General features: G+C 68.0%; 169 protein-coding genes and 1 rRNA gene (1 of these 170 running past the window's edge). 93 read left to right on the top strand and 77 right to left on the bottom strand.

The window, feature by feature from the left end:
* Window positions 1-143 precede the first annotated feature (143 nt).
* The 4 genes from rrf to ACIBH2_RS13480 all read left to right on the top strand — a co-directional run bounded on the left by rrf (window position 144) and on the right by ACIBH2_RS13480 (window position 2,195).
* A 5S ribosomal RNA gene (gene rrf / locus ACIBH2_RS13495) occupies window positions 144-260 on the top strand.
* A gap of 117 nt (window positions 261-377) precedes the next feature.
* The gene (locus tag ACIBH2_RS13490) at window positions 378-1,184 is read left to right on the top strand and encodes a hypothetical protein (RefSeq protein WP_397116721.1); all 807 of its coding nucleotides are present in this window, start codon (window positions 378-380) and stop codon (window positions 1,182-1,184) included.
* 9 nt (window positions 1,185-1,193) lie between these two features.
* Window positions 1,194-1,883, top strand: coding sequence for an endonuclease NucS (nucS, locus tag ACIBH2_RS13485; protein WP_397116719.1), 690 nt, complete (start codon window positions 1,194-1,196; stop codon window positions 1,881-1,883).
* Between the two features lie 9 nt (window positions 1,884-1,892).
* The gene (locus ACIBH2_RS13480; RefSeq protein WP_397116717.1) at window positions 1,893-2,195 is read left to right on the top strand and encodes an ATP/GTP-binding protein; all 303 of its coding nucleotides are present in this window, start codon (window positions 1,893-1,895) and stop codon (window positions 2,193-2,195) included.
* 33 nt (window positions 2,196-2,228) lie between these two features.
* On the opposite strand, the gene ACIBH2_RS13475 is transcribed toward ACIBH2_RS13480, so the two are convergent.
* The 3 genes from ACIBH2_RS13475 to mce all read right to left on the bottom strand — a co-directional run bounded on the left by ACIBH2_RS13475 (window position 2,229) and on the right by mce (window position 4,180).
* Complete coding sequence (locus tag ACIBH2_RS13475) at window positions 2,229-2,468, bottom strand: hypothetical protein (protein WP_397116715.1); 240 nt, start codon at window positions 2,466-2,468, stop codon at window positions 2,229-2,231.
* Between the two features lie 171 nt (window positions 2,469-2,639).
* On the bottom strand, window positions 2,640-3,623 hold the full coding sequence (locus tag ACIBH2_RS13470) for a hypothetical protein (protein ID WP_397116713.1): 984 nt from the start codon (window positions 3,621-3,623) through the stop codon (window positions 2,640-2,642).
* A gap of 86 nt (window positions 3,624-3,709) precedes the next feature.
* Complete coding sequence (gene mce, locus ACIBH2_RS13465) at window positions 3,710-4,180, bottom strand: methylmalonyl-CoA epimerase (RefSeq protein WP_397116711.1); 471 nt, start codon at window positions 4,178-4,180, stop codon at window positions 3,710-3,712.
* Between the two features lie 115 nt (window positions 4,181-4,295).
* Between mce and ACIBH2_RS13460 the strand changes: the two genes are divergently transcribed.
* The 3 genes from ACIBH2_RS13460 (at window position 4,296) to ACIBH2_RS13450 (ending at window position 6,866) form a co-directional block, all read left to right on the top strand.
* On the top strand, window positions 4,296-5,474 hold the full coding sequence (locus tag ACIBH2_RS13460; RefSeq protein WP_397116709.1) for an acetyl-CoA C-acetyltransferase: 1,179 nt from the start codon (window positions 4,296-4,298) through the stop codon (window positions 5,472-5,474).
* Between the two features lie 131 nt (window positions 5,475-5,605).
* Window positions 5,606-5,959, top strand: a complete 354-nt coding sequence (locus ACIBH2_RS13455) for a DUF3817 domain-containing protein (RefSeq protein WP_397116707.1) — start codon at window positions 5,606-5,608, stop codon at window positions 5,957-5,959.
* A 58-nt stretch (window positions 5,960-6,017) separates the two neighbouring features.
* Window positions 6,018-6,866 carry a tetratricopeptide repeat protein gene (locus tag ACIBH2_RS13450; RefSeq protein ID WP_397117019.1) on the top strand — a complete coding sequence of 283 codons (849 nt, stop codon included), beginning with the start codon at window positions 6,018-6,020 and terminating at the stop codon, window positions 6,864-6,866.
* 106 nt (window positions 6,867-6,972) lie between these two features.
* Here the strand turns inward: ACIBH2_RS13450 and ACIBH2_RS13445 are convergent, their stop codons facing one another.
* From ACIBH2_RS13445 to glgB, 3 genes are all read right to left on the bottom strand, one after another.
* Window positions 6,973-7,188: a hypothetical protein gene (locus ACIBH2_RS13445; protein WP_397116705.1), complete on the bottom strand. Its 216-nt coding sequence runs from the start codon at window positions 7,186-7,188 to the stop codon at window positions 6,973-6,975.
* Window positions 7,189-7,322: 134 nt separating this feature from the next.
* On the bottom strand, window positions 7,323-8,687 hold the full coding sequence (locus ACIBH2_RS13440; RefSeq protein ID WP_397116703.1) for a TrpB-like pyridoxal phosphate-dependent enzyme: 1,365 nt from the start codon (window positions 8,685-8,687) through the stop codon (window positions 7,323-7,325).
* A gap of 85 nt (window positions 8,688-8,772) precedes the next feature.
* Window positions 8,773-10,926 (bottom strand): 1,4-alpha-glucan branching protein GlgB, encoded by a 2,154-nt coding sequence (glgB, locus tag ACIBH2_RS13435; RefSeq protein ID WP_397116701.1) that lies wholly within the window; start codon window positions 10,924-10,926, stop codon window positions 8,773-8,775.
* A gap of 173 nt (window positions 10,927-11,099) precedes the next feature.
* Between glgB and ACIBH2_RS13430 the strand changes: the two genes are divergently transcribed.
* Window positions 11,100-11,966 carry a class II glutamine amidotransferase gene (locus ACIBH2_RS13430; protein WP_397116699.1) on the top strand — a complete coding sequence of 289 codons (867 nt, stop codon included), beginning with the start codon at window positions 11,100-11,102 and terminating at the stop codon, window positions 11,964-11,966.
* A 16-nt stretch (window positions 11,967-11,982) separates the two neighbouring features.
* Here the strand turns inward: ACIBH2_RS13430 and ACIBH2_RS13425 are convergent, their stop codons facing one another.
* From ACIBH2_RS13425 to ACIBH2_RS13390, 8 genes are all read right to left on the bottom strand, one after another.
* Window positions 11,983-13,986: an alpha-1,4-glucan--maltose-1-phosphate maltosyltransferase gene (locus tag ACIBH2_RS13425; protein WP_397116697.1), complete on the bottom strand. Its 2,004-nt coding sequence runs from the start codon at window positions 13,984-13,986 to the stop codon at window positions 11,983-11,985.
* A 90-nt stretch (window positions 13,987-14,076) separates the two neighbouring features.
* A complete protein-coding gene (locus ACIBH2_RS13420; RefSeq protein WP_397116695.1) occupies window positions 14,077-15,486 on the bottom strand; it encodes a hypothetical protein in 1,410 nt (469 codons plus the stop codon).
* A gap of 15 nt (window positions 15,487-15,501) precedes the next feature.
* Window positions 15,502-16,329: an ABC transporter permease gene (locus ACIBH2_RS13415; protein ID WP_397116693.1), complete on the bottom strand. Its 828-nt coding sequence runs from the start codon at window positions 16,327-16,329 to the stop codon at window positions 15,502-15,504.
* Window positions 16,326-17,282 carry an ATP-binding cassette domain-containing protein gene (locus ACIBH2_RS13410; protein WP_397116691.1) on the bottom strand — a complete coding sequence of 319 codons (957 nt, stop codon included), beginning with the start codon at window positions 17,280-17,282 and terminating at the stop codon, window positions 16,326-16,328. Before ACIBH2_RS13410 ends, ACIBH2_RS13415 begins: the two co-directional genes overlap by 4 nt.
* Window positions 17,279-18,562, bottom strand: a complete 1,284-nt coding sequence (locus tag ACIBH2_RS13405; protein WP_397116689.1) for a glycosyltransferase — start codon at window positions 18,560-18,562, stop codon at window positions 17,279-17,281. The genes ACIBH2_RS13410 and ACIBH2_RS13405 overlap by 4 nt, the downstream gene beginning before the upstream one ends.
* Window positions 18,559-19,971, bottom strand: coding sequence for a condensation domain-containing protein (locus ACIBH2_RS13400; protein ID WP_397116687.1), 1,413 nt, complete (start codon window positions 19,969-19,971; stop codon window positions 18,559-18,561). The genes ACIBH2_RS13405 and ACIBH2_RS13400 overlap by 4 nt, the downstream gene beginning before the upstream one ends.
* The gene (locus ACIBH2_RS13395) at window positions 19,971-21,380 is read right to left on the bottom strand and encodes a condensation domain-containing protein (RefSeq protein WP_397116685.1); all 1,410 of its coding nucleotides are present in this window, start codon (window positions 21,378-21,380) and stop codon (window positions 19,971-19,973) included. Before ACIBH2_RS13395 ends, ACIBH2_RS13400 begins: the two co-directional genes overlap by 1 nt.
* A 354-nt stretch (window positions 21,381-21,734) precedes the next feature.
* Window positions 21,735-22,385, bottom strand: coding sequence for a PaaI family thioesterase (locus ACIBH2_RS13390; protein WP_397116683.1), 651 nt, complete (start codon window positions 22,383-22,385; stop codon window positions 21,735-21,737).
* A 115-nt stretch (window positions 22,386-22,500) separates the two neighbouring features.
* Between ACIBH2_RS13390 and glgP the strand changes: the two genes are divergently transcribed.
* Window positions 22,501-25,065, top strand: coding sequence for an alpha-glucan family phosphorylase (gene glgP / locus ACIBH2_RS13385; protein WP_397116681.1), 2,565 nt, complete (start codon window positions 22,501-22,503; stop codon window positions 25,063-25,065).
* On the opposite strand, the gene ACIBH2_RS13380 is transcribed toward glgP, so the two are convergent.
* The gene (locus ACIBH2_RS13380; protein WP_397117017.1) at window positions 25,062-27,116 is read right to left on the bottom strand and encodes an AMP-binding protein; all 2,055 of its coding nucleotides are present in this window, start codon (window positions 27,114-27,116) and stop codon (window positions 25,062-25,064) included. The genes glgP and ACIBH2_RS13380 overlap by 4 nt on opposite strands.
* Window positions 27,117-27,384: 268 nt before the next feature.
* Between ACIBH2_RS13380 and ACIBH2_RS13375 the strand changes: the two genes are divergently transcribed.
* Together ACIBH2_RS13375 and ACIBH2_RS13370 are read left to right on the top strand one after the other, a co-directional pair.
* A complete protein-coding gene (locus ACIBH2_RS13375; RefSeq protein WP_397116678.1) occupies window positions 27,385-28,749 on the top strand; it encodes an NCS2 family permease in 1,365 nt (454 codons plus the stop codon).
* Between the two features lie 174 nt (window positions 28,750-28,923).
* A complete protein-coding gene (locus ACIBH2_RS13370; RefSeq protein ID WP_397116676.1) occupies window positions 28,924-29,472 on the top strand; it encodes a DoxX family protein in 549 nt (182 codons plus the stop codon).
* A 172-nt stretch (window positions 29,473-29,644) separates the two neighbouring features.
* Here ACIBH2_RS13370 and ACIBH2_RS13365 read toward each other — a convergent pair whose 3' ends face one another.
* Window positions 29,645-31,702, bottom strand: a complete 2,058-nt coding sequence (locus ACIBH2_RS13365; RefSeq protein ID WP_397116674.1) for an ATP-dependent DNA helicase — start codon at window positions 31,700-31,702, stop codon at window positions 29,645-29,647.
* Between the two features lie 96 nt (window positions 31,703-31,798).
* Here ACIBH2_RS13365 and ACIBH2_RS13360 point away from each other — a divergent pair, with 96 nt between their 5' ends.
* On the top strand, window positions 31,799-32,659 hold the full coding sequence (locus tag ACIBH2_RS13360) for a metallophosphoesterase (protein WP_397116671.1): 861 nt from the start codon (window positions 31,799-31,801) through the stop codon (window positions 32,657-32,659).
* 9 nt (window positions 32,660-32,668) lie between these two features.
* Here ACIBH2_RS13360 and ACIBH2_RS13355 read toward each other — a convergent pair whose 3' ends face one another.
* Complete coding sequence (locus tag ACIBH2_RS13355) at window positions 32,669-33,232, bottom strand: isochorismatase family protein (protein WP_397116669.1); 564 nt, start codon at window positions 33,230-33,232, stop codon at window positions 32,669-32,671.
* An 89-nt stretch (window positions 33,233-33,321) separates the two neighbouring features.
* Window positions 33,322-34,635: a nicotinate phosphoribosyltransferase gene (locus tag ACIBH2_RS13350; RefSeq protein ID WP_397116667.1), complete on the bottom strand. Its 1,314-nt coding sequence runs from the start codon at window positions 34,633-34,635 to the stop codon at window positions 33,322-33,324.
* A 133-nt stretch (window positions 34,636-34,768) separates the two neighbouring features.
* On the opposite strand from ACIBH2_RS13350, the gene clpS reads away from it, so the two are divergent.
* The 10 genes from clpS (at window position 34,769) to rdgB (ending at window position 41,587) form a co-directional block, all read left to right on the top strand.
* Window positions 34,769-35,122: an ATP-dependent Clp protease adapter ClpS gene (clpS, locus tag ACIBH2_RS13345; protein ID WP_397116664.1), complete on the top strand. Its 354-nt coding sequence runs from the start codon at window positions 34,769-34,771 to the stop codon at window positions 35,120-35,122.
* Window positions 35,123-35,144: 22 nt separating this feature from the next.
* A complete protein-coding gene (locus tag ACIBH2_RS13340) occupies window positions 35,145-35,714 on the top strand; it encodes a DUF2017 domain-containing protein (RefSeq protein WP_397116662.1) in 570 nt (189 codons plus the stop codon).
* A gap of 60 nt (window positions 35,715-35,774) precedes the next feature.
* Window positions 35,775-36,836, top strand: a complete 1,062-nt coding sequence (locus ACIBH2_RS13335; protein ID WP_397116659.1) for a P1 family peptidase — start codon at window positions 35,775-35,777, stop codon at window positions 36,834-36,836.
* A 62-nt stretch (window positions 36,837-36,898) separates the two neighbouring features.
* Entirely contained in the window at window positions 36,899-37,318 is a 420-nt protein-coding gene (locus ACIBH2_RS13330; RefSeq protein WP_397116657.1) for a Mov34/MPN/PAD-1 family protein, read from the top strand.
* A 9-nt stretch (window positions 37,319-37,327) separates the two neighbouring features.
* On the top strand, window positions 37,328-37,603 hold the full coding sequence (locus ACIBH2_RS13325; protein ID WP_397116655.1) for a MoaD/ThiS family protein: 276 nt from the start codon (window positions 37,328-37,330) through the stop codon (window positions 37,601-37,603).
* Between the two features lie 4 nt (window positions 37,604-37,607).
* Entirely contained in the window at window positions 37,608-38,570 is a 963-nt protein-coding gene (locus tag ACIBH2_RS13320) for a PLP-dependent cysteine synthase family protein (RefSeq protein WP_397116653.1), read from the top strand.
* A 76-nt stretch (window positions 38,571-38,646) separates the two neighbouring features.
* Window positions 38,647-39,354, top strand: a complete 708-nt coding sequence (locus tag ACIBH2_RS13315; protein WP_397116651.1) for a rhomboid family intramembrane serine protease — start codon at window positions 38,647-38,649, stop codon at window positions 39,352-39,354.
* Between the two features lie 68 nt (window positions 39,355-39,422).
* Window positions 39,423-40,187 (top strand): cyclic nucleotide-degrading phosphodiesterase, encoded by a 765-nt coding sequence (locus tag ACIBH2_RS13310; protein WP_397116649.1) that lies wholly within the window; start codon window positions 39,423-39,425, stop codon window positions 40,185-40,187.
* 21 nt (window positions 40,188-40,208) lie between these two features.
* The gene (rph, locus tag ACIBH2_RS13305; RefSeq protein WP_397116647.1) at window positions 40,209-40,979 is read left to right on the top strand and encodes a ribonuclease PH; all 771 of its coding nucleotides are present in this window, start codon (window positions 40,209-40,211) and stop codon (window positions 40,977-40,979) included.
* Entirely contained in the window at window positions 40,976-41,587 is a 612-nt protein-coding gene (gene rdgB / locus ACIBH2_RS13300; protein ID WP_397116645.1) for an RdgB/HAM1 family non-canonical purine NTP pyrophosphatase, read from the top strand. Before rph ends, rdgB begins: the two co-directional genes overlap by 4 nt.
* Window positions 41,588-41,643: 56 nt before the next feature.
* Here rdgB and ACIBH2_RS13295 read toward each other — a convergent pair whose 3' ends face one another.
* The 6 genes from ACIBH2_RS13295 to ACIBH2_RS13270 all read right to left on the bottom strand — a co-directional run bounded on the left by ACIBH2_RS13295 (window position 41,644) and on the right by ACIBH2_RS13270 (window position 46,580).
* Window positions 41,644-42,033 carry a DUF3817 domain-containing protein gene (locus tag ACIBH2_RS13295; RefSeq protein ID WP_397116643.1) on the bottom strand — a complete coding sequence of 130 codons (390 nt, stop codon included), beginning with the start codon at window positions 42,031-42,033 and terminating at the stop codon, window positions 41,644-41,646.
* Entirely contained in the window at window positions 42,030-42,458 is a 429-nt protein-coding gene (locus ACIBH2_RS13290) for a transcriptional regulator (protein ID WP_397116641.1), read from the bottom strand. The genes ACIBH2_RS13295 and ACIBH2_RS13290 overlap by 4 nt, the downstream gene beginning before the upstream one ends.
* Before the next feature lie 71 nt (window positions 42,459-42,529).
* Entirely contained in the window at window positions 42,530-43,405 is an 876-nt protein-coding gene (locus tag ACIBH2_RS13285) for an oxidoreductase (RefSeq protein ID WP_397116639.1), read from the bottom strand.
* Window positions 43,406-43,725: 320 nt separating this feature from the next.
* Window positions 43,726-45,117 carry a lipase family protein gene (locus tag ACIBH2_RS13280; protein ID WP_397117015.1) on the bottom strand — a complete coding sequence of 464 codons (1,392 nt, stop codon included), beginning with the start codon at window positions 45,115-45,117 and terminating at the stop codon, window positions 43,726-43,728.
* Window positions 45,118-45,312: 195 nt separating this feature from the next.
* A complete protein-coding gene (locus ACIBH2_RS13275; RefSeq protein WP_397116637.1) occupies window positions 45,313-46,266 on the bottom strand; it encodes a sigma-70 family RNA polymerase sigma factor in 954 nt (317 codons plus the stop codon).
* An 89-nt stretch (window positions 46,267-46,355) separates the two neighbouring features.
* A complete protein-coding gene (locus ACIBH2_RS13270) occupies window positions 46,356-46,580 on the bottom strand; it encodes a hypothetical protein (protein ID WP_397116635.1) in 225 nt (74 codons plus the stop codon).
* A gap of 73 nt (window positions 46,581-46,653) precedes the next feature.
* On the opposite strand from ACIBH2_RS13270, the gene ACIBH2_RS13265 reads away from it, so the two are divergent.
* Together ACIBH2_RS13265 and ACIBH2_RS13260 are read left to right on the top strand one after the other, a co-directional pair.
* Entirely contained in the window at window positions 46,654-47,316 is a 663-nt protein-coding gene (locus ACIBH2_RS13265; RefSeq protein ID WP_397116633.1) for a TetR family transcriptional regulator, read from the top strand.
* A 55-nt stretch (window positions 47,317-47,371) separates the two neighbouring features.
* Complete coding sequence (locus ACIBH2_RS13260; protein ID WP_397116631.1) at window positions 47,372-49,399, top strand: MFS transporter; 2,028 nt, start codon at window positions 47,372-47,374, stop codon at window positions 49,397-49,399.
* Window positions 49,400-49,451: 52 nt separating this feature from the next.
* Here the strand turns inward: ACIBH2_RS13260 and ACIBH2_RS13255 are convergent, their stop codons facing one another.
* Complete coding sequence (locus ACIBH2_RS13255) at window positions 49,452-50,669, bottom strand: FAD-dependent monooxygenase (RefSeq protein WP_397116629.1); 1,218 nt, start codon at window positions 50,667-50,669, stop codon at window positions 49,452-49,454.
* A gap of 193 nt (window positions 50,670-50,862) precedes the next feature.
* Complete coding sequence (locus ACIBH2_RS13250) at window positions 50,863-51,531, bottom strand: PadR family transcriptional regulator (protein ID WP_397116627.1); 669 nt, start codon at window positions 51,529-51,531, stop codon at window positions 50,863-50,865.
* Window positions 51,532-51,646: 115 nt separating this feature from the next.
* On the opposite strand from ACIBH2_RS13250, the gene ACIBH2_RS13245 reads away from it, so the two are divergent.
* Both ACIBH2_RS13245 and ACIBH2_RS13240 read left to right on the top strand, forming a co-directional pair.
* The gene (locus ACIBH2_RS13245; RefSeq protein ID WP_397116625.1) at window positions 51,647-52,405 is read left to right on the top strand and encodes an enoyl-CoA hydratase-related protein; all 759 of its coding nucleotides are present in this window, start codon (window positions 51,647-51,649) and stop codon (window positions 52,403-52,405) included.
* A 106-nt stretch (window positions 52,406-52,511) separates the two neighbouring features.
* Complete coding sequence (locus ACIBH2_RS13240) at window positions 52,512-53,120, top strand: NAD-dependent epimerase/dehydratase family protein (protein WP_397116623.1); 609 nt, start codon at window positions 52,512-52,514, stop codon at window positions 53,118-53,120.
* On the opposite strand, the gene ACIBH2_RS13235 is transcribed toward ACIBH2_RS13240, so the two are convergent.
* A complete protein-coding gene (locus ACIBH2_RS13235) occupies window positions 53,121-54,011 on the bottom strand; it encodes a LysR family transcriptional regulator (protein WP_397116621.1) in 891 nt (296 codons plus the stop codon). It abuts the gene before it with no gap.
* A 118-nt stretch (window positions 54,012-54,129) separates the two neighbouring features.
* Between ACIBH2_RS13235 and ACIBH2_RS13230 the strand changes: the two genes are divergently transcribed.
* From ACIBH2_RS13230 to ACIBH2_RS13220, 3 genes are all read left to right on the top strand, one after another.
* Window positions 54,130-54,630, top strand: coding sequence for a nuclear transport factor 2 family protein (locus tag ACIBH2_RS13230; RefSeq protein ID WP_397116619.1), 501 nt, complete (start codon window positions 54,130-54,132; stop codon window positions 54,628-54,630).
* 158 nt (window positions 54,631-54,788) lie between these two features.
* Window positions 54,789-55,286, top strand: coding sequence for a hypothetical protein (locus ACIBH2_RS13225; RefSeq protein ID WP_397116617.1), 498 nt, complete (start codon window positions 54,789-54,791; stop codon window positions 55,284-55,286).
* A 36-nt stretch (window positions 55,287-55,322) separates the two neighbouring features.
* Window positions 55,323-55,685 carry a hypothetical protein gene (locus ACIBH2_RS13220; RefSeq protein WP_397116615.1) on the top strand — a complete coding sequence of 121 codons (363 nt, stop codon included), beginning with the start codon at window positions 55,323-55,325 and terminating at the stop codon, window positions 55,683-55,685.
* Here the strand turns inward: ACIBH2_RS13220 and ACIBH2_RS13215 are convergent.
* Window positions 55,682-56,404 carry a VIT family protein gene (locus tag ACIBH2_RS13215; protein WP_397116613.1) on the bottom strand — a complete coding sequence of 241 codons (723 nt, stop codon included), beginning with the start codon at window positions 56,402-56,404 and terminating at the stop codon, window positions 55,682-55,684. The two genes, ACIBH2_RS13220 and ACIBH2_RS13215, sit on opposite strands and share 4 nt — an antisense overlap.
* A gap of 108 nt (window positions 56,405-56,512) precedes the next feature.
* Between ACIBH2_RS13215 and ACIBH2_RS13210 the strand changes: the two genes are divergently transcribed.
* The 10 genes from ACIBH2_RS13210 (at window position 56,513) to ACIBH2_RS13165 (ending at window position 66,460) form a co-directional block, all read left to right on the top strand.
* Window positions 56,513-57,619 (top strand): calcium:proton antiporter, encoded by a 1,107-nt coding sequence (locus ACIBH2_RS13210; protein WP_397116611.1) that lies wholly within the window; start codon window positions 56,513-56,515, stop codon window positions 57,617-57,619.
* 280 nt (window positions 57,620-57,899) lie between these two features.
* Complete coding sequence (locus ACIBH2_RS13205; RefSeq protein ID WP_397116609.1) at window positions 57,900-58,772, top strand: ABC transporter permease; 873 nt, start codon at window positions 57,900-57,902, stop codon at window positions 58,770-58,772.
* 3 nt (window positions 58,773-58,775) lie between these two features.
* Window positions 58,776-59,642 (top strand): ABC transporter permease, encoded by an 867-nt coding sequence (locus ACIBH2_RS13200; RefSeq protein WP_397116607.1) that lies wholly within the window; start codon window positions 58,776-58,778, stop codon window positions 59,640-59,642.
* A 3-nt stretch (window positions 59,643-59,645) separates the two neighbouring features.
* Complete coding sequence (locus tag ACIBH2_RS13195; protein ID WP_397116605.1) at window positions 59,646-60,680, top strand: MlaD family protein; 1,035 nt, start codon at window positions 59,646-59,648, stop codon at window positions 60,678-60,680.
* A complete protein-coding gene (locus ACIBH2_RS13190) occupies window positions 60,677-61,672 on the top strand; it encodes an MlaD family protein (protein ID WP_397116603.1) in 996 nt (331 codons plus the stop codon). Before ACIBH2_RS13195 ends, ACIBH2_RS13190 begins: the two co-directional genes overlap by 4 nt.
* The gene (locus ACIBH2_RS13185) at window positions 61,669-62,688 is read left to right on the top strand and encodes an MlaD family protein (RefSeq protein ID WP_397116601.1); all 1,020 of its coding nucleotides are present in this window, start codon (window positions 61,669-61,671) and stop codon (window positions 62,686-62,688) included. Before ACIBH2_RS13190 ends, ACIBH2_RS13185 begins: the two co-directional genes overlap by 4 nt.
* Complete coding sequence (locus ACIBH2_RS13180) at window positions 62,688-63,776, top strand: MlaD family protein (protein WP_397116599.1); 1,089 nt, start codon at window positions 62,688-62,690, stop codon at window positions 63,774-63,776. Before ACIBH2_RS13185 ends, ACIBH2_RS13180 begins: the two co-directional genes overlap by 1 nt.
* Window positions 63,773-64,834, top strand: a complete 1,062-nt coding sequence (locus tag ACIBH2_RS13175; protein ID WP_397116597.1) for an MlaD family protein — start codon at window positions 63,773-63,775, stop codon at window positions 64,832-64,834. The genes ACIBH2_RS13180 and ACIBH2_RS13175 overlap by 4 nt, the downstream gene beginning before the upstream one ends.
* Window positions 64,831-65,787, top strand: coding sequence for an MlaD family protein (locus ACIBH2_RS13170; protein WP_397116595.1), 957 nt, complete (start codon window positions 64,831-64,833; stop codon window positions 65,785-65,787). The genes ACIBH2_RS13175 and ACIBH2_RS13170 overlap by 4 nt, the downstream gene beginning before the upstream one ends.
* A gap of 37 nt (window positions 65,788-65,824) precedes the next feature.
* Entirely contained in the window at window positions 65,825-66,460 is a 636-nt protein-coding gene (locus tag ACIBH2_RS13165; protein WP_397116593.1) for a hypothetical protein, read from the top strand.
* Here ACIBH2_RS13165 and ACIBH2_RS13160 read toward each other — a convergent pair.
* Window positions 66,457-67,239 carry an acyl-[acyl-carrier-protein] thioesterase gene (locus tag ACIBH2_RS13160; RefSeq protein WP_397116591.1) on the bottom strand — a complete coding sequence of 261 codons (783 nt, stop codon included), beginning with the start codon at window positions 67,237-67,239 and terminating at the stop codon, window positions 66,457-66,459. The two genes, ACIBH2_RS13165 and ACIBH2_RS13160, sit on opposite strands and share 4 nt — an antisense overlap.
* An 86-nt stretch (window positions 67,240-67,325) precedes the next feature.
* Between ACIBH2_RS13160 and ACIBH2_RS13155 the strand changes: the two genes are divergently transcribed.
* A complete protein-coding gene (locus tag ACIBH2_RS13155) occupies window positions 67,326-68,129 on the top strand; it encodes a nuclear transport factor 2 family protein (RefSeq protein ID WP_397116589.1) in 804 nt (267 codons plus the stop codon).
* 4 nt (window positions 68,130-68,133) lie between these two features.
* Here the strand turns inward: ACIBH2_RS13155 and ACIBH2_RS13150 are convergent, their stop codons facing one another.
* Both ACIBH2_RS13150 and ACIBH2_RS13145 read right to left on the bottom strand, forming a co-directional pair.
* On the bottom strand, window positions 68,134-68,325 hold the full coding sequence (locus tag ACIBH2_RS13150; protein WP_397116587.1) for a hypothetical protein: 192 nt from the start codon (window positions 68,323-68,325) through the stop codon (window positions 68,134-68,136).
* A gap of 91 nt (window positions 68,326-68,416) precedes the next feature.
* A complete protein-coding gene (locus tag ACIBH2_RS13145; RefSeq protein WP_397116585.1) occupies window positions 68,417-69,439 on the bottom strand; it encodes an AraC family transcriptional regulator in 1,023 nt (340 codons plus the stop codon).
* A 70-nt stretch (window positions 69,440-69,509) separates the two neighbouring features.
* On the opposite strand from ACIBH2_RS13145, the gene ACIBH2_RS13140 reads away from it, so the two are divergent.
* The 3 genes from ACIBH2_RS13140 to ACIBH2_RS13130 all read left to right on the top strand — a co-directional run bounded on the left by ACIBH2_RS13140 (window position 69,510) and on the right by ACIBH2_RS13130 (window position 72,158).
* Window positions 69,510-71,030 (top strand): flavin-containing monooxygenase, encoded by a 1,521-nt coding sequence (locus ACIBH2_RS13140; protein WP_397116583.1) that lies wholly within the window; start codon window positions 69,510-69,512, stop codon window positions 71,028-71,030.
* Window positions 71,031-71,183: 153 nt separating this feature from the next.
* Window positions 71,184-71,675: an Rv3235 family protein gene (locus ACIBH2_RS13135; RefSeq protein WP_397116581.1), complete on the top strand. Its 492-nt coding sequence runs from the start codon at window positions 71,184-71,186 to the stop codon at window positions 71,673-71,675.
* 147 nt (window positions 71,676-71,822) lie between these two features.
* The gene (locus ACIBH2_RS13130) at window positions 71,823-72,158 is read left to right on the top strand and encodes an Lsr2 family protein (protein WP_397116579.1); all 336 of its coding nucleotides are present in this window, start codon (window positions 71,823-71,825) and stop codon (window positions 72,156-72,158) included.
* A gap of 79 nt (window positions 72,159-72,237) precedes the next feature.
* Here the strand turns inward: ACIBH2_RS13130 and ACIBH2_RS13125 are convergent, their stop codons facing one another.
* The gene (locus ACIBH2_RS13125) at window positions 72,238-75,555 is read right to left on the bottom strand and encodes a BTAD domain-containing putative transcriptional regulator (RefSeq protein ID WP_397116577.1); all 3,318 of its coding nucleotides are present in this window, start codon (window positions 75,553-75,555) and stop codon (window positions 72,238-72,240) included.
* Window positions 75,556-75,991: 436 nt separating this feature from the next.
* Between ACIBH2_RS13125 and ACIBH2_RS13120 the strand changes: the two genes are divergently transcribed.
* Window positions 75,992-76,300, top strand: coding sequence for a hypothetical protein (locus tag ACIBH2_RS13120; protein ID WP_397116575.1), 309 nt, complete (start codon window positions 75,992-75,994; stop codon window positions 76,298-76,300).
* A 116-nt stretch (window positions 76,301-76,416) separates the two neighbouring features.
* Window positions 76,417-78,954: an ATP-dependent Clp protease ATP-binding subunit gene (locus ACIBH2_RS13115; protein ID WP_397116573.1), complete on the top strand. Its 2,538-nt coding sequence runs from the start codon at window positions 76,417-76,419 to the stop codon at window positions 78,952-78,954.
* Between the two features lie 87 nt (window positions 78,955-79,041).
* Here the strand turns inward: ACIBH2_RS13115 and ACIBH2_RS13110 are convergent, their stop codons facing one another.
* The 4 genes from ACIBH2_RS13110 to glpK (ACIBH2_RS13095) form a co-directional block, all read right to left on the bottom strand.
* Entirely contained in the window at window positions 79,042-79,233 is a 192-nt protein-coding gene (locus ACIBH2_RS13110; protein WP_397116571.1) for a hypothetical protein, read from the bottom strand.
* 42 nt (window positions 79,234-79,275) lie between these two features.
* Window positions 79,276-80,094: an MIP/aquaporin family protein gene (locus ACIBH2_RS13105; protein ID WP_397116569.1), complete on the bottom strand. Its 819-nt coding sequence runs from the start codon at window positions 80,092-80,094 to the stop codon at window positions 79,276-79,278.
* A 201-nt stretch (window positions 80,095-80,295) separates the two neighbouring features.
* The gene (gene glpD / locus ACIBH2_RS13100; RefSeq protein ID WP_397116567.1) at window positions 80,296-81,975 is read right to left on the bottom strand and encodes a glycerol-3-phosphate dehydrogenase; all 1,680 of its coding nucleotides are present in this window, start codon (window positions 81,973-81,975) and stop codon (window positions 80,296-80,298) included.
* Between the two features lie 50 nt (window positions 81,976-82,025).
* Complete coding sequence (glpK, locus tag ACIBH2_RS13095) at window positions 82,026-83,546, bottom strand: glycerol kinase GlpK (protein ID WP_397116565.1); 1,521 nt, start codon at window positions 83,544-83,546, stop codon at window positions 82,026-82,028.
* A gap of 199 nt (window positions 83,547-83,745) precedes the next feature.
* On the opposite strand from glpK (ACIBH2_RS13095), the gene ACIBH2_RS13090 reads away from it, so the two are divergent.
* The 3 genes from ACIBH2_RS13090 to ACIBH2_RS13080 are packed head-to-tail and all read left to right on the top strand — an operon-like array spanning window position 83,746 to window position 86,915.
* Window positions 83,746-84,510, top strand: a complete 765-nt coding sequence (locus ACIBH2_RS13090) for an IclR family transcriptional regulator (RefSeq protein WP_397116563.1) — start codon at window positions 83,746-83,748, stop codon at window positions 84,508-84,510.
* Between the two features lie 22 nt (window positions 84,511-84,532).
* Window positions 84,533-86,056 carry a glycerol kinase GlpK gene (gene glpK / locus ACIBH2_RS13085; RefSeq protein WP_397116561.1) on the top strand — a complete coding sequence of 508 codons (1,524 nt, stop codon included), beginning with the start codon at window positions 84,533-84,535 and terminating at the stop codon, window positions 86,054-86,056.
* Window positions 86,057-86,105: 49 nt separating this feature from the next.
* The gene (locus tag ACIBH2_RS13080) at window positions 86,106-86,915 is read left to right on the top strand and encodes a DUF72 domain-containing protein (RefSeq protein ID WP_397116559.1); all 810 of its coding nucleotides are present in this window, start codon (window positions 86,106-86,108) and stop codon (window positions 86,913-86,915) included.
* Between the two features lie 31 nt (window positions 86,916-86,946).
* Here the strand turns inward: ACIBH2_RS13080 and ACIBH2_RS13075 are convergent, their stop codons facing one another.
* A complete protein-coding gene (locus tag ACIBH2_RS13075) occupies window positions 86,947-88,296 on the bottom strand; it encodes an ABC1 kinase family protein (RefSeq protein ID WP_397117013.1) in 1,350 nt (449 codons plus the stop codon).
* 182 nt (window positions 88,297-88,478) lie between these two features.
* Between ACIBH2_RS13075 and ACIBH2_RS13070 the strand changes: the two genes are divergently transcribed.
* Together ACIBH2_RS13070 and fadD32 are read left to right on the top strand one after the other, a co-directional pair.
* Window positions 88,479-89,726, top strand: a complete 1,248-nt coding sequence (locus ACIBH2_RS13070) for a KasA/KasB family beta-ketoacyl-ACP synthase (RefSeq protein WP_397116557.1) — start codon at window positions 88,479-88,481, stop codon at window positions 89,724-89,726.
* A 100-nt stretch (window positions 89,727-89,826) separates the two neighbouring features.
* A complete protein-coding gene (gene fadD32, locus ACIBH2_RS13065) occupies window positions 89,827-91,698 on the top strand; it encodes a long-chain-fatty-acid--AMP ligase FadD32 (RefSeq protein WP_397116555.1) in 1,872 nt (623 codons plus the stop codon).
* Window positions 91,699-91,839: 141 nt separating this feature from the next.
* Here the strand turns inward: fadD32 and ACIBH2_RS13060 are convergent, their stop codons facing one another.
* A complete protein-coding gene (locus tag ACIBH2_RS13060; protein WP_397116553.1) occupies window positions 91,840-92,526 on the bottom strand; it encodes a class I SAM-dependent methyltransferase in 687 nt (228 codons plus the stop codon).
* 74 nt (window positions 92,527-92,600) lie between these two features.
* On the opposite strand from ACIBH2_RS13060, the gene ACIBH2_RS13055 reads away from it, so the two are divergent.
* Window positions 92,601-93,509: an AraC family transcriptional regulator gene (locus ACIBH2_RS13055; protein ID WP_397116551.1), complete on the top strand. Its 909-nt coding sequence runs from the start codon at window positions 92,601-92,603 to the stop codon at window positions 93,507-93,509.
* Window positions 93,510-93,534: 25 nt separating this feature from the next.
* Window positions 93,535-94,488, top strand: a complete 954-nt coding sequence (locus tag ACIBH2_RS13050) for a DNA polymerase domain-containing protein (protein WP_397116549.1) — start codon at window positions 93,535-93,537, stop codon at window positions 94,486-94,488.
* Between the two features lie 4 nt (window positions 94,489-94,492).
* Here ACIBH2_RS13050 and ACIBH2_RS13045 read toward each other — a convergent pair whose 3' ends face one another.
* Window positions 94,493-95,383 (bottom strand): STAS domain-containing protein, encoded by an 891-nt coding sequence (locus tag ACIBH2_RS13045; protein ID WP_397116547.1) that lies wholly within the window; start codon window positions 95,381-95,383, stop codon window positions 94,493-94,495.
* A gap of 123 nt (window positions 95,384-95,506) precedes the next feature.
* The gene (locus ACIBH2_RS13040; RefSeq protein WP_397116545.1) at window positions 95,507-97,663 is read right to left on the bottom strand and encodes a putative bifunctional diguanylate cyclase/phosphodiesterase; all 2,157 of its coding nucleotides are present in this window, start codon (window positions 97,661-97,663) and stop codon (window positions 95,507-95,509) included.
* 138 nt (window positions 97,664-97,801) lie between these two features.
* On the opposite strand from ACIBH2_RS13040, the gene ACIBH2_RS13035 reads away from it, so the two are divergent.
* Window positions 97,802-98,608, top strand: a complete 807-nt coding sequence (locus ACIBH2_RS13035) for an SAM-dependent methyltransferase (RefSeq protein ID WP_397116543.1) — start codon at window positions 97,802-97,804, stop codon at window positions 98,606-98,608.
* Here ACIBH2_RS13035 and ACIBH2_RS13030 read toward each other — a convergent pair.
* Complete coding sequence (locus ACIBH2_RS13030) at window positions 98,581-100,032, bottom strand: serine hydrolase domain-containing protein (RefSeq protein ID WP_397116541.1); 1,452 nt, start codon at window positions 100,030-100,032, stop codon at window positions 98,581-98,583. The two genes, ACIBH2_RS13035 and ACIBH2_RS13030, sit on opposite strands and share 28 nt — an antisense overlap.
* Before the next feature lie 15 nt (window positions 100,033-100,047).
* Window positions 100,048-101,040, bottom strand: coding sequence for an LLM class F420-dependent oxidoreductase (locus ACIBH2_RS13025; protein ID WP_397116539.1), 993 nt, complete (start codon window positions 101,038-101,040; stop codon window positions 100,048-100,050).
* Between the two features lie 136 nt (window positions 101,041-101,176).
* Here ACIBH2_RS13025 and ACIBH2_RS13020 point away from each other — a divergent pair, with 136 nt between their 5' ends.
* A complete protein-coding gene (locus tag ACIBH2_RS13020) occupies window positions 101,177-102,532 on the top strand; it encodes a M20/M25/M40 family metallo-hydrolase (RefSeq protein WP_397116537.1) in 1,356 nt (451 codons plus the stop codon).
* Window positions 102,529-104,031: a YfcC family protein gene (locus tag ACIBH2_RS13015; protein ID WP_397116535.1), complete on the top strand. Its 1,503-nt coding sequence runs from the start codon at window positions 102,529-102,531 to the stop codon at window positions 104,029-104,031. The genes ACIBH2_RS13020 and ACIBH2_RS13015 overlap by 4 nt, the downstream gene beginning before the upstream one ends.
* A gap of 14 nt (window positions 104,032-104,045) precedes the next feature.
* Here the strand turns inward: ACIBH2_RS13015 and ACIBH2_RS13010 are convergent, their stop codons facing one another.
* The 4 genes from ACIBH2_RS13010 to ACIBH2_RS12995 form a co-directional block, all read right to left on the bottom strand.
* Window positions 104,046-104,546 (bottom strand): DUF3558 domain-containing protein, encoded by a 501-nt coding sequence (locus tag ACIBH2_RS13010; protein WP_397116533.1) that lies wholly within the window; start codon window positions 104,544-104,546, stop codon window positions 104,046-104,048.
* The gene (locus tag ACIBH2_RS13005) at window positions 104,543-105,016 is read right to left on the bottom strand and encodes a DUF3558 domain-containing protein (protein ID WP_397116531.1); all 474 of its coding nucleotides are present in this window, start codon (window positions 105,014-105,016) and stop codon (window positions 104,543-104,545) included. The genes ACIBH2_RS13010 and ACIBH2_RS13005 overlap by 4 nt, the downstream gene beginning before the upstream one ends.
* A gap of 92 nt (window positions 105,017-105,108) precedes the next feature.
* Window positions 105,109-105,705, bottom strand: coding sequence for a QsdR family transcriptional regulator (locus ACIBH2_RS13000; protein ID WP_397116529.1), 597 nt, complete (start codon window positions 105,703-105,705; stop codon window positions 105,109-105,111).
* Window positions 105,706-105,948: 243 nt separating this feature from the next.
* The gene (locus tag ACIBH2_RS12995; RefSeq protein WP_397116527.1) at window positions 105,949-107,448 is read right to left on the bottom strand and encodes a DUF222 domain-containing protein; all 1,500 of its coding nucleotides are present in this window, start codon (window positions 107,446-107,448) and stop codon (window positions 105,949-105,951) included.
* A 177-nt stretch (window positions 107,449-107,625) separates the two neighbouring features.
* Here ACIBH2_RS12995 and ACIBH2_RS12990 point away from each other — a divergent pair, with 177 nt between their 5' ends.
* A complete protein-coding gene (locus ACIBH2_RS12990; RefSeq protein ID WP_397116525.1) occupies window positions 107,626-108,102 on the top strand; it encodes a YiiD C-terminal domain-containing protein in 477 nt (158 codons plus the stop codon).
* A gap of 65 nt (window positions 108,103-108,167) precedes the next feature.
* On the top strand, window positions 108,168-108,665 hold the full coding sequence (locus ACIBH2_RS12985; RefSeq protein WP_397116523.1) for a hypothetical protein: 498 nt from the start codon (window positions 108,168-108,170) through the stop codon (window positions 108,663-108,665).
* Here the strand turns inward: ACIBH2_RS12985 and ACIBH2_RS12980 are convergent, their stop codons facing one another.
* Entirely contained in the window at window positions 108,666-109,688 is a 1,023-nt protein-coding gene (locus tag ACIBH2_RS12980) for an LLM class flavin-dependent oxidoreductase (protein ID WP_397116521.1), read from the bottom strand.
* A gap of 85 nt (window positions 109,689-109,773) precedes the next feature.
* Between ACIBH2_RS12980 and ACIBH2_RS12975 the strand changes: the two genes are divergently transcribed.
* The gene (locus ACIBH2_RS12975) at window positions 109,774-110,280 is read left to right on the top strand and encodes an SRPBCC family protein (RefSeq protein WP_397116519.1); all 507 of its coding nucleotides are present in this window, start codon (window positions 109,774-109,776) and stop codon (window positions 110,278-110,280) included.
* A gap of 38 nt (window positions 110,281-110,318) precedes the next feature.
* On the opposite strand, the gene ACIBH2_RS12970 is transcribed toward ACIBH2_RS12975, so the two are convergent.
* The 3 genes from ACIBH2_RS12970 to ACIBH2_RS12960 are packed head-to-tail and all read right to left on the bottom strand — an operon-like array spanning window position 110,319 to window position 113,651.
* Window positions 110,319-112,085 (bottom strand): oleate hydratase, encoded by a 1,767-nt coding sequence (locus tag ACIBH2_RS12970; RefSeq protein WP_397116517.1) that lies wholly within the window; start codon window positions 112,083-112,085, stop codon window positions 110,319-110,321.
* Window positions 112,086-112,135: 50 nt separating this feature from the next.
* Window positions 112,136-112,993, bottom strand: a complete 858-nt coding sequence (locus ACIBH2_RS12965) for a 3-hydroxyacyl-CoA dehydrogenase (protein ID WP_397116515.1) — start codon at window positions 112,991-112,993, stop codon at window positions 112,136-112,138.
* Between the two features lie 55 nt (window positions 112,994-113,048).
* Window positions 113,049-113,651 (bottom strand): TetR/AcrR family transcriptional regulator, encoded by a 603-nt coding sequence (locus ACIBH2_RS12960; protein ID WP_397116513.1) that lies wholly within the window; start codon window positions 113,649-113,651, stop codon window positions 113,049-113,051.
* A gap of 156 nt (window positions 113,652-113,807) precedes the next feature.
* Between ACIBH2_RS12960 and ACIBH2_RS12955 the strand changes: the two genes are divergently transcribed.
* A complete protein-coding gene (locus ACIBH2_RS12955) occupies window positions 113,808-114,692 on the top strand; it encodes an ADP-ribosylglycohydrolase family protein (RefSeq protein WP_397116511.1) in 885 nt (294 codons plus the stop codon).
* A 5-nt stretch (window positions 114,693-114,697) separates the two neighbouring features.
* Here the strand turns inward: ACIBH2_RS12955 and ACIBH2_RS12950 are convergent, their stop codons facing one another.
* From ACIBH2_RS12950 to ACIBH2_RS12940, 3 genes are all read right to left on the bottom strand, one after another.
* Window positions 114,698-115,333 carry a TetR/AcrR family transcriptional regulator gene (locus ACIBH2_RS12950; protein WP_397116509.1) on the bottom strand — a complete coding sequence of 212 codons (636 nt, stop codon included), beginning with the start codon at window positions 115,331-115,333 and terminating at the stop codon, window positions 114,698-114,700.
* 66 nt (window positions 115,334-115,399) lie between these two features.
* The gene (locus tag ACIBH2_RS12945; protein ID WP_397116507.1) at window positions 115,400-116,116 is read right to left on the bottom strand and encodes an alpha/beta fold hydrolase; all 717 of its coding nucleotides are present in this window, start codon (window positions 116,114-116,116) and stop codon (window positions 115,400-115,402) included.
* 85 nt (window positions 116,117-116,201) lie between these two features.
* Complete coding sequence (locus ACIBH2_RS12940; RefSeq protein WP_397116505.1) at window positions 116,202-117,194, bottom strand: polysaccharide deacetylase family protein; 993 nt, start codon at window positions 117,192-117,194, stop codon at window positions 116,202-116,204.
* Between the two features lie 109 nt (window positions 117,195-117,303).
* Here ACIBH2_RS12940 and ACIBH2_RS12935 point away from each other — a divergent pair, with 109 nt between their 5' ends.
* Together ACIBH2_RS12935 and ACIBH2_RS12930 are read left to right on the top strand one after the other, a co-directional pair.
* Window positions 117,304-118,638: a putative glycoside hydrolase gene (locus ACIBH2_RS12935; protein ID WP_397116503.1), complete on the top strand. Its 1,335-nt coding sequence runs from the start codon at window positions 117,304-117,306 to the stop codon at window positions 118,636-118,638.
* A gap of 141 nt (window positions 118,639-118,779) precedes the next feature.
* Window positions 118,780-119,064 (top strand): hypothetical protein, encoded by a 285-nt coding sequence (locus ACIBH2_RS12930; protein ID WP_397116501.1) that lies wholly within the window; start codon window positions 118,780-118,782, stop codon window positions 119,062-119,064.
* Here the strand turns inward: ACIBH2_RS12930 and ACIBH2_RS12925 are convergent.
* Window positions 119,061-120,407 (bottom strand): DUF5933 domain-containing protein, encoded by a 1,347-nt coding sequence (locus ACIBH2_RS12925; RefSeq protein ID WP_397116499.1) that lies wholly within the window; start codon window positions 120,405-120,407, stop codon window positions 119,061-119,063. The genes ACIBH2_RS12930 and ACIBH2_RS12925 overlap by 4 nt on opposite strands.
* A gap of 91 nt (window positions 120,408-120,498) precedes the next feature.
* Window positions 120,499-122,064 (bottom strand): adenylate/guanylate cyclase domain-containing protein, encoded by a 1,566-nt coding sequence (locus ACIBH2_RS12920; RefSeq protein ID WP_397116497.1) that lies wholly within the window; start codon window positions 122,062-122,064, stop codon window positions 120,499-120,501.
* A 98-nt stretch (window positions 122,065-122,162) separates the two neighbouring features.
* Between ACIBH2_RS12920 and ACIBH2_RS12915 the strand changes: the two genes are divergently transcribed.
* Window positions 122,163-123,179: an LLM class flavin-dependent oxidoreductase gene (locus tag ACIBH2_RS12915; RefSeq protein WP_397116495.1), complete on the top strand. Its 1,017-nt coding sequence runs from the start codon at window positions 122,163-122,165 to the stop codon at window positions 123,177-123,179.
* On the opposite strand, the gene ACIBH2_RS12910 is transcribed toward ACIBH2_RS12915, so the two are convergent.
* Window positions 123,167-123,937 carry an SDR family NAD(P)-dependent oxidoreductase gene (locus ACIBH2_RS12910; protein WP_397116493.1) on the bottom strand — a complete coding sequence of 257 codons (771 nt, stop codon included), beginning with the start codon at window positions 123,935-123,937 and terminating at the stop codon, window positions 123,167-123,169. The genes ACIBH2_RS12915 and ACIBH2_RS12910 overlap by 13 nt on opposite strands.
* 107 nt (window positions 123,938-124,044) lie before the next feature.
* Here ACIBH2_RS12910 and hrpB point away from each other — a divergent pair, with 107 nt between their 5' ends.
* On the top strand, window positions 124,045-126,546 hold the full coding sequence (hrpB, locus tag ACIBH2_RS12905; RefSeq protein WP_397116490.1) for an ATP-dependent helicase HrpB: 2,502 nt from the start codon (window positions 124,045-124,047) through the stop codon (window positions 126,544-126,546).
* A 427-nt stretch (window positions 126,547-126,973) separates the two neighbouring features.
* On the top strand, window positions 126,974-128,179 hold the full coding sequence (locus ACIBH2_RS12900; RefSeq protein ID WP_397116488.1) for an esterase/lipase family protein: 1,206 nt from the start codon (window positions 126,974-126,976) through the stop codon (window positions 128,177-128,179).
* Window positions 128,180-128,388: 209 nt separating this feature from the next.
* Here the strand turns inward: ACIBH2_RS12900 and ACIBH2_RS12895 are convergent, their stop codons facing one another.
* Window positions 128,389-129,867: an FAD-dependent monooxygenase gene (locus ACIBH2_RS12895; protein WP_397116486.1), complete on the bottom strand. Its 1,479-nt coding sequence runs from the start codon at window positions 129,865-129,867 to the stop codon at window positions 128,389-128,391.
* Window positions 129,868-129,959: 92 nt separating this feature from the next.
* Between ACIBH2_RS12895 and ACIBH2_RS12890 the strand changes: the two genes are divergently transcribed.
* The 7 genes from ACIBH2_RS12890 to ACIBH2_RS12860 all read left to right on the top strand — a co-directional run bounded on the left by ACIBH2_RS12890 (window position 129,960) and on the right by ACIBH2_RS12860 (window position 137,046).
* On the top strand, window positions 129,960-130,604 hold the full coding sequence (locus ACIBH2_RS12890) for a TetR/AcrR family transcriptional regulator C-terminal domain-containing protein (RefSeq protein WP_397116484.1): 645 nt from the start codon (window positions 129,960-129,962) through the stop codon (window positions 130,602-130,604).
* 97 nt (window positions 130,605-130,701) lie between these two features.
* On the top strand, window positions 130,702-131,658 hold the full coding sequence (locus tag ACIBH2_RS12885; protein ID WP_397116482.1) for an alpha/beta hydrolase: 957 nt from the start codon (window positions 130,702-130,704) through the stop codon (window positions 131,656-131,658).
* 2 nt (window positions 131,659-131,660) lie between these two features.
* Window positions 131,661-132,560: an SDR family NAD(P)-dependent oxidoreductase gene (locus ACIBH2_RS12880; protein ID WP_397116480.1), complete on the top strand. Its 900-nt coding sequence runs from the start codon at window positions 131,661-131,663 to the stop codon at window positions 132,558-132,560.
* Window position 132,561: 1 nt separating this feature from the next.
* Window positions 132,562-133,482: a ferritin-like domain-containing protein gene (locus ACIBH2_RS12875; protein WP_397116478.1), complete on the top strand. Its 921-nt coding sequence runs from the start codon at window positions 132,562-132,564 to the stop codon at window positions 133,480-133,482.
* Window positions 133,479-135,002, top strand: a complete 1,524-nt coding sequence (locus ACIBH2_RS12870) for a flavin-containing monooxygenase (protein ID WP_397116476.1) — start codon at window positions 133,479-133,481, stop codon at window positions 135,000-135,002. The genes ACIBH2_RS12875 and ACIBH2_RS12870 overlap by 4 nt, the downstream gene beginning before the upstream one ends.
* Window positions 135,002-135,895: a MerR family transcriptional regulator gene (locus ACIBH2_RS12865; protein ID WP_397116474.1), complete on the top strand. Its 894-nt coding sequence runs from the start codon at window positions 135,002-135,004 to the stop codon at window positions 135,893-135,895. The genes ACIBH2_RS12870 and ACIBH2_RS12865 overlap by 1 nt, the downstream gene beginning before the upstream one ends.
* A 116-nt stretch (window positions 135,896-136,011) precedes the next feature.
* The gene (locus ACIBH2_RS12860) at window positions 136,012-137,046 is read left to right on the top strand and encodes a Gfo/Idh/MocA family oxidoreductase (protein WP_397116470.1); all 1,035 of its coding nucleotides are present in this window, start codon (window positions 136,012-136,014) and stop codon (window positions 137,044-137,046) included.
* A gap of 12 nt (window positions 137,047-137,058) precedes the next feature.
* Here the strand turns inward: ACIBH2_RS12860 and rplL are convergent, their stop codons facing one another.
* The 4 genes from rplL to ACIBH2_RS12840 all read right to left on the bottom strand — a co-directional run bounded on the left by rplL (window position 137,059) and on the right by ACIBH2_RS12840 (window position 138,930).
* Complete coding sequence (gene rplL / locus ACIBH2_RS12855; RefSeq protein WP_397116468.1) at window positions 137,059-137,445, bottom strand: 50S ribosomal protein L7/L12; 387 nt, start codon at window positions 137,443-137,445, stop codon at window positions 137,059-137,061.
* Window positions 137,446-137,483: 38 nt separating this feature from the next.
* Complete coding sequence (locus ACIBH2_RS12850; RefSeq protein WP_397116466.1) at window positions 137,484-137,651, bottom strand: hypothetical protein; 168 nt, start codon at window positions 137,649-137,651, stop codon at window positions 137,484-137,486.
* A 136-nt stretch (window positions 137,652-137,787) separates the two neighbouring features.
* Window positions 137,788-138,330 (bottom strand): hypothetical protein, encoded by a 543-nt coding sequence (locus tag ACIBH2_RS12845; RefSeq protein WP_397116464.1) that lies wholly within the window; start codon window positions 138,328-138,330, stop codon window positions 137,788-137,790.
* A 99-nt stretch (window positions 138,331-138,429) separates the two neighbouring features.
* Window positions 138,430-138,930, bottom strand: a complete 501-nt coding sequence (locus ACIBH2_RS12840) for a nitroreductase family protein (protein ID WP_397116462.1) — start codon at window positions 138,928-138,930, stop codon at window positions 138,430-138,432.
* A gap of 76 nt (window positions 138,931-139,006) precedes the next feature.
* On the opposite strand from ACIBH2_RS12840, the gene ACIBH2_RS12835 reads away from it, so the two are divergent.
* On the top strand, window positions 139,007-139,429 hold the full coding sequence (locus ACIBH2_RS12835; protein ID WP_397116460.1) for a DUF6325 family protein: 423 nt from the start codon (window positions 139,007-139,009) through the stop codon (window positions 139,427-139,429).
* A gap of 16 nt (window positions 139,430-139,445) precedes the next feature.
* Window positions 139,446-139,763, top strand: coding sequence for an SHOCT domain-containing protein (locus ACIBH2_RS12830; protein WP_397116458.1), 318 nt, complete (start codon window positions 139,446-139,448; stop codon window positions 139,761-139,763).
* Window positions 139,764-139,770: 7 nt separating this feature from the next.
* On the opposite strand, the gene ACIBH2_RS12825 is transcribed toward ACIBH2_RS12830, so the two are convergent.
* The gene (locus tag ACIBH2_RS12825) at window positions 139,771-140,274 is read right to left on the bottom strand and encodes a flavin reductase family protein (protein WP_397116456.1); all 504 of its coding nucleotides are present in this window, start codon (window positions 140,272-140,274) and stop codon (window positions 139,771-139,773) included.
* A gap of 30 nt (window positions 140,275-140,304) precedes the next feature.
* Window positions 140,305-140,904: a phosphoribosylanthranilate isomerase gene (locus ACIBH2_RS12820; protein WP_397116454.1), complete on the bottom strand. Its 600-nt coding sequence runs from the start codon at window positions 140,902-140,904 to the stop codon at window positions 140,305-140,307.
* A gap of 136 nt (window positions 140,905-141,040) precedes the next feature.
* Here ACIBH2_RS12820 and ACIBH2_RS12815 point away from each other — a divergent pair, with 136 nt between their 5' ends.
* From ACIBH2_RS12815 to ACIBH2_RS12805, 3 genes are all read left to right on the top strand, one after another.
* Window positions 141,041-141,343, top strand: coding sequence for a hypothetical protein (locus ACIBH2_RS12815; protein WP_397116452.1), 303 nt, complete (start codon window positions 141,041-141,043; stop codon window positions 141,341-141,343).
* Window positions 141,344-141,499: 156 nt separating this feature from the next.
* The gene (locus tag ACIBH2_RS12810; RefSeq protein ID WP_397116450.1) at window positions 141,500-142,957 is read left to right on the top strand and encodes a lipase maturation factor family protein; all 1,458 of its coding nucleotides are present in this window, start codon (window positions 141,500-141,502) and stop codon (window positions 142,955-142,957) included.
* Between the two features lie 37 nt (window positions 142,958-142,994).
* Complete coding sequence (locus tag ACIBH2_RS12805) at window positions 142,995-144,683, top strand: GMC oxidoreductase (protein WP_397116448.1); 1,689 nt, start codon at window positions 142,995-142,997, stop codon at window positions 144,681-144,683.
* A gap of 2 nt (window positions 144,684-144,685) precedes the next feature.
* Here ACIBH2_RS12805 and ACIBH2_RS12800 read toward each other — a convergent pair whose 3' ends face one another.
* The gene (locus ACIBH2_RS12800) at window positions 144,686-145,039 is read right to left on the bottom strand and encodes a DUF6766 family protein (protein ID WP_397116446.1); all 354 of its coding nucleotides are present in this window, start codon (window positions 145,037-145,039) and stop codon (window positions 144,686-144,688) included.
* Window positions 145,040-145,143: 104 nt separating this feature from the next.
* Here ACIBH2_RS12800 and ACIBH2_RS12795 point away from each other — a divergent pair, with 104 nt between their 5' ends.
* The 3 genes from ACIBH2_RS12795 (at window position 145,144) to ACIBH2_RS12785 (ending at window position 148,398) form a co-directional block, all read left to right on the top strand.
* On the top strand, window positions 145,144-145,968 hold the full coding sequence (locus ACIBH2_RS12795; protein ID WP_397116444.1) for an enoyl-CoA hydratase-related protein: 825 nt from the start codon (window positions 145,144-145,146) through the stop codon (window positions 145,966-145,968).
* Window positions 145,969-146,012: 44 nt separating this feature from the next.
* Complete coding sequence (locus tag ACIBH2_RS12790; RefSeq protein ID WP_397116442.1) at window positions 146,013-146,756, top strand: MBL fold metallo-hydrolase; 744 nt, start codon at window positions 146,013-146,015, stop codon at window positions 146,754-146,756.
* 235 nt (window positions 146,757-146,991) lie between these two features.
* Entirely contained in the window at window positions 146,992-148,398 is a 1,407-nt protein-coding gene (locus ACIBH2_RS12785) for an oxygenase MpaB family protein (protein ID WP_397116440.1), read from the top strand.
* A 237-nt stretch (window positions 148,399-148,635) separates the two neighbouring features.
* Here the strand turns inward: ACIBH2_RS12785 and ACIBH2_RS12780 are convergent, their stop codons facing one another.
* Genes ACIBH2_RS12780 through ACIBH2_RS12755 form a run of 6 tightly spaced genes read right to left on the bottom strand, consistent with a single transcriptional unit; the run spans window position 148,636 to window position 153,681 of the window.
* On the bottom strand, window positions 148,636-149,019 hold the full coding sequence (locus tag ACIBH2_RS12780) for an acyl-CoA thioesterase (protein ID WP_397116438.1): 384 nt from the start codon (window positions 149,017-149,019) through the stop codon (window positions 148,636-148,638).
* Window positions 149,019-149,402: an acyl-CoA thioesterase gene (locus ACIBH2_RS12775; protein ID WP_397116436.1), complete on the bottom strand. Its 384-nt coding sequence runs from the start codon at window positions 149,400-149,402 to the stop codon at window positions 149,019-149,021. Before ACIBH2_RS12775 ends, ACIBH2_RS12780 begins: the two co-directional genes overlap by 1 nt.
* 7 nt (window positions 149,403-149,409) lie before the next feature.
* A complete protein-coding gene (locus ACIBH2_RS12770) occupies window positions 149,410-150,360 on the bottom strand; it encodes a phosphatase PAP2 family protein (RefSeq protein WP_397116434.1) in 951 nt (316 codons plus the stop codon).
* Window positions 150,361-150,392: 32 nt separating this feature from the next.
* Window positions 150,393-151,097, bottom strand: a complete 705-nt coding sequence (locus ACIBH2_RS12765; RefSeq protein ID WP_397116432.1) for a TIGR02206 family membrane protein — start codon at window positions 151,095-151,097, stop codon at window positions 150,393-150,395.
* Between the two features lie 32 nt (window positions 151,098-151,129).
* Window positions 151,130-152,188 (bottom strand): tartrate dehydrogenase, encoded by a 1,059-nt coding sequence (locus ACIBH2_RS12760; protein ID WP_397116430.1) that lies wholly within the window; start codon window positions 152,186-152,188, stop codon window positions 151,130-151,132.
* Entirely contained in the window at window positions 152,185-153,681 is a 1,497-nt protein-coding gene (locus ACIBH2_RS12755) for an NAD-dependent succinate-semialdehyde dehydrogenase (protein WP_397116428.1), read from the bottom strand. Before ACIBH2_RS12755 ends, ACIBH2_RS12760 begins: the two co-directional genes overlap by 4 nt.
* Window positions 153,682-153,880: 199 nt before the next feature.
* Between ACIBH2_RS12755 and ACIBH2_RS12750 the strand changes: the two genes are divergently transcribed.
* Window positions 153,881-155,122 carry an aspartate aminotransferase family protein gene (locus ACIBH2_RS12750; protein WP_397116426.1) on the top strand — a complete coding sequence of 414 codons (1,242 nt, stop codon included), beginning with the start codon at window positions 153,881-153,883 and terminating at the stop codon, window positions 155,120-155,122.
* Window positions 155,123-155,133: 11 nt separating this feature from the next.
* Window positions 155,134-155,631 carry a DUF3830 family protein gene (locus tag ACIBH2_RS12745; RefSeq protein WP_397116424.1) on the top strand — a complete coding sequence of 166 codons (498 nt, stop codon included), beginning with the start codon at window positions 155,134-155,136 and terminating at the stop codon, window positions 155,629-155,631.
* Window positions 155,632-155,697: 66 nt separating this feature from the next.
* On the opposite strand, the gene ACIBH2_RS12740 is transcribed toward ACIBH2_RS12745, so the two are convergent.
* Both ACIBH2_RS12740 and ACIBH2_RS12735 read right to left on the bottom strand, forming a co-directional pair.
* Complete coding sequence (locus ACIBH2_RS12740; RefSeq protein ID WP_397117011.1) at window positions 155,698-157,083, bottom strand: amidase; 1,386 nt, start codon at window positions 157,081-157,083, stop codon at window positions 155,698-155,700.
* A gap of 25 nt (window positions 157,084-157,108) precedes the next feature.
* Window positions 157,109-158,095 (bottom strand): D-2-hydroxyacid dehydrogenase, encoded by a 987-nt coding sequence (locus ACIBH2_RS12735; RefSeq protein WP_397116422.1) that lies wholly within the window; start codon window positions 158,093-158,095, stop codon window positions 157,109-157,111.
* 35 nt (window positions 158,096-158,130) lie between these two features.
* On the opposite strand from ACIBH2_RS12735, the gene ACIBH2_RS12730 reads away from it, so the two are divergent.
* Genes ACIBH2_RS12730 through ACIBH2_RS12720 form a run of 3 tightly spaced genes read left to right on the top strand, consistent with a single transcriptional unit; the run spans window position 158,131 to window position 160,293 of the window.
* A complete protein-coding gene (locus ACIBH2_RS12730) occupies window positions 158,131-158,901 on the top strand; it encodes an Asp/Glu/hydantoin racemase (protein ID WP_397116420.1) in 771 nt (256 codons plus the stop codon).
* An 8-nt stretch (window positions 158,902-158,909) separates the two neighbouring features.
* Window positions 158,910-159,647, top strand: a complete 738-nt coding sequence (locus tag ACIBH2_RS12725) for a maleate cis-trans isomerase (RefSeq protein ID WP_397116418.1) — start codon at window positions 158,910-158,912, stop codon at window positions 159,645-159,647.
* A complete protein-coding gene (locus tag ACIBH2_RS12720; protein WP_397116416.1) occupies window positions 159,634-160,293 on the top strand; it encodes a GntR family transcriptional regulator in 660 nt (219 codons plus the stop codon). The genes ACIBH2_RS12725 and ACIBH2_RS12720 overlap by 14 nt, the downstream gene beginning before the upstream one ends.
* A gap of 72 nt (window positions 160,294-160,365) precedes the next feature.
* Here ACIBH2_RS12720 and ACIBH2_RS12715 read toward each other — a convergent pair whose 3' ends face one another.
* From ACIBH2_RS12715 to ACIBH2_RS12705, 3 genes are all read right to left on the bottom strand, one after another.
* The gene (locus tag ACIBH2_RS12715) at window positions 160,366-161,418 is read right to left on the bottom strand and encodes a mechanosensitive ion channel family protein (protein ID WP_397116414.1); all 1,053 of its coding nucleotides are present in this window, start codon (window positions 161,416-161,418) and stop codon (window positions 160,366-160,368) included.
* A gap of 137 nt (window positions 161,419-161,555) precedes the next feature.
* Window positions 161,556-162,119, bottom strand: coding sequence for a hypothetical protein (locus ACIBH2_RS12710; protein WP_397116412.1), 564 nt, complete (start codon window positions 162,117-162,119; stop codon window positions 161,556-161,558).
* Window positions 162,120-162,471: 352 nt separating this feature from the next.
* Window positions 162,472-162,990: a TrmH family RNA methyltransferase gene (locus tag ACIBH2_RS12705; protein WP_397116410.1), complete on the bottom strand. Its 519-nt coding sequence runs from the start codon at window positions 162,988-162,990 to the stop codon at window positions 162,472-162,474.
* A 163-nt stretch (window positions 162,991-163,153) separates the two neighbouring features.
* Here ACIBH2_RS12705 and ACIBH2_RS12700 point away from each other — a divergent pair, with 163 nt between their 5' ends.
* Window positions 163,154-163,894 (top strand): alpha/beta fold hydrolase, encoded by a 741-nt coding sequence (locus ACIBH2_RS12700; RefSeq protein WP_397116408.1) that lies wholly within the window; start codon window positions 163,154-163,156, stop codon window positions 163,892-163,894.
* A 7-nt stretch (window positions 163,895-163,901) separates the two neighbouring features.
* On the opposite strand, the gene ACIBH2_RS12695 is transcribed toward ACIBH2_RS12700, so the two are convergent.
* Both ACIBH2_RS12695 and ACIBH2_RS12690 read right to left on the bottom strand, forming a co-directional pair.
* The gene (locus ACIBH2_RS12695) at window positions 163,902-164,207 is read right to left on the bottom strand and encodes a hypothetical protein (protein ID WP_397116406.1); all 306 of its coding nucleotides are present in this window, start codon (window positions 164,205-164,207) and stop codon (window positions 163,902-163,904) included.
* Complete coding sequence (locus ACIBH2_RS12690; protein WP_397116404.1) at window positions 164,194-164,541, bottom strand: hypothetical protein; 348 nt, start codon at window positions 164,539-164,541, stop codon at window positions 164,194-164,196. Before ACIBH2_RS12690 ends, ACIBH2_RS12695 begins: the two co-directional genes overlap by 14 nt.
* 51 nt (window positions 164,542-164,592) lie before the next feature.
* Between ACIBH2_RS12690 and ACIBH2_RS12685 the strand changes: the two genes are divergently transcribed.
* The 8 genes from ACIBH2_RS12685 to ACIBH2_RS12650 form a co-directional block, all read left to right on the top strand.
* A complete protein-coding gene (locus ACIBH2_RS12685; protein WP_397116402.1) occupies window positions 164,593-165,513 on the top strand; it encodes a helix-turn-helix domain-containing protein in 921 nt (306 codons plus the stop codon).
* Entirely contained in the window at window positions 165,500-165,709 is a 210-nt protein-coding gene (locus ACIBH2_RS12680; protein ID WP_397116400.1) for a DUF397 domain-containing protein, read from the top strand. The genes ACIBH2_RS12685 and ACIBH2_RS12680 overlap by 14 nt, the downstream gene beginning before the upstream one ends.
* 247 nt (window positions 165,710-165,956) lie before the next feature.
* Window positions 165,957-166,391: a hypothetical protein gene (locus ACIBH2_RS12675; protein WP_397116398.1), complete on the top strand. Its 435-nt coding sequence runs from the start codon at window positions 165,957-165,959 to the stop codon at window positions 166,389-166,391.
* Window positions 166,391-167,764: a hypothetical protein gene (locus ACIBH2_RS12670; protein ID WP_397116397.1), complete on the top strand. Its 1,374-nt coding sequence runs from the start codon at window positions 166,391-166,393 to the stop codon at window positions 167,762-167,764. The genes ACIBH2_RS12675 and ACIBH2_RS12670 overlap by 1 nt, the downstream gene beginning before the upstream one ends.
* Window positions 167,761-169,068 carry a VWA domain-containing protein gene (locus tag ACIBH2_RS12665; RefSeq protein ID WP_397116396.1) on the top strand — a complete coding sequence of 436 codons (1,308 nt, stop codon included), beginning with the start codon at window positions 167,761-167,763 and terminating at the stop codon, window positions 169,066-169,068. The genes ACIBH2_RS12670 and ACIBH2_RS12665 overlap by 4 nt, the downstream gene beginning before the upstream one ends.
* A gap of 10 nt (window positions 169,069-169,078) precedes the next feature.
* The gene (locus tag ACIBH2_RS12660) at window positions 169,079-170,203 is read left to right on the top strand and encodes an AAA family ATPase (RefSeq protein ID WP_397116395.1); all 1,125 of its coding nucleotides are present in this window, start codon (window positions 169,079-169,081) and stop codon (window positions 170,201-170,203) included.
* The gene (locus ACIBH2_RS12655; protein WP_397116394.1) at window positions 170,200-172,998 is read left to right on the top strand and encodes a DUF5682 family protein; all 2,799 of its coding nucleotides are present in this window, start codon (window positions 170,200-170,202) and stop codon (window positions 172,996-172,998) included. The genes ACIBH2_RS12660 and ACIBH2_RS12655 overlap by 4 nt, the downstream gene beginning before the upstream one ends.
* A gap of 603 nt (window positions 172,999-173,601) precedes the next feature.
* Window positions 173,602-177,744 carry the 5' end (the start) of an SDR family NAD(P)-dependent oxidoreductase gene (locus ACIBH2_RS12650; RefSeq protein ID WP_397116392.1) on the top strand. 9,837 nt of this gene lie beyond the right edge of the window, so 4,143 of the gene's 13,980 nt are visible here — the first part of the coding sequence; the start codon lies at window positions 173,602-173,604; its stop codon lies off the right edge, out of view.

Below are 177,744 nucleotides of genomic sequence, written 5' to 3'. Positions count from 1 at the left end.
GCCCTGTAAGGGGTGTAGGTGACTGGTACTAATAGGCCGAGGACTTACCAACAAAGAAGCTACGCGTCCACTGTGCGGTATCTGAAACAACACACGCATGCTCGAACCCGGAAGGTGTTCGCGGCGTGACAGTTTCATAGAGTTACGGCGGCTATAGCGGTGGGGAAACGCCCGGTCCCATTCCGAACCCGGAAGCTAAGGCCACCTGCGCCGATGGTACTGCACTCGACAGGGTGTGGGAGAGTAGGACACCGCCGGAACATCATTCGAGAAAGCCCCCCAGCACCGCTGGGGGGCTTTACTCGTTTCCACAGGTAGTCGGCTACTCGAGTAGTCGCACGGTGTTGCGGCACAGGCGATTCCGCCAGGCTGAGCCCATGAAGCAATATTGGGGGTTGTTCTGGGCCGCCACCGCGCTCGCGATGGTCGTTGCCGCACTACTCATCTGGGGCGATGTCGATCCTGAGGTCATGATCGGCGCGGTGCTCGGGTTCGTGGCCTTTTTCTGGCTGCTCGTCGTGGTGACGGTGCCGTGGAATCTGTACTTCGCCGCTCGACAGGCCGAGCATCGGCTGGAAGCCGCAGGGGCGCGCGACATTTCGGTGCCTGCGGCCCGCGCGGCGGAGGTGCACGGACTCGCCCGGCGGCTGCTGCGGATGGCCGTTGGGGCGCATGTCTTCTCGGCCGCGGTGGCCGCGGGGGTGGCGTTGGCGACCGGCTACACCATCGGCTACTACGTGGCCGGGTTCTTTCTCATCAGCATCGTATTGCGCCCTGCCGGTGCGTATTTCGTCTACTTGAGGTCGAGGATCGCGACCATCTCCCGCGATATCGCGTACCCGCCCGACGATGTCGTGGAATTGCGGGAACGGGTGTCGGCACTCGCCGACGGAGTGGACGCCCTGCGTGAGAACGTGGCCGCCTGGCAGCAGTCGGACTCGCGCCAGATCGACGACCTTCGCGACGATGTGCGGCGGCAGGACGAGCGGGCGCGAGACGAACAGCGCACGGTGCGCGAGACCGTCGCACGCGACCACGCCGAGTTGCTGGCGCGGGCCAATACCGTCGATCAGCGCATCACGGGCATGGTCGTGCATTTCGACGACGCGCTGGACGGCGTCACCGACCAGCAGGAAATCATCGCGGGCCTACGCGCTTTCGCCCGGCTCATGCACGGTCACTAGAGTGGACCGGTGCGCCTCGTGATTGCTCGCTGCCAAGTGGACTACGTCGGCCGTCTCACCGCTCACCTTCCCATGGCTCGTCGCCTGCTGTTGATGAAGGCGGACGGCTCGGTGCTGGTGCATTCCGACGGCGGCTCCTACAAGCCGCTCAACTGGATGAGCCCGCCGTGCTGGATGGAGGAGCGGCTGCCCGAGGCCGAGGGCGGCTCGGAGACCGCGAAGCTGTGGGTCGTGACCAACAAGGCGGGCGAGGAGCTGCGCATCACCGTCGAGGACATCGAGCACGACTCCTCGCACGAGCTGGGCGTGGATCCGGGCCTGGTGAAGGACGGCGTCGAGGCGCACCTGCAGGAGCTGCTGGCCGAGCACATCGAAACCCTCGGGGCCGGTTACACACTCATTCGGCGCGAGTACATGACCGCCATCGGGCCGGTGGACATCCTCTGCCGTGACGCCGACGGCGCGACGGTGGCGGTGGAGATCAAGCGCCGCGGTGAGATCGACGGCGTCGAGCAGCTCACGCGGTATCTGGAGCTGCTCAACCGCGATCCGCTGCTGGCCCCCGTTACCGGGGTCTTCGCCGCCCAGCAGATCAAGCCGCAGGCCAAAACTCTCGCCACCGATCGTGGAATCCGCTGTCTGACGCTGGATTACAACGCCCTGCGTGGCACCGAGAGCGACGAATTCCGGCTGTTCTAATCTCGGTACATGCCCCGCCGGAAGCCGCGACCCAGCCAGTCGGCGCAGTCCGCCAAGGACCCGCGCCCGCTGGGTGATGTCTTCGGCCGCCACGAGGAGGGTCCGGACGGCGAGATGTACGTCGTCCGCACCGTCCCCGGCACGCGCGCGGTGAAACGCTACCGCTGCCCCGGCTGCGACCAGGAGGTCATGCCCGGCGTCGCCCACATCGTCGCCTGGCCCGCCTACGGCGGCGAAGACGACCGCCGCCACTGGCACACCGGCTGCTGGAAGGGCCGCCACACCCGCCGCATCACCCGCCGTTGGTCCTGAGCGGACACTCGGCTCGGATTCGATTGTCCCGGTTCAGGGCTTGATGACCGGGAACGGCTTCGTCGGCGGGTACTGCGTCTGCTGTGGGGGCGGGGAGATGAGGGTGAGATCGGCGTAGGGGATGGGGCCGATGGTGGGGCCGCCGCCGATCGGGACGAGGTCGTGGCCTTTGACCGTTTCGACGCCATTGGGGTAATCGATCGCTACTCCGGCGATTTCGTACCGCCTGCCCTGGTATTGGACGATGCTGTGCGGTTCGTAATAGTCAGGCATGGGACTTGTCTCCTTGCGCCACAACGAGGTTAAGCCCGCGCGCGGCGCTCGGTCAACGATCTCTGCCCGGGCACAACGATCTCTGCCCGGGCATAAGGAAGGCCGCTCCCTGGTGTGGGGAGCGGCCCTCGAGTGGATGGGTGTCGCCCGGTCAGCGTCTACCGCGGTGAACTAGCCGGAGATATCGGCGTTCTCGCGCTCCTCGTCGACGGCTTGATCTTCCTCGGACTTGTTGTCCTGGATCGCCTTACGGCCGGACTGCTTGCTCTGCAGCGAGCGGGGCTCTGGGGTGCCGTCGAGCAGTTCGCTCTCTCGGTTGACCGCGGCCAGCATGGCCGGGACCGAGTCGAGCTGGCCACGAATTCCCAAGAGCTGGGCGAGAACTCGACCGCGCAGCACGCGCATCTCCTCGGCCAGTTCCTTGGCGTGCGCGATCTTGCGATCGGCGCTCTGGGTGGCATTGCTGACGAGTCGGTTGGCCTCGTCGGTCGCGTCCTTGATCCGCTGGGCGGCCTCGGCGCGGCTGGTGGCCTCCAGCTCCTCCATGGCGCGGGTGAGCTTGGTGCGACGCTCGGCCATGGTGACCTCGAAGTCCTGCTGCGCGGCCTTGCGCTTGGCCTCGGACTCCTTGGTGAGGCGGTCGGCCTCGGCATTGGCGGCGTCGATGATCTTGGTGGCCTCGTTGCGCGCGTTCGCGAGGGTCTGCTCGAACTCGACCTCGAGGGCCTCGCGCTTCTCCTTGGTCTCGCCGAGGAGCGACTCGTACTTACCGCGCATCTCGGACGCCTGCTGCTCGGCGATCGAGATCATCTCGGCGGCCTCGGCCTGGGCCTGGGCGCGCACCTCGGAGGCCTCGTCGGAGGCCAGGCGCAGCATGCGGGAGATGCGGTCCGACATACCCTCCGCGGTGGTCGGCGGCACGGAGAGCCGGTCGACCTCCTTGCGGAGCTCGTCGATTTCGTCGCGGGCGTCTTCGAGCTGCGCGGCCAGGTTGCGGGCCTGGGCGGCTGCGGCATCGCGATCGGTGGCGGTTACCCTTAGCTCGGCATCGAATCGGTCGAAGTAGTTGCGCACCTCATCACGGTCATACCCCTTCCGCACTACGGTAAAGGGCAGAGCGACGAAGCGATTACGATCGGGCTCAGTGGACGACATGCCCCACAAACTACAGCCTGCCGACCACTGATGGTGACCCGACCGCGAATGTTGTTACAGCCTCTTTCCCGCCGCGAACATCGGTACTAGTGAGTAGTTTTCGCGGCTGGTTCGACGAGTTCCACCAGCACACCGCCAGCATCCTTCGGGTGGATGAAATTGATGCGCGAACCTGCGGTTCCGCCGCGCGGAGCCTCGTACAGCAAACGCAAGCCCCGTGTACGCAGATACGCGGCGACAGCATCGATATCGGTGACCCGATAGGCAAGCTGTTGCAGGCCAGGGCCATTCCGGTCGATGAACTTGGCGATCGTGGACGCGTCATTCAGCGGCGCCAGCAACTGCAGGGCACTCGAACCTTCGGGCGCTCCCGCAAACGACAGCATGGCCTCGTGCACGCCCTGGGGCTCGTTGATCTCGCGGTGCGTCTCCACCATGCCGAGGTTGTCGGCGTACCAGGCGACGGCGGCATCGAGATCGGGTACCGCGATACCCACATGATCGACGGCGGTGACGTACTCCGCGGGGATGAATTCGGGCTTCTCGGTATTGCTCACGCACCCGACGGTAGCGCGCACCTGGGGAAGGGTGTCGGGAGGCAGCGGGTTACCTTTGAGTAGGGCTCCGAACTGTGGCGGGAGCCCGAACATCCGACATAAGCGAGGGCTCATCGTGACCACCACCGTCATCGTCTCCGGCGCACGCACCCCGGTTGGGCGGCTGCTGGGATCGCTGAAGGACTTCAGCGGCTCCGATCTGGGCGGGATCGCCATCAAGGCGGCGCTCGAGAAGGGCGGCGTCACGCCCGAGCAGGTCGACTACGTGATCATGGGTCAGGTGCTGACCGCGGGCGCGGGCCAGATTCCGGCGCGGCAGGCGGCGGTGGCCGCGGGTATCGCCATGGATGTCCCGGCGCTGACCGTCAACAAGGTCTGTTTGTCCGGTATCAACGCTATCGCGCTGGCGGATCAGCTGATTCGCGCGGGCGAGTACGAGATCGTCGTCGCCGGTGGCATGGAGTCCATGTCCCAGGCCCCGCATCTGCTCGAGAAGAGCCGTGAGGGCTTCAAGTACGGCGATGTCACCCTGCGCGACCACATGGCCTACGACGGCCTGCACGACATCTTCACCGACCAGCCCATGGGCGCGCTCACCGAGCAGCGCAATGACACCGAGCCGGTGAGCCGCGAGGATCAGGACGCCTTCGCCGCCGCCTCGCACCAGAAGGCCGCCGCCGCGTGGAAGAACGGCGTCTTCACCGACGAGGTCGTGCCGGTCACCATTCCGCAGCGCAAGGGCGATCCGATCGTCTTCTCGGCGGATGAGGGCATTCGCGCCGACACCACCGCCGAGTCGCTGGCCAAGCTGCGCCCCGCCTTCCGCAAGGATGGCACCATCACCGCCGCCTCGGCCTCGCAGATCTCCGACGGCGCCGCCGCCGTGGTGGTCATGAGCAAGACCAAGGCGCAGGAGCTGGGCCTGAGCTGGATCGCCGAGATCGGCGCGGCCGGTGTGGTGGCCGGTCCGGACTCCACCCTGCAGGACCAGCCCGCCAACGCCATCGCCAAGGCCTGTGCGCGCGAAGGCATTTCGCCCGCCGACCTGGATCTGGTGGAGATCAACGAGGCCTTCGCCGCCGTCGGCGTCGCCTCCACCCGCAAGCTCGGCATCGACCCGGAGAAGGTCAATGTCAACGGCGGCGCGATCTCCATCGGCCACCCGCTCGGCATGTCCGGCGCCCGCATCGTCCTGCACCTGGCCCTCGAGCTGAAGCGCCGCGGCGGCGGCGTCGGCGCGGCCGCGCTCTGCGGCGGTGGCGGCCAGGGCGACGCCCTGATCGTCCGCGTGTAGTTCACCCGCACACGAAAGACCCTGTGCCCGGCTCGAATACGAGCCGGGCACACGTCGCGTAAGGGGCATTCCCGCGCACTGTGACCACCTCCACTACGTAGTGTCGTAGATCTCAGTGCACAATGGTGCGCATGGGTGACATCTTCGACCTCAGCACGGTCGCCAAGCGGGTTCGGTTTCTGGGCATTCTGGAGGCGGTGACCTGGGTCTTCTTGTTGACCGGGTCGGTGCTCAAGCGACTGCCCGAACCGATCACCTGGCCGGTCATGGTCTTCGGCATGACGCACGGCGTCGTTTTCGTGCTCTTCGCCATCACATGCCTCATCGCCTCGCGCGAGCTGGAGTGGCCCGGTAAGACCACGCTGCTCGCCTTGGCCTCCGCCATCGTTCCGTTCGCCACCATCGCCTTCGAGCGCTGGGCGATTCGCACCGGGCAGCTCGGTGAACTGAGCCAGGCTGGCGGCCCCGCCGTCGCGCGTTCGTGACAGACTGGAGAGCGTGACTCGACCTGCACGACGACCCTCAGCCGCCGTCGCCGCCGCTATGTCCGGTGCGGTGGACCTGTCCAGTTTGAAGCAGCCTCCGGCCGGTGCGGACGTGCCGAACGGGCACGCCGTCACCGAGGCCGACTTCGAGACGAAGGTGCTGCGCCGTTCCACTCAGGTGCCCGTGGTGGTGGCGCTGTACTCGCAGCGCAGCCCCGGCAGTATCGAACTGGTGAAGCTGCTCGAGCGCCTCGCCGGTTCGACCACCGACTGGGAGCTGGCCACCATCGAGGCCGAAGCGAATATGCGGATCGCCCAGGCCTTCGGGGTGCAGGGCATTCCGACCGTGGTCGCGGTGGCCGCCGGGCAGCCGCTCGCCGATTTCACCGGCAATCAGCCGGAGGAGCAGGTGACGCAGTGGCTGGCCGCCGTCGTGGACGCGGTGCGGGGCAAGCTGCCCGGTGTCGGCGAGGGCGGTGAGGAGCCGCAGCAGCCGGAGGATCCGCGCTTCGTGGCGGCCGAAGAGGCTTTGGACCGTGGCGATTTCGCCACGGCGGAGGCGGCCTACCAGGCCATCCTGAATTCCGAGCCGGGTAATGCGGAGGCCAAGGCCGCGCTGCGCCAGGTGCAGTTCGTGGCTCGGGTGCAGGAGCTGGATCCCAGTGTGGTGGCCAAGGCCGACGCCGATCCGTCCGATCTCGACGCCGCGCTGGCCGCCGCCGACCTGGAGATGTTCAACCAGCAGCCGGAGGCGGCGTTCGACCGGCTCATCGCACTGGTGAAGCGCACCGCGGGCGACGACCGCACGCGCGCCCGCACCCATCTGCTGGAGCTGTTCGAGCTCTTCGATCCGGCCGAGCCGATGGTGGTGGCGGCCCGCCGCAAGCTGGCCGCGGCGCTGTACTGAGCGGCACCGTACCGAAACGAGGCGGTGCCCCCACGCCGAGGGCCGTGGGGGCACCGTTTTCACTGTCCGACCGGTGTCGAGTGTCCGATCACCGCGTCGGCTCCGACTACGTGGTCGGCTTGGCCGCGCTACCGGAGACCAGGGCCTCGAGCACCTTGGTGAGGGCCGAGGAGGAGCCGGTGCCGGTCGGGTCGGGCTCGCCCGGGGCGACCACCGGCTCGGCGGCGGTCACCGGGATGTCGGCGACGGCTACGCCCGCCGCGCCGCTGAGGATTCCGGCCGCGGCCGCACCGATGAACAGGGCTGTGCCCAGCTTCTTCATGTAGATCAATTCCTATCCAGTGATACTTCACTTCGGGGATGCGACGCCGCTAACCAAATCCACTACATCCCAAACAATCTCGGCAGCCCCCAATAATCGGGCCGGTGATCTTCGGGGGGCGGGCCGAACCGATCTCAGCCGATGGTCGGCAGTCCGGTCAGGGCTTCGTCGATACGGGCTTGGGGCAGTTCGAAATCGGTCATCTCCCCGGAGAGGTAACGCTCGTAGGCGGTCATGTCGAAGTGACCGTGGCCGCACAGCGCGGTGAGGAGGACCTTCTCCTCGCCGGTCTCGGTGCAGCGGCGGGCCTCGTCGATGACGGCGGCGATGGCGTGGGCCGGTTCGGGTGCGGGCAGGATGCCCTCGGCGCGGGCGAAGGTCACCGCGGAGGCGAAGCATTCGAGCTGGTTCTTGGTGACGGCCTCGAAGAGGCCGAGTTCGTACATGTGCGACAGCAGCGGCGACATGCCGTGGTAGCGCAGGCCACCCGCGTGCACCGGGTCGGGAATGAAATCGTGGCCGAGGGTGTGCATCTTCATCAGCGGCGTGAATCCGGCGGTGTCGCCGAAATCGTAGGTGTACTTTCCCCGGGTGAAGGACGGGCAGGCGGCGGGCTCCACGGCGCGAATCACCGGATCGCTACGCCCGGAGAGCTTTTCGCGCAGGAACGGGAAGACCAGTCCCGCGAAATTGGAGCCGCCGCCGGTGCAGCCGATGATCACGTCGGGCGCGCGTTCCCCGGCCGCCGCGAACTGTTGCAGCGCCTCCTCGCCGATGACCGTCTGGTGCAGCAACACATGGTTGAGCACACTGCCCAGCGCGTAGCGGGTCTGCGCGTCGGCGGCCGCCACCTCCACGGCCTCGCTGATGGCGATACCCAGGCTTCCGGGTGAATCCGGATGGTCGGCAAGGACTTTCGCGCCCGCGGCGGTCACCGGGGAGGGGCTGGCGTGCACGGTCGCGCCCCAGGTGCGCATGAGGGTGCGGCGATGCGGTTTCTGGTCGTAGCTGGCGCGCACCATCCACACCTCGCAGTCGATGGCGAACTGCGCGCAGGCGAAGGCGAGCGCACTGCCCCATTGGCCCGCCCCGGTCTCGGTGGTGAGGCGCCGGGTGCCGTCGGCGGCGTTGTAGAAAGCCTGTGGCACAGCGGTATTCGGCTTGTGTGAGCCCGCGGGGGAGCCGCCTTCGTACTTGTAATAGATCCGCGCCGGGGTGCGTAGCGCCCGCTCCAGCCGCCGGGCCCGGAACAGCGGGGTGGGCCGCCAGAGCCGGTAGACCTCCCGTACTTCGTCCGGAATGTCCAGGTAGCGTTCGGTGCTCACCTCTTGGCGAATGAGTTCCATGGGGAACAGCGGGGCCAGATCGTCCGGCCCGATGGGATTCAGCGTCGCCGGGTGCAAGGGCGGCGGCGGGGGCTCGGGCAGATCGGGAACGATGTTGTACCACCGCCCGGGCAGTTCCGATTCGTCCAGGGTGATTTTGCTGCGGTCGCTCATGGTGCACTCCCCAGAGGTGTCCCCTGTGCGCACCATACGCCGCGCTCACGTCCCGAGAAGGCGGTTCAGGCGGATAGCGGTGGATTTACTCCGGAGACAGCCACACGGCGCTGTTGGGGGCCAGTGCGACCGTCGCGGAGGCGGGCCAGCCCTGCCACGGCTGCTCCAGCGCCTCGACCGCGCCCAGGTTTCCGATTCCGCTGCCGCCGTAGGCGATCGCATCGGTATTGACGACCTCGCGCCACCGCCCGGCCCGGGGCAATCCGACCTGGTACTTGGCGTGTTCGGCACCTGAGAAGTTGTACAGGCACACCAGCATGGCCCCGTCGACGCCGTAGCGCAGGAACGACAGCACATTGTTGTCGCGGTCGTCGGCGTCGATCCAGGAGTAGCCGCCGGGTGAGGTGTCCTGGCTCCACAGCGCGGGCTCGGCGCGGTAGAGCCGATTGAGGTCGCGGACCAGACGCTGAATCCCTTGGTGCAGTGGGTTGTCCAGCTCGTGCCAGTCCAGTCCGCGATCGTGGTCCCATTCGCGGAACTGCCCGAATTCCTGCCCCATGAACAGCAATTGCTTACCGGGATGCGACCACATGTACGCCAACAGCGCGCGCACCCCGCTCGCCTTGGCGAAGTCGTCGCCGGGCATGCGCGTCCACAGCGTGCCCTTGCCGTGCACCACTTCGTCGTGGCTGATGGGCAGGACGTAGTTCTCGCTCCAGGCGTAGGTGAGCGAGAAGGTGATCTCGTTGTGGTGCCAGGTACGGTGCACGGGATCGTGGCCGAGATAGCCGAGGGTGTCGTGCATCCACCCCATATTCCATTTCATGGTGAAGCCGAGCCCGCCGACCTCCGTGGAGCGGGTGACCCCGGGCCAGGTGGTGGATTCCTCGGCGATGGTGAGCACGCCGGGATGGCGGCCGTGCACGGTGGCGTTCATTTCCTGCAGGAAGGCAACGGCTTCGAGATTCTCGCGCCCGCCGTACACATTGGGCTCCCAGCCGCCGTCGGGGCGGGAGTAGTCCAGGTAGAGCATGGAGGCGACCGCGTCCACGCGCAACCCGTCGATGTGGAACTCCTCGATCCAGTACAGGGCGTTGGCGACCAGGAAATTGCGCACTTCGTGGCGGCCGAAGTCGAAAACGTAGGTGCCCCAGTCGAGTTGCTCACCGCGGCGGGGGTCGGCGTGCTCGTAGAGGGCGGTGCCGTCCAAGCGCGCCAGCGCCCATTCGTCGCGCGGAAAGTGCGCGGGCACCCAGTCGAGAATGACGCCGATGCCCTTGCGGTGCAGGTGATCCACGAACCAGCGGAAGTCGTCGGGTGAGCCGAAGCGGGCGGTGGGCGCGTAGTAGGAGGTGACCTGGTAGCCCCAGGACCCGCCGAAGGGGTGTTCCGCGACGGGTAGCAGCTCCACATGGGTGAAGCCTTGTTCCGCGACATAGTCGGCGAGCTGTTCGGCGGCCTCCCGGTAGGTCAGGCCCGGCCGCCACGAGCCGAGGTGCACCTCGTAGACGCTGATGGGTGCGCGCGGAGCGTCCAATCGCGTACGGGCAGTGAGCCATTCGCCATCGCCCCAGGTGAAGGCGCTCTCGGTGATCACCGATGCGGTGGCCGGGGGCCGCTCGGTGGCGTAGGCCATCGGATCGGCGTGGTCCACGGTGCGGCCGTCCGCGCCGTGCACGCGGTATTTGTACTTGTCGCCCGGCCCGAGCCCGGGGACGAACAGCTCCCAGATGCCGGATCCGCCGAGCCGCCGCATGGGCGCGGTATTGCCGGTCCAGCCGTCGAAATCGCCGATCACGGCGACCCCGCGCGCATTGGGGGCCCACACCGCGAAGGAGACGCCGACGACCTCGCCGTCGAGGGTGTCGTAGCGGCGCGGATGCGCCCCCAGCACCTCCCAGAGCCGCTCGTGTCGCCCCTCGCCGATGAGATGCAGATCGAGTTCGCCCAGGGTGGGCAGGAACCGGTAGCCGTCGGCGTCGACGACGGTGCGCCCGCCGGGGTAGGAGGTGACGAGGCGGTAGTCCCACAGCTCCGCGAACGGGACGACGCCCTCGAACAGCCCGTGCTCCACGTGGTCGAGCGGATGGTCGACGCCGCCGACGCGCGCCGCCACCGAATCCGCGTGCGGGCGCAGCGCGCGCACCACCGTGCCGTCCGGATGCGGGTGCGCGCCCAGCACGGTGTGCGGGTCGGGGTGGGTACCCGCCGCCAACAGCATCAGGTCACGGCGGTTCATCCGCGGATGTCTCGGGCACGGGTGGCGCACACACTGCCAACTTACTGCGCGAAACCCTCGGCCGGGGCGGGCGGCGGTCGCTGACGCGCCCGCGGGCACCCCGCGCCGGTGCCGCCGCGACTACCATCGCAGGGGAATCGAAACCCTCGCGACCTGCTCGGGTGAGGAGCGCTATGTGCCGGTTGTTCGGTCTGTCGGCCGCGCCGCGGCGGGTGCACGCCACGTTCTGGTTGCTCGACGCGCCCGACAGCCTGTCCCGGCAGAGCAGGCGCGACCCCGATGGCGTCGGGTTGGGGACCTTCTCCGCCGACGGGGTGGCGCTGGTGGAGAAACAGCCGATCGCCGCGTACGAGGATCCGCGCTTCGCCCGGGAGGCGCGCGAGCGGGAGTCGCGGACCTTCGTCGCCCATGTGCGCTACGCCTCGACCGGTGGCCTGGAACCACGCAACACCCATCCGTTCGAGCAGCGCGACCGGCTCTTCGCGCACAATGGCGTACTGCACGGGCTCGCGGAGCTGGACGCCGAACTCGGCCCGTATCGCCAACTGGTGCAGGGGGATACGGATTCGGAACGGTACTTCGCGCTGATCACGGCGCGCACCGACGCGCACGGCGGCGATGTGAGCGCGGGCATAACCGATGCCGTGCGCTGGATCGCCGACCGGCTGCCCGTCTTCGCGTTGAACATGGTGCTCGTCACCGCGACCGAGCTGTGGGCGCTGCGCTATCCCGAGACCCACGAGCTGTATGTGTTGGAGCGTCCGGCGGGTGGGGCGGACGGTGGGCGGCATCTGGTGCACGCGGGGCAGGCCGGGGTGCGGGTGCACAGCGCGCCGCTGGCCGAGCATCCCGCCGTCGTGATCGCCAGTGAGCGCATGGACGAGGATCCGGGGTGGCGACTGCTCGCACCGGGCGAGCTGCTGCATGTCGACGACCGGTTGGGCGTGCACTCGACCATGGTGCGCGAGGCCGCGCCCCGGCATCCGCTGACCCTGGCCGATCTGGACGCGACCGCGGCCGCCTCGCAGACCGGCTACTGAGCGGAGTCGGCGGGGCTCAGTGGAACGAGCGCCGGAAGGCCAATTCCTGCCGCGCGTGCTGCGGCACCGGCGGCAGCACCAGAATGTGCGCGACCGCGTGCGCCGGGTCCAACCGCACGTAATTGCTTTGGCCCCAGTGGTATTCCTCGCCGCTGACCTCGTCGTACACCACCGGCCGGTCGTGCCTTTCGCGGCCGATGGCGGGCAGGTCCAGTGACACCATGCCCTGTTCGGCCCCGAAGGGGTTGAGGTTCACCACGATCAGTACCGCGTCGCCGGTGGTGGGATCGAATTTGGAGTAGGCGAGCAGCGCGTCGTTGTCGGTGTGGTGGAAGTGGATGCAGCGCAACTGCTGCAGCGCCGGGTGCGCGCGGCGGATCTCGTTGAGCCGAGTCACCCACGGCTCCAAGGATTCTCCGCGCGCGGCGGCCTCGGTGAAGCGGCGCGGGCGCAGTTCGTACTTCTCCGAATCCAGGTACTCCTCGCTGCCCGCGTGTACGGCCTGGTGTTCGTAGAGCTCGAAGCCGGAGTACATGCCCCACGTCGGCGCGAGGGTGGCGGCGAGCACCGCGCGAATGGCGAACATGCCCGGGCCGCCGTGCTGGAGGCTCTCGTGCAGGATGTCCGGGGTGTTCACGAACAGGTTCGGGCGGGCCTCATCGGCCTTGGCGGCCAACTCTTTTCCGAATTCGATGAAATCCCATTTGGTGGTGCGCCAGGTGAAGTACGTGTAGGACTGGCTGAATCCGCGTCGGGCCAGACCGTAGAGGCGGGCCGGGCGGGTGAACGCCTCGGACAGGAATACGACATCCGGGTCGCGGTGGTGCACCTGCGCGATGAGCCATTCCCAGAAGTCCGCCGGTTTGGTGTGCGGATTGTCGACGCGGAAGATCTTGACGCCCAGCTCGATCCAGTGCCGCACCACCCGCAGCACCTCGGCGTAGAGCCCGTCGGGGTCGTTGTCGAAATTGACCGGGTAGATGTCCTGGTACTTCTTCGGCGGGTTCTCGGCGTAGGCGATGGTGCCGTCCGGCAGGGTGGTGAACCACTCCGGATGCGCCGCCACCCACGGATGGTCGGGCGCGCACTGCAAGGCCAGGTCGAGAGCCACCTCGAGACCCAGTTCCCTTGCGGTGGCGACGAAGTCGGCGAAGTCCGCCTCGGTGCCAAGGCGCGGGTGCACGGCGTCGTGGCCGCCCTCGTCGGAGCCGATGGCCCACGGCGAGCCGACATCGCCGGGCTCGGCGGTGAGGGAATTGTTGGGCCCCTTGCGATTCACCTTGCCGATCGGGTGGATCGGCGGCAGGTACACCACATCGAAGCCCATGGCGGCAATGCGCTGGAGTTCCTTGGCGGCGGTGGCGAAGGTGCCGTGCACCGGCTTGCCCTCGGCGTCCCAGCCGCCGGTGGAGCGCGGAAAGAATTCGTACCAGGCCCCGACCAGCGCGCGCTGGCGCTCCACGCGCACCGCGTGCTGCGGCCCCCGGGTCACCAGTTCGCGCAGCGGGGTGGCCCGCAGAATGTCGCTCACCTCGACGCTGAAGGCCGGGGCGACGCGCGCGGGCAGCTGTGCGTCACCGCGCAGGGCCGCGGCGGCATCGCGCAGTATCTGCCACTGCTTCTTGGGCACCGCCTGCGCGGCGCGTTCCAGCAGGCGGGCACCGATCTCCAGATCGTTGGCCAGATCGGTCGCGCTCTGCCCGACGGCGAGTTTGGCCTCCACCGCCGAGCGCCAGGTGGCGACGGGATCGCTCCAGCCCTCGATGCGGTAGGTCCAGGTGCCGGGCTCGGTGGGGGTGAACACGGCATTGAAGACATCCGGCTCGTACTCCGGTGACATGCGGATGCGGCGCGGTCGCGAGGAGCCGGGAGCCCGGACGGACAGGGTGGCCGCGACCGCCTCGTGCCCCTCCCGCCACACCACGGCGCGGACCGGGAAAACCTCTCCGACCACGGCTTTCGCCGGTCGGCCGCCGGGGATGGCGGGGGCGGTGTCATCGATGGCGATGCGGCCGGTCACGTCATCGAACTTACCGGGTGGGGCGCCCGGCCGCGCACCGCCACCCCCGCCGCCGCTCGCGGTCGGACCCGTCGGTTCGGGGTGTGGCGGTCACCAGAACCCGGGTCGCAGGTCCCACGCGGCGAGTTCCTCGGCCACATAACCCCGCAGGGTCTCGCGGTCGGGGAAGTAGTCCGGATCCGCGCCGGTGATCGCCAGGGTCACCGTCTCGCCATCACTGGAGTACGCCGTGGTCAACCCCGCCTCGGTGCGCCGGAAGAACGCCGGATCACCGGGCCGCACCACCGGGCGCATGACCACCGCGCGGGCCCGGCGACCGGCGATCTCGGCGACCAGCTGAGCCGTGTCACCGAGATTGGTGCACAGGCAGATCGGCGCTTTCGAGGTGCGCACGAAGCGCCGGGTGAGCGCATCGGGCAGGAGCATCTGGATCGGTTGCAGATGTTGGAGCGGAGGGGTGGTGGCGGGATCGTCGTGGGCGGTCACCGCGCGCTTGGTATTCGCCCGCAAGAGCGCGAGATCCGTGCGCTCGCCTTTCCGGTACGGCACGCCGACGGCGACACCGGTGGTGGCATTGCCGCGCGGATCGTCGAGCCCGCGCATGGATCGCGGAATCTCCACGCGCACTTCACCATCCGTGACGCGCCCGCTGCGGCCGAGAATGCCGACCGCGACGGCGACCATGAGGCCGTTGGCGGTGCCGGAGTTGTCCGCGGCGATCCGGTTCCAGTCGGCGGCCGGGACGGAGACCAGCAGCTCGGCGGGGCGGAAGCGGACGGGTGCGGCCGGTCGGGCGGGACCGCTGGACTCGCCGCTGTCGGCCAGGGCGCGCATGTGCGAGGGATCCAGGGTGGGCGTGGTGAGGTCGGGTCGCGGCTGCCGACTCGGTTCGCGCACATCTCGGGCCGCGATCGCGTGGCGGATACCTCGCAGCACCGCCCGCACCTGAGCCGCCGCGTCGGTGAGGTGGGCGCGCAGTGGATTCTCGGCCGCGCCATCGCCGACGAGCCGTCCCGCGCTCGCGGCTCGGTCCGGTGGCGCGTCGGCGTGCAGCCGTCGCAGGGCATCGGCCACCCCGAACAGGCCGCCGCCGCCGTCGACCGCCACATGCGAGGCGACCAGCGACAGCACCGTACCGCCCTCCTCGATGGGTGCGGCCGACAGTTTCCACACCTCACCGGTACTCGGATCGAATTCGGTATCGCTCTGTGCCGCAAGCCAATCCGGCACCTCGTCAGGCGTGACGGGGATGGTCTGCCAGTCGAGTGGCACGGCCCGGCGCGCCGGGGCCCACCAGGGCCGTGCCAGCGGAACCCGCGTGGTCACCACTCGGCGGGCGAGGAAGCCCTCCGCGAGATGCGCGTGCAGCCGCTCCACCGTCACGCGGTCGAGCGGTTCGTCGAACAGCCACGACAGCTGCACCACCAGTAGCGGGCCGTAGAGCCGGTGCACCTTCCAGAAGAGGTCGTCGTCGGCGGTGAGGCGGTTCAGTTCGGTCATGGGGCGCTCCCGGATTCAGCGTGGCCGCAGCACACGGACGGTGACGAGGGCCGAGACCGCCATGACCACCAGGGCGGCGCAGACCGACCAGCCCGCGTCGCCGCCGAAGCGGCCGGTATTGGCGAGCGTGCGCACCGCCGACACCAGATGCGAGACCGGATTGACGTCGGCGACGGCGCGCAGCCAGCCGGGCATGGCGGAAGTGGGCACCAGGGCATTCGAGGCGCAGGTGAGCAGCATCAGGATCAGGCCGGAAATACCCTGCACCGCGGCGGGTCTGGTCACCGAGACGCCGACCACCGCGAAAACCCAACTGAGCGCGGCGGTCACGAAGATCACCAGCACCGCGGCGGCCACCAGGCCGAGCGGATACTCGGGTCGGTAGCCCATGACGCGGCCGACCAGCAGCACCACGGTCGCGGCGATCGTGTAACGCACCAATCCGGCGGTCAGCGCCCCGGCAATCGGGGCGAGCCGCGCCACCGGCATGGCCGCGAAGCGGTCGTACACACCGGATCTCACGTCCTCGCACAATTGCACGCCGGTGGTCACCGACATGGTCAGCATGATCTGCACCAGCACGCCGGGAATGAGAATCGGCAGGTAGCCGGTCACGCTGCCCGCCACGGCCGTACCGAAGACGCTGCCGAACAGCACCGGCGCGGCGATGGGCAGCGCGACGGCGTCGAAGAGCAATTGCGGACTGCGGCGAAAGACCAGCAGGCCACGCAGCGCCATGATCATGGACTGTCGGGCGGCGGCACCCGGGCCGACGCGAATCACGCGGGGGCGACGGTCGATTCGCGTCACCCGGGCCACGGGTGTCTCGATGGTGGCGGTCATGCGACCCCTTTCGCCGGTGGCCGGTTGGTGAGTGCGAAGAAGACCTCGTTCAGGTCGGGGCGGTCCATTCCGAAGGCGCGCACCGCGATTCCGGTGCGCCGGTACTCGAGCAGGACCGCCATGGCCGTCTCCGCATCGGGCACCGCCACGGCCAGTGCGGCGCCCTCGGGGCTGATCCGCGCGGTGGTCCCCGTGCGGCGTTCGGCCGTGGCGACGGCGGCGGCGAAGCGCGCCGGGTCGGCCACCTCCACCCGAAGCACCTGTCCGCCAAGGGAATCCTTGAGTTCGGTGGCGGTACCGGCGGCCACGATGGCGCCGCGATCCACCACGGCGATCCGGTCGGCCAGCGCATCGGCCTCCTCCAGATACTGGGTGGTCAACAGGATGGTGGCGCCGCCCGCCACCAGCTCCCGCACCGCCGTCCACATGCCCTGCCGGGTGCGGGGGTCCAGGCCGGTGGTGGGCTCGTCCAGGAATATCAAGGGCGGCAAGGTGATCAGCGTCGCCGCCAGATCGAGGCGGCGGCGCATACCGCCGGAGAAGGTCCCGGCCGGACGGCGCGCGGCGGCGGTCAGCTCGAACTGCTCGAGCAGCTCCGCCGCGCGCACGGCGGCCGCGCGTCGCGTGAGCCCCAGCAGGCGGCCGAAGACGCGCAGATTCTCCTCGGCGGACAGGCTTTCGTCCACCGCGGCGTACTGCCCGGTCAAGCCGATCATGGACCGCACCGCCGTGGCCTCGCGCACCACATCGTGGCCGAAGATCTCGGCTCGCCCTCGGTCGGGGCGCAACAGCGTCGCCAGCAGCCGCACCGTGGTGGTCTTGCCCGCGCCATTGGGTCCCAACAGCGCGAACACCGTCCCGGCGGGCACCCGCAGGTCGATATCGTTCAGGGCGCTCACGGAGCCGAAGCTCTTGCCCAGGTGCTCTGCCTCGATGGCGAAGGCCGCGCTCATGGTCGGCTCCCTTCGGTCGGCGCGAATACGACTGTCCGAGAACGGGTTCGCAACACGTGTCCGGCCGCCAACGCCTCGATGGCATCGGCGGCGCACTGCGCGCCGTCGTCGCGGAAGCCGTCGGAGAAGGCCAGTGCGCGTGCGCGCACGGCATCGCTCGTGGCCCGCGTGAGCAAACGCTCCAGCCGGGGCAGGCTCAACCGGGCAAAGCGCGCCGTCGTTCCCAGGCCCAGCGAACTCAACTGCCGACCCCAATAGTGTTGGTCGGCAAGGAACGAGCACACCACCGACGGCACGCCCGCTCGCACCGCCGCGGCGGTCGTACCGGCCCCGCCGTGATGCACCGCCGCCACACAGTGCGGCAGTACTTCGGCATGGTTGACGGCGGGCACGATCGCCACATCCTCGGCGAGTGTGGGTGTGGCCCGCGACCACCCGGAGACGAACAGCAGTCGCCGCCCGATACTCCGGCTGGCCGCCCGCAGCAGGGTGACCAGCGCACCGGTATCGCCCACCGGCATGGAGCCGAATCCGGCGTACACCGGCGCGCTCCCGGCGTGAATCCATTGGGCGAGAGCCATATCCGAGACCGCCATCAGATCTTCGGGCCGTGGGACCACGAACCCGGTGAACGGGCTGCGCGGCCCCCACTCCTGTGCGAGGCCGGGAAATATCCGCTCGTCGTAGGCCTGGATGGCGATGCGCTGGGCCCGCTGCTCGGATTCCGGTGCGACCCGCGCCAATTCGGCGAGCGGCGGGGCCATCGCCCACGCCCGGGCCCGCACCACCGCCGAGACGGCGCGCCGGTTCAGCGCACCGGGCAGCAAGGCCCCGAACCGATTCGGCACGACCGGCACCGAGCGATTGGGCTGGATGGGGAAGAAGTGCACCGCCGCGAACGGCACCCCGAGATGCGCGGCCACCGCGTCGCCGAGCTCCTCATTGGCCATGCCGCCGACCACGACATCGTGTCCGGCGGCCAATTCCAGCAGATCCTCGGCGGCCTCGGCGAAACCCTGCTGATTGAGCCGCCGCAGCGCCGACACCCACGCCGCCGGATGCCCGCCGCGCCCGGTGCGCGCGGCCAGCTGCCTGCGCAGCAGCTCACCGGTGTCGAGTCCGAAACCGACTGCCGGAACGCCACATTCGGCGGCGAATCCGACCAGATTGGGGGAGACGGCGAGCGTCACCCGATGGCCGCGATCGAGCAGTTCGCGGGCCACCAGAATGCCGGGCTGCGCGTCACCGCGACTGCCCGCGAAAGCCAGCAGCATCCTCATGCCGCCCTACCTCTCCGCACCGGCCGCGGCCGGTACTCGCCGGTGGTGGCGATGACGCCGAGGGTGTGCCGCAGCGCCGCCGCGTATTCGGCGAGCCGCGCGCGCACCTCCGGGATATCCGGTGCGCCGAAACTGATCGAATAGTTCGCGCCTCGGGCCAGCCAGAGGGAGACCGTCGAGGTGAAACCCTCGCCGGAGAAGATGCGGATATCCGACTCGGCCGATTCCCCGAGCCGTTCCGCGTCGAGCAGCGTGACGAATCCCGGTTCGCGCGTGACGATCTCGCTGCCCTGCCCGGAGGCCAGCAGCCGTGCGAGCGCGGCATGGGCGGGTAGCGCGGACAGCGCCCGGCTCTGCTCGAGCCCCGCCCGCGCGGCCGCGACCGTCCCGTCGAAATCCGGTTCGGCCTCGATCGGGAAGGTGACCGGAACGAAATTGCACAGCCATCCCTGCGCCGTGGCATACACGCCCGGCCGCGTGGCCACCACATTCACGGCCGTATACCGCCGCTGCCCGGTGTAGGCGTGATCGGTGAGCGCGAGGGCCGCGAACAGCGCCGCCGACGGCTTGGTCCCCGACCGGGCCAATACCCCCTCGAACCGTCGCGCCAGCTGCGGCTCCAGCAGGACTTCGGTGTGGAAGAAGCGCGGATACCGCTGTCCGGCAACGATTTCCGGATGCTCAGGGCCCGGAGCCGGGAGCCGGAAGCCAGTATCGGCCAAGACCCGATGCCAGTGCGGCGCGAGCTCGTCCGCCCGGTCGTCGGCCCGCGCGTACTCCTCGACGGCATACACCGCATTGCGTCCCGGATTGCTTGCGGGCCAGGCGCATTCGGCCGCGTCGCGGTGGGCGCGATAGCGGTCGCCGAGTTCTCGCGCGGCCAAAGCCTGCGAAACACCGTCGCTGACAGCGTGGTCGGCGACGAACACCACATCGAACCCGTCGTCGCCGGGCAGCGCCGCGAAGCCGACGGCGGGCCAGGCGAACGGGCTCAGCTCGCGTGCGAAGTGCTCGATCAGCGCCGCCGACCAAGCGGTATCGGCGGGACCCGGTAGCGGCGTGGTCTCGAATGCCAGGTCCTCCGGATCGACGATATGGCGCGTGAACCGCCCGTCCTCGGCCTCGAACCAGGTGCGCAGCCCGTCGTGCGACCGCACGAAGTCGGTCACCGCCGCCGCCAGGGCCGCGAGATCGAGCTCGCCGGGCACATGGGCCGCGACGCCCAACTGCACGGATCCGGCACTGTCGGGATCGCTGGCCGCCGCGCGCAGATGATCCACCTGGAGAAACGCGGGCGGCACCGCCGAGCACTCGGCCCGCGCGGCGGCCGCGCGGGCGGCGTCGGTGGGGCGCACCAGAATCGGTCGGGTGCTGGCGGTCAGGAGTTCCGTGGGGCTGCCGAGTCGCATTACGCCGCCCCTTCCGCTCGCAGCGGTGCACCGGAGTGCTCGGCCCCGAACTCGCGCAGAATGCCCGCGACCTCGTCGATATACCGATGCATTGCCGTATCGGAGTAGGCGGCGGGGAATCGGGCCGAGATATTCCAGCCCTGGGCGGGCCGCCCGATCCAGAAATACACTTCGTCGGCGGAGTGTGAATCCGCCCGCAGCGCCCGCCAGCGCAACCGCTCCAGCGTACGAATATTCGGCAGTCGGCGCGTATCCACGAAGGACGCGCCGAATCGCGGACGGTCCGTCACCTCGAGGAGATCGAAAACCCGCGAGGCCGGAGCGAACGCGGCCGGTTTGGCGCGGCGCAGGGCGGCGCGAGTGATATCCAGTGCCGCGGTGAATTCGGTCTCCTCGGTCAATTCGATATCGACCGGGAGGATATTGACGAACCACCCCATGGATTCGGCCCATTGCGGCGGTCGCGTGGCCACCGGCATGACCGTGCGGTAATTCGTCGTATGGAAAAGGTTCCGCGCTGCCAGCGCCAGCGCGGCGAACACCCCGGCGGTGGCGCGCTGCCCCACCGCGTCGAGCGCCGCCTCCACCGCATCCGCCTCGGCGGCATCCAACAGCCACCGTGACACGCTGTGCTGCGGCGCGGGATCCTCGGTGTCCGCCACCGCCGTCACCGCTCCGGGCTGAAAGCGCGGGAGCGCGCCGTCCGATTTGGCCAGGAATTCCCGCCACACCGCGACCGCCTCGCATTCGGCAGTCAGTGCCGCGGCGGCCGAGCGCTCCACCGCCGCGAATTCGGCCGAGCCCGTGCAGGTCTGCGACGGCGGCACGATGGCCTCGGCCAGCGCCGCGTAGTAGAGCCGCCGCAGTTCACTGATCACCAACAGCTGCCCGTAGGCGTCCATGACGGAGTGGTCGGCGGCGACCAGCACCGTGAAATCGCGGGAGTCCGCGTGCTCGACGGTGGCGATCAGGCAGTGCGGCCAGATCAACGGTGAGAGCCGCAGTTCCAGCGCGTCGCGCAGGAAGTCGTTGAGTTCGGCCGAATCGCCGACCGTCTCGACGGTTTCGAAGCGCACGTCGATTCCGGTCTCCGGGCAGGTGCGGCGCAGCCATTCGGCGGATTCGTCGAGCCGGTGGACGGTGGTGCGTAAACCTTCGTGCCGGGCGTGCCACCACCGTGCCATGGTGTGCACGGCCTCGTGGTCGAAGGGCGCGTCCATTTCGAAGATGGTGCCGATCCAGCGGCCGCGGCCCGGTCGCGGATCGGCATTGTCGACACTCGCGCAGTATTCGGCGTGCGCGGTGGAGAGCGGTCGTGTGTCGGGCGCCCATTCCCCCGTATTGGTGGCGCTCCACAATGTGAGTTTTCCGGGACGGATTTCGAAGTCCGAAAGGAGCGTGTATTCCATCGAGTTTCCTGATGTCGACGCGCGTCTGTCACGGCGCGCGGAGCTGGATTCGCATGCGTCGGCACAATGCCGGAGTTCTGCCCGAACACCCATGGTCGGCGGAGAACGATGAAATTCGAAGAGATATCGATTCGATGTCGAACCGGTGGCTAGAACATACGACGGTGCGTCAAGGGCGGCCAGAGTGTCCGTGCTCACAGAAAGAGCGAATAGCCCGGCAATAGCCCGGGAAGTGACCTGCGGCGCAGGGGAATCCGGTATTAACCCGGCAAATCGGACATGGCATGTGAATGGCGGATGAACGCGCGCTGGGAATTGTTCACCTGATCGAGAAAGTAATGCGCGGCGTGAATCTTAGGCTTGACCAGGCTTGAGCACGATGAACAAGCCATGGGCCTCGGCACAGAGCCGCTCGCCGTCCTTCAGCGTGGCGCGCACATAGACCTTGCGGCCCTCCTGCCGCTCCACCCACGCGTGCACCTGGAGTTCGGTGTTCAGCGGCGTGATCGACCGGTAGTCGACGGTGAGCGAGGCGGTGCGGGTGACCTGCTTGGCGTACACGGCCGCCGTCATCCCGAGCAGATCATCGAAGCCGAGCGCGATGTGCCCGCCGTGCGCCGCGCCATTGCCGCCGAGGTGGAAGGTGCGGAAGGTGATTCGCGCGTGCACGCCCTCGGGGCTCGCGCGGTCCACCCAGAACGGCGGCAGGGTGATATTGCCGCGCGAGGGCAGATCGTGGCGCCGCCACGTCGGGGCCGACCACTCGTCGACCACGGCCTCGTCGAGCTTGCCGTTGAGCTCCTTCAGCAGGGCGATGGCGTCGAGGGCCACATCATCGGTCGGAGCCGAGAGCCGCACCCGGTCCATGAGGCCGCGCACCTGCTCGATGAGCTCGCCGTAGTGCGGTCCGCCGATGGAGGTGTCGCGCGACAGCTCCTGCATCGGCCGGAATCCGCCTTCGTGGTGCTCGGCGGTGGGAACCGACTCGACCTGCTGCTCAGTCATGAGAACACGTTATCGGTTGCCCGTCGGATGCTCCCGCGCCACCCCCATCGACCGAGGTGAGCGGTACCGGGCAGTAGGCACATATCCGCAGCGGTTACCCGGTAGGGTCTATTGAGTGAAGGCATTGCGTCGTTTCACCGTTCGCGCCCATCTCCCCGAGCGGCTCTCCGCGCTCACCGAACTGGCGACCAATCTGCGCTGGTCCTGGCACGAGCCGACACAGGATCTCTTCGCCGAACTCGATCCCGAACTGTGGGTGGACCTCGGCCGCGATCCGGTCCGCATGTTGGGTGAGGTGCCCGCGACCCGCCTGGACGAACTGGCCGCCGACGAGGGCTACCGGCGGCGGGTCGACGCGGCCGCCGCCGACCTCGACGACTACCTCACCCGACCGCGCTGGTTCCAGCGGCACAATGGCGGGCCGCGCGGCATCGCGTACTTCTCCATGGAGTTCGGCGTCACCGAGGTGCTGCCGAACTACTCCGGCGGCCTGGGCATTCTGGCCGGTGACCATCTGAAGGCCGCCTCGGATCTGGGGCTGCCGCTCATCGGCGTCGGCCTGCTCTACCGGTCCGGCTACTTCCGCCAGTCGCTCACCGCCGACGGCTGGCAGTCCGAACACTATCCGGCGCTGGATCCGCAGGGCCTGCCGCTGCGACCGCTCACCGAGGGCGGCGCGCCGGTCCTGCTGCACGTGCCGATGCCGGAGAACCGGGTGCTGCGGGCGCGCGTGTGGATCGCCCAGGTGGGTCGAATTCCCTTGCTGCTCTTGGATTCCGATATCGCTGACAACGATCCGGAGCTGCGCGCGGTCACCGACCGGCTCTACGGCGGCGACCAGGACCACCGCATCAAACAGGAGATCCTCCAGGGTGTCGGCGGGGTGCGCGCGGTGCGTGCCTACACCCGCGCCAACGATCTGCCCGATCCGGATGTGTTCCATATGAACGAGGGCCACGCGGGCTTCCTCGGTATCGAGCGCATTCGCGAATTCATGGCCGCGGGACTGGATTTCGACGCCGCGCTGACCGCCGTGCGGGCGGGCACCGTGTTCACCACCCACACCCCGGTCCCCGCCGGTATCGACCGCTTCGCCGCCGGACTGGTGCGCCGCTACTTCGGCGGCGCGCACGGGGAACGCGAATCCATTCTGCTGCCGGGCGTTTCGGTGGACCGCATTCTGTCGCTGGGTCGCGAGGCCGATCCGTCCGTCTTCAACATGGCCCACCTCGGGCTGCGACTCGCCCAGCGCGCCAATGGCGTGTCGAAGCTGCACGGTGAGGTCAGCCGCGAGATGTTCGCACCCCTGTGGTCGGGTTTCGATCCGGCCGAGGTGCCCATCGGCTCGGTCACCAATGGCGTACACGCCCCCACCTGGGCGGCCCGGGAATGGATCGACAAGGCGCGCGAACTCATCGGCGACGAACTCGTCGAGGAGGCGCGCGGCTGGGAGGAGATCGGCACCGTCGATCTCGGCGAACTGTGGTCGACGCGCAACGCGCTGCGCCGCGTACTCGTCGGCGAGGTGCGCCGCCGGGTGCGCAAGTCCTGGCTGGAGCGCGGCGCGGCCCCGGCCGAACTCGGTTGGGTGGACGAGGTTTTCGATCCCAACGTGCTCACCGTCGGCTTCGCGCGGCGGGTGCCGACCTACAAGCGGCTCACCCTCATGCTGCGCGATCCGCAGCGGCTCAAGGCGCTGCTGCTCGATCCCGAGCGCCCCGTGCAGCTGGTGGTGGCCGGTAAATCCCATCCCGCCGACGACGGCGGCAAGGCGCTCATTCAGCAGATCGTGCGCTTCGCCGACGATCCGGAGGTGCGCCACCGCATCGTCTTCCTGCCCGACTACGACATGTCCATGGCCCGGTACCTGTACTGGGGATGCGATGTGTGGCTGAACAATCCGCTGCGCCCCCTCGAGGCGTGCGGCACCTCGGGCATGAAATCCGCGCTCAACGGCGGGCTGAATCTCTCCATCCGCGACGGCTGGTGGGACGAGATGTACGACGGCGAGAACGGCTGGGCCATTCCCACCGCCGATGGCGTGCGCGATGAGCACCGCCGCGACGATCTGGAGGCCTCGGCCCTCTACGAACTGCTGGAACGCGCGGTGCTGCCGCGCTTCTACGACCGCGACCACGACGATATGCCGGTGCGGTGGATGGAGATGGTGCGGCATACGCTCCAGACCCTCGGCCCGAAGGTGTTGGCCTCGCGCATGGTGCGCGATTACGCGGTCGAGTACTATCGGCCCGCCGCCGAGTCCTACGGTGCCATCGCCCGCGACGATTTCGCCGGAGCCCGAGCGCTCGCCGAATACCGCCGCCGCATCGAATCCGCCTGGCCCGCCGTGAAAGTCATCCAGGTCGACAGCTCGGGCCTGCACCAGCCGGTGCTCGGGGAGTCTCTGCACCTGTACGCCCGGATCGACCTCGGCGGCCTGGCCACCTCCGATGTCTCGGTCCAGGCGGTGCTCGGACGCGTCTCGCCCACCGACGATCTCTCCGATGTCACCACGGTGCCCATGACGCACACCGGATCCGAGTCGGGCACAGATGTTTTCGAGGTCGAGACGCCGGTTCCGCTCTCGGGCGCGGTCGGCTACACCATCCGTATTCTGCCGCACCACGAATTGCTGGCCAGCGACGCGGAACTCGGTGTGGTGGCCACGCCGAGTCCTTAACTCCGCTGTACCAGTGCGCGTTTGAGGATCTTCCCGGTGGCATTGCGCGGCAGCGCCTCCAGGAAGGTCACATCGCGCGGTACCGAGAAGCGGCTCAGCCGGTGGCGAATGTAGGTGCGCACCATATCCGAGTCGAGTCCGGAGCCGGGGCGCTTGACCACGAAAGCCGCCAGGCGCTGGCCGAATTCGCCGTCCGGCACACCCACCACGGCGACCTCGCTCACCTGCGGCAGATGCGACAGCGCCTCCTCCACGGCGCGCGGGAAGACGTTCTCGCCGCCGGAGATGATCATCTCGTCGTTGCGGCCCGCCACGAAGAGCTTGCCGGTGGCGTCCAGATAGCCGATATCGCCGGTGTCGAGCATGCCGTCGGCCTCGTCGGGCGGCGTGGCATCGGTGTAGCCGTCGAAGAGCATGTGATTGCCGACGTAGATGCGTCCGGTCGTGCCCAGCGGCACCGGCCGCCGATCCGGGTCCAGCACACCGATTTTCGTGCCCAGCGGTGGACGTCCCGCCGTGGTGGGGGAGACGCGCAGATCGGCCGGGTCGGCGATGCTCGCCCACGACACCTCGGTCGAGCCGTACACGTTGTAGAGGATGTCGCCGAAGGTGTCCAGGAACCGCACCACCGTCGAACCATCCAGTGGCGCACCGCAACTGGCCACCATCTTCAAACTCGACAGGTCGTAGCGCGCCCGCACCTGCGGCGGTAGATCGAGGATGCGGTTCACCATGACCGGCACCACGATCAGCGCGGTCACCCGGTGCTCGGCGATCAGGCGCAGACAGTTCTCGGCGTCGAAGCGGTCGGTGAGCACCACCGTCGCCCGAATGGCGGTACTGATCTGCAAGGCCGCCAGTCCCCACGTGTGGAAGAGCGGGGAGGGCACCAGCATGGTCTCGTGCATGCCGAACGGAATGCGCGAGAGCAGCGCCGCCACCGTGCCGAAACCCTTGGGGTGCGGGCGTTTCGCGCCCTTCGGCACGCCGCTGGTGCCCGAGGTGAGCACGACGAGCCGCCCTGCCCGCGGCGGTTTGGCGGGTGGCCGGTGTCGCAGCACGACGAGGTCCTCGACGGTCGCGCGCTCCGATCCGGGCGGCCGGTCGTCGGTGGTGTAGCGCGGCAGCTCCGGCGGCAGATACCGCACCAGATGCTCGAATTCGGCGTCCACGAACAGCGCCGCGAGCCCGTGTCGGTGCACGATCTCCTCGATCTGCCGCGCGGGCAGCCCGGTATTGAGCAGGACGGTGTCGGCCCCCGCCTTGCCCGCCGCGACCATGACCTCCACCATGCCGATGTGGTTGCGGCACAACAGCCCTACGCTCGCGCCCGGGCCCAGGCCCGCGGCCGCCATGGCGCCCGCCAGGGCGTTCGTGCGCTCGTGCACCTGCTCGAAGGTGCTGCTGTAGCGGTCGTCGACGACCGCCGGACGCCGAGGGGAATGCGCCGCCGCGGCCGCGTACCCACCGGCCAGGGTGAAACCCCACTTCGAGAGGCGGCCGAGCTGTTTCAGGGCCAGGTCGGGCCGGTAGGTGCGGACCACGCCCGAGGCCACCATCTGCTTGGCCACCCCGGCCTGGAGGCGCACCGTCGAATTCTCGCCGTTGACGATGACCGAGGTCGGCGCCGCGGTGACGAGTTCGGCCACGCGGCGGAGCCCGGCTCGTACCCAGGCCGTCACCGCCGTGTTCGGCAGTCCGGCGAGCGCCGGATGCATCCGGCTGGCCGCGAAGAAGGTGACGGCGACGCGGGTGCGGTCACCGATCTCGCGCAGCCGCACGGTGGCGAAACTGCCCTGCGCGGGGCAGTGCATCTCGAAGCTCTCGTGCGTGCGGCCCAGCCGCAGCTGGGCTTGGACGACACGAATATCGCCGCCCGACGGACCGATTCGGAAATTCAGGGTGGGGTGTTCTCCGGGCAGATCCACTTGCTCGCACGCACCGATGCCGGGAAAGAGCCGGGGATAGGTCTGCGGCTCGACGAGCACATCCCAGAGTGTCTTGCGGGCGATCGCGAACTCCGCGACCGCGTCGATGACGTCGGTTACCACTGCTTGCACTTCTCGCTGGCCGGTTCGATCGCTCGGGTCGGCGGATAACGTATTTGTAACGTCCCAGACAGTAGGGGTCAAGGATTTCGAATTACCCGTGGGTAATCCCTTTAATTGCCCGGATATTGCGCAGGTCGTCGCGGTAATCCAAGTACCAGTCAGGTGCGATTGCCCACTATTCGCCCGGGTCGGATGCGAACGTCCGGTTCGTGCAGGCTACGGTTCCGGCGGGCACCTGTATCTTCCGGCCGACTGGAGAAACCACCACATGACCACCGATGTCCTGACGCGCACCAAGGGGCGTGTCGACGCGTTCTTCGGCATCAGCGATCATGGCTCGACCATGAAGCGCGAGCTCATGGCCGGAACCGTGACCTTCCTGGCGATGTCCTACGTGCTCGCCGTCAACCCGATGGTCTTGGGCGACAAGGGCGCGCTGGGTGACAAGGGCATGCCCATGCAGGCCGTGTTCACCGCGACCGCCGTGGCGGCCGTGGTCGGCACCCTGGTCATGGGCCTGTGGGCGCGCTACCCCGTGGCGCTGGCCCCCGGTATGGGTCTCAATGCCTTCTTCGCCTACACGGTGGTGCTCAGCATGGGTGTGCCGTGGCAGGAGGCGCTGTCGGGCACCTTCCTCTCCGGCGTGCTGTTCTTCATCCTCGCCATCACCAAGGTGCGCGAGAAGATCATCGACGCCATTCCCATGCAGATGAAGCTGGCCGTGGGCGCGGGCATCGGATTGTTCGTGGCCTTCCTCGGTCTGAAGAGCGCGGGCATCGTGGTCGCGAATCCGGACACCTTCGTGCACCTGGGTGACTTCCACAAGGGCACAACGCTGTTGGCGCTGCTGGGCCTGCTGCTGACCGTCATCTTCATGGTGATGCGCTGGCACGGCGCGGTGCTCTACGGCATTCTCGCCACCGCCGTCGTCGGCATCGCCACCGGTCTGGTGAAGCTCCCCGATGCGGTGGTGGCGCTGCCGCACGGACTGGATCAGACCTTCGGGCAGGCCATCATCCACCTGCCCAACGCGTTCACCAACGAGAAGATGGTGATCGTCGTCCTGACCATGCTGTTCGTCGACTTCTTCGATGCCTCCGGCACCCTGATCGGCGTCGCGCACCAGGCTGGCCTGCTCAAGGAGGACGGCAAGCTGGACCGCGCCGGACAGGCCCTGGCCGCCGATTCGGTCGGCACCACCGCGGGCGCGATCATCGGCACCTCCACCACCACCGCCTATGTCGAGTCCACGGCCGGTGTCTCGGCGGGCGGTCGCACCGGTTTGACGGCGGTCTCGACGGCCATGTGGTTCTTGGCCGCCATGTTCTTCTTCCCGATCTTCGCCGTGGTGGCGGGCGTTCCGGCGGTGACCGCGCCCGCGCTCATCGTGGTGGGCGTGCTCATGTCTCGCGCGCTCGGCGAGATCGAGTGGGACAAGCTGGAATACGCGGTCCCGGCCTTCATCACCGTGATCATGATGCCGCTGACCTTCTCCATCGCCAACGGCATCGCCATGGGCCTGCTCTTCTACCCGATCATCATGGTGGCCAAGGGTCGCGCGCGTGAGGTGCATCCGGTCATGTGGGTGCTGCTGGCGGTGTTCGTCTCCTACTTCTTCTTCCTCGCGGAGTAGCGGCGCGAGGGTTCGTCGCCGCGTCGACCAGGTGTAACCCGGATTACATTCGATTTCACCTGTGGCGGAATACGCTGCCGTTCTCGTAGGTTGGGACCACTGAGCGCAACGAATCGGACCGTGGTCCGCTTCAAGATCTCGGTTTTACGCAGTCGACCAGATGAGGAATGGATCATGACCGCACCGACCACTGACAAGACGACCGCTCTGCGCAGCCTGCTTGCCCAGCGCGAGGGCGTCGACGCCACCGCCACCGACATCGGCCTGCTCATCCTGCGCGTCGGCCTGGGCGGACTGATGGCCGTGCACGGCACTCAGAAACTGTTCGGCTGGTTCAACGGCTACGGCTTGGAGGCCACCAATGCCAGCTTCGACCAGATGGGCTACAACCCGGGCAAATTCTTCGGCACCCTGGCGGGTCTGAGCGAACTCGGTGGCGGGCTGTTGCTGCTGCTCGGTCTGTTCACCCCGCTGGCCGCGGCCATCCTGCTGGGCACCGTCGTGAACATCATTCACGTCACGTTCTCGAGCGGCCTCGCCATGTGGGAGATGGGCGCGCTGTTCGGTATCGGCGTGGCGGCGCTGGCCTTCACCGGCCCGGGCCGGTTCTCGCTGGATGCCGGACGGCCGTGGGCTCGTCAGGGTGTCGTCTGGGGTCTTGCCGCGATCGTCATCGCGCTGGCGACGGGCATTCTGACGCTGATCCTGAAGACCGTTCTGTAACAAGAGGATTTGTGTGTCCCCGCGCCGCGTGCAGGGCTTGGCGCGGGGACAACGGATACTCCGATGTGGGAATTGGGGGGTCATCGAGGTACCGCAAGCCAATTTACTTCTGTACGGAAGTAAGAGCCACCGGTGTGATTGGTTTCACATCGGTGGCTTTTGTCGTGTGCGTTTATTTCGAGGTCACGGCGGCCGATCCGGTCAACCGCCGCAACGCCTTGGCAACCACCTCGGGATCGGATGTTTCCCAATACGGCGGCAAGGAAGCTCGTAAGTACCCACCGTATCGCGCTGTGGCCAAACGTGAATCGAGAATGGCGATAACGCCGCGATCATCGACACTGCGCAGCAATCGGCCGGTGCCCTGCGCCAACAGCAGGGCGGCGTGATTGGCCGCCACCGACAGAAAGCCATTGCCCCCACGCGATTCCACCGCGCGTTGGCGCGCCACCAGCAGCGGATCATCGGGGCGGGGGAATGGAATGCGGTCCAGAATCACCAGACTCAGCGAAGGGCCGGGCACATCCACGCCCTGCCAGAGCGAGAGCGTGCCGAACAATGAGGTCTCGGGGTCGTCGGCGAATTTCCGGACGAGTGCGCCGGTGGCGTCGTCACCCTGGCACAGGACCGGGGTGTCGAGGCGTTCGCGCAGAATCTCGGTGGCCTGCTTGGCCGCCCGCATGGAGGAGAACAGGCCGAGGGTGCGCCCGCCCGCGGCGGTGACCAGGCGTTCGATCTCGTCGAGGTAGGCGGCGGGCAGGCCGTCGCGGCCGGGGGCCGGGAGATGCTTTGCCACATACAGGATTCCGGATTTGGCGTGATCGAAGGGCGAGCCCACATCCAGCGAATTCCAGTGCAGCTTCTCCGCATCCGACGGTGCGGCGGCGCCATTGGCCAATGCCGGATCGACGCGGCCGCCGGATTGCGGGGGCAGGCCCCAGGTGACGGCGAGATTGTCGAAGGAGCCGCCGACCTGGAGGGTGGCCGACGCCAAAATGACGGTGGCCGTGCCGAACAGGCGACTGCGCAGCAGCCCGCCGACCGACAGCGGGGCCATGTGCAGGGTGCGCCGGGGGACGCCGCGCATCTCGTCGACCGCCAGCCAGACCACGTCGCGGTGCGCGGCCGGATCGGATTCCTCGAAGGTCTCCAGCACGCGCACCGCGGCGTCGTGCACCTCTTCCACGGCGGAGAGGGCCTGATTGCGAATGGCGGCGGCCTCCGGATCGCCCTGTGGCGCACTGGAACCCTGCGGGTTCAGGGCGGTGCGGGCATTCCACGCGGCATCGCGAATGAGCGCCAAGACCTGGGCCGCGCCGTCGGGCAGGGTGTCCCAGCGGCCCGCCGGAAGCTCGTCGAGGTAGGCGTGCCACGCCTCGGCGGCGCCCTCGAGGCGGTCCACCTCCTGCTCGTCGATGAGCTTCTGACAGCGCTTGGCGGCGGCGCTGATGGCCGCGGTGGAGAGTTCGGCGGTGGCCACCCCGGTCACCCGGTCGACCAGTTCGTGCGCCTCGTCCACGACCACCACATCGTGTTCGGGCAGCACCTGGATGCCGCTGATGGCGTCGATGGCCAGCAGCGCGTGATTGGTGACCACCACGTCGGCCGCGCCGGATTCGGCGCGGGCCTTCTCGGCGAAGCAGTCCACCCCGAACGGGCAGCGCGATTTGCCGAGGCATTCGCGGGAGGTGACGCTGACCTGCCGCCACGCCCGGTCGCTCACGCCCGGGGTGAGTTCGTCGCGGTCGCCGGTCTCGGTATCGGAGGCCCATTCGTTGAGCCGCTGCACCTCGCGTCCGAGCCGGGAGATGGCGAAGGCGTCGAAGAGCTCGGCCTCGGCCGGTTCGTCCGGAATGACGCTGTTGATTTTGTTCAGGCACAGATAGTTGTTGCGGCCCTTGAGGATCGCGAACTGGGCGACGCGGCCCAGCGGTTCGGCCAGCGCCTGCGACAGCCGAGGCAGGTCGCGGTCCACCAGCTGGCGCTGCAGCGCGATGGTCGCGGTGGAGACCACCACCGTCCGTCCGGTGCGCACCGCGTGCCGCAGGCTCGGCACCAGATAGGCCAGCGACTTGCCGGTGCCCGTCCCGGCCTGAACCGCCAAGTGCTCGCCCGTGTCGATGGAGTGCGCGACCGCGGCGGCCATGGTCTGCTGCCCGGTGCGTTCCTTCCCGCCCAAGGCCTCGACGGCGATGGCCAACAGTTTCGGAACGGGTGGGAGTTCGGGCACGGCCGCAAGACTACTGACTCGGGCCGACAAGCTGTCGGCGCGCTGCCCCGATTTATTGCGGATGACCGGAGGGTCCGGGGCTGAGAGGATTGGTCGATGGGGAAGCTTCTCGTCATCGGCGATCTACACGGCAATACCGGCCACGCGCTGGCCCTGCTGCGCGAGGCGAAGCAGCGCGGATGCGACCGGATCTTCGCGCTCGGTGATTTCGGGGCGTGGGAGCACATGGCCTCGGGGCGGCGGTACTTCGACGTGGTGAACAAGGCCGCGCGCAAGGAGGGGCTGCTGGTGTACTTCCTCGACGGCAATCACGACAAATCCTCGCTGCTGCACGAGCTCTACGACGACAAGCCCGACGACGAGGGCTTTCTCATGTGCCGCAGCCATCTGCGCTACGCGCCGCGCGGCCACCGGTGGACCTGGGAAGACACCCGCTTCGCGGCATTCGGGGGCGCGTACTCGGTGGACAAGCAGCGGCGGCTGATCTGGGAGGCGCATCGGGCCGACAAGGTGGCCGAACGCCGCAAGTACGGCTCCACCCGCACCCGCGACACGGCCGGGACGCTGTGGTTCCCGGAAGAGGAGATGACCGACGCCGAACTCGACGCCCTGCTCGCCGCCGACAGCTCACCCGTGGACATCCTGTTCACCCACGACAAGCCGCGCGACAGCCATCCCGATTTCAACCGCAAGAAGCATCCGGCGTGCCTGCCCAATCAGGAGCGCATCCAACGCGTCGTGGACACGCTGCGACCGGCGGTCATGTTCCACGGCCACCTGCACTACCGCTACACCGACCAGCTCTGGCGCGAGGACGGCGAGGGCACCCGCGTCGAAGGACTCGCGGCGGACCCGGAGGTGTCGTCGCGCCCCGACTACCACCGCGACGACTCCTGGTACGTGCTGTCCCTGCCGTACTCCGGTGCGGGAGAAGGCGTTCCGCTCGCGGCGAGCTGAGGGCGGCGGCTATTCCAGCGTGCCCGCCAACTCCACTCCGGCAGAACGCAATTGGTTCAACGCGCGCTCCGTGGTGGCGGGCGAGACGGCGGCGGTGAGTCCGAGCAGCACCCGCGTCTCGAACCCCGCCGCGCTGGCGTCCAAGGCGGTGGCGCGCACGCAGTGGTCGGTGGCGATACCGCAGATGTCGACGGCCTCGATGCCGTGCGCGCGCAGCCAGTCCGCGAGCGGGGTGCCGTCGGTGGCGGTGCCCTCGAAACCCGAATACCCCGCGCTGTAAGCGCCTTTGGAGAAGATCTCCTCGACGGGCTTCAGGTTCAGATCGGGATGGAACTCGGCTCCCTCGGTGCCCGCGCGGCAGTGCGGCGGCCAGGTGTCCACATAGTCGGGGTCGGCGGAGAAGTGCGTGCCCGGATCGATGTGGAAGTCGCGGGTCGCCACCACGGCGGTGTAATCGGAGACGCCGAGATATTCGGTGATTCGCTCCGCCGCCGCCGCACCGCCCGCGACGGCGAGGGCACCGCCCTCACAGAAATCGTTCTGCACGTCGACGACGATCAAGGCTCGGCTCATGGGGCGACCTCCCGGGTGAACTGCGGCGGTGCTGCCTGCGTAATGCATTCTGCCGCTCCGCCCGGCCCGGGTCCACGCGGCGGCCGAGGTCAGCTCAGGAAGGTGGTCGGGATCGCCGGATCGCCGTCGGAGAGTTTGAGGCCCTCCCACGGCAGGCTCACCAGGCCGCGGGCGAGCAGTTCGCGACTGTCGCGCAGGCTGGGCTGATCCGCCACCACGAGACCGGCGCGCACCAGCGGGGTTTGCAGATCGCGCGCGACGAAGCCATTCGGCTGCGGCGGCTCGGCGGAAGCGGGGTAGACGATCTCCTCGACAATCGTGCCGGTGTGGCGCGCGAGCCGCACGGCCGCCTTGGTGCCGCCCCGAGATTCCTTGTGCGAACTGCGTTTCGCCACCGGCAGGCCGTCGACCTCGACCAGTTTGTAGACCATGCCCGCGGTCGGCGCGCCGGAGCCGGTCACCAGGGAGGTGCCCACGCCGTAGGCGTCCACGGGTTCGGCGCGCAGGGCGGCGATGGCGTATTCGTCCAGGTCCCCCGAGACCACGATCTTGGTCTTGGTGGCCCCGAGGCCGTCGAGCTGGTCGCGCACCTGTCGGGCCAGGACGCCCAGATCGCCGGAATCGATGCGCACACCGCCCAGTTCGGGTCCGGCCACCTCGATGGCGGTGGCCACGCCCCGGGTGATGTCGAAGGTGTCCACCAGCAGCGTGGTGCCGATGCCGAGGGTCTGCACCTGGCTGCGGAAGGCCGCGGCCTCGTGCGCGCCGTCGGCGGCGGAGTGCAGCAGGGTGAAGGCGTGCGCGGAGGTTCCGGCGCTGGGCACGCCGAAGGTGCGGGCCGCCTCCAGATTGGAGGTGGCGTCGAATCCGGCCAGATAGGCCGCGCGGGCGCTGGCCGGTGCGGCGAGTTCGTGGGTGCGCCGTGAACCCATCTCGATCATGCGGCGGCCACCGGCGGCGCTGACCATGCGGGCGGCGGCCGACGCGATGGCGCAGTCGTGGTTGTAGATCGACAGGATCAGGGTCTCCAGGACGACGCATTCGGCGAAGCTGCCGCGCACGGTGACGACCGGGGAGCCGGGGAAGTAGAGCTCGCCCTCGGCATAGCCGTCGATATCCCCGGTGAAGCGGTAGTCGCGCAGCCACTCCACGGTGCGGGGGTCCAGGAACTGCGACACGATCGCGAGTTCCGGTTCGCCGAAACGGAATTCGGCCAATGCGGCCAATAGTCGACCGGTTCCGGCGACCACGCCGTAACGTCGTCCGTGCGGTAGGCGTCGGGCGAAGACCTCGAAGGTGCACCGCCTGTGCGCCGAGCCGTCGGCCAGGGCGGCGGCCAACATGGTCAGCTCGTACTGGTCGGTCAGCAGCGCCGTGCTGGTGACCCCGTCAGCGATCTTCACGATGCCACTGTAAGCACAGACCGACCGGTCCCGGCGTTCCACGCCACGCCCGACCGCCGGTTCACACACGCGCCACTCCCGGCGTGTCGGCTGGGCTGTTGTTTCTTCGCGCTGGGGTCGTACCCTGGTTGTTATGGGTCTGTGCAAAGAAGACGCTGTCCGGGTCGCCGCCGGTCCGGTCGGCAACGTGACACTGTCGGCGGCACAGGCGACGCCGGAGGCGGTCGAGTACACCGAGATTCTGGAGGCCGAGGACCGGCCGTGGGTGACCGTGGTCTGGGACGATCCGGTCAATCTCATGCACTACGTCACCTACATCTTCCAGAAGCTGTTCGGCTACAGCAAAGCCAAGGCAACCGAGTTGATGCTCAAGGTGCACAACGACGGCAAGGCCGTGGTGTCCTCCGGCTCGCGCGACAAGATGGAACACGACGTGCAACGCCTGCACTCGGCCGGACTCTGGGCGACCATGCAGCGTGACGACTGACGACGGCGACTACGGTAGGCCCGTGCGGAAGTGGAGCAGGAAGAACTCCCTGAGCGGGCTGAAATTGCGGTCGGAGATGGACTCCCACGAGGCGGAGGTCCTGCGCTCCCTCGTCGGCGCTGTCACCGGGCTGCTGTCCGATCGCGCCCGCGAGGCCCCCGAGGACGATCTCGCGGAGCTGACCGGTCTCCAGGTGGGCAATACCAGCCCGCCCGACGACCCTCGGCTGCGCCGACTACTGCCCGATTTCCACCGCCCGGAGCCGGGCTCTCCCGACGCCGACCGCGCCGACCTCAACAGCGCCCTGCGCGGGCTGCACGAACCCGACATCATCGAGGCCAAGGTCGCCGCGGGCAATGTCATTCTGGAGACGCTCCCGCCCCAGGGCGGCAAGATCGCCCTGACCCCCGAGCAGGCCGACGCCTGGCTCACCTCGCTCAACGATGTGCGGCTGGCGCTGGGCACCGCCCTCGGCATCGACGCGGACACGCCCGACTCGCTGGATCCGGACGACCCCCGCGCCCCGCATCTGGACGTCTACCACTGGCTGACCTGGATGCAGGACTCGCTGCTCCAAGCCCTCGCGCCCTGATCGCCTGACCAGCGAGTCGCGTCTCGGGCGGCGCTGCGACGGCGGCTAGCGTGTAGACCTGTGAACAGTGCTGCGGGACCGCGCAATTCGCTCACCGACGTCGACGGCCTGTTGGTCGGACACCATCATGTGCTCGACCCCGACGCCACGATCGGATCCGGGCGGGCGACCGGCTGCACGGTGGTGCGCGCGCCGGGCGGGGCGGTGGCGGCGGTCGATGTGCGCGGTGGCGGGCCCGGCACCCGGGAGACCGATCTGCTCGATCCGTCGAATACGGTGCGGCAGGTCAATGCCGTGTTGCTGACCGGCGGCAGCGCGTACGGGCTGGCCGCGGCGGACGGCGTGATGCGCTGGCACGAGGAGCAGGGAGAGGGGATTCCCATGGATCCAACCGATCCGGCGAAGGTGGTGCCCATCGTGCCGGGGGCGGTGATCTTCGATCTTCCGGTGGGGGAGTGGCGGATTCGGCCCAATGCCGACTTCGGCTTCATGGCCGCCGAGACCGCCTCCGTCGACTTCCAGCGCGGATCGGTGGGCGCGGGCGTGGGAGCCCGTGCCGGATCCATCAAGGGCGGAATCGGCACCGCCAGTGTGCGTTTCAGCGATGGACCGGCGGCGGGCATCACCGTCGCGGCGCTGATCGTGGCCAATCCGGTCGGCTCGGTCTTCGATCCGCGCACCGGATTGCCCTGGGGCACCGGCACGGACGGCGCGGAGTACTTCGGCCTGAAACCCGCTGACCCGGCGAAACTGGCCGCCGCCAACGCATTACCGGTCAAGGGCACCGTCCTGAACACCACCATCGGGGTCATAGCGACCGACGCCGTCCTCGATCCCGCCGCCTGCCGCCGCCTCGCCACCACCGGCCACGACGGCCTGGCCCGCGCCATCCGCCCCGCGCACTCGCCACTCGACGGCGACACCCTCTTCGCCCTCGCCACCGGCAGGACGGCCGTCGACCCGGTCTTCCCGCTGCCGCCCGCCTTCCCGGCGCACCTGCTCATGCTCGACCAGCTCTGCACCGCCGCCGCGGTCTGCGTGGAGCGGGCCGTCGTCGACGCCATCCTCTCCGCGCACGCCGTCGCGGGCATCCCCGCCTACCGTGATCTCTTCCCCGCCTGAAGCACGTCGGGAATAGGCGAATATTCTCGTTCGTTGCGGGCTGTGAACGGAAGGAATGGACTGTGCTGGTGATCAAGGCCGACCTCGTCGACCAGATGGTCGCGCACGCGCGCGCCGATCATCCCGACGAAGCGTGCGGCGTCATCGCCGGTCCCGAGGGCTCCGACCGCCCCGAACGCTTCGTCCCCATGTTGAACGCGGAGCGCTCGCCCACCTTCTACCGCTTCGACTCCGGCGAACAGCTGAAGGTCTGGCGCGCCATGGACGACGCCGAGGAGGAACCCGTGGTCATCTACCACTCGCACACCGCGACCGAGGCGTACCCGAGCCGCACCGACATCTCCTACGCCTCCGAGCCCAACGCCCACTACGTGCTCGTCTCCACCCGCGATCCCGAATCGCACGAGCTGCGCAGCTACCGAATCATCGACGGCCAGGTCACCGAGGAACCGGTGCGGATCGTCACCTCGTACGACATATAAGGAGCACCCATGCCGGTCACCGTGTCCATCCCGACCATCATGCGCACCCTCACCGGCGGTGAGAAGCGTGTACAGGCACAGGGTTCCACGCTCGCCGCCGTCATCGACGATCTCGAGGCCAACTACACCGGCCTCAAGGCCAAGCTGCTCTCGGACGGCAAGCTCAACCGCTACGTCAATATCTATGTCGACGACGAGGATGTGCGCTTCGCGGGCGGACTCGACGCCGAGGTCCCCGCCGACGGCACCGTCACCATCCTTCCGGCCGTCGCGGGCGGCGCGTAATACCGTGGCGCGCTACGAGTCGCTGATCGCGACGCTGGGCAATACCCCGCTGGTCGGGCTCAAGACGCTGTCGCCGAAATGGGACGGCGACGACCATGTGCGGCTGTGGGCCAAACTCGAGGACCGCAATCCGACCGGCTCCATCAAGGACCGCCCGGCGCTGCGCATGATCGAACAGGCCGAGGCCGACGGGCGGCTCACCCCGGGCTGCACGATTCTCGAGCCCACCAGCGGCAATACCGGTATCTCGCTGGCCATGGCCGCCAAACTCAAGGGCTACCAACTGGTCTGCGTCATGCCGGAGAACACCTCGGTCGAGCGGCGGCAGCTGCTCACCATGTTCGGCGCGAAGATCATCGACTCCCCGGCCGCGGGCGGCTCCAATCAGGCGGTGGCGCTGGCCAAGGAGATCGCCGCCGAACATCCGGACTGGGTCATGCTCTACCAGTACGGCAACCCGGCCAACGCGCTGGCGCACTACGAGACCACCGGCCCGGAGATCCTGGCCGACCTGCCCGAGATCACCCATTTCGTGGCGGGCCTGGGCACCACCGGCACGCTCATGGGCACCGGCCGCTTCCTGCGCGAGAAGCTGCCCGACATCGATATCGTCGCCGCCGAACCGCGCTACGGCGAACTGGTCTACGGCCTGCGCAATCTCGACGAGGGCTTCGTCCCCGAGCTCTACGACGAATCGGTGCTGACCTCCCGCTTCTCCGTCGGCCCCTACGACGCGGTCCGCCGCACCCGCGAACTCATCCTGGAAGAGGGCATTTTCGCGGGCGTCTCCACCGGCGCGATCCTGCACGCCGCGCTCGGCGTCGCCAAGAAGGCGCTCAAGGCGGGCACCCGCGCCGATATCGCCTTCGTCGTCGCCGACGGCGGCTGGAAATACCTCTCCACCGGCGCCTACGACGGCACCCTGGAAGAGGCCGAGGAGCGCCTCGACGGCCAACTCTGGGCCTGACCGCACCTCGTCATCCCCGAATCACGGGGCCGGGCGCAGGTACGCTCGGAGACGAGGCATGCGCTAGGAGGCTTCCATGAGCGGCGGTACGGGTATGGGCGCGTCGTTCGATCCGGATCGGATCGCGCGATTGCGCACCGGATTGGCGAATTCCGACACGGCGACCCGGGGTTCCTCGGCATTGAAGCTGCTGTGGCAGCGCGCGATTGCGATAATTCTCGCGTTTACCGCGGCGCTCTACGGGATAGAGGCCGTCGATTCGGTCACCGGACACGAGCTCGATTACGCGGGCGGGGTCATCCCGCGCAAGGAGTACGGCCTCGACGGAATTCTGTTCGGCCCTGTGCTGCACGCCAATTGGGAACACCTCATCGGTAATACGCTGCCGGTGCTGGTTTTGGGCTTGCTCACACTCCTCACCGGTATCGGCCGAGGGCTCGCGGCGACGGCCATCATCTGGGTGATCGGTGAATCCGGGACCTGGCTCATCGGACAGCCCAACTCGGTGCACGTCGGCGCATCGGTTCTGGTGTTCGGCTGGCTCACATATCTGCTCTCCCGGGGACTGTTCACCCGCAATGTGGCGCAGCTCGCGATCGGCCTGGTGGTGGGGTTGCTGTACGGCTCGATTCTGTGGGGAGTTCTGCCCGGACAGCCCGGAATCTCTTGGCAAGGGCATCTTTTCGGGGCGGTGGGTGGACTGATAGCCGGGTGGGTACTCTCTGGTGATGCACGTCGTCATCGTCGCGAGGCTAACGCCGACCGTCTTGCGTCGTCGGGGTGACAGCGGACCCGGTCGGCGATATGGGGGATCCCCTCTTGAATGAGACAGCGTCGTGGGAGCATGGGGGAATGCGCCTCACCGTTATCGGGTGTTCGGGCAGCGTGTCGGGCCCGGATTCCCCGGCGTCGGGCTATCTGCTCACCGGCCCGGATATGACTCCGACCGTCATCGATTTCGGTCCCGGCGTACTGGGGGCGCTGCAGCGGTATCTGGATCCGGGCGAGGTGGATATCTTCCTCACCCATTTGCATGCCGACCATTGCCTGGATCTGCCGGGTTTGCTGGTGTGGCGGCGCTACCACCCGAATCCGCCGACGGGTAAGGCCATTGTCTACGGCCCCTCCGACACCTCGCTGCGTATCGGCAATGCCTCCGCGGAAATCGGCGGCGAATGCGACGACTGGTCCGACGTCATCGATATGCGGCAATGGTCGGTCGGCGCGCCGATTCCCTTCGGCCCCGGCCACACCGTCGAGGCGCGCCGCATGTTCCATCCGCCGGAGTCCTACGGCCTGCGCATCACCACCGCCGACGGCAAGGTGCTGGTCTACACCGGCGACACCGCGCTCTGCGACGAGGTCTTCGATCTGGCCCGCGGCGCGGACATTCTGCTCGCCGAGGCCTCCTGGACCCACGATCCCGCGAATCGCCCACCGGGCATTCACCTTTCGGGCACCGAGGCCGGAATGATCGCCGCCGAAGCCAAGGTCGGTGAGTTGCTGCTCACCCACATACCGCCGTGGACCTCCCGCGAAGACGTGATCGCGGAGGCCAAGGCCATCTTCACCGGCCCGGTCCACGCCGTATCCCCGGGCGAGACCTTCGAGGTCTGACGGCCCGGCTAGGCTTGGCCCGTGTCTAAACGAGCCGATGGCAGAGCGGACGACGAGCTCCGCGAGGTACGCATAACCCGGGGATTCACCACGCATCCGGCGGGATCGGTGCTGGTGGAATTCGGGCAGACGCGGGTGATGTGCACCGCGAGCGTGACCGAAGGGGTGCCGCCGTGGCGTCGCGAATCCGGAATGGGCTGGCTGACCGCGGAGTACGCCATGCTGCCCGCCGCCACCCACACCCGCAGCGGACGAGAGTCGGTGAAGGGCAAGGTGGGTGGCCGCACCCAGGAGATCTCCCGGCTCATCGGACGTTCGCTGCGCGCGTGCATCGACCTGTCGACCATCGGTGAGAACACCATCGCCATCGACTGCGACGTGCTGCAGGCCGACGGCGGCACCCGCACCTCCGCCATCACCGGCGCGTACGTGGCGCTCTCCGATGCCGTCACCTATCTGGCGGCCGCCGGGCAGCTGACTGATCCGCAGCCGATCTCGTGTGCCATCGCCGCCGTGAGCGTCGGCGTGGTCGACGGCCGGGTGCGCCTGGATCTGCCCTACGAGGAGGATTCGCGCGCCGAGGTCGATATGAACGTCGTGGCCACCGATACCGGCACGCTGGTCGAGATCCAGGGCACCGGCGAGGGCGCGACCTTCCCGCGCTCCACCCTCGACAAGCTGCTCGACTCCGCGCTGGCGGGCTGCGAGCAGATCTTCGCCATTCAGAAGGAAGCCCTGGCGCTCCCGTACCCGGGTGTGCTGCCGGAACCGGTGGAGTCGAAGAAGCGATGACCCGCCGAGTACTGGTCGCCAGCCGAAACGCCAAGAAGCTCAACGAATTGCGGCGCATTCTCGATGAGGCCGGGGTGGCCGGAATCGAGATCGTCGGGCTGAACGACGTGCCCGAATACGACGAGGCGCCCGAAACCGGCGCGACGTTCGAGGAGAACGCCGTCGCCAAGGCCCGCGACGGCTTCGTCGCCACCGGATTGGCTTGTGTCGCAGACGATTCCGGTGTCGCGGTGGATGCCCTCAACGGTATGCCGGGGGTGCTCTCGGCGCGCTGGTCGGGGACGCACGGTGACGACGCGGCGAACAACGCGCTGCTGTTGGCCCAGCTCGGCGATGTGCCCGACGAGCGGCGCGGGGCGCAGTTCGTCTCCGCGTGCGCGCTGGTGGCCGACGGTGTCGAGGTGATCGTGCGCGGCGAGTGGCCGGGACGTATCGGGCGAAAGCCGGTGGGCGACGGGGGATTCGGATACGACCCGCTGTTCACCCCGGAAGGCGAGACCCGCACGGCCGCGGAGTTGACCCCCGCCGAGAAGGACGCCCAGTCCCATCGAGGGCGGGCCCTGCGGCAATTGCTTCCGCATCTTGCGGCCTTGGCCGACCGAGGTTGAGAATGGTTGGGCCCCTGCTGACTGGTCAGCGGGGGCCCAAATCTTTTCGGCGGGTGTCAGAGCCCGAAGGTCTGCTTGACCTCCTTGGTCCGCTTGTGTTCGAACACGAACGACAGGAACGGGATGGTGCCCGCCAGGGCGGTGGCGAAGGTGGTCATCGGCTGCCAGCGCGCCTTGATGCCCAGGTCGATGGTGAAGACCAGGTAGAGCATGTAGAAGATGCCGTGCACCTGCCCGATGTAGAACAGCCAGCCGGGCGCGGTGCTGGAATCCTCCAGCAGCAGGTACTTATAGATCATCTCGCCGGTCAGGACCAGCAGCCATAGACCGGTGATCCAGGCCAGCACCCGGTAGCGGGTCAGCGCGCCGCGAATCTTCTCGGGCGCGGCCGCACCGGCCGGGCGGGGCGCGAGGGTGGTCTCTGCGGAGTTGTCGCGGGTGCTCACCCGGCGCTCCTCTCGGTGTCGGGACGCATACCCGCCGCGCGCAGTTGCTCGGCGACATCGTGGGCGTGCAGGTCGGCCAGGTATTTGTTGTATTCGGCGAGTTCCGGATCGGTGTCGCGGGCGGCCTTGGGCCGTTCCGGCAGAATTCCGGCGGGGATCTCGCGCGGGGCGGCGGCCTTGGTGCGCTTCACCTTCGCGGGCGTTGCGGCCTCGGTGTCGGCTTCGCTCTCCAACCGCACGAAGCGGAAATACGACCACACCGCGAATCCGGCGAACAGCGGCCACTGCAGCGCGTAACCCAGATTCTGGGCGGTGCCGTTGCTGGATTCGAACCGCGTCCACTGCCAGTAGCCCAGGGCCAGGCACACCACGGCCGAAACGGCCACCAGAATGATGAGCGCCGGGCGGCGGTGGGGAGCGGACACGCCTTCAAAGGTACCTGCCTACTACGGGTTGCGTAGTAGGCAGGTGGGCAGAAGAACAGCCGGGGCCGCCGTCAGAATTTGTAGGCGACCCCGGTCAACCGCTCCGACTCGTCCCAGAGCCGCCGCCACAGTTCGCGGTCCTGCGACAGCTTGCTCGACGGGGACGGCTCGACCGGTCCCTGACTGCCCATCCAGCGGGTCGGACCCCAGTAGACGGTCGGGTCGGCGTCGGGCTCGGTGGCGGCGAAGAGCGAGGAGTGCGCGGCCTGGGCGGGGGACTGGCCGACCAGGCGAATGAATGGCTTGGAGATCTTGTCGATCGGGGTCTCGGTCTTGGCGAACAGGTCGGTCGCCGAGACGCCGGGGTGCACGCCGTAGGAGCGCTTGGCGGATCCGGCCTCGGTGAGCCGCCGCTGGAGTTCGCGGGCGAACATGAGGTTGGAGAGCTTGGACTGGGCGTAGGCGAGATTGCGCTGGTAGCGGCGCTTCTCGTAATTGAGGTCGTCGACCCAGAGCTTGGGGGTCTGCTTGTGCGCAATGGAGGCGATGGTGACCACGCGGTCGCGGATCTTGTCCAGCAGCAGGCCGGTCAGGGCGTAGTGGCCGAGATGGTTGACGCCCCACTGGGTTTCGAAGCCGTCCTTGGTGCGCGAGAACGGGATGTTCATCAGGCCCGCGTTGTTGATGAGCACATCGAATTCGCCGGTGCTCTCGGCGAATGCGCGGACCGAGCTCAGATCGGCGAGATCCAGTGCGTCGACGCGGACGTCACCGTCGATGCGGTCGGCGATCTCCTGCGCCTTGGCGGTATTGCGGCAGGCCATGATGACGGTGGCGCCCTTGCCCGCGAGCACCTTGGTCGTCTGCTCGCCGATACCGCCATTGGCTCCGGTGATCACGAAAACGCGCCCGGACTGATCCGAGATTTCGCTGGGCTTCCACGCCATTGGTCAGACCTCACTGGAGTTCGGTTCGGTGCGCGAGGCTGGTAGCAGCCCCGCGTCCCCGACCTTACTCCAGAGTAAGTTCCGTGGGTAGGGGAAGGGGCCACTCTGGCGTCTCGTGCCCCGTTGCTGGCGCAACGGGGCACGAGAGGGGATGGGAAAGAAGGGCGGTGGCGTCGCCTGCGGCTGCCGATGGGATGGCCGAAGGCGGTGGTGTCGTCCGCGGGGTCAGCGGCTGCCGGTGGGGTGGCCGAAGGTGGTGGCGTTGCCCGCGGGGTCAGCGGCTGCCGGTGGGTGACCGAAGGTGGTGGCGTCGCCCGCGGTCAGCGGCTGCCGATGGGGTGGCCGAAGGCGGCGGCGATGGTGGTGCCGACGACGTCGTTCCAGACTTGCCAGGTGGCGGGGTCGAGGGTCATGGAGCCGACGTCGGTGGTGCGGCAGCCGGGGGTGGCGGGGATGCCCGCGAAGCGGTTCTTCATCCAGAGCAGGGCGCGGGGTGCGCCGATGGGGTCGAGGGTGAGGTGTTCGCTGAAGTGGTCGCGGGTGTATTCGACGCGGGCGTTCGGGTCGGCGCAGTAGGTGTCCACGAGGGTGTTGACCGGGCCGACCGGAATGAGCCAGTCCATGTTCGCCTGGAAGAGGAACAGCGGCATGTCGGGGGTGGTCTTGCCCATGCGGGTCTTGTCGAGCACGTCGAGGACGCCGGGGTCCTGGAACGGGTCGGCGTCGAGCATGCCGATGTTGTCACCGAAGGGGATCAGATACGACTGATACATCGCGCACAGCGGATCCTTGACGAACTTCAGCGCGCGACCCAAGGGGTTCAAATGCCGGTCGAGGAAGGTCGACAGCTGCGGGTACTCGCGCGAAACCCCAAGGGTGGCAGCGAGAATCAGTCCGGAGGAGAGGTTGCCGTTGGCGAGCTTCAGCGCCGCGGACAGATCCGCCGGAATCCCGCCCGCCGCCGCGCCCACCACATTCAGCTCCGGCGCGTAGCTCGACTTCAGCTCCGCCGCGTGCCCGGTCGCGATGGCCCCGCCCGAATAACCCATGAGCCCCACCTTGGTCGCGGTCCCCGACAGCTCCATGGGGCTGAAGTTCTCCGCCGCGCGGATCCCGTCGAGGGTGATGCGCCCCGCCAAAGGCCCTGCGGCATAAGCGGAATCGGGCCCCTGGTAATCCGGGACCACGGCCGCCCAGCCCTGCGCCAGCGCCGCCTGCACCTCCAGGAACTGCGCGGCCACCAGGATCGACCCGGTGATCGGAGCCGGAATCGACCCCATCTGCAACTGGTAGGAGGGCATGCAGTAGTTGCCGGTCGAGTCCTCGGCGATCTGATACGAGAACAGCGGCCGATCCGCGACGTACCCGCGCGGCTTCATGACGGTCGCGACGGCCGCGATCGGCTCATCGCGCGAATTCGTGGACCGGAACGACAGCTGCCAGGCATCAACGTTCACCGGCAGGAGCGACAGGTTGGCGAGGTTGACCTGTCGAGCCGCGATGATCTCGCCGGGCCGCTTGTCGAGGTAGGTCTCCGGCGCGGGCCGATAGAACGCCGGGTCGAAACCCGGCGGCGTGGGCGGAACCGGGAACGGCAGCGGCGGCTGCACCGGCACGTCGGCGAGTTGGATGGCCGGGCCGTCGATGGGGTCGGCCAGGGCCGAGCCCGTCGACAGCAGGGGCAGCGTCGCCGCCGCGGCGGCCAGTGCCATCAGCAGCTTGGGTACGCGAATGCGCGATGGTGCCACAGTGAACCTCTCCTGAGCGGGCCGAAGTGAGCCCGCCTGGTTTCAAAAGTGGAACCGAGTATGCACCACCCATGACGTGAGTCACAAGCTGCGCCCACGTAGGACGCGCCGCACCGGCGCGGACCTGGCGTGCACGTCCGGCGGCGACCCCGCGCGGCGCTACCCCAGCAGGTCGGCGAGCAGTGTCCTGCGCGCCGGTTGCCGCAGCTTCGCCATGGCCTTGGCCTCGATCTGCCGCACCCGCTCCCGGGAAACGCCGAACAGTCGCCCGATCTCGTCGAGCGTGCGCGCCTCCCCGCCATCGAGCCCGTAGCGCAGCGCGATCACCTGCGCGTCCCGCTCGGGCAGCGTGCGCAGCGCCTTGACCAGCTGCCCGTGCAGCGCGGTCTCGGTGACCATCTCCGAGGGGTCGGGTCCCTCGTCGGCGATGATCGCGCCCAGCTCGGCGTCGTCGTCGCCGATCGGCATGTGCAGTGAGATCGGCTCGCGCGCATGCCGTTTCATCTCCCGCACCTGCGCTGCCTCCAGATCCAGCTCGGCCGCGATCTCCTCGACGGTGGCGTCGCGGCCCAGTTGCTGCGAGAGCGCCCGCTCGGTCTTGGTGACTCGGTTCATCACCTCGACCACATGCACCGGAATCCGAATGGTTCGGCTCCGGTCCGACAGCGCCCGCCCGATGGACTGCTTGATCCACCAGGTGGCATAGGTCGAGAGCTTCAGTCCGCGTTCGTGATCGAACTTCTCGATGGCCCGCATGAGCCCGAAGGTGCCCTCCTGTACCAGATCCAGCAGCGACCAGCCGGTGGGAATCGGATAGTGCTTGGCGATGGAGACGACCAGGCGCAGATTGGCGCGCACCATATGGTCGGTGGCCCGACGGCCGTCGGCCACGGTGCGCTGTAGTGCGCGCCGCTCCTCGGCGCTGAGTTCGACCGCGCTGGAAGCGATGTCGTCGAGCCGCTGCTGGGCCTGCGCACCCCGCGCGATCCGTGCCGCGAGCTGGTGTTCCTGTTCGGGGGTCAGCAGTGCGGTACGCCCGATGGCCCGCAGATAGTCCTTCACCGGATCCGCGCTGAGGGTCGCGGTGGCGGTGAGTTCGGTGGAGAGGGTCACGGGGACTCCTGACGTCGAGCGGGCGGGCTGGAGGTTCGTGGAGCGGGGTGGCGGGTTGGTGCCCGCCACCCCTGTAACGCGGAGAGTGCTCAACCGCGTCCCGGAATGCGCAACGGCTTGCGCGGCTGGTTGCCGCGATGCACCGGCATCGGCTTCACCGGACCGGACTTGCGCGAGTGGCGCGGCATCGGAAACCCGGGGGCGGCGTGCCGGGATCGGTGGGTGTGGGTCGTCATATCGGCCATGTGGGCTGCTCCCATTCGAGTGGTGTGGACGGTGCTGTCGGCGGCGACTGTCAGGGGGCGGAAGATCATGGGCATAAACTTAGCCCCGACCTAAAAACATGTCAACCCTGAATTTTGGTCGGGATTAGATATGCTGGTCGACATGAACGCACAGACCATCGATCCGAAGGCCGCCACCCTCGGTCTTCGGGAACGGAAGAAGCGCCAGACCAGGGACAACATCTCCACCGTCGCCACCCGCCTCTTCCTGGAGCGCGGCTTCGACGCCGTCACCATCGCCGAGATCGCCGCGGCGGCCGACGTCGCCAAGATGACCGTCACCAACTACTTCCCGCGCAAGGAGGACCTGATCCTCGATCTGCACGAGGAGTTCGTGGCCAAGCTGCCGCGTTCGGTGCGGGGGCGACAGCCCGGTGAGTCGGCCCTGGCCGCGCTGCGCCGCGACTACCTCACCGACGCCGCCGAGCTGAACCCCATCGTCGGGTTCGCCATCCCCGAATTCGCGCGCGTGGTCACCGGCAGCCCGGCGCTCGTCGCGCGTTTGCGGGAATTTCACGAGGACCGCGAGAAGGCGCTCGCCGAAACCTTGGCCGAGGAGACCGGCGTGGCACCCGACGACCTGACCGCGCAGGTGGCCGCGGCCCTGCTCGCCGGGGTGCACCGGCTGCTCTTCGAAGAGACTGTGCGTCGTGCCTGCACCGGAGCCACCAAAGAGGAATTGGGCGCGGTCATGACCCCGCGCATCGCCGCCGCCTTCGATCTGCTCGAACCGGCACTGGGCCACTACGCGGTGCGCGCCGACTGAACCGGTTGCCGTGTCGTTGCCATAATTCGGTACAGCCCCCTCGGATACTGAGCCGATGACCAGCGCCACCGCGCCCGCGGCGTCCCCGTCCCTGAGTCGCGGCGGCGTGAACGTCGTCTTCGCGACGGTCGTGCTCGGCATGCTCATGGCGGCGCTGGACCAGACCATCGTGTCCACGGCGCTGCCGACCATCGTGGCCGATCTCGGCGGCGCGGGGCATATGGCGTGGGTGGTGACGGCGTACCTGGTGACCGAGGCGATCGCCACCGCCTTGGCGGGCAAGTTCGGCGATCTGTTCGGCCGCAAACTCGTATTCCAGCTCAGCGGCGCGATTTTCATTCTCGGTTCGGTGATCGCCGGTATGGCACACGGTATGACGCTGCTCATCGTGGCCCGCGGTATTCAGGGTGTCGGCGCGGGCGGGCTCATGGTCACCTCCATGGCGCTCATCGCCGATGTCATCCCGCTGCGCGAACGCGGCAAGTACCAAGGCGCGCTGGGCGCGGTCTTCGGTCTCACCACGGTGCTGGGCCCCACCCTGGGCGGCCTGTTCACCGACCACCTGAGCTGGCGATGGTGCTTCTACGTGAACGTGCCCCTCGCCATCGTCATGATCGTGATGGCCGCCAAGTTCATTCCGCGCGTGCGCGCCGCCACCAAGCCCGTGGTGGACTACCTCGGCATCGCCCTGGTGTCCATCGGCGTCACCTGTCTCATTCTCGGATTGGAGTGGGGCGGACAGGAATACGCGTGGGGTTCGGGCATGATCCTCGGTCTGTTCGCGGGTGCGGCGGCGGCCCTGGCGGCCTTCGTGGCGGTGGAGTTCCGGGCCGAGGAGCCCATGCTGCCCATGCACCTGTTCCGCAGCAATGTCTTCACGGTCTGCTCGGTGCTCAGCTTCATCGTCGGCTTCGCCATGCTCGGCGCGATGACCTTCCTCCCGGCGTTCCTGCAGTACGTCATGGGCGTCTCGGCGACGGCCTCCGGCGTGCAAACGCTGCCGTTGGTGGTCGGCCTGTTCGCCACATCGATCTTCTCCGGCATCGTGGTGGGCCGCACCGGCAAGTACAAGATCTTCCCGATCCTGGGCACCGCCATCATGGCGGTCGGGCTGTATCTGATGTCGACCATGGACGAGTACACCGGCTTCTGGGAACAGTCGACGTACATGATGATCCTGGGCCTGGGCATCGGCCTGACCATGCAGGTGCTCACCATCGCGGTGCAGAACACGGTGCCCTACGCCGATCTCGGCACCGCCACCTCCGGCGTGACCTTCTTCCGGACCATCGGCAGTGCTTTCGGCACAACGATTTTCGGCACCCTCTACACCAATCAGCTCACCCCGAACATGGCGACCGCGTTGGAGGAGGCGAAGGTGGTGCCGCCGCAGGTGGCCTCGAACCCGGAGGCGCTGTGGAGTCTGCCCTTCACCGAGATCGCGCCGATCGTGCACGCCTACGCCGAGTCCATCGGCTACGTGTTCCGCTGGGTGGTGCCGGTCGCGGTGATCGGCTTCGGGGTGGCGTGGCTGCTCAAACAGGTGCCGTTGCGCGACAGCGTGCGGGCCGAGGCCTCCGATGTGGGCGGCGGCTTCTCGGTACCGGATTCCCCGGATCGCCTGGTGCAGTTGGAGAATGCCGTCGGCCGGGTGATTCGCAAGCTGCGTGACAATGCCCTTCCGGATCCGGAAATCCTTGCCGCGGCGGGCAGTTCGCTCAGCCGAGGGGAAGCATGGGCGTTGGGACAGATCCGCATACACGAGCGGGTGCGCGGGGCGGCGACGGTCTCGGAGATCGCCCGCACGCATTGGGTGCCGCCCGAGGTCATCGCGCCGGTGTACGAGCGCGCCGAACGCGCGGGCCTGCTCGAAATCGACGGTGAGCGAATAACTCTCACCGCCGCGGGCCATGCCGAGAGCGATCGGATTCGCGCGGCCTGGCGCAATTGGCTCGACACCCAGCTCGACGACTGGGACCTCACCGATCCGGAGGACCGGGCACTGCTCGACAAGGCGCTGGACAATATCGCCGCCAAACTCCTGGACGAGGCCGAGCGTCCGGAGATCGTGGCGGCGCGCTGACGACCACGGCCGCGCACCGTCGAACAGTGCGCGGCCGTAGTGCTTTCAGCGATCAGGCGGCTACCCGCACCGGCCGCACCGGCGCGTCCCAGTCGATGCGGAAGCGCTGTTCGGCCCCGAAGGTCTTCTCCGGGTTCATGGCCTTGAACATGAGCGGCATGAACAGATACATGGCCTTGCGGGCGATCGGCCCGGCCGCCTTGGTCTGGTTCATGCGCGCCACCCGCGCCGCGACCGCCTCCACCCGGGGGCGGCGCATGGCCTCGTAGGTCGCGAAAGCCGTTGTCGGATCGGCGATATCGCGCAGGCAGCGGGCCAGTTCGATGGCGCTCTCGATGGCCAGCGAGGCCCCCTGCCCGGAGGTGTTGCTCGGGGCGTGAATGGCATCCCCGGTCAACACCATCCGGCCTCGGTACCAGTGCGGCACCGGCGGCATGACGTGCAGCGCGCCGACCACCTCGAGGTTCTCGGCCGTGGTGTTGTTCGCCAGTTCGGCTCCCGGCACGTCGTCGACGTAGATCTCGCGCAGCACGCGCAACCACTCCTCGGCCGGTACCGCCCGCGCCTCGGTGAGCGAAAGGTACTGCTCGTAGGGCAGATTCGCGCCCCAGCCGACGGTGCCGTCCGGCATGGTCCAGTACAGGTAGTAGGCCTTCTTGCCGAAGGCGAACACCATGGTCTCCGGCGGAATGTCCACCGAACAGTGCGACTGCCCGCCGAAGCCGAGCATGTTCAGGAACTTCGGCCCCGGCGCGTTCGGATCGATGAGACCGCGCACGGTGGAACGGATTCCATCCGCGCCGACGAGCACATCCGCGGTGGCGGTGCTGCCGTCGGCGAAGTGCGCGGTCACGCCGTCGGCGCGCTCGTCGACCTGGACCAGGCGCTTGTTGTACTCGAAGGGCACGCCCGCCGCGACGGCATGGTCGTGCAGCACCTCGTGCAGGGCGAAACGGTCGACCAGATGCAGCGGCTCGACGCCGGTCAGCGAGGGGGTGGTGACGTATTTGCCGCCGATGCTCGCGGCCTGGTGTCGCATCGGTGCGGCGAGGGCGCGCACGGCGTCTCCCGCACCCAGGACATCCAGGGCGGCCAGCCCGTTGGGGGCGAGTCCGAGCCCGGAGCCGATCCCATAGGCGGGGCCGGGGTAGGCCTCGTACACGCGGGCGTCGATTCCGGCCTTGCGCAGGGCGGTCGCGGCCACCGGACCGGCGATGCCGCCGCCGATGACGAGTGCGGTGCGAACGGCCGCGGTGTCTTCGAAAGACATGGATTTCTCCTCGGGTGTCGATTACCCGAACCGCTGCGCGCACAGGGAACCCAGCTATCCTGTAGTTGCCAAACTCGGGGCCGAGTTCGCCTGCACGGAGTCGGTTCGAGACGGTGTTTCCGGGCCTCGGCGTAGGTGTTGCCGCACCTCGCCGGGGTCCGGTTCGATGTGTCGGGGATTGCCCCCGCTGGTGTCAATCCGTGGTCGGTCTGCTCGGCGACGCTCCCTTCATCCGGGCCTCGATCTCCTCGACGTACTCCGCCGGTCGGCCGCTGTCGTGAAAGCACCGCCACTGGTCCAGGTCGGGGAAGCTGCCGTCGGCCATCGAATCACGCAGGGCGCGTACCCATTCCGTTTCGGCCTGCCGCATGGCGATGGTGTACTCCATCTCGACCAGGAACAGTCGGGGCAGGGTGCCGTCGAGGGTGGCCAATTCCGCACGGGCGGTGGCTGTTTCGGCCTCCAGCACGCTCAGTCGTCGGTCGAGCAGTTCGACCGCGTCGTCGGGGGTCAGCACCGCCATGACCGAGAGTCCGGCGACGAATCGGCTCGGCTCCGGCTCCGGGGTGGAGAGGAGTTCCTTTGCCCAGTCCAGCATTTCGGCGCGACCGGCATCGGTGATCCGATAGATGACGCGCTCCGGGCGCGCCCCGTCGCGTTCGCTGCCGACCACCTCGAGAAAGCCGTGCTTCTCCAGGTTCTCCACCACGGTGTAGAGCGAGCCCCATTTCACCGCCATATCGCGGTCCTTGCCGCGCTCCTTCATGGTGGCGGCGATCTCGTAGCGGTGCATGGGCCGCACGGCCAGGGTCGCCAGCACGGCCAGCCCCATGAGATTGCCGACCTTGCGCTTCCGGGCCATCGCGGACACCTCCTTACTCGTCTACGAATATACGCCGACGAGTATTCGGCGACAAGTATTCGAGCCGATGCATACCGACGACGGCCGCGACGGCCTTCCGGTAGCGTCGGAAACCATGGTTGACGTGCAAAGATCCGGTGACACCCTCCGCATCACCATGAACCGCCCGGCCAAGCGCAATGCCCTGTCCTACCAGCACCTGGTGGAATTGCTGACCGCCTTCCAGGAGGCGTGGGAGAGCGACGCGACCGGAATCGTGCTGGCCGCGCAGGGCCCGGTGTTCTCCGCCGGACACGATTTCGCCGATGTGGCGGCGCGCGACCTCGAGGGTGTGCGCGACCTACTGGACCTGTGCACCGAACTCATGCACACCATTCAGTCCGTGCCGCAGGTGGTGATCGCCCGCGTGCACGCGCTGGCGACCGCCGCTGGTTGTCAACTGGTGGCCTCTTGCGATCTCGCGATCGCCGCCGACACAGCGGGTTTCGCGCTGCCCGGCGGTAAGGGCGGCTGGTTCTGCCACACGCCCGCGGTGCCCGTGGCGCGCTCCGTCGGCCGAAAACGCTTGATGGAGTTGGTCCTCACCGGCGACCCGATCGACGCCGCCACGGCGGCCGGATGGGGACTGATCAACCGCGCGGTGCCCGCCGAGGACCTGGACGCGGCCGTCGACGACCTGCTCGCCCGCGCCACCCGGGGCAGCGCGGCCAGCAAGGCACTCGGAAAGCGCACGGTCTACGCACAATTGGACCGGCCCGAGGCCGAGGCCTACGACATCGCACTGGCGATCATGGCCGAGGCGTCCCAGACGGCGGCCGCGAAGGAGGGGATGGCGGCGTTCCTGGAGAAGCGGCATCCGGTCTGGCCGGAGTAGCCCCCGCCTGAGGTCGCATTGCGATCAGCGGCCGATCCGATGTCGAGCCCATGAACGGCACCGGGGCCGCGCGAGTCGATCGGGACGGTCCCTTATGGTCGGTGACATGCGCATCTTCCTGGCGGGCGCGACGGGCGTCCTCGGTGTTCGGTTGGTACCGCTGCTGGCGGCGGCGGGTTGTGAGGTGGCGGGGATGACCCGCTCGGCGGAGAAGGCGGACGCGCTGGCCGAGGCCGGTGCCACACCGGTCGTCTGCGATGTCTACGACGCCGCGGCGCTCACCGACGCCGTGGTCTCCTACGCCCCCGACATGGTGATGCACCAGCTCACCGATCTGCCCGACGATCCGGCGCTGCTGCCGGAGGGCCGCGCCGCCAATGCCCGCATTCGGGTGGAGGGCACGCGGAATCTGCTGGCCGCGGCCGCGGCGGCGGGCGCCCGGCGCGTGCTGGCGCAGAGCGTGGCGTGGGAGCTGGCCGGTGCAGGGCAGGAGGCCAAGGAGTTCCTGGAGAAGTCGGTCCTCGATATCGGCGGTGTGGTGCTGCGCTACGGCCGGTTCTACGGTCCCGGCACGCACTACCCGGATGATCTGCCCGAGGATCCCCGCATCCACGTCGCCGAGGCGGCGGCGCGCACGGTGCTCGCCCTCGATCTGTCCTCGGGCATCTACGCGGTGCGCGACGACTCGGCCACCGATTTCGAACCGGTGGAGTAGTCACTCTCCGGCGGCGAGCACGGCGGCGCGGGCGAATTCGCGAACGGGTTCGGTCTCGCCGTCCGCGCGCCACAACAGGGCCCACCGCACCGCCGGTGCGTCCCGAATGGGCACATACTCCACGTCGGGGCGGGCGTTGTAGCGCCGCACGTGCGCGCCGACGGGGAAGACGCCCCGGCCCGCGCCGACCAGGGTGAGCAGCTCGTTGTAGGTCGCGGCGGCGGGCCCGGACGGAATCGGCGTGCCGTCGGGAGTCGTTGTGGGCGTGCGGTTCTCACGTACTCCCTCGGGGAGTTCGGGCGGCAGTCGCAGCATGTCCACCCGGGCCAGATCGGCCAGTTCGACGGTGGCGCGCCGGGCGTAGGGATGTCCGGCCGCGACGGCCAACAGCCGTGCCTCCGTCACCAGTTCCGGCCCGGTGGTGATACCCGCGACCGGGAACGGCACCATATCCAGCACGATATCGACCTCGCCCTCGCGCAGCCATGGAATGACTTGTGCCGGTTGGGCTTCGCGCAGCCGCACCGCGCAGTCGGGCAGTCGTTCGCGGAACAGTTCGGCCGCGCGCACCAGCAGCTGTCCGGTCGGTGCGTCCACGAAGGCCACCTCCAGCGTTCCGGCGCGCCCGCGCCCGGTGTCCATGGTGTGCCGCACCGCGGCGGTGATGCGATCCCAGGCCGGGCGCAGTTCGGCGTACAGGTCGCGCCCGGCGGGCGTCGTGCGCACCCGGCGGCTGCTGCGTTCGAACAGCGGAACTCCCAGTCGCCGTTCGAGTTTCGCGATGGTCTGGCTGATGCGCGCCGTCGACACCCGCAGCCGTTCGGCCGTGCGACCGAAATGCAGCTCCTCGGCCAGCGCCAGGAACGCCTCCAATTCGTGCCGCTCCAGCATGCCGCCTCACCTCGATCGTTAATCCTGGATTGACGATCATTGCACAGCGCGTGATTGATACGACCGTCGTGGTGTCGGAGGGTGGACCTGTCGAAACACCGATCCACCAGGAGAAATCATGTACGTCACCGAAGATCGCGCCCTGTCCGCCACCGCCGACGAGGCCATTGTTCGTGAACTGCGCGACCGTGCCGAGATCGTGGACGCCCTGTACCGTTTCGCGCTGGGACAGGATCTTCAGGACAAGGACCTGTTCGCCTCGTCGTTCGCGCTCGACGCCGAACTCGACTTCCAGCCCGCCGCCGCGAAGTGGGGTGGTGCGGCCCCGCTGATGGTCGGCCGGGACTTCATCGTCACCACCATTCTCGACGGCTTCGCCGGGCGGGTGGACACCACGCACCAGGTCACCAATCCGCGCATCGCCATCGACGGCGATACCGCCCGGCTCACCGCACTGGTCGAGGCACAGCACCTGCTCACCGTCGAACACGAGACCTTCGCACTGCTGAAGAACTACTACGACGTCGAACTGGTGCGGGAGGACGGCCGCTGGCTGATGCGGCGGATTCGCATCGACAACGTCTGGTACCAGGGCGAGCCCACCGCCATCTTCGGCTGAGGCCCGCAAATATTGCGCAAATGCGGCGAATAGATACTCAGCTGGAACATTACGCTTACAAGCGCCAACGCCTGTCTTCCGGCAAACCTGTGTAGCGTGCTCGGAGGATGAGCTTTTCGGATTACGGAACTGCTGTTCGGCACCGAGGGAGTTCAGCGATGACAGGCGGCGCGCAGCGCACCGATACCCGCGAGAGCGAGGGCACGCCCGGCGTGTCCGCCTCCGGTGAGGTTCCGGCGCGCGCCGTCGTCCTCGTGGTCACCGTGGCCCTGGCGCTCACCTTCGCGCTGATCGGCGGCAATCCGCTGACCTGGTTCGAGGGCGGCACCCGGGCCGAATCCGACACTCCCGCACCGAGTTCCGAGCAGCGCTCCACGCCCGCCGAGCCGGTGCGCTCGCCCGCCGGAGGACCGCCGCCCCCGGCTCCACCCGTTCCGGCCGCGCCGCCGCCCGCTCCGGAGCCCGCGCCCGCCCCGGCACCGGCCCCGGCTCCCGCGCCCGTCTACGAGGAACCGGCCCCAGCCCCGGCCCCGGAGCCGGAACCCGCTCCGGAGCCCGCGCCACCGCCCCCGCCGCCACCACCGGTACCCGACATTCTGGTGCCGATCCTGCCCTTCCTGGTTCCGCCGCCGCCACCACCGCCGCCCGCCCCGTAGCCCGTTCCGACGACTTCGCATCGAAGGAGTTCAGGTATGGCCGAAGGCAATAGCGAATCCGAGGGGGATATCGATCCGCGCGGTCTCGGCGTGGTCCTGCTCGTCGCGGCGCTCATGGCGCTCGCCGTGGGCGGCGGCATGCTGTTGACCCGCCACGACGACACCCCGCGCGCCGATCCCGCGCCGGTGCGCACCACCGCGCCGGTGCCGACCACCTTTCGGCCGCCGACCAGCGTGCTGCAATTCCCGAGAACCACGGCGCGCGTGCCGGTGGCGCCGCCGGTCGGCCTGGAGAGCCGCCGCGTCGGCGACGACTGTTCCGCCAATGGCATTACGGCGCGTTGGGAATTGACCCCGTACGCGGGCTGGGTCTGTACCCCCGTGTCCGGCGATCGCTAGAGGCCGGAGATATCGGCCAGCTGGCCGATGCCGTAGGTGACGGCCATGGCCAGCGCGCCGCCGAGCACCACGCGCAGCACCGCCCGGCGCGGATTGCTGCCGCCTAGCCGGGCGCTCACCGATCCGGTAATGGCAAGTGCCACAAGCACGGCCACGAAGGTGACCGGTATGCGCGCGGACACCGGCAGCAGCACGATGGCCAGCAGCGGCAGCAGCGCGCCGAGGGTGAAGGAGACGGCCGAGGAGATCGCGGCCTGCCACGGATTGGTGAGTTCCTTGGGGTTCAAACCCAATTCGGCCTCGGCGTGCGCCAGAAAGGCGTCGTGGGCGGTGAGTTCCTCGGCGACCTGGCGGGCGGTCTCCTTGGACAGCCCCTTGGCCTCGTAGATCTGCGCGAGTTCGGCCAGTTCGTAGTCCGGCTCCTCGGCGAGTTCGCGTTTCTCCTTGGCCAACAAGGCTTTCTCGGAATCGCGCTGGGTGCTCACCGAGACGTACTCACCGGCCGCCATGGAGATGGCCCCGGCGGTGAGGCCCGCGATACCGGCGGTGAGGATATTGGCGGTATCGGTGGTGGCGGCCGCGACGCCGATGACCAGACCGGCCGTCGACACGATGCCGTCGTTCGCGCCGAGTACCCCGGCGCGCAGCCAATTCAGCTTGGTGGCGAGCCCTTCGGCGTGCGGCTCGTGCGGATGGGGCTGGGCGTCGGTCTCGTCCACAGTGCGCAGCCTATGCCAGGGGCGCGCGTTCCCCTCGGATCCATGCGCGCGGTCCGTATTGCGAGGTATGCCTCTCCTTGCGGTGGATGCGTCCGGATAGCTGGGACTATGGACGGCATGGTCCGTTACTGTCTCCGCCACTGGTCCACCCTCGTTCCGCTCCTGGCTGCCGTGGTGCTGGCAGTTTCCTGGGGTCGCAGCCCGGGATCGGCCGTGGTGGTGCTGGTATCGGCGGCGCTCATGGGCGCGGTCCTGGCGGCGGTGCATCACGCCGAGGTGGTGGCGCATCGGGTCGGTGAACCGCTCGGCGCGCTGGTGCTCGCGGTGGCGGTGACCATCATCGAGGTGGGGTTGATCGTGACCCTCATGCTCTCCAGCGGCGACAAGGCCGCGTCCCTGGCCCGCGATACCGTCTTCGCGGCCGTCATGATCACCTGCAATGGCATCTTCGGTCTGTCGCTGCTGGTGGCGGCGGCCCGGCGGCGCGTCGCCATCTTCAATGCCGAGGGCACGGGCGCGGCGCTGGCCACGGTGGCCACCCTGGCGACGCTGACCCTGGTGCTGCCCACCTTCACCACGAGCGAACCCGGCCCTGTGTTCTCCGGGGCGCAGCTGGTCTTCGCGGCGGTGGCGTCGCTGGTGCTCTACGGCGTCTTCGTCATGGTGCAGACCATTCGGCACCCGGATGATTTCCGTCCGGTGGAGAACGAGGGCGGCGAGGCGACCGATCTCGACGACGAACACGGTGAACCGCCGACCACGCGCCAGGCCCTCGCCAGCGGCGCGCTCCTGTTGGTGGCGTTGATCGGCGTGGTCGGTCTGGCCAAGGTGGTCTCGCCGTCGATCGAGGAGGGTATCGCCGCCGCGGGTCTGCCGCCGTCGGCGGTCGGTGTCGTCATCGCGCTGCTGGTGCTGCTGCCGGAGACCCTCGCCGCGGTGCGGGCGGCCCGACGCGACCGGGTGCAGATCAGCCTCAATCTCGCGCTCGGCTCGGCCATGGCCAGTATCGGTCTCACCATTCCGGCCATCGCCCTGGTGTCGATCTGGATCGAGGGTCCGCTCATGCTCGGCCTGGGCGCGACGCAGATGGTCTTGCTGGCGCTGACGGTGGTGGTCGGCGCGCTCACGGTCGTTCCCGGCCGCGCGACCCTGTTACAGGGCTGCGTGCATCTGGTGCTCTTCTCCGCCTTCGTTTTCCTCGCCGTCAGCCCCTGACCCGCCCGTCGTGGCGCGAAACCTCGGTTGCTGACAGTTCACTTGCTGCACGTCCGAGGTATTACCGAACCCGCCGCGACGGCTGTGCGCGGCGTTCGCCAGCGGAGTGGCGGAGGTCATAGCGATAGCTGTACCCACTGGTAACAGGTTTCAGTTCTGCTCTCTACGTGCGGCAATGGTCCACTGACCTGCTCGACAGTTTTTCTACCCACTGGTAGCTTGGCGGTCTCGATCACACCGTAACCCGATTTGTTGTAACCGGCCGTAACCATTAGCTTTGATGGCAGGCAGTGTTGCCGATCACGGAGAAGAAGATTTGAAGCTCGAATTACCGAACCAGTCCGCGGCGCGGATCGTTCGCGACAATTTCTCCGGAACCGTCGTGTCCTCGCTGCGCACCTTCGGGCGGGCGGCCGGAATCGCGCAGGAGACCGTCACCGGTGCGGTGGGCGATATCGCGCGCGGGCAGTTCCAGTGGCGCGAGGCCATCATTCAGGCGTGGCGGCTCATCACCGTGACCGCGCTCCCGGCCATTCTCATCGCCATTCCGTTCGGCGTGATCGTCTCGGTGCAGGTCGGCAATATCATTCACACCCTCGGCGCGGATTCGCTGCTGGGCGCGGCGGGCGGTCTGGGCGTCATCAAGCAGGGCGCGCCGCTGGCCACCGGCTTCCTGTTGGGCGGCGCGGGCGCGGCGGCCATTGCCGCCGACCTCGGCGCGCGCACCATTCGCGAGGAGATCGACGCGCTGAACACCATGGGTATCAGCCCGATTCACCGGCTGGTCATCCCACGCATGGTGGCCATGCTCTTCGTGGCCCCGCTGCTGAACATCCTCATCATCTTCGTCGGCGTGCTGGCCGGATACGCGGTCGCGGTCGGCGGGCAGAACGTCACGCCGGGCAGCTACTGGGCGACCTTCGGCTCCTTCGCCACCACCGCCGATGTGTGGATCTCGCTGGTCAAGGCGATCGTCTTCGGATTCCTGGTGGTGGTCATCGCCTGCCAGCGCGGACTGGAGGCCAAGGGCGGCCCGCGCGGCGTGGCCGATGCGGTGAACGCGGCCGTGGTGCTCTCGGTCGTCTCCATCGTGTGCGTGAATCTGGTCGCCACCCAGATCACCGCCATGTTCCTGCCGACGAGGCTCGCCTGACCCATGACGACTTCGACCTACGTCCCCAAGGGACTCGGCTGGTTCGCGCGCTTCTACCGCAAGCGCGGCCTGATTCTGCGGCGCGTGGAGAACCTCGGCTTCGTGCTGGCCTTCGTCTGGCAGGTGCTCTCGTCGATTCCCTTGACGCTGAAGCGCTATCGCGACGAGACCATGCGGGCCATCACCAATATGACCTGGGGTCGCGGCTCCATCATCGTGGGCGGCGGCACGGTGCCGATGATGATCGTGCTCGGCCTGGTCATGGGCGCGTCGGTCGGCGTGGAGTCCTTCGCGACGCTGGACATGCTGGGTATGGGTCCGGTCACCGGCCTGGTCTCGGCCTATGCCACGACGCGTGAGCTGGCTCCGATCGCCGCCGCCATCGGCTTCGCGGCGCAGGCGGGCTGCCGGATGACCGCCGAGATCGGGTCCATGCGCATCTCCGAGGAGATCGACGCCATCGAGTCCCTGGGCCTGCGGTCGGTGCCGTTCGTGGTCACCACCCGCGTGCTCGCGGGCGCGGTGGCCATCATCCCGACCTTCCTGATCGCGCTCATCCTGTCCTACCTGTCCTGTCGAGGGCTCATCACGCTCGTGCACGGGTCGGCGGCGGGCGTCTACGACCATTACTTCTTCCAGTTCGTCACCGGCTTCGACGTGATCGCGGCGGTGGTCAAGGTGGCGATCTTCGCGACCGTGGTCATCCTCATCCACTGCTACTACGGGTTCTTCGCCACCGGCGGCCCCGAGGGTGTGGGCATCGCGTCCGGTAAGGCGGTGCGGGCGAGCTCCGTGGCGATCGTCGCCATCGACATGGTGCTGTCCATCGCGCTGTGGGGCTTCAACTCGGCGATCACGTTCACGGGGTAGGGGATGCCGAACTACGGAATGCCGGGTGTCGCGGTCGACCGCGGCCGGGCCATGAAGGTGGGAGCCGTCGCGCTGGCGGTGGTGGTCGCGGTCGCCGCGGCCTGGTACGGAATCCGGGCCATGCGCTCGGACGAGGGCCTGCGCATCGACCTGCACACCGAGCAGATCGGTGACGGCGTGCTGGAGGGCACCCAGGTGCGCATGAACGGCGTGCTCGTGGGCAAGGTGGCGGCCATCGCGCCCGCCGAGCGCGGCACGCAGCGAATCACCTTGCAGCTGGACGACTCTCGACTGTTCGGTCTCGACGATTCCCTGCTGGTGGACTACGCGCCGCAGAATCTCTTCGGTATCAGCGAGATCGAGTTGCGGCGCGGGCCGGGCGGATCGCCGCTGCGCGCCGGGGCCACCATCGACCTGACGGGCAAGAACTCCGCGGCGGTCTACGACGCCACCATGGGATCGCTGCTGCGCAGTATGTCGCAGGTCGGCGGTTCGGTGCTGACCCCGCAGATGGCCTCGGTCATCGCGCAGGCGGCGGCCGACGTGGAGGCCTTCACCCCGCTGGCGCAGGCCGTCATCGCGGCCTCGCGGACCGTGGTGGACAACCAGAAGATGCCGCCCTCGGAGCTGGTGGGCAATCTCGGCCCCGCCTTCGACGGCGGTGGCCGGTTCGCGGGCGCCGCCGTCGAAGTGGTGGACGTGATTCGCAGTATGCAACGGCTGCAACAGGATCGGGCGGGCTACGACCGAGGCGTCGACCAGGTCGTGAACAAGCTGCTGCCGACGCTGTCGGAGACCTTGGGGCAGGCCGGAACCCAGCTGTCGGGCACCACCGATGTGCTGGCCACGATTCTGTCGGCGCTGGCCCGGATGGTGCCCGCCCCGCAGCAGACCGCCGCGCAGTTGACCGAACTGCTGCAGCGGCTGCGCGCCGCCATGCCCGACAGCGGCAATGGGCCGGTGCTGAATGTCGAAGTGGATCTGCGCGGCGTCCCCGCCGTGGCGGTGCCGCTACTGGGCGCGGGAGGTGGCCGATGAAGGTAGGGGCCGCGGCTTGGCGGCTGGGTGCGTTCGCGGTGGTGATCGTCGCCGTACTGGCGCTGGTCATCCAGCTCATCGAACGACCGGTCGCGGGCGAGACCGAGGCGCACGACGCGCTGTTCACCGATGCCAACGGCCTGAAGGTCGGTGACGACGTGCGCATGTACGGCGTGCAGGTCGGCAAGGTGAAGAGCATCGATCTGGACGGCACCCGGGCGCGAGTTCGGTTGACCGTCAAGGAGGATGCGCCGATCTACGACAACAGCACCCTGGCGATTCGCTACCAGAATCTGACCGGGCAGCGCTACATCGATCTGCAACAGCAGCCCACGCCCGGGGTGCGGCTGTCCGCCGACGCCACCATCGGCGTGGAGCGCACGGTGCCGTCCTTCGATGTCACCAGCCTGTTCAACGGTCTGCGCCCGGTGCTGGCCACCATCTCCCCGGAGGCGCTGAATCAGTTCAGCGCGAGCATGGTCGCGCTCATCGAGGGTGACGGCGGCGGGGTCGGCCCGGCCATGGACGCCATCGGCAAACTGGCCTCCTACGTGGACAACCGGCAGCAGGTCATCGGCACGCTGATCCGCAATATGTCGGAGCTGTCGGACAAGGTCGGCGGCCGCGTGCACTACCTGGTGCCGCTGCTGGCCCGGCTCACCGACATCTTCGAGTCGCTGCGCGCCAATATCGGCGGGCTGGCGCAGTTCGCGGTCACCGCGCCGTCGGTGCTGGCCCCGGTCGATTCGCTGCTGCGCACCCTGGGGCTGGCGCAGGGCAGTGACGTGGAGGCGCTCGTGCAGCGGCTGTTCCCCGATCCGCAGGAGGCGGTGGCGGTGTTCTCGAAACTGCCCAGCGTGCTGGCCGCGGCCGATGCCGCGGTGCCCTCGCCCTCGGGCTGGAAACCGCAGTGCAGCAAGGGAACCGCGGAGTTGCCGGGGCCGATCCAGGTGCTTCTGTCCGGACAGCAGGTGGTCCTGTGCAACGGATGAGACTGCCCCGCTTCCTGACTCGCGACGACCGCGTCATCGACGACGGCACCCGTCAGCGGCGCGAGCTGCGTCGCGGCGTCATCGGCGCGATTCTGCTCGCCATCTGCCTGCTCGGCGTCGGCGCGCTGTACGTGGTGCCCTTCGGAAAGCACACCTACACCGCCGAATTGAGCGAAGCGCAATCGGTGAAGGCCGGTGACGACGTGCGCATCGCCGGTATCTCGGTGGGCGAGGTGGAATCGCTCGAGCTGAAGCCCGACAAGGTCGTCATGAAGTTCACCGTGGACTCCGATGTGTTCATGGGCGATCAGACCTCGCTGGACATCCGCATGCTCACCGTGGTCGGCGGTCACTATGTGGCGGTGTTCCCGGCGGGCGAGAAGCCCTTGGGCGACACCGCGATTCCCACGGATCGGGTGCGCCTGCCCTACAGCCTGGTGCAGACCTTCCAGGATGCCGCCACGCCCTTGCAGAAGATCGACGGTGATTCCCTGCACCGCAATCTGACCGCGCTCGGCGGTTCGCTCGAGGCCGCGCCGGACACCCTGCGCACCACCCTCGACACCGTCGGCACCTATGTGGACGCCCTCAACCGCCAGCGCGATCAGGTCTCCAATGCCATCGCGGTGGCCGACGAGTACGTGCGCATGTACGACGGCGCGAAAACCGATCTCGGTCGCCTGATGGACAATGCCAACATCCTGGTCACCGTGCTGCTGGACAAGCACAGCGAGATGGCCGAGGCCATTCGGCTGCTCAGCGACGTACTGGATCGCGTGGCCGCCCTGGGCCCGGTCTGGAACGACCAGTTGAAGGACAAGATCACCGGCGCGGTGACCGAACTGCGGAACCTCAGCGGGCAGTTCCAGCCGGTGCTCACCTCCGCGCAGAGCCTGCAGGACAAGCTGTCGCAGTTGGTGATTCCCGAGGGCGGCGTCGGGGTGGACCAGTCCGGCCAGACCATCACCGCGCCCAGCGATCCGGTGTGCGTCCCGCTGCCCGGGAAGGACTGCTGATGTTCAAGCGCATGCTCGGCTCGCAGGCGTTCATGTCCGTGGCGGGCGCCGTGCTGGTGGCGGTCCTCGCGGTGGTCGGCTACTTCATCGTGTTCGACCCCATGAAGAAGACGGTCGCCTACACCGCGATCATGCCGGACGCCGTCGGCCTGTACGCGGGCAACAAGGTGACCATGCGCGGCATCCCGGTCGGCACCGTGGATTCCGTCGAGCCGGAGAACGGCAAGGTCACCGTGCGGTTCTCGGTGGACGCGCGGTACCCCGTCTACGCCGATGCCGCCGCTACCACCGTGTCGGATTCCATTGTGGCCGACCGGAATCTGGCGGTGTTGTCCAGCGGCAAGGAACGCGCGCACTGGGATCCGGCCACGCCCATCACGAAAACGCTGACCCCCAAGAGCATTACCGAGACGCTGACTGCGCTCGCCGATCTCTCCGCCGAGATCCAGCAGGCCGACGCGCCCGACGCGCTGGGGCGTGGGCTGTCCGCCCTGGACGCCGCGACCAAGGGGACCGGCCAGGAGATCAACGACATCGTCAACAAACTGGGTGCGGCCATGTCCGCCCCCGATGCCGATATCGCCCATCTCGTGGGCATTTTCGACTCCTTCGCCTCGGTGGCGGAGAAGGTGGAGGCGCACTGGGGCGATCTGCGCAGCATGCTGCTGCGGCTCGCGCCCGCCCTCGATGCCGCCAGCACCGAATTGATCGGTCCCGGTGCGGTATTGATCGATCGGCTCGGCGCGGTGCTGCCCTTGATCAACGATCTCGTGGTGCTCGCCGGTGATCCGATCATGAACGCCCTCAACGACGCCGTGCCGCTGGTGCGCCTGCTGCGCGCCAATGTCGGTTCGCTGGCGGAGGTGGTGCGCAAGATGCCCGCCATCACCGCGGTGGCGCAGGCGGTGACGGACCCGAACGGCGGCATCACCTACGGGTCGCCGCGGGTGGCGCTGCCCACGCCGGAGGCCGAACAGGTCTGCGCCGCGGTCAACGCCGTCTCGCCGGGGCAGTGCCCGGGCGCGGCGAACGGGATGGTCGAGGTTCCTCTGGTTCAGCTCATGCTGGGAATGGCGGGTGCGCGATGAGCCGAAAAGTATTGCGCCGCACCGGTGTCGCCCTGGTGGCGGCCGCGCTGCTGGCGGGCGTCGGCGGCTGCGGGTTCGACCCGTCCTCGGTGCCCATGCCGGGTACCACGGTGTCGGGCCCGACCTACAAGATCCATATCGAATTCGACAATGTGCTGAATCTGCCCGCCAAGGCGAAGGTCATCGCCAATGGCGCGCTGGTCGGCACGGTCGACGGGGTGCGCGTGGTCGACGCCGCCGACGCGCCCGCCGGTCGCGGCGGCTTCGTGGTGGTGGACGCCGATATCTCCACCTCGGTCAAACTGCCCGCCACCACCGTGGCCGAGCTGCGGCAGAACACCGTGCTCGGCGATATCCACCTGGCCCTCACCACGCCGCCGACGGGTTTCGACTCCCTGCTCGGCGACGGCGGCACCATCCCCATCGACCGCACCCGCCCGCCGGTGCAGCTCGAGGACACCATGGCCGCGCTGGCCGCCTTCACCCAGGGCGGGGCCGTCAACCAGTTGCAGGACATCATCCACCGGTTCAATGCCGTGCTGCCGCAGGATCCCAAGGAGACCCAGCGCATCGCCCAGGTGCTCGCCGCCGACGCCGTCGATCTGGCCGCGAACCTGGACCAGGTGGACCTGCTGCTCAACGGTCTGGGCACCAATGCCCAAGTGCTGCACGACAAGATGGGCTTCCTCGACCACGAGCTGAGCCAGGAGTCGGTCGATCAGATGAACGGCATCGCGCACTCCATCGACGGGGTGGCCGGGCTGTTCACCGCGCTCGGGCAGTTGGGCACCTCGCTCACCTGGCTCGCGCCGATCGCGACCTCCGGTGACGCCGCCGCGCAAGCCTTCGTGCCGCTGGCGGTGTCGGGCAGTCCGCTGGACCTGTCCGCGCCCGGAAACCTGAACATGCTCATCGCCCTGTTGCGGGACAAGGTGATTCCGTTCTTCGAGCGGGGCGCGAAGGTGAATGTCACGGGCGTCCGGACGGATGCGGTCTCCACCGACGATCAGGTCGACCGGATGGTCTCCACGCTGCGCATGATCGGAGCCGTGCGATGAAATGGGGCGCACTGGCCTCGCTGACCGGTATCGGTGTCGTCACCGTGGTCGGCGCGAGCTATCTGACCTTCGGCGTGGTGCGCGCCGATCCGTGGGCCGAGTTCACCCACGCCTCCATGGTGCTGCCGAATTCCGGTTCGCTGGAGGTGGGTTCGCCGATTCTGCTGACCGGGATCGAGGTCGGCGAGGTGACCTCGGTGCAGGGCACCGCCGCGGGGGTGGAGGTGGCCTTCCGACTCGACGCCGACCGCAAGGTGCCCAGTGACAGCGTGGTCACCATCGAACATCTCTCGGCCCTGGGCGAACCGTATGTGGAGTTCCGGCCCACCGGCAGCGGTGGCCCGTACCTGACCGACGGCCAGCGCCTCGACGCCTCGAAAGTGCAACCGCCGCTGTCCATTCCGGAGGTCGCCCGGCTGGTCACCAAGGTCATGAACCAGCTCGACCCGGAGGTGGTCGGCTCGCTGGTGGACACCGTCGGCAAATCCTTCCTCGGCACCGACAGCGCCATGCCGTCGCTCGAGCGCGCCGGTGATCTGCTCGCCGCCGCCATCATGAGCCGCGAACCCAAGATCGCCTCGCTGCTGAACAGCTTCCAGGCCGCCGCCTCCGATATGGCGGGCATGGGTCCGGCCACCGCCGCCGCGGCCCCCGCCTTCGTGGAGTTCTCGCACGCTCTGACGCAGCTCACCGAGGCGGTCGGTAGACTGGTCGACGGCCAGCCCGGCCCGCAGGACTACGTCGCGGATGATGGGCTCGCCTCCTTCCTGGCCCGGCTCTCCGAGTGGTTGCAACAGGTCGGACCAGAATTGAAGACCCTCGCACCCGCCCTGCAACCGTTGGCCGATGCCGCGCGCAGTACGGGACCGCAGCTCGATATCAGCAGCCTCATCGCGCAGGCCCTCGCCGCCACCGGCGACGATGCCGTGCGGGTGCGGGTGAACGTCAAGTAGTGCCGTCACAGTTAGTGCAGTAACAAGGAGGAAGCGGATGTCCGAGGACACCCAACCGAAGCGGGCAGTCGACGCGGAGGCCGACGCTGCCTCCGTGAACCTGGGCAAGAACCAGGAAGCACCTACCCCGGAGGCACCCGCCCCGGCCCCGCGCAAGACGGTGTCGCTGCCGCTGTCCACGCTGGTGGCCGCGGTCGTGGCCGTCCTGGCGATCGGCGCGACCGCCGTCACCACCGGCCTCTGGCTGAACGCGCGCGGCGAGCTCGACGACCAGAACGCCAAGATCGCCACCGAGCAGCGCGCCGAACAGGTCGCCACCGACTACGCCCTGGGCGCGTCGAACATCAATTTCGCCGATCTCGGCGCGTGGCAGGGCCGTCTCAAGGCCAATACCACCGACAAGCTGGCCACCCAGTTCGACGCCGCGGCCCCCAAGCTCAACGAGGCGCTGACTGTGCTGAAGTGGACCTCCAGCGCGACCCCGGTCGCCGCCAAGGTGGTCAACCGCGACGGCGACTCCTACGTGGTCGATGTCTTCCTCGATGTCACCAGCACCAATGCTCAGAATCCGCAGGGTGTGAAGACCACCGTCACCTACACCGTGACCGTCAACCCGGACGGTTGGAAGGTGGCCGACGTCGGCGGTATGGACCTGGCCCTGCCCAAGCGCTAGTCCAGGCGGCTGATCCGGGCCAGCGTGCGGGCCGTGCCGTCCACCTCGAGTTGCAGGTCCAGCCCGGCGGCGTCGCGCCGGGTGCGGATCGACACGTCGTCCGCGCCCATGACCGCGCCGACATGTTCGACAATGGCGCGGTAGGGCGCTTTCCCCAGCTCGGGGTGCACCGCGAGGCCCTCCTCCACCGCCTCCCAGTGCACCGCGTTGTTGACATGCCCCAGCCGGTCCACGTCGGTGACCCGCAGCGGGAACGGGCGCGCCTCGCCGTCGTCGGCGGGAGTGATGGGGCGCAGGGCGGCCTGCCACCGCAGGCGGTGCTCGGTGGTGACGGCGAGCATCGGCTCCATGAACCGATCGGTCATGCGTGCCGGGCGCGCCGCCTCGGGATCCACATTGATGAGGAACTGCTCGGCCTCGATCAATCCGCCGCGGTCGCTCTCGATCGAAATGCGCGCGGTGAACCAGCGATTCGACATGGCCGACGGCCAGCGCCGCAGCGTCACGTTCTCACCGAAGGCGATCGGCCGCACCACGTCGATGATGGTGCGCCGCACCAGCCAGGCCAGATGCAGGTGCCCGTCCTCGGCCGCGAGCAGCTGCTCGTATCCGATATCCATGGCGTAGCGCGCGATGGCGTCGAGGCGCAGGCGCTCCTCGCCGTCGGTATCGCCCAGCCGCACCGGCCAACTCACCGTGTACGCGGCGGGCGCGTCCGGACAGGGCGGCAGCGGGAATCCGATATCGGCCGGTTGGAGCGTACTGCTTGCCGTGCCCATCAGCGCTTTCCCTTCGTCTGCGGTGGCCCGAAGCCCTTGCCGCGCACGGTATCATCGCCCCGCCGCAACAACCGTGGAGGAGAGTCGTGTCCGCGAATCCAACTGCCGCCGAACTGCTGGCGACCGTCGAGGCCTCACCCAAGGCGGTTGCCGCCCACGACCGGACGGCCTGGGTGGACCTGTTCGCGGAGGGGGCGACCGTCGAGGATCCGGTGGGGTCGCGGCCGCATACGGGGCGCGCCGCCCTGGAACGGTTCTACGACACCTTCATCGCACCCAACGACATCGCCTTCGTCGTCGACCACGATGTGGTCAGCGCGATGACGGTGTTCCGGGATCTGACCATCGAGACCACCATGTCCACCGGTGTCACGCTGCCGGTGCCCATGCATCTGCGCTACGACGTGGTCGACCGGGACGGACAGCTGAAAATCCATGCGCTGCGGGCGCATTGGGAGCTGCCCGGCATGATCGCGCAGCTGCTCGGCGCGGGCGTTCCCGGGCTGCTGGCCGGAGTGAAGCTGGGGCCGCAGCTGATCGGGAATCAGGGTATCGGCGGGGCGCTGGGGTTCATGGGCGCCATGCGCGGTGTCGGCACGTCCGGCAAACAGGCGGCGGCGCGCCTGCTCGAGGCGGCCGGGCGCGGTGACACGGCCGGGGTGCGTGCGGTGCTGGCCCCGGTGGCGCGGCTGGAATGGCATGCGGGCCATGCCATGTCGGTGGAGGACTTCGTCACCCGCGCGGCGCGGCTGCGGTGGCGCAAACTCATCGCCGCCGGGCGCACCGTGACCGCCACCGTCGAAACCGGCGACGCGCGGGGGATCGCCCAACTCGATTTCGCCGAGCGCGGCAATCGGATTCAGGCGGTGCGCCTCGTCGTTCCGGATTGATCGGCTATCTCGCGTCCGCGCCGACGATTTCGGCGACGGCGTCGGAGCGGCTGAGATTGCTGCCCCCGGCGGTCCCGACGACCTTGCCGTGCACCGTGATCAGCCACTGGCCACAGACACAGCGCACATAGTTCACGCTGCGGTGGGTCGAGACGGCGGAGGTGGGCGAGGGCCAGGAGCAGGAGGGGCATTTCACCCTTCCCATCCTTATCGGAAAACTTCCAGCAACGATCGGCGACACGCATCACTGCTCGAACTGTGTTGGTAAAAGCCCTGTTTGTCCGATCTCACGGGAGCGGTGCGCGATTTCCACTGCGCCGCACCGCCGTCGGCGTCAGCCCCCACCAGCGACGACAGCAGCGGGTGAGGGTCGCCTGCTCGGCGAGCCCGAGCAGTGCGGCCACCTGACTCATCGGCATATCGGTGGTGGTCAGATACCGCCGCGCCTCCGCGCGCCGCACCTCGTCCAGGATCTCGGCGAAGGTGGCGCCCTCGGCCGCCAGCCGCCGCTGCAGGGTGCGCGGATGTACGGTCAAAAGCCGTGCCACCGCCCCGATTTCGGGTGTGGTGGTACCGAGCAACCGCTGGACGGCGGTGCGCACCCGGGGCGCGACATCGGCGGCGGCCCCGCCGGTCAGCTCCGCCAGAAAGGCCATGGCGAGGCGGTGCAGATTCTCGTCGCCGCCCGAGAGCGGCACGGTGGCAAGGTGACTCGGCACGCGCAGCAGCGCGGCGGAGCGTTCGACCCGCACCGGCGCGCCGAAGAACTCCTCGTACACCGAGATCGGTGCGGGCGGCCGATAGGGCAGCTCCACCGACCGCAGGCCGTAGCGGTCCGTCGCGAGGCGCTGCAGGATGGTGTGGTGCACGAAGGCCAGTCCCAGGTCCGTACCCTGCACCGGAGTGGGCGTACTCGGCGGCACCCCGTAACGCAGTGCCACGACGCCGCGTTCGCCGTACGGGTCCGGCTCCAGGGTCAGGCTCAGCGCTCGGGCGTGCACGAACAGATAGCGCGAGGCGCACTCCACCACATCGGCGAGGGTCGGGGAGTTGCCGATGGCCAGCGCCAGCGGGCCGAGCATGGCCAGATCCTGGCGGCGTGAAATGCGCAGACCCAGGTCGGGACAGCGCAATCGATGCGCCGCCAACTCCAGCACCGCGCCCATGGTGTAGTCGGAGACCAGTAGATCGTCGGTGTCCAGCGCGGCCACCGGCAGCCCGCAGGCGAGCGCGAACTCCTCGGCATTGCCGCCGAGCTCCGCCACGGTGGCGCGGAATCCGCGCAGGCCCGCGGACCTGATGACCGACATGTCGTACAGAATCAAATACTTGTCGCTTAGAGTCAAGAACACTACCGGGACCGCCGACAGACTGGAGAGCATGAGCGAGCAGGCCGCCACCACCCCAGAGCATCTCGATGTCGTCATTGTCGGGGCCGGATTGTCCGGTATCGGCGCGGCCTACCGCCTCCAGGCCGAACATCCGGGCCGCAGCTACGCGGTGCTCGAGGCGCGCGATGCCCTCGGCGGCACCTGGGATCTGTTCCGCTATCCCGGCATTCGCTCCGATTCGGATATGTTCACCCTCGGCTACCCGTTCAAGCCGTGGCGCGACGCCAAATCCATTGCCGACGGCCCCGCCATCCTGCGCTACATCACCGAGACCGCTACCGAGAACGGTATCGACCGGCATATTCGCTTCGGCACCAAAGTCGTTGCGGCCGAATGGGACAGCGCCACCGCGCGCTGGACGCTCACCGTGGAGCAGCGCACCGCCGCGGGTGTCGAGCGGCGCGCGCTGACCTGCGGCTTCCTCTACTCCTGCTCCGGCTATTACAACTACGACCAGGGGCACAATCCCGAATTCCCCGGTATCGGCGACTTCTCCGGCACCGTCGTGCATCCGCAGTTCTGGCCCGAGGACCTCGATTACGCCGAAAAGAAGGTCGTGGTCATCGGCAGTGGGGCGACGGCCGTGACGCTGGTTCCGGCCATGGCCGACCAGGCCGAGCACGTCACCATGCTGCAGCGCAGCCCCACCTGGATCTCGGCGGTCCCCGGCCGCGACAAAGTCGCCGACCGCCTGCGCGAACTGCTGCCGCCGAATCTGGCGCACCGCGCCATCCGCACCAAGAACATTCTGTTCAATATCGGCTTCTACCAGTACTGCCGTCGTCGCCCGGAGGCCGCCCGCAAACTCCTCACCGGACTCACCACGCGAATCCTGAAGGACGAGAAGCAGGTCGCCGAGCACTTCACCCCCAGCTACAACCCGTGGGACCAGCGCCTGTGCGCCGTGCCCGACGCGGACTTCTTCAAGGCCATGCGCAAGGGTAAGGCCGAGGTGGTCACCGACCACATCGAAACCTTTGTGCCCGAAGGTATTCGGCTGAAGTCGGGTCGAGTTCTCGAGGCCGATGTCGTGATCACCGCCACGGGGCTGCAACTGCTCGCCTTCGGCGGCATCGACCTCGTGGTGGACGGCGCGCCCGTGCGCCTGAACGACCAGTTCGTCTGGCAGGGCACCATGCTCACCGGCGTCCCCAATTTCGCGGTCTGCATCGGCTACACCAATGCCTCCTGGACCCTGCGCGCCGACCTCACCTCCCGGCTGGTCTGCAAGATCCTCACCCATATGGATCGCAAGGGCTTCTCGGCGGTGGTCCCGCAGCCCACGCGCGAGTTGGCGCAGCGCCCGCTGTTGGACCTCGCCTCCGGCTATATCCAGCGCTCGATCGCCGATTTCCCGCGCCAGGGCGACCGCCACCCGTGGACCGTGCGGCAGAACTACCTGCTCGACGCCGCCACCACCATGCGCACCGACCTGAGCAAAACCCTGCGCCCGGTTCCGGCCGGGCGGCCCGCGGCGGATGCGAATCAGCCCGCGGCGGCGGCCGTCTGATACCGCGCTGGCAATTCGAGGTGCGGTAAGCCCAAGGCGCGGCGCGTCACGCGCGGGCGCGCCAGCAGGGCTTATCGCGCCGCTCGCGTCGTGCCATGCTGGCGAATCGAATCGCGGGGGAATCGATCGGTGAATTGCGGGGGAGTGGGGGGTATGGCATTTCGCGGGCACTACTTGTCTCCGGCTCCGAACCTCGAGCCGCCGGTGTCCCCGTGCTGTGCGCGGCGGGTGGGCCGGAATGCCGCGCGGCGGTCGCGGGGCAGCGCGCTGCAAAGGCTGGCACATGCCGCGCATCCGGAAATTCCGGCAATCGAACACGAAGTGTGCGAGCAGGCTCGGAAATTCGCTTGGCGTACCACACGGGTGGCGTTGGAAGTGCTCGATGGCCGCCGCCCGCCCGCACAACTGGCCGCGGTGGCCGACACCGGGGTGGTCGCGGCGGTGCGCACCCTGGTGGCCGCCGGGCTCGTCCCCGGTCGCGGGCTGGGTACGGCCGTGTTGACCAGGGCCGATGTGGTCATGGTGGAAACGGCGAAAGCGGAGGTCTGCGGCTCCTACGATCGCGGTGCGCGGCATTTCGCACTCGCCGCCCGTATTGCCCTCGGTCGTCACGGATGGCGGATGACCGCATTCCGGATCCGCTGATCGCCCGGGAAGTCCGCATCGCGCCCGTTCCGGTAATAGCAGAAAAGCCTGACAGGACCGAATTGGATTCGTGGCTGGTTTGAATTCTGTGTGTTCCGGGCATAGCATTTCCGGCGAAAAGCGGGCAACAACGTGAAAGGGCAGTCCATGGCGAAGAAAGTCACCGTGACTCTGGTCGACGACTACGACGGCGAATCGAAGGCCGACGAAACCGTCTATTTTTCGCTGGACGGCATGGACTACGAGATCGACTTGTCGATGAAGAACGCGGGCAAGCTGCGCGAGGTGATCGAGCCGTGGGCGGAGAAGGCCCGCAAGGTCGGCCGCGCCAAGCGCAAGGTCGGCAGCGGCAAGACCCGTCCCGCGGTCGACCGCGAGGAGAGCACCGCCATTCGTGAATGGGCGCGCGCTCAGGGCCACCAGGTGTCCTCGCGCGGTCGCATCCCGGCGGAAATCGTCGACGCGTACCACAAGGCGAAGTAGCACTGCGTATCTCGGCGAGCGCCGGTGTCCCACCGCGGGGCACCGGCGTTCGCCATATCGCCACCCCGCGGGTGCCGAGCTATCGACGCGTGGACTCGGTGCCGACGGTTCGGGGCAGCGGCTGCCAGGGCGGCGTCGCGCGGAGTTCGGTGCGGGCGCGCTCGAGCAATCGGCGGGCCCGCTCGGCGTGCGCGACCGCCGCGTCGTGGTCGCCGAGCGCGACGGCCAGGCTGGCCAGCACGGCATCCAAGGGGCCGTAGGCGCTGATGCCCGATTCGGATCCGACGATGGTGCCCGCATGCGGTGCGAGGTAGTCGTACATATCGCGAATGGTGTCGTCATCGTCGAATTGGATGGCCGCGGCGGCCCGGAAGACCGACATCATGACCGGATAGACACCGTCACCGGGCGGCTTCGCCCGGTCGTAGACCTCGCGGGCCAGTTCGCGATTTCCGGCGTGCACCAGGGCGATCGAGTAGATGTGCGACAGCAGATCCGGCAGCTCCGCGTAGCACTGCGCGATCCGGGGCACCATGCCGGAGAGATCACCGCGCGCCCAGCCGACCGCGAGACCACCGGTCAGCGCGGCGACGGCGGCATTCGTCAGGCCGGAATGCGTTATGCGCGTCTGGAATTCCTCGAACAACTCCTCGGCCCGGTCGATCTCGCCGCGCAGCAGTTCCATACACGCCCAGGCGCAGCAGGCGATATCGAGCAGCGGCTGGAGTTGGCCCTCGTCGGCGTATTCGATGGCGAGGGTGGCCTGCTGATCGGCCTCCAGGAGATCACCGGAGGCGAAGGCGCTCCGAAACAGGAGATGATGGGCCACCGCCCGGTATTCCACGAATCCCGCACCGGCCGCGATGGTTTCGAGTTCGGCGGCCAGTCCCGCCTGTCCGGCGTCGCGGTCGAAGTTCAGATGGGTCGCGGCATTGATGGCCGCGCAGAGCAGTTCGGGATCGTCCTGGGCGCGGGCCAGTTCCAGCGCCTCTCGGGTCAGTTGGGTGTAGCTGGCGCGGTCGCTCACATCGATCTCGAAAGCGGCCGCGATGAGTAGTCGAACGCGCATCGCGCCGGTCGCGGTCTCGAGTAGTCGCCACAGCGCGTCGAGGAAGGGCCGATTGTGTTCGCGCCATTCGCGAATCGGCCAGATGACCGGTGCGCGCCAGCAGGTGAGCGCCTGCGCGATCAGTTCGTCGTCACCGATGCGCTCGGCCAGCGCCAGGGCTTCGGCGCGCGCCAGCAGCGCCTCGCGTTGTCGCCCGTCGTAGGCGAGCGCGGTGACCAGCGCGCAGCGCGCGTCCAGGAGCGCGACGCGGTCGCGGTACTCGGCGTGCTCGCCGTCGTGTCCGGCCAGTTCGTGGAGGTCGATGGCCGAGCGCACCAGGCGCGCCGCCGCGCCGCGCAGCCCGAGATCCATCCGGTCGCGCGCCGCCGCCTGCACGTATTCGATGGCGTGCCGGGCGGTGTCGGCGCTCGCGCCGAGAATGGCGTGGCGGGCCAGCTCCTCGGGTTCGCGCGGTGCGCCGGAGGCGGGCAGCGGCTGCTTCTCCAGGATCTCGAGCGCCGACCAGTGCATGCGCACCCGCCGCAGCGAGGGAATGCCGTGATAGACGGTGTCCTGAATCAGCGTGTGGTCGAAGGTGATTCGGCCCGCGCGGTCGGTGCGCACCAACCCGGCCGTCTCCGCGGCGGCCACCAGATCGATGAGCGCGTCCTCGGGTATGCCGCTGGCCAGACCCAGCAGCGGCAGATCCACCCCATTGCCCCAGACCGAGATGTGCTGCAGCACTTCGGTGACGCCCCACGGCAGCCGCGCGATCCGGCTGTCGATGAGCTCCCGGACCGATTCGGGCACCTCGTCGGGATCGCCGCCCGCGGCCAGCGAGCGGGCCACCTCCCGCACGAAGAGGGGATTGCCACCGGTTCGCCGGTGCAATCTGTCGACCTGGGCATCATCGAGCTCCGTGAGCCCGGCGGCGCGAGCCGCCGCCCGGGTGCCCGCGCGGTCCAGGCCGGTGAGTTCGAGCCAGGCGGCGGTGTGCTGCGCCAAAGAGGCGGCGGCGGTGTGGGTTTCGGGCGCCGATTCGGAGTGCCGTTTGGTGGCCAGTATCAGTACCGGCTCGTCGCGCAGCCAGTTCGCCACCTGTCGCAGCACCTGCAGGGTCGCGGTATCGGCGCGGTGGATGTCCTCGAGCAGCAGTGCGACGGGCGTCTCGGCCTGGCCGCAGAGCTGAGCCACCGTGCGCGACAGCGTGAATGGGTCGACGGGGGTCTCGGCGACCGCGCTGTGGCCGAGGTCGGCGACGATCTCCGACCAGGCCCAGGCCATGGGCGCGCCGTCCACCTCCGGGCACCCGCCGACCGCCGTCGTCCACCCCGTGCTCTTCAGCTGTGCCACAGCCGATTCCGCCAGCGTGGTCTTCCCGGTACCCGCCTCACCGGCGATCCAGACCAGTCGCAGGCGTCCGGCCCGCGCGGCCTCGGCGACCGTGAGCAGTTCGGTGATCTCCTCGACATAGTCGGTGGCGCAGTCGATCTCGAGGCGCGGACGGTCCGCGGAGCCCTCGATGTCGAGGCCGCCGGGCGCGACCACCGGCAGCCCGCCCGGAAAGGTCAGATCCGCGGAGTGATTGAGTATCGCCGACTCCAGTCCGCGCAGCGCCGGACCCGGATCCACCCCGAATTCCTCACCGAGGAATTCCCGGCTGCGGCGAATGGTGGCAAGTGCCTCCAATTGCTGACCGAGCTGATACTGCCCCAGGGCCAGCAGCCGCGCGATTTCCTCCCGACCGGGATGTTCGTCGAACAACTGCCGCAATTCGATGACCACATCACCGGGCCGGTGCAGATCGAGTTTGGCCTGGGCATCCAGTTCGGCGGCGGTGAGTCGTAGATCGGTGAGCCGATTCGCTTCGGCGGCAGCCCATTCCGACTCGGCGAACGCCTCCAGGGCAGGTCCGTTCCAGGTGGCGAGCGCGTTTTCCAACAGGCGGCTGCGCTCGGCGGGATCGGACGCATACTGGTCGGTCCCTCGCAGTTCCTGGTGTGCACGCAGGAGTTCCTCGAAGTGCCAGGCGTCCACCGCATCCGGCGGCAGATTCAGTGCGTAGCCATTGGATTCGGAGACAATGAAACGAGATGGCGCGCGGCGCGGGCGATCCGGTTCGAAGAGGCGGCGCAGATTGTGGATATGGACCTGCAGCACGGTCGCCGCTTTCGGCGGCGGCTGTCCGGCCCAGAGATCCTCGATGAGCCGCTCGGTGCTGACGGCCTGCCCCCGCGCCACGATGAGGCGGCCGAGCACGGCGCGTTGCATGGGGGTGCCGAGCGGTACCTCCTGCCCGTCGATGGACATGTGCAGGGGGCCGAGCACCCTGACGTGTGGTCCTGCCATCGACACCCCTCCTCGGCCGGGCGGGCGGACTGGTCAGTTCGCCTCAAAAGAGGACTATCATCCCACAATTCGATGATGCCAAAAGTATGCTGAATAGTTGCCGAATGGTTATCGGATTTTCGAGCGTGTTGAATCGCATCGAAATGTGCCGTGATCAGCGCTGATGGGCTCGAAATGTCGATAGTGGTCTGATATAAGATCGTTCGCTTGCCAAACGATTGCTCGAGTAGGCATGTGAGCACGTCTGCGCACCGCGCGCGACATCTATGACCTGGATCACAAAATGTCAATTTTGTGAAATGATCCGGGAGTGTGCACAACCAAATTCTCCAATCGCATTACTTTTCCGGCTCTGCCCGGAATCCGACTGGAAGTGAATCGGAAGAACCCTGCAGAATAATTCCATCAGGAAGTATTCATAGGAGGTTGGTAGCGAATGTTGACTCGAATCGAGTGGTTGTCCGGCGGCGAAGTGATCAGGGATCAGGCAATGCCCGCGGTGGAGCCCGAGATCGTCGGCTTCTATCTGGACCGTGACGGCGATATCTGGGAGCGGCGGCCCGAGGGTTGGCGGTTGATTCTCCAGCGCGGCGTCGCCGTCGATCTGGATTCCGTCTGGGAGTGGGCCGAGGGCCATGTGCGTGATTACGCGCCGTTCACCCTGGTGCACGGGGACGCCTACGCCGCGCGCATGGCGGCGATCGCCTTCCCGACCGCGCGGCCGACCGGCGACCACGACAGCTAGCCCGAACGCACCTGGCTGCGGGATGTTTGCTGCCCGGGGGTACGTTGGGTCGGGAAGCGTCACCATCCGTATCCGGCGTGCCGGACCGGCGCGCCCGCCGATGCAGCGAGGTGCATATGACCGAGGGTTGGCCCAGCTCGTTCAGTTCCTTCGATGACATCTTCCAGCGATTCTTCGGACCGGGTACCACCGCGCAGCCCCCGGTGCAGCGCATCGATCTCGGCCGACTGCTGAGTTCCAATGCCAAGGAACTCGTCGCCACGGCCCGCGAGGCCGCCCACGAGTGGGGCAATCCCGAGATCACCCCGGAACATCTGCTGTACGCCGCCACCAAGGTCGAGCCGTCACGCAGTGTGATCGCCGAAATCGGCAGGGATCCCGAGGAACTCGGCGAACAGATGCGCACCGCCGCGGGCAGCGGGGTGGGTGCGACGGGCAGCGGGCACGCGGTAGCGCTCAGCCCGGCCGCCAAACTGGCCATGCGGCAGGCCCAGCGCAGCGCCGCCGAGGCCGGGAGCAGCTATATCGGACCCGAACACGTGCTGCTCGGCATCGCCGCCTCGCAGACCCCCGCCGCCCAGGCGTTGGCGGGATCGAAGCTGCCGGTGACCGAGGCTCCCAAACAGCCCAGTGCCACACCGACTCTCGACGAGTACGGCCGCGATCTGACCGCCGAGGCGCGGGCGGGCAAGGTGGATCCGGTGGTGGGCCGCGCCCAGGAGATCGAGCAGACCATCGAGATCCTGTCGCGGCGCCGCAAGAACAATCCGGTGCTCATCGGCGACCCGGGTGTCGGCAAGACCGCCATCGTGGAGGGTCTGGCGCAGCGCATCGTCAACGACGATGTGCCCGGCACGCTCGCGGACCGGCGGGTCATCGCCCTGGATGTCGGCTCGCTGGTGGCGGGCAGCAAGTACCGCGGCGAGTTCGAGGAACGACTCACCAAGGTGCTCGACGAGGTGCGCGAGCACTCCGACGAACTCATCGTCTTCATCGACGAACTGCACACCATCGTGGGCGCGGGCGGTGGCGGCGAGGGCTCCATGGACGCGGGCAATCTGCTCAAACCCGCCCTGGCGCGCGGCGAACTGCACGCCATCGGCGCGACGACCATCGACGAGTACCGGCGCTACATCGAGAAGGACGCCGCCCTGGAACGGCGCTTCCAGCCGGTATTGGTCTCCGAGCCGTCGGTCGTGGACACCATCGAGATTCTGCGCGGGCTGGTGGACGTGTACGAGGAGCACCATCAGGTGCGCTACGAGGACGAGGCGCTGGTGGCCGCCGCCGAGCTGTCGGATCGCTACCTCACCGACCGGTTCATGCCGGACAAGGCGATCGATCTGGTCGATCAGGCGGGCGCGCGGGTCCGATTGCGTACGCGCACACCGGATCCGGGGGATCGGCGCAAGTCCGAGCAGCTGGCCCGACTGCGGCGCGAGAAGGACGCCGCCGTGGCGGCGGAGGAGTACGAGAAGGCCAACAAGCTCAAGGCCGAGATCGCCGAGGCCGAGCAGGCCGTGGGCGACGAGGGCGGCGAGACCGAGATGCCCGCGGTGACGGTCGCCGATATCGCCGAGGTGGTCTCGCGCCAGACCGGTATTCCGGTCGCGGACCTCACTGTGGAGGAGAAACAGCGGCTGCTGCAACTCGAGGATGTGCTGCACAAACGGGTGATAGGGCAGGAGGAGGCCATCGCCGCGGTCGCCGAGGCGGTGCGCCGGGCGCGGGCCGGATTGAAGGATCCGAATCGGCCCATCGGCTCGTTCCTGTTCCTCGGGCCGACCGGCGTGGGCAAGACCGAACTCGCGAAAGCCTTGGCGGAGGCGGTGTTCGGCGACGAGGACCGGTTGATCCGCTTCGATATGAGCGAGTTCCAGGAGAAGCACACGGTGTCGCGGCTGGTGGGCGCGCCGCCCGGATACGTCGGCTACGACGATGCCGCGCAGCTCACCGACAAGGTTCGCCGCCAACCGTATTCGGTGATCCTGTTCGATGAGGTGGAGAAGGCGCACCCGGATGTGTTCAATGTGCTGTTGCAGCTGTTGGACGACGGCCGGGTCACCGATTCCAAGGGCCGCACCGTCGATTTCAAGAACACCATCGTCATCATGACCAGCAACCTCGGCTCCGACCTGATCCTGAAAGCCCCGCCGGGAGACCTGGATTCGATCACCCCGAAGCTGGAGGAGCGGCTGCGCACGCACTTCCGCCCCGAGTTCCTCAATCGCATCGACGAGCAGATCGTGTTCCACCGGCTCGACAAGCAGCAGCTGCGCACCATCGTGGATCTGGTGTTGGGCGGAACCAGGCGGCGGCTGCGGGCCCAGGACATCGAGCTCGACGTCTCCGACAAGGCCATGGACTGGCTCGCCGACAATGGCTATCAGCCGGAGTTCGGCGCGCGCCCGCTGCGCCGCACGGTGCAGAAGGAGCTGGACAACAAGCTCTCCCGGGAATTGCTCAATGGTGCTCTGCTGCCCGGAGATACGGTGCGGGTGGATGCCGACGACAGCGGGTTGCTGGTCTCGGCCCTGCATACCAAGGGCGTGAAGAAGGCCGACAAGACCACCGAGCACAGCATCGATCTCAATGGCAGCGCCAAGAACGGCGCGAAGAAGGGCAAGGCGAAGGCCGGGGCCAAGAAGGGCTGAGTCGAGCAGGGCTGAGCCGGGCAGGACCGACGAGTCCGGCGGGCGGCCGAAATATGGCTGCCCGCCGCCTCTTTCGTCGCGCGGCTCTCAGAGTGGTTGGTTCGTGGACGGATCCAGGCCGCCGTCCCCGCCTTCGCCACGCGGACTCGATTCGTCCCGCTCGATGTCCTCGGGCTGCGAATGCTCGTCGGCATGCGTCGGTTTCGAGTGCTCGCCCGCGAAATCCGCATCCTCCTGCCGCGCCGCGGCCGAGGTGGGGTCGATCTCCGGTGTACTCATGTCCGAGGGGTTACCCGGTTCGCGCGAGGTATGCGGGAACGCTCAGAGGAAGATCTGCGCGGCCAATCCGGCCAGGGCCCCGCCGACCAGCGGTCCGAGCACGGGAACCCAGGCGTAGGACCAGTCGGCGTTCTTGTGGTGGCGTGGGGCCCGTTCGGGGAGTTCGTGTTTGCCGCCGACACCGACGGTGAGGTCGGCGGCGACCTGCTCCGGCAGGATGTCCGCGGAGTGGCGGGTCGGGAGCACCGCGTAGGCGAGGCGGGGGCCGAGGTCACGGGCCGGATTGATGGCGTAGCCGGTGGGGCCGCCCAGGGACGCGCCGATACCGACCACCAGCAGGGCGGCGGCCAGCGGGCCCAGGCCGCTGGGGGTGTGGCCGAAGGCCAGGATGACGAAGACCAGGGCGAAGGTGGCGATCACCTCGGTGGCGAAATTCCAGGCGTAGGAGCGAATGGCCGGGACGGTGGCGAAGACGCCGAGCTTCTTCTCCTCGTCGGTCTCCGCGTCGAAGTGCCGCTTGTAGGCGAGGTAGGCGGTGCACGCGCCGAGGAACGCGCCGACCAGTTGACCGCTCAGATAGGCGAGGGTGTTGGTGAGGGTGACGGGGACGCCGGGAGCGTATTCGTCGGCGTCGGCGAAGAGGTTGCCGATGGTGACCGCCGGGTTCAGGTGACCGCCGGTCTTGTAGGCGGCGTAGACGCCCGCGAAGACGCCGAGACCCCAGCCGAAGGTAATGAGCAGCCAGCCGCCTTCGAAGCCTTTGGACTTGGAGAGCAACACATTGGCGACCACGCCCGCGCCGAGCAGAATCAGTATTCCGGTGCCTAGTGCTTCACTGACGAATATCGTGCCGAAGTTCATGTGTAGCCTCCGATCCGCGTGGGGACGCGGTCGCGGCCCCGACCCAAATTAGACTCTACGGTTTCGATCTAGCAAACCATTGGAAACACACGGATATCTCGTCGGAAAGCGACTGTTTCCAGGCACGAAAAGGCTGCGCCGCCACGGAATTCGCTCCGGTGCGACGCAGCCTCAGAGGCAGTAGCTATCAGATAGCGGCTATCAGATGGCGGCCACCAGTCGGGCGGCATTGGCGGCCTCGTCGTCCCGGGCCTCGTTGGCGGCCAGTTCGGCGTGCACCCGGTCGTAGTAGCGGTTGATCTCCGCATTGGTGCGCTCGGCGTCCCAGCCCAGATGCGGTGCGACCAGTTCGGCCACGGTCGCCGCGGCCTCGAGACCGCGGTCGGCGACCTCGATGGAGATGCGGGTGCGGCGGGTGAGGATATCGTCGAGGTGCAGTGCCCCCTCGTGCGTGGCCGAGTACACGGCCTCCGCGCCGATGTAGTCCGGTGCGCCCGGAATCGGCTGGCGCAGTTGGGGATCGCGGGCGATCAGCTCGAACAGATCGTTGGCGGCGGAACCGTAACGGCCCATCAGATGCTCGACCGTCTCGACCGGCAGCCCCGAGTTCCGTGCGACGCCCGCGAGGTCGTCGAGCATCTCCTGGTACCCGGCCGCGCCGAGCAGCGGCAGATGTTCGGTGACCGACGGCGCGACCCCGCTGCCCAGACCGGCGACGGCCGCGTTCACCACATCGGCGGCCATCACGCGGTAGGTGGTGTACTTGCCGCCCGCGATGACGAACAGCCCCGGCACCGGCTCGGCCACCGCGTGCTCGCGCGACAGCTTGGCGGTGTCCGAGGACGCGCCCGACAGCAGCGGCCGCAGTCCGGCGTAGGTGCCGACGATGTCGTCCTCGGTGAGCGGTTCGCGCAGCAGCGTGTTCACGTGGTCGAGGATGTACCGCACATCCGCGTGGCTGGCGGCCGGGTGGTTCTTGTCGAAGGCCCAGTCGGTATCGGTGGTGCCGATGATCCAGTGCTGATCCCACGGAATCACGAACAGCACGCTCTTCTCGGTGCGCATGATGATGCCGGTGTCCATGTTCAGCCGCTCGCGCGGCACCATGATGTGCACGCCCTTGGACATGCGCACGTGGAACGGGAAGTCCACGCCGGTCATCTTGTTCATATCGTCGGTCCACACGCCGGTGGCCGAGATGACACTGCGGGCGCGGACGTTGTACTCCTGGCCCGTCTCCAAATCCATGACGGTAGCGCCGATCACGCGCTCGCCCTCGCGCAGCAGGCCGGTGACCTTGGTGCGGGTCAGGACGGTCGCGCCGTGCTTGGCGGCGGTGCGCGCCAGCATCATGACGTAGCGGGCGTCGTCGACCTGGGCGTCGTAGTAGCGGATGGCGCCGGTGAGCGCGTCGTCCTTCAGGGCCGGAGCCAATTCCATTGCGCCGGTACGGGTCAGGTGCTTGTGCATGGGCACCGCCCGCGCACCGCCGAGGGTGTCGTACAGGGCCACGCCCGCGCCGATGTAGGCGCGCTCCCAGACGCGGTGCTGGAGCGGGAACAGGAACGAGACCGGGTGCACCAGGTGCGGCGCGATCGTATTCAGCAGCAGGCCACGCTCTTTCAGCGCCTCGCGCACCAGCGCGAAGTCCAACTGCTCCAGGTAGCGCAGGCCGCCGTGGATGAGTTTGCTGCTGCGGCTGGAGGTTCCGGCCGCCCAGTCGCGGGCTTCGACGAGGGTGACGTTGAGGCCGCGGGCGGCCGCGTCCAGGGCGGCGCCGGCGCCGACGATGCCGCCACCGACCACGAGGACGTCGATCTCGGTGTCCTCGAGGTGCGCGATGGCATCTTCTCGGTAGGCGCGATCCAAACGTGCAGACACGGGAATCTCCTTATTTGCGGGGAAATCTAAGCATTGGGGGGTGAGGGGGTTCAGTCGTCGAGATCGACCCAGTCGAGGGTGCGCGCCACGGCCTTCTTCCAACGGCCGTAACCCTTTTCGCGCTGCTCCTCGGACCAGGTGGGCTCCCAGCGTTTGTCCTCGTGCCAGTTGGCGACGAGTTCGTCGGTGCCGCTCCAGAATTCGACCGCCAGACCGGCGGCGTAGGCCGCGCCCAGCGCGGTGGTCTCGCGAACCACGGGCCGCGACACCGGAACTCCGAGAATGTCGGACTGCAACCGCATGCACAGCTCATTGGCCGTGATGCCGCCGTCGACCCGCAGGGTGTCCAGCTTCACGCCGGAATCGGCCTCCATCGCCTCGACCACATCGCGGGTCTGGTACCCGATGGCTTCCAGTGTGGCCCTGGCGATATGGGCATTGGTGCTGTAGCGCGAGAGCCCGATGATGATGCCGCGCGCGTCCGAACGCCAGTAGGGCGCGAAGAGTCCGGAGAAGGCGGGGACGAAGACCACACCTCCGGTATCGCTGACCTGGCTGGCCAGCATTTCGCTCTGGGTGGCACCGGCGATGATGCCGAGCTGATCGCGCAGCCACTGCACTGCGGATCCGGTGACCGCGATGGAGCCCTCCAGCGCGTACACCGGCCGGTCGTCACCGAACTGGTAGGCGACGGTGGTCAGCAGGCCGTGCTGCGAGCGCACGATATCGCCACCGGTGTTGAGCAGCAGGAAGTTTCCGGTGCCGTAGGTGTTCTTGGCCTCGCCCGGCTTGAAGCACACCTGCCCGACGGTGGCGGCCTGCTGGTCGCCGAGAATGCCGGTGACGGGCACCGCGCCCTTGAACGGTCCGTCGGGCGTGGTGTGGCCGTAGGCCCGTGGATTCGACGACGGCGCGATGGTCGGCAGCATGGCGCGCGGCACCCCGAACAGCGCCAACAGCTCGTCGTCCCAGTCCAGGGTCTCCAGATCCATGAGCATGGTGCGGCTGGCATTGGTCGGATCGGTCACGTGCACGCCGCCGTGGATGCCGCCGGTGAGATTCCACAGCAGGAAGGTGTCGGGGGTGCCGAACAGCGCGTCGCCGCGTTCGGCGTCCTCGCGCACGCCCGGCACATTGTCGAGAATCCACTTCAGCTTGCCGCCGGAGAAATAGGTGGCGGGCGGCAGGCCGGTCTTGCGCCGAATGAGATCGCCGTGGCCGTCGCGCTCCAGCTCCGCGGCGATGCGGTCGGTGCGCGTGTCCTGCCAGACGATGGCATTGCAGTAGGGTCGGCCGCTGCGCTTGTCCCACACGATGGTGGTCTCGCGCTGATTGGTGATGCCGATGGCGGCCAGATCGTCGGCGGAGAGCTTCGCCGAGGTGAGCGTGGTCTTGATGACCGTGCGGGTGCGCTCCCAGATCTCGGCCGGATTGTGCTCCACCCAGCCCGCCCTCGGCATGATCTGCTCATGTTCGAGTTGGTGGCGGGCAACCTCGTTGCCATCGTGGTCGAACACCATGAAACGCGTGCTCGTGGTGCCCTGGTCGATGGCTCCGATGTATTGGCTCATCGTGGTCCCTTTCGAAAGGCTCACCGTTGAGCCTGACGTTTGCCCTGGTGGACGCGACTGCGGCCACGTTCGGCACCGACGTTACGAGTCCATCGGCCGGTGGCACAGGGGACGCGTTCGACAATGTCGAACGATTTCCTGGAGGTCGCTCGCCGGTGTCGCTACCGTGCGGCAATCCTGGACCGGCTAGGTTCGTGACGTGCCGGGTCCGATTCAGTCGATAGAGCGCGCCGCGGCCGTGCTCCGGCTGCTGGCGCGCGGCTCCGGGCGGCTCGGGGTCGGCGAGATCGCGGCGGCGCTGGGGCTGGCCAAGCCGACGGCGCACGGCATTCTGCGCACCCTGCAGGGGGTGGGGTTCGTGGACCAGGATCCGGCGACGGGCAAATATCAGCTGGGCGCCGCGCTGGGGCAGCTCGGCGCGGGCTATCTCGACGCCAATGAACTGCGCTCGCGCGCGATCAACTGGGCCGACGCTTTGGCGGCGCGCAGTGGCGAGGCGGTGCGCATCGCCGCACCGCAGCACGGGGATGTGGTGGTGGTACACCACGTCTTTCGGCCGGACAACACGCGGCAGGCGCTGGCGGTGGGGGAGAAGCTGCCCGCGCACGCGACCGCGCTGGGCAAGGTGTTGCTCGCCTACGACGCCGAACTGGCGGCCGCGGTGCGCGGGGGCGAACTGCCCGCGCTGACGCACCGCACCATTACCGATCGCGCGGCCCTGAGCCGTGCGCTCACCGAGGTGCGCGGCGTCGGATGGGCCGGTGAGACAGCGGAATTCCGTGTCGGCGAGGCCGGTATCGCGGCCCCGATCCGGGCGCGCGGCGGCCTGGTGGTCGGCGCGATCGGCATCTCCGGCCCGGTCGACCAACTCTGCGATGCCCAGGGCCGTCCGCGAAAAGGCTTGGTGGGCAAGGTGCGTGACGCCGCGCACGCGGTATCGCGGGATCTCGGTGCGGGACAGTGATATCGGTGATCAGGAGCCTGGAATGACGCAACGCTACGTGCTGGCCATCGATCAGGGCACCACCTCGACCCGGTGCATTCTGTTCGACCAGCGCGCCAGTCTGGTCGGGGTGGCGCAGCGCGAGCATCAGCAGCACTACCCGCGGCCCGGCTGGGTGGAGCAGGACGCCCTGGAGATCTGGCGCAATGTGGAGCGCATCGTCCCCGCCGCGCTGCGGAATTCGGGGATCGGCGTCGAACAGGTGGCGGCGGTGGGCATCGCCAATCAGCGCGAGACCACGGTGGTGTGGGACCGGCGCACCGGAACGCCCATCGGACGCGCCATCGTCTGGCAGGACGTGCGCACCGAGGAGTTGGTGCGCGAACTGGCGGAAGGGGATGGGGCACAGCGGGTTCGGGAGCTGTGCGGACTGCCGCTGGCGACCTACTTCGCGGCTCCGCGGCTGCGCTGGCTCCTGGACAATGTCACCGGTCTGCGCGGCCGCGCCGAACGCGGCGAGGTGCTGTTCGGCACCATGGAGACCTGGCTGATCTGGAATCTGACCGGTGGCGTCGACGGCGGTGAGCACGTCACCGATGTGACCAACGCCGGGCGCACCCTGCTGATGAATATCGACACCCTCGCCTGGGACGACGAGCTGTTGCGCCGCTTCGCCATTCCGAAGGCGATGCTGCCGAGGATCGAACCGTCCACCGGATCGTTCGGCACGGCCCGCGAAGTACTGCCGGGTATACGCATCGCGGCCGCGCTGGGAGATCAGCACGCGGCGCTGTTCGGCCAGACCTGTTTCGCGCCCGGTGAGACCGAATGCACCTACGGCACAGGCGGATTCCTCATGATGAACACCGGCCGCGAGCCGGTGCGCTCCCAGCACGGTCTGCTCACCACCATCGGTTACCAGGTCGGCCCCGACCCCGTCTACGCGTTGGAGGGGCCGATCGCGGTCACGGGCTCCCTGGTGCAGTGGGTGCGCGACAATATCGGTCTGATCGGCAGCGCGCCGGAGATCGAAACCCTCGCCCGCACAGTGGAAGACAATGGCGGCTGCTATCTGGTGCCCGCCTTCTCCGGCCTCTACGCACCGCATTGGCGCGGCGATGCGCGCGGCCTGCTGATCGGCCTGACCTCCTATGTCACCAAGGGCCATATCGCCCGGGCCGTCCTGGAGGCGACCGCCTGGCAGACCCGCGATGTCGTCGAGGCCATGAACGCCGACTCCGGCCTGCGCGCCGAATCCTTGCGTGTCGCAGGGGGAATGACCGCCGACAATCTGCTCATGCAGATCGTCGCGGATGTGCTCGACATACCGGTGCAGCGGCCGATCGTCGCCGAGACCGTCTCGCTCGGCGCGGCCTACGCCGCGGGCCTGGCGGTGGGGTACTGGCCGGATCTGGAGGGGTTGCGCAACAATCGGCGGGTCGCGGCGCAGTGGAATCCCGCCATGGACGCCGAACTGCGCGCCGAGGAGTACGAGAACTGGCAGCGGGCGGTGCGGCTGACCTTCGGATGGTTCCGGGGGCGGAGCTCGCGCGTGGTGGGAGCCTGAGTCGCCACCGACTACCGTGGCAGCCATGCGGCTACACATCGGATGCGCAATGTGGACGCACACGGCCTGGCGCGACTATCAACCGATCGCTTCACAACGCCTGCGCGGCTATGCCGACTGGTGCGATGCGGTCGAGGGCAACACCACCTTCTACGCGACCCCGGCCCGCAAGACCGTCGAATCCTGGGCGGCCCAGACCGATCCGGACTTCCGCTTCGTCCTCAAGCTGCCCAAGGCCGTCACCCACGAGCGGCGGCTCAGCGGCGCGGAACAGGAGCTGGGCGCGTTCCTCGATGTCGTCGAGCCGTTGGGGCCGCGCCTGCACGCGCTCTGGGTGCAGCTGCCGGGGTCGTTCGGCCCGAACGATCTGGGCGCGCTGGCGCGCTTCCTGCGCACCCTGCCCGGCCGGGCGGCCGTGGAGGTGCGCCATCCCGCCTTCTTCGATGACGAGCGCGCCGCCCAACAGCTCGAGCGGGCGCTGGCCGGGGTCGGCGCGGAGTGGATTCCCTTCGACACCACCGTGCTGTTCGAGACGCCGCCGACCAGTGCGGCCGAATACGAGGCGCAGTCGAAGAAGCCGAGGCTACGGCGGCGCACCACGGCTCTGACCGAGTACCCGATCGTCCGCTACCACGGTCGCGACGACGTCGACCGCACCGTCGCCGGATGGCAGCCGTGGGCCGATATCACCGCGAAGTGGTTGCGGGAGGGGCGATCTCCGACCGTCTTCGTGCACACACCCGACAACGCGAGCTCGCTGCCGTTGGCGCGCCGGTTCTACGACGATGTGCGGGCGCGGGTGCCGGAGCTGCCCGCGCTCACCGAGCCGGAGCCCTCGGAGCCCATGACACTGTTCTGATTTCCCGCAACTGATTTCCCGCAACTCGGCACTACGCCGCGGAGCCCTCCGCCACGAAGCCCGGCACCCATTCCCGCGTGAGCGCCAGGAACGGTCCCTTGGTGTCGAGTTGGGCGCAGATCCCCGCCACGCCGCCGAGTACGCGGCCGATCATCGGCATCTCCGGGTACTCCGGGGTCCCCTTGAACGCCAGGGCGTTGGTGAGCGAGAAGTTGCGAACATCCATGGCGCGCTGGGCATGTTCCTGGAGCACCTGCCGCGTCATATGGAACTCCTCGTCCTGGAGCAGGGATACCAGCGGCCCCAGGGTGCGCCGCAGCGGTCCGATATCGACCCGCGCGCCCTCCTTCACGAATCCGGACTCGCGCACCACCTCGACGGCCTTGTCGAAGTCCTCCGCGAGCAGGTGGCGCGCCGTCTCGCCGAGGAAAGGCGGTAGGCCCCTGGGGGTTTCGGTGCAGGCCCCGAAGTCGAGAATGCCCAATCGCCCATCCGGCAGCAGTCGGAAATTGCCCGGGTGCGGATCGCAGTGCAGCATGCCGAAGCGTTTGGGGGAGGATACGGCCAACTCCCACAACAGGATTCCGGCGCGGTCCCGGTCCTCCCGCGAACCGGCGGTGATCACCTTGGACAGCGGTACGCCATCCATCCACTCGGTGACCATGACCTTGGGTGCGGAAGCGATCACCTTGGGCGCGTAGAACTTCGGGTCGTCGGGGCCCAGCGCCGCCGCGAACCGCCGCTGATAGTCGCATTCGATGCGGTAGTCCAGTTCGTCGTGGGTGCGGTCGATGAACTCCTCGATCAGCTCCCGGATATCCGCGCCCGGCATGACGAGGGTGAAGACCGACGAGAACATCTTCAGCATGGCCAGATCCGCCTTCAGCGACTCCTCGGCATGCGGGTACTGCACCTTCACCGCGACCGTGCGGCCATCCGACCACACACCCCGGTGCACCTGCCCGATACTCGCCGCCGCCACCGGCGTGGAATCGAACTCCCGGAATCGCTCCCGCCAGCGAGTGCCCAACTGCCGCACCAGCATTCGCTCGGTGTCGGCGCTCGACATGGGCGGGGCCTCGGCCTGCAATTTCACCAGCGCCTCGCGGTAGCGATCGGCGAACTGCGGCGGCACCGCCGCCTCCATCACCGACAGCGCCTGCCCGACTTTCATTGCGCCGCCTTTGAGTTCGCCCAGAACGGTGAACACCTGATCGGCGGCCTCGGCCATCAGCCGCTCGTCCACCTCGCCCCGCTCGGCCCCGGTGACGATTCGACTGCCCAGCGCCGCCGCCCGTTTCGCCATGATGCTCATCGGCAGCCGCGCCAATTTCGCCCCGCGGGCGATTCCCTTACGTCTGGTTCCGGGCACTGTCCACATCCTCACCCACACCGGTCCACTTGGTCGCCACTGTCCCAGACGGATATCCACCGGTCAAGGCCGGGTCTAGTATTCCGCTGCGTGTCGCCGGAGAATCCGGCCCGATCGCCCCCGGATAATGTGGGGCCGCACCACTGCTTTCCCGCTCCATGACCAAGCGCTGCTACGGAGAGTGAGCGAAGATGAGCTATTTCGGTTCCAGTGGGGATTTCCCCAACATCGTTGTCACAAGTCTCGCGGCCACCACCTCGATCGCGAGCGATATCGATTCGACCTGGAAGGGTCTGCTCAACGGTGAGAGCGGCATCGGCGTGCTCGAGGACGCCTTCGTCGACGATTTCGAACTGCCGGTCCGCATCGGCGGACACCTCAAGGTCGGTCCGGGGGCCTCGTTGACCACCGCCGAAGTGAAGCGACTGTCCTACGTCGAGCAGATGGCCACCGTGCTCGGGCGCGAGGTCTGGGCGAACGCGGGCAGCCCCGAGGTGGACAAGGACCGCCTCGGCGTCTCCATCGGCACCGGACTGGGCGGTGCGGAGTCGCTCATCGTGGCGCGCGACAAGCTCGAGAAGGGCGGCTACCGCAAGGTGTCGCCACTGACCGTGCAGTGCGTCATGCCCAACGGCCCGGCGGCCTGCGTGGGCCTGGAGTTGGGCGCGAGGGCCGGTGTCTCCACGCCGGTTTCGGCCTGTTCATCCGGTTCCGAGGCCATTGCCAATGCCTGGCGCATGATCGTCATGGGCGATGCCGACATGGTCGTCACCGGTGGTGTGGAAGGGTCCATCCAGGCCCTGCCGATCGCCGCCTTCACCATGATGCGCGCCATGAGCACCCGTAACGACGACCCCAAATCCGCCTCCCGGCCCTTCGACGCCGACCGCGACGGTTTCGTCTTCGGCGAGGCGGGTGCGCTCATGGTCATCGAGACCGAGGAGCACGCCAAGGCGCGCGGCGCGACCATCCACGCTCGGCTCATGGGCGCTGGAATCACCTCCGACGGTTTCCATCTCGTGGCCCCGGATCCGGAGGGCACCGGCGCGGCGCGGGCCATGACCCGGGCCATGGAGACCGCCGGAATCACCAAAACCGATGTCACCCACATCAATGCGCATGCCACCGCCACGCCCATCGGCGACTACGCGGAGACCAATGCCATCCACAAGGCCATCGGCACGCACGCCTCGGTGTACGCGCCGAAATCCGCACTGGGCCATTCCATCGGGGCCGTCGGGGCGCTGGAATCGGTGATCACGGTGTTGAGCATTCGCGACGGAGTCGTCCCGCCCACTTTGAATCTGGACAATCAGGACCCGGAAATCGATCTCGATGTCGTGAAGGGTCAGGCGCGAATGGGACGAATCGACTACGCGATCAACAACTCTTTCGGATTCGGCGGGCACAACGTCGCACTGGCATTCGGCCGGTACTGAGTGTCGCCGGTCGCCACCTCTGCTACTCTTCCCCAGCTTTGGTGTGTCGATCTTTGTTCGGTGTCACTGCACGAAGAAGTGCGTTGAAAAAGGATAGGGAATGATCGGCGAGAGCTTCGATGACTATCTGGACGAGCACGGCAATATCAAGATCACGGGTAACCAGACCCTGATCGACATAGTCGACAATCACAGCGAGGCGAATCAGGACGAACTCGCCTATCGCTATATCGACTATTCACGCGAACGCGAGGGCGAGTATCACGAACTCACCTGGCGGCAGTTCGGCATTCGACTGCGCGCGGTGGCCGCCCGGTTGCAGCAGGTGACGCGACCGGGCGACCGGGTGGCGATCCTCGCGCCGCAGGGGCTCGACTACATCGTCGGCATGTTCGCCGCCGTGTACGCGGGCAATATCGCGGTGCCGCTGTTCGATCCGGACGAGCAGGGTCATTCGGATCGGCTGTACGCGGTGCTCGGCGACTGTCAGCCCGCGGCCATCCTCACCGTCGGTTCGGCGGCGGCGGGGGTGCGGGAACTGTTCCGCCAGCTTCCGGCGGCGCAGCGGCCGCGCATCATCGCGGTCGAGGCGATTCCCGACAGCGTCGGATCCACCTGGGTGCGCCCGGATCTGGATATCGACAGCATCGCGTATCTGCAGTACACCTCGGGCTCGACCCGCACCCCGGCGGGCGTGGAGATCACCCACCGCGCGGTCGGCACCAACCTGCTGCAAATGATCGACGCCATCGGCATCACCGCGAACGCGCGCGGCGTCACCTGGCTGCCGCTGTTCCACGATATGGGCCTGCTGACGGTGATCCTGCCGACCATCGGCGGAAAGTTCATCACCATCATGTCGCCGAGCGCCTTCGTGCGCCGCCCCTACCGGTGGATCAAGGAGTTGGCGGCGCAGGAGGACGGGGCCGAGATCTTCGCGGCCGCACCGAATTTCGCCTACGAGCACGCCGCCCTGCGCGGTCTGCCCAAGGCGGGGGAGGAGCTGGACCTCTCCAATGTGATCGGCCTGATCAACGGCAGCGAGCCGGTGTCGGTGGCCTCGATGAAGAAGTTCAACGAGGCCTTCGCCCCCTACGGGCTGCCCAAGACCGCCATCAAACCGTGCTACGGCATGGCGGAGGCGACGCTGTTCGTCTCGGCGACCCCGCGCACGGACGAGGCCCGCGTCGTGTACGTGGACCGCGGCGAACTCAATGCCGGACGCATGACCCCGGTCGAGCCGGACGCCGACAATGCCGTGGCCCAGGTGTCGTGCGGCTATGTGGCGCTGTCGCAGTGGGCGGTGATCGTCGATCCGGAGAACGGCAAGGAGCGGCCCGACGGCGAGGTCGGCGAGATCTGGCTGCACGGCCAGAACATGGGCATCGGGTACTGGGGCCGTCCGGAGGAATCCGTGGCGACCTTCCACAACACGCTGACCGCCCGCCAGCCCATGGGCAGCCACGCCGAAGGCACCGCGGCCGACGCGAAGTGGATGCGCACCGGCGATTTCGGGGCCTACCTCGACGGCGAGCTCTACATCACCGGCCGGGTCAAGGATCTCGTCATCGTGGACGGGCGCAACCACTACCCGCAGGATCTCGAGTACACCGCGCAGGAGGCCAGTACCGCGCTGCGGCCGGGCTTCATCGCGGCCTTCTCGGTTCCGGCCAATCAGCTGCCCGAGGAGGTGCCCTCGGAGCCCGACGACGCCGCCGAGGCGCTGGTCATCGTGGCCGAACGCGGTACGGGTGCGGCGAAATTGGATCCGCAGCCCATCGCCGACACCGTCCGCGCGGCGATCGCCAAGCGGCACGGCGTCACCGCCCGGGACGTGCTGCTGGTCCCCGCGGGTTCGATCCCGCGCACCTCCAGCGGCAAGATCGCGCACCGGGCGTGCCGGGCGGCGTATCTGGAAGGCACCCTGCGCGGTGGCTACCAGCAGAAGGCGTTCCCGGACGAATCCGACTGAGGCGCAGCGCGGTAGGACTACCCTACGGCCCACCATGGACAGCGGCTTTCGCTGACCGTGGTGGGCCGTGTGGCGTCGCGGGCACGAGCGGCCCGGCGCGCGGCGGGAGCACGTGGTCCGCCAGCGCGCGGGGGCCGACGCTCAGGCAGGGCGGGTGGCCCGGTAGTAGGTGACGCGGCCGATCAGCCGGTGGACTCGGGAATCGACCTCCTGGCAATCGAATCCGGCCGCGCGGAACAGTCGGGGAATGCCGTCGCCCAGGTTCTCGGCGACATGGCCGTTGTTCAGCATGCGGCGGGCGGCCATGCCGTCGGCGTCGGTCATTCGGCCGCCGATATCCACCACGTACAGCTGGCCGCCGGGGCGCAGCACCCGCAGGGCCTCGGCCGCGGCGGCGGCCTTCACGTCGGTGGGCAGGTGGTGCAGCATGAACGCCGAGAGCATCCGGTCGATGCTGGCGTCGGGGACGGGCAGGTTCTGGGCGTAGCCGCGCTCGAACCGGATACCTGTGCGGTCCTTGGCCTTTCGTTGCGCGCGCGCCAGCGCGAGCGGGTCGGGGTCGGTGCCGAGGATCTCGGCGGCGGGCTGGGTGTCCTTGGCCAGAATGGTGAGATTGCCGGTGCCGCAGCCGATCTCGAGGACAGTGTCGCCGGGGGCGAGTCCGGCGTGCCGCAGCAGCGTCCGGTGGATGGCGGGAACGCCGAACAGCCGGGTGAACGCGTCGTAGAACGGCAGCAGTCCATTGCGCCCGGCGGCGGGCAGGTAATCCTGTCGATCGCCCGTGGCATGGGTGGTGTCGGCCTGGTAGTTGGGATGATTTTTCGTCATGTATCCCATGGTGACGGCCGAACGGCCCATGGAATTGGTCGATTCTCGGCAGTACTGGGACTATCTTTGGGTACATGCCCGAGAACGTCCGACCGGTACGCTACGAGGCCGGAATCCCGGTGTACCGGTATTGGTCCGATCCGGCCGCGCCGCCGCTGACGGTCACGCGCTTCACCGCCGAGACCCGGCCCGCGCAGGGGCAGTGGCATATCCACGACTTCCCGGTGCTGATCTACGTCTATGGCGACGGCGGCGTGCTGCGTGCCGGACGCCGGGAGCTCTCCCTGAGCGCGGGGGATCTCTACGTCATCGCGCCGGGCCAGGTGGTGGACGGCGCGGGGGCGTCGACCTTCGAGGGCGCGTGCGGCCTGTTCTTCGACCCGGCGGCGCTGGGTGACGAGAGCCTCGCGCCCTGGCCCGCCTGGCGGGCACATCCGCTGCTGTTTCCGTTCCTGCACGGCAATCCCGGTGGGCTGCTGCGGCTTCGCGTGCCGCCGGAGCGACAACCGGTGTGGGAGAACACCATCGAGGCCATCGAACACGAATTGGCCACGCGCCGTGCGGGTTACCGTCAGGCCGCCGCCGCCCACCTGACCCTGCTGCTCGTCGAGGTCGCGCGTCTGGCCGTCGATGTGGTGGGCGATCTGCGTCGCAGCAACGAATCGGTGCTCGCCGAGGTCTTCGACGTCATCGAACAGCGCTACGGCGAACCGCTGTCGCTGCGCGATGTGGCCCGTGCGGTCGGCATGACCCCCGCCTATCTCACCACCCTGGTCCGTCGCCGCACCGGCCGCACCGTCCAGGACTGGATCACCGAACGCCGCATGAGCGAGGCCCGCCATCTGCTCTCGGAGTCGGAGCTGTCCATCACCGAGGTGGCGCACCGGGTCGGCCTGCTCGATCCCGGCTATTTCACCCGGGTGTTCCGGCGCGAGAACGGGCTGCCGCCGCGGGCCTGGCGTGCTCGAGTCGCCGCTACTTGACGGTGGCAGTGATTACAGTGAGGCGATGGGCACCGAGGAAACCCGGCACGACGTTCGGCTGACCAATCTGGATGCCGCGCTGTTCGACGGTGCGGACGCCACCAAACGCGACCTCATCGACTATCTCGAATTCGTCGGCGACCGCATGATCCGGCAGGTGCGCGACCGTCCGCTCTCGGTGGTGCGCATCCGGCCCGGCCAAGAGCCGTTCATGCAGAAGAACCTGCCGAAGTACACCCCGGATTTCGTCAATCGCGTCGGCGCGTGGGCCTACGCCTCCAAACGCGAGATCACCTATGCCCTCTGCGATGACATTCGCACCCTGCTGTGGTTCGGCAACCAGCGCGCGGTGGAGTACCACGCCGCCCTGATCCCGGTGGACCACACCGTGGGCCAGACCCACCTCATCCTCGATCTCGATCCGCCCGAGGGCGCGGACTTCGACACGGTGGTCAAGGCGGGCCAGCTCATTCACGCCGCGCTCGAAGCCGACGGTCTGGCCGGGGCCGTGAAAACCAGTGGCTCCAAGGGAATTCATATTTTCGTGCCCATCGAGCCCGGCCTACCCGTCGAGGATGCCGCGGCCGCCACCCGCGCCATCGCGGCCCGCGCCGAACGGCTCGATCCGGACCTCGCCACCACCGCCTTCATTCGAGAAGACCGGCACGGCAAGGTGTTTCTGGACTCCACCCGGGCGGGCGGTGCGACGGTGGTCTCGGTCTACAGTCCGCGCATCCGGCCCGGGGCGACGGTCTCGTTCCCGATCGACTGGGCGGATCTGGGCAGTATCCATCCGCGCGACTTCACCATTCACACCGCCCCGAAGGCCCTCGGCGACCGCGATCCATGGTTCGAGAACATGCCTGAGCCGCAACGGCTTCCGGCCGAACTCATCGAGGAGGGGCATACCATCCCGGTCGCCCGGGTGCAGGCCATGCACGAGGGCAAGCGGCGAGCCCGCGCCAAGCGCGAGCAGTGAGCGCTCAGCCGTCGCTGGTGCGCGTCACCTCGTAGCCCAGCAGCCGCTCGGCCTCCTCGATCCCGCCCTGGAGGTCGCCGACCGCGTTCATCTTCGACAGATCCAGGCCGATGGCCACCAGCGTCAGCGCGATCTCCGAGGAGAGCCCGGTGATGATCACGCTCGCGCCCATGAGGCCCGAGGCGTCCACGGTCTGCACCAGGTGATTGGCCACGGTGGAGTCGATGGTCGGCACACCGGTGATATCGATGACCACCACCTTGGCGCGATTGCCGCGAATGGCGCGCAGCAGCTGTTCGGTGAGCTGGCGGGCGCGCTGGCCGTCGAGGACGCCGATGATGGGGAGAATGAGCAGCTGCTCACGCACCTGGAGCACCGGGGTGGACAGCTCGCGAATGGCTTCCTGCTGCTGGCGGATGATGCGTTCGCGCTCCTCCACGAACGACACGCCCACCGTATTGGCGATCCGGTTGGCCGCCGGTTCGTAGACGTCGAGCACCAGGTTCAACAGGTCGAAATCGGCGCGGTACTTCTTGAACAGCGAGCGCGCCAGCACATCTCGCAGCAGCAGCACGATGCCGAGCACCTCGTCGGTCTCGACGCCGCGCGGAATGATGCGCTCGGACAGATCCCGCGCGTACGCCTGGAGGGCTTCGACGCTACCGGTCTCGAGTACCTCGACGTAGTTGTCGAAGATGGAGGTCGCCTCGGCGAAGATCTCCTCCGGCGTCATGGCGGTCAGCAGCTGGGCGTCGGTGATGCGCCGGGCCCACTCCTCGCGTAGCACCGTCCGGTTCTGCCGCAGATGCTCGACCAGCTCGGAGAGCAGCCCCACATTGTCCGCTTCGCCCGGCCCGCCGGGTTCGTCCACGGCCCCGACCGTACTGCGCGTCATGCGATTCTCCGATCGACCATCAGTGCAACGGGTGGGGTGTGCGCCGTCGCCGGACAGCGCGAAGCCTAGTCGCGATATCCGGAGAACGAAAAGGGTTGCGCGAACTGCGCGCGAACCCCGAGCCTAGTGCCCGCGCCCCGCGGTCGCGTCCCCGGCACCCATGGCGGCCAGCAATCCGGTCACCTGGCCCGCGGGCATCGGATGGTGGAAGTACCAGCCCTGCGCGGTATCGCAGCCCAGCGCCCGCAATTGCTCGGCCTGGTTGTGGGTCTCCACGCATTCGGCCGTCACCGTGCAGCCCAGGGCGTGCGCCAGCCCGATGATGGCCTCGAGGATGAGCAGATCCGCACCCTCCACCGCATCGGGGGTGCGCAGATGCCGGACGAACGGTCCGGCCAGTTTGACCGTGTGCAGTGGAAGTCGGCCCAGGTAGGCCAGATTCGAGTAGCCGGTGCCGAAATCGTCGACGGCGATGCGCACTCCGGATTCGGCGAGGGTGCGCAGCGCGTGCAGGGGGCGTCCGGTGGTCTGCATGAAGGCGCGTTCGGTGAGCTCCAGTTGCAGCTGGTCGGGGGCTATCCCGCTCTCGGCGATGACCCGCTGCACCAGGGTGAGCCACGCCGGGTCGGAGACCTCGCTGGCCGAGACGTTCACGCTGACCAGCGGTGTGCGGTCAGGATAGCGCTGCCGCCATTCGTCGGAGTCGCGGCAGGCCAGCCGCAGGACCAGCGCGCCGAGTGCGCCGATATGCCCGTTGTCCTCGGCCAGGTCGACGAAGCGCGCCGGGGGCAGGATGCCCAGTTCCGGATGCCGCCAGCGGGCCAGCGCCTCCACCGCGACCATGCGTCCGTCGGTGAGCGCCACGATCGGCTGGTAGTCGAGGAAGAATTCGCCGTGCGCGAGCGCGTCGGGCATGGCCGCGGTCAGCTCCGCGCGGGTGTGTTCGCGGTGGCTGCGGGCGGCGTCGAAGATCTCGTAGCGTCCGCGTCCTGCGGCCTTGGCCCAGTACATGGTGGAATCCGCCGAGCGCAGCAGCTCCTCGGCGGTGGTGTGCCCGGCCCGGTCCTCCATCACGCCCACGCTGGCGGTGACGGTCAGGCGGTGCCCGTGCACGTGGAAGGGGCGGGAGAAGGAGTCCAGGACGCATCGCGCCAGCGCCGCGACCTCCTGCGCGCCCTCGGAGTGCGGCACCAGGATGACGAATTCGTCGCCGCCCATGCGCGCCACCAATTGCCCGGGGCCCGAGGCGCAGTGCTCGAGTCGGACCGCGGCTTGGGCGAGCAGTTCGTCGCCGACCGCGTGCCCGAAGGTGTCGTTCACATTCTTGAAGTGGTCGAGGTCGACGTAGCAGAGTCCGACCCGCATGCCGGGATCGTCGAAAATGGCGGAGAGTTCGTCGAAGAACCGGCCGCGATTGGCCAGGCCGGTGAGCGAATCGTGGTGGGCGCGGTACTGCAACCGCTCGCGCAGCGCCCGGCGCTCGGAGATGTCCTCCACCAGAATGAGGGTGTACTGCGGTTCCCCGTGCTCGTCGCGAATGAGCGAGACATTGATATTGGTCCAGACGGTGCGGCCGTCCTTGTGCGGGTAGGCCTTCTCCAGCTGCACATTGTCGTGGTCGCCGCGCAGCACCCCCGCGTACAGCTCCCACATACCCGGTTCGTCGGCGGGATGGCCGAGATCGGTGACCGACAGTGCCAGCATTTCGGCGGGCGTATAGCCCAGCATCTGGGCGAAGGCGGTATTGACCTCGATGATGCGGCCGGTCATATCGGACAGGCCGGTGCCGATTCCGGCCTGGGCGAAGACGGCGCGAAACCGGGCCTCGCTCTCGCGTAATCGTTCCTCGACGAGTCTTCGGGCCGCGATATCGGCGAAGCGCACACTCTCCTGTTCGGCCAGCAGCCAGGCGCGGAAGGCGCGCACATAGCCGGTGACGAAGGCCGCCAGGACCGGTGAGATGCGTTCCGGCGAAATATCGTCCACGCACTCGCTGAAATACGCTTCCAACACAGCCACGCTGCGACCGAGCACCTCGTCGCCGACGAAATGCGCGCGCGCCAGTTCCGCGCCGAGTTCACGGATACGCGGCACCACCGCCGGATCGCGCACGGCGGCATCGAGTTCATGGGCGAAACGGGTGAGCAGGGCCCGGGTTTCGGCGCGACTCAGCGGCACCACGTGATCACGAACGCCACGGGTGAGTTCACCCGCCCACCTCTCGACGAGGTCGGCGTGTGGGCTTTTCGGTTCCGGCCCACCCCCGGCTTCCCACGCCATGGGGACAGATGGTAGCCCTAGCTCGGAGCGGCGGCGAACCGCCTCCCGCTGGGATACCATTGCGGCGCTTGGCTGTTCGTGACGGGTCACAAACAGATGCGGCGAACGGCGCAATTCGTGTGATGAGAAGGGTTCGCGATGACCAGACCGAGTTGGGCTCCCGAAGGGATCGATCTGGATCGCCCCAGTGCGTCCCGGGTCTACGACTATTTCGTCGGTGGAATGCACAATTTCGAGATCGACCGCGAATTGGCGCGCCAGATCGAGGCCTTCACCCCCAATATCGCCGAGACCATGCGCGCCAATCGCGATCTGCTGCGCCGCTGCGTGCGCTTCCTGGTGGATCAGGGCATCACTCAATTCATCGACCTCGGCTCCGGCATTCCGACGGTGGGCAATGTCCACGAGGTCGCCCAGCACCGGAATCCCGCCGCCCGTGTGGTTTACGTCGATATCGACCCGGTGGCGGTGGCGCACAGCATCGCCATTCTGGCCGACAACCCGACCGCCTCGGTGATTCAGGCCGATGTCGCCGATCCGGGGACGATCCTGGCCGACCCGGTGGTCTCCGAACTCATCGACTTCTCCCAGCCGGTGGCGGTGCTGCTGCTGGGCGTGCTGCACTTCGTGCCGGACGAGGCCGACCCGGCGGGGGCCGTGGCGCGGCTGCTGGAGAAGTGCGTGCCCGGCAGCTATGTGGCCATCACCCATGCCACCGCCGACGGCCAGCCGGAGGAGGTGCTGGAGGGCCAGAAGCTCTCCGGCCGCACCTCCACCGAGATCTCGCTGCGCACCAAGGACGAGATCGCCGCGTACTTCGGGGACTGGACGCTGCTCGAACCCGGCCTGGTGCCGCTGCCGCTGTGGCGTCCGGAGAATCCGGCCGATGTGGGCGAATTCCCGGAGCGGTCCGGGGCCTATGGCGGCGTGGCGCGCAAGGACTGACGCAGCCGCGCGGTGCGGACGCCGACCATGGCGAGCCCGGCGAGTGCGGCCACGGCCAGGAAGATCAGCACGGCCGGGAAGACGTAGAGCACATGCCGGTATCCGCCCGCGCGACCCGCGAAGACGAACCCGGCGATATCGGGGAGCAGGAGCAGCGCTGGGACGGCTGCCAGATACGGCAGCTGTCGCAGCGCTATCAGCCAGGGCGAGCGGCCCGCCTGCGCCGCGGCCCAGCGGTGCGAACGGCGTACGAGCAGGACGGCGGCGACGAGTACGCCGAGCGTGGCGACCCCGAGGGCCCAATCCGCGTAGATTCCGCTCGGCCGTTCTATCCGTGGCGTCAGACCCCGGGTGATATCGATCAGCCCATTGGCGATGAGGTCCGGATCGTCCTCGAGCGCCATTCCCATATTCGCCATGACCGCGATGCCGTATCCGGTCTCGGGCAGCAGCACCTGTTCGGCGGTGTAGCTGAACCAGGAACCATTGTGGAAGACCCGGGAGTCGTCCTCGGCGTCGTGCTTCCACCCCATGCCGTAGGAGTCGACGGCCGACGGTGCGTGCATGAGGTCGATCGCCGCGTCGGAGACGAGTCGCTGCCCGTCGGCGGTGCGGCCCGCATTGTTCTGCACGATCAGCCATCGCGCCAGATCGGTTGCGGTGGTGATGATTCCGTGGCTGCCGCCGACGAACCAGTCCAGCTCGTCGACCGGTATCGCGATGCCGTAGAGGCGGATGTGGCCGCGCGGCACATCGAGCGCCTGCCGTGGATTGTCGATGGTGTCGCTGTGGGTCATACCGGTCGGCGCGAAGATCTTCTCGCGCAGGTAGTCCGCGAACGGCTGGCCGGACACCACCTCCACGATGCGGGCGGCGACCTGGAAATTCGGATTGTGATAGTGGTAGTCGGTGCCCGGGTCGTCGGCGAGTTCGGCGTCGCGCAGCCGCTCGACGGCCTCGGTCAGCGACCGCGCCTGCGGACGGCGCAGATCGGGGAAGGCCCCGTCGGACATGCCGGAGGTCTGATTCAGCAACTGCCGCACGGTGATTCGTTCGGCGCGGGAGTCGGCCATCCGAAAGTCCGGCAGGTACTGCCGCACGGGTGCGTCGAGGTCGACGCGGCCCGCCTCGACCAGTTGCATGACGGCCAGTGCCACAAAGGATTTGCTCACCGAGGCCACCGGCATACGGGTGTCGGCCGTCATGGCGGCCCCGGTGGAATCGTGCCCGTAGCCCGCGACGTGGACCACCCGGGTCCCGTGGGTGATGGCGACGGACGCACCGGGTAATCCGGTGCGCGCCAGGTAATCCGCCATGAATCTGTCGACGGCCGAGGTATCGATATCGCCGGGTGCCGCCGCCGCGAGGGACGACGGCAGCACCGAGACCAGCAGTATCGCGAGTACGGCGAAGAGTCTGTGCACCACTCTGCTCACGGATCAGCGCAGCGCCGGGATGACTTCGCGTTCGAACAGCTCGATACCGGAGGTGTCGTAGGCCGCCTCGGGGAAGTTGAAGATGCCGTAGCCGAGGCCGAGATCCTTGACCTTGGACAGCCTTTCGACAATCTGCTCCGGCGTGCCGACCGCGGCGCTGGTGGCGAACCAGTCGGTGACCTGTCGCCGCGCCTCGTCCGCGCCGAGGAACGGGGTGTAGCGCGCGATGAGCGCCTCCAGCCGCTCCGCGACCTCGGCCTCGGTCGCGCCCACGGCCGCGTTGAAATTCGAGGAGCGGGTGATGGCGTCGAAATCGGTGCCCAGCTCCGCGCAGTGCCCGCGCAGCAGCTCCGACTTGTGCGCGAACTCCTCCGGCTCACCCACGAAATTGGTGTACCGCGCGTACTGTGCCGCGATCCGCAGCGTCACCTTCTCGCCGCCGCCCGCGACCCAGATCGGAATACCACCCTCCTGCACCGGAAGTGGCCGCACGATCGCGCCGTTCACCTGGTAGTGCTTACCGTCGAGGGTGGCCGAGCCGGTGGTCCACGCCTGCCGGAAGATCTCCACGCCCTCGCGCAGCCGGGCCAGCCGCTCGCGGGCGGGCGGGAAACCGTAGCCGTAGGCGCGCCACTCGTGCTCGTACCAGCCCGCGCCGATACCCATCTCCACGCGGCCGTTCGAGATGTGGTCCACGGTCGCGGCCACCTTGGCCAGGTAGGCCGGATTGCGGTAGCTCATGGCGGTGCACATCTGGCCGAGGCGAATCCGGGAGGTGGAGGCGGCGAAGGCCGACATGAGCGTCCACGCCTCGTGTGTGGCCTCCTCGGTTGGCACCGGCACGGTGTGGAAGTGGTCGTAGACCCACAGCGACTCCCAGGCGTCCACGGCGTCGAAGCGCTGCGCCAGATCGCGCATCACTGTCCACTGCGCCGCCGGGTCGATGCCGACCAGATCGAGCCGCCAGCCCTGGGGGACGAAGATGCCGAAGCGCACGGATGTCTCCTTCGTGTTGGTTGTCCGTTGCCGCTACCAGTCTGCCGGTTCGCTGGCGCGGCGCCAGGCACGGGATCTCGGGGCATGGAGACACGCCGGATATTAGCTGTTTTCGGCATTCGTGGTGGTTCGATGAATGATCGTGACGCCTAGCGACGATCTCAGCGCAACTGTCGACGCCCTGATGCCCGAGCTGAAGGGCAAGCTCGAACAGCTGGTGACCATTCCGTCCATCGCCTTCCCGGACTATCCCAAGGAGAATGTGCGGCGCGCGCACGACTTCGTTGCCGAGGAGTTGCGCGCCGCCGGGGTCGAGGACATCCAGGTATTGGACCTGCCGGATACCGCGCCGGTGGTCTACGGCCGCATCCCCGCGCCGCCGGGTGCGCCCACCGTGCTGCTGTACGGGCACTACGACGTGCAGCCGCCCGGCGACGAAAGCCTCTGGCACACACCGCCGTTCACGCCGACCGAGAAGGACGGCGCGATCTACGGTCGCGGGGCCGCCGACTGCAAGGCCAATGTGATCGCCCATATCGGAGCCTTGCGGGCGCACGGCGGCAAGCCGCCGGTCGGCGTGACCATCGTGATCGAGGGGCAGGAGGAGTACGGTTCGGCCTTCGACGACTATCCGGCCGAGAAGCCGGAGCTGTTCCAGGCCGACGCGCTGCTCATCTGCGATGCGGGCAATCTGCGGGCGGGCACGCCGACGCTGGTGACCGCGCTGCGGGGTGTCGCCGACGTCTTCGTCGAGGTGCGCACGCTGGCCGCGCCCGTGCACTCCGGGCAGTTCGGCGGTGCCGCGCCGGATGCGCTGTTGGCGCTCATGGCCGGATTGGCGACCCTGCACGACGCCGACGGCAATGTGGCGGTGCCGGGTCTGCGCCGCGACACCTGGACGGGTGCGAACTACACCGACGAGGAATTCGCCGAAATCACCGGTATGGCACCGGGAATGCCGCTGCTGGGCACCGGCCCCATCGGCGAGCGCATCTGGTACGGCCCCGCCATCACCGTGATCGGGCTCGACGCGCCACCGGTGAAAACCGCTGCCTCCGCGGTGGTTCCGTACGCCAAGGCGTATCTCAATGTGCGCGTGCATCCCGAGCAGGATCCGGCGGAGGGGCAGGCGGCGGTGATCGAGCATCTGCGCAAGGTGAAGCCCTACGGGATCGAATTGACCGTCACGGCAGGCGATGTCGGCTCCGGGTTCGCGGCGGGCACCGATGGCCCGGCGTACTCGGCCATGCGCGAGGCCATGCGGAAGGCTTGGGGCACAGCGGCTGTCGACTCGGCCATGGGCGGTTCCATTCCCCTCACCAACTCCATGGCGCAGGCCAACCCGAACGCCGAGGTGCTCATGATCGGCGCCGAGGATTCGAAGTGCTCCATGCACGGCTTCAACGAGCGCGTGCTCTTGAGCGAGCTGCGCAATGTCGTTCTCGCCGAGGCGGAGTTCCTGCGCCTGTTCGCCGACAGGAAGCGCCGGTGAGCGAGACGACGACGGCGCAGCGCCAGCGCAAGTGGACCTTCCCGTCGACCTACACCATTCTGGCGGGGGTCACCCTGCTGGTGTGGTTGGCGGCCTTCGTCATTCCGGCGGGCACCTACGAGCACGACGACAAGGGCCGCCCGGTCGCCGGGACCTATCACCGCATCGACGAGACCCAGAGCTTCGGTGATCGCGTCCGCGATCTGTTCCTCGCGCCGATCAACGGCCTCTACGGCATTCAGGACGACAAGACCGGCCAGGTCGCGCCGGATATGTCGGGTTCCTTGTATGGCGCGGCCGCGGTCTTCCTCTTCGTCCTCGCCGTGGGCGCGTTCATCACCGTCGCCTTCGCCACCGGTGCGCTCGACAGCGGTATCGGGCGTCTCGCGTTTCGGTTGCGCGGCAACTCCTTTCTGCTCATCGTCGGCATCATGGTGGTGTTCGCCGTCGCGGGTACCGTCGAGGGGTTCGCCGAGGAGACACTGGGTTTCTACGCCCTGTTGGTGCCCTTGACCCTCGCGCTCGGATACGACCGCATGACCGCGGTCGGCGCGATCATCGCCGGGGCGGGTATCGGCGTGCTGTGCTCGACGGTCAATCCGTTCGCCACCGGTACCGCGTCGTCGGCGGCGGATATCCCCATCGGTGACGGCATCGTGCTGCGCCTGGTCATGCTGGTGGTGCTCACGGCGGTGACCATCGCCTATGTGCTGTGGTACGCGCGCCGCGTCAAGAACGACCCCGAGAAGTCGTGGTCCGGTTGGCAACCCGGGGACCGGGACGTGAAAGCCGAAGACCACGAACCGGAGCCGATGACACGTCGTCAGGCGACGGTGCTGTGGCTGGTGGGGCTGACCTTCGCCTTCATGATCTTCTCCATCATTCCGTGGGCCGAGGTCGTCAACGGTCCGGGCTCGACGCCGTTCAAATGGGAATTGGGTTGGTATTTCCCGGAACTCACCGCATTGTTTCTGGTGGGTGCGGTGGTGATCGGTCTGGTCGGCGGCCTGGGTGAAGGCAAGATGGCCGAGGCCATGGGCAAGGGCTTCGGCGATTTCGTGGGGGCGGGGATCGTGATCGTCTTGGCCCGCGGCGTCACGGTGATCATGAACAACACCCAGATCACCAGTACGGTGCTGCATGCTCTCGAAGGCGTGGTCACGGGTACGTCGTCGGCGGTCTTCGCGGTGGCGGTCTTCCTGGTGAACGTGCCGCTGGCGTTCCTCATCCCGTCCACGTCGGGTCACGCCACCCTCGCCATGCCGATCATGGCTCCGCTCGCCGATTTCGCGAATGTGCCGCGCTCCCTGGTGGTTACGGCCTGGCAGTCCGCGTCGGGCTGGGCCAACCTGGTCACGCCGACCACGGCGGTGGTCACCGGCGGTATCGCCTTGGCGAAGGTCCGCTACGACCGCTACGTCAAATTCATCGCGCCGCTCATGGGCATTCTGTTCGTGCTGATCTGTGGCTTCCTCGCCATCGGAGCCTGGTTGAGTTAGACGGTTCGGTCGCGTCAAACATTGCGTTGCAGGGTCGATTCCATGAGTCGCCGGGCGGTTTCGCAGGAATCGGCGGAACCGCCCTGGACCCACCAGGTGATGACGCCCGAATACGGCGCTGTCACCGCGCAGGTCGGGGGAGTGCCGGGGCGGCGCTGCGAAAAACCGGTGGTGCCTTCGACCGTCGTGACGGCGATCTCGTATCCGAGTGTGCGAGCGGTCTTCTCCTCGGCGCGCACGGAGCCGTTCTCGAACCACCCGAACGTCACATCGATATCGCCGGTCGGGCCGTTCATCCGCCACATGCACACGGCCCCATGGAAATACTGGTTCGGCCAGCCGGAGCCGCCGACGGTCTCGACAATGACGTCGTCGGGAACCGCCTCGCACTCACGTAGCAGCTTGTCGAAGTGCTGCTGTGCGGCGGCGTGGGGGAGATCCGGGGTGGTGCACGCGGTCGACGCGCCGAGGATGCCCAGCGTGAAAACCGCTGTGAGAAGGCGCGATACGCTCATTTCCCCCTCCGGTCCAAGGTGAGCTGGGCCAAGGTGCGCAGCATGTCGCAGGGCTGCACATTGGGGCCGTAGACCATCCAGTGGAAGAAGTCCGCGCCGTCTTGAATCGCCACCTGGCACAGTTCGGCGGCATTGGCGGTGAAACCGTGAAACCCGGACACCTCGATATCGGTGACCTGCTTACCCTTCACGGTCGCGATGGTGCGTTCCCGCTCGATGGGGCTGCCGCGAAACCAGGTGAACATGACCTGCCGGTCGCCGCTCGACGATTCCCACACGCATTTGATGCCATTGCGTGCGACGGCGTTCACGGTGTCGAACCCGGTGATGCCGCGAATATCGTCGTCGGACGCGCCACCGCATTCGCCGAGAAACGCGCCGGGAGCGGCGGCCGGTGTCGAGGATGCCGTCGTCGTGGAACCGGCGTCGTCCCCGCAGGCGGTGGATACCAGCGCGACGCCCAACAACACTGCCGAGAATCCGGATTTGAACAACGTCCCCCCGTTCGTGCTACCGACCGGCGTTTTCCGCGAGTCTACGGCGAGTGGGGCTCTCGGTGCCGCTACTCCGGAATGCCCAGCAGGGCGGCCTGTACCTGACGCAGTCGGTCCACGTCGCCGCGAATGCCAGCGGCATTGTCGCTGTAGAGGAAGGCTTCCAGGAGGCGGACGAGGGTGTAGGCGAGTAGTGGCCGATCGAGGGAAGCCTGGTATCCGTCCTCGGCTTCGGTTCTCGCGATGAGTTCCTCTACCGCCGCAACGGCTTTGGGCTGCACCGGTCCGTCGCTCGCGGTCAGCACTCGCAGGCCGACCAGGCGTTCGTTCTCCAGATACAGCCGTAGGGGTTCGCTGGCGGCGAGCCAGTGGCTGGTGCGGTCCAGGACTTCCAGGATGCGGTGGACGCCGGTGGATTTGCGGCGAGAGTCGGCGAGGGTGAGGAGGTGTTCCAGTTCGCTGGCCAGGACTGCGCCTAGGAGGCCGTCTCGGGAGCCGAACCAGCGGTAGATGGAGGCTCGGCTGAGGCCGAGGGTGGCGGCGATGGACTGGACGTCTACACGGTCGCCGTTGAGGAAGGCGTGGCGGGCGAGTTCGACTACCTCTTGTTTGGTCGCTGAGGCTGGGCGGCCGGGGGAGCGGGGAGAGGGTGGTCGAGGGTTCACCGGGAATATGATACAGGGTGGTGGGTGTGTATCTAACCGGGTTGTTGGTTGGGGTGGAAAGATCAAAAGATTAAAAGCATGAAGTGTGGTTGCGTTGGGTGACTTTCCTGACTTTAGCTGACGCGACATTGGGTGCCGTGGGCTGCGATTCCAGCCTGCGGACTGCACTAATGCTGTTTTAGAGACTATTCACTGACGGATACACCGGGGGTTGTGGCGCGGCGGGGCCTCCGCCCGGGATTGTCACCACGGGGGTTCGGGTGAGGTGGGTCTTGCTGTGTCGGGGCGTGATTCGTGTTGGCGGCGTGCCTCGATGCGGACGTCAGCCTGATACAGGACCTCGTCGGGATGATGCACATGGTTGACCTCGAGTAGACCGACCGGGTCTACATGCGCGGGTGCTCGCCACCCGACTCTGCCCGGATGGTCCGAATTGCCGTCGAGGACTTCGGTTTCCCACCCCGACTGTGTGCCGGTGATTCTTGCGTGGCATTGATCGCAGGCGAGCGTCAGGTTCTCGATGTGAGTCAACCCGCCCTGAGCGAAGCCGAGGACGTGGTGCATCTGGCACATCGTCGCCGGAGCCGAACACCCCGGACGCGTGCAGCCGCGATCGGTCGCGATCCGGGCGAGGCGCTGCCACTTGTTCGCCAGGCGCACACCAGGGGCGAGATGCAAGGGCTTGTTCTGGGTGTGGTCGAACACCATCAGCGTCGGAATGCTGCCCTCGGCCATCTCCAAAGCGGTCTTCATCGGCACCGTGCCGCCGGTCGCGGTGGTCGCGCAGCCCGACGCCTTCTCGACGTCCTCGACGGTCATCGTCAGCACGACACTGACGGGGATGCCGCGATGGTCGCCGAGTTTCTGTGGGCCGCCGTGCTTGAGGTAGGCGAGCAGCGCGTCGTGATTGCGCTGCGCCTGGCTGCGCGTGTCGCGCGCGGCGGCCGCCTCGACGAGGCCGCGGTCGTCCCCATCGGGATCGGCGACCATCGGACTGTCGGGGTCCTCGGGATTGCACATCCCCGGGCGTGCCCACTTGGCGAGCATGGTGTCGAGAAACGCGGTGGCCTCGGGGTTGAACAGGCCCTTGAATTCGATCATCCCGTCGATGCGTTGGGTGCTGCGCACCAGCGACCGCATCCGCGCCCGATCCCGGTCCGACGTCAACTTCCCGTCCGGGTCCAGAAAGGCGAGGATGCGCGCGCCGACCTTCTTGAGTCCGTCGGGTGTGCACACGCGGGCGGATTCGACCAGCCGCTCTTCGGCCTCGGTCCGTGACTGCTGTTCGACGCTGGTTGGGATGCGATCCATGACCGAGATGATCACCCGAACGTGGTCGGTGGAGACTTCGCCCGCGGCTTGCGCGGCCGCGGTGAGCGGCAGCGCGGGCGGCAGGTAGCCGTTCGGGCTGAACCGACGATCATCGAGATGCTCGGCCGCATTCGCGCGCGCCGCCGCGTCCCCTTTGGAGAGGTTCAACGTCTCCACGAGGAAGCTGCGCACTCCCGCGGTGGGGCTGAACCCGTACCGCTGGGCGAGGCCGCGGTCGGCGACCGCTTGCGCGAAGCGGTGTTGTACGACGGCGACTTTGCGGGCGAAGGCTTCGAATTCACGCATGTGGTCGATGAACTCGTCATCGGACAAAGATGTGCAGGAATTGTCGAGCAGAGAATCGAGAAGGACGTCGAGGTTCGCCAGTGTGGCGACCACGCCTTTCTCGTTGAGTTCCCCGCCCGAATTCATGTTTCTATTTTATCGCGAAATGTCTTGCGGTAGAACAGAAAAGTAATCTGATATCGAAATCTTCAAATCTTCCATGCTTTATCTCTTCGAATCCAATGCCTCGAACCCCGACAACCGGCCACAAACCTGACCGAAACCCTCGACCGCCACCCCGGCCGCCTCCGCTACCCTTCCCCCATGACCGACAGCGAAGTCGAAACCAACACCCCGCCGCTAGCCGAGATCGTCAACGGCGCACTGGAATTCACCATTCCCCCGGCCCACCGCATGGGCGTCCGAGCGCTCGAGGTCCGTCCGGGCTTCGCCGCCACCACGGTCCCGGCCGAGGGCAATGGCAATCACTTCGGCGTCATCTACGCCGGGGTCCTCTTCACCGTCGCCGAAATCCTGGGCGGCGCCATCGCCATCGCCAGTTTCGACAATTCGGCCTACTACCCGCTGGTCAAGGACTTGCAGATCTTCTTCCGCAAGCCCGCCAAGACCGATGTCCGCGCCGAGGCCACGCTCTCCGACGAGGAGATCGCCCGCATCACCGCCGAGGCCGCCGCCAATGGCAAATCCGACTTCACGTTGAAGGCCGTGGTCACCGACACCAACGGTGTGGTGGTGGCCGAGACCGAGGGGCTCTACCAGCTGCGTGCCCACGGCAAGTAGCCCTGTCACACCTGTGCCACCCGCAAATTCGACAACCCACCCGATTCGGGGTTGAAGATGGACGGGTGAAGCGGTTTCTCGTTCTGCACGACTACGGCGTCAGTCGTGCATGGTGGTGGGTAGTGGCGGAGTCGGCGCAAGAGGTGCTGGAGACCTTCGCGGAGGTCGAGGTGGTGGAGGACGAGGATCTGCTCGAGCAGGCGCGACATCTGTCCTTGGACGAGGCGTCCGTGGACGCGGAGGACCTCCCGCCGGGGTTGCGGGATCTGCGTGATCAGCGGCGCGCCCAGCGTGCCCGTCCGGGTTTCGGGGCGCTCGTCGGCCGTGGTGTCGTGCATGTGCGGCACAACGAGGGCGCGTTCGTATCGTTGATGGAGCTCGGGCCGAACGGTCATCGACTACGCGAGGTCGCCATCGCCGGCGACGGCACGGTATTGCGCAGTGAGGCCGACGAATGGCCCCGCAATCCGCCCGTGGATCTCTACGACCCGGATCTGGTGCGCCGCACCATCAGTCGGGACGAGTTCGAGTTCGCTTGGGCGGCAGCGGGTTCGGACGAGTAGTTACTCGTCGACCATCTCGATGAGTCGACGTAGCGTGGTGAGCTGTTCGTCGTAGGGGCCGTCGAGTTTGACCAGCAGCGTGGAGATTCCGGCCTCGCGGTAGCGTCGCACTCGCTCGCCGATCTCCTCGGCGGTCCCGATGAGGTTGGTGAGGCGACCCAGGTCGTCGGGTACGGCGCGCCGCGCGGCCGCCTTGTCTCCGCTCTGCCACAGCGTGGCGACCTCCTCGACCGCCGCGCCGAAGCCGAGTCGGGTGAAGGCCTCGTTGTAGAAGTTGCGTCCGTTGACGCCCATCGCGCCGATGGTGAAGGCGTAGCCCTCGGCGTGTTTGCGGACGGTCGCGGCCGTCTCCTCGGGGCCGGAGGTGAACTCGACCGCCACCGGTGCGACCAGGTCGATATCGGACAGTGCCCGCCCGGCCTTCTCCGCGCCCTCGCGTAATGGTCCCAAGAACACCTCGGCGGCCTCCGGGATGAAGGCGTTGCCCAGCCATCCGTCGGCCATTTCCCCGGTCAGGCGCAGGTTTTGTGGACCCATGGCCGCGATGTAGACCGGTACGTGCGCCGGTCGCACCAGCGGCCGCAACGCCCGTCCGGCGCTGTCGGGCAGCGGGAGCGGGTAGATCTCGCCTTCGTGCTCGAGTCGCTGCCCGCTGCTCACGGTGCGAATGATCTCGATGGTTTCCCGGGTGGCCCGCACCGGCTTGCGGAAGCGCACCCCGTGCCAGCCCTCCATGACCCTCGGCCCGGACACCCCGATCCCTAGATCGAATCGCCCGCCCGACAGCTCGTGCAGGCTCAGCGCGCTGGTCGCGAGCAAAGCCGGTGTGCGCGAACCCAATTGCACGACGAAGGTGCCCAATCGCACGGTGGAGGTCTTGGCCGCCAGATACGCAAGGCCGGTGAGCGCGTCGTAGCTCCAGATCTCGGCGACCCACAGCGACGACACCCCGGCCCGCTCGGCGGCGACGGCGAAATCCACCGCTCCTGGCAGCCGTGGTTCGAGCAGTACACCGACCCGCATGGGCACCTCCGAGATCGTCCAGAACCGTTGAGCCGGTTCTATGGTTTGCTTACCTGAACATAGAGGGCTCGAAGGGGAGACTGCTGTGCGCTATCGCGACCATCCGACCGTGGAAGTGGCGGAACGAATCTCGTGTGACGCGGCGACCGCGTGGGCGCTGGTCACCGATATCGGCCTGCCCGCCCGCTGCTCGAACGAGCTGCAATCGGTCGAGTGGCTCGACGGGGCCGACCGGGTCGCGGTCGGCGCGCGTTTCCGGGGCCGCAATCGCCACGACGCCATGGGTGAGTGGGAAACCGTGTGCGAGGTGGTCGAGGTCGAGGACGGCCGTCGCTGGGTGTGGAATGTGCGCGGGCCGATGGGCATCAGCGGGACTTGGGGTTTCGAGGTCGAACCGGCGCGCGAGGGCGTCATCGTGCGGCAGTGGGCTCGGATGGGTCCGGACCGCTCGGGGTTGAGTCTGGCCATCGACGCCAAACCCGATCTGGAGGGACGCATCATCGCGCGTCGGCTGGCGGAGTGGAGCGAGAACATGCGGGCCAATCTGGTCTGTGTTCGCGAACTGGCCGAAACCTCCAGCGCCGCACCATGAGAGAAAGCCCGGTCCCAGCGGGGACCGGGCTTCCGGGATCAGTCGTCGGCGACGAGGTCGAACTCCTTCAGCAGGACGCCGACCTCCGTGGCATCCAACTTGTTCAACACCTTGCGCCGAATCAGCTCCGGCCCCGGAATGCGCACCTCCTTGCCGTCGCGTAGTCGACTGGTCGCGGCCAGCAGACTGCGTACGTCATAGGTGGAGTTGAAGACCTCCGGCACCCCGCGCTCGATATCGAGCAGCCGATAGGCCGCCTCCATGCCGGTGCGCACCGAGTACTCGGTGGTGAAGATGCAGTCGCGGCTGGTCTCCGCGAACTGCCCGATGAAGGCGAAGTTCACCGCGCCCTCGGGCACCACCTCCGGTCGGTCACCGGCCTGGCGCGGCATGAAGAACGCCGTCACGTACGGCATCATGCACGGCACGGTCTTGGCGGCGCTGGCGGCGAGCTCGGGAATATCGGCCTCCGGAACGCCCAGGTGGTACAGCCACTCCTGGGTGATCTCCTCGCCCGTGCACTCCTGCATCGGCTTGTTCACGTAGTCGCCGGGCACATCCACGAACAGCGAGTACACCCACACCACGATCTGGTCCTTGGGCTGCTGCTTGAAGTGCGGCTGCCGGTTCACCGTCCAGCTCATCAACCACTTGGAGTCCTTCACCGTGACGATGCCGCCGGTGACGACCTTGCCGCTGAAGGGATCTCGCTTACAGATCTTCTGAATGTATTCCGGGATACGGCGATCCAGCGTGGTGACGGTGGCCGACTCCCACTTGGTCCGCGAGATATCGCCCGCGAACACCTCCGGCCGCCCGAAAGCCTTGTCCTTGGCCGCGATTCGCCGCCACAGATCCCACGCCGGGGCGGGTCCTTCGTTCAGCTTCGCCGGGGTGTGGTGATCGCCCTCGTCGGAGTTCTCGGTCAGCGAGCCGATGGTCATCAGCAGCAGATCGTTCGGACCCAGGTCCACGCCGCCCTCGACGCCCTCCGACACCCAGTGAATCCGCTTGGCCTGCTTGCGATCGGCGGTGATGTCGAAGTCCACATCGGTGACCGTGGTGTCGAACCTGAAGGTCACGCCCTGATCCAGCAGCCACTTGTACAGCGGCAGCACCAGCGATTCGTACTGGTTGTACTTGGTGAACTTCAGCGCCGAGAAGTCCGGCAGGCCACCGATGTGGTGGATGAACCGGTGCAGGTACAGCTTCATCTCCAGCGCGCTGTGCCACTCCTCGAAGGCGAACATGGTGCGCCAGTACAGCCAGAAGTTGCTCGCCAGGAAGTCCTTGGAGAACACCTCGTCGATGCGCTTGTTCTCCATCTCCTCGCGGGTGGCGAGGAAGACCCGCACGATATCCTTCTGCGCCTTGTCGTTGAGCGTGAACAGGCCGTCGGTGTGCGCGTCCTCACCGCGGTTGAGCGTGGCGCGCTGCAGCGAGTAGTTCGGATCGTCCTTGTTGAGCCAATAGAACTCGTCGAGCACGCTGGCATCGTCCATCTCGATGGAGGGGATGGAGCGGAACAGGTCCCACAGGCATTCGAAGTGGTTCTCCATTTCGCGGCCGCCGCGAATCACGAAGCCCTTCTTCGGTTCCTTGATGCCGTCGAGCGCACCGCCGGGCAGCTTCAGCTCCTCCAGGATGGTGATCTTGCTGCCCGGCAGCTGCCCGTCGCGAATGAGGAAGGCGGCCCCCGACATCGAGGCGAGCCCCGCGCCGACGAACCACGCCGTCTTGTCGTCCACTCCGGCCGGTTTCCGCGGTCGCGCGAAGGCCTCGTAATTGCCGCTGCTGTAGAACATGTGACTCCTCCCTATCGTGGTGCGAAGTACCTGCTACGCCGGAATGTCTGTCAGGAGTACTTGTAGAAGCCCTCGCCGGAGGCGATGCCGAGCTTGCCCTTGTCGATGTAGTTGTCCTTCAACCACTTCGCGAGCCGCTGCCCGTTCTCGTCGCTGTTGGCGAGAATGTTGTAGGGCGTGGTGAGCCCGATGACATCGAGCATCTGGAACGGCCCCACGGGCGCGCCGGTGGCGATGCGCCAGGTCTTGTCGACCGCCTCGGGTTCGGCGTATCCGCCCGCGCTGAGCGCCATTCCGGCATTGAGCAGCGGCACCAGCAGCGAGTTGAGGACGTAACCCGCCTTCTCCTTGTGGATTTCGATCGGCACCATGCCGATGGCGGAGGCGAAGTCGACCACCGCCTGGTACACCTTCGGATCGGTCTCGGGGGTGCCCATGATCTCGGCGGTGTTGTACTGCCACACCTGATTCGCGAAGTGCAGGGCCAGGAACCGGTCCGGGCGGCCGGTGGCGTCCTTCATGGCACTGGGCAGCAGCGTGGAGGAATTGGTGGCGAAGATGGTGCGCTCGGGCGCGTATTCGCCCAGCTTGGTGTAGGTCTCCTGCTTGATGGCGAGCACCTCGGGCACCGCCTCGATCACCAGGTCGGCGTCTCGAACCGCCTGTGCCAGATCGGAACTGAGCGTAATGGCGGCGGCCGTGCGCTCCGCCTTGCCGTCGCCCGCACCGGCGACATCCTTGGCGTAGATGGCGGCGAGCTTGTCGAAGCGTTCGCGTCCGGCCCGCACGGCCTCGTCGCTGATGTCGTAGGCGGTGACCTCGAAGCCGCTGAACGCGGTCTGGAAGGCGATCTGCGAACCCAGCACTCCCATGCCGAGGACCGTCACCTTGTTGATCTCGATGCTCATGGTTTTCCCTTCTGCGCGAGGCGCGTTCGCGCCGCGCGACGATTCGGTGACCGCGTCAGAGCTCGACCCCGGCGAGGAATCCGGCGACGATCTGGGCGATCTGGCCGCGCATATCGGCGGCCGGGTCATGGTCGGGATGGGCGTCGGTGCTCGGTTGCGCCAGCGCCAGGTGCAGGACGGCGAAGACGCTGCGACCCGCCAGCCGCGCCCGCTCGTCGATCTGGTCCGAACCGCTCCCGCGTTCCCGCGCGATCGCCGCGAGCCGCTCGGCGATATCGGCCTCGAGCCGCGCCACCAGCGCCAGCCCCTCGGCCCGGTACTTCTCGGTGGGTGGGCCGAACAGCAGTTCGCGCTGATAGGCCACGGTGTTCTCGACACTGTCCGCGGCGGCCTCCAGCGTGGGCGCCACCAGCGCGACCACGGCGTCCACCGGATCGTCGCGCAGCCGCGAGATGCGCTCACCGTTCTCGAGCGCCGCCAGGAATTCGGCGTTGTAGACCATCAGCAGCAGTTCGCCTTTGGTGGCGGCGTACCGGAACAGCGTCCCGGCCGCGATCTGCGCGCGGTCGGAGATCTGCTGTGTTGTCACACTTTCGAACCCGTATTCGGCAAACAATTCGCTTGCCGCCTCGAAGATGCGCGACTGCTTATCGAGCATCTTGCGTACGCGCCGTCCAACCTGCACTTCTCGAGGCGATGAGATCATCGAACCCCTCCAGGGCGTCGGCGGTCAATGAGTGGACTCATTTCTGAGCGTACTCCTGGTTACCGATTGCGCAACCCATGCTTGCGACGGTGCTGGCACAGTGGAGGTGTGTCCCCCGATCGCCGTGCCCGCGCTGCCGCCGCCCTGCTCGGTCTCTCGGTCGGCGACGCCTTCGGCGCGTGTTTCGCCAATCCCGCGGATCAGCCCGCCGCGCGGTCGCGGTCGCTGCCGCCGGGACCCTGGCGTTGGACCGACGACACCGAGATGGCCTGCTCCGTCGTCGATGTCCTGGTGCGCCACCATCATGTGGACCAGGACGCGCTGGCCGAATCCTTCGCCGCGCACTGGGACATCTACCGCGACTACGGCCCGGGCACCAACCGCATCCTGCGGCTCATTCGCCACAATCACGGTGACTGGCGCGAACTCTCGCGCCAGACCCGCAGCGGCCAGGGCTCGTGGGGCAACGGCGCGTCCATGCGCGTCGCCCCGCTCGGCGCGTACTTCGCCGACGATCTGGACCGCGTGGTCAGCGAGGCCACCGCCTCGGCGGCGGTGACCCACACCCATCCGGAGGGCGTGGCGGGAGCCGTGGCGGTGGCCCTCGCGGCCGCGCTGGCGGTCTCGTCGCCGGATTCGCGCGGCTCCGATCTGCTCGAATCCGCTGCGGCCCACACTCCGCCCGGCGTCGTCCACCAGGGCATCGTGCGCGCGGGCGGCCTCACCGACCCGGCCGATATACCCACCGCCACACGCCTATTGGGCAATGGCACCGGTGCCAGCGCCCCGGACACCGTCCCGTTCTGTCTCTGGATCGCGGCCAACCACCCCGATGATTTCGCCGAGGCGCTGTGGCTCACCGCCGCCGCGGGCGGCGATGTGGATACCACCTGCGCCATTGTCGGCGGCATTCTCGCCGCTCGGCTCGGTGCGGAAGCCATTCCCGCCGAATGGATTTCCCGTACCGAACCGCTACCGGACTGGCTGGACTGACCGGCTCAGGCGGTGATGCCGGGCCACAGCGTCGCGGTGAGCTTGTCGGGCAGTTCCTTGCGCGCCTCGTAATCGTCGCCACGCAGGAATGCCCCGAAGAAGCTGCCGAAGACCATGGTGGCGATGGTGCGATGGTCGAGGTCCGACCGCACCGCGCCGCGCCCCGCGAGTTGCTCGAGCACCCGCTCCACCTGGCTCACTCTCGGCTCCACGGCCCGCTCCACGACAATGGCCAAAAGTTCTGGGACGCGCTGTGTTTCCCCGATGAAGCCGCCCTGCAACACGATCGCGTCGGGATTGAAATAGCAGGGGTCGACGCGGCGAATCGCCTCGGTGAACGCCTCGCGCGGTGACAGCTCGTCGATGGGAAACGGTGGCGTGGCGGCGGATTGCGCGCTGAAGCCGTAGTCGAGCGCGTCCATGACGAGCTCCAGCTTGCCCGGCCATCGGCGGTAGAGCGTGGGCCGCGTGACCCCGGCGTCGGCGGCGATATCGCCGAGGGTCATGCGGGTGTAGCCGTCGCTGACCAGTCGGCGGCGGACGGCCTGGATGATCGCCTCGTCGACGGCGGGGTCGCGCGGACGGCCACCGCGCGAGCCGGACCCGTCCGTCGAACGCTGGTTGGCGGTATCGCGTGCCATGGGATCGAACCTTAATCGTGGCGGTGCCGCCGCGGCGCGGGTGGGCGGCACGCGGGTGTGGGACCTTCAGATGCCGCGGGCGGCCCGCGCGATGAGGGCGGCGATCTCGGCCGGGCGGCTGAGCATGGACGCGTGGCTCGTCGGCAGCGTCACGATTCGCTCGTCGTCGGTGATGGCGGCGGCCATCTGCCGTTCCAGATCGGGGTGAATCATCTTGTCCTCGCTCGAGATCTGGTACCAGGTATTGGCCCGCAGCGCCTCGTAGGCGGGTACCGCGTCACCCGCGCCAGCCAGCGCCAGCACCGAGGTGACCCGCTGGGTGGCGGCCAGGACCGCACCCTGGGCGGCGGGCAGGTCCGCGGCGAAATCGGCGTGGAACCGGGCGCGGTCGACGATCAGGTCGGGGGCCTGCTCACTGCCGATGTTCACCAGATCGCCCGCACCCGCCGACGGGATGCCGAACTCCTGATTGATCTGGAAGGCCGACTGTCCGGCCTTGGGCGCGTACGCCGCGACGTACACCAGCCCGGTCACGTTCGCGCGCCCCGAGGCGGCCTGGCTGATGACCGCGCCGCCGTAGGAGTGCCCGACCACGATGGTCGGTCCGTCCAGCAGCGCGAGATCGCGTGCCACCGTGGCGACATCGTCGGCGAAGGTGCGCAGCCCCAGCTGGCTGGCCACGACCCGCTCGAAGCCGTCGCGGTGCAGCAGCTCGATCACGGGGCCCCAGCTGGAGCCGTCGGCCCAAGCGCCGTGGACGAGCAGGATGTTCGGGGTGGTCATGGTGACTCCTTCGCGTAGTTCAGTTACAAGACAGAACTGTAACGTAACTATCCGCTGTTGCCAACTCGGGCGACCGAGACGCTCCTCAGTAGGCGTTCGCGCGGAACGCCCAGTGCGGTGCGATCTGCTCGGCGAGCCCGCGCGGGAACGAGATTCGGTTCGGATCACCGTCGGAGGTGAAGCGCTGCTCGGGCAGGCGATCCAGCCAGTAGGCCGAGTCGAAGTCGACAGTGCCTCGGCCGGAACGGATTCGGGGGATGGCGGCGTGATCCTTCGTGCCGAACGGGGAGGGCGCGGGATTGGAGCCGACCAGCATGACCGCGCCGAAGGCGTACGAGGTGCCGTCCCAGCTGCCGCTCTGTGCGAGGCCGGGCTCGGCGGGGGAGACGCCGAGCGGCAAGGCCATCGACTCGACCTGGTAGCCGGGCACTTCCGCGGTGATGGCGCGAATGTTCTGCACCAGTTCCCGCTGCACACCGGCGCTGTCGAGGCTGGCCAGATTGGCGTGCGAGGCGGTGTGCGCGCCGATCTCGTAGCCGTGCGCGGCCAGCCACGGCAGTGCCCGCCGGTCGCCGCCGAAGGGTTCGTTGTTGACGAAGAACGTGGCCGTCGGCTCGAAATCCGGGTAGCGCGAACGGAATTCCTCCAGAATGCCGAGCGCGGTATCGGGGGCCGGAGTGCCGTCGGCGGTGAACGCGACCTGACTGAGGGGCGAATCGTCGAAGGTGAGCACCACCGGGTGCGCACCCGCGGGCAGGTCCACCCGCAGTGCCGTGTAGTCGGCCACCGTGATCGGCCGGTAGCCCTCCCGGTACAGCCGCTCCAGTTCGGCGCGGAACTCCTCGGGCGTCTGGTCGTACTCGCCGCCCGGATTCGGCGTGATCTGGTGGTACATGAGCACCGGGACGAGTCCGAGTTCGTTCGCGCCCACGCTCGCCGGATCGGGCGCGGCCGTGGTGGTCGGCGCGGGGCGGGTGGCGACCTCGGCGACCTGCTGTTCGGGGGTCCCGCACGCGGCCACGGCCAGTGTCAGCGCCGCCCCGGCCAGGCGCAGGGCGGTGATCGTCTTCCCGGCCATCCACCAACCCTACTGTCTGGCAATCGATTTGGTATCGGAGTGGCGAAGATGGCGCGAGACGGCGGGCGGGGGTGGATAGTCGGGGTATTCGGGAGAAGTGGAGTGTGCGTTGTTGAAGCGGGGTCCGCGCTCGGGGCGGGTGCGTGTGCTGGTGGCGGCGGTGGTGGCGATAGTGGTCGCCGCGGTGCTGGTCGGTTTTCTACGGTCCGGATCCGACGACCCCGAGCCGGTGGCGTCGTCGCGACCGCTCACACTCGAACTGGCCGCGCTGGACAAGGTGAACTCCTATCGCGACCGAGTCACCTTGCGCGGCACGGTGACCGGCGCGCAGACGCTCACCGTCGACGGCAAGCCGATCGAGATCGGCGCGGACGGCGCCTTCGTCCACGAGCTGGCGCACGTCCCCGCGGGCGCGGTCGTCATGGCGACCGACAAGGCCGGGAACTCCGTGGTCCGGGTGGTCTCCGCGTCGGTCGAGCAGCCGCGTATCAAGGCGGTGCACGTCACCGCGCACGCGTGGTCGCACGACGGATTACGCGAAGCCGTCCTGGATTTGGCGCGGCAGGGGCGGATCAATACCGTCCAGCTCGATATCAAGGACGAGGACGGCGTGGTCGGCTACGTCTCCCAGGTGCCCTATGCCCGCGAGTCCGGCGCGGCGAGCCCCATCTACGACGCCCCGGCGGCGCTGAAGACGCTGCACGACATGGGATTACGCGTGGTCGGCCGGATCGTGGCCTTCCGTGACCCGACGCTGGCGCAGTGGGCCTGGCACACCGGCCGACCGCATTGGGTGGCTCAAAGTCCGGGCGGGCAGCCGTATTCCAGCGGCTACGGGGCCATCGCGTTCACCAATTTCGCCGAACCCGAGGTGCGCCGCTACAACATCGATCTCGCCACCGAGGCCGCGCGGCTGGGCTTCGACGAGGTCATGTACGACTACGTGCGCCGCCCCGACGGCCCGCTCTCGCAGATGTCCTTCGCCGGACTGAAGGTCGATCCGAGCGTCTCCATCGCCGAATTCCTGCGGGAGAGCCGAGGTCCCGTCCGCGACGCCGGGGCGGGGCAGAGCGCCGCGGTCTTCGGTATCGCCTCCACGCGTCCCGACCAGATCGCGCAGGACATTCCGCTCATCGCCCCGCACGTGGACTACGTTGCGCCCATGCTCTATCCCTCGCACTGGAATTCGGGCGAGTACGGTGTCGCGAATCCCAATGGCCAGCCCTACGACATCACCTTCCGTTCACTGGCGGACTTCCACCGCCAGGTCGCGGGCACCGGCGCGAAAGTCATTCCGTGGCTCCAGGATTTCAGCCTCGGGGTGAACTACGGCGATGCCGAGGTGCGGGCGCAGATCGACGCCGCCAGGGATCAGGGCATCGACAGCTTCTTCCTCTGGAACGCCGCGTCGCGCTATCACGGCGGTGCCATCGACCCGAGTTGATCTTGGTGTGCGCGAAGGATTCTCGCGTCACAAAACAGACATAAAGTGCAATCCTCGCTGGGGTTATGCACGTTGGCTATGAAGGTGTACCCTGATCGCGGCCCTGAATCGACAGCCCGTTCGGAAATGGGGACAACCTTCGTGCCACCCACATCGGCGTACGGCTGGGGTAGCGGCGTCATCGACCAGCTCTCCAGCCCGCCTTCCTCGAATACCTATATGGACCCGGAGACCGCGCCGGAGGTCATCGTCACCTACCAGCAGCTGGACTGGGCGATCATCGCTGTCGCCTGCGCCGCGGTGGTCGCGCTCTCGGTCTTCCTGATGGTGGTCGTGAGCAATGCCGAGTTCGACGACGCGCCACCGATCGCGCCGCCCACCTCGGACACCTGCCAGCCGTTCTGCTCCGGAGTCTCGGGCACCTAGGTCCGCGCCGGGCTCGAAACCGCCTCGGCCGCAGCCGGTCCCCCCGCGAACCAGGTGGTGTAGAACATCGTCGCCAGCGCGGTGAAGGTGCCGAGAATCGCGATTCCGAACACGACCGGATAGGTCGCCATCGGGATGGCGAGGAACCGGATGCTCAGCAGGACGCCCGCGAAGGTGGCGATACCGAAGGCCACCAGGCGAATTCGCCGACCGTCCCACCCGCGCTCCGGATCGCGCAGCGCCGACTCCACGGTGAGGCACAGGGCCGCGCCCGCCACCAGGTCGATGCCGTAGTGCGCGCCCAGCCCGAGCGTGGCGAGCAGCGTGCACACCAGCCAGAAGGCGCCGCCCCAGCGCAGCCACAGCGGCCCGCGCCGGGAGTGGATGAACAGCGACAGTGCCCACGCGGTGTGCAGCGACGGCATGCAGTTGCGCGGCGTGATGCCGTCGAAGGGCATGGCGGTCACCGAATCGGGCACGGGGGGAACGACATTCGGCCAGACATCGGCGAGTTCGTAACCGTGGCCCCAGGGTCCGAACGCGAGAATCGGTCCCACCACCGGAAAGACGATGTACCAGAGCGGCCCGATCAGGCCCAGCGCCAGGAAGGTGCGCACCAGATAGTGCCGCGGCCATTCGCCGAGGGTGACATTGCGCAACTGCCAGGCGGCCACCACGATCGCCGCCACCGGAAGTTCGAAGTACACCCAGCGCACCACCGCCAGCGGCACCGGCCCGGCCGCCTCCAGCGCGTGCCCGACCACCCACGCCGGATTGCCCAGCGCCCGATCGGCCACCTGCACATAGGGATCCAGCACCATGGGCGTGGCCCAGGCCGTGACATCGAGCCAGATCTCGCCGACCTTGGTGGCGAGAATCAGCAGTGCGCCCAGGGCGATGGCGCGCAGGGCGGTACGACGGCGCTCCCCGGCCCATCGGGTGGCGGCGATGACGGCCAGTGCGGTCAGCACGATGGTCGGGCCGTTGCCGACCGTGAACGCCTTGCCCTCCAGCGCTCGAATCCCGACGAAGACGATGTCGATGCCCACCGCCGCCGCGAGCGCGTTGATCCTGATCCGGTTCGTCACGCCGACCAGCGCGAGCAGGAATCCGGCCCACGGCGTGGTGGCGGATTTGGGCCGACCGAAGAAGTCCCAGGACAGGCTGGTCAGCGGGCCGAGCGCGTGGATGTGCGCGGCCATGAGCTGTCCGGCCACGAGTACCGCCACCGCGCCCGCGAGGGCGGTCCAGACCAGCCACGGCCGAAACCGACGTGCCTCGAGCCCCTCGACACCGTCACGCTCGGCGGGGTCCCATCTCCCTCGCACGTCGTCCACAAGCATTCGGACATCGTAAACACCATATGAACCCGCTCGTACCGGTAGATGAACCGCCGCCGCTCACGGCCCTGAGATGGTCGTGCGGTAGGGAGCGCTACGCCCGCGCCGGGCGGGCCAGCCGGGTCTGGAGTACGCGCCCGCGCAGCGTCACCGTCTCACCGAGATCCCACCGCTTGCTCTCGTCCGGATCGGCGTCGGCCACCGCGCTCGCCGACGCCAGCACCCGGCCGTCCTCGTGTTTGGCGAGTTCGCACAGGCGCGCGGCCTCGTTCACCGGATCGCCGATCACGGTGAACTCGTAGCGCCGGTGCGCACCCACGTTCCCGGCCACCACGCGTCCGGCCGCGACGCCGATGGCGGCATCGAATTCCATTGTGGAGTCCCGCAATCGGGACCGGATGGCGCGCGCGGCCGCGAGCGCGCAGCCGGTGGCGTCGAGCAGCGGCGCGGGGGTGCCGAAGATGGCGAGGGCGGCATCGCCCTCGAATTTGTTGACCAGTCCGCCGTAGGCCTCCACCTCGTCGACCACGATCCCGAAGAACTCGTTGAGAATGGTGACGATCTCATTGGCCGGACGGGTCGCCGCGAGGGTCGTGGAGCCGATCACATCGATGAACAGCGCTGCCGCGTGCGTCTCCTCACCGCCGAGTTCGGGGCGGCGGGCCAGTGCCGCGGCTGCCACATCGTGGCCGACGTGGCGGCCGAAGAGGTCCCGAATCCGTTCGCGTTCGCGCAATCCCGCGACCATGTGGTTGAAACCGCTCTGCAATTCACCCAATTCGGTGCCGTCGTACACGGTGACCGCCACCTCGAGATCGCCGTCCTCCACGCGGCGCATGGCATTGCGCACCCCGCGAATGGGCGCGACCGTCGCGGCGAGGGTCTGTGCCATGAGCAGCAGGCCGAAGATCAGGGTCGCGCCGCCCAGCGACAGCACGCAGACCGCGAGCCGATCGGTGCTCACGTCCACCCCCGACAGCGCCAGCACCGCGATGATCATGAGCAGCGCCACCGGGGTCGCGGAGCCGAGCAGCCACACCACCAGCGAGCGCCCGAAGACGCCCAGCCCGCGCCGCCGCCTGCGACGCGCGTCCAGCACCCGCGCGGTCACCAACCGCAGCGCGAACTCCGCGATGAGATAGCTGTTGGCGCACACCACGATCGCGCTGAAACCCACCCCGAGCACGATCTTGGGGATGAACGCGGGATCGACCAGGCCGTACAGCGGCGTGAGCACCACGACTCCGCCGAACCAGAGCAGGGCCTGCTGCACCACCAGGCGGCGCGGGACGCGGGCCGAGGCGACCTGCTCCGCCTCGGTGGGAATGCGATCGGGATCGATCGCCCACCGCAGCGTGCGCAGCGCCCATACCGTGCCCCAGGCCCATCCGGCCGCCAACGCGATGCCGATGTACACCGGCACCGCGACGAAATTCAGCAGCACCAGCTCCCGCGTGAAGACCGACGGACCGGGCAGCACCAGGCCGATGAGCAGGGCGGCGACGGCGATGCCGGTCAGATTCGCGAACAGCAGCGGAATGGTCAACAGCAGCTGCACCCGCACGCGGCGCGATATCGCGCCCTCGTCGGCGGGTCCGAGCAGCCGCGACCCCCAGGGGGCCGCGCCGAGTGCGGCGGGGGTCACCTCGCTGTCGACCATGGGTGCAGCCTAGGCGGGACGGCCGGTCGCGTCCGCGCGCGACCCAGCGGAACGAACCTGGCGTGGAATCACCATGGCCGCGCGGCGTTGGCATGGGTATGACCACGGCAGCGCACGCGATACCGTTCTCGATCCTGGATCGTTCCCGTACCCGGCAGGGCCAGTCGCATCCCGAGGCCCTGCGCGAGACGGTGGAATTCGCCCGGCTGGCCGAGCAGTGGGGATACCACCGCTTCTGGGTGTCCGAGCACCACAGCGTGCCCGGCGTGGCCGGATCCGCGCCGACCGTGCTGGCCGCCGCGGCCGCCGCCGCCACCGAGCGCATTCGGGTGGGCACCGGCGGGGTCATGCTGCCCAATCACCAGCCGCTGGTGGTGGCCGAACAGTTCGGCACCCTGGAATCGCTGTTTCCCGGTCGCATCGATATGGGCCTGGGCCGCTCGGTGGGATTCACCGACGGGGTGCGCCGCGCGCTCGGCCACGGCAAGGGCGACGCCGAGGACTTCGATGCCCAATTGAGCGAGCTGCTGGACTATTTCGACAGCGGGCGCAACGGCGTGCACGCCTGGCCGACCGAGGGGTTGCGTATTCCGGCCTTCCTGTTGGCCGTCGGTTCGGGAGCCGAGCGCGCGGCCCGCTTCGGCCTGCCCCTGGTCATTGTCGCGGCCGCCGGTGAGGACGCCATGGTGGCGGCGATCGAGCAGTACCGCAGGGACTTTCGCCCGGGGCCGTGGGGCGAGCCGTATGTCGTCGTCGCCACCTCCGTGGTCGTCGCCGACACCGTCGAGCAGGCCCATCGGCTACTGCTGCCCGAGGCGTGGTCGGCCGCGTACTCGCGCACGCACGGCGAATTCCCGCCGCTGCTGGCACCGGACCAGATCGACCGGATCGCGATGACCGATCGCCAGCGCCGCATAGTCGACGAATCCCTGCGCGGCCACATCCACGGGCCGGAGCAGACGGTCACCGCCGAACTGGACCGCCTCGTCACCCGCACCGCCGCCGACGAGATCCTGGTCCACACCAGCACGTACGACCGCACCGCACGGCTGGAATCACATCGGCGGCTGGCCGCCGCGCTGGGCTTGACCTCGGCGCTCGCCTACGCGCCGTAGCCGCCGTCCACATCCAGCTTCTGGCCGCTGATGAAATCGGCGCGGTCGGAGGCGAGGAAGCAGACCGCCTCGGCGATGTCCTCGGCATCGCCGAAGGTGCGCAGTGGAATGTTCGCGCGGGTGATATCCAGTGCGGCCCCGTCCAATTCGCCGCTGCGAATGAGCCGATCGGCCATACCGTCGGTGGTCATGCCCGGGCCGACGCAGTTGGCGCGAATGCCGAAGCGGCCCTCCTCGGCGGCGATGGCGCGGACGACGGCCTCCACGGCGGCCTTCGGGGTGCTCGACAGTCCGTCGCGAATGGGGAAGCGGGTGGTCGCGGCGGTGGTGATGGCGACGATATTGCCGCGGCTCTCGCGCAGATGCGGCAGGGCGGCGTGCACGGCGTTGAAGAAGCCGGTGGTGTCGCCGAGGAGTTGGCGTTGGAAATCGGCGGGCGCGATCCGGCTCATGTGCACCATCGGGACATGTGGCCCGGCCGCGTAGACGAGGGTGTGGATCGCGCCGAACTCGGCGACCACCTGATGCACCACCTCGGCGGTCCGCTCGGCGTCGGTGAGGTCGAGCTGCCAGGTCTTGGCGGTCCGACCGGCGCGCTGGGCGACCCACAGCAGCGGCGCGAGGGCGCTCTCTGCGCTGCGATAGGTCATGGCCACGTCGCTGCCGCGTTCGAGCAGCATGCGGGTGGTCGCCTGACCCAGACCGCCGCTCGCGCCGAGTACCAGTGCCGCACCGGAGCGGTGACCGAAATCGTCCATCTCCTCTCTATACCCATTCGCCACGTACCAAGCAACTGCTTGGTGTAGCAGGTGGGACGAATCCCTGCGCGATACCCGGCGCGGCGGAACCGGCACACTGAGGGGCGATGAACCCGCCCGAACTGCCCGATCTTCCCGTCCGTCCGGCCCTCGCCGAGATCGTCGACACGCTGGCCGCGCGGAGCGCGGCCGTCTTGGTCGCGCCGCCGGGAACGGGAAAGACCACCCTGGTGCCGCTGGCCCTGGCGGCCGCTACCACGGGACGCGTTCTGGTCGCCGAGCCGAGGCGCTTGGCGGCGCGGGCGGCGGCCGCGCGCATGGCGGCGCTGCTGGGGGAGCGAGTCGGCGAGACCGTCGGGTACTCGGTGCGCGGTGACCGCCGGGTGGGCTCGCGCACCCGGATCGAGGTGGTGACCTCCGGGCTGCTGGTGCGCCGACTGCAGAACGACCCCGAACTCGCCGGTGTGGACGTGGTGGTGCTCGACGAATGCCACGAACGCCACCTCGACGCCGATCTGCTGTTGGCGCTGCTGCTCGACGCCCGCGCGGGCCTGCGCCCGGATCTGCGGGTCCTCGCCACCTCGGCGACCGTCGCCGCCGATCGACTCGCCACGCTGCTGGGCGAATCCGACACTGCCGCACCGGTTCTCGAAGTCCACGGCCGAACCTTCCCGGTGGAGCTGTCGTACCTGCCGCCGCTGAAGGACGAGCGGATCGAGGCGCACGTCGCGCGGGCGACTCGGACCGCGCTGGCCGAAACCGACGGCGACATACTGGTTTTCCTGCCCGGCGCGGCGGAGATCCGGCGCACCACCGAGCGCCTCTCGGGCCTGAGCGAGGTGGATATCGTGCCGCTGCACGGCCGGTTGTCGGCCGCCCACCAGGACACCGCGCTGCGTCCGGGTGCCCGGCGTCGCGTCGTATTGTCCACCGCCGTAGCCGAATCCAGCCTGACCGTGCCCGGTGTGCGTGCGGTGGTGGACTCAGGTCTGGCGCGGGTGCCCCGCGTCGATCACCGGCGCGGACTGTCGGGCTTGGCGACGGTGCGCGTCTCCGCCGCCGTGGCGCAGCAGCGGGCCGGGCGTGCCGGTCGCGAGGCTCCCGGTCGCACCTGGCGTTGCTGGCCCGAGTACGAACACGCGACCCTGCCCGCGTATCCCGAACCGGAGATCCGTACCGCCGACCTCACCCGCCTGGCTCTCGAGCTCGCGGTCTGGGGTACCGCGGACGGTGAGGCGCTGTCCTGGTGGGACGCACCGCCTTCCGGCGCGCTCGCCGCGGGCCGGGACGTGCTGCGCGCCCTCGGCGCGATCGACGCCGACGACACCGTCACCGAGCGCGGTCAGCGCATGGCCGCCCTCGGCCTGCATCCCCGGCTGGCCCGTGCCCTCGTCGACGGTGCTCCCGTCGTGGGCGCGCGCACCGCCGCCGAGGTGGTCGCCCTGCTCGACGACGATTCGCTCGCGCCCACCACCGATCTGGTCGCCGCGCTGCGCATCCTGCGCCGCGACCGCCCCGCCCGCTGGCAACGCGAGGCCGACCGCCTCGCCCGGCTGGTCGAGGGCGCACCCGCATCGTCCACCGCGACGGCGCGAAGCGACAGCGCCTCGGGCGTCGTGGACGACCCCGCTTATGTTGTCGCGCTGGCACATCCGGAGCGTGTGGCGCGTCGCCGGGCGGCGGGGTCGGCAAGTTACCTGATGGCGGGCGGAACCGGGGTCGGCCTGCCGCCGGGTTCGGGTTTGGGCGATGCGCAGTGGTTGGCGGTGGCGGTCGCCGGTCGGGATCCGGGCCGTTCGGAGGGCCGAATTCGCCTGGCGGCCAGTGCCGATGAGGAGTTGGCACGTCGCGCCGCCCCGAATCTGCTCGTCACCGCCGACGAGGTGGACTGGTCCGACGGCGACGTTGTGGCTCGGCGCGTGACCCGATTGGGCGCGATCACGTTGTCGGAGCAGCCTTTACGCGATCCGGATCGTGCGCTGCTGGCGGCCGCCCTGCGGCGCGGACTGGCCGAGACCGGACTCGGGATACTGCGCTGGAGCGCCGAGGCCCGCGCGCTGCGGCAGCGCCTGGACTTCCTGCACCGAACCTTGGGCGCGCCGTGGCCCGCGGTCGACGACGAGGCGCTGCTGGGCGCGGTCGATCTCTGGCTCGGCCTCGAACTCGCCACCGCGCGTCGCCGCGCCGATCTGGAACGGGTCGATGCCGGTCCTGCCCTGCGACGACTGCTGCCGTGGCCTGACGCGGCCCGCCTGGACGAACTCGCGCCCGAACGCCTGGAAGTGCCCTCCGGCAGTGCGATTCGGCTCGACTACGCGGCCGACCCGCCCGTGCTCGCGGTCAAGGTGCAGGAGGTCTTCGGCTGGACCGAGACGCCGCGCCTGGCCGACGGTCGCGCCCCGGTGCTGCTGCATCTGCTCTCACCCGCCCAGCGCCCGGTGGCCGTCACCGGTGACCTGGCCTCGTTCTGGCACAACGGCTGGCCGCAGGTCCGCGCCGATCTGCGTGGCCGCTACCCCAAGCACGCCTGGCCCGAGGACCCGGCCACCGTGCCCGCGCACCGCGGCACCGCCCGCCGCGCGAAAGAGGCTGTGCGCAAAGGAGAGTAACCCTCGCCTCGGCTGTGACTTGTCATGACGATGTCGGCGCGGGCGACCGCGCGCCGACATTTCTTACTAGGGTGCCTGCGAGCGCGGCGTCGGTTATGCGCGGTCGACGCCGCGCTCGATATCTCGGAATGCGGCGGTCGCGCATCGGCGGCAATACCGAATTCGATTTCCCGCACGCGTTCGCGCGTATTCGCGTATTCGATCCGCTTTCACCCCGCATCGCACCATGATTCGTCGCGCCCACCGCCGACGCCACTGGTCGGCGGCCCTCTGGATTGTTCACTGACGGCTGGCGAAGCCATCGTGAAGTGGACCAGAAATGCCGTCGAATTCTGGGCGGCGCAACGGGATCGACTTAGCGTGAGCGCAGTTTCGAGCCCGGGTCGGGGGCATGGGAACGGGTGAATCGTTTGTCGAAAGGTTGTGCATGAAACGCGATATCCGTCGTAGGACAGTACGAGCGGCGGTCATGACCGGGGTTTCGCTTCTGGCCCTCGGATTCATCGGCGTCGGCGCGGACGCCGCCCCCGAAACCGCGCCCACCGAACAGCAATTGGCCGATTACATCGCCGAAGGCCGCAAACAAGCGCCCATTGCCGACAGCGGCAGCGCGGGCAGCGGCTCGGCGTGCACCTCCGGCAGCGGCGCGGGCTCGGGCAACGGCTCCGGCGACTGCTACGGCGGCTCCGGGTCGAGCTCGGGCCTCTCGGGCGGATACGCCTCCGACACAGTCGGTTACGGCCCCGCGATGACCTCGTGGCTGGCCGCCTTCGGCTACGGCCTGGCCCATGGCGACGCCGCCCCGCCCGGCACCAACGACTGGAACTGCGAGCCGACGGCCGAGCATCCGCAGCCGGTGGTGCTGCTGCACGGCACCTGGATGAACGCCTACAACGGCTTCGCGTTCATGAGCCAGCCCATCAAGGACGCGGGCTACTGCGCCTTCACCTTCAACTACGGCCGTTCCAACCTGGTCCAGGGCGGCGGTCTGGGCTCGGTCCTGCCCGGCGTCATGGGCACCGGCTACATTCAGGATTCGGCGAAACAGTTGGCGCAGTTCGTGGATCGGGTGCTGGCCGCCACCGGCGCGGCGGAGGTCGATATCATCGCGCACTCCCAGGGCGGGTCGATGGCCAACTGGTACACCAAGTTCGAGGGCGGCGCGGACAAGGTCGACAATCTGGTGACCTACGGCGCGACGCACCACGGCACCACCCTGGTCGGCATCGGCGCACTGGGCCGGGCCATCAACAACTTCGGCATCGACATCCTCGGCCTCATCGAGATCTTCGTGGGCCACGCGGGCATCCAGCAGACGGTCGGCTCGGACTTCACCAACCGACTCAATGCCAACGGCGACACCGTCTCCGGGGTCGACTACACCGTGGTCGCGACCCGCTACGACGAGATCACCACCCCCGCCGACTCCACCTTCCTGACACCGGGTCCGGGCGCGACGGTCCAGAACATCCTGCTCCAGGACGGCTGCGAACAGGATCTCTCCGACCACCTGACCATGATGTACTCCCCGCGGGCCCTGTCGATCGCACTGCGCGCCCTCGACCCCGTCGGACATCCGCAACTCGACTGCACCTTCAATCCCTGGGTGATCGGCGGCGGCGGAAAGCTGTAGCGCCACACCATGAATCGTGTGCCCGGGCGGTCGGGTCAACCCCTACGCCCTATACGACCGACCGGGCACGCTTCCCGCCGCACCGTCGGCGCTGGACGGGCCCAGCCGAATATCCCCCGTCCACCGCGCCGACACTCCGGGTGCGGCGGACCCCGACCGGGCGGGCGGCCAGCGGGACATCTCCCGCCCGCCCGGTCGGCCCTGTCGTATCAGGCCGGTGCGCCCACCCACATCGTGAGGGCCTCGGCCAACCCCGCGGCGGTCGATTCCTCGGCCGCCCACGCGATATAGCCGTCCGGGCGAACGAGAACCGCTGCGGGAGCGGCGATCTCGCCTATTCCAGGGATCTCCCACCGCGGCGTACGGTTCGCGGCGCTGACGATATCGAGCCGGTCGTGCCAATTCTCCACGGCGGGAACGGCATTCCCGTCGAATACCAGCAGTACCGGGCGGCCCGCCCGCAGCAGTGTGTGAATGCGGGTCACCCCGTCGGCGGTGTCGATCTCCGCGTCGGGCACCCGCAGCCCCGCCACCGGATGGTCGCACTTGGTCTCGTAGCGAATATCGAGGGCGGTGATCATGAGTCCGAGCCGATGGCGCACCGCGTCCATACCGATCAGATCGCCCATGATGTCGCGCAGCGCGTCGGTGTGCGCGCCCGGCCGCATGATCGCCGTCTGGGCGCGGGTGTTGTGCAGTACCCGGGCGGCGACGGGGTGACGCTCGCTCTCGTAGGTGTCGAGCAGGTCGCCGGAAGCGTTGCCGCGCAGGGTGGCCGCGAGTTTCCAGCCGAGATTGACCGCATCCTGGATGCCCAGGTTCTGACCCTGCCCACCGGCCGGGTAGTGGATATGAGCGGCGTCCCCGGCCAGGAACACCCGACCGACCCGATAGCGATCGGCCTGCCGCGCGGCATCGCCGTAGTGGGTCACCCAGCGCGGGCTGTGCATCCCGAAATCGGTGCCCGCGAGCGCGACGAACTGCTCGCGGAAAGCCTCGAAGCTCAACTCGCTGCCGCGCTCGAGCACCAGGTCGTGGCGCTGCACCACCAGTCGGTACCAACCGGATTCGATCTGCACCGCCGAGAAGTCGCCCGGCCCGCCGCGCCGCGCGAAGAAGGGCTGCGGCGGCGGATCGGCCAATTCGACATCGGCGAGCATGCCGGTGGCGGTCGCCTCCGTCCCCGCGAAACCGATACCGGCCAGCTTGCGCACCGCGCTGCGGCCGCCGTCGCAGCCGACCAGGTAGGCCGCCCGAATGCGGCGCTGACGCGCCCCGCCGACCTCGACCTCGACGCCCGCCTCGTCCTGCCGGAACCCGGTGACCGGCGAATCCCACGCGATGACGGCACCCGAATCCGTTGCGTGCGCATCGAGTTCGCGCTCAATGACCGATTGGAGCACGGCCAGCATGTAGGGGTGGCGGGTCGGGAAATCGCTGAAATCGAGTGGGAGCCCGCCGAAGTGCCCGGCCTGCAGGATCCGTCCCCTCGGCAGCAGCCGCTCGAGCAGTCCGCGCTGTTCGAGAATCTCCATGGTGCGCGCGTGGATGCCACCGGCCCGCGATTCCCCCGTCCGTGCCGCGAGGGCGTCGAGTACCACCACCTCCACACCGGCGAGCCGCAATTCGGTGGCCAGCATCAGCCCGGTGGGTCCGGCACCGGCGATCACTACCTCGGTCGTTTCCATGATCGTCTCCTTAACAACGTTAAGTTACTTAATGCTGTTAAGGAGAACAGAACGTTGTTAAGCTGTCAACGGCTCGCACGAAGGAGGTGGCAATGCAGAAACTCGACGCCGAGGTGATCGCCGCGGCCGCGCTCGGCCTGCTCGACGAGGTCGGCCTCGACGGCCTGACCATGCGCAAGGTGGCGACGGCCCTCGACGTGCAGGCGCCCGCGCTGTACTGGCATGTCAAGAACAAGCGCGAACTGCTCGACGTCATGGCGCGCTCCGTCTTCGTCGCGGCCGTCGCCGATATCGAAGCGCCGCGCCAGGGCGAGGACTGGCAGGACTGGGTCGCGGATCTGGCCGGGCGACTGCGCCGGTCCATGCTGCGCTACCGCGATGGCGCGAAGGTGCTCGCGGGCACCTATGTCAGCGACGAGACCATGTGGCGCACCATCGAATTGACGCTGCGCACCCTGGAAGACGCGGGCTTCTCGCTCTCCTCGGCCAGTCGGGTCTTTCCCATCCTGCTGCACTACACCATCGGATTCGTCATCGAGGAGCAGTCGCGCACGGGGGAGGAGTACATCGGCGGCAATCCGTACGACCCGGACCGAGTCGTCGCGGAGATCGACGCCGATCGCTACCCGCGCACCGCCCACCTGGTCAACGCCGCCTTCATCGGCGATCCGGACGCGGAGTTCGAGTACGGTCTGCGCGTCATCCTCGCCGGAATTCTGGCCACCCGAACGGGCTGATCGAACAACAATCTGGAATGTGCCATTGACAACTGGCACATTCAACGATGATTCTTGAGACATGAGAGCAAGGTCAACGGCGACCTGTGCATCGGCGGTGGTACCCGCACAGGCCTCGCGACAAGCGCGGCTCGCGGCTACCGCCTCGGTGATCGGGCTGCGCCGGATCAATGGACTGTTGCCGCGCAACAGCGTGGGAATTCAGGCGGGACGCGGACTGATCGCGGGGGTGATGGCGGCCTTCGGGCCCACCCTGCCGGGCACCCGGGTGACGCCGGTGCGGTCGGGCGCGGTGCGCGGCGAATGGGTGCGCGCGGCCGGGGTCGCCCAGGGCGAGCGGGCCATCTACTACATCCACGGCAGCGGGTATGTGGTGTGTTCGGCGCGCACCCATCGCGGTCTGGCGTCGCGGCTGTCGAAGCTCACCGGGCTGCCGGTATTCCTGATCGACTACCGGCTCGCGCCCGAACATCGGTTCCCGGCGGCCGCCGAGGATGTCGAGGCCGGATACCGGTGGCTGCTCGACAATGGGTACCGGGCCGAGAATCTGGTCGTCGGCGGGGATTCCGCGGGCGGGCACCTGGCGCTGGATCTGTTGCTACAGAACGCGACTCGTGGTATCGCCCAGCCCGCCGGGGTGTTCATGTTCTCACCGCTCATGGACCTCACGCTGACGCTGGCGCAGCGACGCGACCGGGCACTGCCCGACCCCATGGCCCCAGCCCGGACGGGTCGCCGTCTGATCGAGCTCTATACCGAAGGGCAGCAGCCGGATTCGCCGCGCCTGCGGCTCACCATCGCCTCCGGCACCGTATTGCCGCCGCTGCTCGTCCAGGCGAGCGAGGGGGAGATGCTCGCCGATGACGCCCGGCATCTGCACGATATGGCCGTGGCGGCGGGCGGCCGCTGCGAACTCGAGCTGTGGCCCGGTCGCATTCACGTATTCCAGGCATTGCCGCTGTTGGTTCCCGAAGCGGTACCGGCGCTACGGCGCACGCGGGAGTTCATCGCGACCGCCCTCGCGGACGCGTCGCCACTGACGAAAGTGGGTTGACCATGGGTCTTCTCGACAGCGTGCTGCCGGTGTTCGGCAGCCGACGCACCCATGGCGCGCAGGCCGTGGTGACCGGGGCGGGCAGCGGTATCGGCCGCGCCTTCGCCCTCGAAATCGCCGCTCGCGGAGGGGAGGTGCTGTGCGCCGATATCGACAAGGATCGGGCCGATGAGACGGTCGCGCTGATCGAGCGCACCCACGGGCGCACCGCGCACGCCATGTTCTGCGACGTGTCGCGGCGCGAGGATGTGGAGACTCTCGCGGCGCAGGCCGAGCTGATCTTCGGCGGGCCGCCCACGTTGGTGATCAACAATGCCGGGGTCGGCATCGGCGGAAAACCGGTGGGGGATATCGGTTTCGCCGATTGGCAGTGGGCGCTGGGTATCAATCTGTGGGGCGTGGTGCACGGCTGCGAGATCTTCGCGCCGCGGCTGCGCGCGGCCGGGCGGGGCGGGATCATCAATGTCGCCTCCGCCGCCGGATTCGCGGCCGCGCCCGGTATGGCCGTCTACAACGTGTCCAAGGCCGGGGTCATGTCACTGTCGGAGACCCTCGCCGCGGAACTGTCCGGCAGCGGCGTGGCGGTGACCGTGCTGTGCCCCACCTTCGTCAAGACGAATGTGGTTCGCGACGGCCGAATCGGTTCGGCCTCTTCGCGTTTGGCGGACTCGCTCATGCGCTGGACCGGCTTCTCGCCCGAGCGGGTGGCCCGCACCACCCTCGATTCCCACGATCACGGCCGCCTCTATGTGCTGCCGCAGTTGGACGCGCACGCCGTCTGGCTGCTCAAGCGGCACTTCCCGGCCCTCTACGCCCATGGCCTCGGCGTGCTCAATCGCGTGCTCCCGCAGAGCGATTCGAGCCCCCAGACCACCCCGAGCATCGCACAGACAGGAGTCTGACATGTCCTTCGACTTCGACAATATGTTGGCCAAGATCGCGTCCCGGCAGTGGGCGCTGGCCGATATCGACTGGGACGCACCGGGCGCCGAACTCATCGAGCCCGAACTGCACGCCAAGCTCAAGCCCTTCATGGCCGATCTCATGTGGATCGAGAACGTCGGCGCGCGTGGCTTCGCGGCCATGGCGCAGAAGGCTCCCACCGAGACGCTCAAGCAGATCTACCGCTACTTCCACGCCGAGGAACAGCGGCACGCCAATGCGGAACTCGCGCTCATGCGCCGGTGGGGCATGCTCGACGGCGACGAGACCCCGGAGCCGAACATCAATGTCAAACTGGTGATCGACTTCCTGGACAAGCACGCCGACGATATGTCGCTGTCGTTCCTGGGCACCGTGATCCCCATGCTCGAGGTGGCCCTCGACGGTGCGTTGATCAAGTTCATCACCGACGAGATCTCCGACCCGGTCGCGCAGGAGGTGTTCAAGAAGATCAATGCCGACGAATCCCGGCATCTGGCCACCGATTACGCGGTCATGGAGCTGCTCGGCCACGCCACCGTGCGCAAGCTCGCCATCGATCTGGTGGGCGGTTGGGCCAAGCCGTCGTTCATCGTCGGCGTGCTCAGCTATGTGCCGCTGCTGAACAAGATGCGCGACAATATCGTCGAAATGGGCGTGGACGAGGAGAAGCTCTACGCGGCCATGCGGCGGTTCAAGTCGGTGGGGGAGCGCACGCCCATCGCGAACCGGGTGCCCATGTACCGGATCGTGAAGATGCACAGCGGGTGGGTGATCAACCGCGATCATCCGTACCACCTGTTCGCTGACCTCATGGTCAAGCTGACCTCGCGGATTCCGGACCGGTTCCTGGCCGAGCAGCCGACCTGGTCCAAGGAACTCACCTACGAGCCGGTCGCATGAGCGCCGCGGTCAAGCCACTGGACGTGGCGATCATCGGAGCTGGGTTCGCGGGTATCGGCGCGGCGATTCGATTGCGGCAGAAGGGCATTACCGACTTCGCCATTTTCGAGCGCGACACCCGCGTCGGCGGCACCTGGCGCGACAACACCTATCCCGGTGCGGCCTGCGATATTCCGTCGCGGCTGTACTCCTACGCCTTCGCGCCCAACCCGGACTGGTCGCACACCTACTCCGGCAGCGGGGAGATCCTCGGCTATATCGAGTCGATGGTGCAGGAGTTCGGGATCGGCCCCAGTATTCGCTTCGAGCACACCGTCACCGGGATGGAGTTCGACGAGGCGAGCGGACTGTGGGATATCGCCTTCGCGGGACGGCGGCGGAATGTGAAGGCGCGCAGCGTCGTTGTCGCCTCCGGTCCGCTGTCGAACGCCAGCCTGCCGAATATTCCGGGGATCGACAGCTACGAGGGGCACAAGATCCACAGTGCCCGGTGGGATCACGACTACGACTTCACCGGTAAGAAGGTGGCGGTCGTGGGCACCGGCGCGAGTGCCGTGCAGATCATTCCGGAGCTGGTCGAGCGGGCGGCGTCGGTGAAGGTGTTCCAGCGCACGCCCGGCTGGGTGCTGCCCCGGGTGAACCGGCGCACCAATGCCATGACCAGGCAGCTGTACCGGCAGGTTCCGGCCGCGCAGCGCGTGGCGCGCGACGCCTGGTTCTGGGGGCACGAGTCGGTGGCGCTGGGCGTGGTGTGGAACAGCCCGCTGACCCGCGTCGTGGAGTCGGTCGCGTTGCTGCACTTGCGGTCTCAGGTGCGCGACCCGTGGATGCGTCGGCAGCTCACGCCGGATTTCCGGGCTGGCTGCAAGCGGCTGCTGATCAGCAACGACTACTACCCGGCGCTGCAGCGGGAGAACTGCAAGCTCATCACCTGGCCGATCGCGCAGCTCTCGCCGCGCGGCATTCGCACGGCCGAGGGTATCGAGCACCAATTCGACTGCATCGTGTTCGCGACCGGATTCGATGTGTCGAAGGCCGGTGCGCCGATTCCCATCACCGGGCGCGGGGGACGCGTGCTCGGTGACGAATGGAGCAGGGGCGCTTACGCGTTCAAGAGCGTCGCGGTGGCCGGGTATCCGAATCTGTTCCTCACCTTCGGGCCGAATTCGGGGCCGGGGCACAATTCGGCGCTGGTGTACATGGAGGCGCAGATCGAGTACCTCACCGATGCCATCGGCATGCTGCTCGACCAGGATCTGCGCATGCTCGAGGTGCGCCGAGACCGGCAGGAGCGGTACAACGCGGGATTGCAGCGGCGGCTCTCGGCCACCACCTGGAATTCCGGCTGCCGCAGCTGGTACCTCACCGAGGACGGGTTCAACGCCACCATGTACCCGGGTTTCGGCACCCAGTACGTGCGGCAATTGGCCCGGGTGGAGGCCGACGACTACGTGCGCACCCCTCGGGACACGACGCGAGCCGTGAGTGCCGGGGGCCGAACGGCGGTCTCGCTCCGCTAATGTCGTCACGACGTGTTCTGCCCATGCCCGCCGTGCTGCGCCGCACGGGGGTGTGGGCGGAGCGGTTCGTCGACCGGCAACCGCGAGACAGGGAGGGCGAGGCGAGGATGGCGGAGTACCGCATCGACGATCTCGCGCGGGCCGCCGGTACCACCGCCCGCAATGTACGCGCCTACCAGGAGCGCGGCCTGCTCGCCACGCCCACCCGCCGCAGTGGCCGCGCGCTCATCTACGACGATTCGCATCTGGCGCGACTGCGCATCATCGACTCGCTGCTGCAACGCGGCTTCACCACCGCGCACATCGCCGATTTCATCACCAGCTGGGAGACCGGCAAGGATCTCTCCGAAGTGCTCGGCCTACAACAGGCCGTCACCGCCACCTGGGGCAAATCCGAAGAGCCGCTGGAGGTTCCGCGCGAACTGGTGGCCACCTTCCTCGGCGGCGTCGACGGCGACCCCATCACCGGCGACGAACTCGAGCGCCTGGCCGACCTGGGCCTGGCCCGCCTGCACGAGGAGACGATCGAGTTCACCCAACCCGAACTCCTCGAGACCTTCGCCGCCCTGCACGGCTACGGCTACGGCCTCGAGCAACTCATCGAGGTCTACGCCGCCGTAGGCCGCCGAGTGGACGACATAGCCCGCCTCATGGTCACCGCCGCCAAGGACCAAATAGTCGCCGAGCACGGTGAAGGCTGGCTCCCCGACACCGACGCCGAGGTGGCCGCCACCACCAAAATGCTCAACCACCTGCGCGAACTCAGCGTCACCGCCGTCCAAACCACCCTCGCCCAGGCCCTCGATCGCGTCCTCCAAGACGAACTCAGCGCCTACCTGGAGACCGCCGCCGAAAAGCGCGGAGCGGCGAAGCAGCCGAAAACCGACCACTAGCCGCACCCCTGTCACTTTTGGACGCACCCGCCCACTCCTCTCATGAGTGACCACTTTCCAGGTGGGGGCGGACTACCGTGGCCGTAAATGTCGCGGCGGTTGTGGAAGGGGTTGGGATGCGGGAACTCGGTGTGGCTGTGGTGGGGTATGGGCTGGCTGGGGCGGTGTTTCATGCGCCGTTGATCGCGGCGGAGCCGGGGTTGCGGGTGGCCGTGGTGGTGACCTCGTCGGAGGAACGAGGCGAGCAGGCGCGGCGGGAGCATCCGGGGGTGCGGGTCGTGGGGTCGGCGGAGGAGTTGTTCGCGGATCCTGCCGCGGTCGATCTAGCGGTGATCGCGACGCCGAACCGTACGCATGCTTCCTTGGCGCTCCAGGCATTGCGGGCGGGGTTGCCGGTGGTGGTGGACAAGCCGTTCGCTGTCACTTCCGAGGAGGCCGAACAGGTCGTCGCCGCGGCCGAACAGGCCGGGCTGGCGCTGTCGGTATTCCAGAATCGCCGGTGGGACAGCGATTTTCGCACCGTTCAGAACCTGATCGCCGAGGGCAGGCTGGGTGCGGTGCGGCGGTTCGAATCGCGCTTCGAGCGGTGGCGGCCGGTGACCAAAGGCGGGTGGCGGGAGGTCGGAACCGCCGACGAGGGCGCGGGCATTCTCTACGACCTGGGCAGCCACCTCGTGGACCAGGCGTTGACACTGTTCGGGCCGGTCAGCGACGTCTACTGCGAACTCGACCGCCGCCGCGCCGACGTCCAGGCCGACGACGACGCCTTCCTCGCACTGACGCACACCAGCGGCGTTCGCTCCCATCTCTGGATGAGCGCGGTCACGCCGCAACTCGGCCCGCGGCTGCGCGTGCTGGGCTCCGAAAACGGCTACGTCACATACGGTCTCGACCCGCAGGAGGAGGCACTGCGCGCGGGCCGCCGCCCGGACGACGGAAAACCCTGGGGCACCGTCGAATCCGATCACTGGGGCCTGTTCGGCACCGAGGGCGACACCCGCACCATCCCCAGCGCGCCCGGCGACTACCCGGCCTTCTACCGCGCCATGGCCGAGACGTTGCGCGCGGGCGCGCCCGTCCCGGTCGACCCGCGCGACGCCATCGAGACGCTGCGAATCCTGGAGCGGGCCCGTGCATTCGCACAGGGATGAGGCCGGTGCGGCTCAGCGCAGCCAGACGCGGGCTCCGGCGGCTTCGAGCTTGATCTTGGCCGCGTCGGCGGTGGAGGAGCTCACCTGCTCCAGCACCACCTTGGGCGCGGCCTCGACGAGATCCTTGGCCTCCTTGAGCCCGAGCCCGGGCACCACCTCGCGCATGGCCTTGATGACCTGAATCTTCTTGTCCCCGAACGATTCCAGAATCAAGTCGAACTCGGTCTGCTCCTCGGCCGTATCGACCGCCACCGCCGTATCCGACGCCACCGGCGCGGCCATCGGCGCGGCCGCCGTCACCCCGAACTGCTCCTCGAACGCTTTCAGAAAATCCGAAAGTTCCAGCAGCGTCATACCTTTGAATACATCGAGCAATTCCTCGACACTCATCTTGGCCATCATTCATCCCCTGCGATACCGGCCGAATGAAGTCCAGATTACGCTGCTCGCGGCGCGCTCTCAGGTCCTTTTCGCAGCTCGTCGAGGATGGCCGCGTGCATGGCGCAGCGATGCACCGGGCCGGGGGTGATGTAGGCCGGATCGAGTCGCTGGACGAAGGTCAGGTTGTCGCGACGCCAGCAATCGACGCACATCCGCTTGTCCATAACGTCCTCCTAGCGAAAAGCTCGTGCGGGAGGAGTTCCCCTTTCCGTGCCCGCTCACCACTTCCGTGCCCAATTGCTCATCACGCTGTCGTCCGATCGTGATCGCGTACCGGAAGGTCGGCAGTAGGACGTGCGACTATCGGTTCGGCCACCACTGCGCGTCCTGCGCGCACAGACTCGACGACCGCGTGGTGGTGAAGGGCCCGCTGCCCGGCTCGAACGTCCACTGCGATACCGGCCCCACCGCCTGCCAGCGCACTCGCCCGGCGCCGTCGGAGACGACCTCGTACAGCGCCTCGCCGCCGTCGATGAGCTGCTCGCCCACGCAGTAGTCGGTGTACTCCGTACCGGGCTGCATGGCACCCACGCTGAACACTCCGGTCGGATTCCGGGCGGCCCCGGGATTGGCCACGGTGCTCGTCCGCTGCCCGCCCGCCCCGCGTGACCAGCGTGGTCCCGGTTCACAGGTGAAATTCCAGCCCCCGGCCACCACGGTGGTTCCCGTCGCGTAATGCGTTCCGGCCCAGAGGCATCCGGCGCCGGGCTCCGCCACCGCGGTCCCGCTCACCGCCCCGATCATCCCCGCGACCGCCGCCACGGCGGCGGCCGCCGCTATCCCCCTGCGCACCGCCCGCTTGCTCGATCCCGCCGAAACCGCCTGATCCGCAGTGTGTTTCATACCGAGAATCGTCCCGCCGCGCCGCCCCCGGCACATCCGGGCACGACCCCGATCTTCCCCTCCGGAATCCCCCTGGGCCACCCCCGAGTTCGCGCGCGCTCAGACCCACCGCAGCAGTTCGGAGGTGGCCAGCCGCCCGGTGGGGATCGCCGACGGCGACGGCGTCGCGGCCGGATAGCCGAGGGCCACGGCATGGCGCGGCAACCATCCCTCGGGCAGCTCCAGCAGCGCCGCCACCCGCGCCACATTGTCGGCCGGATGGAAGGTGGTCGGACAGCTGCCCAATCCGAGCTCGCGCGCGGCCAGACAGATCGACTGCGTCACCCGCCCCATATCGAAAACCGTGTCGGAGAAGCCGTTTTCCACCGACGCGAGCACCAACACCACGGGTGCCGCCGCCAGATGCACCGCGTACGCGCCACATCCACTCAGCGCGGCCCGCGTCCGCGCCTCGGTCACCGCGACGAACCGCCACGGCTGCCGGTTGCGCGCCGACCCGGTCCACCGCGCCGCGTCGATGATCCGCTCGATCGACGCGCGCGGCACCGGCTCGTCGCGGTACTGCCGGACGGCGCGCAGGGCTTTCAGCGATTCGTGCACCGCGGCAATGCTAGTGCGCCGATTTCATCCGATTCGGGTGAGGTGCGCCCCCGGGCGTACGCGGCAGCGTGGAGCCATGGCGGAAACATCGAATCTCGGCCCGGTGGAGCTGGTGGTCTGGACCTTTCCCGGTACTCGGGTGGGCGCGGCGGCGAAGAGCGCGCTGCACGAGGTGGTGGATCGCGGCTATGTGACCGTCTTGGATCTCGTCTTCCTGCGCATGGATTCGGATGGCACGATCCGGCAGGTCGAGATCGACGAACCGCTCGAGGAGGTGGGGCTCGACGGCATCACCGTGGATGCCCAGGGCCTGGTCAGCGACGACGACCTGGAGGTGGTGCGGGCGGATATGCGGCCCGGCACCTCGGCGCTGGTGGTGGTCTACGAGCAGACCTGGGCGCGCGCCCTCGCCGGATCGGTGCGCGCGGCCGGTGGTGAGGTGGCGCTGCACGTCCAGGTCCCGCGTGATGTTCTCGAAGCGGCCGCGGCCGCATCCTGAAGAAGGGTTGGAGCACATGGTTTTTCGTGGAGGCAGGATCGGACGTCCGGGGCTGCTCGGCACGATCGCCCGCACCGCGGTAGTGGCCGGAACGGCCAATGCCACGACCAATGCGATGAATCGCCGTCGGCAGCAGCGCGCCGCCGAACAGCAGGCCTACGCCGACCAGCAGCAGGCCTACACCCAGCAGCAGGCCGCACCGCAGGCCCCGCCCCCGGCCCCCGCGCCCGCCGATGATCTGGTGTCGAAGCTGAAGCAGCTCGGCGAACTCCGCACCGCCGGGGTGCTGTCCGAGGAGGAGTTCGCGGCGGCCAAGGCCCAACTGCTGGGCTGATCGCCGCTCAGCTCGGGTGCCCCGGCTCGAGGTCGGCGAGATCGCTGTAGCGCAGGGCCGTCATCGGCGAGGCGGGGCCCGATCCGTACTCCGGGTCCAGCAGTATGCCCTCGTGGTCGCCGAAGTCGTAGCGCGCCAGCGCCTTTCCGACGAACCAGGCGGTGGCGTCGTCGATGACCGGGACGCCGTGTGGGCCGACGCGCCAGCGGCACCACTCGAACTTGTCCATCTCGTCACCGGTCTCGGCCCCGAACAGCTGCCCGAGCGCGGCGGTGTCGCGGTCCACCAGATGCACGCCGAGGTGCTCGGCCCGCACCGCCACCCCGTAGGTGTGATTGATCTTCGACACGCAGACCAAGAAGCGCGGCGGCTCGATGGCGACCTGGGACGCGAACCCCACCACACAGCCCGCACGCTCGTCGCCGACGGCGACGGTCACGATGAAGATCGGTGCGTCGGCGGCGGCGACCAGCGCGTCGAAGGCGGCGCGCGTCTCGGGTCCCTCGGCCATACCCTGTGTATAGCAGTCAGCGCCGTGGCATTACGGGAGGCGTGTTCGCGCGGCCGCCACGAACTCGCGCATGAGCCCGTGATCCTTCACACCCCGGCTGGACTCCACGCCGCTGGACACGTCCACACCCCACGGCCGCGCGGCCGCGATGGCCTCGGCGACATTGGCCGGTGACAGGCCGCCCGCGAGCAGCCATTGCCCGGTCGGCGGGGTGGCGCCCAGCGCCGCGAGATCCCAGCGCTCGCCGGATCCGGCCACCGGCGAATCGAGCAGCAACCACTCCTCGCCGTACGCGCCGGTGCGCACATCCGTCTCGGCGGTGAGCGAGGTGGCCCGCAGCAGCCGTACTCCGGCCAGCTCCTCGAACGCCGATTTCGGGTAGTCGCCGTGCAGTTGCAGCGCGTCCACACCCGCGGCCCGCGCCAGGTCGCCCGCCTCGGCGGCCGCGATGCCGTGGACGACACCGACGGAGAGCACGTGCGCGGGCACGCCCTCCAGCAGCCGCCGCACCACCTCGACCGAGACCTGCCGGGGGCTGGGAGTGAACACGAACCCGACCGCATCGGCTCCCGCCGCGACCGCGGTGGCCACATCCTCCTCGGTGCGCAGACCGCACAGCTTCACGAACATGTCGAAAACCCTAGGCGAAGGCCGGGCGCGCGGGCGCGACCCCATCTACCAGAGCGCAGAAGTCGTTGTACCACCCCAGTTTTGGGGGCACCGGTGGTGGCGGGCGGCATCGGCCGGGTGGCGGTAGCGTCGACGGATGGGTATATCGAAGATCAACAAGCGTCGGCGGCGCGGTATAAGTGGACTCGCGCTGAGCGGCGCGGTGGTCGCGGTCGTCCTGGCGGGTCCCGCCGCTACCGCCTCCGCCGAGACCGGAGTGCCGCTCACCCCGCAGACCAGCACGTCGGAGGTGGCCGACGACGGCTGCACCTTCTCCTCGGTCGGCGGTTCGTGCAGCGATCCCGGACCGGTCGGGCACGCGCTGATCGGCTTCCGGAACTGGCTCAAGAGCATGGGGTACGGGTCCGGCAGCTCCTCGCTGTCCGCGTACTTCTTCTGATGATCGGCACCACGGTGCACTGACCGAACAAGCTGGGCTGGAATCACTCTCGGGGTGGTTCCAGCCCTGCGATAATCAAGACCAATTGGTCGTTTTGCGTGAACTGTCCGGGTATCCGGGAAACATAATGGGCATCCGCCGTCCGAGGAGACGGATATGGAGTGGTTCACGAGTTCCGAATACTGGCTGGCCCGGCAGGTGCTGGAGCGGGGGATCGCGCTGCTCTACGTCATCGCGTTCGTGGCGGCGGCGCGGCAGTTCCGGGCACTGATCGGGGAGCGGGGACTGCATCCGGTACCGCGCTACGTGGCGCGGCGCTCCATGCGCGACGCGCCGAGCATCTTCCAGCTGCACTACTCGGATCGCTTCTTCGCCGGTGCGTGCTGGCTCGGTGCGGCGCTGGCCGCCGCGATCGTGGCGGGGGCCGCCGATCTGGTGCCGCTGTGGGCCGCCATGCTGGTGTGGCTCGTGTTGTGGGTGTTGTACCTGTCGATCGTCAATGTGGGTCAGATCTGGTATTCGTTCGGCTGGGAATCGCTGCTGCTGGAGGCTGGCTTCCTGACGATCTTCCTGGGTAACGACCAGGTCGCGCCGCCGGTCCCGGTGGTGATCCTGGTGTGCTGGTTGGTATTTCGAGTGGAGTTCGGCGCGGGGCTGATCAAACTGCGCGGCGACTCGTGCTGGCGGGATCTGACCTGCCTGTACTACCACCACGAGACCCAGCCCATGCCGGGACCGTTGAGCTGGTTCTTCCACCACCTGCCCAAGCCGCTGCACCGCGTCGAGGTGGCCGCGAATCACGTTGCGCAACTGGTGATTCCGTTTGGCCTGTTCGCGCCGCAGCCGGTGTCGAGCGCGGCGGCGGCGATCATTGTCGTCACCCAGCTGTGGCTGGTGCTCTCCGGCAATTTCGCGTGGCTGAACTGGATTACGATCGTGCTGGCCTGCGGCGTCATCGGCCACAGCGCGCTGCCCTCGGCGTTCCCGGAGCCGCCCGCGCTGGCGGACCCGCCCGTCTGGTTCACCGCGCTGGTGGTCGCCTTCGTGATTGTCGTTGTGGCCCTGAGCTATTGGCCGGTGCGCAACATGCTCTCCAGCAATCAGCGCATGAACGCCACCTTCAACCCCTACCGCCTGGTCAATACCTACGGCGCGTTCGGCAGTATCGGTCGCGTACGCCACGAACTGGTCCTGGAGGGCACCGCCGAGGCCGAGATCACCGACGACACCGTGTGGCGCGAGTACGAGTTCAAGGGCAAACCCGGTGCCCCGCGGCGGCTTCCGCGCCAGTGGGCGCCCTACCACCTGCGTCTGGACTGGCAGATGTGGTTCGCGGCCATCTCCCCGAGCTACGGCGCCTGGCTGCCCCGGTTCCTGCTGCGCCTGCTCGACAACGATCCCGCCACGCTGCGCCTGCTGCGCACCAACCCCTTTCCCGACACGCCGCCACGCCACGTGCGCGTGCTGCTCTACCACTACCGTTTCACCACCCCGCGCGAACTGCGCCGCGACCGGGCCTGGTGGCATCGCACCCTGTTGGGCGAGTACATCCCCCCGCTGTCCCGCGACCGGATCACGCTGGCCGAAAATGTCGATAATTCTGGCCTCGACTAATTGTCTGGAAGGTTGCCGCAGGTCATAGCGTTGATCCATGGAATTCGACTACGACGTGCTGGTGATCGGCTCCGGATTCGGCGGCAGCGTCACCGCACTGCGCCTGACCGAGAAGGGCTACCGCGTCGGTGTTCTGGAATCGGGTCGGCGCTGGGAGGCGCGGGATATTCCGAAGTCGAACTGGAACCTGCGCAAATCGCTGTGGATGCCGAGGCTGGGACTGACCGGCACCCAGCGGGTCAGCCTGCTGGGCAAGGTGACGCTGTTCAGCGCGGCCGGTGTGGGCGGCGGCTCGCTCATCTACGGCAACACCCTCTACGAACCGCTGCCGAACTTCTACAGCGACCCGTCGTGGGCGCACATCACCGATTGGCGCGACGAACTCGCGCCCTACTACGACCAAGCCCAGCGCATGCTGGGTGTCGCGCCCAATCCGCGCACCACCCCCGCCGACGAGGTGCTGCGCGAGGTCGCCGTCGAACTCGGTGTCGAGGACACCTTCCACCCGACCAATGTCGGCGTGTTCTTCGGCGAACCCGGAAAGACCGTGCCCGACCCGTACTTCGGTGGCGCGGGCCCGGATCGCGCGGGCTGCATCCACTGCGCCAACTGCATGACCGGCTGCGCGCACAATGCCAAGAACACCACCACCACCAACTACCTGTACCTGGCCGAAAAGGCTGGGGCGCAGGTGCATTCGCTCACCACGGTCACCGATGTGCGACCGTTGCCGGGCGGCGGCTACACGGTGACGACGCAGCGCTCGGGTCGCCTGCTGCGCAAGCAGACTCGCGAGATCACCGCCGAACAGGTGGTGTTCTCGGCCGCCGCGCGCGGCACCCATCAGCTGCTGCACAAGCTCCGCGACACCGGCCGCCTGCCCGAGCTCTCGCCCCGCCTCGGCGAGCTCACCCGCACCAACTCCGAGGCGGTGCTCACCTCGACGAGCCGCAGCCGCACCGACTTCGCGCAGGGCGTGGCCATCACCTCCTCCATCCATCCGGAGCCGAATACGCACATCGAGGTCTGCCACTACGGCAAGGGACAGAACATGCTGTTCCCGTTGACCGTGCCGATGATCGACGGCGGCCCGCTGCGCTTCCTGCGGTTCCTGCTGCTGGTGCTGCGCCATCCGCTGGTCTTCCTGCGCTCGCAGAACAGCCGCCGCGCCTCCGAGCGTTCGGTGATCCTGCTGGTCATGCAGTCGCTGGACAATTCGCTCACCTCCTTCGGGAAGAAGGGGCTGTTCGGCTATCGCCTCTCCACCCGGCAGGGTGAGGGCGAACCCAATCCGACCTGGATTCCCATCGGGCACAAGGCGAATCGCCTCTACGCCGAGAAGCTCGACGGCGACGCCCTCGGCATGGTCATGGACGTCTTCGACATCCCCTCCACCGCGCACTACGTCGGCGGCTGCCGCATGGGAGACAGCGCCGCCGAGGGTGTCATCGACCCCTACCACCGCATTCACAACTACCCGGGCCTGCACGTCATCGACGGCTCCGCGGTCTCGGCCAACCTGGGTGTGAACCCGTCGCTCACCATCACCGCCATGGCCGAACGCGCCTGCGCCCTGTGGCCGAACAAGGGCGAGGCCGATCACCGTCCCGCACTCGGTGCGCCCTACCGCCGCGTCACCCCGGTGGCGCCGCGGGCCGCGGTGGTACCCGCCGCCGCGCCGGGTGCGCTGCGCCTGCCCATCGTGTCGGTCACCAGCGGGTCCTGAGGTCAATGCGGCTGCCCCGGCGGCTCCTTCCGCAGCCGGGGCGGCACCACGGCCTCGCGCACCTCGTCGACCTTGGCCTCGATGCGCTCGAGATCCTGCGCGTCGGCGCGGAATATCCAGTGTTTCGCGCCGAGCAGCAGGATGGCCTGGAAGATGAGCTGCAACCACTCGCTCTGCCAGTTCTCGAAGGTGCTCGCGAAGAAGTCGATCCAGTAGTCGTTCCACGCGAACGATTGCCCGTGGGCCCGCTGTGTGTTGCTGTAGTCGATCAGCTGGGTGACGAACTGCCCTACCCACGAACCCACGAACAGCAGGATCAGCAGGTAGACGGCTCCCCAGCGCCTGATATGTCCCATACGCGAGCAATACCCCAGCAACGGGCCGCGTATCGGGATTGGTTGACCCCACCGTGAAGCCCTGAGAGGCTTCGGTTTCCATTGACTCGAGGATGCGGGAAGCGATGACTTATTCGACGATCACCTACGCGGTCGCGGACGCGATCGCGACGATTACGCTCAACCGGCCGCACGCCCGCAATGGCTTCACCCTCGCCATGGCCGATGAGCTGGGGCATGCGCTGACCGCGGCCGACCGTGATGACGCGGTGCGGGTGGTCGTGTTGACGGCGGCGGGCGAGTACTTCTGTGTGGGAATGGATTTCGCGGAGAACTCGATCGGTGATCCGAGCGATCCGGAGTGGGACGAGCCCGCCACGCGGGTGGCGCGGCCCATGGTGAATTCCAACAAGCCGGTGATCGTGGCGATCCAGGGCGCGGCGGTGGGCGTCGGCATCTCCATGACGCTCGCCGCGGACTTCCGGTTGGCCAGCGAAGGGGCCCGGTTCGGCTTCGTGTTCGCGCGTCGGGGCCTTTTTCCGGAGGGCGGCTCGACCTGGTTCCTGCCGCAATTGGTGGGTCTGGCCAAGGCGAAGGAGTGGATGCTCACCGGTCGGGTCTTCGACGCCAGCGAAGCCCTGGCGGCCGGGTTGGTGACCAGCCTGCACGCGCCGGACGAGCTGTTGCCCGCCGCCTACGCGCTGGCGCGGGAGCTGTCCGTGCATATCGCGCCGACGTCGGCGGCGGTCATTCGCCGGGCGCTGACGGCCATGGCCGCGCACGGCGACCCCGAAGCCGCCTTCGCGCTCGACCGCAAGACCATTCCGCACGCCGCCACGAGTCCCGATCTGGCGGAGGGGATTTCGTCGTTTCTGGAGAAGCGGGAGCCGCGCTTCACCGGCGTGGCGCGCACCGATGTCCCCGATCTGGATGGCTGGCTCGCTCCCTGAGTTCTATGGTCGGAGTACCGACGGCGAGGGAACGGGATTCGACTATGCGCATCGAGCAGGTATCCGACTCTGTTCACGTGGTGACCGGAACCAATGTGAACTGGGCCTTGGTGAGCGACGGCTCCGGGGTCACGGTGATCGATGCCGGATACCCGGCCGACGCCGACGATGTGCAGGCCTCGGTGCGCGCCATCGGCCACGACCTCGCCGATATCGCGGCCGTGCTGGTGACCCACGCCCACCTCGACCACATCGGCGGTGTCCCGCCCCTGGTCGAGAAGGTCGGTATGCCCGTCTACATGGGCGCGGACGAGGTCCCGCACGCCCGTCGCGAATTCCAGCAGCAGATCACCCCGCTCGAGGTCGCCGCGCAACTGACGCGCCCCGGCGGCCCCGTCTGGGTGTGGCAGACCCTGCGGGCGGTGCGCCCCCTGGCCGGTGGCCTCGCCACCAAGCTCCCCACCGCCACCGCCCCCACCGAGGCCGAATTGCTCGCGCTGCCAGGCGGTTTCAAAGCCATCGCCACCCCCGGCCACACCGTGGGCCATACCGCCTACCTGATGCCGTCGGAGGGCGTCCTCTTCAGCGGCGACGCCCTGGTCACCGGTCACCGCCTGCTCCGTGACGACGGCCCCCAACACCTCCCGGACGTCTTCCACCACGACCTGCCGGGTGCTCGCGCCTCGGCGCACGCCCTCGCGGCCCACGCGGCCACCATCCTGGTCCCCGGCCACGGCCGCCCTGTGCGCCAACCTATTTCGATCCTCGTGCGGCAGCTCCCGGACTGAGCGGCCACGCCGTCGGCATTGTGCTCGGGTCTCCTTCGCCGTCGAGAGCGGACTGCCGACTGTTTGCCAAACGCCCTTGTGTCAGATTGTGCGAGCGGTCCGGCGCGCAGAGCTCGGATAACTCTTTTCGGGGAAATTCGCCCGAATATTGCTGTTCACCCACATGGGTGGCCGGTGAGGCCCAAAATAATTGCTCATCAGGTCGATTGGCGTGGACGACGATCGAGGAGGGGCTGTGGACAGCATCGGTCAGCACGGCGACACGTTGTTCGGGTCGCATCTGCGTGAGTGGCGGTACGGACTGCTCGCCTGGCGGGCGCTGGTATTGCAGTGCGCACATCCGGTGGTCGCCGTCGGGGTGGCGCAGCATTCGACGTTTCGGGCGCATCCGTGGCGGCGCATCGAGCACACCATGTCGAGCACCGCGCGGCTGGCCTGGTCGGATCCGGAGACGCTGCGGCGCGAGATCGCTCGACTGAACCGTTCGCACAAGCGTATCTCCGGAGTCGATGCCAAGGGCGAGCCGTACTCCGCGCTCGACCCGGCCACCCGTGCGTGGGTGTTGGTGACGCTCTATGAATCCGCCGTGACCATGCGCGCGTTGGGCGGCGATCCGATGACGGCTGCCGAGCAGGATCGGATGTACACCGAATTCCGCGCTATGGCAGCGGCTTTCGAACTCCCGGAGGAGGTCTTACCCGCCACCGCCGCGGATGTGCCCGCCTACTACGACACGGTCATCGCGCAGCAGTTGGAGGACAGCGAGCCGATGCGGCACATGCTGTATCGGATGCTCCATGAAGCACCCGTGCCGACTCGGCTGCGTCTGCTGGGTCCGGCGTGGATACCCGTGCGCGCGCTGGTGGCCCGATTCGTCACCGCGACGACCATCGCCGATCTGCCGCCCGCCTTTCGTGAGAAGTTCGGCATTGCGCGCACCCGACGCCACGTCCTCGCGTCGCTGTTCACCCATCGCGTACTCGGTGCCACCATGGCCCGTCTCCCCGCCCGCTACCGCTACCAGCCCGCCCCGACTTCGCGCACGCTCGAACCGGTACGGCCGGACGAACACGGCACCGGGTTGCGCGCCCTGCTGCTGCGGCAGCGGGATGCGCGAAAACCCAAGCTGTCACAATTCTTTCAGCAGGTACTCGATCAAACCGGCGACGGCTTCATCGACGATCACGACCTGCAGGCCATGGCCCACAATGTCTGCTGGCAACTCGAGCTCTCCGAGGAGCGCGAAGCACAGGTGCGCGCGGCGTTCACCCGCTGGTGGCACCATATGGCCGCGTCCATGGACGCCGACGGCGATGGCAGGATCAGCTGCGCCGAATTCGTCGCCGCCACCATCGACGGCTGCGACAACGACCCGTCCTACCTCGACAAGGGCCTGCACGAGGCCATGCGCGCGGTATTCCGGGCCGCCGACGCCGACGGCAGCGGCACTCTCGAAATCGATGAGTACCGCGCAGTTTTCGGCTCCCGCATTCACCCCGCCGAACTCTGGCACGGCTTCCGCCAACTCGACGGCGACGGCGACGGCACACTCACCGAAGAAGAATTCCTGACCGGCTTCACCGAATTCTTCACCGCCCGCAGCCGACTCGCGGCGGGCAGCCACCTCCTCGGCAAGCCTTGACGAGGTAACCGCTGCCGGTGCTCTCCGTGGCGGAATAGCCGCGCTACCGCGCGCGGTCGGTTTGCAGGCGCTGTATCCGGCGATCGCGAGCGGGCGCGAGTGTTGCGGCCGAACGCCTGGCTGCCAGCACTGTTACCGCCCTTCGCCACGGGATCGCGGCTGGGAACGGTCGCGCCCGCACGATTGCGCCATCTGCCGAGGGTGCGGTCGCATCGAACTCCACTGAGGCAGTGGATCTCAGGCGGCCATCAAGGTCGTCAGGTATGCGCGCTCGGCGGCGGTGAGGGCGCGGGGAGTGCTCGCCTGGATCGCCACCAGTGTGGAAGTGGCCGACAAATATAGCGATTCGTCGTCGCGCACCTCGTGCACCAAGGTGAACGAGGTGGTGCCGATGCGCTCGACGGTCGAGGTCACGGTGACCGGCTCCGGGCGGAAGACCAGCGGCATGCGGAAGGTGAGGCGTTGGTTCGCGACCACGACTCGCCATGGGGCGTCGGCGGATTCGTGCCGGGCGAGCAGGTCGGCGCGGGCCTCGTCGAGGTATTGGGCGTACACCACGTTGTTGAGGTGTTCGAGCGCGTCCATATCGGTGCGGCGCAATTGGATGTCGTAGGTGTGCATCAGGCGCTCAACTCCTCCAGCATGGCGCGGTCGGCCTCGCTCATGCGGCGCGAGCGCTGGGTGTCGCGATCGAAGGCGACCATGGTGCAGGTGGCGGTGGAGTACAGGACGTCCTCGTCGCGGATCTCCTGTTGCAGGGCGAAGGACGAGCCGCCGACCTTGGTCACCCAGGTCTCCACCCGCACCGGCTGCTTCCGATACTTCAGTGGCGCGCGGTAGTCGATATCCATCTGCGCCACCACCAGCGGCCCGCCGAACTCCCGCGACCAGAACAGGTCGATTCGCGATTCCTCCAGGTAGCGCAGGTGCGCCGCATTGTGCATATGCCCGTCGGCGTCCATATCGGACCAGCGCAGGGGGCACAGATAGACGTGTCGAGCCACCCGGCATTCATATCAAGGCCGGTTCGTCGGGTTGTTGGCGGCGTTCCCACGCGCGGGCCAGCAGTTCGGTGAGCCCGACGTAGCCGAACCCGAGCAGGACGTCGACGACATAGTGTTCGCCGCCGTAGACCAGGGTGAAGGCCATGGCCGCCGGGAGCAGGGCCAGCGGTACGCGCTGCCACCACCGCGTCAGCAGCGGCCACAGCGTCACGGCCACCAGGACGGCGAAGGCGGTGTGCAGCGAGGGCAGGGCTGCCACCGGATTGCCTTGTTCCTCCAGCCATTTCGCGCTCACATCGGAGGGCACCACGCCGAGGCCGAAGCCGGAGATGCGGCGCACGTCCTCGTCGATCGCGCCCTCGCGGGCCGCGTACCACGGCGGGGCGGCCGGTATCAGCACATAGGTCACCAACGCCAGATAGGACAGCAACAGAATGCGGCGCATGTAGTGCACCCACAGCGGTCGCGAGTACACGTAGAAGATGGCCGCCACCGCCCACGGCACGATGAAGTGCGTGGTGTAGACGACGCCGATGACCGGCGTCCACCACGGTTGTCCACCGGCGGCGAGGTGCTCTTGCAGCCAGACCGTCGGCACCGTGCCGCCGAACAGCCAACTCTCCACCGAGACGAGTTCGCCGACCCGCACCGGCATGCCGAGCGAGTCGGCGAATCCGCGCGTGTAGTCGTAGATCAGCAGTGCGCCGATGAGCGGCAGCCAGTCGATGGCGATGCGCGCCTGGGTGCGCCACGGCCGTTCGATGGTGAAGGCGAAGACGCCGGTCAGAATGCAGGCCGCCTCGATGAGCCGACCGGCGGGCAGCCATCCGGCCAGAATCGCGCCCGTCAGCGCGCACAGATATCCCGAGCGCGCGGCCAAGCGCAGGAACGGCCGGGAACGCGGCGGCACGTCGGGAACGACTGTCCGGGAAGACTTTTGCGCGAATGCACCGGCCATCAATCCAGTCTTACACCGTAATCGGGGCGGTTTCAGCCGCCGGAGGCCTCCCGGCGGGTCCACGGCCAGGTCATCAACGCCCACACCACGAGCAGCAGCGCGGTGACGGAGGCCAGATACCAGGGCCACGGCCCGAGCACATCCAGCAGCGACGGGGTGGTGGGTTTCCCGTTGACGAATCCGTAATTGGTGTCGGCGAGGGTATTGAAGACATAGGTGATCGCGACCCACACCACCGTGGCGGCCACCGCGATCCGATAACTACCCCAGTCCGGACGCATGCCGAGGCCCCAGGTCAGATAGATCGCCGCCCACACCACCGCCAGATGAATCGCCCAGAACGCCAGGAATTCGTGGTGCGGAAAGTCAGGACTCTCCAGCGCCGGTGAGATGAGCGCCTGCGTGCTCAGGGTGAGGCACCAGTAGTAGGTCAACGCGTAGGCCCACCGCCGATGCGACCACAGCGCGTACGCCGCGACCAGGGTCGCGAGATCGGTCAGCCGCAACGGCACCGACCGCTCGACGGCCGGTGGAATGGCCAGATACACATAGATCAGCAGGTACACCGCGAGGGTCAGCGCGCCGAACACCCGACTGAACCACCAGGCGACCGGCGCATCGCGATATTCGCGTCCGAACCACACGACGGCCACCGCGCCGACCACGAACACGCCCAGCACGATCGTGTGCGAGAGCCCGTACGCGGAGAACTCGCGCTGCGCCGCCAGCGGGTACATCTCCCCACTCTAATCCCGCGGCGGCGGTCGGCTCAGCGCGCGAGTTCGGCCGCGCGTTCGGCGATGGCGTCGCCGAGTTCGGCGGTGGTGGCTTGGCCGCCGAGGTCGGGGGTGTGGAATTTGCCCGCCGCCAGGATCTCGCGCACCGCGGTGTCGACCGCGCGGGCGGCATCGCGTTCGCCCAACTGCTCGAGCAGCATTGCGCCAGCAAGGATTTGGGCGACGGGATTGGCGATGCCCTGTCCGGCGATATCGGGCGCGCTGCCGTGCACCGCCTCGAACATGGAGGGAGCGTCGCGGTGCGGGTTGATATTGCCCGAGGGCGCCAGCCCCAAACCACCGGTGACCGCGGCGGCGAGGTCGGAGAGTATGTCGCCGAACAGATTCGAGCCCACGATGACGTCGAGGCGGTCGGGGTGCAGCACGATCTCCGCGGCCAAGGCGTCGACATGCATCTGTCGGGTCTCGACCTGGGGATACTCGGCGGCAATGCGCTCGAAGACGCTGTCCCAGTACGGCATCGAATGAATGAGGCCGTTCGATTTGGTGGCCGAGCACAGCTTGCCGGACCGCTCGGCGGCCCGGTCGAAGGCGTAGCGAATGATGCGCTCGCATCCGACGCGGGTGAAGACCGACTCCTGGAGCACGAATTCCTCTGGGCGGCCGGGATTGTGGATGCCGCCGATCTCGGAGTACTCGCCCTCGGAGTTCTCCCGGACGATCAGAATGTCGAGGTCGGCGGCCGTGCGGTCGCGCAGCGCCGATTCGGTGCCGGGCAGCAGGCGCACCGGCCGCAGATTCACGTACTGGCCGAAGGCGCGGCGCAACGGAATCAGCAGCCCCCACAGCGAAATATGGTCCGGCACACCGGGAAACCCGACCGCGCCCAACAGGATGGCGTCGAATCCGGCCAGCTGTTCGGGGCCGTCGGGCGGCATCATGGCCCCGGTGCGCAGGTATTGCTCACAGGACCAGTCGAATTCGGTCCAGGACAGCCCGGGCAGCACGGCGTCGAGCACCTTGACGGCCTCGACGGTCACGTCGACGCCGATGCCGTCGCCGGGGATGGTGGCGATGCGGTACTGGTTCACAGCTGCACTCCGATGTATTTGGTTTCCAGGAATTCGTCGATACCCGTCAGCCCGCCCTCGCGGCCGAGCCCGGATTCCTTGACCCCGCCGAACGGGGCCGCCGGATTGGACACCACGCCTTGGTTGAGGCCGACCATGCCGGTCTCGAGCGCCTCGCACACGCGCAGGCCGCGCCGGAGATTCTCGGTGTAGACGTACGCCACCAGACCGTACGGGGTGTCGTTGGCCCGGGCCACCGCCTCGGCCTCGGTATCGAAGGCCGCCAGCGCGGCCACCGGGCCGAAGATCTCGGTGTGACACAGCGCGGCCTCGTCCGGCACATCCGCGAGAACCGTTGCGGGATAGAAGTTTCCGGGGCCGTCGACCGGGTCGCCGCCCAGCAGCGCGGTGGCCCCGCGAGCGCGGGCGTCGGCGACGAGTTCGGTCACCTTCGCCACCGCGTCGGCATCGATGAGCGGCCCCACCACCGCACCCGGTTCGGTACCCGGCCCCATCGGCAGGGCGGCCATGCGCGCGGTGAGCTTGCGCGCGAACTCCTCGGCGACACCGCGCTGCACCAGGATTCGATTGGCGGCGGTGCACGCCTGCCCGATATTGCGCATCTTGGCGGCCATCGCGCCGTCGACGGCCGCGTCCAGATCGGCGTCGTCGAAGACCAGGAACGGCGCGTTGCCGCCGAGTTCCATGGAGGTGCGCATGACGGTGCGCGCGCACAGTTCCAGCAGGTGCTTGCCCACGGCGGTGGAGCCGGTGAAGGAGAGCTTGCGGGAGCGCTCGTCGAGAATCAGCGGCGTCATCACCGCGCCCGGATCGGCCGTGGTCACGACATTGACGACACCGGCGGGTACGCCCGCCCCGTGCAGTACGGCCGCCAGCGCCAGCATGGACAGCGGTGTCTGTTCAGCGGGCTTGACGACGCAGGTGCACCCCGCCGCCAGCGCGGGGCCGATCTTGCGCGCGCCCATGGCCATCGGGAAATTCCACGGGGTGATGAGCAGGCTCGGGCCCACCGGTTGGCGGGTGACCAGGAAGCGGGAGCCGCCGGTGGGGGAGGGCATGTAGCCGCCGTCCAGGCGCACCGCCTCCTCGGCGAACCAGCGCAGGAATTCGGCCGCGTAGGCCACCTCGCCGCGCGCCTCGGCGAGGGGCTTGCCCATCTCCAGGGTCATGACGAGCGCCAACCGCTCGACATCGGTGAGGAGTAGTCGATGGGCGCGCATCAGGATGTCGCTGCGCTCGCGGGCGGGGGTGCGCGCCCACTCCGCTTGTGCCGCGGTGGCCGCCGTCAGGGCGTCGAGCCCGTCCTCGGGCGTGGCGTCGGCGACCTCGCACAGCAGTCGCCCGGTCGCCGGGTCCGTGACGGGGAGCGCCCCGGCGGTGTCGCGCCAGGTCCCGCCGATGAAGAGCCCCTTGGGTACGGAGTCGATGGCTTCGCGTTGTGCGCTGTCCACGGTCTCGGGATCGGTCGGCACGGTGTCGGTCTCGGTCAGCATGGATGGCCACTCCCTCCGCTCCGGGCGCGTTCGGGCCATTGCCGCGCCACTGCCCGACATGTTATGTCTATTGTCAACAATCCGACAATAGACAATCATGGGTAGGGCTTCACCCCGACGATCCACCCGACATCCGACGATCTCCGCGGCAACGCCGCGCTCCGCGGCTTGCGGCCCGCTCTCCGAGAGGCGGCTCCCGATGACCGAGCTTTCCCCCGTCCTCAAACAGGCCACCCCAGTCACCGTCGACCACGGCTCCGGGTGCTACCTCTACGACACCGATGGCCGTCGCTACCTGGACTTCACCGCCGGTATCGGCGTCACCAGCACCGGGCACTGCCACCCCCGCGTGGTGGAGGCGGCCCGCGCCCAGATCGGCAGCCTCATCCACGGCCAGTACACGACCGTCATGCACCGGCCGCTGCTGGAACTCACCGAGCGCCTGGGCGCGGTGCTGCCCTCGGGTCTGGACGCGGTGTTCTTCGCGAACTCCGGCAGTGAGGCGGTGGAGGCGTCGCTGCGGTTGGTGCGCCAGGCCACCGGGCGGCCCAATGTCGTTGTCTTCCATGGCGGATTCCACGGCCGCACGGTGGCGGCCGCCACCATGACCACCTCCGGCACCCGGTTCTCCGCGGGTTTCAGCCCGCTCATGGGCGGGGTGCACGTCGCGCCCTTCCCGACGGCCTACCGGTACGGCTGGTCCGAGGACGAGGCCACGGATTTCGCACTGCGCGAACTGGATTACCTCTTCGCCACCCTGAGTTCGCCGCGCGAGACGGCGGCGTTCATCGTCGAACCTGTGCTGGGGGAGGGCGGTTACATCCCCGGCAACACCCGGTTCTTCCAGGGCCTGCGCGAGCGCGCCGACGAGCACGGCATTCTGCTCGTGATCGACGAGATCCAGACCGGGTTCGGGCGCACCGGAAAGTTCTTCGGCCACCAGCACTTCGGCGTGCGGCCCGATGTGATCACCATTGCCAAGGGGTTGGCCAGCGGCTTCCCGCTCTCGGGTATCGCCGCCTCCGCCGAGCTCATGGCGCGGGCGTGGCCGGGTTCGCAGGGCGGCACCTACGGCGGTAACGCGGTGGCGTGCGCGGCGGCCGTGGCCACCCTCGATGTGATCGAATCCGAAGGGCTGGTGGCCAATGCCGCCGCGCGCGGCGCGCAGTTGCTCACCGGTATGCGCGAGCGCGCCACCAAGGCGATCGGCGATGTGCGCGGGCTGGGTCTGATGGTGGGCGCGGAATTCACCACCGCCACAGGCGAACCCGATACCGCGACCGCCGGTGCGGCGCAGCGGCTCGCCGTCGAGCGCGGACTGGTGCTGCTCACCTGCGGTGCGCACAACAATGTGGTCCGCATGATCCCGCCCCTGATCGTCACCGCCGAACAGGTCGACGAGGCCCTCGACCTGTGGTCGGCCGTACTCGACGAACTGTGAGAGGACTTCCCATGCCCCGCTACCTCAGCATCACCCTCACCAAGGCCGGGGTGACCTGCCGCGCCCGCCTGCTCGACGAGCAGGCCCCGCTCACCTGCGCGGCGGTCTGGGACGCGCTACCCCAGGAGGGTGACGCCTTCCACGCCAAGTACGCCCGCAACGAGGTCTACACCCTCCTACCCCGGATCACCGCCGCCCCGCACCGCGAGAACCCCACGGTCACACCGATTCCCGGCGATGTCTGCCTCTTCGACTTCGAACCCTGGGAGATCGGCAACCCCGCCTACGGCTACGAACCCGGCTCCGCCGCCCACCACGCGCAGGGAGCCACCGATCTGGCCCTGTTCTACGGCCGCAACAACCTGCTGATCAATGGCGACCAAGGCTGGATTCCCGGCAATGTCTTCGCCACCATCGAGGAGGGCCTCGCCGAGATGGCGCAGGCGTGTAATGCCCTGTGGCTGCGCGGAGTCGAAGGCGAAACCCTCGCCTTCGCTCGCGCGGACTAGCGTCGGCGACAGACGGTCGGGCCTCCCGGGAACGCTTCCCGGGAGGCCCGATATCGTTGTGCCCGTTCAGGATCCGAGAATCTGCTCCGCGTAGCGCGCCAAGGCCAGGACCATGTCGTCGGAGTGGCGCGGCCCGACGATCTGAAGGCCGACGGGCATACCGTCGGCGGTGGTTCCGGCGGGGATGCTGATGGCGGGCTGTTGGGTCAGGTTGAACGGGTAGGTGAACGGCGTCCACTGCGGCCAACTGCGCAGGCCGCTGCCGGGCGGCACGTCGTGGCCCGCCTCGAAGGCGGTGATGGGCATGGTCGGCGTGATGAGAGCGTCGTAGGCGGTGTGGAACGCCCCCATGACGATGCCCACCTCGGCGGCGACGCCGCGCGCGTCGACATAGTCCACGGCACTGAGGCTTTCGCCGTGATCCCACACCTTGCCCAGGGCGGGATCCACCCGCTCGCGGCTGCCCTCGGGGAACTTCGAGAGCATGGTGGCCGCACCCGCCGCCCACAGCCGCTCGAACGCCTCCAGCGGTTCGGCGAACCCGGGATCGGCGGCGACCACGCGCAGACCGGCCTCGTCCAAGCGGCGCACGGCCGCCTCCACGACCGCGGCGACCTCCGAATCCACGTCGGCGAAGCCGAGATCGGCGGAGTAGGCGACCGTCAGCCCGCGCACATCGCGGTGCAGCTGCCCCCGGAAGGTCGTCACGGTCGGTGCGAGCGCACCCGGATCGCGCGGATCGGGCAGCGACAGAATGTCCATGAGCAGCGCGGCGTCCTCGACCGTGCGCGTCATCGGCCCCGCGTGCGCCAGCGGCCCGAACGGGCTGGCCGGGTACAGCGGAATCCGCCCCCACGTCGGCTTGAAGCCCACGATTCCGCAGAACGAGGCCGGAATGCGCACGCTCCCACCGCCATCGGTGCCCACCGACAGTGGCCCCATCCCCGCCGCCACCGCCGCCGCGCTACCACCCGACGAGCCGCCCGAGGTCTTCGACGGATCGACCGGATTGCGGGTCACCCCGGTGAGCGGACTGTCGGTGACCGCCTTCCACGCCAGCTCCGGCGTGGTGGTCTTGCCCAGGAACACCATGCCGTCCTCGCGCAGCCGCGCCACCACCGGACTGTCCAGCGGCCAGGGCACATCGGCCTCGATGCAGGTGGAGCCGCGCCGGGTGGGCCAGCCCTCGGTGAGGAAGACATCCTTGATGGAGATCGGTACGCCGTCCAGCAGTCCCTGGACGTGGCCGGAGTGCCAGCGGGCCTCGGATTCCTTGGCCTGCACCAGCGCTCGCTCCGGATCCACCAGACAGAAGGCATTCAACGGCTCGTCGCGTTCGCCGATCGCGTCGAGTACCGCCTGTGTCGCCTCCACCGGTGACAACGCACCGGCGGAGTACGCAGTGACCAGCTCCACGGCCGACATCGCCGCGGGCTCGGTCGGGATGTCGATATCGGGGTGCGCCATGTGACTCCCTTCAGCTGGGCACGTAGCCCAGCTTTTTGTCGACCACGTTCTCCAGCGGTCGACCGTCGATCCACCGTTCGAAGTTCTCGGCGAAGGCGGTGACGATATCGCGTCGCCAGCCCACGAAATCTCCGGAATTGTGGGGTGTGAGTTGGACATTGGGCAGATCCCACAGCAGATGACCGGCGGGCAGCGGCTCGGGATCGACGACATCGAGTGCGGCCCCCGCGATGGTGCCGGTGCGCAGGGCATCGACGAGATCGTCTGTCACTACTAGTTCCCCACGACCGACATTGACGAAACGAGCATGTGGCTTCATGGCGGCGAACGCCCGCGTGTCGAACATTCCCCTGGTCGATTCCGTCAGCGGCGCGATGGCCACGACATAGTCGGCCGCGGGCAATTCGGCGAGCAGGTCGGTGCCGACCGTGCCGAAATCCGGATCCTCTTCCCGGGCGCGGCGGCCGAGACCGCGCACGGTCATCCCCACCGCCCGCAGCAGTCGCGCGATGGCGCGCCCGATGGGTCCGGTGCCGACCACCAGCACCGTGGCCCCCGCGATGCGTTCGGATTCGCGATGTCGCCAGGTGTGGCGCTGTTGCAGCCGCAGTGATTCCGGCAGGTCCTTGGCGAAGGCGAGGATCTGCGCCAGCACGTACTCCGCGATGGCGGAGTCGAAGACACCGCGCGTATTGGTGACGGTCACCGGGCTCTCGCGCAGCGCGTCGAACATGACAGTGTCGACGCCGGTCGCGGCGATGTGCAGCCAGCGCAACCGGTCCGCGGCATGCCACGCGCCGGGTACGGCGGTGCTGAGGAAGTCGTACACGAACAGCGCGTCGGCACCGCGCAGCGCGTCGGCGAGATCCGCCGCCTCCGTGTAGCGAACCGTGGCTCGCGTGTGGATGGGTCGCATGAGCTGCGCATCGGGCCGATTGCCATCGTGAAGGACGGTGAGTATTGGGCCCTCGTTCACATTGACAGAGTAAAAAGGCATCGTATTATTGTCAACAATCTTACGATATTGCGGTGATGGCCTGGCTGAACGCGAGAGGGGACCTCGTGGAACTGGTGTTTCCCGACATCGATGGTCCTGTGGCACAACGGGGAATCGGCATCATCGCCCCCTTCGACCTCGCACTCGAACGTGAACTGTGGCGCTGGGTGCCACTCGAAGTGAGTCTGCACCTGGCGCGGACACCGTACGAACCGGTGCCGGTCTCGGTGGCCATGGCGGAGCTGGTCTCCAATCCATTGCACCTCACCGCGGCGACGCGCGATGTGCTGCACGTGGACCCGGAGGTCATCGCCTATCTGTGTACCTCCGGCAGTTTCATTCAGGGTATGGCGCACGAGTCGTCGCTGCGCGACATCATCTGCGCGGCGGGTGCGCGCGACGCGGTGACCACCTCCGGGGCGCTGCTGGAGGCGATTCGCGCGCTGGATCTGACCCGGATCTCCGTCATCACGCCCTACGACGAGATACTCACCGGGAAGTTGCACGATTTCCTGGCCGAGGCGGGGTGCGAGACGGTGCGCTCCGATCATCTCGGTCTGGGCGGCGGTATCTGGAAGGTCAGCTACCGCACGGTCGCCGAACGGATCATGAACGCCGACGACCCGGACTCCCAGGCGATTTTCGTCAGCTGTACCAATCTGCCGACCTACGACCTGGTCGAACCGCTCGAACGGGCCCTGGGCAAACCGGTGCTCACCGCCAACCAACTCACCATGTGGGCGTGCCTGGGCCGCATGAAGTTGCCCATGATGGGGCCCGGCCGCTGGCTACAGGACGTGTTCTAGGAGGGCCAATGACCACACCGACCATCGGGTTCATCTACCCCGACCACGCCGCCGAGGACGACTATCCGCGCGCCGCCGCGAGCGTGGGCGCGGACCTGCGCGTCGCCCATATATACGGCACCGATCTGCACGCGGTGCCCGAACTGCTCGAACTGGGCAGTCCGGCGAAATTGCGCGAGGGCGTAGAACTGCTGGCGGTGCACGAGCCTGCCGCGATCGTCTGGGCGTGTACCTCCGGCAGTTTCGTCTACGGGCCGGAGGGGGCACGCGAGCAGGTGCGCGAACTCGCCGAGGTGGCCGGGGTGCCCGCGTCGAGCACGAGTTTCGCGTTCGTGCACGCGGCGCGGGCCCTGGGGCTGGAGACGGTGGCGGTCGCGGCGAGCTATCCCGACGATGTGGCGGCGCTGTTCGTGGAGTTTCTGGCCGCGCACGGCATCCGGGTGGTGTCCATGACGAGCGCGGGTATCGACACCGCCGCGGAGGTCGGTACGCTCGCTCCCGCGCAGGTGCGGCGGCTGGCCGTGGACAACGACCGGCCCGACGCGCAGGCGTTGCTGATTCCCGATACCGCCATGCACACCGTGGGGGTGTTGCCGGAATTGGAAGCGGCGCTGGGCAAACCGGTGTTGACCGCCAATCAGGTCACCATCTGGGAGGGCCTGCGGCTGGTCGGTGGTCCGCCCGGTCCACCGGTCCCCGAACTGGGCACATTGTTCTCGGATAGGCGTATTCATGTCAGTGCTTGACTTCGAACCGGTCAACCGGCAGTCGACGGCGGAAGTGATCGCCGATCGGCTGCGCGAGGCGATTGTGCGCGGTGCGCTCGCGCCGGGTTCGCAGCTGGTCGAGGCCGATCTCTCCGCGCAGTTCGACGTGTCGCGGGGACCGGTGCGAGAGGCCATGCAGCGCTTGGTCTCCGAGGGGCTGCTGCACAGCATTCGGCATCGCGGGATCTTCGTCATCGAGCTCACCCTCGAGGATGTGGTCGATATCTACCGCGCGCGCACTGCGCTGGAGTGCGGTGCGCTGGAGCTGGTGCTCGACGGCCGCCGCGACATCGCCTATCGGGCACTGGAACCCAGTGTCACCGCGATGTCGGCGTGCGCCGAAGCCGGTGACGCCAGCGGGGTTTCGGATGCCGACCAGGCTTTCCACGAAGCGTTGGTGGACAGCGCTGGCAGCCCTCGGCTGGTGCGCGCCGCGCGCACGCTGCTCATCGAAACCCGTATGTGCCTGGGCGCTTTGGAGACCACCTACCCGGATGTGCGCGAGCAGGCGCGCGAGCACGTGGAGTTGCGCGACGCCATCGCCGAGGGGCCGCCCGCGCGGGTGCGCGCGCTGCTCGTCGAGCATCTGACCGATGCGGTGGAGCGGTTGCGCGCCCGGTACTGACCGAGACCCGTTGCCGCACCGCCCGTTACCGCGCCCTGCCTGTTACCGCGCTGCCTGCTACCGCCCTGCCCGCTACTGCGCCATCGACGGCGCGTTCGCGACCATGGCCGTCGGAATCTTCGGCAGCGCGTAGGGGTGGTTGCGGCTGAGCCAGGCGAGCAGCTCCTCGCGCACCGCGCAGCGCAGTGTCCACACATCGTCGGCATTGCGCGCCGACATGGAGGCGCGCACCACGATGCTGGTGGGCGTGCTGTCGGTGACCAGCGGATTCCAGTCGCGCCGGTCCCAGTCCTCGCGGCCGCACAGGTAGTCGTAGAGGTGTTCGCGCATGGCGGCCACGGGTGTGCTGTGGTCCAGGTGCAGGAACACCGTGCCGGTGATCTGCGGTCCGCCCTTGGACCAGTTCTCGTAGGGCTTGCTGTTGAAGTACGACACCGGCATGGTGAGGCGGCGGTCGTCCCAGATGCGGACGGTGAGGAAGGCGAGGGTGATCTCCTCGACGGTGCCCCATTCGCCCTCGACCACCACGGTGTCGCCGATCTTCACCGAATCGCCGAACGCGATCTGCAGTCCGGCAACGAGATTGCCCAGCGTCGACTGCGCGGCCACGCCCGCGATGATGCCGATCACACCCGCGGAGGCCAGCAGTGAGGTGCCGAGTGTGCGCAGCCCGGGGAACAGCACCAGCATGGCCACCGCCGCGGTCGTCACCACGAGCACCGTGGTGACCACGCGCCTGACCATGCCGAGCTGGGTGTGCAGTCGTCGCACGCGGGCGATATCGGCGGAGCGGGCGGCGTATTGGTCCAGGGTGTTCTCGGCGAGTGCGTCGGCGACCCGCATGGCGAGCCACGCGGTGGCGAAGATCGCCATGGTGGCGAGCACATTGCGGATCACATCGTCTTGTGCCAGATGCAGTTCCGCGAGCGGATACGCGAAATGCAAACCCGCCGTGGCCAATAGGGCTTGAAGTGGCCATTGCGTGCGCCGCAGCAAGCCGGGCAGTCGTGATCCGGGTCGCCTACCGGCGCTGTAGCGCAACAGTCGGTCGATCAGTAGTCCCGCCGCGACGCTCACGGCGAGGGTGCTGCCGAAAACGATCAACGGCCGTAGTACGTCCTCCAAGGCGTCCAACTCCTAGCGATGGTTCGTCTTGATGTCCTTTGGGCCACGCTACATATCGATCGAGATATGTGCAGGGGGCCTGGACAACGCCGCGTGGGCCGCACCTTTCGGTACGGCCCACGCGAGAAGGGGGGCGATCAGATGAGAATCGCGCCCGCCACCGCGCCGATGATGGCGCCCGCCATCGCACCGACGAAGATCATCGGAACGCAGCCCACGATCAGGCCCGCCAGGCCGACCATGCAGCCCGCGACCGCGCCCGCGAAGAAGCCGACGACCATACCGGCGGTGCCGCCGATCAGGCCGATGTCCTGGGCCTCGGTCACCGTGGCGACGCGCTCCTCGGCCGTCGGGTGCATGGTGATGGTGCTGCCGTCCTCGCTGACCTGCGCGCTCAGACGCACGATGCGCTCGGTGTTGGCGATTGTGGTCGGGACGCTCTGGACGTTGCTGCCGTCCGCGCTGGTGATGTTGATGGTGCTGCCGTCAGGAGTCACCTCGAACTTGCCGCCGACCAACTGCGCGGTGACGCCGGTGCCGTCCGCGGAGGCGCCCGTGGTGATGGTCATGCCCTGATCGCTCGCGGTCACGGTCGGGCCGGAGAACTGAGCGACGGCGGTTTCGCCGTGGGCGGTCGCGGTGGAAATGCCGGTGGCGGCAATGGCGAGCAACGACGTAGCAACGAGCTTACGAATCCACATGTGCAGATAACACCTTTCGGCAGGCGCTGACCATTCAGCGCGCAATGATGGGAGGGGGCAATGCTTTCCGGTAGAACCGCGTCGGCTGCTGGTAGAAGATCCGCTACCAGCGCTGCGAGCGAGACAGACCTTACAACCAACCAAAAGGTTTGCCGCGTATTCAACACGCCGTGGCGCGCGGACAAAATTCGCGAATTCCCGTGAGCCACAGCAGTTTCAGGAGGACAAAACGGACATAAGATACTGATCAGTCTGATGTAGCAACAATGTAGTTACACCGCAAATGTGGCGATGACATGGTCGAAAACCATTGCGCGACAGTATCGGGAACAGAATTGTTCGCGGTTCACTCTCAGACGAGGCCCGCGAGTTTGTAGAGAACGAGCGAACCCGCCACTGCCACATTGAGGCTCGCGCCGGAGCCGAGCATGGGAATTTCCACCGCGATATCGACGCGATCGAGTCCCTCGGGTGGAATTCCGTAGCCCTCATTGCCGAGAACGACGACGGTGCGGCGGCGCGCGGTGGGAAGGTCTGCGAGACGGATGGATTCGTCGGTGAGTTCCACTCCCACAATGGCGGAACCGGTTTCGCGTTGCCGGTCCAGCCAGCGATCGACGCGGCCGTTGACCCAATGCACGCATTGGCGGTGGCGCAAGGTATTGCCGCGTTCGAGGGCTTCGGGGACCCAGGGCAGGCGCGGGACGGCCAGGCAGGCTCCGGCTGCGTCGCAGGTGCGCAGGAGAGTGCCGAGGTTGACACCGTGTTTCGGCCATAATGGCGCGGCTATCAGGTGATTCCAGCAGCTGTGCGAGCCGGGTCTGCGTTGGGCGCGCAGTTCGCGGCGGGTACGCAGCCTCGCGGCGGTCATCGGCGGACGGGAAGAGCCTTCCCAAGGGGGAGAACGAGTTTCATTCGAGCGATGCTTGGCGGCGCATCGGGGCCATCGTCGAGAGCGATCGGTGGTCTTACGGTACCGCGTGCAATGGCGGGATGGGAGGTGGGATGGGAAGGTATGGGCGAGGATTGGCGGTATGAACTGGTTGCTGTTGCGTGGGCTCGGTCGGGAGCAACGACATTGGGGTGGGTTTCCGGAGATACTGCGGGCGGCGGTCGGAGGTGAGGTGCGGTGTATCGACGCACCGGGATTCGGAACCGAATGTACGCGGCGGTCGCCGAGCACCATCGGTGCGATCACCGACGATATTCGCGGGCGGTTCGGAGCACCGGCGGGGGAATGGTCGATAGTCGGTATTTCGCTCGGGGGAATGGTCGCGCTGGACTGGTGCGCGCGTTATCCGGGTGATTTCCGGCGGGCCGTGGTGATCAATACGAGCTCTGGACAATCATTGCCGCACAGACGTTTCAGATTCGAGAGTCTGCCTGTGCTGGCTGGTTCGCGCCTGGGCGATCCGGTTGCCGCCGAACGCGCCATCTTGGGTGTCGCGTGCAACAGCGCCAGCGTGGATCGTGAGGCGCTGGCTCGCGAATGGGCGGCGTACGCGGCGGAATTCGGGGCGAGCCGGGGGAGTATCGCCGCGCAAATGCTGGCGGCGCTGCGGTTTCGCCATCCGCGCACGGTGTCGGTGCCGCTGTTGGTGCTGGCCTCCCGTGCTGATCGTCTGGTGTCGTATCGGTGCTCGCGGCGTATAGCGACGGCTTTGGGTGCTCCGCTGCGGTTACACGAGACGGCTGGCCACGATCTGCCGCTGGACGATCCGACGTGGATCGCGGAGCGCATAGTCGAGTGGATGCCGAGTCGGGAGAGTAGATAGTGCCGGGTCAATTCACGTGCACGGTATGCCTTCTGATGAGGTCCTCCACCGGACGCCCGGCGGTGCCGGTATCGGACGGTTCGATGCCGTCGAAGATGGCGTCGAGAATGTCGGCCCGGTCGAGCCTGGCCGGAAAGATGCGCGCCGCCCGCGCGCTGACAATGACGGAGTACAGGACGGTCGCGTAGATGAGTGACCGAGGAATGGTGAGCCGCCACCCATGCCGCTCCCATTCCAGCAAGCGCTCTTCCACGGTGTCGAGCACGTCGCGAATAACCTGAAGCTCGATCTCCTCACCGTCATCGCAGCGCATGACGCCCCCCGAAAACCGCTGTTTCACAACCGAACAACGCGCTACGCAGAATGGCGAGCAGCGACCGCCGTGGCCTGGGAACTCGCCGACTGCGCAAGTCGACGGTGATCACTTCGGCGCGCGTGGCTTCCAGCGCCTGTCGCCGTTCACTATCGATGCGCTCGATGATCGCCTGTACCGACCACGGGTTCTTGCTGGACATCTCACTGACCTCCCTGTCGTCGCTGTAGCCCCAGCACACCACCGGCGACGCCGCGAGATCTGAACTATCGGGTATCCAATCGAAAGTCGCCCGCAGCGCCAGGACGGCATTCGATAATGCGGTGAGCACCACCCGATTTCGTGACCGGATCCATCCGATTTCGCTGATGAGGGGGAAGTCGACATGACTGTCATACGCGACGACGAGGCTGTCGAGCCCAGTTCGAGTTCAACGCTTCCGCGACGCCAACTGGGCCGGTTTCTACGGGAGTGGCGTGACGCCAACGGCTTCACAATCGCCGCCGCCGCGAAGATGGTGGATTTGTCGGCATCCGCTCTGCAACGGATCGAGGCGGGGCAAACCCAGAAGGTGCGCAAGCAAGACGTGCGGGCGTTGTGTGAACTCTATGCGGTCGGGCCTGAGGACATGCGCGCCGCAATAGATCTGGCAGTCGTCGCTCGAACGCAGGGGTGGTATCACGCGTACGGTGGCCTCTACTCCGACGCTTTCAATATGTACGTGGGCTTGGAAGCGGCCGCTCGGCGAGTGGTCTCCTACCACGAACACATCCCAGGTCTGCTTCAAACCGAGGATTATGCTCGCGCAATCATCGGAGCGTTTCCGGGATTCGCGGACCCCGCTGACGTGGACCGTCGTGTAGAGCATCGGATGAAGAGGCAAGCCATCATTACACGAAAGTCCGGACCGGTTACCCTCGAGGTGTTCTTGCACGAATCCGCTTTACACCGGCTGGTCGGTAGCCCGCGAATCATGGCCATGCAGCTTCGCCACCTGGCTGAAGTTTCGAAGTTGGACAACATCACGGTGCGGATTCACCCGTACTCAGCTGGGCTCGTGTGGGGGATGTCGCGAGGACCGTTCATGGTCTTGGAGTTCGATACCAACTCCAAAGGCGAATTCGTCGAGCCGCCAATCGTGTTCCTGGAGGGGGGACCATCTCAGGATGTGTACTTGGAGCGGCCAGATGAGGTACGACTCTATGGTGAGTTCGCCTCGGCCATCCGAAGCGCTTCGCTGGATGAAGGACGGACCCGGGAATTGATTCGCAGGGTGACCAAGGAGTTCGATCATGACCAGCACTGACCTGACCGGGGCCAGATGGTTCAAGAGTAGCCGCAGCGAGAGCGGTGCCCAATGTGTCGAGGTTGCGTTCCTCGACGGGGGACCGGTCGGCGTGCGGGATTCGAAGGATCCGACCGGCCCGGCGCTGGTGTTCACGCCGGGGGCGTGGGATGCCTTCACGGCTGGGGTTCGCGGCGGCGAGTTCGACCGCCGTTAGGTCCCCGGCTCGGGGTGCGTAGGGTCGGTGAGCCGGGGGGCTCCAGCCCGGCCGCGTGTGCGCGAAAACGGCTGGTGGAGAGTGGGTTACGGGTTCCCGCACGCGTTCCGGGGGCACTTGTCGGTGGGCTCACATACCTTGTTGCCATCGTGATCGACCGGGAGGGAGAACGATGGTCTCGAATGCGAACACCACTGTGGCGGAACCGGAGTGGGACAGTGCCTCTGTAGTGCGGGTTTTGCCCGCCGTGGCACCACGTAAGTTGAACAAGGTGCCCTTCGTGGAGCTGGCCGACGGGCGGTTGCAGGGGGTGGTGTCCAGTGGCTCCGACATCTCACGCGTATACGTCGCCTCGGTGACGGCGGGGACGCACGGACTCAGCTGTAGCACCAACAACAATCGGCCCTGCGGCGGGCTCTCGGGCGACTGGACCTGCAAGCACCTGGACCTGCTCATCGACGAAGCGATCGTCCAATACGGCCAGGACCGGGTCGCTCGCTTCCTGCGCGTGGAGGTCCCCGAACATCACCACCTTTCCCACTGCCTCGAGGGAACCCGTGATCCAGCTCCGGCGGCCGCCGTCTTCGCCCGCTTCCTGCGGCACCTCGCCTACCTGGAATTGCCGGGCACGACCACACCGATCCCCGAGTTGCACTGGTTCCCGGCAGGAGTGAGCCACTGATGCAAGCCCTGGAATTGGCTGCCCTGCTGGACAATTCGCCCGACGGCGTCCCAGCCGCCCTGGAAGCCATCGCCGGTTTCGACGCCGCGCTGGTCGACGGTTTCGCGCGCGTCTCCGAATGCCAGAGCGCCGCCCTGTCCGCCCTGGCCGGGGCCGTCGCGGGTTCCCCGCTGTCCCAACCGGTCGCCCAAGCCGTCACCAGTTCGACCACCGGCGCGCTCGGATCCGAACAGCTCTCGGCCCTCGCCGCCGCCCGCGCGGCACTCGTGGGCGCGGTCCACGACGCCCTCCTCGAACACCTCGATAAAGCCCTGGGCCGCAACAGATCCGAGTGGAATGCCGCCCCGGTACCCACCACCCCGAGCCCCCTCGCCGCAGGCGCCCGCGCCTGGCTCGGCGAACTCGCCATCACCGGCTGGCGCGGCGTGGACCACGACTTGGTCGCGGCCGCCGACCACACCATCGAAGCCCTGCTGGCCGAACCCGCCACCCGCCGCCTGGCCTTCCTACTCGACGGCTTCACCGCCGAACTGAGCGCCTCCGCGCCCATCGCCACCGCCGAGCGGCTCCCGGTGCGCCGCTGGGCCGACCTCTGGACCCGTGCACTCCTACTGTCCTGGCGCGGAACGGATTCCGTTACCGACCAAGTCACCGGTCGCCTGCTTCCGCTCGCCGTGGACACGCACGAACACGGCACCGCCGTGCAAGCCCAGATCTACGGCGTGCTGGAAACCGCCGACGCACCCCCGCGCCGCGTCCGCGTCTCCGTAGCGGCGGCCAAGGTGGAAACCATTGTCGGACCGGCCATCTGGCAACTGCTCGGCGCGCATAACCAGCTGCTCACCGCCCTGGCGCAACATCGCGTCCTCGAACTCACCGATATGCCGCTCTCGGCCTCCGGCGACCTGATCTGGCACGACGATCACGCGAAGGCCGGAGAACCCGCCGACCCCTTCGTCACCGCGACCGTCCTGCTCCCGCGGGCACAGGCCCCGGCGGCCGCCCCACTGGACCGCGATCCGGTGCACATCGCCGAACCGGTCTTGCTCGAGGGTTACCGAATCGACGATGGCGCACTGGAATTGGACGGCCACCGCCTACGCGTCGAACTCGATGCCCTACCCGCGAGCGGCCCGCTCACCGCGGTCGCCGTCCGCGCCTCCAGCGCCATGATCGGATTGCTGCGCTGGGACGCGAACGGCTGGTCGGTCCGCCCGCTCGCCATCCAACGCAAGGTCAAGAGCACCCTCACCGCCCTGCACGGCGGCGACTGGGCACTCGGCCCCACCGACCCGAAAATCGCCAAGGCCCAAGCGAAATCCGATGCCGTCGCGGTGCTGCGCGAACGAGCGGGACGGTTGCTGCGCAAATGACCATGCACGAAACGCGACGCCAAGTCCTGTACTGGCGTCTACTGGCCGGTGTCTTCAGCGGCGATGAACAGCCCACCCTCGAATCCGCCAGCGCGGGCATAGTCGAGGACCTCGGACTACCCCTGGCGCTCCTCGACCCGGGCATCTCGGTTGACACTGTGGTGCAACGGTTTCCGGAGATGAAGCCGGAATTCGAAGCCCTCGACTTCACCGATCCCGATTCTGACCCCGAGCCCGAGCCCGAGCCAGGCACCGGAATCGGCCCCGCCGACGTCCGCACCGCCGCCCTGGTCGCCAAACTCCTGCTCAATGTCTTCGCCACGGGCTCCGGCGCGGTCAGCGCCGGTCAACTCTCCGGGTGGCAGTCCGACGCCGAGTGGCTGCGCCGCTGCCTCGGCCGCGAACAGGCGGGCGCGGTCGGCGGCGTCCTCGCCGAACTGGAATCCGAGCTCGTCAACCGCATGCGGCTGCGCGAGGTGCTCGCCGATCCGCATCTGGCCGCCCAGCTCACCCCGAGCATGTCGCTCATCGAACAGCTGTTGCGCGACAAGCACAATCTCTCCGGCGTCGCGCTGGCCAACGCCAAATCCCTCATCCGTCGCTACATCGACCAGGTCGCGGAGGTTCTGCGCACCCAGGTACGGCAAACCAGTGTCGGCACCGTCGACCGCTCCGTCCCACCCAAACGCATCCTGCGGAATCTGGATGTGGACCGCACCATCTGGAAGAACCTGCCGAACTGGAATCCCGAGGATGAGCGCCTCTACGTGGACCGCCTCTACTACCGGCAGACCGCCAAACGCACCGTCCCGGCGCGCATGATCGTGGTGGTCGACCAGTCCGGCTCGATGGTCGACTCCATGGTGAACTGCACCATCCTGGCCTCCATCTTCGCCGGGCTGCCCAAGGTCGACGTCCACCTCATCGCCTACGACACCCGCGCTCTCGACCTCACCCCGTGGGTGCACGACCCCTTCGAGGTCCTGTTGCGCACCAACCTCGGCGGCGGCAACGACGGTCCGGTCGCCATGGCCATGGCCATGCCCAAGATCGTCGACCCGAAGAACACGGTGCTGGTGTGGATTTCGGACTTCTACGAATTCGACCGCTCGCAACCGCTGTTCGAAGCCATGGAATCGGTACACCGCTCCGGCGTGAAGCTCATCCCCGTCGGGTCGGTGAACAGCTCCGGCCATCAGAGCGTCAACCCGTGGTTCCGGGAGCGCTTCAAAACCCTTGGCACCCCGGTTATCTCGGGACGCATCCAGAAGCTCGTGACCGAGCTCAAGAACTTCATCGACTAGGAGAACACCCATGAACGACGTTTTGCGCGCCCCCGCCGAAGTCAAGTACGCCGAGGAACTGGATTGGCTGGAGTCCATCGACGACGGCCCCAAACCCTTCGCCTGGCGGCTGAGCCCGAAAATGGTGCGGCTGTTCATTCTCGGCTCCGAACGCGCCGACGGCCTGGACCGCCAGATCGAACAGAAGTGGTTCGGCGACCGGAGTTTCGTCGAACGCAGCATTGTCACCCTGGCCTCGGACCGCGGCCTCCTGCTCATCGGCGATCCGGGCACCGGCAAGAGCTGGCTGGCCGAACTGCTGTCGGCGGCCATCAGCCGCAACTCCACCCTGGTGGTGCAGGGCACCGCGGGCACCACCGAGGACCACATCAAATACTCGTGGAATATCTCCATGGTCATCGCCAAGGGGCAATCGCGTGAGTCGATGATTCCCTCGCCGATCATGACCGCCATGGAGCAGGGCGTGATCGGGCGCTTCGAGGAGCTCACCCGCTCCACCAGCGATGTGCAGGACGCGCTCATCTCCATTCTGTCCGAGAAGTACGTCTCGATTCCCGAACTCGAGGACGACAATGTGGTGTTCGCGCAGCCGGGTTTCTCCATCATCGCCACGGCCAACAGCCGTGACCGCGGCGTGAACGATCTGTCCTCGGCGCTCAAGCGGCGCTTCAACTTCGTGCGCATCCCGGTGGTGTCGAACAAGCGCAGCGAGGCCGAGATCGTGCGCTTCCGCACCGCGGAGCTGTTGCGCCGCCACCAGATCGAGGTGGAGCTGCCGCCGACGCTGCTGGATATCCTGCTCGACAGCTTCGCCGATCTGCGCGCCGCCGCCTCCGCCGCGACCAGCGATGACGACAAACTGGAATCGGCGCTGTCCACCGCCGAACAGATCGGCGTGCTCGAGGATGCCATCCTGCACAGCCAGTTCTTCGGCGAGCGGGAGCTCAAGGCGGAGATCCTGGCCGGGTCCCTGGTCGGGTCGCTGGCGCGGCGCACCCCCGAGGATCTCGCCATTCTCAACAAGTACCTGCACGGCGTGGTGGAGCCACGCAGCAAAGACAAGGACGAGGACAAGGGCGGGGCCTGGGGCGAATTCCTGGAGGGTGGCCGGGCGGCGATCGCGAGGCTCTCGTGACCGTCTCCGATATTCGTCCGAATACCTTCGCCGCCCTGCGCGATCAGCTCGTCGACGCGGCCGCGACCTTCGCGGGCGCACCCGGCGCGGTGGGCGACATCATGGCGGGCATGGTCGACGATGTCGACCGGGCACTCTCGGAAGAGTTGGAAATCTTTCCGGTCTGCCATCATTCGCCCGCCTCCGGACTGGCCATGGTGCGGCGGCTGCGCGAAAAGCAGCCCGCCGTCATCTATGTGGAGCTGTGCGAGGATCTGCGGCCGCTGCTCGACGAACTCCGCAATTGTCGTCTGCCGGTGGCTTTGCAGGCTTTCGCCACCGACATCGCGGATTTCCCGCCCGCGTGGGCTCCGCTGTCGGTGGTCGCGCCGATCACCGAAACCTCGGCGGAGTACCAGGCCATCGCCTACGCGCTCGATACGCCGGGCGTGGAGTTGGTCTTGGTCGACCGCTCCACCGACCACGTATTCCAATGGGCCCCACGAGAAGACGCGGCCGCACCGGGCTCCGAGGAGCAGCCGCCGACCGGCGAGGGCCTGCACGGTGAAGCGGTAGGCATCGAAATCGGCGACCTGCGGCCGCGTTTCGCCGAACTCGAAGAGTATCTACTGCACCACGGCAAGGTCCGGCATTGGTCGGAGTGGTGGGACCAATACGTCGAACAGCCGTTGGCCGACGCCGATTACGACACCTACCGCCAGGTCATGGTCATGATCGGCAGCCTGTTCCGGCGGCTGCGGCGTGGCAGCACCGCCGAGGACGAGGACCGCGAGCGGTACATGTGGACGCGCATGCGCGAGCACCTCGCCGCCACCGGCGGCGATCCCGCACGGGCGCTGTACGTCTGCGGCGCGGCGCATGCCGCCAGCCGGGTGGAGCAGTTCGGCCTGGCCGGTGACGTGCCGTTCGAGATCACGCCGCGCTCGGCCACCAAGTGGCACTACGGGCTCATCCCGTCCAGCCACTCGGCCATCGAGGAGCAGTTCGGCCTGGCCGGGGGTGCGGTCTCCATCGCCGCCGCCACCTGGGCGAAAGGCTTGCGGCGCGGCAAGTTGCAATCGTTCCAGCTCGTGGGGCAGCAGGGCGCGAAGAAGCGCACCAAGAAGTCTCTGGGCGCGGCGCGGGCGGAGTCCGAGGTGACCGACAAGCTGTCGGGCTTTCTGTCCCGTCCGCCGGTGCTCGATCCCCTCGACGAGGCCGAACTGCTGGAGTGGTCGGTCGATATCGTGCGGTTGGCCCGGCGCAACGGCTATCTGTCCAGCACCGCCGACGCCATCGCCATCTTCGAGCACTCGATCCTGTTGGCGGGCCTGCGCAATCGGGCCCGGCCGACGCCCTACGACTTCCAGGACGCGGCGGTCACCTGCATCGAGAAGGACACGGTGCCCGGACGTCGCGATGTGCGGCGGCTGTGCGAGATCCTGCTCGGCGGTGACCGTATCGGGCAGGTCGGATACGACGCGCTGCCGCCGCTGGCCCGCGATGTGCTCGACCGATTGCAGCCGCTCGGACTGGATCTGTCCAAACGGACGCTGCAACGCGCCCTGCTGGACCTGAAGGCCGATCCGGCGCTGCGGCCGTGTTCGGATCTGCTGTGGCTCTTGCGAAAGCTGCTGCCGCACGACGCCATTCGCCCGATCATGGGTTCGCGCGGGCTGGGGGAGACCTCCATTCAGGAGAGCTGGGATCTCGGGCTCGGCAAGTATCAGCGGTCGCTGGTCGAACTCGGCTACGAGGGTGTGTCGGTGGAGCAGGTGCTCGAACAGCGCCTGCGCCGCGCGGTGCACGCCCCCGACGCCACCGCCGCCGTGGCGCTCGGCGCGGTCGAGGACGCGCTGGTGTATCTGAGATCGGCTCGGCTCGCCGACGAACTCGGCAATCGCGCCGTCGACCTGCTCGCCGCCGAGCGCACGGTGGACGACGCGCCCGCCGTGCTGCGCCGTATCCGCGCGCTGCTCAACTACTTCCGGTCCACCGAGGGTGGTCTACCGGCATGGTGTGGGCGATTCGTGACGGCCGGGTACGCGCACTACTGCACCCTGTTGCCGACCGCCTTCACCGATGAGGAGACCGGACCGGCGCAGGTCGCCGCCATGCTGGGCTTCCTGTTCGGTATGGAGAACCTGGCACTGTCGCTGGGCTGCGACCACACCCAGCTGGAATTGGCTGTACTGCAATCACATCCGGAGGCCCCCGCCAAGGTGGCGCTGTTGTGGGCGGCGCGGTACCAGCTCGGGCTGCTCACCATGGCCGAACTGCGCGAGCGCTGCGACGCCATGCTCGCCAACCCGCTGCTGCTGTCGACGGTGCCGCAGTACGTCAGCGGTTTCGTGCAGGCCATCGATCCGGCTCCGGCCTTGAAACCCTTTGTGGTGGAACTGCTGTCGAAGGCGTTCGGTACGCTGCCCGACGCGGTGCTGCTGCCGTGGCTGCCGAAGCTCATCACCACGCTGCGCGATCAAGCGGCGGATCTGGTTCCAGGTCTCATTCGCGAGGCGGGCCGGACGTTTCCGGGCGCACTACCCGCCGTGGATGCTTTCATACCGCCCTGGTCGGTCGAAAGCTCCACGCCCGCAGTGCCTCTCGGGGCGGCGGAGCGAGGTCCCGCGGCCGATCTCGTGGCCGCGTACCCCGCCACCTGTGATGCGCTGGCCACGCTGCTGGGTATCGACGGGGTGTGGCAGGAACCGTCCACGGCCGACGACAGCGCACTGGCCGCGCTGATCGACCGGTACCCGGCGACCGCCGAAGCCTGGGCCGCGCAACTGCTCTCCCGGACCGCGCCGACGGTCTGACCGAACCCTCGCGGGCCGCACGGTGTACGACTGGGCGATCGAGCCCAGCGCGTCACCGTGCGGCCCGCGGCGCGTCGACCGGCTGTTCTCACAGGTCGCCGCGAGGGTCGATGCGCGATTCGAAATCCCCTGTAGGGCAGGGGAATAAGGTGTCGTAGAACATGGTTTACGCTGCCGTTGTCGAGTACTCGACAGGTAGCCGTCGGGATGCTCTCCAGCGGTTGACAGTTTGAGACAGTCCTTATTACTGTTCAGTACGATGAATCTTTCAGTTCGAAAAACTCGCGTACGCGGGGCTCGATCTCCGGGCCTTCCCACGTAGCGCTTCAGTTTTCAGCGGCCCTCGCTGAACCACTCCTTTGCTGAGCCCGGCGATCCAGCCAGGGTTCGGTCCGGCCAGCCCGCACCATCTCCTCGGGCTCGCGCCGACTGCGGCAGACGCTCCCTATCATGCGGGCTCTTCGTCGCGCCTCGATTACGTCGAAATCCGTTGTGCCGAGGCAGAAATCGTCTGGTGAGTTTTGTTGGCCACGCTCGTATTCGACTATCCAACGCCGGATGGGTTCGCGGAGTTCGTGGTGCCTCGATGAAGGGTGTTCAGAGGTGACCGGATCGGCTTTCGCCGTCGCTGTTGTCGGTATGTCCCACAGGATCTCGGACGCGACCGAGTTCGATACGGACTTCTTCGGGATCGCGCCCGAACAGGCGCGGACGATCGATCCTCAGCAGTTGCTGGCCTTGGAGCTGAGCTGGGAGGCGTGGGAGAACGCGGGCTTGGCGGGGACGTCGCGGGCGGTCCGCCGGTGCGGCGTCTTCCTCGAGTGCGCCGGAACCGATCTCGTGGCGACCACCGAACGCGTCGCCGCGTACTTCGGCTTCGACGGGCCGCGAGGCGAGAACTCCCATGACACAGCGAGGTTCGCGGTGCCTTCGGCGGCCGAGAGTCTGCGCGGTGGCGAGGCCGACGTGGCTTTGGCCGGATCGGTGCGCGGCACGGGCGGCAGGCTGGTGGTGCTGAAACCCCTGGAGCGGGCCGTCGCCGATGGCGACCGCATCCACGCCGTGCTGCGGCCGACAGCGGTGACCAGCACAGACACGGCCGAATCGGATTCAAACCTGCTGGGGGACTTGAATTTCCCGGGCTGGACGGTGACCCCGGCACCCGCCGCCGAATCCGGTGCGGCCGAGGTCGACCGCGCGACGGGACCGGTCCCCTGGGTGGTGTCGGCGCGCAGCGAAACCGGCGTCCGCGCGCAAGCGGCCCGCCTGCGGGAATGGCTACTGCGCTACCCGGACCTGAACCCTGTCGACATAGCCCACTCCCTGCTGTCCACCCGAGCCGCTATGCCCTGGCGGGGCAGCGCGATAGGCCGCGACCGCTCCGAACTCCTGGCCGGGTTGGCGGCTCTCGCCGATCCCACCGCCTCTACCCCGATCGAACCGATCACTGCCCGAGCCGAACAACGGCGAGTCGCCTTCGTCTTCCCTGGAAACGGCAGCCAGTGGGAGGGCATGGCCCGCGAACTCCTGGAGGCGGGCGGCGTTTTCGCCGAGTCGATCGCCGAATGCGAAGCGGCCCTGGCACCCTACGTGGACTGGTCCCTCACGGCGGTCCTGCGGCGCGAGACGGGTACCCCCGCGCCGGGTACTCAGGTGGCGGTTGCCTCCGCGCACGTACCCGCGTTGGACAGCGTGGATGTGGTGCAGCCGGTGTTGTTCGCCGTCATGGTGTCGCTGGCGCGGATGTGGCGGGCGGCCGGGGTGGAACCCGATGTGGTGGTGGGGCATTCGCATGGCGAGGTCGCGGCCGCGCATATCGCCGGGGGCTTGTCGTTGGACGATGCCGCGCGGGTGGTGGCGCTGCGGTCGCGGGCGCTGGCCGAGGAGTTGGCTGGCGAAGGCGGGATGGCCTCGGTGGCGCTCGGGCCGGACGCGGTGCGCGAACGTCTCGGGGCGTACGGGGAGCGGCTCGCGCTGGCCGCGGTGAATGGACCCGCGCAGAGTGTGGTGTCGGGGGATGTCGCGGCGGTAGCGGAGTTTCTCGACGACTGCGCGCGGGAGGGGGTGTGGGCGCGGCGGGTTCCGATCGACTATGCCTCGCATTCGCGGGCGATCGAGCGGATTCGGGAGCGGCTGCTCACGGATCTGGAGCCCCTTCGCCCTCGGCCGGGGTCGGTGCCGTTCTTCTCGGCGGTGACCGCCGACCGATTGGATACGGCGGAGTTGGACGCCGAATACTGGTACCGGGCCGAGCGGGAGCCGATCCGGTTCGCCGCGGCCGTCACCGCGCTGATCGGCGATGGCATCACCGGATTCATCGAGGTCAGCCCGCATCCGGTACTCGCGATGGGTATTGCCCTGACCGCAGAGCAGGCCGGTGCCGCGGAGATACCGGTTGTCGCCTCACTGCGCCGTGGCGAAGGTGGGCCGCTGCGCTTCAAAGCGTCACTGGCACACGCTTATTGTGCGGGCTTTCCGGTGGAGCACCGCGCGCTGGTGGCTGGGGGCGGGCGGGTCGATCTGCCGCCGTACGCATTTCAGGCCGGTAGCTCTCGCTCCGCGCCCGCCGTGTCATCGGACGACAGCCCGCTGGCGCGCGCCCTGCACGCCGTTCCCGAATTCCAGCGTGACGCGGTAGTTCTCGATCTCGTTCGCGAACAGGTCGCCGCCCAACTCGGCCTGGACTCCGTCCACGCCCTCGATCCCACTCTCCCGTTCACCGAGTTCGGCATCGATTCGGTGGGCGGCGTCCAGTTGCGTGACCGATTGGCCCGAGCCACCGGTGTGCCGCTGCCCGTCTCGCTCGTCTTCGATCATCCGACCGCCGAGGCGGTGGCAAAGCTGCTGCGCGACCGCGTCACCGGGAACGCGCACGGCGACCCTCGTGTTTCACGCCGCGCCAGAACCGACGAACCGATCGCGATCGTGGGTATCGGTGCCAGGTTCCCCGGCGGTGTGCGCTCCGCCGAAGACCTCTGGCATCTCCTGGCCGAGGGCCGCGATGTGATCACCGAATTCCCCACCGACCGTGGCTGGGATCTGGAGCGCCTCTACGACCCGGACCCCGACAAGCCCGGCACGGTCTACACCCGCCACGGCGGATTCCTCAGCGATGCGGGCGATTTCGACCCCGGCTTCTTCGGTATCAGCCCCCGCGAAGCCCTGGCCATGGATCCGCAACAGCGACTCCTGCTGGAGACCTCGTGGGAGGCCCTCGAGGACGCGGGCATCGACCCGACATCGTTGCGCGGCAGCGATACCGGTGTCTTCGCCGGTGCCTGTTCCTCCGGCTACTCGCGTCGCGTGACCGGCGACCTGGAGGGCTACCGGCTGACCGGCACCTCCCACAGCGTCATCTCCGGCCGCATCGCCTACGTGCTCGGGTTGGAAGGCCCCGCCGTGACGGTGGATACGGCCTGCTCCTCGTCGCTGGTGGCCCTGCATCTGGCCTGCCAGGCGCTGCGCCAGGGCGACAGCTCCCTGGCCCTGGCCGGTGGTGTGACCGTCGCCGCCAGCCCCGCACTGTTCGTGGACTTCTCCCGCCAGCGCGGCCTGTCACCGGATGGCCGCTGTAAGCCGTTCTCCGCCGCCGCCGACGGCGTCGCCTGGTCGGAGGGCGCGGGCGTCCTTGTGCTGGAACGTCTTTCGGACGCGCGGCGGCGCGGCCACACCGTCCTCGCCGTCATTCGCGGCAGCGCGGTGAACCAGGACGGCGCCAGCAACGGCCTGACCGCGCCCAACGGCCCGTCCCAGGAGCGGCTGATCGCGCAGGCCCTCGCCAATGCCGGGCTCGCGGCGGCCGACGTGGACGCCGTGGAGGCGCACGGCACCGGCACGACCCTGGGCGATCCCATCGAGGCGCAGGCCCTCATCGCCGCCTACGGGCGCGACCGTGGCGAACCGCTGCGAATCGGTTCGGTGAAATCCAATCTCGGCCACACCGTGGCCGCCGCCGGTGTGGCCGGTGTGATCAAAATGGTGCAGGCGCTGCGGCACGAACGGCTGCCGCGCTCGCTGTACGCCGAAACGCCGTCCCCGCACGTGGATTGGACCGCGGGCGCGGTGCGTCTACTCGGCGCGGCCGAGCCGTGGACCGCCGGGGAGCGGGTGCGCCGCGCGGGTGTGTCGTCGTTCGGTATCAGCGGTACCAACGCGCATGTCATTCTCGAGGAGGCCCCGGCCGTCGCCGAGCAGCCTGAAGTTCCTGCGGTGCAGCCGAATTCGTTCGCGCCGACACCACTGCTGGTGTCAGGAAAGGGCGAAGCGGGTCTGCGTGCACAGGCCGCGCGGTTGCGCGCGTGGCTGGCGGAGCATCCCGAGATCGATATCGCCGATGCGGCACACGCCTTGGCGACGACTCGCGCACAACTGGATTCGCGCGGTGTCGTCCTCGGCCGCGATCGAGACGAACTCCTCGAGTGCTTGGCCCAGCTCGCCACATCGGATACCGGACCCGGCGTGATCACCGGCGTCGCGGGCACGGGCCGGACCGCCTTCCTCTTCACCGGTCAGGGCGCACAGCGCGTCGGTATGGGCGCTGGCCTCTACGAGACGTTCCCCGTCTTCGCCGAGGCCCTGGATTCGGTGTGCGCCCACTTCGATCCGGAATTGGGCCGCTCCCTGAAAGACCTCATGTTCATGGGCGGCTCCGAGCCCGGTCTCCTGGATCGCACCGAGTTCACCCAGCCCGCGCTGTTCGCCTTCGAGGTCGCGCTGTACCGCCTGCTGGAGTCGTTCGGCGTCACC

The organism is Nocardia sp. NPDC050406, assembly GCF_044459025.1.
Classification (GTDB): Bacteria; Actinomycetota; Actinomycetes; order Mycobacteriales; family Mycobacteriaceae; genus Nocardia.
Note: the sequence above shows the minus strand (reverse complement) of the source record. Positions and strands in the feature narration are given on the sequence as shown.

What these genes read in the sequence shown, in the direction of transcription:
- ACIBH2_RS13110 (WP_397116571.1), bottom strand. Translation starts at nt 79,233, where the DNA reads ATGAGTACACCGGAGATCGACCCCACCTCGGCCGCGGCGCGGCAGGAG.
- ACIBH2_RS13185 (WP_397116601.1), top strand. Translation starts at nt 61,669, where the DNA reads ATGAGACTGCCCCGCTTCCTGACTCGCGACGACCGCGTCATCGACGAC.
- ACIBH2_RS13450 (WP_397117019.1), top strand. Translation starts at nt 6,018, where the DNA reads ATGTCCGGTGCGGTGGACCTGTCCAGTTTGAAGCAGCCTCCGGCCGGT.
- ACIBH2_RS13405 (WP_397116689.1), bottom strand. Translation starts at nt 18,562, where the DNA reads ATGAGGATGCTGCTGGCTTTCGCGGGCAGTCGCGGTGACGCGCAGCCC.
- ACIBH2_RS12800 (WP_397116446.1), bottom strand. Translation starts at nt 145,039, where the DNA reads ATGGGACATATCAGGCGCTGGGGAGCCGTCTACCTGCTGATCCTGCTG.
- ACIBH2_RS12770 (WP_397116434.1), bottom strand. Translation starts at nt 150,360, where the DNA reads ATGGCCGGTGCATTCGCGCAAAAGTCTTCCCGGACAGTCGTTCCCGAC.
- ACIBH2_RS13060 (WP_397116553.1), bottom strand. Translation starts at nt 92,526, where the DNA reads ATGACGAAAAATCATCCCAACTACCAGGCCGACACCACCCATGCCACG.
- ACIBH2_RS13440 (WP_397116703.1), bottom strand. Translation starts at nt 8,687, where the DNA reads ATGAGCGACCGCAGCAAAATCACCCTGGACGAATCGGAACTGCCCGGG.
- ACIBH2_RS13445 (WP_397116705.1), bottom strand. Translation starts at nt 7,188, where the DNA reads ATGAAGAAGCTGGGCACAGCCCTGTTCATCGGTGCGGCCGCGGCCGGA.
- ACIBH2_RS13080 (WP_397116559.1), top strand. Translation starts at nt 86,106, where the DNA reads ATGTGGACGCACACGGCCTGGCGCGACTATCAACCGATCGCTTCACAA.
- ACIBH2_RS13175 (WP_397116597.1), top strand. Translation starts at nt 63,773, where the DNA reads ATGAGCCGAAAAGTATTGCGCCGCACCGGTGTCGCCCTGGTGGCGGCC.
- ACIBH2_RS13205 (WP_397116609.1), top strand. Translation starts at nt 57,900, where the DNA reads ATGGCAGGCAGTGTTGCCGATCACGGAGAAGAAGATTTGAAGCTCGAA.
- ACIBH2_RS13255 (WP_397116629.1), bottom strand. Translation starts at nt 50,669, where the DNA reads ATGTCTTTCGAAGACACCGCGGCCGTTCGCACCGCACTCGTCATCGGC.
- ACIBH2_RS12890 (WP_397116484.1), top strand. Translation starts at nt 129,960, where the DNA reads ATGCAGAAACTCGACGCCGAGGTGATCGCCGCGGCCGCGCTCGGCCTG.
- ACIBH2_RS13230 (WP_397116619.1), top strand. Translation starts at nt 54,130, where the DNA reads ATGTACGTCACCGAAGATCGCGCCCTGTCCGCCACCGCCGACGAGGCC.
- ACIBH2_RS12980 (WP_397116521.1), bottom strand. Translation starts at nt 109,688, where the DNA reads ATGCGGGTCGGTGTACTGCTCGAACCACGGCTGCCAGGAGCGGTGGAT.
- ACIBH2_RS13075 (WP_397117013.1), bottom strand. Translation starts at nt 88,296, where the DNA reads ATGTGGACAGTGCCCGGAACCAGACGTAAGGGAATCGCCCGCGGGGCG.
- ACIBH2_RS13240 (WP_397116623.1), top strand. Translation starts at nt 52,512, where the DNA reads ATGCGCATCTTCCTGGCGGGCGCGACGGGCGTCCTCGGTGTTCGGTTG.
- ACIBH2_RS13360 (WP_397116671.1), top strand. Translation starts at nt 31,799, where the DNA reads ATGGGGAAGCTTCTCGTCATCGGCGATCTACACGGCAATACCGGCCAC.
- ACIBH2_RS13140 (WP_397116583.1), top strand. Translation starts at nt 69,510, where the DNA reads ATGAGCGAGCAGGCCGCCACCACCCCAGAGCATCTCGATGTCGTCATT.
- ACIBH2_RS13160 (WP_397116591.1), bottom strand. Translation starts at nt 67,239, where the DNA reads ATGGGCACGGCAAGCAGTACGCTCCAACCGGCCGATATCGGATTCCCG.
- ACIBH2_RS13375 (WP_397116678.1), top strand. Translation starts at nt 27,385, where the DNA reads ATGACCACCGATGTCCTGACGCGCACCAAGGGGCGTGTCGACGCGTTC.
- ACIBH2_RS12810 (WP_397116450.1), top strand. Translation starts at nt 141,500, where the DNA reads ATGGAGTGGTTCACGAGTTCCGAATACTGGCTGGCCCGGCAGGTGCTG.
- ACIBH2_RS13130 (WP_397116579.1), top strand. Translation starts at nt 71,823, where the DNA reads ATGGCGAAGAAAGTCACCGTGACTCTGGTCGACGACTACGACGGCGAA.
- ACIBH2_RS12995 (WP_397116527.1), bottom strand. Translation starts at nt 107,448, where the DNA reads ATGAATTCGGGCGGGGAACTCAACGAGAAAGGCGTGGTCGCCACACTG.
- rplL (WP_397116468.1), bottom strand. Translation starts at nt 137,445, where the DNA reads ATGGCCAAGATGAGTGTCGAGGAATTGCTCGATGTATTCAAAGGTATG.
- ACIBH2_RS12835 (WP_397116460.1), top strand. Translation starts at nt 139,007, where the DNA reads ATGGCGGAAACATCGAATCTCGGCCCGGTGGAGCTGGTGGTCTGGACC.
- ACIBH2_RS12795 (WP_397116444.1), top strand. Translation starts at nt 145,144, where the DNA reads ATGACTTATTCGACGATCACCTACGCGGTCGCGGACGCGATCGCGACG.
- ACIBH2_RS13390 (WP_397116683.1), bottom strand. Translation starts at nt 22,385, where the DNA reads ATGACTGAGCAGCAGGTCGAGTCGGTTCCCACCGCCGAGCACCACGAA.
- ACIBH2_RS12700 (WP_397116408.1), top strand. Translation starts at nt 163,154, where the DNA reads ATGAACTGGTTGCTGTTGCGTGGGCTCGGTCGGGAGCAACGACATTGG.
- ACIBH2_RS13490 (WP_397116721.1), top strand. Translation starts at nt 378, where the DNA reads ATGAAGCAATATTGGGGGTTGTTCTGGGCCGCCACCGCGCTCGCGATG.
- ACIBH2_RS13135 (WP_397116581.1), top strand. Translation starts at nt 71,184, where the DNA reads ATGGCATTTCGCGGGCACTACTTGTCTCCGGCTCCGAACCTCGAGCCG.
- glgB (WP_397116701.1), bottom strand. Translation starts at nt 10,926, where the DNA reads ATGAACCGCCGTGACCTGATGCTGTTGGCGGCGGGTACCCACCCCGAC.
- ACIBH2_RS12705 (WP_397116410.1), bottom strand. Translation starts at nt 162,990, where the DNA reads ATGACCGCCGCGAGGCTGCGTACCCGCCGCGAACTGCGCGCCCAACGC.
- glpK (WP_397116565.1), bottom strand. Translation starts at nt 83,546, where the DNA reads ATGAGCCAATACATCGGAGCCATCGACCAGGGCACCACGAGCACGCGT.
- ACIBH2_RS13470 (WP_397116713.1), bottom strand. Translation starts at nt 3,623, where the DNA reads ATGTCGTCCACTGAGCCCGATCGTAATCGCTTCGTCGCTCTGCCCTTT.
- ACIBH2_RS13455 (WP_397116707.1), top strand. Translation starts at nt 5,606, where the DNA reads ATGGGTGACATCTTCGACCTCAGCACGGTCGCCAAGCGGGTTCGGTTT.
- ACIBH2_RS13260 (WP_397116631.1), top strand. Translation starts at nt 47,372, where the DNA reads ATGACCAGCGCCACCGCGCCCGCGGCGTCCCCGTCCCTGAGTCGCGGC.
- ACIBH2_RS13055 (WP_397116551.1), top strand. Translation starts at nt 92,601, where the DNA reads ATGCCCGAGAACGTCCGACCGGTACGCTACGAGGCCGGAATCCCGGTG.
- rdgB (WP_397116645.1), top strand. Translation starts at nt 40,976, where the DNA reads ATGACCCGCCGAGTACTGGTCGCCAGCCGAAACGCCAAGAAGCTCAAC.
- ACIBH2_RS12750 (WP_397116426.1), top strand. Translation starts at nt 153,881, where the DNA reads ATGACCGAGCTTTCCCCCGTCCTCAAACAGGCCACCCCAGTCACCGTC.
- ACIBH2_RS13395 (WP_397116685.1), bottom strand. Translation starts at nt 21,380, where the DNA reads ATGGAATACACGCTCCTTTCGGACTTCGAAATCCGTCCCGGAAAACTC.
- ACIBH2_RS13070 (WP_397116557.1), top strand. Translation starts at nt 88,479, where the DNA reads ATGAGCTATTTCGGTTCCAGTGGGGATTTCCCCAACATCGTTGTCACA.
- ACIBH2_RS13245 (WP_397116625.1), top strand. Translation starts at nt 51,647, where the DNA reads ATGGTTGACGTGCAAAGATCCGGTGACACCCTCCGCATCACCATGAAC.
- ACIBH2_RS12940 (WP_397116505.1), bottom strand. Translation starts at nt 117,194, where the DNA reads ATGGCCGGGAAGACGATCACCGCCCTGCGCCTGGCCGGGGCGGCGCTG.
- ACIBH2_RS13145 (WP_397116585.1), bottom strand. Translation starts at nt 69,439, where the DNA reads ATGTCGGTCATCAGGTCCGCGGGCCTGCGCGGATTCCGCGCCACCGTG.
- ACIBH2_RS12965 (WP_397116515.1), bottom strand. Translation starts at nt 112,993, where the DNA reads ATGAGCATCGAGATCAACAAGGTGACGGTCCTCGGCATGGGAGTGCTG.
- ACIBH2_RS12765 (WP_397116432.1), bottom strand. Translation starts at nt 151,097, where the DNA reads ATGTACCCGCTGGCGGCGCAGCGCGAGTTCTCCGCGTACGGGCTCTCG.
- ACIBH2_RS12805 (WP_397116448.1), top strand. Translation starts at nt 142,995, where the DNA reads ATGGAATTCGACTACGACGTGCTGGTGATCGGCTCCGGATTCGGCGGC.
- ACIBH2_RS13315 (WP_397116651.1), top strand. Translation starts at nt 38,647, where the DNA reads ATGAGCGGCGGTACGGGTATGGGCGCGTCGTTCGATCCGGATCGGATC.
- ACIBH2_RS12945 (WP_397116507.1), bottom strand. Translation starts at nt 116,116, where the DNA reads ATGACCACCCCGAACATCCTGCTCGTCCACGGCGCTTGGGCCGACGGC.
- ACIBH2_RS12725 (WP_397116418.1), top strand. Translation starts at nt 158,910, where the DNA reads ATGACCACACCGACCATCGGGTTCATCTACCCCGACCACGCCGCCGAG.
- ACIBH2_RS13400 (WP_397116687.1), bottom strand. Translation starts at nt 19,971, where the DNA reads ATGCGACTCGGCAGCCCCACGGAACTCCTGACCGCCAGCACCCGACCG.
- ACIBH2_RS13265 (WP_397116633.1), top strand. Translation starts at nt 46,654, where the DNA reads ATGAACGCACAGACCATCGATCCGAAGGCCGCCACCCTCGGTCTTCGG.
- ACIBH2_RS13020 (WP_397116537.1), top strand. Translation starts at nt 101,177, where the DNA reads ATGATCGTGACGCCTAGCGACGATCTCAGCGCAACTGTCGACGCCCTG.
- ACIBH2_RS12680 (WP_397116400.1), top strand. Translation starts at nt 165,500, where the DNA reads ATGACCAGCACTGACCTGACCGGGGCCAGATGGTTCAAGAGTAGCCGC.
- ACIBH2_RS12735 (WP_397116422.1), bottom strand. Translation starts at nt 158,095, where the DNA reads ATGCCTTTTTACTCTGTCAATGTGAACGAGGGCCCAATACTCACCGTC.
- fadD32 (WP_397116555.1), top strand. Translation starts at nt 89,827, where the DNA reads ATGATCGGCGAGAGCTTCGATGACTATCTGGACGAGCACGGCAATATC.
- clpS (WP_397116664.1), top strand. Translation starts at nt 34,769, where the DNA reads ATGGGTCTGTGCAAAGAAGACGCTGTCCGGGTCGCCGCCGGTCCGGTC.
- ACIBH2_RS13280 (WP_397117015.1), bottom strand. Translation starts at nt 45,117, where the DNA reads ATGGCACTGGCCGCCGCGGCGGCGACGCTGCCCCTGCTGTCGACGGGC.
- ACIBH2_RS12920 (WP_397116497.1), bottom strand. Translation starts at nt 122,064, where the DNA reads ATGGTCGACAGCGAGGTGACCCCCGCCGCACTCGGCGCGGCCCCCTGG.
- ACIBH2_RS13035 (WP_397116543.1), top strand. Translation starts at nt 97,802, where the DNA reads ATGACCAGACCGAGTTGGGCTCCCGAAGGGATCGATCTGGATCGCCCC.
- ACIBH2_RS12880 (WP_397116480.1), top strand. Translation starts at nt 131,661, where the DNA reads ATGGGTCTTCTCGACAGCGTGCTGCCGGTGTTCGGCAGCCGACGCACC.
- ACIBH2_RS12825 (WP_397116456.1), bottom strand. Translation starts at nt 140,274, where the DNA reads ATGGCCGAGGGACCCGAGACGCGCGCCGCCTTCGACGCGCTGGTCGCC.
- ACIBH2_RS12695 (WP_397116406.1), bottom strand. Translation starts at nt 164,207, where the DNA reads ATGCGCTGCGATGACGGTGAGGAGATCGAGCTTCAGGTTATTCGCGAC.
- ACIBH2_RS12730 (WP_397116420.1), top strand. Translation starts at nt 158,131, where the DNA reads ATGGCCTGGCTGAACGCGAGAGGGGACCTCGTGGAACTGGTGTTTCCC.
- ACIBH2_RS13120 (WP_397116575.1), top strand. Translation starts at nt 75,992, where the DNA reads ATGTTGACTCGAATCGAGTGGTTGTCCGGCGGCGAAGTGATCAGGGAT.
- ACIBH2_RS12895 (WP_397116486.1), bottom strand. Translation starts at nt 129,867, where the DNA reads ATGGAAACGACCGAGGTAGTGATCGCCGGTGCCGGACCCACCGGGCTG.
- ACIBH2_RS13105 (WP_397116569.1), bottom strand. Translation starts at nt 80,094, where the DNA reads ATGAACTTCGGCACGATATTCGTCAGTGAAGCACTAGGCACCGGAATA.
- ACIBH2_RS12670 (WP_397116397.1), top strand. Translation starts at nt 166,391, where the DNA reads ATGCAAGCCCTGGAATTGGCTGCCCTGCTGGACAATTCGCCCGACGGC.
- ACIBH2_RS12910 (WP_397116493.1), bottom strand. Translation starts at nt 123,937, where the DNA reads ATGGACGATTTCGGTCACCGCTCCGGTGCGGCACTGGTACTCGGCGCG.
- ACIBH2_RS12815 (WP_397116452.1), top strand. Translation starts at nt 141,041, where the DNA reads ATGGGTATATCGAAGATCAACAAGCGTCGGCGGCGCGGTATAAGTGGA.
- ACIBH2_RS13270 (WP_397116635.1), bottom strand. Translation starts at nt 46,580, where the DNA reads ATGATCTTCCGCCCCCTGACAGTCGCCGCCGACAGCACCGTCCACACC.
- ACIBH2_RS13115 (WP_397116573.1), top strand. Translation starts at nt 76,417, where the DNA reads ATGACCGAGGGTTGGCCCAGCTCGTTCAGTTCCTTCGATGACATCTTC.
- ACIBH2_RS12845 (WP_397116464.1), bottom strand. Translation starts at nt 138,330, where the DNA reads ATGAAACACACTGCGGATCAGGCGGTTTCGGCGGGATCGAGCAAGCGG.
- ACIBH2_RS13190 (WP_397116603.1), top strand. Translation starts at nt 60,677, where the DNA reads ATGAAGGTAGGGGCCGCGGCTTGGCGGCTGGGTGCGTTCGCGGTGGTG.
- ACIBH2_RS13195 (WP_397116605.1), top strand. Translation starts at nt 59,646, where the DNA reads ATGCCGAACTACGGAATGCCGGGTGTCGCGGTCGACCGCGGCCGGGCC.
- ACIBH2_RS13040 (WP_397116545.1), bottom strand. Translation starts at nt 97,663, where the DNA reads ATGGCGTGGGAAGCCGGGGGTGGGCCGGAACCGAAAAGCCCACACGCC.
- ACIBH2_RS13475 (WP_397116715.1), bottom strand. Translation starts at nt 2,468, where the DNA reads ATGCCTGACTATTACGAACCGCACAGCATCGTCCAATACCAGGGCAGG.
- ACIBH2_RS13310 (WP_397116649.1), top strand. Translation starts at nt 39,423, where the DNA reads ATGCGCCTCACCGTTATCGGGTGTTCGGGCAGCGTGTCGGGCCCGGAT.
- ACIBH2_RS13225 (WP_397116617.1), top strand. Translation starts at nt 54,789, where the DNA reads ATGACAGGCGGCGCGCAGCGCACCGATACCCGCGAGAGCGAGGGCACG.
- ACIBH2_RS13050 (WP_397116549.1), top strand. Translation starts at nt 93,535, where the DNA reads ATGGGCACCGAGGAAACCCGGCACGACGTTCGGCTGACCAATCTGGAT.
- ACIBH2_RS12820 (WP_397116454.1), bottom strand. Translation starts at nt 140,904, where the DNA reads ATGTTCGTGAAGCTGTGCGGTCTGCGCACCGAGGAGGATGTGGCCACC.
- ACIBH2_RS12850 (WP_397116466.1), bottom strand. Translation starts at nt 137,651, where the DNA reads ATGGACAAGCGGATGTGCGTCGATTGCTGGCGTCGCGACAACCTGACC.
- ACIBH2_RS12970 (WP_397116517.1), bottom strand. Translation starts at nt 112,085, where the DNA reads ATGTTCTACAGCAGCGGCAATTACGAGGCCTTCGCGCGACCGCGGAAA.
- ACIBH2_RS13180 (WP_397116599.1), top strand. Translation starts at nt 62,688, where the DNA reads ATGTTCAAGCGCATGCTCGGCTCGCAGGCGTTCATGTCCGTGGCGGGC.
- ACIBH2_RS12720 (WP_397116416.1), top strand. Translation starts at nt 159,634, where the DNA reads ATGTCAGTGCTTGACTTCGAACCGGTCAACCGGCAGTCGACGGCGGAA.
- ACIBH2_RS12875 (WP_397116478.1), top strand. Translation starts at nt 132,562, where the DNA reads ATGTCCTTCGACTTCGACAATATGTTGGCCAAGATCGCGTCCCGGCAG.
- ACIBH2_RS13125 (WP_397116577.1), bottom strand. Translation starts at nt 75,555, where the DNA reads ATGGCAGGACCACACGTCAGGGTGCTCGGCCCCCTGCACATGTCCATC.
- ACIBH2_RS13415 (WP_397116693.1), bottom strand. Translation starts at nt 16,329, where the DNA reads ATGACCGCCACCATCGAGACACCCGTGGCCCGGGTGACGCGAATCGAC.
- ACIBH2_RS12990 (WP_397116525.1), top strand. Translation starts at nt 107,626, where the DNA reads ATGACCGACAGCGAAGTCGAAACCAACACCCCGCCGCTAGCCGAGATC.
- ACIBH2_RS13200 (WP_397116607.1), top strand. Translation starts at nt 58,776, where the DNA reads ATGACGACTTCGACCTACGTCCCCAAGGGACTCGGCTGGTTCGCGCGC.
- ACIBH2_RS12900 (WP_397116488.1), top strand. Translation starts at nt 126,974, where the DNA reads ATGAAACGCGATATCCGTCGTAGGACAGTACGAGCGGCGGTCATGACC.
- ACIBH2_RS13250 (WP_397116627.1), bottom strand. Translation starts at nt 51,531, where the DNA reads ATGGCCCGGAAGCGCAAGGTCGGCAATCTCATGGGGCTGGCCGTGCTG.
- hrpB (WP_397116490.1), top strand. Translation starts at nt 124,045, where the DNA reads ATGAACCCGCCCGAACTGCCCGATCTTCCCGTCCGTCCGGCCCTCGCC.
- ACIBH2_RS12960 (WP_397116513.1), bottom strand. Translation starts at nt 113,651, where the DNA reads ATGCTCGATAAGCAGTCGCGCATCTTCGAGGCGGCAAGCGAATTGTTT.
- ACIBH2_RS12925 (WP_397116499.1), bottom strand. Translation starts at nt 120,407, where the DNA reads ATGCTTGTGGACGACGTGCGAGGGAGATGGGACCCCGCCGAGCGTGAC.
- ACIBH2_RS13210 (WP_397116611.1), top strand. Translation starts at nt 56,513, where the DNA reads ATGGACGGCATGGTCCGTTACTGTCTCCGCCACTGGTCCACCCTCGTT.
- ACIBH2_RS12950 (WP_397116509.1), bottom strand. Translation starts at nt 115,333, where the DNA reads ATGGCACGCGATACCGCCAACCAGCGTTCGACGGACGGGTCCGGCTCG.
- ACIBH2_RS12745 (WP_397116424.1), top strand. Translation starts at nt 155,134, where the DNA reads ATGCCCCGCTACCTCAGCATCACCCTCACCAAGGCCGGGGTGACCTGC.
- ACIBH2_RS12685 (WP_397116402.1), top strand. Translation starts at nt 164,593, where the DNA reads ATGACTGTCATACGCGACGACGAGGCTGTCGAGCCCAGTTCGAGTTCA.
- ACIBH2_RS13480 (WP_397116717.1), top strand. Translation starts at nt 1,893, where the DNA reads ATGCCCCGCCGGAAGCCGCGACCCAGCCAGTCGGCGCAGTCCGCCAAG.
- ACIBH2_RS13285 (WP_397116639.1), bottom strand. Translation starts at nt 43,405, where the DNA reads ATGGCGTGGAAGCCCAGCGAAATCTCGGATCAGTCCGGGCGCGTTTTC.
- ACIBH2_RS13010 (WP_397116533.1), bottom strand. Translation starts at nt 104,546, where the DNA reads ATGAGCGTATCGCGCCTTCTCACAGCGGTTTTCACGCTGGGCATCCTC.
- ACIBH2_RS13430 (WP_397116699.1), top strand. Translation starts at nt 11,100, where the DNA reads ATGTGCCGGTTGTTCGGTCTGTCGGCCGCGCCGCGGCGGGTGCACGCC.
- ACIBH2_RS13410 (WP_397116691.1), bottom strand. Translation starts at nt 17,282, where the DNA reads ATGAGCGCGGCCTTCGCCATCGAGGCAGAGCACCTGGGCAAGAGCTTC.
- ACIBH2_RS13325 (WP_397116655.1), top strand. Translation starts at nt 37,328, where the DNA reads ATGCCGGTCACCGTGTCCATCCCGACCATCATGCGCACCCTCACCGGC.
- ACIBH2_RS12755 (WP_397116428.1), bottom strand. Translation starts at nt 153,681, where the DNA reads ATGCTGACCGAGACCGACACCGTGCCGACCGATCCCGAGACCGTGGAC.
- ACIBH2_RS12780 (WP_397116438.1), bottom strand. Translation starts at nt 149,019, where the DNA reads ATGCACACCTACGACATCCAATTGCGCCGCACCGATATGGACGCGCTC.
- ACIBH2_RS13170 (WP_397116595.1), top strand. Translation starts at nt 64,831, where the DNA reads ATGAAATGGGGCGCACTGGCCTCGCTGACCGGTATCGGTGTCGTCACC.
- ACIBH2_RS12860 (WP_397116470.1), top strand. Translation starts at nt 136,012, where the DNA reads ATGCGGGAACTCGGTGTGGCTGTGGTGGGGTATGGGCTGGCTGGGGCG.
- ACIBH2_RS12870 (WP_397116476.1), top strand. Translation starts at nt 133,479, where the DNA reads ATGAGCGCCGCGGTCAAGCCACTGGACGTGGCGATCATCGGAGCTGGG.
- ACIBH2_RS12790 (WP_397116442.1), top strand. Translation starts at nt 146,013, where the DNA reads ATGCGCATCGAGCAGGTATCCGACTCTGTTCACGTGGTGACCGGAACC.
- ACIBH2_RS13420 (WP_397116695.1), bottom strand. Translation starts at nt 15,486, where the DNA reads ATGACCGAACTGAACCGCCTCACCGCCGACGACGACCTCTTCTGGAAG.
- glpK (WP_397116561.1), top strand. Translation starts at nt 84,533, where the DNA reads ATGACGCAACGCTACGTGCTGGCCATCGATCAGGGCACCACCTCGACC.
- ACIBH2_RS13355 (WP_397116669.1), bottom strand. Translation starts at nt 33,232, where the DNA reads ATGAGCCGAGCCTTGATCGTCGTCGACGTGCAGAACGATTTCTGTGAG.
- ACIBH2_RS12915 (WP_397116495.1), top strand. Translation starts at nt 122,163, where the DNA reads ATGACCACGGCAGCGCACGCGATACCGTTCTCGATCCTGGATCGTTCC.
- ACIBH2_RS12665 (WP_397116396.1), top strand. Translation starts at nt 167,761, where the DNA reads ATGACCATGCACGAAACGCGACGCCAAGTCCTGTACTGGCGTCTACTG.
- ACIBH2_RS13045 (WP_397116547.1), bottom strand. Translation starts at nt 95,383, where the DNA reads ATGACGCGCAGTACGGTCGGGGCCGTGGACGAACCCGGCGGGCCGGGC.
- ACIBH2_RS13370 (WP_397116676.1), top strand. Translation starts at nt 28,924, where the DNA reads ATGACCGCACCGACCACTGACAAGACGACCGCTCTGCGCAGCCTGCTT.
- ACIBH2_RS13165 (WP_397116593.1), top strand. Translation starts at nt 65,825, where the DNA reads ATGTCCGAGGACACCCAACCGAAGCGGGCAGTCGACGCGGAGGCCGAC.
- ACIBH2_RS12660 (WP_397116395.1), top strand. Translation starts at nt 169,079, where the DNA reads ATGAACGACGTTTTGCGCGCCCCCGCCGAAGTCAAGTACGCCGAGGAA.
- ACIBH2_RS12830 (WP_397116458.1), top strand. Translation starts at nt 139,446, where the DNA reads ATGGTTTTTCGTGGAGGCAGGATCGGACGTCCGGGGCTGCTCGGCACG.
- ACIBH2_RS12865 (WP_397116474.1), top strand. Translation starts at nt 135,002, where the DNA reads ATGTCGTCACGACGTGTTCTGCCCATGCCCGCCGTGCTGCGCCGCACG.
- ACIBH2_RS13235 (WP_397116621.1), bottom strand. Translation starts at nt 54,011, where the DNA reads ATGCTGGAGCGGCACGAATTGGAGGCGTTCCTGGCGCTGGCCGAGGAG.
- ACIBH2_RS12710 (WP_397116412.1), bottom strand. Translation starts at nt 162,119, where the DNA reads ATGTGGATTCGTAAGCTCGTTGCTACGTCGTTGCTCGCCATTGCCGCC.
- ACIBH2_RS13220 (WP_397116615.1), top strand. Translation starts at nt 55,323, where the DNA reads ATGGCCGAAGGCAATAGCGAATCCGAGGGGGATATCGATCCGCGCGGT.